Source organism: Shewanella sp. SG41-3 (assembly GCF_014164545.1).
GTDB classification, from domain to species: Bacteria; Pseudomonadota; Gammaproteobacteria; order Enterobacterales; family Shewanellaceae; genus Shewanella; species Shewanella vesiculosa.
The window spans coordinates 57,672-288,357 of record NZ_JACJFJ010000005.1 but is presented as its reverse complement, the minus strand read 5'-3'; the positions used below and the strand labels follow the sequence as shown (position 1 = coordinate 288,357).

Annotated in this window: 173 protein-coding genes, 8 tRNA genes, 2 pseudogenes and 1 riboswitch (2 of these 184 only partly in view); of the genes and pseudogenes, 88 read left to right on the top strand and 95 right to left on the bottom strand. The window is 41.9% G+C overall.

What is annotated here, in order from left to right:
- On the top strand, positions 1-1,113 hold the 3' portion of the coding sequence (locus tag H5164_RS12075; RefSeq protein ID WP_182756336.1) for an NAD(P)/FAD-dependent oxidoreductase. 507 nt of this gene lie to the left of the window's left edge; only the last 1,113 of its 1,620 coding nucleotides appear in the window; the start codon falls outside the window, past its left edge; it ends in the stop codon at positions 1,111-1,113.
- 103 nt (positions 1,114-1,216) lie between these two features.
- Here H5164_RS12075 and H5164_RS12070 read toward each other — a convergent pair whose 3' ends face one another.
- From H5164_RS12070 to H5164_RS11990, 17 genes are all read right to left on the bottom strand, one after another.
- Positions 1,217-2,389: a VWA domain-containing protein gene (locus H5164_RS12070; protein WP_182697333.1), complete on the bottom strand. Its 1,173-nt coding sequence runs from the start codon at positions 2,387-2,389 to the stop codon at positions 1,217-1,219.
- A gap of 7 nt (positions 2,390-2,396) precedes the next feature.
- Complete coding sequence (locus H5164_RS12065) at positions 2,397-3,230, bottom strand: MoxR family ATPase (RefSeq protein WP_124014835.1); 834 nt, start codon at positions 3,228-3,230, stop codon at positions 2,397-2,399.
- A 121-nt stretch (positions 3,231-3,351) separates the two neighbouring features.
- Positions 3,352-5,481, bottom strand: coding sequence for a molybdopterin-dependent oxidoreductase (locus H5164_RS12060; protein ID WP_182756334.1), 2,130 nt, complete (start codon positions 5,479-5,481; stop codon positions 3,352-3,354).
- Between the two features lie 45 nt (positions 5,482-5,526).
- A complete protein-coding gene (locus tag H5164_RS12055) occupies positions 5,527-6,147 on the bottom strand; it encodes a cytochrome P460 family protein (protein ID WP_124014833.1) in 621 nt (206 codons plus the stop codon).
- A gap of 82 nt (positions 6,148-6,229) precedes the next feature.
- Positions 6,230-7,228 carry an NADP-dependent oxidoreductase gene (locus H5164_RS12050; protein ID WP_182756332.1) on the bottom strand — a complete coding sequence of 333 codons (999 nt, stop codon included), beginning with the start codon at positions 7,226-7,228 and terminating at the stop codon, positions 6,230-6,232.
- A 66-nt stretch (positions 7,229-7,294) separates the two neighbouring features.
- Positions 7,295-8,359, bottom strand: a complete 1,065-nt coding sequence (locus tag H5164_RS12045) for a patatin-like phospholipase family protein (protein WP_182756330.1) — start codon at positions 8,357-8,359, stop codon at positions 7,295-7,297.
- A gap of 178 nt (positions 8,360-8,537) precedes the next feature.
- Positions 8,538-10,202 (bottom strand): AMP-binding protein, encoded by a 1,665-nt coding sequence (locus H5164_RS12040; protein ID WP_182756328.1) that lies wholly within the window; start codon positions 10,200-10,202, stop codon positions 8,538-8,540.
- 216 nt (positions 10,203-10,418) lie between these two features.
- Positions 10,419-11,600, bottom strand: a complete 1,182-nt coding sequence (locus H5164_RS12035) for an acetyl-CoA C-acyltransferase (protein WP_182722902.1) — start codon at positions 11,598-11,600, stop codon at positions 10,419-10,421.
- Between the two features lie 30 nt (positions 11,601-11,630).
- The gene (locus H5164_RS12030) at positions 11,631-12,563 is read right to left on the bottom strand and encodes an SDR family NAD(P)-dependent oxidoreductase (RefSeq protein WP_182756326.1); all 933 of its coding nucleotides are present in this window, start codon (positions 12,561-12,563) and stop codon (positions 11,631-11,633) included.
- 84 nt (positions 12,564-12,647) lie between these two features.
- On the bottom strand, positions 12,648-13,109 hold the full coding sequence (locus H5164_RS12025) for a MaoC family dehydratase (protein ID WP_182756324.1): 462 nt from the start codon (positions 13,107-13,109) through the stop codon (positions 12,648-12,650).
- A gap of 300 nt (positions 13,110-13,409) precedes the next feature.
- Positions 13,410-15,215: an acyl-CoA dehydrogenase gene (locus tag H5164_RS12020; protein ID WP_182756322.1), complete on the bottom strand. Its 1,806-nt coding sequence runs from the start codon at positions 15,213-15,215 to the stop codon at positions 13,410-13,412.
- 121 nt (positions 15,216-15,336) lie between these two features.
- The gene (locus tag H5164_RS12015) at positions 15,337-16,098 is read right to left on the bottom strand and encodes an SDR family NAD(P)-dependent oxidoreductase (protein ID WP_182756320.1); all 762 of its coding nucleotides are present in this window, start codon (positions 16,096-16,098) and stop codon (positions 15,337-15,339) included.
- Positions 16,099-16,160: 62 nt separating this feature from the next.
- Positions 16,161-17,201, bottom strand: a complete 1,041-nt coding sequence (locus tag H5164_RS12010) for a phosphotransferase family protein (RefSeq protein WP_182741914.1) — start codon at positions 17,199-17,201, stop codon at positions 16,161-16,163.
- A gap of 95 nt (positions 17,202-17,296) precedes the next feature.
- The gene (locus H5164_RS12005; RefSeq protein WP_124014823.1) at positions 17,297-18,508 is read right to left on the bottom strand and encodes an acyl-CoA dehydrogenase family protein; all 1,212 of its coding nucleotides are present in this window, start codon (positions 18,506-18,508) and stop codon (positions 17,297-17,299) included.
- Positions 18,509-18,582: 74 nt separating this feature from the next.
- Positions 18,583-19,707: an NADH:flavin oxidoreductase gene (locus H5164_RS12000; RefSeq protein WP_182756318.1), complete on the bottom strand. Its 1,125-nt coding sequence runs from the start codon at positions 19,705-19,707 to the stop codon at positions 18,583-18,585.
- A 100-nt stretch (positions 19,708-19,807) separates the two neighbouring features.
- A complete protein-coding gene (locus H5164_RS11995; protein WP_182741911.1) occupies positions 19,808-20,578 on the bottom strand; it encodes an SDR family oxidoreductase in 771 nt (256 codons plus the stop codon).
- Between the two features lie 190 nt (positions 20,579-20,768).
- Positions 20,769-21,503 carry a histidine phosphatase family protein gene (locus H5164_RS11990; protein ID WP_124014820.1) on the bottom strand — a complete coding sequence of 245 codons (735 nt, stop codon included), beginning with the start codon at positions 21,501-21,503 and terminating at the stop codon, positions 20,769-20,771.
- Between the two features lie 288 nt (positions 21,504-21,791).
- Here H5164_RS11990 and H5164_RS11985 point away from each other — a divergent pair, with 288 nt between their 5' ends.
- Positions 21,792-22,703: a LysR family transcriptional regulator gene (locus H5164_RS11985; protein ID WP_182756316.1), complete on the top strand. Its 912-nt coding sequence runs from the start codon at positions 21,792-21,794 to the stop codon at positions 22,701-22,703.
- A 394-nt stretch (positions 22,704-23,097) separates the two neighbouring features.
- Here H5164_RS11985 and H5164_RS11980 read toward each other — a convergent pair whose 3' ends face one another.
- The 3 genes from H5164_RS11980 to H5164_RS11970 are packed head-to-tail and all read right to left on the bottom strand — an operon-like array spanning position 23,098 to position 26,815.
- A complete protein-coding gene (locus tag H5164_RS11980) occupies positions 23,098-24,231 on the bottom strand; it encodes an HDOD domain-containing protein (RefSeq protein ID WP_182756314.1) in 1,134 nt (377 codons plus the stop codon).
- Positions 24,228-26,219, bottom strand: a complete 1,992-nt coding sequence (locus H5164_RS11975; RefSeq protein WP_182756312.1) for an EAL domain-containing protein — start codon at positions 26,217-26,219, stop codon at positions 24,228-24,230. The genes H5164_RS11980 and H5164_RS11975 overlap by 4 nt, the downstream gene beginning before the upstream one ends.
- 11 nt (positions 26,220-26,230) lie before the next feature.
- A complete protein-coding gene (locus H5164_RS11970; RefSeq protein ID WP_182697316.1) occupies positions 26,231-26,815 on the bottom strand; it encodes a response regulator in 585 nt (194 codons plus the stop codon).
- 93 nt (positions 26,816-26,908) lie between these two features.
- Here H5164_RS11970 and H5164_RS11965 point away from each other — a divergent pair, with 93 nt between their 5' ends.
- Both H5164_RS11965 and H5164_RS11960 read left to right on the top strand, forming a co-directional pair.
- Positions 26,909-28,267, top strand: coding sequence for an HD domain-containing phosphohydrolase (locus H5164_RS11965; RefSeq protein WP_165870023.1), 1,359 nt, complete (start codon positions 26,909-26,911; stop codon positions 28,265-28,267).
- 174 nt (positions 28,268-28,441) lie between these two features.
- Positions 28,442-31,429, top strand: coding sequence for an ATP-binding protein (locus tag H5164_RS11960; protein ID WP_182756309.1), 2,988 nt, complete (start codon positions 28,442-28,444; stop codon positions 31,427-31,429).
- Between the two features lie 9 nt (positions 31,430-31,438).
- Here H5164_RS11960 and H5164_RS11955 read toward each other — a convergent pair whose 3' ends face one another.
- The 3 genes from H5164_RS11955 to H5164_RS11945 are packed head-to-tail and all read right to left on the bottom strand — an operon-like array spanning position 31,439 to position 33,677.
- A complete protein-coding gene (locus H5164_RS11955) occupies positions 31,439-32,737 on the bottom strand; it encodes an ATP-binding protein (RefSeq protein ID WP_182756307.1) in 1,299 nt (432 codons plus the stop codon).
- A 2-nt stretch (positions 32,738-32,739) separates the two neighbouring features.
- Complete coding sequence (locus H5164_RS11950) at positions 32,740-33,315, bottom strand: chemotaxis protein CheC (RefSeq protein ID WP_124014812.1); 576 nt, start codon at positions 33,313-33,315, stop codon at positions 32,740-32,742.
- Positions 33,312-33,677, bottom strand: coding sequence for a response regulator (locus H5164_RS11945; RefSeq protein ID WP_182722890.1), 366 nt, complete (start codon positions 33,675-33,677; stop codon positions 33,312-33,314). The genes H5164_RS11950 and H5164_RS11945 overlap by 4 nt, the downstream gene beginning before the upstream one ends.
- Before the next feature lie 185 nt (positions 33,678-33,862).
- On the opposite strand from H5164_RS11945, the gene H5164_RS11940 reads away from it, so the two are divergent.
- A complete protein-coding gene (locus H5164_RS11940) occupies positions 33,863-34,408 on the top strand; it encodes a heme NO-binding domain-containing protein (protein WP_124014810.1) in 546 nt (181 codons plus the stop codon).
- Positions 34,401-35,309, top strand: a complete 909-nt coding sequence (locus H5164_RS11935) for a sensor histidine kinase (RefSeq protein ID WP_182756305.1) — start codon at positions 34,401-34,403, stop codon at positions 35,307-35,309. Before H5164_RS11940 ends, H5164_RS11935 begins: the two co-directional genes overlap by 8 nt.
- A 24-nt stretch (positions 35,310-35,333) precedes the next feature.
- Here H5164_RS11935 and H5164_RS11930 read toward each other — a convergent pair whose 3' ends face one another.
- The gene (locus H5164_RS11930) at positions 35,334-36,224 is read right to left on the bottom strand and encodes a dienelactone hydrolase family protein (RefSeq protein WP_182756303.1); all 891 of its coding nucleotides are present in this window, start codon (positions 36,222-36,224) and stop codon (positions 35,334-35,336) included.
- Between the two features lie 208 nt (positions 36,225-36,432).
- Positions 36,433-37,386 carry a helix-turn-helix domain-containing protein gene (locus tag H5164_RS11925; protein WP_182756301.1) on the bottom strand — a complete coding sequence of 318 codons (954 nt, stop codon included), beginning with the start codon at positions 37,384-37,386 and terminating at the stop codon, positions 36,433-36,435.
- A 217-nt stretch (positions 37,387-37,603) separates the two neighbouring features.
- Between H5164_RS11925 and H5164_RS11920 the strand changes: the two genes are divergently transcribed.
- From H5164_RS11920 to H5164_RS11900, 5 genes are all read left to right on the top strand, one after another.
- Positions 37,604-39,010 carry an ethanolamine ammonia-lyase subunit EutB gene (locus tag H5164_RS11920; protein WP_182697312.1) on the top strand — a complete coding sequence of 469 codons (1,407 nt, stop codon included), beginning with the start codon at positions 37,604-37,606 and terminating at the stop codon, positions 39,008-39,010.
- Positions 39,007-39,897, top strand: a complete 891-nt coding sequence (eutC, locus tag H5164_RS11915; protein ID WP_182756299.1) for an ethanolamine ammonia-lyase subunit EutC — start codon at positions 39,007-39,009, stop codon at positions 39,895-39,897. Before H5164_RS11920 ends, eutC begins: the two co-directional genes overlap by 4 nt.
- 68 nt (positions 39,898-39,965) lie before the next feature.
- On the top strand, positions 39,966-41,369 hold the full coding sequence (gene eat / locus H5164_RS11910) for an ethanolamine permease (protein ID WP_182756297.1): 1,404 nt from the start codon (positions 39,966-39,968) through the stop codon (positions 41,367-41,369).
- A gap of 463 nt (positions 41,370-41,832) precedes the next feature.
- On the top strand, positions 41,833-43,434 hold the full coding sequence (locus H5164_RS11905; RefSeq protein ID WP_124014803.1) for an ABC-F family ATPase: 1,602 nt from the start codon (positions 41,833-41,835) through the stop codon (positions 43,432-43,434).
- Between the two features lie 223 nt (positions 43,435-43,657).
- Positions 43,658-45,898 (top strand): peptidase U32 family protein, encoded by a 2,241-nt coding sequence (locus H5164_RS11900; RefSeq protein WP_182756295.1) that lies wholly within the window; start codon positions 43,658-43,660, stop codon positions 45,896-45,898.
- A 158-nt stretch (positions 45,899-46,056) separates the two neighbouring features.
- Here the strand turns inward: H5164_RS11900 and H5164_RS11895 are convergent, their stop codons facing one another.
- Entirely contained in the window at positions 46,057-48,807 is a 2,751-nt protein-coding gene (locus H5164_RS11895; protein ID WP_182742437.1) for a PAS domain-containing protein, read from the bottom strand.
- Between the two features lie 3 nt (positions 48,808-48,810).
- Entirely contained in the window at positions 48,811-49,218 is a 408-nt protein-coding gene (locus H5164_RS11890) for a response regulator (protein WP_182756293.1), read from the bottom strand.
- A 225-nt stretch (positions 49,219-49,443) separates the two neighbouring features.
- Here H5164_RS11890 and H5164_RS11885 point away from each other — a divergent pair, with 225 nt between their 5' ends.
- Positions 49,444-50,133 (top strand): Hpt domain-containing protein, encoded by a 690-nt coding sequence (locus tag H5164_RS11885; protein WP_182756291.1) that lies wholly within the window; start codon positions 49,444-49,446, stop codon positions 50,131-50,133.
- 198 nt (positions 50,134-50,331) lie between these two features.
- Here the strand turns inward: H5164_RS11885 and H5164_RS11880 are convergent, their stop codons facing one another.
- Positions 50,332-51,153 (bottom strand): ABC transporter substrate-binding protein, encoded by an 822-nt coding sequence (locus tag H5164_RS11880; RefSeq protein WP_182756289.1) that lies wholly within the window; start codon positions 51,151-51,153, stop codon positions 50,332-50,334.
- 391 nt (positions 51,154-51,544) lie between these two features.
- Here H5164_RS11880 and H5164_RS11875 point away from each other — a divergent pair, with 391 nt between their 5' ends.
- The 4 genes from H5164_RS11875 to H5164_RS11860 all read left to right on the top strand — a co-directional run bounded on the left by H5164_RS11875 (position 51,545) and on the right by H5164_RS11860 (position 57,301).
- Positions 51,545-52,135 carry a hypothetical protein gene (locus tag H5164_RS11875; protein ID WP_182756286.1) on the top strand — a complete coding sequence of 197 codons (591 nt, stop codon included), beginning with the start codon at positions 51,545-51,547 and terminating at the stop codon, positions 52,133-52,135.
- Positions 52,136-52,226: 91 nt separating this feature from the next.
- Positions 52,227-52,814 carry a bifunctional 2-polyprenyl-6-hydroxyphenol methylase/3-demethylubiquinol 3-O-methyltransferase UbiG gene (locus tag H5164_RS11870; protein ID WP_182756284.1) on the top strand — a complete coding sequence of 196 codons (588 nt, stop codon included), beginning with the start codon at positions 52,227-52,229 and terminating at the stop codon, positions 52,812-52,814.
- A gap of 10 nt (positions 52,815-52,824) precedes the next feature.
- Positions 52,825-55,713 (top strand): DEAD/DEAH box helicase family protein, encoded by a 2,889-nt coding sequence (locus tag H5164_RS11865; RefSeq protein ID WP_182756282.1) that lies wholly within the window; start codon positions 52,825-52,827, stop codon positions 55,711-55,713.
- A gap of 292 nt (positions 55,714-56,005) precedes the next feature.
- Positions 56,006-57,301 carry an amidohydrolase family protein gene (locus H5164_RS11860; RefSeq protein WP_182756280.1) on the top strand — a complete coding sequence of 432 codons (1,296 nt, stop codon included), beginning with the start codon at positions 56,006-56,008 and terminating at the stop codon, positions 57,299-57,301.
- A 184-nt stretch (positions 57,302-57,485) separates the two neighbouring features.
- Here H5164_RS11860 and H5164_RS11855 read toward each other — a convergent pair whose 3' ends face one another.
- Positions 57,486-58,361 carry a CLCA_X family protein gene (locus H5164_RS11855; RefSeq protein WP_182756278.1) on the bottom strand — a complete coding sequence of 292 codons (876 nt, stop codon included), beginning with the start codon at positions 58,359-58,361 and terminating at the stop codon, positions 57,486-57,488.
- A 518-nt stretch (positions 58,362-58,879) separates the two neighbouring features.
- On the opposite strand from H5164_RS11855, the gene H5164_RS11850 reads away from it, so the two are divergent.
- The 6 genes from H5164_RS11850 (at position 58,880) to H5164_RS11825 (ending at position 63,667) form a co-directional block, all read left to right on the top strand.
- Entirely contained in the window at positions 58,880-59,200 is a 321-nt protein-coding gene (locus H5164_RS11850; protein ID WP_124014792.1) for a heavy metal-binding domain-containing protein, read from the top strand.
- A gap of 161 nt (positions 59,201-59,361) precedes the next feature.
- Positions 59,362-59,820 carry a DUF302 domain-containing protein gene (locus H5164_RS11845; protein ID WP_182756275.1) on the top strand — a complete coding sequence of 153 codons (459 nt, stop codon included), beginning with the start codon at positions 59,362-59,364 and terminating at the stop codon, positions 59,818-59,820.
- 80 nt (positions 59,821-59,900) lie between these two features.
- A complete protein-coding gene (locus tag H5164_RS11840) occupies positions 59,901-60,608 on the top strand; it encodes an SDR family oxidoreductase (RefSeq protein ID WP_124014791.1) in 708 nt (235 codons plus the stop codon).
- A 567-nt stretch (positions 60,609-61,175) separates the two neighbouring features.
- Positions 61,176-62,006, top strand: coding sequence for an EAL domain-containing protein (locus H5164_RS11835; protein WP_182697297.1), 831 nt, complete (start codon positions 61,176-61,178; stop codon positions 62,004-62,006).
- Positions 62,007-62,262: 256 nt separating this feature from the next.
- Positions 62,263-63,123: a DMT family transporter gene (locus tag H5164_RS11830; RefSeq protein ID WP_182722871.1), complete on the top strand. Its 861-nt coding sequence runs from the start codon at positions 62,263-62,265 to the stop codon at positions 63,121-63,123.
- 190 nt (positions 63,124-63,313) lie between these two features.
- The gene (locus H5164_RS11825; RefSeq protein ID WP_124014788.1) at positions 63,314-63,667 is read left to right on the top strand and encodes a YkgJ family cysteine cluster protein; all 354 of its coding nucleotides are present in this window, start codon (positions 63,314-63,316) and stop codon (positions 63,665-63,667) included.
- Between the two features lie 208 nt (positions 63,668-63,875).
- Here H5164_RS11825 and H5164_RS11820 read toward each other — a convergent pair whose 3' ends face one another.
- Positions 63,876-64,712: a mechanosensitive ion channel family protein gene (locus H5164_RS11820; protein ID WP_124014786.1), complete on the bottom strand. Its 837-nt coding sequence runs from the start codon at positions 64,710-64,712 to the stop codon at positions 63,876-63,878.
- A gap of 658 nt (positions 64,713-65,370) precedes the next feature.
- On the opposite strand from H5164_RS11820, the gene H5164_RS11815 reads away from it, so the two are divergent.
- The 13 genes from H5164_RS11815 (at position 65,371) to H5164_RS11755 (ending at position 82,803) form a co-directional block, all read left to right on the top strand.
- The gene (locus tag H5164_RS11815; protein WP_182756274.1) at positions 65,371-69,825 is read left to right on the top strand and encodes a PAS domain S-box protein; all 4,455 of its coding nucleotides are present in this window, start codon (positions 65,371-65,373) and stop codon (positions 69,823-69,825) included.
- Positions 69,826-70,374: 549 nt separating this feature from the next.
- On the top strand, positions 70,375-71,511 hold the full coding sequence (gene hyaA, locus H5164_RS11810; RefSeq protein ID WP_124014784.1) for a nickel-dependent hydrogenase small subunit: 1,137 nt from the start codon (positions 70,375-70,377) through the stop codon (positions 71,509-71,511).
- 2 nt (positions 71,512-71,513) lie between these two features.
- Entirely contained in the window at positions 71,514-73,217 is a 1,704-nt protein-coding gene (gene hyaB / locus H5164_RS11805; protein ID WP_124014783.1) for a nickel-dependent hydrogenase large subunit, read from the top strand.
- A 30-nt stretch (positions 73,218-73,247) separates the two neighbouring features.
- Complete coding sequence (gene cybH, locus H5164_RS11800; RefSeq protein WP_124014782.1) at positions 73,248-73,916, top strand: Ni/Fe-hydrogenase, b-type cytochrome subunit; 669 nt, start codon at positions 73,248-73,250, stop codon at positions 73,914-73,916.
- 15 nt (positions 73,917-73,931) lie between these two features.
- Positions 73,932-74,486, top strand: coding sequence for a HyaD/HybD family hydrogenase maturation endopeptidase (locus H5164_RS11795; RefSeq protein ID WP_182741688.1), 555 nt, complete (start codon positions 73,932-73,934; stop codon positions 74,484-74,486).
- Positions 74,479-76,407 (top strand): NiFe hydrogenase, encoded by a 1,929-nt coding sequence (locus H5164_RS11790; protein ID WP_182756272.1) that lies wholly within the window; start codon positions 74,479-74,481, stop codon positions 76,405-76,407. Before H5164_RS11795 ends, H5164_RS11790 begins: the two co-directional genes overlap by 8 nt.
- Before the next feature lie 55 nt (positions 76,408-76,462).
- Positions 76,463-78,901 carry a carbamoyltransferase HypF gene (hypF, locus tag H5164_RS11785; protein WP_182756269.1) on the top strand — a complete coding sequence of 813 codons (2,439 nt, stop codon included), beginning with the start codon at positions 76,463-76,465 and terminating at the stop codon, positions 78,899-78,901.
- 218 nt (positions 78,902-79,119) lie between these two features.
- Positions 79,120-79,833 carry a hydrogenase nickel incorporation protein HypB gene (gene hypB / locus H5164_RS11780; RefSeq protein WP_182756267.1) on the top strand — a complete coding sequence of 238 codons (714 nt, stop codon included), beginning with the start codon at positions 79,120-79,122 and terminating at the stop codon, positions 79,831-79,833.
- 2 nt (positions 79,834-79,835) lie between these two features.
- Entirely contained in the window at positions 79,836-80,078 is a 243-nt protein-coding gene (locus H5164_RS11775; protein WP_182697291.1) for a HypC/HybG/HupF family hydrogenase formation chaperone, read from the top strand.
- A complete protein-coding gene (gene hypD, locus H5164_RS11770) occupies positions 80,075-81,202 on the top strand; it encodes a hydrogenase formation protein HypD (RefSeq protein WP_182756265.1) in 1,128 nt (375 codons plus the stop codon). The genes H5164_RS11775 and hypD overlap by 4 nt, the downstream gene beginning before the upstream one ends.
- Positions 81,192-82,199, top strand: a complete 1,008-nt coding sequence (hypE, locus tag H5164_RS11765; protein ID WP_182756263.1) for a hydrogenase expression/formation protein HypE — start codon at positions 81,192-81,194, stop codon at positions 82,197-82,199. Before hypD ends, hypE begins: the two co-directional genes overlap by 11 nt.
- Complete coding sequence (locus H5164_RS11760) at positions 82,199-82,543, top strand: hydrogenase maturation nickel metallochaperone HypA (RefSeq protein WP_182756261.1); 345 nt, start codon at positions 82,199-82,201, stop codon at positions 82,541-82,543. Before hypE ends, H5164_RS11760 begins: the two co-directional genes overlap by 1 nt.
- A 95-nt stretch (positions 82,544-82,638) precedes the next feature.
- Entirely contained in the window at positions 82,639-82,803 is a 165-nt protein-coding gene (locus tag H5164_RS11755; protein WP_165870019.1) for a hypothetical protein, read from the top strand.
- Positions 82,804-83,010: 207 nt separating this feature from the next.
- Here H5164_RS11755 and H5164_RS11750 read toward each other — a convergent pair whose 3' ends face one another.
- Positions 83,011-84,768 (bottom strand): acyl-CoA dehydrogenase C-terminal domain-containing protein, encoded by a 1,758-nt coding sequence (locus tag H5164_RS11750; protein ID WP_182756259.1) that lies wholly within the window; start codon positions 84,766-84,768, stop codon positions 83,011-83,013.
- Between the two features lie 291 nt (positions 84,769-85,059).
- Here H5164_RS11750 and H5164_RS11745 point away from each other — a divergent pair, with 291 nt between their 5' ends.
- On the top strand, positions 85,060-85,995 hold the full coding sequence (locus tag H5164_RS11745) for a hypothetical protein (protein WP_259396798.1): 936 nt from the start codon (positions 85,060-85,062) through the stop codon (positions 85,993-85,995).
- Between the two features lie 57 nt (positions 85,996-86,052).
- Here the strand turns inward: H5164_RS11745 and H5164_RS11740 are convergent, their stop codons facing one another.
- From H5164_RS11740 to aroA, 9 genes are all read right to left on the bottom strand, one after another.
- Positions 86,053-86,604 (bottom strand): DUF2058 domain-containing protein, encoded by a 552-nt coding sequence (locus H5164_RS11740; RefSeq protein WP_124014771.1) that lies wholly within the window; start codon positions 86,602-86,604, stop codon positions 86,053-86,055.
- Positions 86,605-86,631: 27 nt separating this feature from the next.
- Positions 86,632-87,459, bottom strand: coding sequence for an SDR family oxidoreductase (locus H5164_RS11735; protein ID WP_124014770.1), 828 nt, complete (start codon positions 87,457-87,459; stop codon positions 86,632-86,634).
- A 97-nt stretch (positions 87,460-87,556) separates the two neighbouring features.
- The gene (gene pyrF / locus H5164_RS11730) at positions 87,557-88,255 is read right to left on the bottom strand and encodes an orotidine-5'-phosphate decarboxylase (RefSeq protein ID WP_124014769.1); all 699 of its coding nucleotides are present in this window, start codon (positions 88,253-88,255) and stop codon (positions 87,557-87,559) included.
- 66 nt (positions 88,256-88,321) lie between these two features.
- On the bottom strand, positions 88,322-89,482 hold the full coding sequence (gene lapB / locus H5164_RS11725; RefSeq protein WP_182756258.1) for a lipopolysaccharide assembly protein LapB: 1,161 nt from the start codon (positions 89,480-89,482) through the stop codon (positions 88,322-88,324).
- A gap of 1 nt (position 89,483) precedes the next feature.
- Positions 89,484-89,780, bottom strand: a complete 297-nt coding sequence (locus H5164_RS11720) for a LapA family protein (RefSeq protein WP_273058137.1) — start codon at positions 89,778-89,780, stop codon at positions 89,484-89,486.
- Positions 89,781-89,902: 122 nt separating this feature from the next.
- Complete coding sequence (ihfB, locus tag H5164_RS11715; protein WP_124014766.1) at positions 89,903-90,190, bottom strand: integration host factor subunit beta; 288 nt, start codon at positions 90,188-90,190, stop codon at positions 89,903-89,905.
- A 77-nt stretch (positions 90,191-90,267) separates the two neighbouring features.
- Positions 90,268-91,935 carry a 30S ribosomal protein S1 gene (rpsA, locus tag H5164_RS11710; RefSeq protein ID WP_124014765.1) on the bottom strand — a complete coding sequence of 556 codons (1,668 nt, stop codon included), beginning with the start codon at positions 91,933-91,935 and terminating at the stop codon, positions 90,268-90,270.
- Between the two features lie 114 nt (positions 91,936-92,049).
- Positions 92,050-92,739, bottom strand: coding sequence for a (d)CMP kinase (gene cmk, locus H5164_RS11705; RefSeq protein ID WP_124014764.1), 690 nt, complete (start codon positions 92,737-92,739; stop codon positions 92,050-92,052).
- Positions 92,740-92,919: 180 nt separating this feature from the next.
- The gene (gene aroA / locus H5164_RS11700; protein WP_182756255.1) at positions 92,920-94,200 is read right to left on the bottom strand and encodes a 3-phosphoshikimate 1-carboxyvinyltransferase; all 1,281 of its coding nucleotides are present in this window, start codon (positions 94,198-94,200) and stop codon (positions 92,920-92,922) included.
- A 490-nt stretch (positions 94,201-94,690) separates the two neighbouring features.
- Between aroA and H5164_RS11695 the strand changes: the two genes are divergently transcribed.
- The 3 genes from H5164_RS11695 to H5164_RS11685 all read left to right on the top strand — a co-directional run bounded on the left by H5164_RS11695 (position 94,691) and on the right by H5164_RS11685 (position 98,606).
- Positions 94,691-95,881, top strand: a complete 1,191-nt coding sequence (locus H5164_RS11695; protein ID WP_182756253.1) for an amino acid aminotransferase — start codon at positions 94,691-94,693, stop codon at positions 95,879-95,881.
- A gap of 648 nt (positions 95,882-96,529) precedes the next feature.
- Positions 96,530-97,891 carry an aromatic amino acid transport family protein gene (locus tag H5164_RS11690; protein ID WP_182741679.1) on the top strand — a complete coding sequence of 454 codons (1,362 nt, stop codon included), beginning with the start codon at positions 96,530-96,532 and terminating at the stop codon, positions 97,889-97,891.
- 466 nt (positions 97,892-98,357) lie between these two features.
- Positions 98,358-98,606 (top strand): hypothetical protein, encoded by a 249-nt coding sequence (locus H5164_RS11685; protein ID WP_404948426.1) that lies wholly within the window; start codon positions 98,358-98,360, stop codon positions 98,604-98,606.
- A gap of 104 nt (positions 98,607-98,710) precedes the next feature.
- Here the strand turns inward: H5164_RS11685 and serC are convergent, their stop codons facing one another.
- The gene (gene serC, locus H5164_RS11680) at positions 98,711-99,802 is read right to left on the bottom strand and encodes a 3-phosphoserine/phosphohydroxythreonine transaminase (protein ID WP_182722859.1); all 1,092 of its coding nucleotides are present in this window, start codon (positions 99,800-99,802) and stop codon (positions 98,711-98,713) included.
- A 169-nt stretch (positions 99,803-99,971) separates the two neighbouring features.
- On the bottom strand, positions 99,972-102,707 hold the full coding sequence (gyrA, locus tag H5164_RS11675) for a DNA gyrase subunit A (protein ID WP_124014759.1): 2,736 nt from the start codon (positions 102,705-102,707) through the stop codon (positions 99,972-99,974).
- A gap of 387 nt (positions 102,708-103,094) precedes the next feature.
- On the opposite strand from gyrA, the gene ubiG reads away from it, so the two are divergent.
- The 5 genes from ubiG (at position 103,095) to yfaE (ending at position 109,037) form a co-directional block, all read left to right on the top strand.
- Positions 103,095-103,817, top strand: a complete 723-nt coding sequence (gene ubiG / locus H5164_RS11670; protein ID WP_182697284.1) for a bifunctional 2-polyprenyl-6-hydroxyphenol methylase/3-demethylubiquinol 3-O-methyltransferase UbiG — start codon at positions 103,095-103,097, stop codon at positions 103,815-103,817.
- Positions 103,818-103,944: 127 nt separating this feature from the next.
- Positions 103,945-104,616, top strand: coding sequence for an HAD family hydrolase (locus H5164_RS11665; RefSeq protein WP_182756249.1), 672 nt, complete (start codon positions 103,945-103,947; stop codon positions 104,614-104,616).
- Positions 104,617-105,158: 542 nt separating this feature from the next.
- Positions 105,159-107,447 carry a class 1a ribonucleoside-diphosphate reductase subunit alpha gene (nrdA, locus tag H5164_RS11660; RefSeq protein WP_124014756.1) on the top strand — a complete coding sequence of 763 codons (2,289 nt, stop codon included), beginning with the start codon at positions 105,159-105,161 and terminating at the stop codon, positions 107,445-107,447.
- A gap of 71 nt (positions 107,448-107,518) precedes the next feature.
- On the top strand, positions 107,519-108,649 hold the full coding sequence (gene nrdB, locus H5164_RS11655; protein WP_182697282.1) for a class Ia ribonucleoside-diphosphate reductase subunit beta: 1,131 nt from the start codon (positions 107,519-107,521) through the stop codon (positions 108,647-108,649).
- Complete coding sequence (gene yfaE, locus H5164_RS11650) at positions 108,639-109,037, top strand: class I ribonucleotide reductase maintenance protein YfaE (RefSeq protein WP_124014754.1); 399 nt, start codon at positions 108,639-108,641, stop codon at positions 109,035-109,037. Before nrdB ends, yfaE begins: the two co-directional genes overlap by 11 nt.
- A gap of 623 nt (positions 109,038-109,660) precedes the next feature.
- Here the strand turns inward: yfaE and H5164_RS11645 are convergent.
- Positions 109,661-110,329 (bottom strand): hypothetical protein, encoded by a 669-nt coding sequence (locus tag H5164_RS11645; protein WP_182756469.1) that lies wholly within the window; start codon positions 110,327-110,329, stop codon positions 109,661-109,663.
- A 228-nt stretch (positions 110,330-110,557) separates the two neighbouring features.
- Positions 110,558-111,706 carry a BamA/TamA family outer membrane protein gene (locus tag H5164_RS11640; protein WP_182697281.1) on the bottom strand — a complete coding sequence of 383 codons (1,149 nt, stop codon included), beginning with the start codon at positions 111,704-111,706 and terminating at the stop codon, positions 110,558-110,560.
- A 572-nt stretch (positions 111,707-112,278) separates the two neighbouring features.
- Here H5164_RS11640 and H5164_RS11635 point away from each other — a divergent pair.
- Both H5164_RS11635 and H5164_RS11630 read left to right on the top strand, forming a co-directional pair.
- Positions 112,279-113,142: a PA4780 family RIO1-like protein kinase gene (locus H5164_RS11635; RefSeq protein WP_124014752.1), complete on the top strand. Its 864-nt coding sequence runs from the start codon at positions 112,279-112,281 to the stop codon at positions 113,140-113,142.
- A gap of 397 nt (positions 113,143-113,539) precedes the next feature.
- Positions 113,540-113,863: a hypothetical protein gene (locus H5164_RS11630; RefSeq protein WP_182742447.1), complete on the top strand. Its 324-nt coding sequence runs from the start codon at positions 113,540-113,542 to the stop codon at positions 113,861-113,863.
- A gap of 426 nt (positions 113,864-114,289) precedes the next feature.
- On the opposite strand, the gene H5164_RS11625 is transcribed toward H5164_RS11630, so the two are convergent.
- Positions 114,290-114,580: a hypothetical protein gene (locus H5164_RS11625; RefSeq protein WP_124014750.1), complete on the bottom strand. Its 291-nt coding sequence runs from the start codon at positions 114,578-114,580 to the stop codon at positions 114,290-114,292.
- Between the two features lie 290 nt (positions 114,581-114,870).
- Between H5164_RS11625 and H5164_RS11620 the strand changes: the two genes are divergently transcribed.
- Positions 114,871-115,545: a haloacid dehalogenase type II gene (locus tag H5164_RS11620; RefSeq protein WP_182742448.1), complete on the top strand. Its 675-nt coding sequence runs from the start codon at positions 114,871-114,873 to the stop codon at positions 115,543-115,545.
- Positions 115,546-115,697: 152 nt separating this feature from the next.
- Positions 115,698-116,555 (top strand): glutathione-dependent disulfide-bond oxidoreductase, encoded by an 858-nt coding sequence (gene yghU, locus H5164_RS11615; protein ID WP_182756247.1) that lies wholly within the window; start codon positions 115,698-115,700, stop codon positions 116,553-116,555.
- A gap of 142 nt (positions 116,556-116,697) precedes the next feature.
- Here the strand turns inward: yghU and H5164_RS11610 are convergent, their stop codons facing one another.
- Complete coding sequence (locus H5164_RS11610) at positions 116,698-118,713, bottom strand: FAD-dependent oxidoreductase (RefSeq protein ID WP_182756245.1); 2,016 nt, start codon at positions 118,711-118,713, stop codon at positions 116,698-116,700.
- Positions 118,714-118,876: 163 nt separating this feature from the next.
- On the opposite strand from H5164_RS11610, the gene sppA reads away from it, so the two are divergent.
- Both sppA and ansA read left to right on the top strand, forming a co-directional pair.
- On the top strand, positions 118,877-120,721 hold the full coding sequence (gene sppA / locus H5164_RS11605) for a signal peptide peptidase SppA (protein ID WP_182742451.1): 1,845 nt from the start codon (positions 118,877-118,879) through the stop codon (positions 120,719-120,721).
- 132 nt (positions 120,722-120,853) lie between these two features.
- Positions 120,854-121,867 carry an asparaginase gene (gene ansA, locus H5164_RS11600; protein ID WP_182697276.1) on the top strand — a complete coding sequence of 338 codons (1,014 nt, stop codon included), beginning with the start codon at positions 120,854-120,856 and terminating at the stop codon, positions 121,865-121,867.
- 96 nt (positions 121,868-121,963) lie between these two features.
- On the opposite strand, the gene H5164_RS11595 is transcribed toward ansA, so the two are convergent.
- The 10 genes from H5164_RS11595 to H5164_RS11550 form a co-directional block, all read right to left on the bottom strand.
- A complete protein-coding gene (locus tag H5164_RS11595) occupies positions 121,964-122,245 on the bottom strand; it encodes a YeaC family protein (RefSeq protein WP_124014744.1) in 282 nt (93 codons plus the stop codon).
- Complete coding sequence (locus tag H5164_RS11590; protein ID WP_182742452.1) at positions 122,242-122,559, bottom strand: zinc ribbon domain-containing protein; 318 nt, start codon at positions 122,557-122,559, stop codon at positions 122,242-122,244. The genes H5164_RS11595 and H5164_RS11590 overlap by 4 nt, the downstream gene beginning before the upstream one ends.
- A gap of 52 nt (positions 122,560-122,611) precedes the next feature.
- Positions 122,612-123,736: a M14-type cytosolic carboxypeptidase gene (locus tag H5164_RS11585; protein WP_124014742.1), complete on the bottom strand. Its 1,125-nt coding sequence runs from the start codon at positions 123,734-123,736 to the stop codon at positions 122,612-122,614.
- Positions 123,737-123,832: 96 nt separating this feature from the next.
- Complete coding sequence (locus tag H5164_RS11580; protein WP_182756243.1) at positions 123,833-124,495, bottom strand: response regulator transcription factor; 663 nt, start codon at positions 124,493-124,495, stop codon at positions 123,833-123,835.
- Between the two features lie 154 nt (positions 124,496-124,649).
- On the bottom strand, positions 124,650-126,443 hold the full coding sequence (locus tag H5164_RS11575) for a DUF885 domain-containing protein (protein WP_182697274.1): 1,794 nt from the start codon (positions 126,441-126,443) through the stop codon (positions 124,650-124,652).
- A gap of 837 nt (positions 126,444-127,280) precedes the next feature.
- Positions 127,281-128,600, bottom strand: coding sequence for a DEAD/DEAH box helicase (locus H5164_RS11570; protein ID WP_182722848.1), 1,320 nt, complete (start codon positions 128,598-128,600; stop codon positions 127,281-127,283).
- Between the two features lie 198 nt (positions 128,601-128,798).
- Positions 128,799-128,888: transfer RNA gene (locus tag H5164_RS11565), tRNA-Ser, on the bottom strand.
- Between the two features lie 230 nt (positions 128,889-129,118).
- Positions 129,119-129,751 carry a YchE family NAAT transporter gene (locus H5164_RS11560; RefSeq protein ID WP_124014738.1) on the bottom strand — a complete coding sequence of 211 codons (633 nt, stop codon included), beginning with the start codon at positions 129,749-129,751 and terminating at the stop codon, positions 129,119-129,121.
- A 634-nt stretch (positions 129,752-130,385) separates the two neighbouring features.
- Positions 130,386-132,437, bottom strand: a complete 2,052-nt coding sequence (locus H5164_RS11555) for a S9 family peptidase (RefSeq protein ID WP_182756240.1) — start codon at positions 132,435-132,437, stop codon at positions 130,386-130,388.
- 207 nt (positions 132,438-132,644) lie between these two features.
- Positions 132,645-134,180, bottom strand: coding sequence for a fumarate hydratase (locus H5164_RS11550; RefSeq protein ID WP_182756467.1), 1,536 nt, complete (start codon positions 134,178-134,180; stop codon positions 132,645-132,647).
- Between the two features lie 180 nt (positions 134,181-134,360).
- Here H5164_RS11550 and pabB point away from each other — a divergent pair, with 180 nt between their 5' ends.
- From pabB to H5164_RS11530, 4 genes are all read left to right on the top strand, one after another.
- Positions 134,361-135,782, top strand: coding sequence for an aminodeoxychorismate synthase component I (pabB, locus tag H5164_RS11545; protein WP_182756230.1), 1,422 nt, complete (start codon positions 134,361-134,363; stop codon positions 135,780-135,782).
- A gap of 370 nt (positions 135,783-136,152) precedes the next feature.
- Positions 136,153-136,836: a glutathione S-transferase family protein gene (locus tag H5164_RS11540; protein ID WP_182756228.1), complete on the top strand. Its 684-nt coding sequence runs from the start codon at positions 136,153-136,155 to the stop codon at positions 136,834-136,836.
- A 299-nt stretch (positions 136,837-137,135) separates the two neighbouring features.
- Positions 137,136-138,857, top strand: coding sequence for a phospho-sugar mutase (locus H5164_RS11535; protein WP_182756226.1), 1,722 nt, complete (start codon positions 137,136-137,138; stop codon positions 138,855-138,857).
- Between the two features lie 237 nt (positions 138,858-139,094).
- Positions 139,095-141,488, top strand: a complete 2,394-nt coding sequence (locus tag H5164_RS11530) for a TonB-dependent siderophore receptor (RefSeq protein ID WP_182756224.1) — start codon at positions 139,095-139,097, stop codon at positions 141,486-141,488.
- Between the two features lie 315 nt (positions 141,489-141,803).
- Here the strand turns inward: H5164_RS11530 and H5164_RS11525 are convergent, their stop codons facing one another.
- From H5164_RS11525 to malQ, 6 genes are all read right to left on the bottom strand, one after another.
- A complete protein-coding gene (locus H5164_RS11525; RefSeq protein WP_182756222.1) occupies positions 141,804-143,534 on the bottom strand; it encodes a glycogen synthase in 1,731 nt (576 codons plus the stop codon).
- A gap of 9 nt (positions 143,535-143,543) precedes the next feature.
- On the bottom strand, positions 143,544-144,806 hold the full coding sequence (glgC, locus tag H5164_RS11520) for a glucose-1-phosphate adenylyltransferase (RefSeq protein WP_124014731.1): 1,263 nt from the start codon (positions 144,804-144,806) through the stop codon (positions 143,544-143,546).
- Between the two features lie 95 nt (positions 144,807-144,901).
- A complete protein-coding gene (locus tag H5164_RS11515) occupies positions 144,902-147,460 on the bottom strand; it encodes a glycogen/starch/alpha-glucan phosphorylase (RefSeq protein WP_182756220.1) in 2,559 nt (852 codons plus the stop codon).
- Complete coding sequence (glgX, locus tag H5164_RS11510) at positions 147,460-149,559, bottom strand: glycogen debranching protein GlgX (protein WP_182756218.1); 2,100 nt, start codon at positions 149,557-149,559, stop codon at positions 147,460-147,462. Before glgX ends, H5164_RS11515 begins: the two co-directional genes overlap by 1 nt.
- Positions 149,560-149,607: 48 nt before the next feature.
- Positions 149,608-151,833, bottom strand: a complete 2,226-nt coding sequence (gene glgB / locus H5164_RS11505) for a 1,4-alpha-glucan branching protein GlgB (protein WP_182756464.1) — start codon at positions 151,831-151,833, stop codon at positions 149,608-149,610.
- Between the two features lie 10 nt (positions 151,834-151,843).
- Positions 151,844-154,066 carry a 4-alpha-glucanotransferase gene (malQ, locus tag H5164_RS11500; RefSeq protein ID WP_182756216.1) on the bottom strand — a complete coding sequence of 741 codons (2,223 nt, stop codon included), beginning with the start codon at positions 154,064-154,066 and terminating at the stop codon, positions 151,844-151,846.
- Between the two features lie 594 nt (positions 154,067-154,660).
- On the opposite strand from malQ, the gene H5164_RS11495 reads away from it, so the two are divergent.
- A complete protein-coding gene (locus H5164_RS11495) occupies positions 154,661-155,236 on the top strand; it encodes a CoA pyrophosphatase (RefSeq protein ID WP_182756214.1) in 576 nt (191 codons plus the stop codon).
- Positions 155,237-155,329: 93 nt separating this feature from the next.
- On the opposite strand, the gene H5164_RS11490 is transcribed toward H5164_RS11495, so the two are convergent.
- Entirely contained in the window at positions 155,330-155,665 is a 336-nt protein-coding gene (locus tag H5164_RS11490) for a hypothetical protein (RefSeq protein ID WP_124014725.1), read from the bottom strand.
- 181 nt (positions 155,666-155,846) lie between these two features.
- Here H5164_RS11490 and asnS point away from each other — a divergent pair, with 181 nt between their 5' ends.
- Positions 155,847-157,247: an asparagine--tRNA ligase gene (gene asnS, locus H5164_RS11485; RefSeq protein WP_124014724.1), complete on the top strand. Its 1,401-nt coding sequence runs from the start codon at positions 155,847-155,849 to the stop codon at positions 157,245-157,247.
- Positions 157,248-157,394: 147 nt separating this feature from the next.
- Here asnS and uvrB read toward each other — a convergent pair whose 3' ends face one another.
- Positions 157,395-159,416: an excinuclease ABC subunit UvrB gene (gene uvrB, locus H5164_RS11480; protein WP_124014723.1), complete on the bottom strand. Its 2,022-nt coding sequence runs from the start codon at positions 159,414-159,416 to the stop codon at positions 157,395-157,397.
- A gap of 1,307 nt (positions 159,417-160,723) precedes the next feature.
- On the opposite strand from uvrB, the gene H5164_RS11475 reads away from it, so the two are divergent.
- From H5164_RS11475 to nth, 13 genes are all read left to right on the top strand, one after another.
- A tRNA-Asn gene (locus tag H5164_RS11475) sits at positions 160,724-160,799 on the top strand.
- A gap of 33 nt (positions 160,800-160,832) precedes the next feature.
- A tRNA-Asn gene (locus H5164_RS11470) sits at positions 160,833-160,908 on the top strand.
- A gap of 23 nt (positions 160,909-160,931) precedes the next feature.
- Positions 160,932-161,007: transfer RNA gene (locus H5164_RS11465), tRNA-Asn, on the top strand.
- Positions 161,008-161,036: 29 nt separating this feature from the next.
- A tRNA-Asn gene (locus tag H5164_RS11460) sits at positions 161,037-161,112 on the top strand.
- Positions 161,113-161,141: 29 nt separating this feature from the next.
- Positions 161,142-161,217 (top strand) — tRNA-Asn (locus tag H5164_RS11455).
- Positions 161,218-161,542: 325 nt separating this feature from the next.
- Positions 161,543-163,441, top strand: coding sequence for an EAL domain-containing protein (locus tag H5164_RS11450; protein WP_182756212.1), 1,899 nt, complete (start codon positions 161,543-161,545; stop codon positions 163,439-163,441).
- A gap of 140 nt (positions 163,442-163,581) precedes the next feature.
- Positions 163,582-164,160, top strand: a complete 579-nt coding sequence (rsxA, locus tag H5164_RS11445) for an electron transport complex subunit RsxA (RefSeq protein WP_124014721.1) — start codon at positions 163,582-163,584, stop codon at positions 164,158-164,160.
- A gap of 2 nt (positions 164,161-164,162) precedes the next feature.
- Positions 164,163-164,741, top strand: coding sequence for an electron transport complex subunit RsxB (gene rsxB, locus H5164_RS11440; RefSeq protein ID WP_124015021.1), 579 nt, complete (start codon positions 164,163-164,165; stop codon positions 164,739-164,741).
- Positions 164,735-167,260 (top strand): electron transport complex subunit RsxC, encoded by a 2,526-nt coding sequence (gene rsxC / locus H5164_RS11435; RefSeq protein WP_182756210.1) that lies wholly within the window; start codon positions 164,735-164,737, stop codon positions 167,258-167,260. Before rsxB ends, rsxC begins: the two co-directional genes overlap by 7 nt.
- 5 nt (positions 167,261-167,265) lie before the next feature.
- On the top strand, positions 167,266-168,318 hold the full coding sequence (gene rsxD / locus H5164_RS11430) for an electron transport complex subunit RsxD (RefSeq protein WP_182756207.1): 1,053 nt from the start codon (positions 167,266-167,268) through the stop codon (positions 168,316-168,318).
- Between the two features lie 26 nt (positions 168,319-168,344).
- Entirely contained in the window at positions 168,345-168,968 is a 624-nt protein-coding gene (gene rsxG / locus H5164_RS11425; protein ID WP_182697431.1) for an electron transport complex subunit RsxG, read from the top strand.
- Positions 168,961-169,656 (top strand): electron transport complex subunit E, encoded by a 696-nt coding sequence (locus H5164_RS11420; protein WP_124014717.1) that lies wholly within the window; start codon positions 168,961-168,963, stop codon positions 169,654-169,656. Before rsxG ends, H5164_RS11420 begins: the two co-directional genes overlap by 8 nt.
- A gap of 59 nt (positions 169,657-169,715) precedes the next feature.
- Entirely contained in the window at positions 169,716-170,348 is a 633-nt protein-coding gene (nth, locus tag H5164_RS11415) for an endonuclease III (RefSeq protein WP_182756205.1), read from the top strand.
- 110 nt (positions 170,349-170,458) lie between these two features.
- Here nth and H5164_RS11410 read toward each other — a convergent pair whose 3' ends face one another.
- A complete protein-coding gene (locus tag H5164_RS11410; protein ID WP_124014715.1) occupies positions 170,459-171,850 on the bottom strand; it encodes an alpha-amylase family glycosyl hydrolase in 1,392 nt (463 codons plus the stop codon).
- 118 nt (positions 171,851-171,968) lie between these two features.
- On the opposite strand from H5164_RS11410, the pseudogene H5164_RS11405 reads away from it, so the two are divergent.
- Both H5164_RS11405 and H5164_RS11400 read left to right on the top strand, forming a co-directional pair.
- Positions 171,969-172,214 (top strand): annotated as a pseudogene (locus H5164_RS11405) (endonuclease III); the annotation flags it as partial.
- Positions 172,215-172,693: 479 nt separating this feature from the next.
- Positions 172,694-173,689 (top strand): LacI family DNA-binding transcriptional regulator, encoded by a 996-nt coding sequence (locus tag H5164_RS11400; protein WP_124014714.1) that lies wholly within the window; start codon positions 172,694-172,696, stop codon positions 173,687-173,689.
- Here the strand turns inward: H5164_RS11400 and H5164_RS11395 are convergent.
- The 6 genes from H5164_RS11395 to H5164_RS19950 all read right to left on the bottom strand — a co-directional run bounded on the left by H5164_RS11395 (position 173,661) and on the right by H5164_RS19950 (position 184,339).
- Positions 173,661-174,875, bottom strand: a complete 1,215-nt coding sequence (locus H5164_RS11395; protein ID WP_182756204.1) for an oligosaccharide MFS transporter — start codon at positions 174,873-174,875, stop codon at positions 173,661-173,663. The two genes, H5164_RS11400 and H5164_RS11395, sit on opposite strands and share 29 nt — an antisense overlap.
- A 61-nt stretch (positions 174,876-174,936) precedes the next feature.
- Positions 174,937-176,949 carry a glycoside hydrolase family 32 protein gene (locus tag H5164_RS11390; RefSeq protein WP_124014712.1) on the bottom strand — a complete coding sequence of 671 codons (2,013 nt, stop codon included), beginning with the start codon at positions 176,947-176,949 and terminating at the stop codon, positions 174,937-174,939.
- Positions 176,936-178,273 (bottom strand): sugar porter family MFS transporter, encoded by a 1,338-nt coding sequence (locus H5164_RS11385; protein WP_182756202.1) that lies wholly within the window; start codon positions 178,271-178,273, stop codon positions 176,936-176,938. The genes H5164_RS11390 and H5164_RS11385 overlap by 14 nt, the downstream gene beginning before the upstream one ends.
- Positions 178,274-178,467: 194 nt before the next feature.
- Positions 178,468-180,177 carry a RagB/SusD family nutrient uptake outer membrane protein gene (locus H5164_RS11380; RefSeq protein WP_182756200.1) on the bottom strand — a complete coding sequence of 570 codons (1,710 nt, stop codon included), beginning with the start codon at positions 180,175-180,177 and terminating at the stop codon, positions 178,468-178,470.
- Between the two features lie 33 nt (positions 180,178-180,210).
- Entirely contained in the window at positions 180,211-183,156 is a 2,946-nt protein-coding gene (locus tag H5164_RS11375; RefSeq protein WP_182756198.1) for a SusC/RagA family TonB-linked outer membrane protein, read from the bottom strand.
- 1,033 nt (positions 183,157-184,189) lie between these two features.
- The gene (locus tag H5164_RS19950; RefSeq protein ID WP_182698577.1) at positions 184,190-184,339 is read right to left on the bottom strand and encodes a hypothetical protein; all 150 of its coding nucleotides are present in this window, start codon (positions 184,337-184,339) and stop codon (positions 184,190-184,192) included.
- Positions 184,340-184,627: 288 nt separating this feature from the next.
- Here H5164_RS19950 and H5164_RS20065 point away from each other — a divergent pair.
- Positions 184,628-184,857, top strand: a pseudogene (locus H5164_RS20065) (hypothetical protein); the annotation flags it as partial.
- Here H5164_RS20065 and H5164_RS19945 read toward each other — a convergent pair.
- The 7 genes from H5164_RS19945 to H5164_RS11340 all read right to left on the bottom strand — a co-directional run bounded on the left by H5164_RS19945 (position 184,810) and on the right by H5164_RS11340 (position 191,726).
- The gene (locus H5164_RS19945) at positions 184,810-185,355 is read right to left on the bottom strand and encodes a cyclophilin-like fold protein (protein ID WP_220487664.1); all 546 of its coding nucleotides are present in this window, start codon (positions 185,353-185,355) and stop codon (positions 184,810-184,812) included. The pseudogene H5164_RS20065 and the gene H5164_RS19945 overlap by 48 nt on opposite strands.
- A gap of 45 nt (positions 185,356-185,400) precedes the next feature.
- Positions 185,401-186,606, bottom strand: coding sequence for an MFS transporter (locus H5164_RS11365; protein WP_182756188.1), 1,206 nt, complete (start codon positions 186,604-186,606; stop codon positions 185,401-185,403).
- 196 nt (positions 186,607-186,802) lie between these two features.
- Entirely contained in the window at positions 186,803-187,909 is a 1,107-nt protein-coding gene (locus H5164_RS11360) for an alpha/beta hydrolase (protein ID WP_182756186.1), read from the bottom strand.
- An 800-nt stretch (positions 187,910-188,709) separates the two neighbouring features.
- Positions 188,710-189,579 carry an aldo/keto reductase gene (locus H5164_RS11355; protein ID WP_182756184.1) on the bottom strand — a complete coding sequence of 290 codons (870 nt, stop codon included), beginning with the start codon at positions 189,577-189,579 and terminating at the stop codon, positions 188,710-188,712.
- A gap of 192 nt (positions 189,580-189,771) precedes the next feature.
- Positions 189,772-190,518 (bottom strand): SDR family oxidoreductase, encoded by a 747-nt coding sequence (locus H5164_RS11350; protein ID WP_124018195.1) that lies wholly within the window; start codon positions 190,516-190,518, stop codon positions 189,772-189,774.
- A 253-nt stretch (positions 190,519-190,771) separates the two neighbouring features.
- The gene (locus H5164_RS19940) at positions 190,772-190,957 is read right to left on the bottom strand and encodes a hypothetical protein (RefSeq protein ID WP_207891334.1); all 186 of its coding nucleotides are present in this window, start codon (positions 190,955-190,957) and stop codon (positions 190,772-190,774) included.
- Positions 190,958-191,075: 118 nt separating this feature from the next.
- Positions 191,076-191,726 carry a carboxymuconolactone decarboxylase family protein gene (locus H5164_RS11340; RefSeq protein ID WP_124018194.1) on the bottom strand — a complete coding sequence of 217 codons (651 nt, stop codon included), beginning with the start codon at positions 191,724-191,726 and terminating at the stop codon, positions 191,076-191,078.
- Between the two features lie 573 nt (positions 191,727-192,299).
- Between H5164_RS11340 and H5164_RS11335 the strand changes: the two genes are divergently transcribed.
- From H5164_RS11335 to gloA, 7 genes are all read left to right on the top strand, one after another.
- Positions 192,300-193,229 (top strand): AraC family transcriptional regulator, encoded by a 930-nt coding sequence (locus H5164_RS11335; RefSeq protein ID WP_182756182.1) that lies wholly within the window; start codon positions 192,300-192,302, stop codon positions 193,227-193,229.
- Positions 193,230-193,754: 525 nt separating this feature from the next.
- Complete coding sequence (locus H5164_RS11330; protein WP_182756180.1) at positions 193,755-194,729, top strand: mechanosensitive ion channel family protein; 975 nt, start codon at positions 193,755-193,757, stop codon at positions 194,727-194,729.
- Positions 194,730-195,636: 907 nt separating this feature from the next.
- Positions 195,637-197,013: an NAD-dependent succinate-semialdehyde dehydrogenase gene (locus tag H5164_RS11325; RefSeq protein WP_182756178.1), complete on the top strand. Its 1,377-nt coding sequence runs from the start codon at positions 195,637-195,639 to the stop codon at positions 197,011-197,013.
- A gap of 54 nt (positions 197,014-197,067) precedes the next feature.
- Positions 197,068-197,670, top strand: a complete 603-nt coding sequence (locus tag H5164_RS11320) for an SDR family oxidoreductase (protein WP_207891333.1) — start codon at positions 197,068-197,070, stop codon at positions 197,668-197,670.
- 81 nt (positions 197,671-197,751) lie between these two features.
- Complete coding sequence (locus H5164_RS11315) at positions 197,752-198,489, top strand: SDR family oxidoreductase (RefSeq protein WP_124018190.1); 738 nt, start codon at positions 197,752-197,754, stop codon at positions 198,487-198,489.
- Between the two features lie 382 nt (positions 198,490-198,871).
- Positions 198,872-199,648: a hypothetical protein gene (locus tag H5164_RS11310; RefSeq protein WP_182756176.1), complete on the top strand. Its 777-nt coding sequence runs from the start codon at positions 198,872-198,874 to the stop codon at positions 199,646-199,648.
- A gap of 591 nt (positions 199,649-200,239) precedes the next feature.
- Positions 200,240-200,650: a lactoylglutathione lyase gene (gloA, locus tag H5164_RS11305; protein WP_124018189.1), complete on the top strand. Its 411-nt coding sequence runs from the start codon at positions 200,240-200,242 to the stop codon at positions 200,648-200,650.
- Between the two features lie 190 nt (positions 200,651-200,840).
- Here gloA and ruvB read toward each other — a convergent pair whose 3' ends face one another.
- The 6 genes from ruvB to H5164_RS11275 all read right to left on the bottom strand — a co-directional run bounded on the left by ruvB (position 200,841) and on the right by H5164_RS11275 (position 208,660).
- Positions 200,841-201,845, bottom strand: a complete 1,005-nt coding sequence (gene ruvB, locus H5164_RS11300) for a Holliday junction branch migration DNA helicase RuvB (protein ID WP_124018188.1) — start codon at positions 201,843-201,845, stop codon at positions 200,841-200,843.
- Between the two features lie 30 nt (positions 201,846-201,875).
- Positions 201,876-202,493 carry a Holliday junction branch migration protein RuvA gene (gene ruvA / locus H5164_RS11295; protein WP_124018187.1) on the bottom strand — a complete coding sequence of 206 codons (618 nt, stop codon included), beginning with the start codon at positions 202,491-202,493 and terminating at the stop codon, positions 201,876-201,878.
- Positions 202,490-203,011, bottom strand: coding sequence for a crossover junction endodeoxyribonuclease RuvC (gene ruvC, locus H5164_RS11290; protein WP_124018186.1), 522 nt, complete (start codon positions 203,009-203,011; stop codon positions 202,490-202,492). Before ruvC ends, ruvA begins: the two co-directional genes overlap by 4 nt.
- Positions 203,012-203,018: 7 nt before the next feature.
- A complete protein-coding gene (locus H5164_RS11285; RefSeq protein WP_124018185.1) occupies positions 203,019-203,771 on the bottom strand; it encodes a YebC/PmpR family DNA-binding transcriptional regulator in 753 nt (250 codons plus the stop codon).
- Positions 203,772-203,896: 125 nt separating this feature from the next.
- A complete protein-coding gene (gene aspS / locus H5164_RS11280) occupies positions 203,897-205,672 on the bottom strand; it encodes an aspartate--tRNA ligase (RefSeq protein ID WP_124018184.1) in 1,776 nt (591 codons plus the stop codon).
- A gap of 171 nt (positions 205,673-205,843) precedes the next feature.
- Positions 205,844-208,660 carry a transporter substrate-binding domain-containing protein gene (locus H5164_RS11275; protein WP_182756174.1) on the bottom strand — a complete coding sequence of 939 codons (2,817 nt, stop codon included), beginning with the start codon at positions 208,658-208,660 and terminating at the stop codon, positions 205,844-205,846.
- 567 nt (positions 208,661-209,227) lie between these two features.
- Here H5164_RS11275 and cmoA point away from each other — a divergent pair.
- The 8 genes from cmoA to H5164_RS11235 all read left to right on the top strand — a co-directional run bounded on the left by cmoA (position 209,228) and on the right by H5164_RS11235 (position 218,108).
- The gene (gene cmoA, locus H5164_RS11270; protein WP_124018182.1) at positions 209,228-209,959 is read left to right on the top strand and encodes a carboxy-S-adenosyl-L-methionine synthase CmoA; all 732 of its coding nucleotides are present in this window, start codon (positions 209,228-209,230) and stop codon (positions 209,957-209,959) included.
- On the top strand, positions 209,956-210,948 hold the full coding sequence (gene cmoB, locus H5164_RS11265) for a tRNA 5-methoxyuridine(34)/uridine 5-oxyacetic acid(34) synthase CmoB (protein ID WP_182756172.1): 993 nt from the start codon (positions 209,956-209,958) through the stop codon (positions 210,946-210,948). The genes cmoA and cmoB overlap by 4 nt, the downstream gene beginning before the upstream one ends.
- A 25-nt stretch (positions 210,949-210,973) precedes the next feature.
- Complete coding sequence (locus H5164_RS11260) at positions 210,974-211,744, top strand: ATP-dependent zinc protease (RefSeq protein ID WP_182698564.1); 771 nt, start codon at positions 210,974-210,976, stop codon at positions 211,742-211,744.
- An 8-nt stretch (positions 211,745-211,752) separates the two neighbouring features.
- Positions 211,753-213,261: an inactive transglutaminase family protein gene (locus tag H5164_RS11255; RefSeq protein ID WP_124018179.1), complete on the top strand. Its 1,509-nt coding sequence runs from the start codon at positions 211,753-211,755 to the stop codon at positions 213,259-213,261.
- A complete protein-coding gene (locus H5164_RS11250) occupies positions 213,261-214,217 on the top strand; it encodes an alpha-L-glutamate ligase-like protein (RefSeq protein ID WP_124018178.1) in 957 nt (318 codons plus the stop codon). The genes H5164_RS11255 and H5164_RS11250 overlap by 1 nt, the downstream gene beginning before the upstream one ends.
- Positions 214,180-215,991, top strand: a complete 1,812-nt coding sequence (locus H5164_RS11245; protein WP_182756170.1) for a hypothetical protein — start codon at positions 214,180-214,182, stop codon at positions 215,989-215,991. Before H5164_RS11250 ends, H5164_RS11245 begins: the two co-directional genes overlap by 38 nt.
- On the top strand, positions 215,969-217,093 hold the full coding sequence (locus H5164_RS11240; RefSeq protein WP_182756168.1) for a DUF3541 domain-containing protein: 1,125 nt from the start codon (positions 215,969-215,971) through the stop codon (positions 217,091-217,093). The genes H5164_RS11245 and H5164_RS11240 overlap by 23 nt, the downstream gene beginning before the upstream one ends.
- Before the next feature lie 115 nt (positions 217,094-217,208).
- Positions 217,209-218,108, top strand: a complete 900-nt coding sequence (locus H5164_RS11235) for a LysR family transcriptional regulator (RefSeq protein WP_124018175.1) — start codon at positions 217,209-217,211, stop codon at positions 218,106-218,108.
- A gap of 152 nt (positions 218,109-218,260) precedes the next feature.
- Here H5164_RS11235 and H5164_RS11230 read toward each other — a convergent pair whose 3' ends face one another.
- The 8 genes from H5164_RS11230 to thiC form a co-directional block, all read right to left on the bottom strand.
- Positions 218,261-219,607, bottom strand: a complete 1,347-nt coding sequence (locus H5164_RS11230) for a putative metalloprotease CJM1_0395 family protein (protein ID WP_182756166.1) — start codon at positions 219,605-219,607, stop codon at positions 218,261-218,263.
- A gap of 2 nt (positions 219,608-219,609) precedes the next feature.
- Complete coding sequence (locus tag H5164_RS11225) at positions 219,610-219,897, bottom strand: chemotaxis protein (protein ID WP_124018173.1); 288 nt, start codon at positions 219,895-219,897, stop codon at positions 219,610-219,612.
- Between the two features lie 88 nt (positions 219,898-219,985).
- On the bottom strand, positions 219,986-221,101 hold the full coding sequence (thiH, locus tag H5164_RS11220; protein ID WP_182756164.1) for a 2-iminoacetate synthase ThiH: 1,116 nt from the start codon (positions 221,099-221,101) through the stop codon (positions 219,986-219,988).
- 1 nt (position 221,102) lies between these two features.
- A complete protein-coding gene (locus H5164_RS11215) occupies positions 221,103-221,912 on the bottom strand; it encodes a thiazole synthase (RefSeq protein ID WP_182756162.1) in 810 nt (269 codons plus the stop codon).
- Positions 221,913-221,914: 2 nt separating this feature from the next.
- Entirely contained in the window at positions 221,915-222,142 is a 228-nt protein-coding gene (gene thiS, locus H5164_RS11210) for a sulfur carrier protein ThiS (protein ID WP_182698557.1), read from the bottom strand.
- Positions 222,129-222,947 (bottom strand): HesA/MoeB/ThiF family protein, encoded by an 819-nt coding sequence (locus tag H5164_RS11205; RefSeq protein WP_182756159.1) that lies wholly within the window; start codon positions 222,945-222,947, stop codon positions 222,129-222,131. The genes thiS and H5164_RS11205 overlap by 14 nt, the downstream gene beginning before the upstream one ends.
- On the bottom strand, positions 222,944-224,638 hold the full coding sequence (locus tag H5164_RS11200; protein WP_182756156.1) for a bifunctional hydroxymethylpyrimidine kinase/phosphomethylpyrimidine kinase: 1,695 nt from the start codon (positions 224,636-224,638) through the stop codon (positions 222,944-222,946). Before H5164_RS11200 ends, H5164_RS11205 begins: the two co-directional genes overlap by 4 nt.
- A 5-nt stretch (positions 224,639-224,643) precedes the next feature.
- On the bottom strand, positions 224,644-226,644 hold the full coding sequence (gene thiC, locus H5164_RS11195) for a phosphomethylpyrimidine synthase ThiC (RefSeq protein ID WP_182756154.1): 2,001 nt from the start codon (positions 226,642-226,644) through the stop codon (positions 224,644-224,646).
- 206 nt (positions 226,645-226,850) lie between these two features.
- Positions 226,851-226,950, bottom strand: a riboswitch (TPP riboswitch).
- 280 nt (positions 226,951-227,230) lie between these two features.
- On the opposite strand from thiC, the gene H5164_RS11190 reads away from it, so the two are divergent.
- Positions 227,231-229,357: a TonB-dependent siderophore receptor gene (locus tag H5164_RS11190; protein WP_182756462.1), complete on the top strand. Its 2,127-nt coding sequence runs from the start codon at positions 227,231-227,233 to the stop codon at positions 229,355-229,357.
- A 477-nt stretch (positions 229,358-229,834) separates the two neighbouring features.
- Here H5164_RS11190 and H5164_RS11185 read toward each other — a convergent pair.
- From H5164_RS11185 to H5164_RS11175, 3 genes are all read right to left on the bottom strand, one after another.
- A tRNA-Asp gene (locus tag H5164_RS11185) sits at positions 229,835-229,911 on the bottom strand.
- 83 nt (positions 229,912-229,994) lie between these two features.
- A tRNA-Asp gene (locus tag H5164_RS11180) sits at positions 229,995-230,071 on the bottom strand.
- Between the two features lie 122 nt (positions 230,072-230,193).
- On the bottom strand, positions 230,194-230,686 hold the final stretch of the coding sequence (locus tag H5164_RS11175; protein ID WP_182723666.1) for a TIGR03503 family protein. The gene runs 845 nt beyond the window's last position; only the last 493 of its 1,338 coding nucleotides appear in the window; its start codon lies beyond the right edge, outside the window; its stop codon occupies positions 230,194-230,196.

Below are 230,686 nucleotides of genomic sequence, written 5' to 3'. Positions count from 1 at the left end.
TTATACAGCCAAGTAAAAGACCCAGGTTTTAAAGGCTTAAAAGTAAAACAAGAATTTGTTGCCGCCGGTGCACCTGCTGAAATCATTTATGTGAGTAAACCCCACATTGGTACCTTTAAATTGGTCACCATGGTAGAAAAAATGCGCCGTGAGATCATTCGCTTAGGCGGTGAAATTCGCTTTGAAACCCGCGTCGATAAAATCAATATTAGCGATCGCCAAGTTACTGGTGTCACCCTTAATAATGGCGAAGTACTGCATTCTAAGCATGTGATTGCGGCAGTAGGCCACAGCGCCCGTGATACCTTCCAAATGTTACATGACCAAGGCGTGTTTATGCAGGCGCAGTCATTTTCAATTGGGTTTCGTATTGAACACAAGCAAGAGATGATCGATAAAGATCGCTTTGGCATCAATGCCGGCAACCCTATTTTGGGCGCGGCTGATTATAAATTAGTCCATCATTGTAAAAGCGGCCGCAGTGTTTACAGTTTCTGTATGTGTCCAGGTGGTGTTGTTGTGGCGGCAACGTCTGAAGAACACGCAGTGGTAACCAACGGTATGAGTCAATACTCGCGCAGTGAGCGTAATGCCAACAGTGCCATTGTAGTGGGCATAGATCCTAGTGATTTTGATAACGATCCACTACAAGGTATTGCACTACAACGTAAACTAGAGCGTCATGCATATGTTATGGGCGGCAGTAATTATGATGCTCCGGCACAAATGGTTGGCGACTTTTTGGCAGCAGGATCAGGATTACCGTTCGAAAATGTCGAGCCGTCTTACAAACCTAATGTCAAAATGACTGATTTAAGTGATGCATTACCGAAATTTGCCATCGATGCTATCCGTGAAGCCATTCCTGCCTTTGGTAAAAAGATCCGTGGTTTTGACAGTAAAGATGCCATGTTAACGGGCGTTGAAACTCGCACCTCTTCACCAGTGCAAATTAAACGCGGCGCAGATTTCCAAAGTATCAATACCAAAGGCTTATACCCAGCGGGTGAAGGTGCGGGTTACGCTGGTGGGATTTTATCGGCGGGTATCGATGGCATTAGTATTGCCGAAGCCGTTGCTTTAGACATGATAAAAGCAATGAAGAACAGTTAAGCGAGTCTGTGCTTTAACTGTATGTAGAGCAATCGACTCATAGCATCATGTGATTCATATCCGTTAATAAAAACAGCAGCCTAATTGGCTGCTGTTTTTATTGTTAGCTAATGTCTTTAATTGCCCGCCCAATACCATCCACAGTGAGTGGGTACATTTTATTGCCAACAAGCTGCTGGATAATGGCAATAGAATGATGGATCTGCCAGTGATTTTCAGGTTGCGGGTTTAACCATGCGACCTTATTGAAATGGCCTAGCAATCGATTCATGTATTCAATACCTGGTTTTTCATTCCAGTGTTCAACACTGCCACCTTTAGCAATAATCTCATAAGGTCCCATGGTGGCATCGCCGACGAAAATCACTTTATAGTCAGATGAAAATGTTCTGATAATTTCTTCAAGATCGATGGTTTTATCAAAGCGGCGGTTGTTGTCTTGCCACAGTTGATCGTAAACACAGTTATGAAAATAGAAAAACTTTAAATGTTTAAATTCGCTGTGGGCCGCGGAGAACAGCTCTTCGCAAGTATGGATATAATCATCCATCGAGCCGCCAATATCGAAAAACATCAGCACTTTAACGGCATTATGGCGTTCTGGCTCCATATGCACATCTAACATACCACCATTTTTTGCGGTTGAGCTAATCGTAGTATTGATGTCGAGCTTTTCACTGGCACCAGTACGAGCAAACTTTCTTAACTTTTTAAGGGCTAACTTGATATTACGGGTGCCTAATTCGCGATCTTGGTCGAAATTTTTAAACTCGCGCTTGTCCCATACTTTCACGGCACTGTTATTACGATTTTTATCTTGGCCGACTCTGATCCCTTCGGGATGATAACCATAAGCCCCAAAGGGTGATGTGCCACCCGTTCCGACCCATTTATTACCGCCAGCATGACGCTTTTTTTGTTCTTCCAAACGCTCTTTTAACGCCTTCATTAACGCTTCAAGGCCACCAAGTGATTTGAGTTGATCCTTTTCTTCTTGGCTAAGGTGTTTTTCGAATTCTTTTCTGAGCCAGTCTTCCGGCAAGATCTTATCGAAAATATCAATACTCTCTATGCCGTTAAAGTACTCAGCAAAAGCCTTGTCATATCTGTCGTAGTGTATTTCATCTTTAACCATGACGATTTTGGCAAGGTTATAAAAATCGTCTACGTTGGCAAAAATCAGCCCTTTTTTGAGCAAGGCAATAAGATCTAATAGCTCGCGTAAGCTACAAGGCACCTTGTGTTTTTTTAGGGTAAGAAAAAAATCAATAAACACTGTTAAATCACCTGTTTCTACGACTCATAAAGGCCAATTTTTCAATCAGTGAAACGTCTTGCTCATTTTTTAACAGCGCGCCAAACAAGGGAATAATATCTGATTTATTATCGAGCAAGATGTCTTGTGAGATGTCGTCGGAAATCAGTAGCTTGAGCCAATCAATTAATTCTGATGTTGAGGGTTTTTTCTTAATGCCATTGACCTCACGTAAATCAAAAAACACCTCTAGTGCTTGTGTTAATAAAGCTTGTTTAACATCAGGATGATGCACATCGATAATTTTTTCCATTTCAGCTTTAGTAGGAAACTTAATGTAATGGAAAAAACAGCGCCTTAAAAAAGCATCAGGTAACTCTTTTTCGTTATTTGAGGTGATGATAATGATGGGCCTTTGTTTGGCCTTAATCACTTGTTGAGTTTCATAGACATAAAACTCCATTTTATCGAGTTCTTGCAGTAAATCATTTGGAAACTCAATATCGGCTTTATCGATTTCATCAATCAACAATATCGGTCTTTGCTCTTCCTCAAACGCCTGCCACAACTTACCTTTTACGATATAGTTGCCAATATCATGCACGCGAACATCACCTAACTGACTGTCGCGTAAGCGCGATACAGCATCGTATTCGTAAAGCCCTTGTTGCGCTTTAGTGGTCGATTTAATGTGCCATTGGTACAGTTTGCAATTGAGTGATTTAGCTAACTCTTCGGCTAACTGGGTTTTACCGGTTCCAGGCTCGCCTTTGATTAATAATGGTTTCTCTAATGAAATGGCCGCATTTACCGCCATGGTGAGGTCGCTGGATGCAATATAATTCTGTGTACTTTTAAACATGCTCTACCTTTTCATTGATTTCGTTTGGCGCTAATAGCATTTACCAGCAGCAAAATATTAATTGATATCAGTTTTATCGATTGTAACAAAAGCCCGCTGGCTTGGTTAGGACACTTTGTAGTTAGCGCCCTTCTTTTAACACTAAAGTGATAGCAACTGGCGTACCATTAAATGCTGCATTCCCCGTGAGCTTATCAACTCGACTGGCATCTGTTAAATCATTAATGCTCACGCCTGGCTGAGTGGCGGCAACTGACATGTTTGTGCCCTGCTGATTATGTCCCCAACCTTGGGGTATGGTTACCACACCCGCTTGAATATCATCGGTGAGAACCACTTCAATATCAATTTGGCCCACTGCCGAACTGACCGTCACCAGCTGGCCTTGTTCAATACCCATCTGGTGCGCATCTTGTGAATTCATCTCTAAAGTACAAGGATTTTTACCTTTGATGAGCCGTGCTGAATTTTGGGTCCAGGTGTTATGGCTTTTAACCAGTCGACGCCCAATTAATTCAAATGGATAAGCCAGATCGCGCGAAACTGCTGTCATCACAGCTTGCAATCGGGGCAAATCATCACTAAATACTTGCGGAAACAGATCGATTTTGCCGTTAGCGGTTTTAATTCGTTCTGCTAAACACGGCATTAATGGGCCGATATCGATACCGTGAGGGTTATCGATTAACCTTTGTAAACTCATGCCTTGCTCGCCATAGGGGCCTTGTTTGAGTTCCATATCCAAAATGATTTCGGGAGTGATTTTTTGCATTGGATCATCTGCTGCAATATTAAGCATTCGCGCAGAAATTTCTTTGAGTATTTGCCAGTCGCTACGTTGATCGACTTGTTTTTCAAACAATGGCGCTGAGTATTTAACTGTGTTTCTAACCGAGAATGAGTTAAAGAAAATATCAAAGTGCGAATTCTCAACGCCCGTGGTGCCCGGCAGAATAATGTCGGCATATTTAGTGGTTTCATTGAGGTAAATATCGACCGAAACCATATAATCTAAACCTGCGAAGGCTTGGGCTAATTGATGACCACTGGGGGCCGACAATACCGGATTTCCAGCAACGGTTATCAAGCTTTTAATCTGCCCTTCTCCCGGTGTTTGTATTTCTTCAGCCAAAGAAGCAACCGGAAACTCACCATTAAAAAATGGTAACTTACGCACTCGGGTTTGATGCTGGCCAAACGAACTTTTATGACCGACTTGATGGTTACGCAGTAAATCAAAGGCAGGTTGTGGAAACATGGCACCACCGGCGCGATCAAAATTGCCTGTGATTATATTGAGTACATTGGTAAGCCATAAACATAAGCCACCAAATGTTTGCGTAGATGCTCCCATGCGGCTGTAACACACAGCGGAATCTGCCAACAACATATCATCGGCTAAGGTGCAAATGGTACTCGCATCAATGCCGACTACGCTTGCAACCACATCGGGTGAGTAGGTTTTGGCAAGTTTTGCAACATCATCAAGCCCCTCTACTAAGTGTTCTAAATGGCCTAAATTAACCTTGTTACGCTCAAACACACAATGGATCAAGGCGAGCAGTAAAAAGGCATCTTTCTCTGGGCGAATAAACAAATGTTGGTCGGCAATTTTAGCGGTACGGGTTCTACGAGGGTCAACCACGACAATTTTGCCGCCACGCTGTTGAATAGCCTTCATACGGCCAATAACATTGGGCGCAGTCATCATACTGCCATTGGATACCACAGGATTAGCCCCTATGATCAACATAAAGTCAGTTCTATCAATGTCGGGGACCGGGATTAACATACCAGCGCCAAACATAAAGTTAGCCGCGACATGATGCGGCAATTGGTCAGCAGAGGCTGAACTAAAACGATTTATTGTGCCAAGTGACTTCAAAAAAGGCTTGAGGAATAGCGCATTCCCCAGACTATGGGCATTGGGATTGCCGAGATAAACGGCTAACGAATTTTTCCCGTGTTGCTGTTGAATGCTTTTAAACTTAGCGACTATCTCGCTAAAAGCGTCATCCCAACTAATAGCTTGCCAACCAGAAGCGGTTCGTTTTATCGGCGTTTTTAAGCGATCTTTATCAGTATAGAAATCTTCTAGAGCAAGTGCTTTAGGGCAATTATAACCTTGGCTAAAGGGATCAAGTTGGTCACCTTTAATCGAGATGATTTGTTTATCTTGATGGACAATTTCCAAGCCACACATGGCTTCACAAATATTGCAATTTCTATAATGGGTATTCATTTCGCTCATATATATCGCCTGACTTGGATGGGTGAACACAAGGTTATTTAAAGATTAAAATAAATCTTCAAGCCATTTCTTGGCACTGCCAAGCACAACCATAGAGTTAAGTTTAAACAAGGCAAATGTATCGCCATCTTGCAGTTCTGGTTCACCGCAACGCGGGTCCGAACGCTGCAATGCACCTGTCATACTGTGATCTATCGGGATAGGCTCGCAACCATGACCTGATTCACAAACAAAATCCCACTTTTCAGCTGCAGGTAAATGGCAAGTAAAACAGTTACCTCCAAAACGGTTATTCACATCAGTGAATCCACGTTTAGTGATAGTTGAGCCTTGTTCATCGACTTCTAATTCAAAAAACTCCCAGTCACCGGTGGCAGGAAAAGTGCCCGCTTCACGTTTAACCATTACTTCAGTAGGCACTAACTGCACCACAGAACCTTCAGGATAAACGGCACCTTCAGGATTATTAGCAACAGCTAACGTACCTTGAGTATTACCAAGCAGGTTATCGACATAAAAATGGCGAACAGGTGTCATATCTCTGATGCAATTAAAGCTATTATCATCAATATTGCTGACTTGGTTTGCCGCGTTAATCGAAAACGCTGCAGCCGTTAACAGCACCGAACTAATGCTAATAACAATACGTTTATTACGCTTGTTCATAGTCAATCCCTTTGACAGCATGGTGGTAATGGCTCCCGCCACCATGCATGTTGAGTGAAGGTGAATTAATTGAAGGATGATTTTATAATTTAACGATGAGCTTGCCTTTGTTTTGACCAGTGAAAAACAAGTTTAAGCCAGTGATGGCCGACTCAAGTCCAATTAATACATGGGCGCGATGTTTAATCTGCCCTTTCATGACATAAGGGGTTAATTTTTCGAGTAATGCCGGTACATCACCAAAATGATCTGGCATAGTAAAGCCTTGGATAATGAGCCTTTTTTTAATTACCTGCACCCAGCTTGGGCCTAAATCAGGTACCGCTTTGGGATAATCAGCAATCATGCCACACACCACAATACGCCCATGTGGATTCATTTTGGCAAACACATGATGCTGGATAGGACCACCAGTGTTTTCAAAATACACATCAACACCATCAGGGGTTAATTCAGCCAGTTTGGCTGCTAAATCATCTGTCTTGTAATTAATCGCACCATCGAAACCTAGCTCGTTAATTATCCAATCCGCTTTTTCATCACTGCCGACTACGCCAATGACTCTTAAGCCATCAGCTTTAGCCAGTTGACCCACAATCGATCCTACAGAACCCGCAGCACCAGAGACTACGATGGTTTCACCTTTTTGTGGTTTTCCTACGTTGAACAGTCCTTGTGTCGCCGTTAATCCAGGCAAAGCAAATACCGATAAAATAGCTTCATCGGGTAATGGCGCCGTCACTTTATGCAAACCGGCACCATTACTTAGAAAATACTCTTGCCAACCCATCATCCCCATCACTCGGTCGCCAACCGTAAAGTCAGGATGATGACTTTCGACAACTTCACCTATGCCAGAGCTGCGCATAACCTCGCCCAAGGTGACTGGAGGAATATAACTTTCGGTATCTGGGCTCATCCAGCCAAACATGGCCGGATCAAGTGACATATGATGTTGCTTAACTAAAAACTGCCCTTGTGCCACTGCCGGCATTGGCTTTTCGACAATTTCAAATAATTCTGGGCCAATTGGGCCACCTTGAGGACGGGCGACTAAGTTAATGGCGGTATAGGTACTCATATTTGATTCCCTTTATATGTGAGTGAATTTCAATAATCGATCTCTAAAAATGATGGTTTAACCTTGTCAACTGATGAGTTGCTTGATGCTTTTTATACTGTTGATATTTTGTGTTTGATAAAAGTGTTTAAAGTGCTGGGCAAGTTTTTCACTTTCAACAAAAACCTGTCGCCAGTATTGGATCCGTTGAGCAGGTTTCATTTCAACAAAATCTTTGCGATCAGGGATTTTATGATAAGGCAACGAATCAATAAATTCTGCTGATGGACACAATAATACTGTGTTGTCGTAATGTTCTAGCCTGACTTTTCGAGATAAGTTTTTGTCAAACCAACCCGCTTTTAAGCTGGAACTGAAATGAGGATAAAGAGTTAGCCCCTCATTTTTAATTTTAAAATCAAAATGATAATCAATGATACCGCCATCACGATACATGCCAGGAGAACAATCTGCAATGTTGTTTATCCCTTGCATCACCAGCGGAATTGAGCCAGATGCCAACAATGCCGTTTTGATATTGTGTAGGCTTAATGGCACTGACGTGGTGGGGATATGGTCAGGATCAAAAATGGTTAAATCACTTTGATGATGCTGAAAAATGTACCGCTCATACTGGCTTTTGAGTAATGGCCGACTTAACGCGTTTCTCAGAAAGCTATTGAGTAACCCGGCACCTTGTTTTAGTTTGTTTTCAGATGCCACCAATCCATGACATTTAGCCACAATAAAATGGGCTTTAAAAACACTATTATTAATGATCTCACTTGCGCCCGTATCGCCAAATAACTCATCAAGTAACGTTATCGCTTTAGCAGTTATTTCGTCAGCTTGTGGCTTAGTGTCATTTGAATACACAGTTTCACTGTAATGTTTAGCTAATCGTTCTATTGCTGCAACGGGATCTTTTTGCGCAAAACATGCGGCGCGAAATGCTCCTGCACTTGAGCCAATGACATTTAACGGCTGTTGTCTGCCATTAAAAAATTCACCAAAGATATACTTGTCTAATCCCAGTAAAGTAAACCATTTCGGCCCACCACTTGCACCAAGAAAAGAGCTAAATAACGCTGGAGAAAATCCATCTTGATGGATTGTTGTTAAGGCCGTTTCACCGGCATAAATTTCTAACATAACATTCTTATGGTTAACCTGTCGGCAATCAATGCCGACAGTGATTTTAGTGACTAATACACAGTGACCAATTATTGATGCATATAACTTCGCACTAATGCTGGATTAAAAAGACTTAGCGCTTTATGAAGGCTATAAGCTTAACGCTATAGCCACGAGTGATCCGTTTCGACCAAGCTTATGCCATATTACGAAGGTCTTTACGTAACACTTTACCGACGTTACTTTTCGGTAATTCATTCATAAATTCAATCACCTTAGGGCGCTTATAGTTGGTCAGCATTTTATTACAATGATCAAACACATCTTGCTCGGTAAGGTTAGGATCTTTACGCACTATGTACACTTTAACTCGCTCGCCGGTAATATCACATGAGGTCCCTACCGCAGCGGCTTCAAGTATGCCTTCATGCATCACGAGCACTTCTTCAATCTCATTTGGAAACACATTGAAGCCAGACACATTGATCATGTCTTTTTTACGATCAACAATTTTAAAGAAACCATTTTCATCCATGGTGGCAATATCACCGGTGGCTAACCAGCCATCAATGAGCACTTCATCCGTTGCTTTTTGGCGATTGTAGTAACCTTTCATCACTTGAGGGCCTTTAACCCACATTTCCCCTGGCTCACCTAATGCCACTTCTTCACCATCTGCCCCAACCAGGCGAATATCAGTTGATGAAGCAGGCAAACCAATCGATCCATTGTAACTTTTTTGATTATAAGGGCTCATAGTCACTAAAGGCGCACATTCAGTTAAGCCGTAGCCTTCTAAAAGACGACTTTTAGTGACTTTTTCCCAATGTTCAGCCACAGGACGTTGCACTGACATGCCGCCGCCAAAGCCCATTTTTAAAGCGCTGAAATCAAGCTTGTCAAAGCCAGGAGTATGTAACAATCCGTTAAATAGCGTGTTGACGCCAGTAATAATGGTAAAGCGATATTTAGCCAACTCTTTAACAAATCCCGCCATGTCACGTGGATTGGTAATTAATAGATTGATGCCACCAAATGGCAAAAAAGCTAAGCAATTAGAGGTCAGCGCATAAATATGATAAAGCGGTAATGCGGTGACAATGATCTCTTTACCCACTTCAAAGATATTTTTAGTCACAGCATTGGACTGTTCAAGATTAGCAACCATGTTGCGATGAGTCAGCATTGCCCCTTTTGATGGACCTGTAGTACCACCTGTATATTGTAAAAAGGCCAAATCTGAACCGACAACGGGAACGGCGACAAAATTCAGTTTGCTGCCTTTGGACATCGCATCATTAAATTTAACCGCATTGGGCAACTCAAACGCAGGGATCAGCTTTTTAACATGCTTAATGGCGCCGTTAACTAATGCACCTTTTATAAGCCCTAATCGGTCACCGACACCTGTGGTGATCACATGCTTAATATCAGTTTTATCGATCACGGCTTGCAATACATGAGCAAAATTTTCGAGGATAAGGATCCCTTTGGCACCAGAGTCTTTTAATTGATGTTCTAATTCGCGGGCGGTATACAATGGATTAACGTTTACAATGGTCAGTCCGGCAATCAGCGCACCAAATAGCGCGATAGGATATTGCAGTGTATTGGGGATCATGATGGCAAATTTGTCGCCTTTAACTAACCGCAAATCTTGCTGTAAGTAGGCAGCAAAATCAGTCGCTTGCTGAGCCAGTTGCTGATAAGTAATACTGACATCCATATTAATAAATGCAGTATTATCGGCGTATAACTTGGTATATTTTAAAAATAAATCTGCCAAAGAATTATATTTATCAGGATCGATTTCAAACTCAACCCCAGGCGGATAACTCTTTTCAAGCCAAATTTTTTCCATAATATTGTCCCCAAAATGTAATGTTATTAGCAGCTGCAAAGTCCATCTCAAATATGCAACAGAACCTAATACCCGAGCCGCTATCTATGTTTATTATTATTTTGCATCATGTCATCAGCGTCATTAAACTGAGCACTAACCTTAAATCTACACACCAATCTTAAATTTAAACTTAACGAACCATTAACAATGGCTGTTGATCTTTTAAGCGTCATTTTATAACACTTCAAATAATCCAGCCGCGCCTTGACCACCGCCAATACACATACTGACAACCACATATTTAATGCCGCGGCGTTTACCTTCAATTAAAGCGTGCATCACCATACGTGTGCCGCTCATACCATAAGGGTGACCGATTGAGATTGCGCCGCCGTCGACATTTAAACGATCGGCGGGAATGCCGAGATATTCAGCACAATAAATTACCTGAACCGCAAACGCTTCATTGATTTCCCATAAACCTATGTCGTCAATGCTAAGGCCATTTCGCTCAAGCAGTTTCGGAATTGCATAGATAGGTCCTATGCCCATTTCATCTGGCTCACATCCACTCACCACCATGCCTCGATACGCGCCTAATGGTGTTAAACCTCGTTGCTCGGCGAGTTCACGTTCCATTACCACAACCGCTGCTGCACCGTCTGATAGTTGTGATGCATTGCCACCGGTAATCGATCCATTTTCTTTAACCGCTTTTAAGCCAGCTAGAGCTTCTAAATTTGTCGATGGGCGATTGCCTTCATCTTGAGTTAAGGTCACTTGTTGTTTACTGATTTCACCGCTGACTTTATCCATTATCAGCATAGTGCAACTGACCGGGACTATTTCAGCATCAAATCGGCCTTGTGACTGTGCGATTGCGGTGCGTTGCTGAGAGGATAATGCATAGGCATCTTGTGCCTCGCGTGAAATATTATATCGCTTAGCCACCACTTCAGCCGTATCGAGCATCGGCATATAAATCGCTGGTCGATAGGCTTTTACGCTAGGATCTACCGCGCGATGCATGTTCAGCTTATCGTTTTGAACCAAGCTGATAGAGTCACAACCTCCGGCAACCACAACTTGGGCACCATCACAAACAATATGATTGGCGGCTATAGCAATAGACATGAGTCCTGATGAACATTGGCGATCAACCGTCATGCCCGGCACCGACACAGGTAATTGCGCCGCCATGGCCACTTGACGACCAAAATTCATGCCTTGGTTACCTTGGGTTAAGGCGGCGCCAAAAATACAGTCTTCAATTTCATTTGGATCGATTCCGGCTCTTTCTACCGCGGCATTAACCGCAATAGCGGCTAACGTGGGGGCAGATAAATCGTTAAAGGCGCCGCGATAGGCTTTACCAATTGGTGTTCTGGCGGCTGAAACAATGACGGCTTCTCTCATGACAAATCCTTTTTTTAATAATGTGTGCTGCTAATCAATTCGCCCTAGAGCCTGAGATTTCATAAACGCCATGGCTTTCATCACAAACTTCTCACCTTGTTGCGAACCCGACACTAAGGCTTTTTGATTGTGTTGATCGGTGAGTTGATCCCAATGTTCACGCACAGTTTCTGGGCTTTGTTTCGCGCTAGGAATAAAGCAGCCATCGGTTTCAAAGATACTCGCGCTTGAATAACCGCCTGCGCCAGCACATAAAATAAATCGATTGGGCGCGTCATCGTCACACAAAGTCAGCATGCCTGCGGTGACCGCTTCTGGTGCAAAGGCTTTAACGATTTCTTCAGGCATTAAATCTTCGGTCATACGTGTGCCAGCCGTAGGTGCTAGCGCATTAATATGGATATTATTTTTCGCACCTTCCAGCACTAAGGTATTCATTAGGCCAATCAGCGCCATTTTAGCCGCGCCATAATTGGCTTGACCAAAGTTACCGTACATACCACTCGATGACGTCGTCATCACAATTCGACCATAATTTTGCTGCTTCATGATGTCCCATACAGCTTTAGTGCAGTTAACCGAGCCCATCACATGCACGTCCATGACCAGTTTAAAGTCATCTAAGGTCATCTTTGAAAACGACTTATCACGTAAAATACCGGCGTTATTGATTAAAATATCGACACGCCCCCATTTATCCATGGTTTGTTGCACCATGTCTTGTACTTGATCAAAATGGGCAACGTTAGCGCCATGGCTAATCGCTTCACCGCCCATTGCTTCAATCAACTGCACCACCTCTTGTGACGCTGCAGAAGATGCACCGCTGCCATCACGTGCGCCGCCTAAATCATTAACAACGACTTTGGCGCCACGTCTGGCTAATTCCAACGCGTGTGAACGGCCTAATCCGTTACCTGCCCCAGTAACAATAGCCACTTTCCCTGCAAAACTGATAGTCATGTTATTACCTTAACTGTTTATTTTTATTTGTTATTATCTTTTCTGTGCCAGCATGATGAATTAACCATCATCACTTAACCAATATTAGTTAACCATTTGTACTGATATCCACTCAGCAACTAATGCCGGTGTATCAACGCTTTCAATTTCAATGGTCACTTCGGTCGATAAGCGAAATTGCCCCGGCTTTTTTTCTTCAATAGAAAGGATTTTCGCATGTGCCCTAATGCGGCTATTGACGCTAACGGGTTGCAAAAATCTGACTTTATCGAAACCGGCATTGAGCCCCATATAGAAGCCATCAATAAGCAGGCTAAATTCTTCAGCAAAATGAGACAACATAGATAACGATAAAAAACCGTGGGCAATGGTGAAACCAAAAGGAGTGGCTTTCGCTTTTTCTTCATCGACGTGAATAAATTGATGGTCGAGAGTGCAATCGGCAAATTGATTAATTTGATCTTGGGTGATTTGAAACCAGTTTGTAGCGGCTGCTTGGTAGCCAATATAGTTGGCAATATCATTGCGATTAATTTTTGTCGGCATTATTCCCTTTCCTCTGATACTTTCGCGGTACTATCCATGAATGAAATTTAAGCGATATCTCATGCTAGTTGCGCTAGGTAAATTAAACAAATGAATAGTTTTGATACTAAGTTATTCACAATATGAATAGCTTGGCGTTTGGAAGGCAGCTAACAGAAACAAATATCTTGAGAGCTTTAACAACAAAAAACATTACTGCACTGGGCGGTAATGTTTTCATTAGATTGGGTTTTATAACGCTCACCTAAAGCTAGACAAAACCAATCAGCCTAACAGCACGTTTAGTCGGTTTAATTCACATTAGAACCAATCAGGCTGCATATCAAAGCTGGTGCTGTCAGTGGTAACGAGTAAGTTTGACCAGACGTTAATTTCAGGTAATTCAAAGCGATAAAAATACTGACACGCCAGTAATTTACCTTGATAAAAATCCATATCAGCTTGATGCGGTTGTTCAGCTATCGCTTTAGTGGCGACAATACTTTGCTTGAGCCACAACCAGGCAATAATCACATGACCAAACAACTCTAAATATTTAACCGAATTGGCCAAAGCGAGATCAATATTCTTAGTCGACATTGCCGCTAACACGACCTCAGTTGTGGTACTTAAGGTCGCAACTGCTTGGGTTAATTGGCTAGAAAACTCATGTAAACTCGGATAGTGTTTTGCCTCATCAATGGTGATGACCATTTCAGCTAAGGTCGCTTTATAGCCTTGTAAATTATTCATCGGTACTTTGCGGGTGAGCAAATCTAATGATTGAATCCCAGTAGTACCTTCATGGATCGGGTTTAAGCGATTATCACGATAGAACATTTCAACCGGATGCTCGTTAATATAACCGTGACCGCCCATCACTTGAATCGCCAGTGAATTGGCTTTGGGGCCATATTCTGACGGCCACGTTTTAATAATGGGGGTTAAGAAATCCAACAGTATATGGGCATGTTGGCGTTGCTCGACTGTGACGGCAGTACGTTCATCATCACTTAATTGAGTACCATATAGCACTAACGCCATTGCCCCTTCCGCATAGGCTTTTTGGGCTAACAACATGCGTTTTACATCAGCATGCTCAATGATATTCACCATAGGTGATTGTGGATCTTTACACGAGGGTAATCGACCTTGGGGGCGATTTTTGGCGTAATCGACTGAATATTGATATCCCGCTACCGCCAAAACTGCGCCACTAGTGCCGACCATAATGCGGGCTTCGTTCATCATGTGAAACATATACTTCAAACCGCAATGTTCTTCACCGACTAAATAGCCAATGGAGCCCTGTTTTTCACCGAAACTCAATGCCGTTGACGTTTGCGCACGACCACCCATTTTATGAAACAATCCAGCCAGAGCGACGTCATTGTCTGCGCCAATGCTGCCATCATCATTAAGTAAAAACTTAGGTACCACAAATAACGAAATGCCTTTAACACCTTTAGGTGCACCTTGAATTCGAGCCAATACTAAATGAACGATGTTGTCGCTTAAATCGTGATCGCCACCGGAAATATAGATTTTATTGCCCGTAATCCGATATGTACCATCATCGGCTTTTACCGCTTTGGTAATTAAATCACCTAAAGCAGATCCGCTACCGGGCTCTGTCATGGCCATAGTGCCCATAAATCGGCCTTCACGCATAGGTTTAACCCAGGTTTCAATCAACTCAGCATTGCCATGGGCTTGCAGTAAATTGGCATTTGCCGTGGTCAACATGTTGTACCCCATGCCAACACCACCGGCAACACTGAGATACGCCCCTGCTGCACTGGCAATGATTGGCGGCAGTTGCATGCCACCTAACTCATAATCTGCTGTTGCAGCGCCAATGCCCGACTCGTTTACTGCGTCGATAGCGGTTTTAAGTTCTGGGATAATGTGTACTTTTTTGCCGTCAAAGGTTGGCTGATGGGTATCGAGCTTTTGACGAATAGGAAGAAAATATTTTTCTGCAATTATTTTGGCAGTATTGACCACCTCATTAAACGTTTGGCGATCATGATCTTGATAGCGATCTCTGCTGGTTAATGCTTCACTATCAAACAGTTCATACAGCATAAATTCTAGGTCACGTTGATTCATTAACGTCGCAGGCATAATATTCTCTTCTTATTGTGTTTTCTTCTATAACGTGGAAATGACGTAGCGAACGACTCAGCAAGTGTTTACGCTAACGGCACGAGCTGGCGTGTCAATAACACTGACTGCAAAGCGCAACTTAATAGGCTGATACGCCACCGTCGACCGCAATACATTGGCCTGTCATATAGGTATTGGCAGGAGATAACATCATCAGCATCACCGCGACAATTTCTTTAGGCTCACCTAAGCGATTCATTGGCGCGCCAACGGCCATTTTTTTTTGCTTTTCTGCATCAGCAAAATTGGTCACCATAGGTGTCAGGGTAAAAAATGGGCATATTGCATTGATGCGAATATTATTACGGCCGTACTCAACCGCGCCGGTTTTGGTTAAGCCAATCACCGCATGTTTAGCCATAGAATAAGCACTGCCTCTGGCGGCGCCGACTAACCCAGCCATAGAACTCACGTTGAGGATCGCGCCCTCACCTTGTTTGAGCATTTGCTGTATTTGATAACGCATACCAAACTGCACGCCTTTAACATTGATCGCAAATTGACTGTCCATAATCGCTTCATCAATTTGATGAAGCGGCATAAATTCATGGGCGACACCGGCATTGTTTACCCCTATATCCACTCGACCAAAATGCTCAATCGCAGTATCAACCATAGCTTTACACGAGGCATCTTTTGACACATCACATTTCATCGCGATAACCTCAGTGCCGCGAGAGGCAATATCATCCGCCACCTTACGAACACCAGCTTCATTAATGTCACTAATCAATAACTTAGCACCACGTCTGGCTAATTCTTGTGCCAGTAACTGACCAAAGCCTTGAGCCGCGCCAGTGATAACAGCAACCTTACCGGTAAAGTCTAATAATGGATCCATGCGAGTTACTCCTGTAATTGATGGTCTTTTTGATGTTGTTTTATCATACGGCTGATCTGATGTTATTTTTTTGCTTCGCAAGCAATGACGTCTAAGGCCATTTTGGCCAGAGGCTCAACAAATGATCCCACTTTATTAGCGTGTTCATTGGAGGCATTACCTTCTGTTGCTCGTTTAGCGACACCTTGTGCAATCGCTGCTAAGCGGAAGAAACTGAATGCCAAATAAAAGCCCCAATGCTCAATCTGCTCAATACCCATGCGTTGGCAATATCGAGCGACATATTCTTCTTCAGACGGAATCCCTAAGCTGGCGCGGTCGATATCTTTTAAACCATCAATGCTGCCCATGCCTGCTGGCATCCGCAGTTGCATACATTGGTATGCTAAATCAGCAAAGGGATGGCCTAAGGTCGATAATTCCCAATCCAGTAAAGCAATAACCTCTGGTGAATCTTTGGCAAACATCATGTTGTCTAAGCGAAAGTCACCATGTACTAAGCAAACACGACCATCATCACTGGGTAGATTATCTTCAAGCCAGTTAATTAAGGCATCCATGGCAGCAATTTTGTGTAATTCTGTGGCGCGATATTGTGATGTCCAGCGACCGAGTTGACGTTCAAAGTAATTGCCCGCTTTACCATAATCAGCTAAACCGACGGCATCAACATCGACACTGTGCAGCGCGACCAAGACTTTATTCATCGCGTCATACATAGCTGAGCGTCGATCATTACTGTCTATTTCGGCTAATGATGCACTCCAATACACAGTGCCATCGCAAAACTCCATCAGATAAAACATTGAACCAATGACGCTGCAGTCTTCACACAGGTGAAATACTTTTGCCACTGGTACATCACTGTCTTTTAGTGCATCTAATACCCGATATTCACGATCGACTGCATGGGCTGATTTTAATAATTTACCCGGCGGTTGACGACGCAACACATACACACCTGTTGGCGAGGTCACTTTGTAAGTGGGATTGGATTGACCACCTGAAAATTTTTCTAAGGTGATCGGCCCTGTAAAGTCGGCGACATGCTGCTCTAAATAAGCGCTAAGTTGTTCATTATCAATGGGGAATACTTGTGACATTTAGCAATACTCTCGTTATTTGATGGATTTAGCTTGGTTGAGAAAAGTACGATTACGGGGTGAAACGCTTGTTGCGTTTCACCCTAAGCATTTATTTACCCAACTATCTTTTTTACTAAATCACGCCCCAACTGCATCATATGCACTTGATCTGGGCCATCAGCTAAACGCAACGTTCTCTGGCCAGCCCAGGCATGCGCTAAGAAAGTATCCTGACTGACACCCACAGCGCCATGGCATTGAATCGCGCGGTCGATCACATCAAGAGACATACTTGGGGCAACAATTTTAATCATAGCGATCAATTCTTTAGCCGCTTTATTGCCTTCTGTGTCCATTTTCTGGGCTGCTTTTAAGGTCATCAAACGTGCTTGTTCAATTTGGCAGGCTGATTTGGCTATATCTTCGCGAACCGACTGCTGTTTGATCATAGGTTGACCAAATACAATACGCTCGCCAACGCGTTTACACATTAAATCGAGCGCGCGCTGAGCAATACCGATTGAACGCATGCAGTGATGAATACGCCCAGGGCCAAGACGTCCTTGGGCAATTTCAAAACCTTTGCCTTCGCCAGCAATAATGTTATCCAGCGGCACACGCACATTAGTAAACGTTACCTCAGCATGGCCTTCAGGTGAATCATCATAGCCGAACACTTTCATCGGTCTTACCATGGTGACACCAGGGGTATTCATCGGTACAAGCACTTGAGATTGCTGAATATAACGGTTGCTATTTTCAGCATCTGTTTTACCCATAACAATCATGATTTCACACTGTTTGCGACATGCGCCGCTAATGTAAAATTTGCGGCCATTAATCACGTATTCATTGCCATCACGCACTATGCTCAGTTCAATATTAGTGGCATCGCTTGAAGCGACTTCAGGTTCTGTCATTGCAAAAGCAGAGCGTATTTTTCCGTCCAGTAAAGGCTCTAACCATTGTTTCTTTTGTGCTTCATTACCGTATTTGGCCAGTACTTCCATGTTGCCGGTGTCGGGTGCCGCGCAGTTAAACACTTCTGGCGCCCACATAACCTTGCCCATAATTTCAGCCAACGGGGCATATTCTAAATTAGTTAATCCAGCACTGTATTTACCGTAGGCAACCGGTAGAAACAAATTCCATAAACCTTCAGCTTTGGCTTTGGCTTTAAGTTGTTCCATTAACGGCGGCGTTGACCATGGTTCGAGCTCAACTTGCTTATGCATTTCTTCTTCGACAGGAAATACATGTAAATCCATAAAGTCGTTGACTCGCTTGATTAATCCTTGAACTTTTTCGCTGTATTCAAAATTCATTACTGTATCCTTTTACCCGGAAATAACGGCGTTAATCGCTGTGGTAATGAGCCTCGACCCACTGACTTAAGCGATTAACTCAACGACATTAATGACTTCTTATTAAACGGTTTAATTTCATCAATGGCGTTGTGCTGGATTTTTTTAACCCACTGAGGATCAACTAATAACGCCCGCCCAATGGCAACTAAATCAAATTCATCATTGTTTAAGCGCACTAATAACTCATCAATACCAGTTGGATTTGAAGTACCCGACAAATCAGCATTGCCCTCACCGATAAAATCAGCATCTAGGCCGACATTACCCACAGTGATCACCGGTTTGTTAGTCAATTTTTTAGTCCAACCAGCAAGCCCAAGATCTGAACCCGCAAATTCTGCAACCCAAAAACGACGAGTACTGGCATGGAAAATATCAACGCCAGCATCACTTAATAAACCTAAAAATGTATCAAGTTCTTCAGGTGTTTGGCATAACTTGGCGTTGTAATCTTGTTGTTTCCACTGCGAAAAACGGAAGATAATGGTAAAGTCATTACCCACAGCGGCGCGGATGGCATTCACGATTTCAACACCAAAACGGGTGCGATTTTCTAATGAACCACCATATTTGTCGGTGCGTTGATTGGTCCCTTCCCAGAAAAACTGATCGACTAAGTAGCCATGAGCGCCATGTACCTCTATGGCATCAAAACCGATGTTTTTAGCATCGAGCGCGGCTTGAGCAAATGACGCAACCACGGCGTCGATATCGTCTTGGGTCATGGCAACGCCGTTAGCAGCACCAGGCTTATACAAACCTGAAGGGCTATAGGCTGGTGCCTCTTTGTGTGGACCTATACCTGACTTTCTTACCGAACCCACATGCCAAAGTTGGGGCGCAATTTTGCCGCCAACAGCATGCACTTCATCAACAACATGCTTCCAACCTGCTAAGGCTTGGTCACCATAAATAGCTGGCACATTCTCGTATCCATTCGCCCCTTCATGGGAGATAAATGTCCCTTCAGTGATAATCAGGCCTACATCGCCTTCGGCGCGTCTACGGTAATAGGCTGCTACTTCATCATTAGGGATATAATTAGGCGAAAATGCTCGAGTCATTGGCGCCATCACGGTCTTATTTTTAAGTGACAATGATGCTGTGACAAAGGGTTCAAATAATCTATTTACACTGGTGTCTTTGTCGCTATTCATATTTGCTTCCTAGCGTTAATTGATGCTTTATTTTTATGTTGTTTGTCTTATTTTGCTGGCTTCAGCGTTTGGTATTGGAGTCAGCTTGAGTGTTAAGCCGTTAACCAATCAAATAACCACCGTCAACATTAATCGCTGTACCTGTGGTGTAGCTTGATGCATTTGAGACTAAATATAATACAGTGCCGGCCATTTCATCAGGTTGTGCCACGCGCTTCATCGGTACGTGATGCATCATTTGTTTAAGAATGGCTGGGTTATCAACTAAAGCAGAAGCGAATTTAGTGTCGGTACCACCGGGTAATAATGCATTTACGCGAATATTAAATTGGGCGCACTCTTTAGCAAAAGCTTGTGTCATTGAAATCACTGCCGCTTTGGTAATAGAGTAGATACCTTGGTAATCGCCCGGGATCACGCCATTAACTGACGCAACATTGACAATAGCGCCACCGCCACTGTGTTTCATTAATTGCGCGCCCTTAGTCGACATAAAGAAATACCCCCGAATATTCACATCAACCGTCTTTTGAAAGGCAATTAAATCGGTATCGATAATGTGACCAAAATAAGGATTTGCGGCAGCATTATTGACTAAAATATCCAGCTTGCCATGTTGCTGTTTGATTGCAGCAAAGATTGAGTCAATTTGATCTAACTCGCCAATATGACAAGCAATGGCTTGTGCACTGCCGCCTGCGGCAACAATTTCATCTACCACGGTTTGGCAGGCTTCCAGTTTTCGGCTTGATACAATCACATGAGCACCATACTGGGCTAATACTTTAGCAACACTTTCGCCAATACCACGACTGGCTCCGGTGACTAAAGCAACTTTCCCTGTTAAATCAAATAAATCGCCCTTGTTCATGTTATTTCCTTATTATTTGGGGTTAATCGTTTTCGAGTTAATAGCTTCGAATCAATTGTATTCGGGTTAAATTGTTATATTGGTTTTGCTCGCTGAACTCAGCGAGTAAACACCGGTTGTTGATAGCGTCAGTCAATATTTACGTTACTCCATTTGAAGCTTTTTTTTAAACGAGTAACGGCACTTAAGTTTACTTATAGGTGATCCACTCATCACCAGCCTGCTCTAGATGGCTATAGTTATTAAAATAATCGACGCTCAGCATATTTTCCGAAAACAGCAATTTGGTTACGCTGGTATTTCTGGTTTGTTGATTAATTGCTAATGTTTGCTGATCGTTTAATTTTAATATGTGCTGGATGATCACTGAAATGGTACCGCCTGAGGTGAACACTAAAATGTCTTTAGACGGTTTAGGTTCATGGTTCACCGCACGTAACTGGCGTTTATGACTCAATTGCTGTTGAATAATATCTTGCAATGCACGAATACAGCGCGCCTGAAACTGAGGCCAACTCTCTTTATACTCATGATGGTTATCGCCTGAAATCCAGCGTTTAAGTGCTTGATAAAATTCTTGCTGCAGTGCCTTATTGGGCTCATCCAGTTGGTTTAGCGCGTCATTCATTTTGGCAAAGTTATTCCACTGGGGATTGTATTGCTGCAAAATCTCGACATGATCAAACTCATTAAAACCCGAGTGGATAACCATAGGCGTGGTCTCACCTTGGTATCCATTGACAAAGTGAGTTAACGTTTGGCCGTGACGCAGCAAGTCGCCGCAATAAAACTGACTCGGGGCTCCTCTTGAACGCCAATACTCGCCCAACAATCTCGCCTGCTGGCTACCTTTGTTTGATAATTGATCGTAATCAGTGCTGCCAAATGAGGCTTGCCCGTGTCGAATCAAATAAATTGCTGCCATGTCGTGTCTCTGACTGAGTAAAAGAATGATGACTCAATAGGTAAACAATGAATCGTTGCTAACTTGAATGTAATAGCAGCCGTTTAATCTGCTATATCACATCGTATATTTGATTGTCATAACGGTCATTTTGCATGCGTTTTACGCTATATCGAATCTACTTGACTATGCTAATGCCAACATCTAAATTGAACAAATGAATAGTTCTAATATCCTACTATTTATAATTTAAATAGTATGCCCATCTTAGGTGGTGTTAATGCACAGTAAGGGATCACTGGAGTAAATATGAAAATTGATTTGAATTTGTTTGTGGTCTTTGATGCAATCTATTGCGAAGGTAATATTACTAAAGCGGCATCGGTATTGAATTTATCCCAGCCGGCTGTGAGTCACTCGCTGGGTAAATTGCGCACTCATTTTGATGATGCTTTATTTATCAGGCAAGGTAATGAAATGCGCCCGACTCCGGTGGCAAAGAATGTAATAGATGATGTGCGCGAAGCCTTGCACCAATTACAAGTATGTTTAGTGCAATCTAGACAGTTTGAGCCATTAACCTCACGCAAAAGCTTTTCATTATCCTTACACGGTTCTTTAGAACCTTACTATTTGCCAATATTGCAACAAAACTTATCGTTAGAGTCGCCAGCAATCAATTTAAGCAGCAATAAACGAGTAAGACGCACAGAACTTGAAAACAAACTGGCCAGTGGCGACATCGATTTGGCCATTGATACCTTAATCCCTGTCAGCAACAATATTATGCATACGCAATTAGAGTTAGATCAACTGGTTGTTATTGCACGTAAAAATCACCCTGCTATTACAGACGCACTCGATTTAGAGACTTATTTGCGCCTAGAGCATGTATTGGTGTCATCTCGCTCAACCGGGCCTAGTTTGGAAGATTTTGAACTGTCACGTATCGGTTTACATCGTAAAATATCCCTACGGTGTCAGCATGCTTTATCGGCGTGTAGAGTGATCTTAAATAACGACATGTTACTGACATTACCGAAAACGGCCGCAGCCATGTACGGTCAAATGCTTGATATCGCCATTTACCCCATGCCAGTTGAATTACCCGATATTGGGGTGCATTTATACTGGCATATTAATGTCGACAAAGAGCCAGCGAATAAATGGCTCAGAAACAAAATGATTATTGCGGCAACAAATACAAGAATCACACCTTAATCGAAATCCATAATGGGTAAAAAAACAGCTGCAACTATAAGCCGACTGACATATCCTGCTCAACATAGTAAACCGATAATATTATCCACTATGTCGAGCAGCTTAATCGCTACACAGGCATGCCTCTTGGGCAACTAACGTCAAACATTATGAGAATAATGAGGCAAATTTTACGCGCTTGGGCCATCACTTTTGTCGGTGTAACGTGCTTCTGAGCATCCGAAAGCTGGTTATGTAAATGCGAAGTATCAGTGGCTTTAGCTAAAGACAATTAGGCTATATTATCTAGACGTGGGATCGTTAAGTATTAATAAATAACAGCAAAATAATTATGATACAAATTAGCCAGCGAAGAGTGAGATTAATGTAATCATCCTTGATTACATTTTTACTATTAACAATTATCTATCCAGTCAATAATATCGACATCTTCTATCAAGGTTTTTAGGTTGGTTTTTGCAAATTCATCGAGTTGACCAGACAAAAATACTTTCACTACATACATAATGAGCCCCAACTTTTGATCTGTTAAGCCTTTTGCGGCAAAGTCAGGCTTGTCTTGCATTAAAATGATTTGACATAATTCCAGCGGGTAGCCCCATAGCGTCAATATATACACAGTTAACGAGGTTGCTTCATCGAGTATCATTTTATTATCATCGGCATCGATATTAATAAATTCATTTGCTTCAGCAATAAACACTAAACGACCGATGCCACTCAGTAACGAAGCAATAAACACATTATCAAGTTGAACGGCTTTAAAGCCCAATGACTGGCTTAACTGGCGACTAAGTTTTGAATAATTAAAAGCCCACTCATTAACCTTTTTGTGAATTTCTATGGGTAATTTTGGCGCAATACAATTATTGACAAGCATAGATATTACAATGGTTTCTGTCATTTTAAGACCTAATCTTTTGATGGCCTCTTCTAACGAAACGGTTTTACTGTGGTAGCCTAAAAAAGCCGAATTGGCGATTTGAATAATTTTTGCCGCAATAAACGCTTCTTGCTTAATAAGGTCTGCAGTTTGTCCAATATCAACATCATCAATGGCAAATAATGTTCTTAACTGTGCAGCTATTTCGGGTAACGGAAAAAAATAGCCAATTCGACCTAATTTGTTACGCATTTCTAAACTAAAATTAAGCGAATCGAGGCGTTCCAAACAAAAGAACACATCTTCTAAATCAGCTGCTGCAAAGGGTTTTTTTAGTACAAAATGCGACACTTCACTAACTTTTGAGACCACATCTTCGGCGGTATCGCCAGTGAGTAATACTCTTACTGATGAGGGAATAATCGCAGCTATTTCTTCAAGAAGCTCATCGCCATTTTTTTCAGGCATAAGGTAATCGCAAAATATTGCATCGGGCAACACCCCATTAGGCAATGCATCTTGCCAACTTAGGGCATCTTCACAAATATAAAAGTCCCAGTTTGGCTGAGCTCGTCGAGCGGTGCGTTGCAGTGCTTTAAGCATAAACATATCATCATCGATGAACAGCACAGATAATTTTTTCATATTCCCCCCATTACCGCAGCAATTGATGCGTCGGCATTGGCAATCAACCGAGTAAAACTGTCTTCATCTTGAGGACGAGCAATAAAGTAGCCTTGAATGACATCACAGTTAAGTTTTTCAAGGATCAACATTTGCTCAATGTGCTCTACCCCCTCCACAACAACTTTCATGCCTAAGTCGTGGGCCATTCGAGTGATATTACCGACCATGCTTTGAGTATTTAAATTGTCTGAGATATCAATAATTAGCGACCGGTCAATTTTTAACACATCAATAGGCAGTTTTGAAAGATAAGACAATGATGAGTAACCGGTACCAAAATCATCAATAGCAATACTGATACCGGCATTTTTTAATCGGGTTAACTTTTCTGCACTTTCTTCAATATTATCAACCAACCATGACTCAGTGAGTTCAAATTCCAGAGTCGACATATCAATATCAAATCCTGCTAATAATGCTTCCACTCTGGGAATAAAATCGGCATGGGATAGCTGTTTCCCCGATATATTTATTGCGACTTTATCGAATCTGATACCTTTTTGGGTCCAATTTGATATTGCCATGCACGCAGCATGAATGACCCAATAACCTAGCTCTATAATTTGCCCTTCTCGCTCTGCTATCGGAATAAACACCACAGGGGAAATATTGCCTAATTGTGGATGTTCCCAGCGGAGTAACACTTCACAGCTGGTAATTTTGCGCTGATTTAAATCAAACTTAGGCTGAAAATGCAAATAGAGTTGTTGATTGTCGACCGCGTGGAATAAGGCTTTGCTGATAAACAGTTGCTTGCGTTTTTGCTCAATAATTGCCGCATCATAGCGCATAAAGAAATGCGAATGACCCGTTCTGTGTAAGCGATTAGAGATTAATGCATTGCTGAGTAATTGGGCTGCATTATCACCATCTTCTCTGGCGATACAATACGTGACGACCAGTTCAACTCTGACTGATTTATCTGAATAGCTAGTATGACTAAAGGGGGCGATAAAATCAGTGAGTTGTTTGTGCAAATCATGCTCGTTGGTAAAATTATCCATAAGCAACACAAAATGCTCATTAGTCAAAAAAGCTAACGCTGAGGAAGATATTTTAGACTGAGTAAATAAGGTTAACGCAATGTCATCAAATAACTTTTCAGTCGCCACCGGGCCAATTATCTCAGTCCAATAACTGTAATTTTTAAGGTGGATGGCCACCATCGCAAATGGCGTGACGGTCTCGAGCAGTGAATCAGCTAAATTAACGATTTCGTTTTGATCTAAAAATGAGGCTAATTGTTTTCTATATGGCAATGCACCATCATTTTTATTCATAAATTGCAGTTCAAAAAAGCGCGATTTATCTGTCGTTTTCTTCAACACGAATTCGACATTTTTGCCAGTGGTTGCCTTTAGCACCACGTTATCAATATTGCTACTAAATAGCGTTAACAGACATTCATAGGAGCAAAATGGAAACACATCGGCGATTAAAATACTGCTGGAATCTAGATTAAATATTTGCTTGGCAACACCATTAACTCTGCCGATCTGGCCGTTAGGATAAAGTTCAATCAGGGCTTCTGCGCTATTGGCCATTAATTGATTGACTTCATTTTCGTCAAAGTGTTTGTTGTAAGCAATAAAAGCGGCTTCAACCTCGGAATAAAGAAGCGTTTCATCCCAGGGTTTTTGTAAAAAACGAAACACAGTACCAGAATTAAGTAACGCTAATACTGAACTAAAATCAGTAAAACCACTGAGGATCATGCACAGACTTGTAGGATATTGCGCTTTTATGGCCGCCAATAATTGCGAGCCGTTCATTACTGGCATTCTAAAATCAGAAATAATCACCTGACAATGTTCTTGAGCCATGATGTTGAGCGCGTCATAACCACTGGTTGCAGTAAATACCCGATAGCCTGCACGAGCAAACAATCGTTTTAATGCCCGTAAAATGGCCTCTTCATCATCAACAATCAACAGCTTATTCGTCATATTTCTACCAGTTAATTAAAAAATTTATCTACCGCTGAACGCAATTGCTCATTATCGAATGGTTTTGGTAATACGGCATCTGCGCCTAAATCTAATGCTTTTTGCAATTCAATTTCAGATAACCCTGACACCACTAAAATTTTTAGATGGTTTAGCTCTGGTTGTTGGCGGATAAACTGCAGTACTTCAAAACCGTCTAATCCAGGCATAGATAAATCGAGTGTAACAAGGTCAGGTTTATCGCTAAGCACTTTAACCCCAGCCTGAAATCCATCAGATGCAAATGAAAATTCATAGCCGCTGGGTATCAATACGCGGCGGATCGCATTTCTAATTTCAATTTCATCGTCAATAATTAAAATGCGCTTGGGCAATTCTTTCACTGAATCAATTTGGTTAGAGTGACTTAATAACTCCTCAGGCATAGGCATTTTTTGGGTTTGCAAAAACATAATAAAATCGTCTAGTAATACACGATAATTACCTCGACCTGGGAGTTTATGTCCTTTTAATCGCCCTTGAGCAATCCATCGACTTACGGTGCGCTGGTGTACATCGCAATATTGCGCAATGTCACTGGGTCGTAATGTCTTCATAGAATGTTATCCATCATATATCTTGATTAATTAACCGTTATAGCATAACTTAATCTAAGAGACAAATAAGACAAGCGAGAAATTAAGGACATTATGAGCTCATTAGAAACATCAATGCCTATTATTTTGTGTGTCGACGACGAGACCAGCATCTTGAAGTCGCTGCAACGCTTATTCATGTCTTCAAAAGTGAAGCTATTACTGTCATCAAGTGGCCAACAAGCGCTTGAACTTATGCAAACAGAAAAAGTTAATATCATTATTTCAGATATGCGTATGCCTAATATGACAGGTGCTGAATTCCTTGCACAAGCGGCAGTGCTTCAACCGGATGCTTATCGTATTTTAATGACTGGATATTCTGATATTCAATCAACCGTTAGTGCGATTAATGTGGGTAAAATTCATCGTTATATTCAAAAACCTTGGGATAACGCAGAGCTACTTGCTCAAGTTCATGAAGGCTTAGAAATCTATCGTCTCGTAGAAGCTAACAAGTTGCTGACAAAAAAAATTACTCTGCAGAACAAGCAACTAAAACAATTAAACAATAACTTAGAAGAGATGGTTCAGCAACGAACCACTCAATTGAAAAAGACATTATATCAATACAAACTGTTGGCCAGTACACGTGGTAATGAGCAAAAAGCCACACTTGAAGTTCTTTATAATTTGATCAGTATTAACCCTGCATTAAATGGCAAGTTTGCACTGCAAGTGAGTGAAACATGTGGTCACATAGCCACTGCATTAAAGATGAATAAAGCTCATGTCGAGTTAATTAGTAAAGCAGGTCTATACTGTGAACTGGGTAAACTAGGCTTGCCTGCACATTGCCTTACTGGCCCATACGACCAACTCAGTAGTGCAGCCCAGAAACGCTTTTTTCAACACCCGCAATTGGCAGAAGAAATGCTAGCACCAGCGGTTCACCTATCGACGATGAGTGAGATCATTGGCAGTCAATATGAGCACTATAATGGTACGGGTGAACCGTTACAAAAAGTGGCCCAAAACATTCATATTGGGGCTCGAATATTAGCCGTTGCAAGAGACTTTTGGTTAGCGTTATTTGAACAACAAAATGCAAAAGATCATACTAAAGACCTCACCAAAGAAGAAATATATAAACACATCAAACTACAGCAAGGTAACGTGTATGACCCCAAAGTCGTCAATGTGCTAGGGCAAATCATTACCGCTTACCAGGACCAAGAAACGATTAACCATTCAGATGCGCAATTAGATGATGGTCTGCTTATTGAACAAATCACCGAAGGTATGCGCTTAACTCAAAATTTATACAATCGTAAACACATGTTGTTATTACCTAAAGGCCATGTGTTTTGCGAGAAAACACTGCAGAACTTATACCGCTATCAGACAAAAAATAACGAAAAATTGCTCATCAAAGCAGAGCGAGTTGAACAAACGGATACCCAGGAAGAATAAAATATATGATCAACTCAACAACCGAATTAACAATAATATTTACCCGCACTTTTTACAGGTAATCGTGCCGATATGATGGATATTGTTACCAGACTATTTTACTCAAAGTCGTTTTCATTAAGACGATTGTGGTTTTTTTGCACCACAACACTGTTGGGATTTATCGCCAATGCTATGGCGATCGAACTGCCTATTGTCGTACCTTTTCTCATCGGTAACATTGCCTTTTCAATTATCCTCATTCGCTTAGGTTTTATCTGGTCTCTGTTGGCTCTTGCTATCGTCAGCGTTCCAATAGCAAGTAACATTGAATTATTTAACAGTATCTTGCAGCTGTTTTGCTTGATGTTATTAACATTAAATTTGAAACAACCTCTTTGGCGAATAATGGGTGTTTATACTGTCGCCATAGGCTTTATCTACCATCAATTTGCGTATCCCATTTTTACTGAATCACCAGCGTTATTAGTCAGTGCCACACTGTTAAACGGTTGTATTTTTATTTTATGCACCAAAACGGCGTTAATGCTAAATGTCATTACAATCACCCCAAAAAATCAAAAAAATCAAAGCTTAAAGCTGCAGTTAAGCCATCGAATTGGTTTGTATAGCGCCGTACCCTGCACGATTTTAATCGCATTTATTTTACAAGGTGCTATCAGTCTCCACATATCATCCGTTCTGCAGTATTACGATAATGAACAAAGTAAATTTATTAATGAAATCCAACGTCATATCGAACGTTATATCGGCAATACAGAACTTATCGCCAGTTTAGGACATGACAATATTGACCAAAACACATTACGTAAGTTAACTGAGCAACAAGCAGAACTGATATCTGCACTGGTCACCGATAAGAATGGCCTTATTTCACTATTTTATAAAGCCGACTTACCTAACAGTAAAATGCAAAAGACATCGGTTGCCGACCGGAGTTATTTCAGTAAACCTAAGGAATTGGGCAAAAGCTATGTCAGTGAGACCTTTCAGGGAAGAGGACTGGGTGAAGATCGATTATTTGCGGTCAGCGCACCGCTTTTCCAAAATGGTACATTTGATGGGGTAGTCGAGATTTCTGTCAATCTTAAAACGTTAACCAATACCTTCAAATCTTCAGATGATATGGATTCTAACCGTATTTTACTCGACAGAGACTCGAAGAAAATTTGGGGTAGCGATACCTTAGGACAGTTAGGTCGTGTCTGGACAGAACGGCCATTAATGACACCTTTCACAAGCTCTGTATTTGGACAGCATATATTCAATAAAGTTGAACCAATTGCCTTCACATCTGACGGTCGTTATATCGTTATACGAAAACACCTAGACGAATTGAATTGGACTGCGCTGTACTATTTAGACACCCGCTCATTTGTGATTCGCTATTTTATTTATTTATCGATTGCGATGATATCAGCGTTGTTATTGCTGCAATACATCACAGTGTTGTCTGGTCGATTAATTCATCAGTACACCAATACATTAGAACAAATTACCCGCCACACTCATCGCTGGCGATCTGATAAACCTAATACACAGCCTCTGACATTTACCACCACAGCACTTGAGTTTGAAGTATTGTCTGAAAGCATTAATGGTTTGCAAAAGCGAGTAATCGATTCTCGCAAAGCTATGCACAAATCAATGGCAGAAGTGAGCACTCTCAATAATGAATTAGAAGCAAGAGTCAAAGACAGAACTCAGCAACTGGAACAAGAACGTGATAAAGCAAAACTGCTCGCAGAAATTAAAACCCGGTTTCTAGCAAATATGAGTCATGAGATCCGCACACCGATTACTATTATTAAGGGTTTTACTGAAGAACTGCTTAGTGAAGCAACGGGCGATACCTACCGCACGCTTAATCGTATAAATCAAAATACTCTGCACTTACAAAATGTAATTGATGATATTCTCGATACAGCTAAAATTGAGCAAGGCAAAATGCGCATCGCATTAGAATCGATTAATCTTGCCCATTTTATGACTGACTTTATCGATAGTACGGCGCAAATGGCGCACAAAAAAGGCTTGTCTATTGACTATGATGTTAGTGACATTACTGACGTTCATATCATGGCCGACCCTTTCCGATTACAACAAATATTACTTAATTTACTCAGTAACGCGGTAAAGTTTACCGCCACAGGATCGATTACCCTTAAAGCTGAAAAAACAACTGCGCAAAGCTGTAGCATCAAAGTAATAGACCAAGGTATTGGCATTAGCAAACAGCAACAGTCCACCCTGTTTGAGGCATTTACCCAAGCCAATTCCAGCACGAGTCGAGATTATGGCGGTACAGGACTTGGCTTGTATATTAGCAAACAACTTGCTGATGCAATGGACATATCACTCACGGTAACCAGCGAGATTGGTCAAGGGTCGACTTTCATGCTGAGTTTTAACACCCACAGCGCTTTGCAAAAACCAATAAAAGACTCGACTGTAATAGCAACTGAATTGCCTACCAGTGCAAGTCATGGTAGAAAATTGCTCATTGTTGATGATGTTGAAGACATTCGCATCTTAGTGGCTGCTTACGTTAAGTCACTTAATATGGAGTTATTGTTTGCGGAGAATGGTCAACAAGCCTTGGATATTGCCCTCAAACATCGCCCAGATATCATTATTATGGATCAGCAAATGCCAATAATGGATGGCTTGAGCGCGGGTCAAGCAATGAGACGTCATGGGTTTGAATCGGTGATTATTTCACTGAGTGCAGATGTGTTTGAACAGCACCCTGTAAGCGACACCGTATCGCCTTTTAACGCAACGCTTTGCAAGCCTATCGATAAAACACAACTGTTAAATACCATACAATTTTGTTTATCAAAACATGATATAACACTGCCTAATGAAGATATTACTAGTATGAGTGCACAACAAGAGATGGACGGATTCGACGAGTTACGACAGGACTACTTGGAAAGTTTACGCGCCATACCTGACGAGTTAAATTTGCTTGCTGCAACCTCAGAGCATAAACAAGTTGTCATGCTATTTCATAAAATTAAGGGAACCAGTGCCTGCTTAGGGTTACACGACGTGAGTGCAACAGCACAACAGGCAGAAGCCGCGCTAAGAGATGGGGGCAATCTTAATCAAGTGTGTAATGAGTTTAATGCGCGCTTAACGCAATTGTTCTCTTGTTAAGATCGCTTACTATGATGGTGTTTCAAGGTCACTAGGCGTTAATAATGGCAGGGTTATTACAAAGGTGGTGCCCACATCAAGCTCGGAGCTTACCACAATACTACCTTTGTGTTTTTGCACGATACTATAAGACAATGACAATCCCAAGCCAGTTCCCTGACCTACAGGTTTAGTGGTGTAAAATGGTTCAAAAATTTTACGCTGTGCCGATTCACTTATGCCACAACCGGTATCTTTTATTTCAATAACCAATGCTGTGCTGCTCGCCGATACCTTAATGTAAATGTGCCCTTTACCATCAATAGCCTGGGCTGAATTGACAATTAAATTCAAAAACACCTGGTTTAACTGCATTGGCTGGCAAAATAATGCCGGTAATGGCTGCTGAAATTCGCGATGGACTTCAACATTATATTTAAGCTGACTGTTGGCAATTTTTAACGTATTTTCAATACCTTCAATAATATTAGCATGCTGCCATTCACTACTGTCGACATGTGAAAACACTTTAAGATTTTTGATAATATCAGTGACGCGATCTATTCCGGTAATTGACTCATTAATTAATTCAGGCATGTCTTCACGTAAAAACGAATATTGACTGCGCTCTTGCATTTCTTGCTGCAAAGCCATAAAGGTTTTGTTTTGGGTTTTATTCACCACCTTTTCATAAAAGCTGATCAAATTTAATAGCTTAGTTGAATAATCTTGTAGGCTTTGTAAATTAGAATGAATAAAACCAATAGGATTGTTTATCTCATGAGCGACGCCCGCAGCCAACTGCCCAATGGCAGCCATTTTGTCTGCTTGTAATAACTGATTCTGCGCGGCTTCTAGTTTAGTGTTTAGCGTCAGTAATGCTGAGTGTTCTTGTGCTAACTCTTCAGAAAGTTGTTTCTTTCCCTGGTAATAACTCGCCAACTCAGTGACGTCTTGTACTATCATGCATACGGTTTTAACCACATTATTGCTAACGTGTAACGGTATAAACTCTATGTTTTGGTACATTAATGTTTCTTCGCCTGTGATTGGGCGGCTACTACTGAATAAAAATACGTGTGGTCTGTGTTCCCAATATGAAAAACTAGCATTGTTCAATACAAATACACTGTTGATCTTTTTCTTTAAATATTTTGCTTCATTTGGGAAAAGAGTCAGCAAATTTTGCCCTTTTACTTGCTCACAACTGATGTTCAGCCGATCAGCAAAAAAGTCATTCCAGTACTCTATTTCTAATTGTTCATTAAGAACACATACCCCTAAAGGCAATTTTGCAGTGAGATTCTCTAATACTGCGAGGGTCGTCATCGTTACTCCAACAAGCTATTTAATCGACTTAATAACGTCGAAATTGACTCTGCTTCTAAACAAATAACAATTTTTGAATCAAAATGACTGGACTCTACTTTAAATTCAACTTCCATGAGTAAAGTGTGAGCCCAACGATAGTGTTCTGGCGACAGTTTTTCCGGTTCAAATACTGTCGGCATGCTCAGCTTGGTGGTCAGCTCTAACTGCTCGGCAAAACCATTTAAACAGGCTCCAGCTAGAATATTTGACAGTTCAAGCAAAAGCTCTTCACGGGTAATATCTGACAAAGGCAGCTCATAATCCATCAGCTCAGCAATGGCTTCACAACCCGCGTGCGATTGTAGCGAAACGACCTCACCCTTTACTGTGCCCAAAAAAGATTGCCGAGTATGCCACATGACATCTGAACTGATCATATCGACAAATTCAGTGGGGGTAACAGAGGAAATGAGTGGAATAGAAAGGGTAATTTTAGCGCCAATTAACCTCGCTAACGAATTGGCTGCTTGGCCCATTGAAATATTCATCAACTCCTGTAATGCATCACGCTGCAGTTCACTTAATTGATAAATCATATCAGCCCCACATCGATTAATGCTTGTGATAATTGCTCAGAGTTCAATGGCTTGTGCAAAAACCGAAACGCTCCAAGCTTGTCGACTAACTTTTTCGCTTCTGGCTGTATATCGGCACTAATCACAATGACGATAGTTTTCGTTTTATGCTCATTTAAGTAGCTGAGTACACCAAAGCCATCGAGTTCAGGCATAGTTAAGTCTAGGAAAAGAACGTCAGCTTTTCCAGCTTCAACGGCCTCAAGAGCTTCTTTACCGTTAGTGACCTCGGTTATTTCAATATCCCAATCGGCGGGTAAAGCGCGTCTAACAACTTTTCTTGACATCATTGAATCGTCGGCAATGGTTACAGGTATCGGCATTACAATCTCCACATTGTCTCATTTGTCCTCTAAACATTATGGTGACGACAACCTTGAATGTCAAAAACTATTAGTATTTATTTTAAACACTGGTTTTACGCTGCAATCATTGCCATACTCAGGGGACAAATAAGACAAGTTACACCCTGTACTTTATTTCACATAGACTAAAATTGAGAGGCGCTATGAAAGGCATTATCTTTAATGTGCTTGAAGAAATGATAGTTGAACAAGCTGGCATGGAGGTTTGGAACACATTACTTGAAAAACATACGCCACAAAATCGGGTTTATGTGTCTGCTAAAAACTACCCTGAAACGGAGCTATTTGCCATTGCAACCGATGTTGCTGCGCTGCTCAATGTTCCTCTGCAACAAGTAGTAAAAGCCTTTGGACAGTATTTATTTTCAGGATTAGCCACTAGACATACTGGTGTAATGACACGTTTTTCAGGTTTCACTTCCTTGGTGATGGGTATTCATAATGTTATTCATGTTGAAGTGAACAAGCTTTACCATGAACCCGCTTTACCCACCATTAGTTGTGTACTAGTAAATAACCACAATATTGAACTAACTTATCATTCACCACGTAAATTATGTTTTTGTGCAGAAGGCCTTATCTTTGGCGCTGCAGAGTATTATCAACAAGCCATCACCATTAAGCATGATGTCTGTATGCACCATGGTGATGAAAAATGTATTTTAAATATTGAGTTAATTAATGACTGATAAACCTGATCCATATTTAGCAGCCTATCAGCGAGAGAAAAAAGCACGTATTGAGGTCGAGCAGTTGCTCGAAGATTCAATACGTCAGTTATACGAAAGAAACGTATTACTTGAAAGCCAAATAGTGCAAATTAAAAATCAACAAAAATCACTTATACAGCAAGAAAAACTGGCATTATTAGGCACAATAGCGGCGGGCGTAGCTCACGAAATTAATAACCCGCTCGCGTTTGTCAGCAGTAACGTAACAACCTTAAATGCCTATGTTTCTGACTTGCTTAACGTGATACCGAAAGACAGCTTAAATGAGGCTGACACTCGAAATATCAACTTTATAATGAGTGACTTACCTGAGCTGATTTCGGATACCGAACATGGGTTGGTACGCATAAAAGATATTGTTAAAAACCTATTATTTTTTGCGAGAACAGATGCTGATCAGTTATCAGAAGTCGATCTACTGCTTGCTGTTGAGATAGCGTTAAAGTTATTAGGACCGAAACTTAAAAATGTCCTTGTTACACAAAATCTACAACCAGTGCCAAAGATCATTTTTAACTCTGGTGAGCTCAATCAAGTGCTCATTAATATTCTGGTTAACGCCATACAGGCATGCGAGTACATGACAAATCATACCTCAAAGATAGGTGTCGATCTGACTCAAGTTAATGATGAGATATTATTAAATGTTACCGATAATGGTTGTGGAATGTCTGAAGAGGTTCAGCAAAGAATATTTGATGCATTTTACACCACAAAACCCGTCGGGACTGGAACGGGTATCGGTATGTCAATAGTGCTGCAAATACTCGAGCAACATGACGCCAAGATTGTCGTAAAGTCTGAATTAAATAAAGGCACAAGTATTCAAATTTACTTTCCTATATCCACATCCATGTAGATATTTATCATTAAAATAAAATGGTTAACTAATTTGTTTATTGAAAAAATCTAATGTTCGCTGCCACGCAAGCTCTGCATTGGCTTCATCATAACGGCCGGTAGAGTCGTTATGAAATCCGTGGTTGGCTTTGTTATACATGTGCATTTGATATGGCACATTAACGGCTTTTAAATCCTCCTCATATTCTGGCCATGTTGCGTTCACTCTTTCATCTAATTCAGCTAACTGAATCAGTAAAGGGGCTTTGATGTTTTTTCTAAGTGCTTTAGCCGCTGGTGTGCCATAAAAAGGCACCCCAGCTTGAATTAAATTAGCCTCCACGGCGGCAAGATAATTCACAATATAACCACCAAAACAAAAGCCGACCGCGCCCAGCTTGCCATTACTTTGCTGATGGCCTTTGAAAAACTTAGCCGCGGCAACAAAGTCTTGCTCAATTTTGCTTCGGTCTAATGATTGCTGCATTGCCCGACCTTCATCGTCATTGCCAGGATAACCGCCGAGTGAAAAAAGCGCATCAGGCGCAAATGCAATAAAACCCGCTTTCGCTAAACGGCGAGCAACATCTTCAATATATGGATTTAAACCACGATTTTCATGAACCACTAATACCACCGGTAATAAAGCGGTTTTATTGGTGGGCTCAACTAAGTAGCCCTGGCCTTTACCATAACCTAAAGGCGAATCAAATTGGGTATAAGTGGCTTTAATGTCGGCATCATTAAATGACACTTGCTCAGCTAAAGCATAATTAGGCAGTAACGCTGAGGTCAGAACACTCATTGAATAACCTAACGCCACTAACGAGCCTAATTTAGTCATAAAGGTACGTCGGTCCATGCCACCATGAGCATAGGCGTCATACCAATCAAAGGCTTCTTGCGGAATATTATCGACGGATTTGTGCTGCATAAGTTCCCTCTTCTGATCAAGTGTCATTACGGTAATTGGTGGTTATTGATATTAGTTGATATTAGTTGATAACAGTTAATGTTAGCTGAAGATGATTAATTAATCACCGGCAGCGCAATTGATACGCTTAGCCATCGGCTTAAGTTCAATTGATTTGGTGCGCCTAATTATTGCAATGTGGCACTCTAACGATTGTGATTAGTTAAGGTTAAGCTGGCTGATATCGCTGACGGGTAAGAGATGGATTCTCGCCAAATAATTGGGTGTAATCTTTAGTAAATTGGCCTGGATGCCAAAAACCCCAGTTTGCTGCAACCACTGAAATAGGATGGTGTAGATCAGGCTGTTTAAGCTCTCGCCTAACATTATTCAAACGGGTTAATCGTAAAAAGCGCAATGGATTAATACCTAAAATACTCTCAAAACTATACTGCAGGGTGCGGCGGCTAACAAAAGTAAGCTCACAAAGCTGAGTGATGGTCACGGCCTGTTGCGGATGATCATCGATAAAAGCTTTAACTTTTTCAACGACGGCTAAACGATGTTGATAACTGGGGGCCACCGTTTGCGTTGATGCTGGTTGGCTTAATAAATTCAGTGCTAAGGTGCTTAACATGTCTTGCTGAAGATCGAGGCGCAAGCCTAATTCACTGTGGTTAATCAGCTTTTCAATCATCAAACGAGTTTGATTGAGTAAAATTGGATTGCAATCAATCCGTTCCGCTCCTCGCGTTGATAAGTTCTTCAACGACAGCCCTTGTATTTCAGCCATGGAATATAAGCTGTGTTGATTAAGCACCACACCATAAATAGTAAATTGCTCAGGGGTGATTAACTCAAAATCATAATCACTGCTTCGACACATCAACTGATGATTATCAAGCTGTAAACCATTTATTTTACTTTGCTCAGAACGACATGGAATGCCCAACCAAATAGAATTAGGCGCAATGTTGCACTGCTGCCTTAATGCTCGTTGAGTAAATTCTTTGAATAAATGCATGTCTGGATAATCAAGGCCCTCAATACAACCATAAAAACTGCCGTTACTGACCTGATCATAAACTTGCTGCCATTGGGTTAAATTATGCGCTTGCTCATCGATGTCATTGGTTTGCACCACGCTCTTTTTTGGTGCGCGCTGATTAAAATGGTGCTCCATCTGTCATCTCCTAGCGTTAAAGATTGATTAACCCCACCTTATTATCTTGATTAAATCCATTTTATCTTTCTGATATAAAACATAAAAAATGACTTTGCCGAAACTTGATAGCCACTTGGTACGAATTAAGCTGGTATTGAATTAATTAAATGAGTTGATTAACGATTACAGCAGCAAAACCTGTACCAAGGTTTGATCGTTGACGGTGAGGTAATAAATGAGCCATTCGTATCGCTACACTCTAGGTAGCCAAACATATCAATTTAAAGACTTGGCCCAGCTAATGGCCAAGGCAACGCCGCAACGCTCGGGCGATCGCTTAGCGGGCGTAATTGCCTTATCAGCCAAAGAACGAGCCGTTGCCCAAATGACACTCGCTGATGTGCCCTTAAAAACGTTTCTTAATGACGCTCTCATTCCCTACGAGCAAGATGAAGTGACCCGCTTAATCATCGATGAACACGACACCCAGGCATTTGCTTATATTAGCCATTTAACCGTTGGTGATTTTCGTAATTGGCTGTTAAGTGACTACGCCACACCGCAAGTATTAGCCGCAGTCAGAATGGGTATTACCCCAGAAATGGCTGCTGCGGTAAGTAAAATCATGCGTAATCAAGATCTTATTCTTGTGGCTAAAAAATGCCATGTCACTAGCGCTTTTAGAAATACCATAGGCTTACCCGGACACTTATCGACCCGCTTACAACCTAACCACCCAACCGACGATGTTAATGGCATCGCGGCGTCAATACTTGATGGTTTGCTATATGGCAATGGTGATGCGGTTATCGGCATTAATCCTGCAACCGATAACGTGGCACAAGCGATTAAGCTAATGAAGTTAATGGATGATGTGATCCAAAAATATGACATTCCAACCCAAAGCTGCGTTCTCACCCATGTCACCAACACCATTGAATGTATTGAAGCGGGTGCCCCGGTCGATTTGGTGTTTCAATCGATTGGCGGAACTGAAGCAACCAACTCCAGTTTCGGATTTAACCTCAATACCTTAGCTGAAGCGCAAGATGCCGCATTAAGCCTACACAGGGGCACGGTTGGCAATAACGTAATGTATTTTGAAACAGGCCAAGGCAGCTCGTTGTCTGCTAATGCTCACCATGGGTTAGACCAACAAACCTGTGAAGCTAGAGCCTATGCCGTCGCGCGCAAGTTTTCACCATTACTGGTCAACACTGTGGTGGGTTTTATTGGTCCTGAATATTTATTTGATGGTAAAGAAATCACCCGCGCAGGGTTAGAGGATCATTTTTGCGGCAAGTTGTTAGGCGTGCCAATGGGCTGTGATGTTTGCTACACCAACCACGCTGAAGCTGACCAAAACGACATGGACAATCTGCTCACTTTATTAGGCGTTGCCGGTTGCTCGTTTGTGATGGGTATTCCTGGGTCAGACGACATTATGCTTAATTATCAAACCACCTCATTTCATGATGCCTTGTATGTCCGCCGAGTACTGGACGCGCATCCCGCGCCCGAGTTTGAACACTGGCTAACCAAAATGAACATCATGAAAAATAACACCGACTTTGTTTTATCGAGCACGCTACCCAGCGCATTTGCCAAACCGCTTTATGCTTTGCAAGGAGGCGCAAAATGAGCACGCCTGATGTAAAGCAATCTAATAATGCTGTCGATACTGGCATATCACATCAAGATAATGGCAAGGTGGTGGCCAATCCTTGGCGCGATCTGCGCCGCTTTACTGACGCCCGCATTGGTCTTGGTAGAGCAGGCATTAGTTTACCCACAGCAGAATTGTTAGCGTTTCAATTATCGCATGCACAAGCTCGCGACGCGGTAAATTTCCCTCTGGACATTGATGCACTCGCAGCGCAACTGGCCAGTATTCCTTTACTGGATAAGGTTAGCCCAATCAAGGTTCACAGTCAGGCAGATGATCGTATTACCTATTTGCAACGCCCTGATCTTGGACGAAAACTGTCCCAAAGTGGTCGTGACAGCTTATTAAGCCACATGAATAGCCAAGGACCAACGACCCACAGCCAATACGATCTTGCCATCGTGGTGGTTGATGGTTTGTCATCACTGGCGGTGAAGCTTAATGCTCAAGCTTTTATCAACGAATTACTCACCCTACTCAAGCCGCAAATCACACAGTGGAAAATCGCGCCAATTACCTTGGTTGAACAAGGCCGAGTGGCCATAGGCGATGATATTGGCCAGCTGCTAAATGCCCAAGTGGTGATGGTGCTTATCGGCGAACGCCCGGGACTCAGCTCACCAGACAGCCTTGGGTTATATCTGACTTGGGCACCTAAAACAGGACTTAATGATGCCTGTCGAAATTGTATTTCTAACATTCGCCCTGCGGGGTTGCCTTATAAAGAGGCAGCCAAACGTGCGTTGTATTTATTAACCGAGGCCAAAAAACTCAAACTAACAGGAGTCAATTTAAAAGATCGCACTCAAGACGATGTGATTGAACACCAACAGCCAAGGCAAAATTTCTTAATCGCTGAATAACGGCGAATAAATTCAATATGTTAAATACTCATTCGAAATAAAAATTAAATACTACTGGAGAGTTAATTATGTCAGATAACAACAAAGAGTACCTTGCCAAAAGGCAACTAAAAGGCGGCACCGCCGGCTGGGTGTTGCTAGCAGGTTTGGGCGTGTCATACGTTATTTCTGGTGATTTTGCTGGATGGAACTTTGGCATCGCTGAAGCTGGCTGGGGCGGATTTGCCATAGCAGCGATATTAATGGCGATCATGTATTTAGCATTAGTGTTATCTTTGGCTGAAATGTCAGCGGCTATTCCTGCCGCGGGTGGCGGTTACAGTTTTGCTCGCCAAGCCATGGGCCCTGCTGGTGGTTACCTAACCGGACTAGCCGTATTAATTGAATATGCTCTCGCGCCTGCTGCAATCGTGATTTTTATTGGTTCTGCAGTGCAAGCATTACTCGGTTTTAATGGTCCTTGGGTTTATGCACTCTTCTATTTAGTGTTTGTGGGCATTCATCTCGCTGGTGTGGGTGAAGCTCTTAAAGTGATGATGGTGATCAGTGGATTAGCTGTTATCGCTATTATTGCCACTGCAGTGGTGCTTATTGGCAACTTTGATGCAACCCGGCTTTATGATATTGCGGTTACTGATGCTGCAGGTGCCAGTGAGTTTTTACCCTTAGGTTGGTACGGTGTTTGGGCTGCACTGCCGTTTGCCATGTGGTTATTTTTAGCGGTTGAAGGCGTGCCGTTAGCCGCTGAAGAAGCCAAAGATCCAGCCAAAGATGTACCAAAAGGCATTATTGGCGCGATGATATTTTTACTGTTCACGGCCTTACTCGTGGTGGTATTAGTACCAGGTGCTGGCGGTGCAACGGCCATGGGAGCCAGCGCAGTGCCATTAGTTGATGCGCTCAATCTCACCGGCAATAATGGCTTAGCAACGATGGTTAATATTTTAGGTTTAGCAGGTTTAGTGGCCTCATTCTTCTCTATTATTTATGGTTATAGCCGGTTAGTGTTTGCGTTATCACGTGCGGGTTATATCCCCCGTTCATTATCGATTACCACCTCACGTAAAGTCCCCGCTCGCGCATTAATCGTACCTGCAATATTTGGCTTTTTGGCTTCATTAAGCGGCGAAGGTGATTTACTGCTGGCGATGGCGGTTGTTGGCGCAACTGTGTCTTATGCGTTAATGGCACTCAGTCATATTATATTACGTATAAAGCAGCCTGAGTTGATCCGTCCATACAAAACCCCTGGCGGCATTGTCACCTCAAGTATTGCGTTAGTCTTGTCTTTAATCGCATTAACAGGTGTGTATGCTTTCGATCCACGGGCATTCTTGTTCACAATAGGCTTATTTGTGATTGGCGCTGCTTATTACTTTGGCTACAGCTCATCACGCTTGGTGGCCAAAAGTGCCGATGAAGAATTTGCCATGTTAGCCGCGGCAGAATCAGACTTATCGATAGCCAACTAATCGGCAGTTAACTTATCGATACTGTTATGTCGACATAAAGGATAAAGCGCGGAGCATAGATCACCGAGCTTTATCCTTAACAGTATATAAGGGTTAACGGAGCAACTGTGACAGTTTGAATCACCTATTGATGCCCTACTCTGAAGCCAGCAAGCCTTCCCACCCGCAGATACCATAACCCTGATCCCTAAGCGAATGTGGCCATTTATCCCCAGGTCAAATCAATTGCACACAGATTAACCCATTTAGCGTAATCGTACTTTTAACCCGCGGGGTTAAGCGCATCTGCATATAAAGGCACTGATAGACAATATTAGCAGATTATAAATCGACAAATTAACCCTAACCTGTATAATCCGCGGCCTATTTACTTACATATACTCGCGTCTGTCTTATTCTCACACGGCTGTTTACTCGCCCTTTGTTGATAAATATTCAGTTAGTACACAGTTGGAACATTGCTTTGATTTCTACCGCTAATATCACCATGCAGTTTGGCCCTGAGCCATTATTTGAAAACATCTCGGCTCAATTTGGTCACGGTAACCGTTACGGTTTAATCGGCGCAAATGGCTGTGGTAAGTCTACGTTCATGAAAATCTTGAGTGGCGCCCTAGCCCCAACCTCAGGCAACGTGTCAATTACACCTGGCTTTAAAGTCGGTACCCTGAGCCAAGATCAGTTTGCCTTTGAGCAATACAGCGTTGTTGATGCTGTGATCATGGGCGATGTTGGCCTGTGGAAAGTGAAACAAGAACGTGACAGCATTTATGCTAAAGCTGAAATGACCGACGAAGACGGCATGCGAGTAGGCGATTTAGAAAGCCAGTTTGCAGAAATGGACGGCTACACTGCAGAAAGTCGCGCCGGTGAAATTCTGTTAGAAGCAGGCATTGAAGAGTCATTCCACTTTGGCTTAATGCAACAAGTTGCTCCAGGTTGGAAATTGCGCGTGCTACTGGCACAGGCTTTATTTGCTAACCCAGACATCTTGTTACTCGATGAGCCAACCAACAACTTGGATATTCATACCATTAGTTGGTTAGCCACCGAGCTAAACAAACGTAAATGCACCATGATCATCATTTCGCATGACAGACATTTCTTGAACTCTGTTTGTACCCACATGGCTGACATCGATTACGGCGAATTACGAGTTTATCCAGGTAACTACGAATACTTCTTGGCACAATCAGGCTTAATACGTGAACAGCTATTAGCGGGTAATGCTAAGAAAAGTGCAGAGATTGACGAGCTACAAGACTTCGTTAACCGCTTTGGTGCCAACGCATCTAAAGCGAAACAAGCTAGCTCGCGTGCTAAAAAAATGGATAAAATTAAGCTTGATGACGTTAAATCATCTAGCCGCATTACCCCGTCAATTCGCTTTACCGAAAGCAAGAAATTGCATCGCCAAGCATTGGTGCTAGAAGAATTGTCACACGGATTTGATGAAGTGTTATTCGAACACGGTGATCTTATTCTTGAAGCGGGTTCAAAACTGGCGATTATTGGTGAAAACGGTGTGGGTAAAACCACGCTACTTCGTTGTTTAGTTGATGAATTACAGCATAATCATGGCCGTATTAAATGGTCAGAAAATGCCGCGATTGGTTATTGTCCACAAGACAGTACCGCTGACTTTGATAATGACATGACTTTATTTGATTGGATGTCGCTATGGCGCACACCAAAACACAATGATTTGATGGTTCGCGGTATGTTAGGTCGTTTGTTATTCTCAGATGACGATGCCAACAAAAAAGTCCGCAACTGTTCTGGTGGAGAGAAAAACCGCCTATTATTCGGTAAGTTAATGATGATGGATATTAACGTACTGGTAATGGATGAGCCAACTAACCACATGGATATGGAAGCCATTGAAGCGTTAAATCAAGCCTTGAAATTATTTGAAGGCACATTGATATTTGTCAGCCATGACCGCGAATTTGTGTCATCTTTGGCAACGCGTATTATTGATGTTAAAGACAAAAAATTGATTAACTTTCAAGGTACATTTGACGAATACCTTGCAAGCCAAGCGGAAGCAGAAGCCAGAGGCTAATCCCCTTATGGAATACGTATTAGTCAATGCGCATGAATAGATAGATGGTTAGCATTAAGGTCTTCCTATTGCATTACATTGCAATCATGAAGACCTTTTTTGTTTCATTTATCCCCAAAAAATGAATACATTCGCATTCGCTAATCAATAGTAATCCGTTGCAGATACACGTAAAATCGGCTTATAAAATTTATAATTAACGACTTAACAAAGCGAAAATATCATGAATAGAAAAATCGAATTATTGGCGCCAGGTGGAGATGTCGATGCGATTAAAGCTGCGATTATAGCCGGTGCTAACGCCGTTTATTGTGGCTTAGATACCTTCAACGCCCGTAACCGAGCAGCCAACTTATCCTTCGATGACTTAATTGGTGTTATCGCACTTGCTCATCAATACCAATGTGAAGTGTTTCTCACCATGAATATCGTTATTCTTGAGAACGAAATTCCAACATTGGTTAAGTTGCTCAATCAATTGGTTAATACCGGCATCGACGGCATTATCGTGCAAGACCTCGGTCTGTTTAATTTGGTCAGCAAGCATTTCCCCAGCTTAGCCATTCACGCCTCAACCCAGCTTACAACCCACAATGAAGGTCAAATAGGCTTTTTAGCTAAAATTGGCGCCACACGCGTTAATTTATCGCGCGAGTTAAACCTTGGCGAAATAAAAAGCCTCACCACCCTAGCCCACGATCACGACGTGCTAACCGAAGTGTTTGTTCACGGTGCATTGTGTATTGCTTTCTCTGGCCAGTGCTATTCAAGCTCAGTCAGTGTCGGTAATTCGGGTAACCGTGGCCGTTGTAGCCAGGCCTGCCGTGACGAATACGAAATTACTGCCGCGGGCAACAAGTTTCCGCTCAATTTAAAAGACAACTCAGCCTATTTTGACTTACCTGAACTGGTCGATGCGGGTGTTGATTCACTTAAAATTGAAGGGCGTATTAAAGGCGCTCAATATGTCCACACAGTAGTGGACAGCTGGCGCAAGCAAATTGATAAATTTATTGATACCGGCAAGTTGCTAGCCGATGACTCTAATTTACACCGGGTATTTAATCGTGATTTTACCAACTCATTTTTAAAGGGTAATCTCACTAAAGACATGTTTATCGATAACCCGCGCGATAACAGTTTCAAGCATGCTAACGATAAAAGTAATGCAATATCTGTGGTGCAAATTCAAGAAGCACAACAAACATTGTCGTCTGAAAAAGACGCGATTGTGCAGCTAGTTGCAGAAAAAATTAATCACTTAAGTATTACTAAACCAACACTGTCACTGGCATTTTCCGGTAAAGTGGCACAGCCGTTATCAATAGCGGTTAGCACTCCAGAGCAACATTTTGTCATTAACTCGACACTGACCTTAACTAAAGCCACTGAATCTCGCGTTGATGAAGCGGCAATCGAAAAGCGCTTTAAAAGCTTAAAAAGCAGTGGCTACCAGTTACAAGCATTCAACTTTGACGGCTTAGATGCTGACTTAAGCCTGCCGTTTAGCCAATTAACCCAGCTTAAAAATGAATTACTGTTACAGCTAACTCAACGAGAATACATAGGCGCTGTAACCTTGCCTAAGTTACCTAAACACCCAAAAGTCACTGAAACGCCAACCCTGTCTTTGCTTATCAGCGATGAAAAAGACGTTAACTTGTGTGATGTTACCCAGGCCGATATCTACTTTAAGCTGCCAGAAAGCTTTAAAAAGAATGATAACAAGTACATCGACATATTCTTGCGTAACCCAAGACTCATCCCTTGGTTTCCAGCAGTGCTTATTGGCAAAGATTACCTCGAAGCGGTAAGAGTGTTAGAAGTGGTTAAGCCTAAGCGTATTGTCACAAACAATACCGGTGTCGCGTTTAAAGCTTATGAAATGGGCATTGAGTGGATTGCAGGGCCATTTTTAAACACCACCAACTCTTATGCTTTACTTACCCTGCAAGAGCAGCTCAATTGCGCAGGCGCGTTTATCTCTAACGAGATTAACCGTAATCAAATTAAAAATATCGCCAGACCAGAAAACTTTAAACTGCTGTATAGCATTTATCACCCAATTTTGATGATGACCAGCAGACAATGTTTTTTCCAACAAACGGTGGGTTGTAATAAGCCCAGCATTGAAGATGGCTGTATGTTGAAATGCGAAAAAGCCACGACGATCACTAACGTAAAAGGCATATCGTTTGCGGTAGACAAGCAAAAAGGCGGCTACCCAAGTATTTACAACCACGAGCAGTTCTTAAACATCGAAGCGGTTGAAGACTTATCCTACTTGTTTGATGAATTCTTTATCGACTTAACCAATATTGGTTCTGGTTCAAAAGCTGAAATTGATAAAGTACAACTGGTTAATCACTTTGAAAACGTGCTTAAAGGTGTCACACAAGCCAAAATTGAGCTTAATCAGCTGGTCACCATTGCAACCAATGCTCAGTATCAGCAAGGCTTGTAGTTGATTATGTGAGTGTGAAGCCAGTTGGCAACAAGTTTGAAGCTACAGCAAAGGGTCAGATTACGCTATAAAGTACTCTGACCCTTTTGCTTAGCTGAAACTGGCACAGCGAAACAGAACTTTTTATCGACTGTTCAAGCTCAAAGAACCCTTGAGCCTTAAACAGAGATGGGTAAGCGAATATAAAACCTGGCACCATAACCTGGTGTTGAACTGTAGCCAATACTGCCATTCATTGCTTCAGTCAGCTCCTTACACAGCGCTAAACCTAAACCTGTACCGCCTTTGGCCTTAGAGCTACTGGCGTCTGCTTGAGAAAAACGTTCAAAAATTTTGCTCTGAAAATCTTCAGGAATACCATCACCTTGATCTTGCACAGCAATCTCAACCTGATTACCAATCAGTGTGGTAGACAGAGTGACACTTCCCGCTGTCGGCGAAAATTTAACCGCATTGGACAGGAAGTTAGTCAAGATTTGTAATAAACGATGCTCATCGACATAGACAAGGATCTCATCCATTGCGTGGTTTAATTGCAATGCCAGGGTGATTTGATGTAAGTCAGCATAAGGTTGATGATCGTCAATGGCTCTTTGTAATAGAGGCACAACATTTAAGCGTTTCATTTCAAACAACATCTTCCCAGCCGCGAGTTTTTCAATATCCAATAAGTCATTGATCAAACGGCTAAGCTGCTTACAGTTGCTGCTGGCAATTTCAATCAGCTTGTCCGCTTTTGCGGGTAAGGTAACCAACTTACCAGACTGCAATAAATTTAAGGCGCCAAAAATCGATGTTAATGGCGTACGCAGCTCATGACTTACTGTTGAGATAAAGTCATCTTTAACTTGTTGTAATTGCATCCTATCGGTAACGTCTTGTACTGAGCCGATTATTATCTGATCAGGATTTTTATCCTCGGCAACTAATTGCCCTAACTGATGCACCCAACGAACTTCACCATTAGGTCGAATAATTCGGTGAACCACATTATGAATGCCTGTTAAGCGAGCCTGCTGCTCACTTTTATCCACTTTATCAATATCATCTGGATGAACGGCACTTTTAAGCAAGGTCACACTGGGAACGATGTCATGGGCGTCAAAACCAAATATTTGGTAAATGATAGGCGACCACCATAAGGTGCCCTGTTTTAATGACGCATGCCAATAACCAATTTGAGCTTGCTCGCTAGCTAAATCAAGGCTTTGCTGAGCAACATTCAATTGCAAATTGAGATCTTCAAGTTTGAGGTAATGCTCTTTTGTTTGGGTAATATCTTGAATGTACCCATGCCACAAAATACTGCCATCGGGCATGGTTTCTGGCGAAGCACTGCCAGATAACCACACTAAGGTATTATCATCCCTGTAAACCCGATATTCCTGTTCCCACAGCGTGAGTTGTTGTGCTGAATCTTCAATACTCTTGGCTACCGCCGGCAAATCTTCGGGGTAAATTTTGGCAAACGCGGTGGACGCATCCGTTTGCACGTCTTCGGGTTTTACACCATAAATGTCTTCGATGGCAGAACTGGCATACGGAAATGCACTGTGACCGTCGGGCCATAACTGAAACTGATACAAAACCCCTGGCAACTGCTGTGTGAGTTTATGTAATTGATCTTGAAGTTTTTTCTCTTTGCTAATATCTAAAATAAAACCATCTAGGTATTTAATAGCCCCACGACTATCATATTCCGCAGCGCCGCGACCTTCAGCCCATAGAACCGAACCATTTTGATGCAAAATACGGAAATTGAGTACCCAACTGGCATGGTTAAGCACTGCTTTTTCAACCGTTTGAATTAATAAATCTCTGTCTTCGGGATGAATGATGCTCACGAAACTGCGTTGAGAGTTATCAATAAAATCGCTGGCGAGGTAGCCTGAGAGCGCATAAATATGATCGCTCATATACAGCATGGACCAATGCTCATCATGATGACATCGGTAAGTTACCCCAGGTATATTAGTCACTAAGGTTTTAAACTGATCTCGACTTTGTCGTAATGCTAGTTCGTTATCATGTTGTTTGGTGATATCGGCATGGGTGCCGTACATCATCAGAGGCTTACCATCGTCTGAGTATGAAATCACTCGGCCTCTGTCATGCACCCATATAAAATGCCCCTGTTTATGTTGCATGCGGAAATTAACATCATAAAATGGGCTTAAACCATTAAAATGATCCTCTAATGCCGCCTTGGCGTGGTCTAAATCATCGGGATGGGTTACGGCTAACCAGGTGTCGATAGAAATGGGCTCAAGCTCAGCAAGCTGATAACCAATCATTTCTGCCCAACGCTCGTTAAAAACCGTTTCACCGGTTTGTATATTCCATTGCCAAGTACCAATTCTGGTCCCTTCAAGCACCGACCGATACATTAGCTCACTTGCCGCTAATAGCTCATTTGACTGCTCTTGTAATCGGTCTTGAATTTCTTGCTCAACGCTCTTGCCAAACTCAAAAGCAATTTGGCGCTCTTTATCGGTAAACTGCCGAGGTTGGCTGTCAATAAAGCAAAGTGTGCCAATGCGCTCACCGTTAATCTCTAACGGAACACCAGCATAAAAGCGAATAAATGGCGCGCCGGTAACCAATGGGTTATCTGCAAATCGGCTGTCGAGCTGGGCGTCGTGGATTTCAAAAATAGATTCGGCTAAAATCGTATGACCACAAAATGAAATGTCTCTACTCGTCTCACAGGCCGCTAGACCTTGTTTGGATTTAAACCATTGCCGCTTAGCATCCACCAATGAAATCAGCACTATTTCGGTGCCAAGGCAAAGTTTAGCTAGATGAGTTAGGCGATCAAAACGTTGCTCTGGAGCCGTATCTAACAGACCAGTATTGTGTAACGCTATGAGTCTTAGTTGTTCGAAAATCGGTGTTACGGGAGCTTGCATCAGTTACTCCGGATGGTTGATTTTTGCTGAAGCAAGATGGGCTTGATAAATACACTCTAGTGAATCGCCAAGACTCATGGCATCAAAGGGTTTCTCAATAACGTCAACAGCGCCGGCATCTAAATATTCCTGTTTTTCAGTATGCTGAATTCTGGCGGTCATAAATACCACCGGAATGTTAACGCAATGTGCATTTTTACGAATTTCGTGCAGGGTTTGCAAACCATCCATACCTGGCATCATGGCATCTAACAATATTAAATCCGGTGTAAAGTGCGCCAGTTGACTAATCGCCTCATGCCCACCCTCACAAGACACCAAGGTAAGACCTGAGATATCAACCAGAGCCATTTCAACGATAACTCGAATCGACTCATCATCTTCTACGTGTAAAATTTTGTCTAGCGGCATGCCGGCTCCGTTTTGGTGAGTAAAACCCAAATTTGGCTAATTTGATTTGCTAATATAATCTTATAAATGATGTTGTAGCAAACTAAGTTGTTGAATAACCCTATTGATTACAATAAAGCACTCGTGTCTATAGGTATAGTTCATCCAATATCACTGTTGTAATTAAACTGCTATTATCTTTTTGGTAGCGGATCAGCCAAGCCATCATAAACCGAGAGTAAAGAGATGAAAGCGAACAAAAATCCTAGTAATCCGCACTCGGTTGCACAAACTGTCTCAAATAGCGCTAATCACTTAGGTTCAACATCAGCAAATAAAACGATCGAAAATTTACTTGCCCCCTTTGCAGGCAACGAACTATTTTATCGGCGCTTAATACATATTTTTGAAACAAATTTACAACAACAGCTGCAAAATCTGGATCAGATGATCTTAGATAACAATACCAAGGACATTCTGGTCATTATTCATACCCTAAAAGGTAGTTCAGGATCCACCGGCTTGTCATCTCTGCATTCAGCCCTAGTAGACGGCGAAAAAAAGCTTAAACAAGCTCATGATGAAAATGCTGCTAACCTTGATCTTGTATGCGAAGAACTGATAGCGCATGTTCGTGCTGTGGCGCAAGCTGAGCTTTCAAGTATTCATAGCCTATTACTAAATTCATCTGTAACAGATACACCGGCACCTGCAGAAGACTATTCAAGCGCAGAGTTAACCTCGACCCTAGCAGAACTTAAACAGCATCTAATGGACGGTAATCTCAACGCACTCGACGTCACTTTACGCCTACAAAATATGCTATCGGATAAGGTGTTACTGCAACAAGACTTAGCCAGCCTGCATGATACCGTTGAGATGCTCGATTTTGAGCAAGCACTTGACGCATTAGCCTCACTGTCGCAAAAGTTATAAGCTCAAGGTTGTGCTTATATTAGGCTGATAAAAACTGCGTACTACTCGCATGCGGCACTTGCACTAACTTAAGTGCTATAGATAAGTGAAATGAATACGCGCAATGAATAAGCGATTAATAAAAATCACTTCTTTAGATAACCTTATTTGTTTCTAGGACGATAAAAGCACTAAGCATAAATCAGCTGCGAAGTATCATCACAAAGGCACTTTACCAGACGTTTCTTGTGTTTTAGCTATCGATATTTGCTGCCATTTAACAATCACTTGCGCTAGTTCTCCCCGACTGGATAAACGTTTAATCGATTGGTTAATGCCTGTAATTAACTCTGGGTTAGTGGTTTTTTTACTGATCAGAAAGTGAATTTGGTTATGGTCTAATACCAGCGGTAATTCTGTAACAGAAATCCTTTCAATCTGAGTTGCTATATAAGGTACGGCAATAGAATCGCCAATGACAACATCGCCTCTACCGTAACCCAGCATGCGAATTGATTGGGTGGCATTACGACTGAAAATTAATAATTTTTGCTTGATTAACGCTTGTTCTGATGCCAAAAAATCTGCCCCATACCAGCCAAAAATAGGCGCAAGGAGGACCAGCTTTTGACTAAATATATCCTGCCATTTATCAATTTTGATCTGTGAAGCTAAATCAGATTTTACAAATAACTTAATTTCTTCGTCACGGTATGGTATTGAGAAATCAGCATAGGCTTCTCTCTCAGGTCTATAACTTGCGCCCATCATAATATCCAAGGTGCCTTCTTGTAACATTCTGTGGGCTCGCTTTACGGGCATATCGATAAAATTTAACTTACAACCTAAGTTGTCCGCCACAATAGTGAGCATATCAACATCGAGCCCAACGGGTTTACCGGCGCTATCCAACCAAGAATACGGCGCCCAACTATTAAAACCAACGTTAATCGGCTCATAACATGATGACGTTGCTTTTTGCCCATAGGCAAAATACGCTTGAAAATAAATAAGTAAAAGTAATAAAATTCTTAATCGCATAGGCTTACTTCTCACCTTATTACTTATCAATTCTTGCAGGGTAAAAGTCGATTTGATGGGATGTTGAAGCACTGTCTAGTCAAACGCCACTTTGCTAGCACCTATAAACCTTAGTCTATAAACATTAGACATAAAAAATCTGTTACGCCAGTCATCATACCAAGGCTTTTGGGTCTGAACCTTCAATTGAGTGATAAACAGCAATCCAATGTGTTTTTTCGCCAGCATTTTGCCATCAATACATCATGGCAATACCAGCACCACATTTATCGATACATTAATTCGATGACGGCTATTTTACCCATTTATCATCACGATTGCAGTTCAATCTGGTCAGCGTAATCAATAAGCGGTATTGTTACCCCAAATGAACCCAGATAACGGATGTTGATTGTTTACCTATAATATCAATGGCAAAGCGAGTCGCTTTTTTACCTACGCAGATTTAATAAACTGCGGGGCTACGGCTATCGAACATCAAATAGAAAATTTGCCACTGCAACCCGACACTTGGCGCGCACTCAGTTTGTTAGCCACTCAAATACTTGATCCAATCGTCGATCAATTTGGACCCATAGCGCTGACATATGGTTTTTGTTCGCCTGAGCTGGTCAGAAAGATTGCTAAAAATCGCAATCCGCATATTGCGCCAAAACTTGATCAACATTGCTCATACGAACTCAATCAAAATCAAAAAATCATCTGCGATCGCTTAGGTGCCGCCTGCGACTTTACCCTAGTGAGCAACAAGGATGATAAACCGATTGATATGCAACTGGTGGCGCAGTGGATGTGCGAAAATCTGAAATTTGACCGCCTGTACTATTACGGTAAACATCGACCGATACACATCAGCATTGGCCCACAAATGAACCAATTCATACAAACCATGAAAACCAATGCCGACACCGGCCATCGTGTCCCGTCTAAAAAAGGCCGTAATGAAACGGCGATTGCGGTGATTAGGCAAGTTGATTATTAATCTAGCTTAATGGGTTTTCGATAGAATGAAACACTTGAGAAGGCTGTCGGTGATAAGTTAGAATCAAGCCATGTAAATCATAGGGTTAGTTATGTCTACCATCGAATTTTATGACACAAATTCACAAGATTTTTTTGACTCAACAGTGAATGCTGACGTCAGTGGGTTATACCAGCCTTTTATCAGCCATTTACCTGCAAAGGCACGTGTGTTAGATGCAGGTTGTGGTTCTGGCCGAGACAGTAAAGCCTTTATCGATTTGGGTTTCAATGTCACATCAATTGATGCCAGTGCCGAATTAGCCAAAGCGGCATCTGAATATATAGGTCAAAATGTGGCGGTTTGTACCTTCGATGAAATAGACACTGAGCTTGAGTTTGACGGTATTTGGGCTTGTGCATCTCTTCTACACGTTGAGGTCAACGCCCTACCCAACACCTTTAATGTTTTGGCTAATACTTTGGTTAAAGGTGGCGTGTTTTATTGCTCATTTAAATATGGCGACCAAGAACGAAATCATAATGGCCGATTCTTTAGCGATGCCAACGAAGTTCGATTACAACAATGGCTCAGCCAAACCTCTTTAAACATTGAACGTACTTGGATAACCACTGATGTTCGTCCTGGCCGTGACAGTGAGCAATGGCTCAATGCAATATTAATTAAAATCACCCAATAGAGATGTAACAATGAAGTTAGCAGAAGGACCTGTATTAATCAGTGGTGGTTTGGATGATCCATTTTTACCCAAATTGCGGCAAGCGATTAATCGTGCGACTCATATTGAAATATCGGTGTCATTTATTCAGCAATCTGGGCTAAATTTAATTTTTGATGCTTTATCTGACGCGCTAGAACGCGATGCAAGCATTTCAATCGTTACCTCAGACTATCTTTTGATTACCGATCCGGTTGCATTACGACACTTAATGATTTTGCAATCTCGCGGTGCAAAAACCAAAATCTTTATTTGTAAACGTAATCAAAGCTTTCATATGAAAACCTATATTTTCGTCCAACAACAAAGCGGACTAGCAGATATAGGTAGCGCTTTTATTGGCTCAAATAACATCAGTAAAGCGGCATTCACCCATGCATTTGAATGGTGCTTACGCCATGATTTATTGCCGAATCAAGATCCTAAAGAATTTAACCATATCCGCCAACAATTCTTGCAGATTTTCAATCATTCGCAGGCAATCGAGCTCAGTGATGCATTCATCAACAACTATGCCCAACAGCGTAAATTGTGTAAACCGCCTTTAGCTATCGTTAATGAAGTAGAGCCAGAAGAACCAGTACCTAACTCAGCCCAAGCAGAAGCCTTAATTGCATTAGCTGACACACGTTTAGCCAAGCAATCCAAAGGACTGGTTGTATTAGCCACGGGTATGGGTAAAACATGGTTAGCTGCATTTGATGTATTGCAATTCAAGGCTAAAAAAGTGCTGTTTGTTGCTCATAGAGAAGAGATATTAATTCAAGCAGAACGGACTTTTAGGACCTTATTACCTCAAAGTACCACAGGTCACTTTAATGCCAACACTAAGGTCGTTGATGCTGACATTGTATTTGCATCGATTCAAACTTTAGGCAAACCCGAATACCTTAATAAACTTGATAAAACTCATTTCGACTATGTGATCGTTGATGAATTTCATCATGCTGGCGCCGTCAGTTATCAGTTATTACTCAATCACTTTACCCCGCAGTTTTTACTCGGGTTAACCGCCACGCCAGAGCGCACGGATCAAGCAGATATTTTATCGTTATGTGATAACAATTTGGTGTTTGAAAGAAACATTATCGACGGAATTGAATCGGGTATTTTAGTCCCCTTTCATTACCAAGGTATTAAAGACGAAACGGTCGATTACCGAGAGCTGCCATGGCGTAATGGTAAGTTTGATCCGCAACAATTAGTCAATCTGTTTGCTACCCAAAAGCGCGCTAAACATGTGTTTGCTCATTGGCAGAAACATAAGCAGCAACGTACCTTGGCATTTTGCGTCTCTAAAGCTCATGCCGACTTTATGGCACAATGGTTTTCTGCCCGTGGTATTAAAGCGGTGTCGGTGCATAGCGACTCAGAAGTTAGACGCGGTGAAGCACTTAGCCAATTAAACGCTGGTGAAATAGAGGTAATATTTTCAGTTGATTTGTTTAATGAAGGTACAGATTTACCCTCAATAGACACTATCTTAATCTTACGACCGACTGAATCTAAAATTCTCTTTTTACAACAGTTAGGTCGTGGATTACGTACATCTCCCGAAACTCATAAAACCTTTGTGTCTGTTATCGATTTCATCGGTAATCACATCAGCTTTTTAAATCGGCCAATGGCGTTATTGCAAACAGCGAACGCCAATGAAGCGATTAAGCGTCTTAACACACCTCAAATCGATTCTAAGTGCTTAATCAATATCGACCCCGAATTAATCGACTTTTGGCAACAGTTAAAACTTGATTACACTAAAGCTGATCAACAGTACCAATTACTCAAAGATGATTTAGGTCACCGCCCTACTGCCACAGAGTTTTATTACAGTGGTTATGTTTGGAGTAAAATGACCAAGCAAAATGGTAGTTGGTTTGAATTGGTATTAAGCCAAGAAAAGCAAGACAACGCATTACATTCGTTAACGCCCTATTTGCCATTTCTAAGTCTTGGCGTTGAAAAGGCGACAATGACCAAATGCTTTAAAGCAATATTACTCGAAGCATTTGTTGAGCTGAATGGATTAAGTCATCCTCCCAGAATTGAAGCGGTATGCCTTAAGAGTTGGCAGATATTTAAACGTTATCCAAAATTGTGGATTCAAGATGTTAAAGCCGATCTGCAGCAAATTGATGCCCGCTCACCAAAATGGCACAAGTATTGGTTAGCCAACCCAATTACTTTTTTATGCAAACAAGATAAATCAGATACGCAATCTTGGTTTGTTGTAAAAGATGATCGGTTACATGCGAATATTGATGTAAAAGTTGATGATATTGCAGTGATGTCTTTCGCGATGAGAGAATTAAGCGAATTATTGTTAGCGCGTTACAGCCAACGCCAATCATCTTCTACGCCGACACCAACCAGCAAAACAATACAATCGAATGTGGTTACGCTTCCCATTGGAGTGACAAAGGATGAACAGACATCCCTTAGTTATTACCCAGATCTCAAAATTGCCTGCGGTCATTTCAAAACGGGTACTGATGACAATAGTGACACACTGACGCTAAACTCGACCTTTAGTAAACTCGATCCATCGATTTACTTTATTGCCCCAGCCAGTGGTAATTCAATGAATGGCGGTAAAAATCCAATTGAAGACGGTGATTTGTTGTTATTAGAGCGCATAACAGCGCTAAATGCTGGTTCGATTACTGGTAAAATCATCGCGATTGAAATTCAAGACGATACAGGTAATAACCAATATTTATTGCGTAAAGTGAATAAACTCACTAATGGTCAGTATCAACTTAATGCCCATAATCCAGCGTACTCACCAATACTAGCAAATGACTCAATGCAGACCTTTGCGAGATTGAAGCAGGTTCTGGATAAGTCTGATTTGGTGTAAATAATATATTTTTAGTAATAAATCACTCTTTATCAAGCCACTCGCGAGTGGCTTTTTTATGGGTTATATCTCAGCATTAACACTCGCTTCATTATGCTAAAACCGCTCACCCGATAACTATCAGCTAATACAAATTGATACATAAAATAACTACGATTAAATTTAACAAGTGGTTAATATAATTTAGCCCTCATCATTGATTTTTTGCACCGCTAACCTCAGTTCTGACCCTTATTGGTTCAATTAATAATGAAATGCATAACAATAACAACACAGGATTTTAAAAATAACTATGCCTTTAAAAAACAATAAGATTAATGCAATTTCATTCTCCCTTAGCCTAATTTTAGGTACCACTTTTATTACTCCGGCGTTTGCCCAAGACACCTTGATTTTGGCCGATGCCTATATCGATGTAGCTAAAGGAAAAAGCGTTGATAATGCAGCGATAATCATCTCTAACAATCACATCGTTAAGGTTACCACCGCGGCAAACATTACTAATAAAGCCGATTACAGCTTGATTGATCTTAAAGGTAAAACGCTGGTGCCAGGAGTGATGGATATGCATGTGCATTTATCTGGCGATGCTGAAGATAATTTTTTAGAGTCGATGAATTATTCAGTACCAAGACAGACTGTTAAAGCGGTTAAAAATGCTCAGAAAACCTTGCTCGCAGGCTTTACCACAGTGCGAGACTTAGGTGCATCTGGCTATTCAGTGATTGCTACCCGAGATGGAATAGATGCTGGCGATATTCCTGGTCCACGTATTTGGGCCGTAGGCCACGCGATTGGTATCACCGGCGGACATTGCGATGATAATTTCCCTGCTCCAGAAGCTCATGCTAAAGCTCAAGGTGTTGCCGACGGTCCTTTGGAAGTGCGCACCAAAGTACGTGAAAACATAAAATACGGTGCCAATGCGATTAAAGTCTGTGCCACTGGCGGAGTTTTTTCTAAAGTAACTCAAGTCGGTGCGCAACAAATGACTTACGAAGAACTTAAATCTGCCGCAGATGAAGCGCATATGCGCGGCCTGGTTATCGCCGCTCATGCACATGGCACTAGTGGCATTAAAGATGCGATACGCGCGGGTATCGATAGTATTGAACATTGTAGTTTTATGGACGATGAAGCCATTAAGATGGCAATAAAAGCCGGTACTTACTTGTCTTGCGATATTTATAACACCGAATACACCCTCGCCTATGGTGCCGCTAACGGCGTACCAGAAGCCAATATCAATAAAGAAAAGCAAGTGTCGCAAGCCCAGCGTGACAGCTTTAGAAAAGCCGTTAAGGCTGGCGCTAAGATGGTGTTTGGTTCAGATGCGGCGATTTATCCCCATGGAGACAATGGTAAGCAATTTTCACGCATGGTCACCTTTGGCATGACGCCTATTCAAGCGCTTCAGGCTGCAACAATTAACAGTGCTGCCTTGATAAAACAAGATAACCTAGGTCAAATTAAAGCCGGATTCTTGGCTGACATTATTGCTGTTGATGGCAATCCGCTAGATAACATTAGCTTGATGGAAAACGTCACTTTTGTTATGAAAAATGGCGTTGTGTACAAAAAGCGTTAAGGCATTAGCTAACCGCTATTGGTTATGTCTCAGCCCGATTGGCTTGGATAGCTTTAGCAATCAAATACCAAGGCCTATCTTAAACGCTAGGCCTTTTTCATATCTAACAGATAGACCGTCAGATCTCAGAAGCATGTTGATTCGTTCAATCATTATGGATCAAGTCTTTTTATCTATAACAAGGCTATACATTAAGCGCTGGCTGACTGTCCCGATTGTGTTTATCAAACGCTATCCCTAAGGGTTCGAAATAGGCCAATAGTGCTTGATAGATTTCACGGCGGTGTTGGGTATCTGGGTAAGCACCATGTTTGGCCAATGGTGAGTTAATCGTGCTGTTAACTAGGTATGGATTAGATATTTCGGCATTAACCTGTGAGTACATTTCAATACTGGCTTCGAATGCACGCGCCATCATTTCTGTTGGTTTGGCAAAGTAATGACAAGCTTGCAGTTTATCTAACGCGATTGACCGTCTCACATACTCGTGTGGCTCTTGGCCATTGGTGTTTAAAAAAGTGATTTCAAATAGCTCAGATAATTGTTGGTTCAGTGGATGAGCAACTAATGCTTTGTCTGCAAGCCAATGGTCGGTAGCACATGCATACCGGTTAGCCGGACTCATGTACTCATCTTGGCTCAGTAGAGTGTCATCAACAAACATTTTGTCGGCTATGTAATGATCGAACGCATGCCAAAACTCATGAGCTAACGACCCTGCGCCGGCATTTTTGGCTAACGCCAGTTCTCGATATGCTGGTGAATAGTGTGCCTGCACGCCCTTTTGGCCGCCATGGCCAAAGGCAAACCGTAAACTGCCGCGCAGGCCAATTAGCTCTGGTGGTACGCAGAGTATATTGGCCAGATCGGCTAATGAATCAAATATCAAGTTAGCCGCTAATGCCGACTCCTCGCGATTAACCCATTTGCCCACTCTTATGTGCTGTAAACCAAAGGTGTGCTTGATATCTAAAAAGCTCACCGAATCACCATTGCGATAATCGGGACCAATTCGCTCAAAATGACGCTGATGATTTAATAATGAATGATGTGAAGCCAAACAAACCTCTATTACACGAAAGCGATTATAAATACGTTTACAAAAAATGAATGCTGAACTCAGTGGGTAATTATGCCATGTTTAACGCCATTAACCGTCCAATAAAAAGGCTAATGGTGGTAAAAGTCTCCTTGGCGCAACCTCATCCACCAGTATGTTAAAAGCATTTTTATTCAGCTTTATGCAAAAATAAAAGTATTACCCTCGGTAAATTTTTAACCTTTATTCATTTAAATGCTTATTTAATCAAAATAAGGCTAAACAGATTAAATTAAAAGCACTGCATAATCACCGAGTTTATTTTACTCTTCTATTATGTGGCCCATTAAGAACCGATTAAGTGGCTTAGTACGGCCACCAGCACTTAATGGATCGTATACGTTACGACTGTTTATGACGATATGCGCCTGAAGAGTAAGCCGGTGTATTTGGGGGCCCTTTTAAGTATCGCTCATTGAATGTCTATTTAACCCTGTTCACAGTAAAGTGGTTTAAGCGCAATTGTTTATGGAGGATTTATGATTTATACCACAACAGAAACCATTCCTGGTCGGGATATTATCGAGATTGTCGGCATTGTAACGGGTAATGTTGTTCAATCTAAACATATTGGCCGAGATATTATGGCTGGTTTAAAAAGCATTGTCGGCGGCGAAATCCGCGGTTACACCGAAATGTTAAGTGATGCCAGAGATGTCGCCATTGAGCGCTTAGTTGCCAGTGCAGCTGAAAAAGATGCCGATGCGATTGTGGGTATCCGCTTTACAACAAGCGCCATTATGGATGGGTCGTCGGAAATAATGGCTTTTGGTACCGCAGTAAAATTAGCGCCGCGCTGATAAATAGCTCGGTTACTTAACATAAACTTAGCTCATATTAATATCGCTCGCGAAGAACAAAGGCTGAGATAAGTACTTCTCACCATCTTGTTAACCTGTTTGTTTGTCCGAGTTTAGGCCGCCATATCGCGAGTGTTCAAACATAACTAATAGGTAACTTTATGATTAAAAATATTTCCTTAGCCCTTGTCACCTTGATAGCCTCAACTCATGCCCTGGCGCTAGAAAGCCTTATTACTGTTGAAAGCCATTACTCGGCCAAAGAAACCGCTGATAGGTTTGAGTCGATCATAAAAGATAAAGGGTTTACGGTTTTTGCCAGAATAGATCATCAGAAAAATGCGGCGGGGGTTAATTTAACGTTAAGACCAACTGAAGTGATTGTGTTTGGCAACCCGAACATTGGCACTCAATTAATCCAGTGTAACCAACTGGCGGCAATTGACTTGCCCCAAAAGGCATTGATTAGTGAAGACGCTGATAATAAGGTTTGGCTGTCGTATAACAATCCGCAGTACCTTAAGCAGCGTCATAACATTACAGGCTGCGATAAGGTTATGAATAAAATAGCCGCCGCGCTCAATACATTAAGCATTGCTGCAACGTCCAAACCGCTATAATGTAGAATGATATTAATCAATAACTTATATAGCATATTTATCAGCAGTGCTGCGTATAAGGATATATTTTGAGGTGTTAAATGAATAACCAAGTGGTATTAATTACAGGTGCAAATAGAGGCATTGGTTTGGCCTTAACTGAGCAATACCTTATTAACGGCTGTCGGGTTATTGCGACCTGTCGCGATGATGCCACAACGACTGAGCTAATGTCGTTACAGGCGCAGTTTGCTGATAAATTATTGATTGAATCAATGGATATCACATGCCCAGATACCATTCACCGTTTAGCCAATAATCTTTGCCAGCAAAATATTAGTATTGATTTAATCATTAATAATGCGGGCTATTTGGATCGCGATAATCACAGTATTCATGCTATCGATTATGCTGATGCTGAAATGTGCTTTAAAGTGAATGCGCTCGGGCCATTATTTTTAATCCATTGCTTATTATCTCTATTGAATAAAACACGTTTATGTAAAATCGCTATTATCTCATCGTCCAAAGGATCATTAACAGAACCACAAGGTGTCGATTGGTATGGTTACCGAATGTCTAAAGCCGCTGCCAATATGCTCGCGGTGAATTTATCTCAAGAACTTGTTGATGATAATGTTGCTGTGGTATCTGTTCATCCTGGCTGGGTTCAAACTGACATGGGCGGTAGCGCTGCACGGGTTAAAGTTATCGATTCTGCATTGGGGATTATAAAGGTGATTAACCAGTTATCGATTGCTAACACGGGTGAGTTTTACAATTTTAACGGTGAGCAACTGCCGTTCTAATATCTGGCAGCTTGAATGTGTGACTACTCCCCGTACTTTTTGCCTAATGTTTGCTTATTATTGAACGCGTGTTATCAAGGCTATTGGTTTTGTGGGCGGGTGCGATTGATCAATTTACCGCTTAATATGGTCTAGGATAAGTTTGAGGCTGTTTTTAGGTCGACAATAGTGGGCGAATTATGTTTTTTGACCATGATATTGAGGCTAATTTAACCGGTTACACTTAAATACAAAATAATATCCAGCGATATTTACTGCTGGCTTGCCTTACCGGTTTAAGTTGGTAAGATGTTGTTTTGATGACTGTATCGTTAATATCGTTATGATACTTTGGTATTAATAGGCATAGTTAGACAATATTAATTAAGTCGATAGTTACAATATTGACTACGACACAATGAAGATGTGTTTATCTTCTTCTTGCCGCATAGCGGCTTAATTCAACGAACACTTTAAGTTAATTTGTAACCTGCTGCATTTGTACTTTAATCAGTACGACGTTAAGCAAAACCTAGGTTGCGTTACTGCATAGCTTAAGCGGGCGTTATATTTAGTGAGGTTGCGATAATGGAAACAAAGCCGATAATTTATGACAGATTTTCTTGTAATAAATGTTTTGATAAAAGCAGCCTTGATTTTGATTTCACCATGGCTTTTCAGCCAATTATTAACTGTAAAACCAATACTATATTTGGCTATGAAGCATTAGTTCGCGGTTTACAAAATGAATCTGCTTTTTCCGTTATCGAGCAAGTCAATGATGATAATCGTTATTTATTTGACCAGCTTTGCCGAGTGAAAGCCATCGCACTGGCTGCTAAGCTCAAACTAGACTCCATGCTTAGTATCAACTTTCTTCCCAATGCCATTTATAAACCTGAGCGCTGTATTCGAACCACCTTAGAAGCCGCGAAAGAGTATGGTTTTCCAACCAATAGAATCATGTTTGAATTTACTGAAAATGAGAACATCAGCGATACAGAATTTGTTAAGGGTATTGTTGAGTATTATAAAAAATCAGGATTTATCACCGCACTAGACGATTTTGGTTCTGGCTATGCCGGTTTGGGATTATTGGCTGATTTTCAAACCAACATCATCAAATTTGATATGAAGCTTATTCGTAATATCGACCAGGATAGTACCCGACAAGCTATTATTAAAAATTGTGTTAACTTGTTTGCTGAGCTTAACATTACCTCGTTAGCCGAAGGCGTAGAAACCATCGAAGAAATGCTCTGGTTGCGCGATTCTGGCATTGACCTGATGCAGGGCTATTTGTTTGCAAAACCTGGCTTTGAGAGCCTACCGCAAGTTGATTTTGATGAAATATCCCGCTATGAAAGTAAAGCCAAACATTCCCACAAGCAAAGTTTACATGATGGTGCAGGTATTTAAACCTCAGCTTAAGGGGTTAAGATCATCATCCTTATGCCGATTTTGTTTAACCATTACCGACTCGAGACAGTCATCGAGATAGTCACTAAGAGACGACACCTCTACGCGGGCTAACTTAAGGTTTTGACTGACGTTTATAAGCGTTTTATGCCCATTTCAACCAATTCATTTACCTATGTCTTTGCGTAATCCTGTATCATTGAGCGGTGCCAAACTCTTGGCCCCTTTCCCTCCCCCTATGCTGGAAATATCATCGATGAAAACAGACGCTTTACGCGGCAAACTATTCTTATTACTGGCCACTATGCTTGCTGGTGTAGGCTGGATAGCCTCTAAACTTGTTATTTTACACATGCCTGGTGAGGTGTTTATTGCAGCTCGCTTTTTAATCGCCAGTCTGATTTTATTGCCATTTTGCTATCAGCAGATTTTAGCCCTGCGAGGCAAACAGATTGCCGCGCTGTGTGGCGTTGGCCTTGTATTAGCGGCATCGATTGAAGTATGGGTACATGCGATTACCATTTCAGATACCCTGTCTGAAGGCGCGTTTATCATGAGTTTAGCAATGATTATTGCGCCATTTATTTCTTGGCTATTATTCAAAGTTAGACCCAACCGCATGTTTTGGATAACGCTGCCTATAGCCTGCATTGGTATTATGTTATTGACCATCACAACGGGCTGGGAGGTGGATAACAGTCAATGGTTTTTCTTATTGTCGTCGGCCTTACTGTCATTACATTTTGTACTTAACAAGCGAGTTCTGACCAATATAAAGCCATTAACATCCATCTGCATTCAATTATTCATGGTGGGGGTTGCTGGTAGTGTGATTATGGCGCTGGTGTCACCTGAGCATTTTGAACTCAATGGCCAGCTGTTCTTTTGGTTTGCAGTGTCCACTGTCATTGCCACCAGCGTGCGCTACTTGTTACAAACCCTTGGCCAGTTTAACGTTAAACTAGAAACGGCTTCATTGATCATGATTTTAGAGCCCATTTGGACATTAATCTTGTCTATTAGCTTTCTTAATGAAGTGGTTGAGGTACAAAAGCTTATCGGTGGCGGAGTGATTCTGCTGTCACTGTTTATTTATATCAAATTTTCTAAAAAGTAGTTTTGACTAAACGTTATGGCGCGCTCGGTTTATGTTAATCGGGCTGCGCTTTGCCTCACCTGTTATCGGCAAAGATTCGACTACCAACAACAGATACATTTGTCTGTCTAGCCACTTAAACACCTTGCCGCTTTTAGTTCATTGGCGATGAGACTATAATGACGGGTAATCGCAAACCAATGAGTCATTAATGAACAGTAACATAGAGATAGTCGATCTTCTCCGCGAGCGTATTCCTTCATTTAAATGTGTGCCGGGTTGTCACGATTGCTGTGGCCCAGTAACGACCTCGTCTGAAGAAATGTCGCGCCTGCCAGTCAAAACGGCCGCAGAACATGAAGCCGCGCTAAATGAGTGGAACTGCGTATATTTAGGCCCTAATGGCTGTGAAGTGTATGAGGAACGCCCTTTGATATGCCGAGTATTTGGCACGACACCGCGTATGCCTTGCCCTGAAGGTCGTGGTCCTGAAAAGATGATTGACTCAAAAGTAGAAGCTCAGATCCATCACTATATTGCCAATACCCGCCAAGTGTTAGTGTAAACGCATAGCAACATCTAACCGATAATGGTCTGTAACAGCAGACGAAAACCCGGATTGACGCGTAATATTAATGTTATCGTGAATAACACTGCTTACATAAGAGTTAGCCGCATTAAAGCTTAGAAGTAGCATGACTCGCCTCAGTATGACACTGAGACTCGTCATGCTCTGCGGTGTGAATCATTACCGCCAGAGTGCGTTAACTGGATTAGCCAAAGTGTTCTTGAAAAGCAATCATAAAATCTTCTCTTATGAGCTGCTCTAAATGTATCGCGCGTTCAGTGGGGCAAAAAATCATAATATGTACATTCTGCTCACCATTTATGCCGCTGGTAATATGAATGTGTGGTTCACTGCCCGGTAAATCGACACCGGCGTGTTTTTCTATCACGCTATTGTAGCGCTTAGCCACTTCAATAAAATCTTCACAGTGCTGTTCTATTTGACGAGTAAGTCCAGGAAACAGCGGATACAGGTTAACAAACTGCACCAGAGTAATAGTAATATTATGATAAACGTAACGTTTCATAAAATTAAGGTTTTTAACCGCATAGGTAAAAAACATACTATTTGGCAGCGTGGCGGTTTTACCTGTGTAATGGTATTGGCCTTGGTCCAGATCAATCTCTTGGATCACAGTGGCCATTAAGTTATGTTCTATTACTTCACCGTATATCTTACCCACTTCAATCCAATCACCAATCACAAATGAGCGTGAACTCGCGCGTTGTATCGAGCCGGTAAAACACAGAATAATCTCTTTTGAGGCGATGACTAAAGCAATTGCGATGGCTGTTACTGACAATGCAAATTTGCTGACTTCGGTCTGCCAAAGTACAAATAACACCACCAATATTAAGATAAATGTGCCATTTTTAGTACGCGACATCCATTTGCGTTGCACATCAGAAAGAAATGCGACATCGCCACGTATACTTGAAATGATAAAGCGTTTAATCACTGAGATGAGTATTATTATCAACACTGTTAACAATAATTTGTGCTCGAGAAGAAAATCGACTGCTAATGCTATTTTATCTACCAAACCTACAACCTATATCAATTTTGTATTCATCATGCTGAACCAATATTATTCAGCCCAGTACTTTATGGGGAATACCAACATAAAACAAGGTAATTAACCTATACATTGGATAACAAACACCTCTCACACAGTGCTTTTTGTTGCGAATAGCGTTGAATTAACTGTCATAGACCCGCTATTAATGCGTCCATTCGCCTTATGAGTAACACCAATCATGAGTTTGTTTGTGGTTAACGTCTAAGGTGATGATCTTTATCATCATATTCTCATCTATCATCCCTATTTCTGGTTAGTGAGCAGATAACTCAGCATTGAGAATAGGATTAGACAGCTTTGATTGTTGATGTCACTTGAAAGTATTCAGCCTTCAGAAAATCATCCGTGAAAAAATATCTCTACTGTGTTGAGTCGCAAACGTCACATTTACAAAATAGTTATCAACGCATTAATGACATCGCTAATGATCACAAGCTTGGGCATTAATTCAATATCTTTCTACTCTAGGCATTTTTGTCAGTTGGCGTATATATAGGGTGCTTGTTTAGCGACAAGGAGTTAAATTAGTATTAAGCTCAATCAATGATATTTTACATAAAGTTACATTGTTGTTAAATTAGCTAATTATATGCTTTTATTATGTCAGACACGGATGCATCTTATGGAAGCTGGCTCTCGTAGAATACTACTTTTCTCTGTTCCCCTAACTTTGCTCATCATGGTAATCGTTTATTACTCCTTCAACTCCGGTCGTGATATTGCGTTTCGTTACTCCCCGCTGATCGATGCCGCTATCAAAATTAAGCTTGAGGCGACGACAGGACACTTGTGGTTTGAAGAGGCAATTAGTGGTGATCGCAGCATCGATATTGACACTGTATGGGCTCATTTTGATAAATCACTATGGTATGCACATGTCATGCTTGAGGGCGGTAAGAATGGCGATACCGTCATCATGCCTCTTGATAATCCTGATTTACGCCAGCAAATTGACCAAACCATAGTCGACCTGCAAAAATTTCGCCACATGGCCCAACAACGTTGGGATGCACAATCCACGTCCGCTATTGGTTCTGATCTTGACCAACAATTTGACCAAGCCTTTATCGCGTTTAACCTTGCTGTTGATCATGTGGAAACCGCCCTGCAACAAGTTATCAATGACGATCTACACACCTTTAAACTCATGCAACTATTGCTTGCGGCTCTTATCTTGATGGTAGGGATTGTTATTGTGAGTTTGTTGTTGCGTTACAACACAAGAATAAACAAACACCTGCTGACGTTATTTAAACAAGAAGAAAGACTGCGAATTACCTTAAGCTCTATCGGTGATGCAGTAATAGTTACCGATACCCATGGCACGGTGACCTATATAAACCCAGTCGCAATTCAACTTACCGGCTGGACATCTCTTCAGGCATTAGGACAACCGCTCACAAAAGTGTTTAATATTGTTGATGCTTACACACTTGAATCGGTCAATAACCCGGTAAAAAGAGTCCTTGATACAGGCTCAATCGTCGGCCTAGATAATCACACTAAGCTTATCGCTAAAGATGGATCTGAGTATCACATTGCCGACTCAGCTGCGCCAATGCGCAATCCTGCTGGTGATATCAGTGGTGTGGTACTTGTGTTCAGGGATATTACCGAAGAGCGGACATTATTTTCTGAGCTGGAATCGAGTCAGGCAATGATAAAAGCTTTATTAAACACTGTGCCGGATATGATTTGGTTGAAAGATACCCAAGGAAGTTATTTAGCCTGTAACACCAAATTTGAAGAAATGTATGGCGCCAAGGAACATGAAATCATCGGTAAGACTGACTTTGATTTTGTCAGCCATGAGCTTGCTACTTTTTTTCGCCACAATGATGCCAAAGCACTCCACGCCGGTGAATCCACCGTCAATGAAGAATCGCTGACATTTGCCAATGACGGTCACGTTGAACAGGTCGAAACCATAAAAACACCGATGAAAGACAATCATGGTCACTTAGTGGGTATTTTAGGTGTAGCCAGAGATGTCACTAACTATAAGAAATCATTGGAACAACTTAAGCAAAGTGAGGCCAGGTTAAAAGAAGCGCAAGTTTATGCCAAAATTGGCTATTGGGAATTACTGCCCGACCAAAAAACCGCTGTTTGGTCTGATCAAATGTGTGCGTTATTTGGACTGGTTGAAAACGCCAAAGCAGATCCGCAAACCCTTTGTAACGTGATGAATAAAAGTGACATTGACACTTTTATGGCATCAGTTAAAGAATGCTTCTTGACTGGCCGAGAACACCATGTTGAATATCGGATCATTAGACCCAAGGATGGTGAAGAGCGCTGGATAGAATGTCGAGGACAATTGATCACAAATAGCGCAGGTGAAGTGCAAAAGATAGCCGGTTTTATCCAAGATATTACTGAACGCAAAAAAGCTGAAGATACCTTACGCAAAAGTGAAGCAACCATCCAAAACAAGCTCAAAGCAATATTAGAGCCCGATGCAGACATTGGTGCCTTATCGCTATCGGATATCATTGATGCTGAAGCGCTGCAATCTCTGATGGATGATTTTTATGATTTAACCGGCATGTTAGGTGCAGTACTTGATATCGAAGGAAATATTCTTGTCAGCGTAGGTTGGCAAGATATCTGTACCCAATTTCATCGCTGCCATCCTCAAACACGAAAAAATTGTATAGAGAGCGATGCAGTGCTGACACACAATGTGGAGCACAATACATTTAAGGAATACAACTGCAAAAACAATATGTACGAAATGGTTACCCCTATTGTTATTGGTGGCAAGCATCTCGGCAATGTGTTCATTGGTCAGTTCTTTTATCAGGATAAAATCCCTGATGTTGAGATATTTCGCCAACAAGCACTCCAATATGGCTTTGATGAAAAGGCGTACCTTGCCGCTGTCGATAAAGTGCCGCGCTTTACCCGTGATGAGGTCGCCCATGGAATGCGATTTTATACCAAACTCACCGATATCATTTCTGCGTCAAGTTTCAGTGCCATCAAACAATCAAGGTTACTTGCGGAGCGAGAAAAAGCGCAAGAAAGACTGCAATTATTCTCCAGAGTGTTTAGTGATACCCATGAAGGCATCATGATTACCGACGCCAAACAACAGATACTTGATATTAATCCAGCATTCACCCGAATAACCGGTTATAGCCGAGGAGATATTATTGGTAATACACCAAACATATTGAGTTCGGGTAAACAAAGTCCGCAATTTTATGCACTGATGTGGCTCACAGTTTCAGAAAATGGATACTGGCAAGGCGAAGTATGGAATAGGACAAAGCAAGGACAACTCTATGCAGAATTACTCACTATTTCATCATTAACCAATAGCCAAAATGAAGTGACTCATTATGTTGGGATGTTTTCTGATATCACTAACAGTAAGCTACAACAAGACCAACTGAATTTAATGGCTCACTATGATGTTCTGACGAAACTGCCTAATCGCGCGTTATTTGTAGACCGTTTTCAACAATCCATTGCTCATAGTATGCGCACAGGACATCAACTTGCGGTGTGTTTCCTAGATTTAGATGATTTTAAACCCGTAAATGATAACTATGGTCATGATGTTGGAGATCGCTTATTAATTGAAGTCGCAAACCGCATTAGTGCCTGTATTAGAGAAGAAGATACCGTATCGCGGCAAGGCGGCGATGAATTTGCCATATTACTCAATGATATTAAGTCTGCTTCACAATATGAAGTAACCATAGACCGAATCCATAAAGCGTTAGCAGAACCTTATATCATTGATGATATACAACATCGTATTACCGTTTCTAGTGGGCTGACCTTATATCCTGCTGATAATGGTGATATCGATACGTTATTGCGGCACGCTGATCACGCTATGTACCAATCGAAATTAACCGGTAAAAATCGTTCTCGATTATACAGTGCCGATTCTGACCAGCTTATTATCCAAAAAAATCATCACCTCGAAGAAATTCAACAGGCATTTGCTAACCATGAATTTCAGCTCTACTATCAGCCGAAAGTGAATATGGTCAGTGGACATGTATTTGGCGTAGAAGCTTTAATACGTTGGAACCACCCACAGAAAGGGCTCACTTCACCGGGAGATTTCTTACCATTTATCGATGGTACCGTACTAGAAATCGACATCGGCGAGTGGGTTATCAATCAGGCTTTACAACAACTTGATGATTGGCAAAAACAAGGTATTAAACTTGAAATTAGCGTTAATATTTCGTCAAATCATCTGCGTACGCCAACGTTTGTTGCTCATCTTGAAGATAGTTTAAGCCAATATCCCAATAATAATGCTCAATATTTGCAACTAGAGATACTGGAAAGTTCTGCTTTTGGCGACATCAATACCATTAATCATATTATTGAGGAATGCCAAAACCGGCTGGGGGTGAGTTTTGCACTGGATGATTTTGGTACCGGGTATTCATCGTTAACTCATTTAAGAAGTTTACCGGTGAATACGATTAAGATAGACCAGAGTTTTGTGCGAGACATACTCGATGACCCAAGTGACTACTCGATCATTGAGGGAGTCATTGCATTAACTAAATCATTTGACCGCAATGTTATTGCCGAAGGCGTTGAAACAACCAATCATGGTCTACTGCTGTTACTCATGGGCTGTGAGCAAGCTCAAGGCTATGGAATAGCCAAACCTATGCCTGCAAAAGATTTTTTACCATGGCTAAGCAATTATATTCCAAATAAAAGTTGGCGTATTGGTGGTAATCAAAATCACAGTAACAAACAAACTAGCCTAGATATATTTAAACTGATCACTGCACAGTGGAGAGAAAAATTTGCCAAAAAGATTTTATCCTCTGCAGATGAAGGAATTCCTTGGCCCATTCTTGATGATCAGACATGTCAATGCGGCAACTGGATCCGTCGAGAAAAGCAAGGGCAGTTATTTGAATCGCAATATATTCAACTATTTGAACACCATCATAGTAAGATTCATTTTATTGCTGATGGGATAAAGCATCAATATCTGCAAGGGCATCTTGATGCCGCCTGTGAGAGTCTGGTTGATTTAGATCTCGCATTCGATGACATCGATAATACTGTTAGCTTATGCCAATAGCCTTGTTTGATTTTGCTCAAAGCACAGGGCTAACTCAAGTCTAGCGCGGCGAACATAAGTCGATTAGCAGAGCTTACCTAAACTGATGGGTAATCTTAAATACATCATACTCTGGCAGTATACTCTGGCAGTAGTCAGTTATTTTATACCAGCTTATTGCTATTCAAAATAAGCATCAAGCTTCACCCGTTATCCCCATCTCGCTGATAATGGCAGTAAAATTTTTTTTCATTTTCACTGATTCATTTTGATCTATAAGCAAAATGAATCAGTCACGCCATACAATCTTAACTGAATCACTGCCGTTCACTGCCGTTCACTGCGCGATCACGTCCTGAGCTAAAATATGATCTGAGACAATTTGTCCAAATTGAGTTTTGTTAACTTGATCAACCTCATAAATTAGAAGCTACAAGCTTATTTTTGATAAGGAAATTTCTTACAAGTTGATTTACATCAAAGAGGATTTTTAGCCGAGTTCTAAAATTGATACCGATAGATTGCAACTCATTATTAGCAACTGAGCTAACTTAAGCAGAAGGTATCAACATGGACACACATGCAGCCCTTTATAAACAGGGTCAAGATCGCCTTGATTATTTACGCCAATTTGCCCAACGTCAGCCTGTCTCATTACAAGAAAAAATGGCTAACCTTGGGATATCTCGTCGAGACTTCATTAAGTGGACCGCATCGGTCTCTGCAATGTTTGCCTTGCCCCTACCCTTTAGTAACTTAGTCGCTGAAGCAGCTGAATTAGCCGACCGAGTCCCACTCATTTGGTTACACCTAGCCGAATGTACTGGTTGCTCCGAGTCATTAATTCGCACTGACTCCCCCAACCTTGACACGTTAATTTTCGATCATATCTCACTTGAATATCATGAGACGCTGATGGCGGCCTCTGGTTGGCAAGCAGAAGAAAACTTAGAAAATGCCCTTGAAACCTACAAAGGTCGCTATTTACTTGCGGTTGAAGGTGCGGTGCCGACGGCTAACAATGGCACCTTTTTAACCGTCGGCTGTAAAGGCCATACGGGTCTGCACATTGTCAAAGAAGCGGCTGAAAATGCTGCGGCAATTGTCTCTGTTGGCACCTGTGCCGCCTTTGGTGGTGTGCAAGCCGCAGCGCCAAATCCGACAGGGGCAAAAGGGGTTTATGAAGTGGTCGATAAGCCGGTGATTAACTTAGGCGGTTGCCCTCCGAGTGAAAAGAACATTGTTGGCACAATAATGTATTTCATTATGTTCGGTAAGTTGCCAGCCCTGGATATGTTTAATCGTCCTAAATGGGCCTATGGCGCACGGGTACATGATAATTGTGAACGTCGTGGTCGCTTTGATGCCGGCGAGTTTGTTGAAGAATTTGGTGATGAAGGCGCAAAAGCAGGTTACTGCCTTTATAAAGTCGGTTGTAAAGGTCCATACACCTACAACAACTGCCCAACGGAGCGTTTTAACCATCACACGAGTTGGCCTGTGTTAGCCGGTCACGGATGTATGGGGTGCTCTGAGCCTAATTTCTGGGATGACATGGCCGATTTTGAAAAACCACTCGGACGCCAACTGTTACACGGTGTTGATGCTACAGCTGACACCATAGGTGCAGTCATTTTAGGCGCAACCGTTGTCGGTATTGGCGCCCATGCAGTAGCAAGCGTATTTGCTAAGCCTTTGGAGGAATAATCATGAGTAAACGTGTCGTTATCGACCCTATCACCCGCATCGAAGGCCATTTACGTGTCGAAGTTGAAGTAGATGACAATAATGTCATTACTAAAGCTTGGTCTTCGTCGACCTTATGGCGCGGCATTGAGGTGATTTTAAAAGGCCGAACTCCAATGGATGTGGGCTTAATTGTGCAACGTATTTGTGGCGTATGTACTTATTCGCACTATCGTTGCGGTACTGAGGCGGTTGAAAATGCCCTCGGAGTTAAGATCCCTCTTAATGCAAAATACTTACGCAGCTTAATGCAGTCGTCACTCTACATGCATGATCATATTGTGCATTTTTATCATCTACACGGTTTGGATTGGGTGGATGTGGTATCGGCATTGAGCGCCGATCCGGCACTGGCGGCACAAGTGGCGATGAAATATTCTGATACGCCCATTGCTGCTGGTGAAGGTGAACTTAAAGCCGTACAAGCCCGCGTAAAAGGCTTGGTTGAAACCGGAAAACTCGGGCCATTTGCCAATGCTTATTGGGGGAATAGTACTTATCGCTTTAGTCCTGAACAAAACCTCATTGCGTTATCACATTATTTAAAAGCCCTTGAAGTGCAACGTGTTGCCGCTGAAATGTTAGCGATATTTGGTGGTAAATCGCCACATCCACAGTCGATTGTTGTGGGCGGCGTAACCTCAGTGCGTGACATGTTAAGCCCTGCCCGTTTACAAGAATGGAAACAAAAACACGCTATCGTACAAGATTTTATTGAGCGAGCTTATCAAGCCGATATTGTGATGGCGGCAGAAGCATTTGGCTCTGAACCCAGTGTACTTGGCGGGGTAAATGTTAGCAGCTTCTTATGCGGTGAAGACTTTATTACCTCTGATGGCGAGTATTTATTCCAACAAGGGGTGATTTTAAACGGTGATTTAGCCAATGTGTCAGATATCGACCCTAGCTTAATTAAGGAAGACGTCACCCATGCTTGGTATCAAGCTGATGGGCCGCAACATCCATATGTAGGTACCACAATTCCTGATTACACTGGCTTTATTGAGCGCGATACTGTGTACGGCAAATTGCCAACCATTAATGGCGACGGTAAATACTCTTGGGTTAAATCACCACGCTATCAAGATGAGCCGTTAGAAGTAGGTCCGTTAGCCTGTTTACTGGTTAACTATGCCCGCGGAAATCAGGTTGTTGTCGATGCGGTAAACGGCTTGTTAGCCCGTACAGGCTTACCTCTTGAGGCGCTATTTACCACCTTAGGTAGAACAGCTGCACGTATGCTGCAAACGGTATTAGTAGGTCAAGCGAGTTTACAAACCTTTGATGCCTTACTGGTCAATATGCAGTCAGATGAATCAACTTATGTGAAGCCTGAAATTGATCCAGACCGCGTTTATGAGGGCTTTGCGATGATTGAAGCACCTCGCGGTATGTTAAGTCATTGGATCCGCATTAAAAATGCTAAAGTTGAAAACTACCAAGCAGTGGTCCCCACTACCTGGAATGCTGGCCCTGTGGATGCTAATGGAAAAATGGGCCCTTATGAAGCATCGTTGATTGGTTTGAAACTTGAAGACCCAACTAAGCCTTTAGAAGTCATTCGCATCATTCATTCCTTTGATCCTTGTATGGCGTGTTCAGTTCACGTGATGGATTACAAGAAACAGACTCTAGGTCAATTTAAAATTGATCCAAATGGGTTTTAATCAGAGGTAATGGACTAGGAGGGAAAAAGTATGCAACATATTGCAACCCACGACCGGCAGTTGATATTTACTCCAGCGATTCGAATATTTCACTGGTTACGTGCCTTGTCTATTTTAGTATTAGTGATCAGCGGATTTTATATCGCCTGGCCATTTTTAGTGGCACCGGCTAGCACAGATGTCTTGGTGCAAGGTTGGATCCGCTTTGCGCATATCATTTTTGGATTTTTGTTAACCAGCATCACCTTAGTGCGTTTTTACTTATTTTTCTTTAGTCGAAATAGCATCGAACGACGTTCGTTTAAAGATGTGTTGAGTGTAAAAAGCTGGATAACGCAAATAAAATCCTATTTTTGGATGGGCAGTTTAGACAAAGCTGGAGTTTACGGACCATTACAGTTTATGACTTATGTGGCCATTTCGTTTGTTGCCTTGATTATGTGCATCACTGGCTTAGTGCTTTACGCCAATGTGTATCACTTAGGTATTGGCGGAATGCTAGGTGATGTATCAGCATGGATAACTGGTCTTTGTGGCGGATTAGCACCACTGCGAACTTATCATCATTACCTAACATGGGCCTTCATTATTTTTGTGGTGATCCATGTGTATATGGCGGTGTGGTCTGGTATTCGCTTTAAACATAATTCAGTCGATTCCATTGTATCTGGTTACGACTATCACAAAGTACGTAAATAGGATGAATCAATAATAGTGAAAAAAATATTGCTGTTAGGTATAGGCAATGTATTGTACGCCGACGAAGGAGTCGGCGTGCATTTTGTCAATTATATCAAAGACAAATATCAAATTAGCCATCTAACTGACAGTATGGATATTGTCGATGGTGGCACCCTCGCCCAAGGGCTAATTCCAATGATTAGTCGTTATGACCATTTAATAGTGGTTGATACGGTTAACAGTGTTGGTGTGAAGCCTGGCGAAGTGTATTTTTTTGATTTTGACCACGCCCCTGCTGAAATTGATTGGCAAGGCAGTGCCCATGAAGTAGAAATGCTGCAAACACTCAATATGATGGACATTGTCGGTGACAGACCGCTCACATTTGTTCTCGGCGTTACCCCAACGGTAATTGAACCAATGACATTAGGATTGACGCCAGATTTACATGCCGCCATTCCTGTGATGGAACACGCACTATTATCGCATTTGGCCAGCTTAGGATTTAGCCTGGAAATTGTGAATAATATAACCATTGATCAGGTGATTCCTGACGCTTATAAGCGAGGTTGCTATGTCGATGCATAACATTCGATTTGACTTTGTATGCCAGAGGCATGTGCCATTATATGAGCATTTGTGTAATCAATATCTGGACCGGACTGAACTTAATATTAGTATTGGTGCAGAATCTGACCCGCAAACAAGTACCACACGTTATTTTATTGAAGCCTTTGCCACACAAGCTCAACTTGAAGCGTTAGCAGACGATATTGCCAGTGATTTTTTACTGTCGGTTTGGTTACTCAACACTCATATTGAACGTATTGAGCAGCACAGTGGCCAGCGAAAACCTTTGGAGATCTCAGCCAAATCTTCAGGGTTACCTTTGTATTTTTGCCAACATTGCCAACCACTTTTTGGCGATAATCAACAGCCCTCTTTTGGTAATATAAACCTGCACTGTGAACACTGCATGGGGCATGAGAAACTCAGTCGTGATGAAAAATCGTTAACTCAGGCCGACATCGTGTTAATGGCCAACCGCTTAATTAGCCATAAATCACTGCCCTTACCTATTCTCGGGTTAACCTTGTGGTTAACGCCACCCACCTCATTAACAGATGAGCAAGCCAAAACACCAACGCAGACTGAAACACGCCAAGCGAATCAATACCAAAGACCACACATATTAATTTGTAACCCCAATTCACTGAATAGCCATTTTATCGTCAATGACAGCCAAGTATTGGCTTTATCGAGTATCGAAAAACCGTTAATTTGCGTTCGAGCAAGTAGCGATCATCCCAGCTTATTGGCGCCCTTGTATGAGATCCAATTCGCTGAAAACCGTTTGTTGGTGATCCTCACCGAAGTGCTGCGCCAAAAAGGCATTCATTGGTTATACGTGAGCAAGAATAGCGATCAACAAACCAGCCAAGATGGCGTACTGAAAGCGCCATTGCGTTTAGCGATGATTAATCATCAGTGGTTGCCCATTACCAGCCTGAATAATGGCACTATGCCCTTGCCCTCTACTATCACCTGTTTACATGATGAAAATAACTATCAAGATGGTCATTTTGCGTTTCGTGCTCACACCACAAACACCAGCATAGACTGGCAAGTCAGCCCTGCTGAGCCACCAGCAACAGTGTTAGAGAATGTCATAACTGACGATTCAAGTGATGTCAGCACCTCAATAACGACCAGTTTATGTGCATTAAATGCCGCACTATTACGTTGTGACCTGACCAAAAAAATTCGTAAAGCGCAATTTGTAAAACATGCTGCGGTACTATATTTCAGCCAACAAAATGCCAGCCAAATCGTCACCCTAGACAGCCAAAGTCAGCCTGAGTTGTTTTTTGAAATCCCCAAATTGCCTTTATCTGGTTATGAGATTTGTCATCGCTTATCTGAGTCGCCACAAAAAAGTCTGCTGGATAAATTTAAGCAGTTATTTCCTGCTGAGTATAACCAACTGTTGGACCTGCACATTCAAGCAGATGATGGTGCATTGTCACAATTAATGGCAGTTGCCACGCTTATTATTGGCGGCTATTCGGTTGAGACCGCTCAGCGAGTCACGGTCACTGAACTTGCCGATAAATTTATCGCCCTGGCAATGGCGCATCAGGGTAACAACGCTCCGCGAATTGACTTTCCGCTCACCAAGGGAGCCGCGCATCGAGGTCTCAATTGGTGTAAAACGTTAGGCACATTAATGAGTTTCAAGCTAGCGGGTGAAACTAACTTAGCCAAATTAGCGTTTGCATTTCATGATTCGTTTGCAGATTATTTAAGTCATTGGATAGAGCATTTAGATCAAAATATTGGCATAAAACAGTTAGTGATTGCTGGCAGTGACTTTGCCAATCCGGTGTTAACTGAACGAGTGCAAATACGTATTGGTAAAAACTTTCCCCTAGTGGTTAATCCGTTATTGGATTTTGATGGCGTTAATATCGCAATAGGTGGTCTATATCTCAAACAACGCCGCGGATAAAGGGTATCTTTAGGTATATCAGTTTTTGCTTATCCTCGTTTGAGATTGAGTTTTTATGAAGCCATTACGACAAGTTACCGTTATTGTTAAAGGTATTGTACAAGGAGTTGGATTTCGTCCCTTTGTGTTTAGGCTGGCACACCAATTGAATTTAGTGGGCAGTGTGCTCAACAATCATCTTGGGGTGACAATTATTTTGCAAGGCAGTAACCAACTGATTGAACAGTTTATGGATAGTTTGACTCAATCGCCTCCGCCATTAGCGCGAATTGATGCCATTGAAGTCATAAATCACCGCCAATTAAGTCAATTTGACGGCTTTAGTATTATCGATAGCCACATTTTAGACGGCGAACATGCCAACGTCGCGATTTCAGCCGACATGAGTATTTGCCTAGATTGTCTCGATGACATTAACGATCCTCATAACCGTCACTACCAGTACCCGTTTACCAATTGCACAAATTGCGGCCCGCGTTATAGCATTATTGATTCACTCCCCTATGACAGATGCAACACTGCGATGGCGGATTTTGTGATGTGCGATCGCTGCCGCGCGGCTTATACCGATCCACTCAATCGACGCTATCATGCTCAGCCAGTGAGTTGTCCCCACTGTGGCCCACAATTAACCTTTAGTACCATCAATGCAAACGCCGAATTTCTCTATGACTCATCGATGTTAATCGCATTAGAGCAAGCCGTTGAAATGATTAACCGTGGCGGCATTGTGGCCATTAAAGGCTTAGGCGGATTCCATTTAGTCTGCGATGCCACTAATAATGACGCTGTGGCAGCACTGCGCCAACGTAAACAGCGCCCTGCAAAGCCTTTGGCGATTATGGTCACCAACTTAGCTCAAGCTCAACTGTGCGTTAGTGGCACGCCAGCAGAATGGAAAACATTAACCAGTCCTGAGAAACCCATCACCTTGATGAATAAGCGTCATACTCGTGCAAAGAGTGATAACAATGATGCTGCAAGTAAACATAATAATGCTATCGCACTTAGCTCATTGCTAGCACCAGGTATTGATCGCCTTGGGATCTTTTTGCCCTACACCCCATTACACCATTTATTAATGCAGCGTTTAAACAAGCCCATTGTGGCGACCAGTGCCAATCGCAGCGGCGAGCCGATTATCACGAATAAGACTGATATCGAAAAACATCTAGCCCATGTTATTGATGGGATACTTGACCATAACAGGCCGATTATTAATGCCTGTGATGACAGTGTGGTGCAAGTGATCGACGAGCAGGTGCAAGTGATTCGATTGGCCCGTGGCTATGCGCCACTGACCATCAACCTTCATTCTCCCATGCTATCCAATAGTCAACACAGCGTATTAGCGGTTGGTGGGCAACAGAAAAACACCGTTGCATTTGGCTTTGACGATAATCTGATTGTTTCGCCACACATTGGTGATTTATTCAATCTAGAAGCACAGCAATATTTCAACCAAAGTTTAGCAACGTTCAGGCGCCTATATGATTTTAGCCCGAGCCATATTGTGCATGATAATCATCCACAATATGCACCGACTCAATGGGCGGTGAATTATCAATGTGAGCATCAACTGCCGCCATCTCATTGTATTGGCGTACAACATCATTTCGCCCACGTACTGTCGGTGATGGCAATGCATCAACGTACTGATCAAGTTATAGGATTTAGCTTTGACGGAACCGGCTTAGGCGATGACAGCGTACTATGGGGCAGCGAAGTGATGCTGGGAGATATACACGGTTTTACCACTTTGGCACACTTTAGTTCCTTTAAGCTTATTGGCGGTGAACAAGCGATTAAGCAGCCAGTGAGAATTTTACTGGCATTATTATTTGAGCAGATGTCACTGCAACACGTGCTCACACTTCCCATTGCTGCGATACAAAATTTAGGCCGACATAAGGTAATGAATTTGTATCAGTTATGGCGTAACAACAGCCATTGTATTGAATGTCGCTCTGTTGGACGCTTATTTGATGCACTGGCGGTGGCATTAGACTTTATTGGCAGCTCACAATATGAAGGCCAAGCCGGTATGATGATTGAAGCCGCTGCAAATGACTATCTTAACAATGTCAGTATTGAGGGCTTACCGGCAATCTTACCGGTAACACTCAACAGGTTAAGCTGCACGGGTAATCAGGCGGATAAAGCAATTGTGCCAGTACAATGGCACAGCAGTGACTTTATCGCTCAGTTAATCAATCATTTGCTCACTCACTCACAGAGCACTTCAATTAAAAAGCAAATATGTTGGCATTTTATTCATGCCATTAGCCAGCAAGTTAATCAAGTCGCTCAACAGTATCCGCAGCTACCACAGGTATTTTGTGGTGGTGTATTTCAAAATAAACTCTTACTTAGTCAATGTCTTGATGATTGTCGTCAAGGTGGCAGGCACGTTTTACCCAGTGGTCATATCCCTATCAATGACGGTGGTATTGCATTGGGACAATTGTGGTATGCCATTCATCACATGGCTTAGTATTAAATGCTAGAGATTTTTTACCCTGCCGCTGCAATCTAATTACCATGAGTTAGATAATGCTTAACTGCCAATAATTGCGCTATTGATCACATAATTTACTCAATAGCACTTTTGTTCACAGTCTTTATTACAAAATCTGATGTGCATCAAAGAATGCAGCAACCAATTAACCGACACTTATTGATAATCATAACAATAAGGTTAGGGAACATCATATGTGTAAAGATTGCGGTTGCTCAATGACTCATGACCATACTCTTCATAGTAATCCTCAGCTTAACGACAAAAAGACGTTAGCGGTTATCCATAAGATTTTGGATAAAAATGACGTAGAAGCACAACATAATCGTGATCATTTTGCCGCTCATCAGGTAAGCGCATTTAACTTAATGAGCAGTCCCGGTAGCGGTAAAACCAGTCTGTTAGAGTGTTTACATGAATATCTCGATGCTCCTTATGCGGTAATTGAAGGCGACCTTGAAACCTCACGCGATGCCGACCGCTTAATTGCCAAAGGCATCAATGCCTATCAAATTCAAACCGGCTCAGCCTGTCATCTCGACGCTTTTATGGTTCACGGCGCACTGCATCACATTAATTTAGATGATGTAGAGATTTGTTTCGTTGAGAACGTCGGCAATCTAGTGTGCCCAGCCAGTTATGATGTCGGCACTCATAAAAATATTGTGTTGTTATCAGTGCCTGAAGGTGACGATAAAATTGAGAAGTATCCAGTGATGTTTCGCCGTGCCGATTTGGTCGTTATTACTAAATCTGATCTGCTGCCTCACTTTGATTTTAGTATCGATGAGGCTAAAGCACAGTTAAGTAAATTAAATCCCAACGTTGAATTATTAGTGGTATCAGTGAAAAATTCTGATTCAATGAAAGCGTTGGCGAGCTGGTTTGATAAGCATCAGGAATATTAATTATGTGTTTATCAATCCCATCAAAAGTTGTTGAAATTCATAATGATGAAACGGTAACGGTTGATACGCTTGGCGTAAAACGTCGCGTGAGTTGTCATTTAATCAGTGATCCGCTCGCCATCGGTGACTTTGTATTGATTCATATTGGTTTTGTGATGAATAAAATTGACCATAAAGATGCCCAAGAAAGCCTCGATTTGTATCGTCAAATAGTCACCGCGATGCAATTGGAGTCGGCGCAATGATGACCCTCGATGACTTTTATCAAGGATTTCGAGATCCACTGACGATTCGTCATTTGGCGCAATTAATTGCGCAACAAGCAGCCAAAACCAACGAGCAAATAAACATCATGGAAGTGTGCGGTGGTCATACGCACACCATTATGAAATACGGCTTATTACAATTATTACCCGCCAACATTCACTTTATTCATGGTCCTGGTTGTCCGGTCTGCGTTATGCCCAAAGAACGCATTGACCATGCTGCCGCCCTTGCCTCCCAAGCCGATACCATATTAGTCACCTTAGGCGATATGATCAGAGTTCCCGGTTCTGTGGGCAGTTTGGCGCTATTTCGCTCAAAAGGCTGTGATATTAGGCCAATATACGATCCACTAGATACCTTAGCGATTGCCCGTGATAATCCTGATAAAACGGTGATTTTTTTCGCCATTGGTTTTGAAACATCAACGCCAATGACAGCGGCATTATTAGCGCAAGCTGAAGCGCTAAAGATCGACAATTTATTGTTTCATATTAACCATGTGCTAGTGCCACCAGCCATTGATGCTGTGATGTCTGATAGCCGTTGTCAAGTCAATGCCTTTATTGGACCAGCACACGTGAGTGTGATTAGCGGCGCCCAAATTTATCAATCTACTGTGGATAAATACAAGACACCGGTTGTGGTGTCTGGCTTTGAACCTGTGGATGTTATGGAATCTATTTTGCGCATTGTGCGTCAAAAAGTAGCAGGCAAAGCGGAACTTGATAACCAATACAGCCGCTCAGTGAGCTACGAGGGCAATATTGCCGCACAGCAACTGGTCGACAAATACTTTATGGTTCGCGACAGCTTCCGTTGGCGTGGACTTGGGCCGATTGCTAACTCTGCGCTGACGCTGCGGCCTGAATATCATCACCGTGATGCTGAACGTATTTATGCCAAGATATTGCCCACAGAGGAAATTGATGATCATAAAGCCTGCATGTGTGGCGATATTTTGCGTGGTTTGGCCAATCCTAAAGACTGTAAAGTATTTGGCCGAGGTTGTACGCCACAAAGCCCGCTTGGCAGCTGTATGGTGAGCTCTGAAGGCGCCTGTAATGCTTATTATCGCTATGGAGAAGTGAGTCATGCCGACTAAAAAAACCATTCAGCTTAGCCACGGTGGTGGCGGTAAAGAGATGGATCAATTGATCCATGAGCTGTTTTTTAAAGCCTTTGATAATCCTATTTTGACCGCGCAAGAAGATGCGGCCACATTGAACATGTGTGGTCATATTGCCTTTACTACCGATTCATTCACGGTTTCACCGTTGTTTTTTGCTGGTGGCGATATCGGCAAGTTAGCGATTGCTGGCACAGTAAATGATTTAGCTATGATGGCCGCGCAACCTGAATATTTGAGCTGCAGCTTTATTATTGAAGAGGGATTTCCTCTTGATGACTTAAAAACCATTGTTAACAACATGGCGACTGAGTTACGTAAATCTGGCGCTCGAATTGTCTGCGGTGATACTAAAGTGGTGCCTAAAGGCTGTGCTGATGGCTTGTTTATAAACACGTCTGGCGTTGGGCGTATTTTACGTCCTGATATTTCAGCGCGTAACTTACAAGTGGGAGATGCGATTATTGTCTCTCGGGATATAGGCTGCCACGGCGCGGCCATTTTAATGGCTCGCGATGGCTTAACGCTTGAGTCTGAATTGCACAGTGATTGCGATACTTTATGGCCTATTATTGAGCAGTTACTTGTGGCCAACATTAACATTCATGCTATGCGCGACGCCACTCGGGGCGGCTTATCCGCAGTATTAAACGAGTGGGCTAAAGCGTCGCAAATTGGCATTAACGTTGACGAAGCCAGTATTCCTATTTGTGATGAAGTCAAAGGCTTATGTGAATTATTTGGCTTTGAACCTTTTGATTTAGCCAATGAAGGCACCTTTATTATGGCCTTACCAATGGATGTAGCCGAAGGCGCAATTGAAGTCATGCAGCGTTATGGTCATTGTGAGCATGCGGCGATAATTGGCCAGGTGACTGACGGGCATCCCGGTAAAGTGGTGCTGCAAACCCCTTGGGGCAGTAGTCGTTACTTAGATTTACCACAAGGTGAATTGCTGCCAAGGATTTGCTAATGCATGAATACTCGATTGTGATGGCGTTAATGGAGCAGTGCGAAACCTTAGCTTTGGAGCATCAAGCCACAGGCATAGAGCAAGTGGTGCTTAAGATTGGTATTTTAAGTGGCGTCGAACCCGCTTTATTATCCCAAGCATTTGACACCTTCAAGCTTGAAACGGTATGCCATAACGCTAAATTGATAATGAATATTCAACCGTTAGTGTTGCAATGCCGCGACTGCCAAACGCAATCAGAAGTCAATGAACGTACTGTGATATGCCCCGAGTGTGGCGGCAATAACACTCTGGTGATCGATGGTGAAGACATGATGCTGATGCAGTTGGTGCTCGATACCTAGCATTGACACAGGTAACAATTAACAGATTATTGAACGACGCGTTAACTCAATCAAAACGATGATAACAAAAGTAAACCCAACAGAAGGACTCCACCATGAAATATTTATCTCTTGCCTTTATTCTTGCCACCATTCCATCTATTGCCATGGCACATGAGGGACATGGAGGGGTAGGACTTTTTCATCATTTCACTCAACTCACTCCAGCCATCGTACTTGTAGCCATTGTGGCCTTTATCTATTGGAAGCGAAGTAAGTAATCAAGCGACTCGTGGTTAGGCGATAGGTAACGCCAGTTTAGGCTCTGTATTGCGAAGCAAGAACAAACTTATTGCCTTAACAGAGTTAACCTGAACTCAAGTTAGTGAGTGTATAGCTGCAATAAAAAAGCCTTCCAGAGGAAGGCTTATTGTGTGGCAGCAACTTATTAGCAGCGCATAATGGACTCAGTTCAGCGGTAACTAGGCTTAGAACATGTCAGCTGGCATGGCCATAATCGATTTATCACCTTGATTAACTTGTGATAAATGATATTGAGATTTTGATAGTAGCTTATCCATGTAGAAATCTGCCACAAATTGTTTTTGCGCCGCAAAGCTTTGATCTTCGTGGCTTGATGCTTTATCGGCCATTAATAACCAGAAGTAGCCGTATACTGCGTAACCAAAGGCATCTAAAAAGTCGACCGCACAAGAGTTTACTAATGCTGGTTGAGTTTTCTTGTTAGCATTAATGTAGTTAGCGGTTGTTAGCAACTCATCAAACACTTGGCTTATCATCGCTTTATGATCGCCATTTGCCTGAGTTAACTCAATAAGACTCGCATTCACTTCAGCGACAAATTCAGTCAAGGTAGCAACGTCATCACCGGTAATTTTACGGCCTAAAAAGTCGATAGCCTGAATACCGTTAGTGCCTTCGTATATTTGTGCAATACGGGTATCACGCACAAACTGCTCAATACCTGTTTCACGGATATAACCATGACCACCAAAGACTTGCTGGCCCATGATGGTGGCATCTAAACCGCGGTCAGTTAAAAAGGCTTTTGATACTGGGGTCAGTAAACCTACATATCTAGCCGCTTTTACTTGTACATCACCACTAGCATATTTTGCTAAATCCAGCTGCTTACCGGTATATACCGACAATGCTCTACCCGCTTCGGTCATAGCGCGAATCGTTAATAGCATACGTCGCACGTCGCCATGAACAATAATTGGATCAGATGTTGCACCCGTGGCAGAACCCGCTGCTGCGATACCTTGTAAACGATCTTTAGCATATTCACTGGCCATTTGATAAGCCGCTTGCGCGTTACCTAAACCTTGTAAGCCAATGGCTAAACGCTCATAGTTCATCATGGTAAACATACACACTAAACCACGATCCGGCTCACCGATTAAAAAGCCTTTAGCATTATCGTAGTTCATCACACACGTCGCGGATGCTTTCAGCCCCATCTTGTGTTCAATAGAACCTACCGTTACACCATTAGGTTCGCCTAAGCTACCGTCGCTGTTAACGCGAATTTTAGGCACTAAAAATAATGAAATACCTTTTGAACCGGGTAGTTTAGCTAATACTAAGTGGATAACGTTTTCAGTTAAATCTTGATCGCCGCCAGTAATAAAAATCTTGTTACCCGTAATGGCGTAGCTGCCATCATCAAGTGGTTCTGCTTTAGTGCGAATACCACGTAGATCAGAACCAGCATGAGGCTCGGTCATGTCCATGGCACCAGCCCATTGGCCAGTATACAAATTAGGTAAATAGGTTTGTTTTAACTCGTCGTTTGCATGAGCATTAATACACAAGGCAGCACCTGCGGTCAGTGAACTGTAAAGCGTAAATGAGTTACATGCGCTATAGCCCATTTCATCTACCAGTACACCGAGCATTTTGGGCATACCCATGCCACCAAAATCCGCCTCGCCGCATAATCCCACCCAACCGCCATCAGAAAACTGCTGATACACTTCTTTAAAACCATCAGGGGTAATAATGTCGTTACCTTTATGAACCACACCTTGCTCGTCACCGTTGCGATTTAAAGGGTGAAGCAGATCACGGCTGATCTTATTGGCTTCCTCTAGAATGGCGAATGCAGTATCAAGGTCAACAACATCTGCCATCGCAGGAAGCTGTTCCCATGTTGCTTTTGCATCAAATACCTGTGCCAACAAGAATTGCATGTCCTTTAACGGTGCTTGGTATGGGTTCATAAGAGTCTCTTAAACGAATAATTAAAACAGTTGTTTTAATTTATACTAAAGCGTCACAAAAGGAAAAGCTTTTTAGCAATTATCTAACCATATTTTGACGAATGTTGGCTTCTCACTTGCCCTTATGTTGATTGTTTAGGTTTCTCAACCCAATAGGGTTTCAATGAGTTACAATTGGTCGAACGCTGATTGGGTGAGCAACTTATTTGATTAACAACTATGGTGTGTTTAAAGCACATTGTTCACCACAATAAACAGACCTTAGCATTAGATAATAGCAAGTGACACTTTATGCATACTCGCAATGACTCGCAGGCCTCATCACCGATTTTATCTGAATACTTTCAGCAAGTAACAGTTATTGGTAATGCAAGTGGTGATTGGCAACCCGCTCAAATTGGACATACTTTCATCTTTAATGGCACTCAACATGAAGCCGATAAAGTGATTAATATTTGTAATGGGCCTTATGCTGGCTCACATTATGCTTTTGTGGTCAGTAATAGCCCGGATAACGATCAATTAGTGTCACTGCTTACCGAAGTAGGCGAAACTCTCGAGGTGCAGTTAACCTGTTGGCCATCATCAGGACTGGTGACTATTTTATTAATGTCCCTGATGGCACAACAGGTCAATGTACAGCGGATGTCTTTATTACCCTCTTTAGCTAGACCTGATGACATGCCGGCGAATGAGTATTTACCCTGCATGGTGCATAATTGGTTAGGCGAACGTCGTATCGCTTTAGGATTACAGCTCACCAGCCATAATATTCAGTGGCCAGCGTTATTTCTCGATGATGCATCTCCCCTATTGCCGCAGGATAATGATCCCGTTGATATTAATCCATTTGAAGTATTACTGAGTGATGCGGTCCGACGCCGGCAAAATAAACTATTAAGTCCAGACAATACCGACCCACAATTTAAGGTCGCGCAACGCTTAGCCCTGCAAGTCAGCTCGGATACACCAGATAATCTTGAGGTGCAATATGCGTTACTCGCCGCATTAAGTAACTTACCTAGTGTGCAATGGTTAACCTACGCCAATCAAAGCGACTTAATCTTGGCTGAGTCGTTGTTTTATAATCAATACCCAGACAGCCAAGCCAGTTATTGGTACCTAATTGATTATCAAGCATCACAATACTTAGACACTATCCGCCATCACCTTGCTTATTGTCAGCAAGTCATAGCGTTAACGGCCAAGCAGGCTAATGCAGACTAGTAAACACCACACAAAAAACGCCTCTATTTAGAGGCGTTTTTTGTTAATGATTAATAATTACCACATTAAATCGTCTGGAATTGCGTAGTCGGCATATGGATCATCAGCGCCGCTTACCTGCGCCACAGAATCTTTAGCCGCTTTATCCCACAAATAACCACACCACTGCGGCACAAGTAACTTCACTCGTTCAGCAAGCTTATGCGGCACTATGTAGCTTTTATCTTCATGACGGATGATACCTAAGGTGCCATTTAATAAATCAGCTTGAATTTTGTCGGTGATGTAAACCGAATAAATTTTGTTTTCTAGGGTGTAGTTGAATTTCAGCTCTGCATCTCTAGAAACGGTAATGGCAAATTTAGCAAACTCGCTGATTAAGCCACGGACTTGTCCTTTTTCAGTTGCTGCGGCAAAGCGCTGCTCATTTAAGGCTTTATCTTTTTTGGCTTGTGCTAATTTTTGCTCAGCAATCTGTTGCTTGAGCGCTGAACTGCCGTCATCTACCTTTGATTTTTTATCACGACGCTTTTGGGTTTTAACGTCGCGCACTTTTTGTTTACTGGCAAGACCTGCTTTAAGCAATTGATCTTGTAATGCATTGGCCATGTTATATACCTTTAATTTTATCGATTTTTATAAACCGTGCTTCGCGGCAATGTCACCTAATTCGGTCATTGCAATACTGGCGCCACCTAATGACCAACCGCCATCAACGGGTAATACTACGCCGGTAATATATGATGCCATATCTGATGCGAGGAATAAGGCAGCGTTAGCAATGTCCTGACCCTGGCCATTACGTTTCAACGGCACGCTATTTGCCACCCGTTGCTGTAACTCATCAGTGGGGGCTAAACGGTTAAAGCCTTCAGTATCGGCTATAGGCCCTGGCACAATAGAGTTAATTCTAATGCCTTCAACGCCCCACTCTAACGCTAAAGTGCGAGTGAGCATATCAACACCGGCTTTAGCGGCGCAAACATGCACTTGCAATGGCATGGCGATATAAGCTTGTGGCGCAGAAATTTGAATAATGCTGCCATTTGGACGAGATAACAATGGATAAGCATGTTTCAATACTTGAAAGCTGCCAATTAAATCAATATCAATAACCGATTTAAAACCATTAGGAGACAATTTTGCCGCACTGGCAGGGAAATTACCTGCAGCACCACTGATCAACACATCAATGTGCCCATAAGTGGAAGCAATTTTATCAAACCCAAGGGTTAACGCATCGTTGTCGCGCACATCAAAACTCACCCCTAAATGAATAGCATTTGGATTAGCTTGATTGAGTAATTCAACGGCGGCATTGACCTTATCAACACTGCGACTGGCAACGGTAACATTGGCGCCAGCTTTTGCAAATTGAATCGCAACTTGAAGATTAATGCCAGAGGTACCACCCACCACGACAACATTTTTAGCCGTGTAATCAAACCTTGTATTATCAGACATAGTCATCCTTTATTTCTGTGTGATTGCTTGATGTAGATAAGTGTACTTTGCTGGCATCATTGCTAGAAAATATCTCTGTTTCAATAATGCCTTTACATCAAACATGTAGCGATTGATAAATAGCCTTGAGCGCCGCTAAGGGATCGGCAGCTTGAGTGATTGGGCGACCGATCACCAAATAATCAGACCCAGCAGCAATGGCTTGTGGAGGCGTCATCACCCGATGTTGATCACCGGCATCACTGCCAGCCGGTCTTATCCCTGGGGTCACTAAGGTAAAGTCTTGGCCAAATGATGATTTTAGTAATTTAGCTTCTTGAGCTGAGCACACCACCCCGTCTAAACCAGCTTGATGAGTCAGCTTAGCTAAGCGCAGTACATGTTCAAATGCTGGTACATTGATACCCAGTAAGGCTAAGTCTTCATCTGACATTGAGGTTAATACGGTAACCGCAATCAGTAGTGGTGCTTCTTTACCAAATGGTATTAGTGCTTTTTTAGCGGCCTGCATCATAGCAAGTCCACCACTGGCATGCACATTAGTCATCCACACGCCTAAATCAGCAGCAGCGGCAACGGCTTTGGCAACTGTGTTGGGAATATCATGAAATTTCAAATCAAGGAATAAATCAAAGTTTCGGCTGTGAATATCATTAACCAACTCAGGCCCAAATAAGGTAAACATTTCTTTGCCAATTTTTAACCGACATATCTCTGGGTCGAGTTTATCAATAAAGGTCAATGCGTCATGTTTATTGTCATAGTCGAGGGCGACTACAATTGATTTCTCAGTCATTGGAACTCCAGCGGTAATATGGTGTTACTGCATTAATTATAGGGTTGGTATTTTACGATGGCCACGTTATTCACCATCTAGGCCTTTTATCCGCTTGATACTGCCCCATTGTTTGCATGATGGACAATGCCAATACAAACCGTGAGAAGGAAAACCACAAGCAGTACAGCGATAACTTGGGCGGAATTTAATTTGTTGTTCAACAAGTTGCTCTAGCATAGATAAACTTTGCTTAGCTTGACCATCTTCAGCTTGTTGAATGTGTAACTTCATTAAATGCTGAAAACCTTTCATGGTTGGATGACGATATAAATTATCCAGCATCATGGTTTCAGCACTTTGATGTTGATCTAGGCTTATTTTGTGCTCAGCTAATGCCACCACTACACTTGCTCCCGCGCCATCGGCAATGGCTTTAGCGAGTAGTTCGTGAAAACCGTTAGGATCTTGTGTGTCGCGATAAACTTGTTTTGCTATTGAAACGCCATCAGCAAATAAATCAATATCAGCCACTTTCAGCTCTTGTAACGCGTGCTTACATAAGTCAACTTGGCCAGCATCAAGATAAATCTTGGCGAGAGTTAACCAAGCTCGACCACATTGAGCATCTTGCTTAATGGCTTGTTGCAGCTTTTTGATTTTATCTGTTTCATTATGAGCTTCATCAGCTAGCTGGCAATAAAAATGGGCTGTGGTGCGCTTAAGCACTTGCTGACGTTTACGAGGAAGACGCTTAGTGATATCGATGGCACTTTGCCATTCTTTAGTCACCTGATAGATTAATAGCAGCTGAGTTTCGGCTTCTTCACTGTGATCATCTTGGCTGACCAAGTTAATAAAAATTTCTTCGGCGCGGTCATAAAACCCAGCAGCCATATAATCTTTACCTAACTCCATCATCGCAATATCGCGCTGCTCATTGGTTAAGCTCGGTCTGGCAATCAAGTTTTGATGGATACGAATGGAACGATCCACTTCACCTCTTTTACGGAATAACGAACCTAACGATAAATGAGTGTCGATGGTTTCGTCATCGACATCCAGCATGCTGATGAATAAATCAACCGCTTTATCAGACTCGTTAGACAGTAAAAAGTTAAGCCCAGTAAAATAATCTCGGCTTAATTTTTTAGTCTGCTGGCTATCGCTATGACGAATACTGCGTCGTCCCATATACCATCCATAACCGGCAGCGATAGGTAATAACAAGAACAAGATTTCTAGCATACTAGACAGCTTGATCCTTAGGCATTACAGCAACACTTGTTGCATCTGCAGCAGTGAGCTTTTTAAGGGCTTTATTGCTTTTACGCAACGCCAGCTTTAGCTTGACGATATGGTAACTTGCAAATATCCAGCTGATAATAAACCCGCTGAAAAATACCACGGCAAGCACAATAGGTAATCGATATTGCCCTTCAGCAATAAAGTAACTTAAGGTGACAACTTGCTCATTTTTAGCACCAAATAATAATGCTAAAACAAACAATAGCCCAACTAGTACAACGACAATAAATGATCTCACGCTATTCTCCATGAAGGTGCATCAATATAATGATTATCCAAGAAATTTACTGAGCTGACCAGCATTGACTGCCATTAGATACAAAAAAGCCTCCAAGAGGAGGCTTTTTATTAAAGCGTTAATCAAGGATTAACAGCATCGACACGTTCGCGCAGTTCTTTACCCGGCTTAAAGTGTGGAACATACTTGCCTTCCAAATCAACTGAGGTACCAGTTTTTGGGTTACGGCCAGTACGTGGCGCACGATAGTGAAGTGAAAAACTACCAAATCCACGGATTTCTATACGATCACCGCTTTCTAATGTTGTTGCCATTTGCTCCAACATCTCTTTGATTGCACTTTCCACTTCTTTCGCCGACAGTTGCGACTGCCTAGTGGCGAGTTTTTCGATAAGTTCAGATTTTGTCATCTTAGCTATCCCATATTATCAAGCCAAACACAGTCGCCTAATGGGGACCACGTCCCCATACAACAGACGATTTTCGATTACTTACGAGCTGCTTTGAATGCTTCAGCCATTGCGCTGCTCATTACAACTTCGTCTTGCTTGTTCAAAGTAGCGATCGCTTCTTTCTGTTCAGCTTCATCTTTCGCTTTGATAGATAAGCTGATAGAACGGTTCTTACGATCTACGCCCATGAACTTAGCTTCGATAGCATCACCTACTGAGTATACAGTAGATGCATCTTCGATGCGGTCTGCTGAAATATCAGCTACACGAATGTAACCTTCAACAGTTTCTGCTAGTTCAACTGTAACACCTTTTGCGTCAACAGCAGAAACAGTACCGTGAACTACGGTGCCTTTCTTCTTGTCAGCTAAGTATGCGTTGAATGGATCGTCTTCAGTTTGCTTAACACCTAAACTGATGCGCTCACGCTCTGGGTCTACTGAAAGCACTACAGCGTGGATTTCATCGCCTTTCTTGTATTCAGAAACTGCGTCTTCGCCAGTACCGTTCCAAGAAATGTCAGATAAGTGAACAAGACCATCGATTCCACCGTCAAGACCGATAAAGATACCGAAGTCAGTGATTGACTTGATCTTACCAGATACTTTGTCGCCTTTGTTGTAACGAGTTGCGAAGTCATCCCATGGGTTAACTTTACACTGTTTCAGGCCTAGAGAAATACGACGACGCTCTTCATCGATGTCTAGTACTAACACTTCAACTTCATCACCTAAGTTAACAACTTTAGATGGGTGAATGTTCTTGTTAGTCCAATCCATTTCAGAAACGTGTACTAAACCTTCAACGCCTTCTTCGATTTCGACGAAGCAACCGTAGTCAGTTAAGTTTGTTACGCGACCAGTTAGCTTAGTGCTTTCTGGGTAGCGCTTGCTGATTTCTAACCATGGATCTTCGCCAAGTTGCTTAAGACCTAGTGATACGCGAGTACGCTCACGGTCATACTTAAGTACTTTAACGTTGATTTCGTCACCAACATTAACGATTTCAGATGGGTGCTTAACGCGTTTCCAAGCCATATCAGTGATATGTAAAAGACCGTCAACACCACCTAAGTCTACGAATGCACCGTAGTCAGTAAGGTTTTTAACGATACCTTTAACAGCTTGGCCTTCTTGTAGATTCTCAAGAAGAGTATCACGTTCTGCACTGCTTTCAGATTCGATAACAGCACGACGAGAAACAACAACGTTGTTACGCTTCTGGTCAAGCTTGATAACTTTGAATTCTAATTCTTTGAACTCTAAGTGAGCGGTGTCGCGAACTGGGCGCACGTCAACTAGAGAACCTGGTAAGAAGGCACGGATACCGTTTAATTCAACAGTGAAACCACCTTTAACTTTACCATTGATGATACCGATTACAGTTTCAGCATCTTCGTACGCTTTTTCTAGAACGATCCAAGCTTCATGACGCTTAGCTTTTTCGCGAGACAATTGAGTCTCACCGAAGCCATCTTCAACAGAGTCAAGGGCTACGTCAACTTCATCACCTACTTGGATTTCTAAAACGCCTTGTGCGTTTTTGAATTCGTCAGCATTGATTGGGCTTTCAGACTTAAGGCCTGCGTCAACAAGTACCATACCGTTTTCGATGGCAACAACTGTACCACGAACGATAGAACCTGGACGGAACTCTAGGGTTTGAAGGGATTGTTCAAATAGATCAGCAAAAGATTCAGTCATGTTTTAGGTTACTTTCATTAAATAAACCACCATCCATCCTAGATGTGGAGTCTAGTAATATTATTCGTGTCATCCTTAACACGAATACCTACCGCACAGTAATCGACAATTCGGTTACGCAACAGTAATTTTTTGTCTAACGTACTCAAGCACTTGCTTCAATACATCTTCAATGCCAATGCCGCTTGTATCAATGACAAGTGCATCTTCAGCTGGGACCAGCGGCGAAGCGGCGCGATTGATATCACGGTCGTCTCGTTCAATAATTTCAGCTAAAAGGCGGTCGATTTTAACATCGAAGCCCTTGTCCTGCAACTGATTATAGCGTCTTTGCGCTCGTTCTTCGGCAGACGCTGTTAAAAATATTTTTACCGGGGCTTTTGAAAAAACTACGGTGCCCATGTCACGTCCATCAGCAACCAGACCTGGCGCGGCACTAAAAGCCCGTTGACGACGCAATAATGCCTCACGAACCCGTGGAAGCGCCGCGACTTTAGAGGCTGCATTAGAGCATTCTTGAGTACGAATGGTCGTGGTAACGTCTTCACCTTCAAGAATCACTTTAATGGCATCAATGTCGGTGCCAGTTAAAAATTGGACATCAAGGTGAGCTGCTAATAAGGTAAGTGCTTCTTCGTTTTCTAGCTCAACGTCATGATGAATAGCGGCTAAGGCTAAAACACGATAAATCGCCCCGCTATCTAATAAATGCCATCCTAAATGTTGTGCCAATAATTGGCATATTGTGCCTTTCCCTGCACCGCTAGGGCCATCTACTGTGATCACTGGAGATCGTTCTGACATAGTTTCCTCCGAAAATAATCTATCGTCCCTGAAAAAGATAAAGGGTTCATCAAAATAAGCGCGCGCATTGTATAACAAAAAAATGTTAATTACTGATGAATTTTCGGTTATTAAAACCAAGATCGCTCTTTTATATTGCAAGACAACATAAAAGAGCAAGTGACAATCTGGTTAGGTGGATTATTTTGCTAGACGAGCAAATTGCGCAAAATAATCTGGAAATGTCTTAGATGTGCAGTCTGGATCGTTAATGGTGATACCGCTGTCAGCAAAAGCCATCATTGAAAAGCACATCGCCATCCGGTGATCGTTATAGGTGTCAATCGCTGCGGTATTTAATATCGCTGGCGGCGTGATAGTAATGTAATCATAACCTTCATCAACAATCGCACCCACTTTACGTAATTCAGTCGCCATCGCCGCTAAACGATCGGTTTCTTTAATGCGCCAGTTATAAATATTAGTCAGTTTTGTGGTGCCTGTGGCAAATAAAGCTGCAGTGGCGATGGTCATGGCGGCATCAGGTATGTGGTTCATGTCCATTTCAATGGCACTAAGAGTGGATTTTCTGGCAATAATAAAATCATCGCCCCACTCTATATCGGCACCCATTTGGGCTAATGCATCGGCAAACTTAACATCGCCTTGAATACTTAAGCGGCCAACACCAGTGACCTTCACTTCGCCGCCTTGGATAGCGCCTGCAGCGAGGAAGTAAGATGCCGATGAAGCGTCACCTTCTACCAGTACTTTACCTGGTGAGACATATTGCTGACCGGCCTTAATTTCGAAACGTTGATATTGATGATTGAGCACTTCGACACCAAACTGCTTCATTAGCGCAATGGTGATATCAATATAAGGTTTAGAAACAAGCTCGCCCTTAATATTAATGTTGACGCTGTCTTTGGTCAGTGGCGCGACCATGAGTAATGCGGTTAAAAATTGACTTGATAAATCACCGGCAATATCAACATCACCGCCATTTAAGCCTGTTGCCTTAATCGTTAATGGTGGGAAACCATCATTTTTCAGATAGGTGACATCAGCGCCTAATTGACGCAGCGCATCGACCAAATCGCCAATTGGACGCTCCTCCATACGAGGCTCACCGGTTAAGGTAAATTCGCCATGACCTAATGTCAGTGCGGCACATAATGGACGCATTGCTGTACCAGCATTACCAAGAAATAAACTCTGTGCATTTACAGATGAAATTGCGCCCCCTAAACCAGTCAGTTCACAAACAGTATTATTGTCAGACAATTGGTAATGCACACCTAACTGCTTTAATGATGCCAACATATAACGAATGTCATCAGAGTCGAGCAAGTTAGTCAGAGTGGTTTTACCCTTTGCTAAAGTTGCCAATAATAACGCGCGGTTAGAAATGCTCTTGGAGCCAGGAATGTTAATTTCGCCATTCATGCGGGTAATGTGGTCTAGACGCAATTGTTTCATTAATACTCTTCTTAGTGTTGCACTCATTAAACGTCGATAGACCGATATATGAGTAAAAGGCTTAGCCGGAGAAATAAACGTGACATTGTTAATGTAATATGGAGCGGTGCACATTTTACAAATACATGTCACTGGCAATGTTTCGGTACAGTTTACTAATAATTTACTAAATAATTCTTCGTAGCCCTACGTTACTGATTGTCAGCAAGGATTCAACCGTTATTTTGTGTTTTAGGTGACTTTTATACTCAAGTTGAATTTATTTACTATTAAGTCGGTATTGAGGAGGTCATTGCGAGCATAATAATGCTTGTTTCAGTTGTCAGCCATTGTTGCCAAAATTCACTAATTACGCTTTTCTAATATCCCATCACAGTATATTTAGCTGTTCTTTATTGATGTAAATCACGTTATGCTAAAGACCATAATATGTATCTTGTTAGCTTATTTCGCCCTAATGCCTGTAAATTTAAAATAAGAAGGTCTATTCATGTTCAATTCATTAACCGCGTTGCCTGCCGATCCCATTTTAGGCCTATTGACTCAATACCGCGAAGACAATCACCCAAATAAAGTCGATTTAGGTGTTGGCGTATATAAAGATCCTCTTGGTCATACGCCTATTCTAGATTGTGTAAAAGCGGCTGAAAAAATTCGTTTAGACACAGAAACAACCAAAGTGTACATAGGCCCAACAGGCTCAGCATCATTCAATCAACTTATGGGTGAATTAGCGTTTGGTGCCAGTCACAGCGCATTACTCGCTAACCGCGTTCGAACAGTGTCAACGCCTGGCGGAACCGGTTCTCTGCGCGTTGCAGCTGACTTTATTAAACGTTGTAATCCAAATGCCGTGTTATGGGTAAGCGACCCAACGTGGGCAAATCATACGGGATTATTTGAAGCGGCTGGCATTACAGTTAAAACCTATCCGTACTATGACTACGACAGCAAAACCCTTAAATTTGATCAAATGCTGGCAACCTTAAATAGCATTGGAAAAGATGACGTGGTGCTTTTACATGCTTGTTGTCATAACCCAAGCGGCATGGATTTAACCACAGAGCAATGGGATGAAGTGGTTAAGGTTACTGTTAAGCAAGGCTTTACGCCATTAATTGATATGGCTTATCAAGGTTTTGGTGACGGCGTAGATGAAGATGCTTACGGCGTACGCCAAATGGCTGCGGCCGTTGAAAGCATGATTTTATGCAGTTCTTGCTCGAAAAACTTTGGTTTGTATCGCGAACGTATTGGCGCTTGCTCCATTGTGGCTAAAAACAGCGCCACTGCAGATATTACCCAATCGGTATTGTTATATGTAGTACGCTGTCTTTATTCTATGCCGCCAGCACATGGTGCGGCGATTGTTGAAACCATTTTAGGCACCGCAGCCCTTAAGCAGCAATGGTTGGACGAACTAAAGGTCATGCGTGATCGCATTAATGGTAATCGTGCCATTTTAGTCGACAAGCTTAAAGCCAATGGCGTTGATCGCGACTTTAGTTTTATCGCACGTCAAAAAGGCATGTTTTCATTCTTAGGGGTTAATCCTGAGCAGGTAGCCATACTTAAACAGCAATACAGCGTTTACATGGTAGGTTCAAGCCGCATCAGTATTGCCGGTATCAGTGAAACTAATGTGGATTATTTAGCTAAATCTATCGCAGCGGTATTGTAACTAAACGCTATTGTCATCAAGGTGCGTTGAAACCACATTACCTCATCAAAAAGGTCGCATATTGCGACCTTTTTTAAGCCTGTTAAACCAGCCTAAATATATTTACCCATATGCATCGACTGGTTTGATAGCATCTGCCCCCATCTTTTATCATTTTGTCCTGCAAGCCATATTACTAGTGTTTATTTTTGAATCTCAACAGTGCCATCCCCCACTTCCATCAATGAGTGATCAATGCTTGCTGCAGCAAGATTGGTAACTGCACTGTTAAATCTATACATGAGGGTTGTAGATAAATTGAAAATGCTTGTGATGTTTGATTTACCATCATCGGGATACAGCTCCCAATTCATGAACCTTATTAACATTTCGACTTGGTAACTATTTAATTCCTCGAAAAAAGATATAGTCTGGCGCTGAATTTAACCTAACATCAACTCGGGAAATGTAAGGCCAATAACAAGAGTCAGCCTATTTCATATTGAACTTGTCATTTGGTTTACTAACACGACACAGTCTTTTATTACTGGCTCAGACAATAGCGGATCTATTGCAAGTCAATGCAGCACAGTTAGCGAAACAAAGGACTGTTCGATATCCGTTTATGACCCCGAGTTAAGATTAATCTACCTTAAAGGTAAGTCAGTTATGCAAAATGAAGCCGTAAGTGTACAAGATATCCCCGAGTCGACCGTTGTTTCAAGTACGGGCTGGTCGCGCCAAGATACGACCTGGATGTTAAGCCTGTTTGGTACAGCCGTCGGGGCAGGTATTTTATTTTTACCAATCAATGCCGGAATGGGCGGATTTTGGCCACTCGTGTTTATGGCAGTAATAATAGGCCCGATGACCTATTTTGCTCATCGTGGTTTATCGCGTTTCCTGTGTTCTTCAGCCATTCCTGGTAGTGACATCACCCAAGTAGTAGAAGAACATTTTGGTATTGGCGCAGGTAAAGCCATAACCTGGCTATATTTTTTAGCCATTTTCCCAATAGTGTTAATCTACGGTGTGGGGATAACCAATACTGTTGATAGTTTTATTATTAATCAATTAGGCATGTTTACCGACGTGCCAAGAGCCATGCTGGATGGAACGCCTATGCTGACTGAAGCAGGCGTGCAAGTTGTTGATAAAATCAGTGGTATTCCGCGCTGGTTACTTTCAGGATCACTAATCTTATGCATGATGTCTGTGATGGTCGCGGGTGAAAAATTTATGCTCTCGGTGACACGACTTTTAGTCTATCCATTAGTTGCGATCCTCGCCTTCATGTCATTGTATCTCATACCAGACTGGAAGTTTGATGCACTGATGGATGTGCCTTCACCCACTAATTTCTTGGGCACTGTTTGGTTAACCATACCAGTATTGGTGTTTGCCTTTAACCATTCACCTGCTATCTCTCAGTTTTCGGTGTCACTAAAAAAACAACACGGTGTCAATGCCTCGAAAAAGGCGGACGCTATCCTGCGCAATACAGCCATTATGCTAGTGGGATTTGTAATGTTATTCGTGTTCTCTTGCGTGCTGTCGTTAACACCGGCGCAGTTGTTAGAAGCAAAGGCTGATAACCTGCCAATCTTGTCTTATCTTGCCAACGTGCACGAAAGTGGCTTTATCAGCTATTTTGCTCCTGTGATTGCTTTCATCGCTATTATTTCATCTTTCTTCGGTCACTATATGGGTGCCACTGAGGGTTTGAAAGGCATTATCACTAAGCAACTGCCTAATAGCAGCAAGCCAGCCAATAGCAAAACATTAGATAAATGTATTTTAGGATTTATGTTTTTCACTATTTGGGGCGTAGCGATTATCAATCCAAGTATTTTGGGGATGATTGAAGCACTTGGCGGCCCTGTGATTGCAGCAATTCTGTATCTCATGCCAATGTATGCGATACACAAGGTACCAGCACTTAAAGCCTACCGTGGGCGAGTAAGCAACATATTCGTCGTTATTACTGGTTTATTGTCTATGACGGCCATTCTATTTGGCTTACTGAGTTAAATAAGATAATTCGAGCGGGATCAGCCCCGCTCGAATTATTCATTGAGACAGAGTGATATCAACAAACTCAGGGCGAACGGCGCGATAGAAAGTCAGCAAGCATTGATAGTAAATACACTAACACGCTATTCAATGCCAAGTTCTCCACGACCGGCTCAACGCATGCTAACGCGGCAGTGAATATAAAGAGGTGATTGCCGGAAATAATAATCCCAAAAACGAGTGTTATCCTTTAGCATATATTGTTATAACTTTATCAAAAAAAACTAGCAGTAGTTCAAACTCTTACTAGCATGATCTGGCTACGATTAAAGCCATATCACCTCCTGCCTCGAGTTAATACAGTTAATGTCTTTTTACCCATCCCCAAAAAATGTCTGCATTTGATGTCCAGTTTGAAGCACAAACAATAGCCTTCGCACCGATAAGCTTTTAAGTAGCCCGTTACTTAAGTCAATTTGGCTTACTGGCAAAAGTTGATGACACCGGAAACGAAGGTATTAAGCTAATTCAACTGACTCATGATTTGAAATTGTCTGAATATACCATTCATGTATTGCTCGATATGGGATTAAGTATGGGCGTTTTTGGGTGTAAGGATGAGCGTTATCGACTCGATAAAACCGGCTATTTTTTACTTTATGATGATGTGGCATTCAAGAACCTAAACTTTGTCGATGATGTTTGCTATCAAGGCTTGTTTGATCAGAAATGAAGCGTTGAAATACACATATATCGATGACATAAAAAAAGCGAATGCTGTTTAGCATTCGCTTTTTTCTTTATTAAGCCGAACTTACGGTAAATAAGCGGTTCGAATTAACTGTGCTTTACAGCAAAGTTATTCATAAAATCAACTAACGCTTGCACACCCGCTAACGGCATGGCGTTATAAATACTGGCACGCATACCACCAACAATACGGTGCCCTTTTAACGCGACTAAACCGGCCTGCTCTGCTTGGGCTAGAAACTCACTGTCTAAAGCATCGTTCACTAATTGAAAAGTAACGTTCATACGTGAACGATTTTGTGGCGCAACACCATTTTTATAAAATGGATTATTGTCGATACACTCATACAGTAACTTCGCTTTTTGCTGGTTTATCTCTGCCATGGCACTCACGCCGCCATTAGCCTGCAACCAAGCAAATACTTCAGAAGCTAAATACCAGGCAAACGTTGGAGGGGTGTTAAACATTGAACCGTATTCAACCGCGACACGATAATCCATTATTGAAGACTGCGGCAAACTTGGTAATTTGAGCATATCGTCACGCACAATAACAATCGACAAACCCGATGGGCCGATGTTCTTTTGCGCGCCGGCATAAATAAGTCCGTATTTACTGACATCAATTTCATGCGACATGATAGTGGATGACAAGTCAGCAACTATCGGCCACGGACTAGTAAACTCTTCAAAAATTTCAATACCGTCAACGGTTTCGTTTGAGCAATAATGTACATAACGATAGTCTTTATCGATTGCATGTAAGTCAGGTAATGTCACTTGATTAAGGCCATTGACTTGCTCAACAATATTAATGCTGTCGATACTGTGCTCACCGGCTAGCTTCTGCGCTTCTGTTACCGCAGAAGATGACCATTGACCGCTGACCAAATACAGCGCCCGACCATTATCACCCAAGAAATTATTGACTACGTTAGAAAATTGCGCCCGGCCGCCACCATGCATAAACAACACATGATAGTTTTTAGGTATGTTCATTAACTTACGCAGTGTGACTTCTGCTTGTTCGGTTAGGGCAATAAACTCTTTACTGCGATGACTGATTTCCATCACGGAGACGCCAAGGCCATTCCAATCGATTAATTCCTGTTGTGCTTTTTGCATTACAGCTTGAGGTAACATAGCAGGACCCGCACAGAAATTATAAATCGCGCTCACAGACAACTCCTTGAATCAGTTTTTAATACACACATAAGACTATTAATACTAAGGACTTTAGCACCAGTTGAATAGACTTTTATCAGCCTATTTTGATGAATTATTTTCCGTAAAATAAAACGAGCGCCATAAGGCGCTCGTTATTGATGTTACAAAGTAAACGTTCAGGTTAGTCCTGTTCGTCGCTCTCTACATCACTTTGTCCGTCACTCTCTACGTCAGACTCAGTAGACTCAGCCGCTTCAAGGTCAATAGCTTCACCTTCGATAATGTCCGCAGGTGGAATAACATTGCCTTCTGCGTCTAACAACTCTTCGGTTTGAATCTCTTCAATACGCTGCAAACCAACGACTTTCTCGTCTTCTGCGGTACGAATGATCGTCACACCTTGAGTGTTACGACCAATAATAGATACACCTTCTGCTGGAGTACGCACTAAGGTGCCTTTATTACTGATCAACATGATTTCGTCAAAAGTACCTACTTGAACGGCACCAACAACTTCACCATTACGCTCACTGACTTTAATCGATACCACACCTTTAGTGCCACGGCTCTTCGCTGGGTATTCACTCAGCTCAGTACGCTTACCATAACCATTTTCGGTTACGGTTAAGATAGCGCCGTCACCTTTAGGCACAATTAACGACACCACTTTTTGGCCAGCATCAAGCTTAATACCACGAACACCCGTTGCAGTACGACCCATAGGGCGCAATGCAATCACTTCTTCGCCAGTTTCAGCATCAATCTTCACTTCACCGGTTTCAGAATCACGCGCTTTCTCATTAAAGCGAACCACTTTACCTTCGTTAGAGAACAACATAATGTCGTCACTACCTTCAGTAATATCAACGCCAATTAATTGGTCGCCGTCTTTTAGGTTCACAGCAATAATGCCGTTTGCACGAGGGTTACTGTACGCCGTTAATGCGGTTTTCTTAACGGTACCGTGTGCTGTAGCCATAATGATAAACTTATCATCAGCATACTCACGTACCGGTAGAATGGCAGTAATGTGCTCACCGTCAGAAAGTGGTAATAAGTTAACAATTGGACGACCACGAGCAGTTCGACTGGCCAAAGGTAATTGATACACTTTTAACCAATACATTTTACCAAAGTCAGAGAAACACAAGATGGTGTCATGGGTGTTTGCCACCAATAACTTCTCAACAAAGTCTTCATCTTTTACTTTAGTTGCCGCTTTGCCTTTACCACCACGACGCTGCGCTTGGTAGTCGGACAATACTTGGTATTTTGCATAACCTAAGTGAGACAAGGTTACTACAACGTCTTCTTCATTGATTAAGTCTTCAAGACTCATATCAATTTCGTTAGCGTTGATAATCGTACGACGCTCATCACCGTATTGCTCAAGAATTTCTTCTAGTTCTTCTTTAATCACTTCCATCAAGCGTGATGGATTACGAAGAATGAATAACAGGCCTGCGATAAGTACTAATAGCTCTTCATACTCAGCTAAAATTTTATCGTGCTCAAGACCGGTTAAACGGTGTAAACGTAACTCGAGAATAGCTTGTGCTTGTTGCTCAGTTAAATAGTACTGACCATCGCGAATACCATACTCTGGCTCTAACCATTCTGGACGAGCTGCATCGTCACCCGCTTTTTCAAGCATGCCTTGTACATGGCCTAACTCCCAACCTTGTGCGACTAATTTAGCTTTAGCTTCAGCCGGTGTAGGCGAGGCTTTAATCAGTGCAATGATCGGATCGATGTTAGCCAGTGCAATAGCAAGTGCTTCAAGGATGTGGGCGCGTTCGCGGGCTTTGCGTAATTCAAATACTGTACGACGGGTAACTACTTCACGACGGTGAAGAATAAAACACTCAAGCATTTCTTTAAGGTTAAACAATTTAGGCTGACCATTGGTCAATGCCACCATGTTAATACCAAAAGAACACTGCATTTGTGTTTGAGCATATAAGTTGTTTAATACAACCTCACCCACTTCACCGCGTTTGATTTCAATAACAATACGCATACCGTCTTTATCAGACTCGTCGCGTAGGCCACTGATACCTTCTAATTTTTTATCTTTAACAAGTTCAGCGATTTTTTCAATTAAACGCGCCTTGTTAACTTGATATGGAATTTCATGAACAATAATACGTTCACGACCATTCTCTTCCGTTTCGATTTCCGCTTTAGAACGCATAATCGCGCGACCGCGGCCGGTGTTGTACGCATCAATAATACCTTTGCGGCCATTAATCGACGCTGCCGTTGGAAAATCTGGACCTGGAATGTATTCCATTAACTGTTCAATCGATAAGCTTGGATCTTCGATTAACGCCAAACAGCCTTTGACCACTTCAGTTAAATTGTGTGGTGGAATATTGGTGGCCATACCAACCGCAATACCCGATGAACCGTTAATTAATAGGTTCGGTACGCGTGTTGGTAACACCGCAGGGATCATCTCAGTGCCATCGTAGTTAGGCACAAAATCCACAGTTTCTTTTTCAAGGTCGGCTAATAATGAATGCGCCAACTTTTGCATGCGGATTTCGGTATAACGCATCGCAGCTGCAGAGTCACCGTCGACAGAACCAAAGTTTCCTTGTCCATCAACTAAGGTGTAACGTAGCGAGAATGGTTGCGCCATACGTACAATCGTATCGTATACAGCTGTGTCACCATGTGGGTGATACTTACCAATTACGTCACCAACGACACGAGCGGATTTTTTATATGGTTTGTTCCAATCGTTTTTTAATTCGCTCATTGCGAACAAAACCCGACGGTGAACAGGTTTTAACCCATCACGAACGTCAGGCAATGCACGACCTACAATTACGCTCATGGCATAATCAAGGTAAGAATTCTTAAGTTCGTCTTCGATGTTAATTGGCGAAATAGATGATGCCAGATCAGTCATAAACTGCGCGTTCCTCTAAAGTGAGCTGACAATAAAACTTCCATATTATTATCTAGCTTAAAAACGTGATTTGGCATTCTAACACAGATAATTAATGTCGCCAGAACAAAGACCTGTCAAATGCTCTATGACTCTTAAAAATGATAAAAAAGCTAATATATTCAGCGAATTTATATTATTGGCACATGAATATAGGCTGATAAATAAGTCATAATCAAAGCCAATTTGCTGATGCTTTAAGCAGTTAAGAGCACAATTTTACAATTAAGCGGGCTTAAGTGGATGTTTTATGAGCAAGTGTGAACAAGCCAAGCCATTGTTGACTACTATTCACAAAGGTTATCGTTATAATAGCCATCATACTTTATTAGACACTTAGGTTAAGTTATGTCACACGCTGAACAATCGACACCCAATGTTGATCCGCAAGAGATCGCAAAATTTGAAGCCATGGCACAAACATGGTGGGATCTCAATGGCGAGTTCAAGCCATTGCACTTACTTAATCCACTGCGTTTAAACTACATTGATCAAACCGCTGGCGGTATTTTCGATAAGAAAGTGCTTGATGTCGGCTGTGGCGGTGGCATTTTGTCAGAAAGTATGGCTCGCCTGGGTGCACACGTTGATGGTATTGACATGGGAACTGAACCACTTGAAGTGGCAAAACTGCATGCATTAGATTCTGGGGTAGCGGTTAACTATCTTAAAACTACCGCCGAAGCACACCGCGATACGCACCGCGAGCAATACGATGTAGTAACCTGTATGGAAATGCTTGAGCATGTACCGGATCCACAATCGGTAATTCAAGCATGTTGTGACATGGTAAAACCCAATGGTTTTGTATTTATCTCGACGATTAACCGCAATATGATGTCATACCTTAAAACCATAATCGGCGCTGAATATCTATTAAAAATGCTTCCAATTGGCACCCACGATCACAGTAAATTTATTCGCCCATCTGAACTGATGGCATTAGTCGATAACACCGATTTATTGTGCAGAGATGCATTAGGTATTACCTACAATCCTCTATCTGGTGTATTTAAGTACACCAAGAGTGTCGATGTTAACTATATGATAGCCACACAAAAAATTGATTAGCCAGCCTATGTTTTTCACTGTTGCAACAGTGAAAAACATAAATGAAGCCCAATAGCGTTATGTTATGCCGATAATGCTATTAAAGGCTGCGTGGATTTACTGCCATTTCTCTGTGAGGAGCTAACTCTTGCATATGCACGACATTAAAGGGGTACTGTTCGATTTAGACGGTACCTTAGCCGACACCGCACCTGATTTAGTCCAAGCATTAAATTTGAGTTTAGACGAAGCCGGTTTTAAGGTTCAAACGCTTGAAACCATGCGCCATGCGGCTTCACATGGCAGTTTATATTTGGTCAAGACCGCTATTCCACAGGCAGATGAACACGTTCAACTTGATATTCAACAAGCACTACTGCGCCATTATGCACGCATTAATGGCGATCACAGCCGTTTGTTCGACGATTTACCCGAACTCTTAACCCTATTAGATTCCCAAGCCATTCCCTACGGTGTCGTCACCAATAAGCCAGCTCGATTTGCTCGGCCATTAATACAAAAGCTGGGCTTAACCGATAAACTGAAAACCATGATCAGCGGCGATAGTACCTGTCACGCTAAACCTCATACTGCGCCGATGTTATTAGCCGCTCAACAAATAGCCATCGCACCTCAAAGTATTTTATACCTAGGCGATGCTGAGCGTGATTTAGTCGCCGCTCGCAACGCAAGTATGATAGGTGGCATTGCCTTATGGGGCTATTTATCACCCAGCGACACACCGAATACATGGCCAGCAACATGCCAATTTGAACATGGTGCAGCATTAAAACACTTTTTTACTCCGTCGTCTTTTTGAGATCGATTCATCTAAAATACACCTCTGAATGCATCATTGGCTAAAGATTATGCTGACAATCACTTACCGATCAAAAGCCCTAAAAGATCAATCTAAAATTGAGGGTAAATTTTCGATCGCTGTTTATTTTAGCGATCAAAACTTTCTTATTTGATGGTTGAAAAAATATCATTTATAAAAAACACGTTATAAATTTGGGCTCTAGGGTTAGCTGTCACTAACCCTGCCGTTTATCCTCAAGTTATCCACAAGAAGTTAATATAATTGTGGCTTGCAAAAAAACTCAAACCTCACTATCTTGTATCTTAGATTTTAAATAACACCATATCTTGTGTGTGGCCGACAATCAAAACACTACTCCACAGCATAACAAGGAGATAGATGTTAACTGAACGTATTGGTGGTTTACTGCCATGTTGTGAGTACCTTCAAGTTGATTGTTTTAACATGGAATTGTTTTGTAACGGGTTCAGATCGAACCCAGCAGCACTGCATCCAACAACAGATCACATGATTAGATATAGAACCAAGGCCTCTCTTCAATGAATAGCAATATGACAGTCACTAAACGCAGTGGCGAACGTGAATCGATCGATTTAGATAAAATTCATCGCGTAATCACTTGGGCAGCCAAGGGATTAAAAAACGTCTCAGTATCTGAAGTAGAACTTCGATCTCATCTGCAGTTTTTTGATGGCATTCCAACTGAAGCCATTCATGAAACGATCATTAAGGCCGCGGCTGACTTGATCTCTCCTGAGTCACCTGATTACCAATTTGTGGCAGCCCGCTTAGCGGTATTCCATTTACGTAAAAAAGCGTTTGGCCAATTTGAACCGCCTAAGCTATTCGATCATGTCACCAAGTTAGTTGAAATTGGTAAATATGACATGCACATCATGGCGGATTACAGCCGTGAAGAGTTAGATATCCTTGATGGCTACATTGATCACTGGCGTGACATGAATTTCTCTTACGCCGCAGTCAAGCAGCTAGAGGGTAAATACCTGGTTCAAAACCGTGTGACTCACGAAGTATATGAAAGCGCACAGTTTTTATACATTTTAGTCGCAGCGTGTTTGTTTGCTCGTTATCCAAAAGAAATTCGTTTGAAGTACATTAAAGACTTCTATGACGCGACGTCTTTATTTAAGATCTCACTTCCAACGCCAATCATGGCGGGTGTTCGTACACCGACACGTCAATTCAGCTCATGTGTACTCATCGAGTGTGATGACAGCCTAGACTCAATCAATGCTACGGCATCGTCTATTGTTAAATACGTGAGCCAACGTGCAGGTATTGGTATTAATGCAGGCCGTATTCGTGCTTTAGGTAGCCCTATTCGTGGCGGTGAAGCATTCCACACTGGTTGTTTACCGTTTTATAAGTATTTCCAAACAGCGGTTAAGTCTTGTTCCCAAGGCGGAGTCCGTGGTGGTGCAGCAACACTGTTCTACCCGTTATGGCATCTAGAAGTTGAATCACTGCTAGTACTGAAAAATAACCGTGGTGTTGAAGACAACCGTGTGCGTCATCTTGATTACGGCGTGCAGCTAAACAAATTAATGTACCAACGTTTAATCAAAGGCGACTACATTAGCTTATTTAGTCCATCTGACGTGCCTGGCCTTTACGATGCTTTCTTTGAAGACCAAGTCGAATTTGAACGTTTATACCTGCAGTATGAGCAAGACAGCAGCATACGTAAAAAGCAGATCAAAGCAGTTGAATTGTTTTCACTGATGATGCAAGAACGTGCCTCTACTGGCCGTATCTATATTCAAAACGTCGACCATTGTAATACGCACAGTCCATTTGACTCTAAAGTGGCACCGATTAAGCAATCTAACTTATGTTTAGAAATTGCCTTGCCGACTAAACCGTTAACTAACATTGACGATCCAGACGGTGAAATCGCCTTATGTACTTTATCAGCGCTTAACTTAGGTGCGATTAAGGATTTATCTGAACTTGAGCCTTTAGCAGATTTAGCTGTGCGTGCATTAGATAACTTACTTGATTATCAAGATTACCCAATCAAAGCCGCGCAAACCAGCTCAATGAATCGCCGTACTTTAGGTATTGGTGTGATTAACTTTGCCAACTATTTGGCTAAAAATGGTAAAAAGTACTCTGACGGTTCAGCAAATAACCTGACTCATAAAACCTTTGAAGCAATTCAGTTCTATTTACTCAAAGCGTCAATGAACTTAGCTAAAGAGCAAGGTGCATGTCCGTTATTCCACGAGACAACTTATTCGAAAGGTATTTTACCTATCGACACCTATAAGCGCGATTTAGATAAAATTTGTGACGAACCATTGCACATGGATTGGGAAGGTTTACGTAGCGATATTAAGCAGTACGGCTTACGTAATTCGACCTTGTCTGCATTAATGCCTTCAGAGACTTCATCGCAAATTTCAAATGCGACTAATGGTATTGAGCCTCCTCGTGGATTGATCAGCGTTAAGGCCAGTAAAGACGGGCAGTTAAAGCAAGTAGTACCAGACTTTGAGTTGCTTAAAGACAAGTATGAACTGCTGTGGAATATGCCAAACAATGATGGTTATATCCAGCTTGTTGGTTTAATGCAGAAGTTTATCGATCAAGCGATTTCAGCCAATACCAATTATGACCCAAGCCGTTTTGAAGGCGGTCGTGTACCAATGCAAACCTTGCTTAAAGACCTGTTAAGTGTCTACAAGCTAGGGATTAAAACATTGTATTATCATAACACTCGCGACGGTGCTTCTGATCAATTTGACGACATTATTGCTGTCGAAGAAGAAGACGATGGCTGCGGTGGCGGTGCATGTAAAATATAATCTTCACTTTATGTATATTTAGCGGGGGTCTTCCCCGCTTTTGGAAAATGCGTTTTCAGGACACCTAAATAATGGCTTACTCAACATTTTGTCAAATACCTAACGATTCGACCAAAGAACCTATGTTTTTCGGTCAATCCGTGAATGTGGCACGCTACGATCAGCAAAAATATGAAATTTTTGAAAAACTGATTGAAAAGCAATTAAGTTTCTTCTGGCGCCCAGAAGAAGTTGATGTCAGTCGCGACAAAATTGATTTCGGTGATTTACCTGACCATGAAAAACATATTTTTCTGTCAAACCTTAAATACCAAACCTTGCTCGACTCTATTCAAGGGCGTTCACCTAACGTAGCGTTTTTACCGTTAGTATCGCTACCTGAATTAGAAACCTGGATTGAAACCTGGTCATTTTCTGAAACGATTCACTCGCGTTCGTACACTCATATTATTCGTAATATTGTTAACAATCCTTCTGTGGTGTTTGACGATATTGTGCAAAATGATGAAATTTTAAAGCGTGCTGGTGATATTGCGGCTTATTACGATGATTTAATTCACCTTACCCAGATTAATAACCTGTTAGGTGAAGGCACTCATGTGATCGACGGCAAAGAAATTACCGTTAACTCACGCATACTGAAAAAGTCATTATATTTGTGCATGATGTCGGTTAATGCTTTAGAAGCGATTCGTTTCTATGTCAGTTTTGCATGTTCATTTGCTTTTGCTGAGCGTCGCGTCATGGAAGGAAATGCTAAAATCATTCGCCTGATTGCCCGTGATGAAGCCTTGCACCTTAACGGTACGCAACACATATTAAGCTTAATGCAAGGCGGCAAAGACGATCCTGAAATGGCCGAGATTGCAGCTGAATGTAAGCAAGAGGCCTACGACTTATTTGTCAAAGCGGCAGAACAAGAAAAAGCATGGGCCAAGTATTTATTTAAAGACGGATCAATGATTGGTCTTAACGAGCAGATTTTGTGCCAGTATGTTGAATTTATTACTAATCAGCGGATGAAATCGGTACATTTACCACAGCCATACGAAGAATCGTCAAATCCTCTTCCGTGGATGAAAAACTGGTTAGAAAGTGATGCAGTACAGGTTGCCCCACAAGAAGTTGAAGTGTCTTCATACCTTGTAGGACAAATTGATTCTTCTGTTGATGGCGATGAGTTTTTAGATTTTGACCTATAAAACATTTTTCAAAAAAGCGCCTATTGTAAGCTTGAAAGGACAGCCGGTTATTTTATTTGACGGCCAACACTCAAGCTTACTAGAAGCGCTTGAAGCGAAAAAAGTAAAAGTATTTTCAGAGTGCCGCAACGGTTTTTGCGGCGCCTGTAAAACCACAATAATATCTGGAGAAGTCAGCTACCTCTCCAAACCTCTGGCAGAGCTTAAGTCTAACGAATGTCTGCCCTGCTGCTGTGTGCCTGAAAGCGATTTAAACCTCAAATTATCCACTGAGGGCGTACAAATTGTGGCTAAACGTCAATATGCGGCGGAAAATAGTAGCCATAAACAGACAACAGCATTAACCCAGCAGTTACAGATAACCCCAAAATTAGCTCACGAAGGTTAATCGATAAATTCTTCAGTACGGTTTCTTGTATTTCAGTTGATCTGTTCAGTTAAGCGACTTCAGCAAATATCTTGCAGTACATGGATTGCAGCGGCTGTATTGACCTTTACATACAAGGGTTAGGATTACGGCTTAACTGTTGGGATTTAACTGTTGAGGTTTAACCTACTCGCTGATATTTAGGGCGAAAATGAATAGTATTAATTTACCCAACTGAATCTAAACCTTCCAGCACTAATACTAATCTAATCTTAACCTCAGTCATCCCCCATAACAGCAGATCGCGGTGTGTTTTAACGTCGCTAACACTATCCTCTTAAGCACATATGTCTCTTCATCAGCTTGGTTATTTTTAGCAGTAACACTGTCTATTTAACCTGAACTCGGGATAAGCATTGGACAAGAAAAGCCTGAAGGAGTGATGTTAAATAGGGCAGGCAAAAAGCGGATTGTAGCGCGACTGATATACCTAACGTCAGCTTAACCCTATGACTAACACTGATAACTGAAACTGAATCGCCATAATATGGAGTATGAAGGGATCAATAAGCAGCGTTTAAGCTTGTTATCGGTGACAACAAGCTACTCAGAGGACATCGCTTATCACCTCTTTACGTTAGCGATTAACTATTACTCAGAGCGTCGCAAGATGACACGTAACTGTCTAACTCAATATTCCCTTGTAAAATAATCCCATGATAATGTGCTTTTACCAGTTGATAATCTATGCTCGGCGCAAAATAGTAAGTCACCTCTTCCGCCCCAGTTTGCTCAACGGGTATCAGTTGTAATTCTCCCCAGGGTGCGATGTTAGAGGTGAGTGAGTCTTTAACATAGTACTGATAGGATTCAACCGCATCTGAGGCTTGTCTTATCAGCGCAAATTGCTGTCGCCCGTTGAGTAAATACTCACGAATTTGAATGGCTAAGGTATCAACATCTCTGAGCGGTATGCTATTTGATTGGTAATGGCTGACTTCACCATCAACATCAACACGAGAGCCGAGACCGTGATTTTCTAGAGTGACTTGCATGTCTCGGGCACGAAAGCCGGTCACTTGTTGATGAAACTTATGCGTTAGCCATTCATGAGTGGAATTTGACCAAGATAACTCAGTGCGCTGCTGGTATTGAGTGCCAATACCTAAAATACTGGCTTTACTTGTTGAGGTAATAACGGCTGATTTACCCTGCCAGTTCTCGGTGCGAGTCATGTTGCCCATGTGCAGACCACTGAGAAAAATAGAGTAACTAAAGTTTCGCTGACACTCTTGCTCAACCTCAGCGGCCATGGCACTGCTACTGTGCAGCAATCCACTTGAAAAACCGAGAATCATCAGTACTCTCGTTGCCGCTAAACAAGCTGTGGTTGATACATTAATATGACAACACCTTGTCAGTATCGGTCTTATTGGTGCCATTGATGTTACTAGAAAAAGCATTTCGGGTTTATTTTCCTTTAAAAATAGGAATCGCATGAAGGTCTTATAAGCAATAATAAGACCTTAGGAAATATCGACTTAAAAAACTTCATTTACATTTAAGTAGAAGTTAGTGTCATTCTCACCTACCCCAACGTCAAAACGTAAATTAATATTGTCTTTAATTTTAAAGCGGAATCCAGTGCCGTAGGCGGTTAATAGAGTATCCGTTAACTCACTGACTTTAGGCGCAACACTGCCGACCGATCCCCAAAATACCATGCCATAGCGCTGAAATATTGGTAATCGATATTCAACCTGTCCCATCATCATTTGCTCATCGCGATATCGGCCTCTAATGTAACCGCGCATCGCATCTGAACCGCCGAGGTCAGGTAAAAGATTCCACGGCACGTCACCACTAGTAAGGTGACCTTGAACTTGCCAAGCGATTAATCCAGGTGTTGACCCTAAATCGATATAATTCGCTAATTCAATATTATAGGTAGAAAACGAATCGAATTGGTCATTTTGATATAATCCAGCATCAAGCTGAAACAACCAACCTTTTGTCGCGTTTAAACGATAATCTCTTGAGTCATAAATACTGGTGATCACAACACCTGAGCTAAAATTATCTGGCAAAAGGCTATTTGCATCAACAGGGGCTTGGGTGGCAACTAATTCTAGACTGTCTGCTGTGGTATAAATAAAATCAGCACCTACGCCAATAAAATAGTTATCGGCGACTTCGGTCATCCAGCGCGGTTTAAAACTATACAGTTGTTCTTTGAATTCGTGATGATTAAGGTCTTGATCGCCTTGTTCAATCCCAACACCATAATACACTGCAGCTTCATTGTGCAGCTCTAAATCGAGCAGCAATCGCTGCTTACCTTGATTTAAAAACGTCATGTTCTCGACTGTAACGCCATAGGATTGATTCATTGATGCGAACGAGTTCAATACTAATGATGAGGGCTGCTCTTCACTCGATGCATTATCGGTTTTATATAACCCTACCATTAATAGCCCTACACCAAACTTCTTCTCTGGGGTGTAATAAGCCGTAGGCAAATAGCTCATATCAATGGCTTTAGTGTCATCAAACTCACCATCGGCACCAAACACAGACAAAATATTATCAATCCATGTGGGTTGCATGTCTTTGGGGGTTTCAAAAAGAGGTTCAACTGCGTTGGCGGCGTTAGAAAAAATAAATAGTGCTAAAAGTAAGGTCCGTTTCATAAAAACTCTATTAAATGTAAAAAGAATTAGGCTTGCATGATGACTTCAATGCCAATGATTGAATCAAGCTTGTATTAGTTGGCTCCGTAATGCTGAGAGGTAAAAGCTGTTGTCGATACAATGGTTTCAAATTCAATAACGATCAAATCTTCAAGTATTATCCTCGCTATCACTCAATACTAACTGAATAAAAACTGAAGCCTTACTGAAGATAACGCTTATTTGAGTCAGAATTTAACCATTATCTCTTCCTCAAGCATCACTGTAGACATACTCTATTTGGCATCATTTACGTCAATGATACCACTAGTGTTCATAATGCCTGCTAATATAGCATATTCAGTGGTTAATATTGATGATAACTCCGAGCTCAGCCGATGGGACTCACTCGGGGGAAATGTATAACATCAGCTATATTTAGGTGGGTTGCTACAGGATTTTGATTCATTAGACAAGAGTATACAAACGACAAATTCAGTAATATATGCCTCATTTAATCAGTGATCCATCTGCAAGTAAAAATTATTTCCTTAGATATATCATCCAGCGCGCAAGTAAGGTATAACGACGCTATGAAAACGCCTATACGATTACAACCACTGGTTGACGATGGTCTCGTCGATGAAGTGATAAGCCAACTCATGAGTGGCAAAGAAGCTACGGTCTATATGATCAGATGTGGCGATGCGATCCGCTGCGCGAAAGTGTATAAGGAAGCCACTAAACGCAGCTTTAAAAAAGCAGCACAATATCAAGAAGGTCGAAAAACCAAAAACAGTCGTCGTGGTCGAGCCATGGAAAAAGGCTCTAAATACGGTCGAGAAGAACAAGAAAAAGCCTGGCAAAATGCCGAGGTAGATGCATTATACAAATGCGCGGCGGCTAAAATTAGAGTACCAGTGCCTTATGGCTGCTTTGATGGTGTGCTATTAATGGAGTTGATCACCAATATTCATGGTGATGTTGCACCGCGATTAAACGACGTAACACAGATGAGTGTCGAGCAAGCACAAAGCCAGCATTACATTATGATGGGCTATGTTGTGCGTATGCTATGTGCGGGTATTGTGCATGGCGATTTGTCTGAGTTTAACGTGCTGGTCGACAAGGATGGTCCTGTGATCATTGACTTGCCTCAAGCTGTTGATGCATCAGCCAACAATAATGCCAAAGCAATGTTATTTCGTGATGTGAATAATATGACTGACTATTATTCACAATTTGCTCCGGAATTAGCCGCGACAAAATACGCTAAAGAAATGTGGGCCTTGTATGAACAAGGTGAATTAACACCCGAAACACAGTTAACCGGTTTGTTTGAAGAAGACACCACAGCCGCTGATGTCGATTCTGTATTAGAAGAAATCAACGCTGCTTTTGAAGAAGCTCAAGAAAGACGCGAGCGCATGAGCGAAGCGAACAACGACGAGTATTAAATCGATAGTTCATTCATGTGAATACCTAGGGAGACGTACGGACAAATTATCGAAGCTTTTATAGAAGATATAGTCTGGTTAATGTCTCCCTATTCTTTAGCCCTAATGAAAACGCAGAATCACGTACGCCCCCCCTTGTTAATTAAGCAGCAAGTTGTGTAAATATAAACGCTAGCTGCCTAAACTCTTCCGATTTGTGCAACCATAGCTAATCCTATTACGAACAAATACAATAATGTCCTTATGGCTAAATCAGATCCTTTTTCCGCCATAGTCAGCAGAGAACCTTACCCTTGGCACACAGGCAAAATAATCAATTTACCCGCCTTACATAACCTTACTTTTATCATGGTTAATTAGGTGTATAATAAGATTGAAAGTTAACAAGGAGAATATTATGAATAGCTATGTTGTATCAGTATTACTCGTTTGTCTTACTACTTCTTTGCCTGTTACTGCTATTGGAAATGAAAATGGATCCATGAGAATGTCTCAGATGCCTGTATTTTCCGATTTTGATAAGAATCAAGACAAATTGATATCTGAAGAGGAATTTGTGCAATTTCAAAAAGCACGGCAAGAGTTGCATCAATCTGAAGGGCGCATGTTAAAAAATGCCTCACGTGATGGTATGTTTGAACGTATCGATTTGGATCACAATAAGTTTATTGATGCTGAAGAGTTTCAATCTCATCGTGAAATGATGAGAAAGTCTAAATAATCTCTGCTCGGAACAATAATCAATGTCACTTTAGAGAGGTCATCAACATCACCTCTCTTTTTAAATACACGACACGGTAGCACATGAGATTTAGCCATCTCAATCAGCATAATAGAACGCCTAACTCCCACTTCCAAACAAACACCATTCAAACTTGGCTTTATCGGGCTATGCTTTGTGCTGTTCTCTGTAAAGCCATAGACATCAATTTGCCAGTGAAAATAATATCACTATATTGTCGGCGTTTTTATACGCTTGCGATGATTTTATCCCGAGCAAACATCGCCTTGCTCCTTTGGCTTATTAATGTTGGCTATGTGTAGGTAAATGGCTAAAACACTGGGTCACACAGTCTCAGGTACTCATTGCTGCGTCGAATATCATAGCCTCACTATCACGAAGCCTCACCAAGCTAAAACGGATAAATTATTCTGCCGCGACAAGCTTGCTTTTAAACACGCCGTAAAAGGCAATGCAGGCACCTGCAAAACCTAAGAAAGAACACACCAGACGATAGTCATTGTTGTCGATAAAGAAATTAGCCACACTGAATACCAATAAAATCAATAAACCAATATTTTTGGTCATCATCATTTTAGGCTCAAACATCAGCCATTGTTCGCATTTAGGGCATTGTGTTTCAACGCCATGTTTACCTTTGCGTACTTGTTTAAGTGCCTTGCGGGCAAACACACCCTGACAACGAGGACATTCCATTTTACATCACCTTTAATGATTTTTAATCAATATAATACAATGAATTAACTTAGTATCAAAGCTTATCATTCAACCCAATTTCTGATAAGTATAACAAACACCTTTAATTATTTATTAATTTTAACGATCGCTCAAAATCATATTTGAACGAATGTTACAGTTAGTTTATAGTCAAGGGAACTCGGGCATGATTAGCAAAATAAACACCGCATAGATGTGGATATTAACAACCTAGCTTGGCTACTTACTCAGAGCTTCAGCATTGACCATACACTCACAGAGCAACAATCATGAATAAAGTCATTGGATTTGATGTTTATGGCACCTTAGTGGATCCGCTAGAGATGGGCCAACATCTGCAACAACTGATTGGCGATAAAGCGCTAGAGTTTGCGCAACTGTGGCACGATAAAAAAGTCGAGTATGCGTTCCGTCGCGGATTAATGCAGCAATATGCAGATTTTGCAGTTTGTACTCAACAAGCACTGCAATATTGTTTGACGGTTTACAACCTTACCCTCACTGCAAGTGCACAACAGCAACTGCTGGCAAAATTTAGTCAACTATCGGCCTTTGAGGATGTTATTGTTGGCCTAGCATTACTGCGCAATCAAGGCCATACCCTAGTCGCATTTTCAAATGGTCCAGAACTAGCCGTGCGCAATTTAATGCATAATGCTGGCGTGTTACCTCAATTACATGATGTCATCAGCGTGGACGACCTACAGACCTTTAAACCTAATCCTGCGGTTTACCATTATTTAATCAACCGCACTCAAACTGATCCCACTCATTGTTGGATGGTATCGAGCAATCCCTGGGATGTTATTGGTGCAAAAGCTGCTGGACTTAACACAGCTTGGATCCAACGCGACAGTAAAAAAGTATTTGATCCCTGGGGCATTGAGCCAGACTTAACCGTCAGCAATTTAATCGAATTAAGTGAACAGTTAAAAGCCAGGTAATAAATAACTAACATGTTGCATTTAAACAATAAAAGCATAACTCATACGCGTTGATGCTAATACATTATAGCGATACACGCTACACTCATAATATTGTGCTAAGCGCATTATAAATTTACATAACCTGCTATCAGGTTGTACAAGGATATTTTATGACTAACCAATATACTCCACCTAAAGTTTGGCAAAATAATACCAATGGAGCTAACAAGTGGGCGAGCATTAATAGCCCTGAGTCAGGTGCTAGATTCGATAAACAACTGCCTGTCGGTAAGCATTCTTTACAACTCTATTCCCTTGGTACACCCAACGGGCAAAAAGTAACTATTCTGTTAGAAGAGTTACTTGCATTAGGTATTAAAGAAGCGGAATACGATGCTTATCTGATTAACATCGGAGAAAAAGATCAATTTTCGTCAGGGTTCGTTGCAGTCAATCCAAACTCAAAAATTCCTGCTTTATTGGATAAATCTGCTGATGAAGATGTGACTGTGTTTGAATCAGCTTCAATTTTGGTTCATCTAGCAGAGAAATTTGACCAATTCCTGCCTAAAGATGGCAAAGCCAGAACGCAAACATTTAACTGGCTGTTCTGGGCCCAAGGCTCTGCCCCATTCCTTGGCGGGGGTTTTGGTCATTTTTACGCTTATGCCGATGAAAAGCAGGAATACCCGATTAACCGTTTTGCAATGGAAGTGAAACGCCAATTAGATGTGTTGGATAAACAACTGGCAAGTAACACCTTTGTAACCGGTGAAGAATACACCATTGCAGACATCGCCATATGGCCTTGGTATGGCAACTTAGTCTTAGGTAATTTATACAGTGCCGCTGAGTTTTTAGATGTTGCCAGCTATAAAAATGTAACTCGTTGGGCTAATGAAGTATTAGCGCGCCCGGCTGTTCAACGTGGCAAAATAGTCAACACTTCATGGGGCGAACCATGGGAAATGTTACCAAATCGTCACAGTGCAGCAGACATTGATGCCGTATTAGCATTGAAGCTTTAATCTAAGTCCACAAATAACAGCTGATGAGCTAACCTCGTCAGCGTATTAAAAAAGCCTTCTGCAACACAGAAGGCTTTTTATTTGATTCACGTTATGAAAGTGCTCTCAATGCAATTAGGTAAATACTCGCATTTCACAATGATTAGATGCTCATGGCAAGCTCAGCACCTTGGCGGATAGCCCGTTTAGCGTCTAACTCTGCAGCTACATCTACCCCGCCAATTAAGTGCACTGGCAAGCCACTGCGCTTCATTTCATCAACCAAGCTGAGGTTAGACATTTGTCCTGCACACAACACCACGTTATCAACAGCCAGAATTTCAGATTGTTCGCCGACTTTAATATGCAGCCCTTGCTCATCAAACTTTTCGTAGCTTACACCGGTTTTCATGTGAACCTGATGCTGTTTTAACACACTACGATGGATCCAACCGGTTGTTTTACCTAAGCCTTTACCCATTTTGGTGGTTTTACGTTGCAATAAATACACTTCACGGCCAGGGACATGTTCAGCTTCTTCAGTTAATCCGCCAGCGTGTTGATAGGTCTTATCAATGCCCCACTGCTTTAACCATTTATCGGGTTGCAAGGTGCTCGATTCTAATTCACATAAGAAATGCGCCATGTCAAAACCGATACCGCCAGCACCAATTAGGGCTACGGTTTTACCAATCTCAACTTGGCCAGTTAATACTTGTTGATAATCGACCACTTTAGGATTATCAAAACCCGGTAGTTTTAAAGCGCGAGGGACAACACCTGAAGCAATGACCACTTCATCGAATTTCTCAGTAGCTAATACCGCTGCATCTAATTTAGTGTTAAGACGTAATTCAACCTTATGCAGCCTAATTTGATTCATAAAGTATCGAATGGTTTCGTTAAACTCTTCTTTACCCGGTATTTTACGGGCCAAATTAAACTGACCACCAACCTCTGACCTGGCTTCAAATAATACGACCTCATGACCACGAGACGCAGCATAAACAGAGAAAGCCATACCTGCAGGGCCCGCCCCCATAACAGCAATGCGCTTTTTATGGGTGGTAGGTAGAAAATTAATTTCGGTTTCATAACAAGCGCGAGGATTAACTAAACAGGTTGCTCGTTTCATCGAAAAGGTATGATCCAAACACGCCTGATTACAACCAATGCAAGTATTAATCAATTCAGGGGTATTGGCAGCAGCTTTATTCACAAACTCAGCATCAGCTAAAAATGGTCGGGCCATTGACACCATGTCAGCTTGACCCGAGGCAATAATTGCCTCGCCAATTTCTGGGGTATTAATTCGGTTCGTGGCGATTAACGGTATTTTGACTTCTTGTTTGAGTTTTTCAGTCACCCAAGAGAATGCACCACGCGGCACACTGGTCGAAATTGTCGGAACACGCGCTTCATGCCAACCGATGCCAGTATTAATAATACTCACGCCCGCTTGTTCAAGGGATTTGGCCAGCTGTACCACTTCGTCCCACGTTGAGCCATTGTCGACTAAGTCGAGCATCGATAAGCGGAACACAATAATAAAATCACTGCCGACCTTGTGTCGAATAGCATTGACGATTTCAATCGGGAATTTAACCCGATTTTCATAACTGCCGCCCCATTCATCACTGCGTTTATTGGTACGCGAACTGATAAATTGATTGATTAGATACCCTTCAGAGCCCATCACTTCAACACCATCATAACCGGCTTTTTTTGCCAAGGCGGCACTGGTTGCGTAATCCTTAATGGTTGAGCGCACTTGGCGTGCAGACATCGCTGAAGGAGTAAAAGGGGTAATAGGTGATTTAACTTTGCTCGGTGCTAAACTAAAAGGATGATAACTGTAACGGCCAGCATGCAAAATTTGCATACAGATTTTACCGCCTGCTTCATGTACGGCATCGGTGACGATTTTATGTTTACCGACTTGCCAAGAAAAGCTTAATTGACAAGCATGTGGCGCTAGACGGCCGCGCAAATTAGGTGCGATACCGCCAGTAACGATTAACCCTACGCCACCTTGAGCACGCTCTTTATAAAAAGCTGCCAGTTTCTCAAATCCGCCTTTTTCTTCTTCTAAACCCGTGTGCATTGAGCCCATCAACACGCGGTTTTTCAGCTTTGTAAAGCCGAGATCTAAAGGTTCTAATAAGTGTGGAAACGACATTCAAACATCCTTTTTAAACAAGTGATTTAAATCAGCATACCCTGACAGTAAATTTTGCTCAATCATTTAAACGCTCCCTTGTTAAAAACCTTTACAATTGAATTTCACATTTATATTGATTTTCAGTTAGGATGACTACATTAGACTGATAAAGGAGTGGCAAATGTCCGCTAAACCCTCGTTTTTAAAAAGGATGTTTTTACTGTTATGGAATACAGTAAACGGTATCCGCAAGTTAATCATCAACATCATATTTTTTGGTTTGTTGGCCGTCATCGCTGTGGTATTGCTCAATAGCGAAGATGAGATTGTCATCGAAGATCAAACAGCCTTAGTACTAAACTTATCTGGCAGCATAGTCGATCAAAAACATTATGTTGATCCGATTGAAATGGCATTAAAACAGGGACAAGCTAATGATCCCGAAGGTGAAATGTTATTAGCAGATATTCTTTATACTATTAATAACGCCACTGAAGATAAACGTATTAATAGCATAGTGTTGGATTTGGCCAATCTTCAAGATGCTGGCATCAGTAAAATGACCGCCATAGGTGAAGCATTAAATCAGTTTAAAGCGGCTGACAAATCGGTGATAGCCATGGCCAATGGCTATGATCAAAACCAATACTTTTTAGCCAGCTTTGCAGACAAAATATACCTTAATAACCAAGGTATGGTGTCGCTTGATGGGTTAAGTCGTTACCGTTTATATTACAAAGCGGCATTGGACAAGTTGAAAATTACGACTCATGTATTCAGAGTTGGTACGTTTAAATCTGCTGTAGAACCCTTTATCCGTGATGATATGTCTGATGCGGATAAACAAGCCAGCAAGGTATTACTAAATGATATTTGGCAGAGCTACTCAACCATTGTGGCCAGTAACCGTCAAATTGCCCCCGACCAATTAGTGTTAACCACTGATGAGTACTTGGCTCAGCTTGATAAAGCTGAAGGTGACAGTGCTAAAATGGCTATAAACATGAAATGGGTCGACGAGCTGGTTTCTGCAGATGCATTTCGCGTTGCCATGATTGAGCGTGTGGGTAGTGATAAAGAAGGTAAAAACTTTAAACAAATTAGTTTTAATGACTACCGCAAATTAACGGCGCCAATGCCTCAATTTATTGAGCATGACTCTGTAGCGGTTATCGTTGCCAAAGGTACCATCCTTAACGGTAAACAACCTGCTGGACAAATTGGTGGCGAAAGTACCTCTGCACTGCTGATGAAAGCTCGCTTTGACGACAAAGTCAAAGCCGTCGTACTGAGAGTTGATAGCCCTGGCGGCAGTGCATTTGCCTCAGAGCAAATTCGTCAAGAAGTGTTAGCGCTAAAAGCGGCAGGTAAACCTGTAGTGGTAAGCATGGGGAGCCTAGCGGCGTCTGGTGGCTATTGGATATCAGCCAGTGCCGATTATATTGTCGCAACCCCAACTACCCTAACCGGTTCGATTGGTATTTTTGGTATGTTTGCTACATTTGAACAAGCACTGAGCCATTTTGGGGTGACCTCTGATGGCGTGGCAACCTCTGAATGGGCTGGATTGTCGCCGGTTCGGGAATTAAACCCTCAAGTTGCTGCGGTAATTCAACGTCATATTGAACGTGGTTATCATGAGTTTATCTCTCTTGTGGCTACAGAGCGTCATATGACGCTTGAGCAAGTTGACGAAATTGCTCAAGGCCGTGTTTGGACAGGTAAACGCGCATTAACCTTAGGTCTAGTTGATGAGCTAGGTGACATGGATATTGCATTAGCTAAAGCGGCTGATTTAGCTAAAATGGACAAATTTGATGTGAAAGTGATTGAACAAGAACTCAGCGCTGAACAACAAATTATGCAGCAATTCATGGGGGCTGTGGCCGCATATGTACCAGACAGCGTTCGTCAGACCAGCATAGTTGAAAAGTTTGTTAGTCAATGGGCTGGTGCATTTGAAACATTGTCAATGTTTGATGATCCTAACCATGCTTATTTGTATTGCGAAAATTGTAATTATTAACCTATTGCATCACCGTAATATGAAGATTATTCAAAAAAAGCCTGCTTAGCAGGCTTTTTTATTGGGGATCGTTAAATAAGCTCGTATAATTTACACAATCTGCAATTATCGCTAAATAAGAGTCCTATATTTATGCCAAAACGATCGATTTACGTAGCCTATACAGGCGGTACCATCGGAATGCAAAAAACAGCCAATGGTTTTGTGCCTGTGTCTGGGTTCTTAACCGATTGTGTACAGTCTATGCCGGAGTTTTATCATAACGAAATGCCTGAATTCGTGATTCATGAATACAGTCCACTGATTGACTCATCTAATATGGCGCCAACAGATTGGCAAATGATAGCAAACGATATTCAAGCAAACTATGAAAAGTACGACGGTTTCGTTATTTTGCATGGCACTGACACCATGGCTTATACCGCATCGGCTTTGTCATTTATGCTCCAAGGTTTGTCTAAACCTGTCATCGTCACCGGTTCCCAAATTCCATTGGCGCAATTGCGCTCAGACGGTCAAACTAACTTGCTCAATTCACTGTATATTGCCGCCAATTATCCTGTTGCTGAAGTGTGTTTATTTTTTAATAACAAGCTGTTTCGTGGTAATCGCTCCACGAAAGCGCATGCTGATGGCTTTGATGCATTTGCATCGCCTAACTTCCCTATGTTGCTTGAAGCAGGTATTAAAATTAACCTCAAAGCAGGTAAAATTAGTAAGCCAACAGGAGAGCCTTTAGAGGTTGTGACCATTAGTCCACAGCCCGTTGGTGTGGTTACGCTTTACCCTGGTATTTCTACGGACATTTTTAATAACATTTTACAACAACCGGTAAAAGCACTGATTTTATTAACCTTTGGTGTGGGCAATGCGCCACAAGATAAAAAGTTGCTTGATACCCTCAAACAAGCTGATGAACGCGGCATCATATTGGTCAATTTAACCCAGTGTTTTCAGGGCAAAGTCAATATGGGCGGTTATGCTACCGGTAATGCTTTAGCTCAAGCTGGGGTGATAAGCGGTGCAGACATGACCATTGAAGCTGCATTAGCAAAACTGCATTACTTGCTTTCAATCGGATTAACCTCAGCGCAAATCAAACAACGCATGCAGGAAAACCTTATTGGTGAGCTAACAGTCGATTAAGTTGCCTTGTCTGCAGATTAATAGCAAATCTGAAAACAAAAATGCGAGCTCTGTAGCTCGCATTTTTGTTGACTATAACTCGTTTATTGAATGAGTTTATAAATCAGCTTCTTTAAACTCGGCGATAGGATCGCCTTTAAACTGTTTTTTCAGCTCTGATTTAGACAACTCATTAATATTCCCACCCGCACCAATAGTAAAATGTTCAGTTTGCTGAAGCTTACGTGCTTGATACAACATCACTACTTGCAAAGTCGATTCACGCTGAGGCTGAGTTAATACTGTACCATCATCCCACTTACCTAACTCAGACGCAGACAATAAGCGCAGGTATACTTCTTCAGGCATTTCATCAATGACTTTATTGATATCGTTCATACTGATTTCCGTTTATGTAACACTATTCTGACTCGGGTAATAAGATAGCCCGTAAAGCCAATAACAAAACTTGCAATCGCGAGATAAGAAGTTGTGCCCTGAGCAGGCTCTCCTCCCCAAAACCACACGACAACCCCTGCGATAAACAATGTCAGAAAAATAAAGCTTTGGGTCATTAAGCTATTAGAACGCTCAATATGACTGATAATTTTTAAAGACTCAGTATTACCATCCAAGGTTGTTTTACAATGTTGACATTGTTTAGCCAGACTTGAAATACGCTTTTGACATTTAGGGCATGCAACTAAGGCCATAATTTACTCTACCTGCTGATCATCTAACATTAAATTTAGCGTTTATGGGCAATTATAGCTGTTCAACAACAGCTAACATCGCGACTAAAGACGCTTCACCTAAATATACGCAACGTTCTGGAGACCAGCCCACAAATGGGTCGGCTAAATTAGCATTGTCTTTAAATGGCATCTCTAACGTGTTTGATAAACAACTGAATGTATTCGCGACCCAGTTAGACCCTACGGTTAAATTTGCTTGCCCCGGTTCATCCTTGTCGTAACCAAACTCTGTTTGGAAATCAGCACTGGCAATGGTTAATGCACTCAGGAATTGTTGTTGTAATGCGGCCATTTTATCGTTGTAGTTTGGTACACCTTCACAGCCCGCTAGGAACACATAAGGAAGACCTTCATCGCCATGAACATCGTAAAACAAATCAACACCAGTTTGGTGCATTTTATTGACAACATAATACACCTCAGGACTTTTCTCTAAGCTCGGAGTCTGCCATTCGCGATTAAGATTGGTACCAACGGCATTAGTCCGTAAATGGCCACGAGCGCTACCATCTGGGTTCATATTAGGCACAATGTAAAAATTGGCTTTGTCTAACAACGCTTTAGACGTTGGGCAATCACTATCAAGCAATTGATTTAACAAGCCTTCGACTAGCCATTCAGCCATGGTCTCGCCAGGATGTTGACGCGCAGTGATCCAGATATTTTTCTTATCAGGATTAGCATCACCAATTTTAAGCAAACTCATGTCACGACCATCGAGGGTTAACCCAAGGTGCTCGAGACTGACAGCTGGATGCAATTGTACTTCGCTGATTAAATCTAAATGACGCTCGTAGCTATAAGGAGCAAAATAGGCAATTTGAATCGCTTCACAATCTAGCTCTGCGTGAATGGTTAACTTGCCATCAACATATTGGGTTGGCAATCTGAACCAAGTTTGACGATCATAACTGGCAACCGCTTGGTAATCTTCCCAACCTTTCGGGTATGAGGCATCACCTGCATTGATAATATTAAGGGTATATGTCTGGCCAACTTCACCTTCTAGACGAAAGTTAAACCACTGATAAAACTCACCGCCGAAGTCGGGACGAATGGCGAGTTGTATATCGTCATGTTTATCAATATTAATGACGTTAATGTTGCCGCCGTCGAAGTTTGCTGTAATCCGCATTAGATTATCCTTTAATGTGCTTGCACTTATTTTGGGCTGAGTAATCGCCTTTTTTATGCGCCATAGCTTATCAAATGCGGCAATTGCTGTGAACCTTTAAAAGTTAAAGCTGTACCCTTGACCGCGAACCGTATTAATTAGCTCGCGTGGCAAATTGCGTTTAACTAATTTACGCCGTGTATTACTGATGTGCATATCTAAATTACGATCAAATCGGCCCAACTCTTTGTGTAATACTCTGCGTTGTAATTCTTGTTTAGTAATCACCTCACCCTGGCGATCAAACAAATATTTAAACAGGCGATACTCTGTTTGAGTCAGCACCAGGGACTTTTCAGCAAAGCGAATCGTATAACTGGTATCATCAAAGCTAATATCTTGATTAAAATTATCATTCACTGGTGCTTGGAGGCGCCGATGAAGCACATTAAGACGCAATTGTAATTCACGTATATTGATTGGTTTTGCTAGATAATCATCGGCACCTAACTCAAGAGCATTAATACGCTCTAGTTCACAACGACTGTCTGCGAGCACAATAATAGCCGTTGAAGGTTTTCTGGTAACGAGTAACCAAAATGAATCCATTTTAGGCACTGAATAGTCTAATAATATCGCTTCGAGCTGAGTGGTTTCCATATAAACCAATGCATCAAAGGCATTATTGACGCGATGAACACTATAACCCTGCTCACTTAGTTGTTGACCTAAGTCGCTTTTATCGGAGAGGCTATGTTCAATGAGTAGGATATTGTTCATAATAAATCACTTAATGATAACGATTACCATTAAGATTATCATATTGATTTGTGTATAACTAGATGTAATCTTTGTTGTCGCCGTTTGATTAACAAAAAAAGGCCTGAAAATTCAGGCCTTGAGATGTTTGCCACACAAATCAGCAGAAGCTAAGCTATTTTTCTAGCATCAACTGCTTGATAAATTTAACCGGGGCACTGCCGTAACTTAAAAACTGTTCATGGAACTGTTTTAAATCAAAATCATCACCTTGATTGGCTTTTAGCTGTTCACGGAAATCATAGATCTCACGATAACCAGCATAATAACTGGTTAGCTGCACTTGACTTAATGTTGCTCGGCGCCATTTCCCTTCAGCTTCAGCACGTTGCTGGAAGGCTTCATTTTCAAGTAAATCAATCACCTGCTCTTCGCCCATACCATTGACTTGAATACTGTAATCTAAAATAGTGTTACAAATAACGCGTAAGTTCCACTTGTAATACATCAACCACATCTCTGGCTCAAAATTACCATAGCCTTCTTCTAACATCATGCGTTCAGCATAGACAGCCCAACCTTCTATCATGGCACCGTTACCAAATAGACTTTTGACTAAACTAGGCGACTGATTTGAATACACTAATTGGGTGTAATGCCCTGGGATCGCTTCATGGATATTAAGTACTTGTAAGATCCAATGGTTGTATTCGCGTAAGTAACTTTCAGCAGACTCGGCACTCATATTATCAAGTGGCGTCACATTATAATAAGTGTTACCACCTTGATCATAAGGCCCCGGGGCACTGATTGATGCGCCAGCAAAACCACGCATATACTCAGGGGTTTCACGAACAACCAATGGCTTATTAGGATCAAGTGTTACTAATTGTTTGTCATTCACAAATTGAATCAGCTCAGGAATTTGTTTGCGTACTTCAGCAACAAAATTTTCCCGTTTAACATGTTTGCTAGATAACACATCGATGAGCTGACGGATCGCTTGTCTTTCATCGGCAGGTTTTGGCGTATCAATATACTTTGACCAAAGAGTATCGGTTAGCTTAGCCATTTCTTGCTGAACTTGATTTTTATCTGCTACCGCTTTGTTGTACAACTGTTTTGCGGTCATACCAGACTGAATATCAAAGGCGAATTTTTCTTCATACAATGTTTCACCGATACGAAAATCTCGGGCGCCCTTTTCAGTCAATTTGCTTTCAAGTGCAGTTAACCACTCAATATGCTGTTTAATGGCTGCTGTTGCGGCATCAAAGCGCTGAGTGAATAAGGCCTTTTGATCTGTACTTAAGCCAGAATCGGCAACTTGCTGTACTAATGCATCAGACAATACCGAAAAAGCCCCTTGGTTTTGCATAATCGCAAGTTGAGTGTGCTCAAGAGTTGGGTCGCTAATGTTATTTCGTGCCGCTTCGTAATAAGCAGGTACATTTTCAAGACGGGCAATCACTGAGGTGAGACGTTCATCTAATGGTGCAAAGTCCTCATTAATAATTTGCGCAAATCCACCGGCAACATTGTAATTTGACGGGTCCCACTGCCAACCTTTAAACCGAGTAATTTCCCACTGCATTGAATCAACTAAATTACTCAACAGTTTATAATCGATTAGCTCATTAGCTGACAAGGATTGCGGATCAAACTCAGCCATAGCCATTTGCTGTTGCTTAACAAAAGCCAATGTTTTATCACGGCTAGCTTGATTTGGGATATCCAAATAGCCATCATTAACATGCTTACCACTATACAAGGCCCAAGTCGGTGACAATTGCCAAAGCTCATCGATAAACCGTTGTGAATATTGGTTAAAATTTAATTTTTCTGCTGATGTACTAGCCTGCGCATTAACGCTATTTTGTGGATCACTTTGTTGCATCGAGTTATCACTACAGCCCGCTAATGCGGCTAAAGCGAAAGACACCGCCAAAGGAAGTAGACCTTTTTTCATTTGTTATCCCTTAAATTGTTATTATTGTTTGTGCAAAATGACTTATCTTATTATGTTACATTTAGCGCTTTTTGGGTGCTATTTTTATGAGTAATAACTTGCTTGATTAACGTGATCAAGTTGATGAAAACTATCTTGCTAGCATTATTAATAGTTAATCATGTTCGTGACTTATTTGCAGCAAGCAGACATCTTTTGTGACATAAAATCTTACGCTATCGATGCTATAACGGCTGACTAAAAGGTATTTGGTTACATTTGTGCAGCCGTGCCCATCGCCAATGGCAGACCTTCAACATGACCACTATCCCTATTACCTAAATCTTAATGGCACAAAGGCCACTAATGCTGAAAGCTATGAGTATTCAGATTGCACCTTATTAAGATGAGATTACCTATGATGCTCAACGATTGGTGATTGCAGATAGCCGTTAACAGCAACAATTACTCATCGATATTATCTGGACCAACAATAATGACGTTATCAATGTCACAGCCAGCGGACTTAGTGCACAAAGTAGCGTGCAAGCCCCAAAGCAATTCAAAGATTTTCTTGGTGCTTATAGCTTAATGAGTTGAACGAGCTTAATTGGTTGAACAAAAGCGTTGGAGGTTAGCCATATCAAGGCAATGTTACCAGGCCTCATGGCTGTTTTGATGGTAAACCGTACCCTAGACAGCAAAAGCATTTTGCAGTGTTAACCATAGCCATTCGGTTTGTGCTGTCGCCAGACTCCCCTAGCCTCTTTTTTATCGACACAAAAAGCATCGACACAAAAAAGCGGAATAAACATTCCGCTTTAATCAGAGACGAATTAACCTTTGACTCAGTCTAGGCTAGATATTCCATGGATTCACTTTACCGCCTTTAGTGCTTGTCGCTGCTTTGGTGGTTTTGGTTTTTCTAAAATCAGCTGGAGCCGTTTTCGACTTACCTAAACTAAGCGTTGGTCTGTCAGTATCGGGGGTTGATTTATGTTGACGACTCTTAGGCATAAAATTCAATACCGAAATTGGGATCGGTTTTTTTGGTTCAAAACCTTCGATGACTTTGCGTTCAATTAAATGCCCTAAACGACTTTCAATCATACACAGATTTTTAAAGTCATCATTTGACACAAAAGAAATTGCCACACCAGCAGCTCCCGCGCGACCCGTTCGGCCAATACGATGAATGTAATCATCGGCAGGAAAAGGTAAATCGTAATTGATAACACGAGATAAATCATCAATATCTATACCGCGGGCCGCAATGCCGGTTGCCACTAAGTATTTAATATTACCTGATTTAAAATCAGCTAGAATTTGCTCACGCACTGGCTGACTTCTGCCACCGTGGATGCATTCAGCGCTAATGTCACGTTTTTCAAGCTGACTGACCAACTTGGCCGCACCTTGTTTGGTTTCGATAAATATCAGCGCTTGGTTCCACTCTTCTGTTTTAATTAAATGACTTAATAAAGCAGATTTTTTATCTTTATCTACCGTGGTTAACCACTGTTCGATTTTTGGTGCGGAATCGCGATCAGCAATCACTGAAATTTCTACTGGGCGCTTAATGGCCGTTTTAGCTAACGCACGAACTTGGTTTGATAAAGTGGCTGAGAACAATAAACTTTGGCGCTCAGAAGGTAACTTATCAATCACTTTATTAATGTCTTCAATAAAGCCCATGTCGAGCATTCTGTCTGCTTCATCCAGAACCAAGACTTCAACTTCATCAAAGTGCACGGCACGTTGAGTATATAAGTCGAGTAAACGTCCTGGGGTTGCAACCAGAATATCGACACCCTCGATTAATGCTTGTTTTTGTGGTTTTTCATCAACACCACCGTAAATAGCAAATGATGTTAACGGTAAGAACTTAGCATAATGCACAATATTGGCTTGTATTTGCACAGCCAGTTCACGTGTTGGGGTTAAAATTAATGCCCTAATACGCTTTTTACGCTGCATTTCACTGTCGGCTAAGCGCTCCAATATTGGCAACACAAAACTGGCGGTTTTACCGGTACCGGTTTGCGCGGCCGCAAGCAGGTTTTTACCCCGTAAAATAACCGGAATAGTTTGTTGTTGGATTGGTGTTGGTTGACTGTATCCCACTTCATGTAGGGCATTGACAATCGTGTCGCGTAATCCAAGTGTCGAAAAAGGCATGAAAGTGGGTCTCAGTAGTAGAATAAGAATAAAGCATTATAGAGGCTGCGCATAACAAGCGCTAACACCAAGTAACGATAAGGCATGCGATAAAATAGCATGGTAGACAAGGGAGAGAACTAGCATCACCCAAATGTCGTGGTTTTATTTAAAAATACAAATGAAAAAAGACGTCCGAAGACGTCTTTTTTCATAATATGGCGGTGAGCGAGAGATTCGAACTCTCGTTAGGGATAAACCTAAACACACTTTCCAGGCGTGCGCCTTCAGCCACTCAGCCAGCTCACCAATTTTTTGACTGAATTTTTATCAATAACAGCAAAGTCATATGATAAAAAGCCAATCTTTAATATCTGATTACATTGAGGCTATATATTAGTTCTCACATACAAAACTGCATCAAGCTTAGTCGCAGTATTGCTAATCGAGGCGTACTTTACGCAAATGCCGATAGCGGGTCAAGCTAAAAAACCCGACTATCAAGCGTTTGCACAAATGCTCAGCAACTTATCAGTGAACTAACCGATTAATGTGGGGAAAAGGCCTTTAGCTCCTGCGGCAATGACTTCAATGCCTAATGACAACATTAATAGTCCCATTAAACGGGTAATAACGTTAATGCCGGTTTTTCCGAGTAACTTAAACAATACTGGCGCCATACGGAATAAAGCCCAGCTGACAAGACCTATGGTCACAATAGTTAAGAACATGCCAACAAAGTTAATCATCTTATTATGCTCTGCGGCAAACACAATCACCGAGCTAATGGCGCCAGGACCTGCCATCAAAGGTAACGCTAATGGCACCACAGCAACAGATTCCATCCCAGAAGACTCACGATCTTCTTCTTGGTTACGTTTTACTTCACTGATCTTACCTTGCAGCATCGACATCGCAATAATACATATCAAGCTACCACCAGCAATACGAAATGCAGACAATGAAATACTGAACATACTCAGAATATGCTGACCGGCTATCATAGTGACTAATAAAATCACCACAACAGCAAAGTTAGCCACTCGGTTGGTATGGCGGCGCTCAACTTCAGTTTGATGGCTGGTTAAGCTCACAAATACAGGCAATAACCCTACTGGGTTAATGATGGCTAACAGTCCTAAAAAGAACTTGATATAAAGCATAAAATCCACTGACTGCACCCTCTTAATATTACCTGATTTAAAGCTCGATTCTGAGGGCGCTAATGTAGCTGAAACCCAGACATTTCCCAAATGAAATTTTTTATATTTGATAGGCCATTTTACAATACAAAAACTAATGGAACATCTATTTAACCTCTTTAACCGTTTAATTATAATCCACGAAAAATGAGGCGCTAAGTAATTTTATTTCACGATATTGCACACATTAGCCACTAACTGATGCTTTAATCTACTAACCGCTTTGGCGAATCACCTTGTCTGTACTAAAAATACTAACCCGCCACTGGTATGCATATTGGCCAAAGATGAAAAATACTAACATTGAGCCAAATTAGATAACTGAAAAACATTCATGTTTAGGCACTCGTTTGTCGTCGATAAAATCCCTTGCTATTGAGACGCTAATATTCACTCGCAACACCAAGATTAACCAGCCACTCATGCTTTCATGTTAATCCTGCAATAACCGCTGATATTAGGCCATAAAATAGCGTACAACAAAAAAGAGATGTTGCCAGTGGCAACATCTCTTTTATTTGACCGTTAATACTCATCTGTGTAATGACTAGGTCGCTGATATCAACACAGGACTGAGTCTAAAATTGCAGATAAGGTATAAAACCTATTTAGCCGTCCAACGATCCATCCAGCCAAGCACATTCTTGTACCATAGCTGTAGATTATCTTGATTTAAGATCCAATGGTTCTCATCTGGGAATACCAGTAGCTCAGATGGAATACCTTTACGTTGCATCAAGGTAAATGCGGCTAAGCCTTGGCCATAAGGTACGCGGTAGTCTTTTTCACCGTGAATAACCAGCATCGGAGTTTTCCAGTTTTCAACATAATTAGCTGGGTTAAACTTTTCATATAGCTCTTTGTTTTGATCGTATGGACCACCAAATTCATATTCAGGGAACCATAACTCTTCAGTGACATAATACATAGAGCGCATATCAAACAAACCGGCATGATCAACTAAGCACTTGAAACCATCGTTCCACTTGCCTTGGAACCAGTTCATCATATAACCACCGTAAGAACCACCGAGGGCACATGCATTGCTCGCATCTAACCAAGGTTGCTGAGTCGTCACGGCAGCCATACCCTTTTTAAGATCTTCAAGTGGTTTACCGCCCCAATCTTTACCTATTGAGTCAGTAAACGCTTGGCCATATCCGGTAGAACCATGGAAGTCGACCATCACCACACCGTATCCAGCACCAGCCCATAGCTGCGCATTCCAGCGGCTGCTAAAACTGTTGCCAAATGAGCCTTGTGGGCCGCCGTGAACGAGGTAAGCAATCGGGTATTTTTTACCTTCTTCATAGTTAACAGGTTTAATCCAGTAGCCATGAACGGTTTCATCGTTCCAACCTTTAAAGTTGAACTGTTCAAATTCCCCAAAGGTAATATTGGCTAATTTGTCTTTGTTGACATCAGTCAGCTGAGTCAATCGCTCACCTTCTAAAGTCACACTGTATACATCACCGGGTTCAACTAATGTCGATTTTTGGAAGAACAATTTATTATTGGCGACCGCAATTAAGCTGTTACTACCTTGATTATAAATCGGACGCACATCGCCAAATTGGGTATTGACTTCAAACAGTGTCACTTGACCAAGATCTTGAGCCGTCACATATAACGTACGGCCATCGGCGCTGAAATTGAGCGAACTTGGGCTACGATCCCATAATGGAGCGACTTCTTTTTCTTGGCCAGTGACATTGTCACGTAACATAATGCGGTTGCGATCAGCTTCATAACCAGGCTTAGTCATGGCTAAATAAGCCAGATAACGGCCGTCGGCTGAGTATGTTGGTTGTGAGTCCCAGGCTTTGTTGTCTGGGGTTAAATTAACCGTTTCACCGCCCGCAACTGGCACTTGCCATAAGTCATAGTTGGTGGTCCACGCTTGATCGTTACTGGGCGCTTTAGCACTATAAACAACGAATTTGCCATCTGCGGTGAAGGTTACTTCTTCCATGCCTGAAAAAGGCTTAGGCGGCGTTTCAGTATCACGACCGGCTGTAATATCAATCGCAGTGGTGACTTTTTCACCATCGAGTGAAGCCACAAATAAATGATTACGCGCGTGATCTTCCCATGTATCCCAATGACGAACCATTAGCTGCTTATATAACCGTCCACTGCTTTTACGTTCAGCTTCTGCGGTAAACATCTCTTTTGAACAGGCTAAGTCTTTACACTCTGGAAATACCCGCAGGGTCATGACAAGCTGTTTGCCGTCGTTAGACAATTTGTAGCCATTAATGTCTAAAGGTAAATCAGTAATCGCTATCGCTTCACCACCATTTAGCGCCAGTTGATACAATTGGCTGCTTCCAGTGCGGCTAGCAAGAAAGTAAATTGATTTTCCATCAGGCGAAAAACTGACATCATGCTCAGTTCCGGCGGCAGAAGTCAGTTGTTTTGGCTTAGCATTTTTATCGCTTAAATCGAGCAGGTAAAGATCCGAGTTAGCCTCGCCTTTATCATCAACCACTTTGACGCCGTAAACCATGGTTTTGCCATCATTTGAAACGGCTGCCGAATGCAACTTATTTAGCTTAACTAATTGTTGAACGTTAAAAGCGGTGGGCTCTGCCGCATAAACTGATGTAGCCAAACCAGCAGCTACCAATGCAAATAATACAGAAGACTTTTTCATTGTTATCTTGTCTCAGTTGTTTAAATAAAAACATGACTGCGCGTTGAGCTAGATACAACTCGACTAACGCGTAATCATAAAATGTGTATTGCAGACTAACCAAAGCAAAACGCTCAGGCAACATGCCTTTTGTAAAAAGCTGTAAACCCGAGCGTTAGATCACATTGACACATATGGCTTAAACATAAGCACAGTCGTGTTTATCACTTACTTTGTTGCTTTACTGTTCGCGATATTAATTTTCCAAATCGCCGGACCGGTTTCATGTGCATTGACACCATTGGTATCAACCGCAACCGTTACCGGCATATCTTGTACGTCAAACTCGTAAATGGCTTCCATGCCTAAGTCTTCAAATGCCACCACGCGTGACTTCTTGATCGCTTTAGACACTAGATATGCTGCGCCGCCAACGGCCATTAGATACACCGCTTTGTGCTTTTTAATCGAAGCAACGGTTTCAGGACCGCGTTCAGACTTACCAATCATGCCCATAAGGCCTGTTTGGTCTAACATCATGTCTGTAAACTTATCCATGCGAGTGGCGGTTGTAGGACCGGCTGGGCCGACCACTTCATTGCCGACAGGATCAACTGGGCCCACGTAATAAATAAATTTACCCGTAAAGTCGACGCCTTCAGGTAAACCTTCACCAGACTCAAGTAACGTTTGAATGCGTTTATGAGCAGCATCACGGCCAGTCAGCATTTTACCATTGAGTAGTAAGGTATCACCACTTTTCCACGTTTCGATTTCGGCTTGAGTGATGGTGTCTAAATTCACATGATGAGTATTCTCACCCGCTTCACGAGTGATCTCAGGCCAATCAGATAACGATGGCGGCACTAAATCCACAGGACCTGTGCCATCTAAATGGAAATGAACATGACGCGTTGCGGCGCAGTTAGGGATCATCACCACAGGTTTTGAAGCGGCATGGGTCGGTACAGACTTAATTTTAACATCCAGCACTGTGGTTAAACCGCCTAAACCTTGTGCACCAATACCTAAATTGTTTGCTCGTTCAAAAATGTCTAAACGCAGCTTCTCTTCAGTTGTAACCGCACCACGTTGCATTAATTCATGGATATCAATCGATTCCATTAATGACTCTTTTGCCAGTACAGCCGCTTTTTCGGCTGTGCCACCGATACCTATGCCTAACATACCCGGTGGACACCAACCCGCGCCCATTGTTGGTAAGGTTTTTTCAACCCAAGCAGCAATGTCATCAGACGGGTTAAGCATAGCCATTTTAGATTTATTCTCTGAGCCACCACCTTTAGCGGCAATCATCACTTCAACTTGGTTGCCCGCAACCATATCAATATGCACCACAGACGGAGTATTGTCTTTAGTGTTTTTACGTGCGCCAGCAGGATCTGACACAATTGATGCACGTAAAGGATTATCTGGATTAGTGTAAGCACGACAAACACCTTCATCGACCATTTCTTGAACGGTCATATCGGTTTTGTCCCACTGAACCGACATACCAATTTTAACAAAGGTAGTCACAATTCCGGTGTCTTGACATAAAGGACGTTTACCTTCAGCAGACATACGCGAGTTAATCAAGATTTGAGCAATGGCATCTTTAGCCGCAGCGCTTTGTTCACGCTCATAAGCCTTGTTCATTGCATCAACAAAGTCTTTGGGATGGTAATAGGAAATGTATTGCAAAGAATCTGCGATACTTTCAATAAAGTCCGCTTGTTTAATCACAACCGCTTGACTAGACATTGAAGATTCAGTTGTAGAGTGAGATGTGGTATTCGTCGACATATGGGGCGCTCCAGCAGCCATTGCGGCCTAACATGGTTATCGTTTTTATTAGAATCGATTTAATATTAACTATTAAGGCCAATATGATACTCTTTCCATCCTTTTTGGGCTACATCACATTTTAGATAAGGGTTATCGATGTCTGCGCGGGCAAAAAACGCACTTTTTATGCAAAAACTGGATTGGAAAATAGACACTAAGGCGCTATTTTCACTTTTTAGCCACCAGCCATGGGCGACATTACTCGACTCCGCCAATGCGCCGCACCAAGATGCCACTTTCGACATTATTGGGTTTAATCCTATCGCGACCTTAACTAGCCATGACGGAATTTGCTCATTTAACCCTAAACATCCAAAAATAATCGCGCTTAATATCGACATCAATCAGCAAGCCAGTCCATTTGAAACATTAGCGCAACTGCATGCTCGTCTTTATCCCAGTGCGCAAGGATCTCTGCATCCTTTTAGTGTCGGTGCACTTGGGGCATTGGGTTATGATTTGGGTCGAGATATTGAAAACCTGCCTAAAATAGCAGTTAAAGATATTCATCTTAATGATATGAATATTGGATTTTATGATTTCGCCCTGATATATGATTACGCAGAAGAGTCTTGGTATGCCTATCATTACGACGGCTGCGGCGCACTCGAGTATGAGTTGAATTTAATTCAGTCAAAAATAGAGCATAATCTAAAACAGACATCCAGCTTGCCTGCTTTTCAATTAACCACACCATGGGTTAACCACATTAGCGTTGAACAATATCAACATAAGTTTGCACGTGTTCAAGAGTATTTACTCAGCGGTGATTGTTACCAGATCAATTTAACCCAACGATTTGAGGCGCAATATCAAGGTAATGAATGGCAAGCTTATTGTGCATTATCCACGGCGAATCAAGGCCCTTTTTCAGCGTTTATACGCCTTGAACATCATTGTATTCTGTCTATTTCGCCAGAACGCTTTATTAAACTAAGCGACCAGCAGATTGAAACTAAACCGATAAAAGGCACGTTACCTCGCCATCAAGATCCGCTTTTGGATCAACAAGCTGCAGCAGCATTACTTGCATCCGAAAAAGATCGTGCTGAAAATGTGATGATTGTTGATCTGTTACGCAATGACATTAGCAAAGTCGCGGCGCCCGGCTCGGTTAAGGTACCGACATTATTTGCGATTGAAAGTTTCCCTGCAGTACACCATTTGGTCAGCACCATAAGTGCCACACTGGCAGAGGATAAAAATGCATTTGATTTACTCCAAGCAGCCTTTCCTGGCGGTTCAATTACTGGCGCACCAAAAATTCGCGCCATGGAAATCATTGAAGAGTTAGAGCCATCACGACGAAATGTCTATTGTGGGAGTATTGGTTATATCAGTCAAAACGGTAATATGGATACCAGTATTACCATTCGCACTTTAGTCACCGAAAATAATCGTATTTACTGTTGGGCTGGCGGTGGCATTGTCGCTGATTCAAATGCCGACGCTGAGTACCAAGAAAGTTTTGATAAAGTCAGCAAAATATTGCCTTTGTTGGCGAGTCTGAATCAGTAAAAACAGGTGTCGATAACCATTCGTTATACCAAGACTTACAACACTAGATGATAGCGATTGTTGACTTGTCAGCAATCGGATTGTTTTTAGTGCTGCCGCGTTATTGATTACCTAGCTGAAATAACGCCCTGTCATAGCCTCTACTTTAGATAAAACAGTCACACACTGCTTAAAACAACTCCTAAAAAGATAATCAGGCTTTAAAGGCCATAGCTTTCACTGCAATCAACTTACAGTTCTCTCCCGTATATTTAATTACATAATAACAATACCCTATCGTCTCCCTATTAATTTTGAGCGATCGATCAAATTAATTTGAGCATTCGTTCAAAAACTGTTTTAATACACTTCTTACTTATAAGGAGTTCACATGATTAAATTTTATTTCCATCCAGGCCCTAACCCAATGAAAATTGCGCTATTCCTTGAAGAAACAGCTCTCGAGTTTGAGCTTGTGCCAGTGGATACCTTAAAAGGTGAGCAACATACTGCGGAGTTTAAAGCGATTAACCCCAACAGCAAAACCCCCGCTATTGAAGATAATGGCGTGCGTGTATTCGATTCAAGTGCCATTCTTTTATACCTTGCAGACAAAACAGGTCAATTAGCTGGCAAGCCTGAAAATCGAGGGGAGCTGTTATCTTGGTTAATGTTTGTCGCCACTGGTTTAGGACCTTATTCTGGTCAATGTGTACATTTCACCCATCATGCACCTGAAAAAATAGCTTACGCCACAAACCGTTATCAACGTGAAACTCAACGTCATTACCAAGTCCTTGACGCACATCTTAGTAACCGTGAGTTTATCGTGGGTGATGCATTGAGCATTGTCGATATTGCTGCATGGGGTTGGGTTGATAAAATCGGCTATGTATTAGGCCAAGATGCACTGGCCACTTACCCGAATGTTCAACGCTGGTTTAACAGTATCAACAATCGTCCAGCCGTTGCACGAGCCAGAGACATGGGTAAAGATATTGTATTTAAATCAGAATTTGATGAAGCCGCAAAACGTGCTTTTTTCCCACAAAATTATGCTGCTGAAACAAGATAGGTTTTGATCCTGTCACCAAAAGGCTTGTTGATAACCCTCACAAGCCTTTTTTGTATTTTGTCTAGGCGACAATGCTCTTGCTTGTAATGCACGCTTAACGCTATGGATTGGTATATTCACTTTAGAGGTTGTAATACTTGCTTTAGAGGTTTCATATAATGATTACGTTCAAGCATGTAGACTAAGCGTAGAAATCATGAATACAAATTGTTATTTTTATTGATTTGGTAACGAATTCACTTGTTCTCGTGGCGCGATTTTCCTACTGTTATTGAAAATGATTATCAATGAGGTGATTCATGAATACCCATCTTCAACATCAAATTAACCATTGGCTCAACAAAGACCCCGACCCAAAAACTCGCGCACAACTGCAAGCACTCATTGATTCAAACAATGAAACTGAACTTACCGCTCGCTTTGCAGGCCGTTTAGCCTTTGGCACTGCAGGCCTTCGAGGTGAAGTTGGTGTTGGCCCAATGGCGATGAACCGTTTAGTTATTCGCCAAACCACTGCCGGTTTGGGTGCTTACTTACTCGAGCAGATTAACAATGCTGCCGAGCGAGGTGTGGTAATTGGTTACGATGGTCGCCACGATTCTTATGATTTTGCCCACGATGCGGCGAGTGTACTAACTGCCATGGGCATTAACGTGTACTTGACTCATAAAGTTGCCGCCACGCCATTAGTCGCTTTTGGGGTAAAACATCTTAACGCTGCCGCAGGTATTGTGGTAACAGCCAGCCATAACCCACCACAATACAATGGCTATAAAGTCTATTGGGAAAATGGCGCACAGATTATTCCACCCCACGACAGCGGAATTGCTGCCCAAATCACTCGTGCAGCCACTCAAGCTATCCCGTTTCTAGACTTAGATGATGCCATTGCACAACAAAAGCTGAATTGGTTGCAAGACGATTTTTACCAAGCCTATCGCCAGGGAATATTTGATGCCAAAGAGCTGCAATATCGCAATGGCCAAGATAAAGTCAGTTTAGCGTATACCGCAATGCATGGTGTGGGCGCCGACATGGCTGAAACTGTGTTAAAAGATGCTGGATTTACTCAGGTGTATTCGGTAGCCGCGCAACGTGAACCTGATGGTGACTTTCCGACAGTTAACTTCCCCAACCCGGAAGAAAAAGGCGCCATGGACTTAGTGATTGCTGAGGCAAAAAAGCACAAGGCGACTCTGGCTTGTGCCAATGATCCTGATGCAGACCGCTTTGCTGTTGCAGTACGCACAGCAGATGGTGAATATAAAATGCTAACTGGCGATCAAGTCGGGGTTTTATTGGGTCATTACTTACTCAGCCACGCCCCTAAAAATCAACAACTCAACGGCACAACCATAGTGTCATCAAGCCTATTGTCTAAAATCGCCTCTGAGTTCGGTGCCCAAAGCTACACCACGCTAACAGGTTTTAAATGGCTGATGAATGTCGGTATTAGTCAGCATCAACAAGATAACCAATTTTTATTCGCGTATGAAGAAGCACTCGGTTATACCATAGGTAACTTAGTGTGGGATAAAGATGGCTTATCGGCCATTGTTGCCTTTGCGCAACTTACTGCAGAGCTTGCCGCCAATGGCCAAACCATCTGGGACAGATTAGAACAGATTTATCGCCAACACGGGTTTCATCTTAATGCCCAAGTCAGTATTGCGCTCAAACCTGACACCCCTAATATTGGTGAGTTTTTACGTGAAAACCCACCACTTACCATTGGTGAGTTCGCTGTGGTGTCTAGCGATGATTTAAAAAGCCTGCAGCGTACTTGCGCCGATGGCAGCAAACACACCATTGATCTGCCCAGCAGTGATGTATTAATTTATGCTTTAGCAAATGGCGCGCGCGTGATAGTTCGTCCCTCTGGCACTGAACCTAAAATTAAGTGCTATTACGAAATAGTCGAAACCATGACCAATAACGATACTTGGGCATCAGCACAAGATCGCGCCGAACAAGCGATGGCAGCTTTTATCTCATCCCACCAAGCAAGCTTACCCAACTAAGAGCCGCTTAACAGCAATCACATCATCTACAATAAATGCCTGTGACTGATCGCAGGCATTTATTGTTTGCGCGGTTTAATGGTCAATAAATGAACGCCACTAAGTATTCAACTAGACCAGAGTGTCATGACATATGACTGATTAGACTAACTAAGTCAGCAGTTAGTACTCCTATGCATCAGCGAAAATGTCCTATAATGTTACAAAGTTTACTATAACGTTATCGCAGGATTACTAATGTATAAAAATCTCGTTTGTTTGGCCGTTATTGGCAGTATTTCAGCTCCTGTAGCCATAGCTGCAGAGGAAGGTGAAAACCTAGAGCGCATTCAGGTCATTGGCTCGCGTATCGCCCTTCGTACCGCTACAGACAGTGCAACACCTGTCGATATTATTACCTCCGAACAACTTGAAGCCACCGGGATTACTGAAACGGCCAAAGCATTACAATTTGCGGCACCAAGTTATAGCTTCCCATTTTCATCAATTACTGACGGCAGTGACGCTGTGCGTCCAGCAAGCCTTCGCGGCATGTCACCGGATCACACCTTAGTGTTGGTTAATGGTAAACGCCGTCATGGTTCGGCATTAGTGCATTTGGCCGGAACCTTAGGTAAAGGTTCGTCAAACGTTGATTTAAATGCTATTCCGATGACAGCCATTAAGCGAATTGAAATTTTACGTGACGGTGCCTCTGCACTTTATGGATCTGACGCTATCGCTGGGGTGATTAACGTTGTACTGAAAGACAGTGACCAAGGCGGCAGCATTACGACTCAAGTAGGTCAAACCTATGAAGGTGATGGTGAACAAGTTCGTTTAGGCGTAAACCAAGGCTTTAGCTTCAGTGACGAAGGTTTTGTGAACGTCTCTTTAGAGGCGCATCAGAAAAACTCCACCAACAGAGCAGGCTTTGATACTCGCCAGCAATATCCAACATTATCCGACGGCAGTCCTGATCCCCGTGAAGCCACATTCGATCGTAAAAACCATCATGTTGGCGACAGTGACTACGACAACTACGGCTTATTTTTGAATGCTGAACAAGGGTTAGATACCAAGGGTAAGCTTTATGCCTTTGGTGGCATTAGCAAACGTAACTCAAGTTCAGGCGCTTTTTATCGTCGCGCACTTGATTCTCGCAACGTGATTGAAGTCTATCCAGACGGATTTTTACCACAAATAAGCCCAGAAATTATCGATTACTCTTTAGTAACCGGTTATGAGTTTGAGTTGGGAAAATGGCAAGTTGACTCATCGGCTGGTTTTGGTAGCAACAGTTTTGAATATACCTTAGAAAACAGTATCAATGCCTCGCTCGGCCCTATTAGTCCAACAAGCTTTGATGCAGGAACCCTGTCTACCAGTGAACTTAATCTTAATGTCGATGCTTCAAGCTACTATGATTTTGCTAATGACTCAGACTTATTAGTCGCGATGGGCGTGACATGGCGTCAAAGTGGCTATCAAATTGATGCAGGCCAAGAAGAGTCGTATATCAAAGGCGATTACCAAGGAAAATCCGGCGGTAGCCAAGGTTTTGGTGGTTTTACCAAAGAGTCTGAAGTCGATGAAGACCGCACTAACCTCGGACTGTATATTGAACTTGAAAACCAACTCACCGAAGATTTTTATTGGGCAGCAGCTGTGCGTTATGAAGATTATTCTGACTTTGGTAGCAACACCAGCTGGAAGCTATCTGGCCGTTATGAGCTGACGGACAGTCTGGCACTTAGGTTAACCACCGACACGGGGTTCCGTGCACCCAGTGTGCAGCAACTGTATTTTACTAACGTATCGACCTTTTTTGATCCCGATCCTGTCACTGGTGAGTTTATTCCTAGAGAATCAGGCACCTTTAATCAGTTATCACCGATTAGATCAGAGCTAGGTATTCCAGATCTTAAAGCTGAACAATCACATTCTTATAGTGCAGGTATTGTTTACACGGGTAATAATGGTTTTGCCGTCACATTAGATGCTTATGAAATTAATGTCGATGACAGAATCATTTTATCAGGCGCTATAGATAAAGAAAGTTCACCGGCGATTGCCGCTATCCTTGAGGGTACCAATGCCGACTCGGCTCGCTTCTTTATGAATGCGGTTGATACTAAAACTCAAGGTGTCGACTTAGTTATCACTCAAGGGATAGACCTTGGTGAATTTGGCGATTTAAAAGCCAACCTAGCCTACTCATACAAAGAAACTGAAATTGAGTCCATTTCGTTGCCTTCAATCCTCAATGGTTTAGAAGACGAACTATTTGATAATATTGAAGTTGTTCGCATGACTGAAGCCAATCCTAAAAACACAGCTAACATTGGCTTTACGCATCAGTATGACGACTTCACTACCAACTTACGTTTCAGTTATTTCGGAAACTACACTGTGGGTTATTCATCAAGTGAAGTGGAATATGGCTCAAGATGGACCACAGATTTAAGTACTCGTTACCGTGCAACCGATAATCTCGCCGTCACCTTAGGGGTACAAAACCTGTTTGATACTTATCCAGAGAAACGTCCTGAGGATAATAACTTTAACGGAATTTTCATATACCCGCTCACCAATACTCCATTTGGCTTTAATGGTGGTTACTATTACTTGGATCTTCGCTATACCTATTAGTCACTAAACTAGTAACACAAGACGGTATCTTTATTGGTCATAGCACGATATCAGCAGCTGACTCATGAGTCATCAAACGGACAACATCGTTCGATGGCTCAGCACAACGCTTCGACATAAAGTGCACCATATAAAGTCGTCAGCTATTTAGCAGGTCAAGCTTAAGTGGTTATTGGCTAATTGAGCAATTGCGGCTATCAATACAAAGAGTGCCAAGAGCTGCCTGCTACTCGTTTGCTAATAATTTGAGTAACCGGTTGAGTGCTACCTAGACACATTATCCAATATGATTCGCTTGGACACTGACTGGATAACTCAACTGCTCACATATAACTTTTCAATATATTGTTTAGCAACCTCATCCCAGGTGAATCGTTGTTTAGCGGCATTTTGTTTCACTTGCTTCCAAGTATCACTGCCAAATAACTCGAGCACTTGAGTAAAACGTTCAACCAAGGCTTCACCTTGTGTCGCCAGTGTTGCACCGTTAAATACCCAGCCACTGACATTATCTTCAATCGTATCATTGAGCCCCCCTACGCCATGAACTAAGCATGGTTGGCCTGCCCGCATCGCGAGCATTTGACTGATCCCGCAAGGCTCAAATGAACTGGGCATTAAAAACAAGCTGCCCAAGCGATAAAGTTGCTCAGATAAAGCTTCGTCATAACCATGTAAAAACACAAAGTTATCATAACGTGCTGCGGTAGCTTGTAATGCATTAGCAATATTCACATCACCACTACCAAGTAACATAAACACGCCATTAGGTTGATGTTTCTTGAGTGATTCGAGAATAGCCTCTAACACTGTTTTCGCCGAGGCATGAATTTTAGTGGCGTGAGTTGGGTTAAAAGGCTGCAACAGAATCAACACTTTTTGTTCTGTTAAACGCCCAACTGAGGTCAGTAAAAATCGTTGCTCATCATCTGACACACTGCTTTTTAAGGCGGTTAAGTGATGATAGTCGGCTAATATAGTCTGCTTAGATTGACTGATCCGTATTAACGCAATGGAATCTAATACACTCAACTGGCTTGTTTTAGTTTGCCACTTAATGACGGCATTCTCAGCTTGAAGTAATAACGCCCAATACTCGCTCTGCTGAGTAGGCTGGGCTTGATTAGATTTATGGCTAACATCATCATAAACGCAGCCATTAATGATCCCAACCACATTACCTTGTAAAGACTTAACCACTAAATCGGCCTCTAACCCTTCGCCACCAAAAAAGCCTTTGTGATAGTCAGATGGCATTAACACCTCTTGCGCATAACTGGGCGACACTAAATGCACTTTGTCACTGAGTACAATGCCCATGCGCATCGGATTAACACAATTGCTGTAACGAGGGTCAAATATACTGGTATCGGCAATAAGGTTTAATTTACCCACATATTGCGGAAACCAATGGGCAAACGATGAATCATCGCCAATAAAAGGCCGGATCCCTTGTAAGGCCAAATTGTGAATGGTAAACACACAAGGTAATGCTCTCAGCGCAGAAAAATCATCTACGCATCCACGCAGCATGGCAACCATTGCACTATGCCAGTCATGTAAATGCAACACCTCAAACCGTGGTAATAATTTATTCACCAAGCACGTGGCCACACTAAGAGAAAACAGTGCAAACTTGGTTGCATCTTCGGCAAACGGTCTGTCTGCCGAACCACTGCAATACACTTGGCCTTGATGATTAAATAGCGGATGATCAAATAGATAGATTTGAGCTACCGCGTCATCCCATTGATCTTCAGCCACATTAAGGATGGCATCTTTATGTTGTGGTCTTGGCAAGCGATAAACCGCTACAGTATGGCGCTGGCCGGCAAAATCAACTTCAACATCAGCCATGTGTGCGGCATGATAATGTTGCGCTAAGAAGCCATAATTTGGCATGGCCACATCGGCTATTACGCCGCATTGTGCCAATGCTGGCGGCAAATCACGGATGACATCCGCCATGCCCCCAACTTTAGCGCCATGCAGTGCATCATTTTCTGCTGCCACCAGCAGGACTCGTTTTACACTCGCAGGAGTCATCTAGGATCCTTATTCAAAGCCAACCGCTAAACCTAACATTTTGCGGGTTACCAAGGTAATGCCTTTTTCTGACACCCTAAAACCCCTCGCCTTGTCATGTTCTTGATTATAACCAATCGACATGCCTTCAGGAATAATACAACCCCGATCTAAAATGGCATTTTTTATTTTACAATTCTTCAGTACCACCACATCGGGTAATAATACCGAATCTTTGACTGAGGAATAAGAACACACACGCACCTCGTCAAATAGCACGCTTCGTTTCACTTTGGCACCAGAGATAATACAACCGCCGGAAACGATTGAATCAACTGCCATACCGCGGCGATTATCATCATCAAACACAAACTTAGCCGGTGGCAGCTGTTCCTGATATGTCCAAATAGGCCACTTAGCATCGTATAAATTTAATGCTGGTGTTGGCGACAATAACTCCATATTCGCTTGGAAAAATGAATCTAAGGTACCCACATCGCGCCAATAGGCTGGCTCATCAGACACTGAAGTTGTAAAAGGAAACGCGAACACATTATGTGTTTTGATAATTGCCGGAATAATATCTTTGCCAAAATCACGATCTGAGCTTTCGTTATTGGCATCTTTTCTTAATTGTTCGAACAAAAATTTAGTATTAAAAACATAGTTGCCCATTGAGGCTAAACACTTTTCTGGATCAGTTGGGGTTGGCTTAGGCTCTGCGGGCTTTTCTTCAAAACCAATGACCCGATTATCACTATCAACTTCCATCACCCCAAATGCACCTGCCGCTTCTGCAATTGGGGTTTCTAAACAACACACTGTCATATCGGCACCCGATTCAGCATGAGCTGCGAGCAAACCAGCATAATCCATGCGATAAATATGATCGCCAGATAAGATCATCACATACTTAGGGATTTCATGCCGAATAATGTCAATATTTTGAAATACTGCATCGGCAGTACCTTGATACCAGTTACCAGATGTTTGCTGTGATGCAGGTAAAATCTCAACCGATTCCCCTAGTTCCTTTTTGAAATGACCCCAGCCACGAGTAACATGTCGAATTAAAGAATGTGACTTATATTGCGTCACCACTCCCACTCTTCGTATTCCTGAGTTAATACAGTTTGATAACGGAAAGTCGATAATGCGATACTTACCACCAAAATAAAGCGCAGGTTTCGCACGCCAGTCGGTTAATTCATACAACCGAGAACCTCGACCACCCGCTAATATCAACGCATAGGTATCACGAGTTAAATTACTAATATAACGAACATTACTCATAAGCAGACTCCATTTGGCTATTCAACTTAGCCACCAATAAACAAACATTAATCTACGATTTACGTTAATTACAGCGTCGCTGCACTTTCCTTGTATTACTTTTTCATCCATATTTCATCACGGTAGCCCGCTATGGTGTTGTCGCTTGAAAAACGCCCACTGGCGGCAGTATTTCGAATACTTATTTTTTGCCAGCTATCTTGATCAAGATACGTCTTAGCGACCTGCTCTTGTGCTAAACAATAACTGTCAAAATCAGCAGCGGTCATCCACTGATCATTAGGGTCAATAATTGAAGCGATAATGTCGTTAAAAATACCCGGTTCGACCAAATTAAAATGGCCACTTTTTAGCATACTCATGACCCCATTAAGGGCTGTTGAATGCTCAACAATGTGTTGCGGTTGATAATTTATCCGCGCTTGAGCGACTTGGTTAGCATCTAAACCAAATAAGAAGAAATTATCATCACCCACCTCTTCCAGCATCTCAATATTGGCGCCATCTAAAGTACCAATCGTTAAGGCTCCATTCATCATGAATTTCATGTTTCCTGTGCCCGACGCCTCTTTACCTGCGGTAGATATTTGCTCAGATAAATCGGTACCCGGACATATTTTTTCCATGGCACTGACGTTATAGTTGGGCAAAAATGCCATGCGTAAAAATGGCGTGACCAAAGGATCGGAATTGACCATATGAGCGACATTATTAGCCAGTTTAATAATTTGCTTGGCCATGGCGTAACCTGGTGCGGCTTTGCCTCCTATGAGTACACAGCGTGGCACCATATTCTGCGTATCGCCACTTAAAATACGGCGATATAAATGAATCACATGGAGGATATTCAGGAGCTGACGTTTATATTCATGAATACGCTTCACTTGCACATCAAACATCATTAGTGGGTCAAACTCAACATCGCATTGCTGCTTCACAAATGTGCTTAGCGCTTGTTTATTTTCAAACTTAATTTGCGCCCATTCTTTAACGAACTGCTTGTCACTGCTAAAAGCATTGAGTGCGGTAAGACGAGATAAATCATTGATCCATTCGTCACCTAAACGGCGGCAAATAAGTGCCGATAACTTAGGATTACAATACGCAAGCCAACGCCTTGGGGTAACACCGTTAGTTTTATTATTAAATTTATCGGGCCACAATTGATAAAAGTCATTAAACAGCCCTTGTTTAAGTAACTGAGTATGCAAGCCCGCCACACCGTTAACTGAAAAACTGGCAACAATGGCTAAATATGCCATCCTAATATGTTGCTCGGGGCCTTCTTCGACAATCGACATACTGGCTAACTTTTGAATATCTCCCGGCCAATGGTGAGCCACTTGTTCTAAATAACGAGCATTAATTTCGAAGATAATTTCGACAATGCGTGGCAACATGTTTTTCATCATAGGTACCGACCAGCGCTCTAACGCTTCGGGCAGTAAAGTATGATTGGTATAGGCCATAGATTGACTGGTAATCGCCCATGCGGCATCCCAACTCAAACTGTATTTATCCAGTAACAGTCGCATTAACTCAGGTACTGCAATGCTGGGGTGAGTATCATTAAGCTGTAACACGTTATGTTCACTGAACTGGCTGAAGTCTTCACCAAATTGACTAACGTAACGGGCCAGTAAATCTTGCAAACTGGCTGATGATAAAAAGTATTGCTGGCGTAGTCGTAATTCTTTGCCATTCACACTCGAATCATTTGGGTATAACACCATGGTGATTTGTTCAGCCAAATTTTTAGTGGCAACGGCTTCAGCATAATCGCCCTCGTTAAACTCGGCTAAATCAAATTCGTCATTCGCTTCGGCTTTCCATAAACGCAGCGTATTGATACGACCATTCTTAAACCCTGGGATTGGCATATCATAAGGGACAGCTAACACGTTTTGCGTATCTGCCCACACATGATGTCGATGTCCATGCTTATCAACATAAGTTTCGGTATGACCAAAAAAAGGCACGCTAACAATACGGTTAGAGAGGCGAACTTCCCATGGGTTACCATGACGTAACCAACGATCGGGACGTTCTACTTGATAACCATCGACAATCTTTTGCGCAAACATGCCATATTGGTAACGAATCCCATAACCAGTAACCGATAAGTCTAAACTCGCACAACTGTCTAAAAAGCATGCCGCTAAGCGCCCAAGTCCACCATTACCAAGACCAGCATCTTGTTCAACTTGCTCAATATCTTCTAAGCTGGTGGCGTAATCGGTTAACACCTGTTGGGCATCAGCAGTAATGTCCAAACTCAACAATGCATTACCTAGGGCTCGGCCCATTAGAAATTCAAGTGATAAGTACGCGACCTGTTTTTGTTGATATTGATTGTCTTTAATCCGTGTTTGACGCCAGTTATCGAGCATTTGTTCTTTAACGCTTTGCGCCACGGCATTAAAAAGCTCATGTTGTTCATGTTCGTCACGACATAACCCGTAGCGGATATGTCGGGCAAGTGATGCCGATAAACTGTCACAGGGTTCACAAGGATCATGATGAGCACTAACCACCTTGTCAGCTTGCGAGGCCGCCACGACATTTTCTTTACTCGTCGCCTTAGTGCTAGCTTTACTGCGACTGGCACGCACTGTGGTTTTTTTTACACTGGCGTTATCTTTTGCTGTGGTCATCAATGACTCCTAGTAAATTCGGTATGAAATAGCATTAAACTACGACTGATTACATTCACTTGCTTATTAGCATCGACTTCAGGTTCACTTTCTTGGGTATGCAGTAAGCAATGCCAATGGCGAAAATGGGGTAGCTGCGGCAGAGTAAATTGGTGGGGCAACTCATCGACATTAATCATCAATAATAACGCTTCGGTACTTTCCGCCACCGCACCAATGTCGGCATCCGCTAGATTACCGGTTAAAATCACGCTTAAGGTACGGGTATGATGTTCACACCAATTTGATTTATTCATCACCTCACCTTGGCGGTTAAACCAAGCTAAACCGTTATCAAATAAGGCTTCTGGTTTATGAATAAAAGCTTGGTGACACAGCATAGGAAAGCGTTTGCGCAAGCTGATCAACTGCGCAGTAAAATTCACTAACGACCAATCTATTTGCTCCCAGTCAAACCAGCCGATAGGATTATCTTGGCAATAGGCGTTATTATTGCCTTGTTGTGTTTGACTTGATTCATCACCCGCCAACAACATGGGTACGCCCTGAGACAACAATAAACAGGTTAATAAATTTCGTTTTTGTCGCGATCGAATGGCATTAATCGCTTCATCGGCAGATTCACCTTCAATACCATAGTTGTAACTGCAGTTTTCTTGATGACCATCACGGTTATCCTCACCGTTAGCCAAGTTATGGCGATCGTTGTAGCTCACCAAATCATGAAGACTAAAGCCATCGTGACTGGTGATAAAATTAATACTCGCCGCTGGGCCTCGGCCGTTATGTTCAAAGAAATCACTCGAGCCATGAAATCGCTTGGCAAATTCAGGTAATAAACCACTATCCCCACGCCAAAAACGGCGCATTGCATCACGGTAGCGATCATTCCATTCACTGAATGCTACGGGATAATTACCGAGCTGATAACCACCGGGGCCAATATCCCAAGGCTCGGCAATCAGCTTAACCTTGCACAGTACTGGGTCTTGGGTAATAGCATCAAAGAATCCACTTCCGGGATCAAAACCATAAGCCTCACGGCCAAGACAACTGGCGAGATCAAATCTAAACCCATCGACGCCCATAATTTCGACCCAATAACGCAAAGAGTCCATGACTAACATTAATACTTGCGGATGATTGAGATTAAAGGTGTTACCACAACCAGTATCGTTAATATTAAAGCGCTTATCATTAGGCAATAAACGGTAATAACTGGCATTATCGATACCGCGAAAACTGTACGTCGGCCCTAAATGGTTTCCTTCAGCGGTATGGTTAAATACCACATCGAGGATCACTTCAATCCCTGCTGCGTGAAGTGTTGAGACCATTTGCCTAAACTCAGCAATATCACCCTCATCAGATAAATAAGCAGAATGAGGCGCCATAAAGACAATACTGTTATAGCCCCAATAGTTATTGAGGCCTTTTTCAATCAAAAAAGGCTCATCGAAAAAGCCATGAACGGGCAATAACTCTACGCTGGTAATACCAACATTTTGTAAGTAATCGACTATCGGCTTGCTCGCTAGGCCCGCAAAGGTGCCTTTTTTTGTTGCATCGACCTGTGGATGTTGTTGAGTAAACCCCTTTACATGGGTCTCATAGATAATGCTTCGAGCCAGACTAATATTGAGCGGTACGATTGGAATGTCTTTAACAAACTCATAATCGATCACTTGTGCTTTGGGTAAATAAGGCGCGCTGTCTTGAGTATCAAATGACAAATCTTCATCAAGGGCATTAATGTCATAACCATAGACCGCCGGATGGTATTTTAGCTCTCCCACCAGCTTTTTTGCATATGGGTCAAGGAGCAATTTATGGTGATTAAAACGATGGCCAAGCTGCGGTTGATAGGGCCCAAAAACGCGGTAACCATACAAAAGCCCAGCTTGAGCATTGGCTAGATGACAGTGCCAAATTTGCCGTGTTTTCTCAGTCATAATGTACTGAGCAACCTCAATTTCCCCCGTGGCATCAAAGATACACAACACCACTTTGGTGGCATGTGCTGAAAATAACGAAAAATTCACTCCGCTATTATCAACCGTCGCCCCCAGTGGATAAGGATAACCGCTGCTTATACCCATAACATGCCCTTTTGAAGTCAAACCCTGCTGTTTTAACATGTTGCACTATTATGGCAACTCATGCGGTTCCGGTGCCCAAATACTGCATGCCAGTGGTGGCACTGTAATCACTAAGCTGTAAGGCATGCCTTGCCATTCTGTTGCTTGTATTTCATACGTTGCATCATTGACAACATGACTGCCGCCATAATGACGGTGGTCACTGTTAAGTATTTCGTTATAGGACTGGTCGGTTGGCACCCCAATTCTAAAGTGGTGAAAAACCTGTGGCGACATGTTGACCACAATCACCACAGGTTGTTGTTTATCAATACCAAAACGACAAAATACTAAAATGTTATCGTCGGCATTATTGCAGTCGAGCCATTGAAAACCATCACTATAGTGATCGCGTTGATATAACGCAGGATATTGCTGATAACACTGATTGAGATCGCGTACCCAATCTTGCACGCCTTGATGCGGCGTATAGTTTAATAAATGCCAGTCAAGGCTCTGGTTATGGTTCCACTCATTGCGCTGGGCAAACTCATTGCCCATAAACAATAACTTTTTGCCCGGATGTGCCCACATGAAACCGTAATAAGCGCGTAACGTAGCAAATTTCTGCCAATCGTCGCCGGGGATTTTATGTAATAACGACCCCTTGCCGTGGACCACTTCATCATGACTAAGCGACAAAATAAATTGTTCGGTAAAGGCATACACTAAGCTAAATGTCAGCTCACCATGGTGATAACGTCTGAACAAAGGATCGCTGCTGATGTAACGCAGTGTGTCGTTCATCCAGCCCATGTTCCATTTAAAACCAAAACCTAAGCCGTTATTACTGGTCGCTTGAGTCACGCCTGGCCACGCAGTTGATTCCTCAGCGATCATATTAATGCCAGGAAAACATTGGTACATGCGCGCATTAAGCTCTTGTAGAAAGCAGATAGCTTGAAGGTTTTCTCGGCCACCCAGTTCATTGGGGATCCATTGGTCGGCTGTGCGGCTGTAATCGAGATATAACATCGACGACACAGCATCAAGGCGTAAACCATCAAAATGGAATTCGTTTAGCCAGTAATAGGCGTTGCTGTATAAGAAACTGCGTACTTCGGCGCGACCATAATTATAAATTAGCGTATCCCAATCAGGATGCTCACCTCGGCGCGGATCTTCATGTTCATATAAGCAGCTACCATCAAATCTCACCAGCCCGTGTGGATCTCGAGGAAAGTGTGCGGGTACCCAATCAAGCAATACTGCAATACCTTGTAAATGGCATTCATCGATAAAGGCTTTAAGACCATTAGCGTCCCCAAAGCGATAGGTAGGCGCAAATAACCCGACAGGTTGATAACCCCAAGAACCGTCAAATGGATACTCACTGATCGGCATTAATTGCAAATGGGTAAAGCCCATTTCTTTGACATACGGCACCAGTTCGGCAATGAGCTGTGAATAATCGGTGTAATCTTGACCGTCATCACCACTACGACGCCATGAGGCTAATTGCACTTCATAAATAGACATAGGTTGAGCATGAGGCTCACGGCTAGCTCGTTCAGTTAACCATTCGCCATCTTGCCAGTCATAATGATCAAAATTAGGGATTTTTGACGCATTGTGCGGCGACGGTTGCATGGCAACGGCATAGGGATCAGATTTAATAATCTCATTGCCATGAACATCGCAAATAGCGAACTTATAGTGTTGATCAGGTTCAACATCTGCAATAAAAATATCCCACAACCCACTCGCAGGATGGTGGCGCAACACATGGCGTTTTTTGTCCCATAAGTTAAAATCGCCCACCACAGCCACTTGCTTGGCATTTGGCGCCCACACACAAAAATGCACACCTTTAACATCATGATGCTCGCGCCAGTTAGCCCCTTGAAAATGATAAGTTTGTAACTGACTACCTTCACCGAATAAATACACATCATCAGGATTGAGTAAACTGTCAAACTGATAAGGATCATTGATGAGCTGCTCACACAGTGGGTATTGCACTCGCAATAAGTAACCAAAAGGTTTCACTCTGCGGCCCATTTTACCGGCAAACAAACCTTGTTGATTAACCTGTTCAAGACTGGCCACTTTACGGAGATCTTTTGCGTTTAACACATCGATACTCAGTGCACCGGGAAGTAAGCAACGAACAATTAATCCTTTATTATCACTACTACTGTGCATACCAAGTAATGAAAACACGTCAGTGTACTCACCATTTAATAAGGCTATTTCACTATCTTGCTGAAAATACGGGGTCGCTACAGTCATAATCAGTGATCCATTAATGGCCGAGTGTATCGGATGAGGGAATGTTTACAGCACTAACGCTGCTTCGGGCGTTACTGCGAGGTTGTCGTGCACAAGCTATCGCTTCAAGACGTTGTTGTACTTTAGGACTTTGGGACATTTGCTTAATAGACAAAGGTAACCTGCGCTGCCAGTTAGGGAACTCTTTCCAAGTACCAGGAATATTAACCCCATGCTTATCAGCGACTAAGTCACTTAATTGCACACTAAACAATTGTGCATTGCCTTTGGCGGCAACACTTATCCAAGCCAGTAACACACTGTCAAACTCTAATTCATCCACTGAAGATGTGGGCAGTGGTAACTCAAACCCATGTTCGCGGATAAGTAAATCGACTAATTGAATTTTTTCTTGCTGACGCTGCGCTAAAAGCTGCTGTAATTTATCATCGGTTTCGATCAAATTAAGCTGACGTCGTAGACGTAAATCGTCGCCAGACCACCAGGCAAATAATGTAGGAACATCATGATTAGCTAGCATCATCAAGCTCTGGCGCTTGTGTTCTTGTGGAGACTTGAAGCCGTGATAATCTTTACAGAAATAGAATAATTCGTTCGAAAAAATACCCGCGTCACGCAAACAAGCCACTATTTCTGGCGGAACTATGCCTAAGTCCTCACCAATAACGACACAACGCGCTCGTTGGCTTTCTAAACACACAATAGCTAATAAGGTTTCAAGCGGGTAATAGACATAGCTGCCATTGCCTAAATCGTCCTGTAACGGCCACCACCATAGACGCAGCAACCCCATGACATGGTCGATCCTCAAGGCTCCGCAACTTTGCATATTACTGCGAACCAGTTGGATAAAGTGGCTAAAGTCATGTTGTTTTAGTTTGACAGGATCAAATGGAGTTAAGCCCCAATTTTGGCCTTGCTCGGCAAACGGATCTGGCGGCGCGCCAATACTGGCGTTATCGCAAAAAAAATCAACATTTGCACTCACCTCCGCCCCATGGCTAATGGCACCAACAGCTAAATCACGGATCAGTCCAATACTCATGCCGCACTGCTTCGCATTAAGCTGACAAGCTTGTAATTGCTCATTGGCAATGAACTGTAAATATAAATAAAACCCAGCATCATGAGTGAAATTTTTAGATGCCAATTTCAATTCCATGGCGACAAATTGCATTAATGCAACGTTATCTTGTTCTATGAATGCCAAATACTCTTTAAATCTTGGGGTTTCATACTTAACATGGTCCAAGCAAAATATTTGATACAGTTTTTCAAATGCAGCATATTTTAACTGCTGAACTTCATCATAGTTAATCAAATGCGCTTGATTGAGGATCTGTCTTTTTTGTTGCCATTTTTGTGATAATAACTCCCCATCAAGGGCGTTATATTCACCAACGGCTTCAATTTGTATGTATAAGGGATTTAAACGACGACGATCCGTTGGGCTATATGGACTGGGATTATCTGGCTGGCTGATGTCTAAAGCATGAAGTGGATTAAGCAGAATAAAATCAGCACCAGCATGAGCCGCGTAATCAATCAGTTCGGCTAAATTGCCAAAATCGCCTATGCCCCATTGCGCATCATTACGTAATGCATAAAGCTGCGCATTCAGTCCCCAAAACTGTTTATCTGTTTGTGCTAAACGACCTTGATAGGCCATAGATGGAGAGACCATTAATTGCCCATGCAACACATCAGGATGAGCTGGATCATTGATAAAGGATAAACTCAATGAGTAGTATCCTAACTGCAGGCTGGGATGAACGAAAAACAAGCGATACTGACAATAACGCTGACCGTTAATATGGTATTCACCGACAACAATACAGTCATTGACCTGTGCAGAGATCGAGATAGATTGTGTATTTTCACTGTGGATCTTGATGCTAAAAGCACCTGAGTCACGCTCTGGTAAGTAAATATCAACATGAGGCTTATCAATTAAACACCATTGAAAGTTATGCAGTGGCTTTAACCAAGGTTGGATATCGAGCTGGCTGATCTTAGCTGCAACCTGTGACTCTGATAATGGTTGATGATAAGACTCATTGAGATGACATAACGCTTCGCTATGACGGCTAAAAGCATGTTGATGACCTGAAGATGGTAACAACATTGTGGTTAAAATACCCTGCCTGTCCTTAGCGGGTATATGAACAAGATTACCGAAACAATCGATAAACTCTGCCCCTACGCCTTGCAAATACAGTAACTTTTCTAGCTCCATATTTGTCCTCCTCGCGTGAATTAACTACTGAAAATACAGCAGTTACCATGCCAGTTAATCATAACAAATTGACTACAGATTAATGGCAGTAAAATGACAAAACATATTACTTATAAATCAGATGGTTAATTAAATTCAATTTAACAAATATTGTTACTTGTGACGCTCATCTGCGATTAGTTATCGCACAGAAATAGTGCAGAAGATACAAAAAAAGTGCATAACATCATAAAGTTTGCTTTGCTATTGCCATAAAATAGCGCAGCTAAATAGAAGAGACTTCCAGATGAATTAATGATCATCAGTAGACCACTGATTAGCCACCAATAGCATTTGCCTGCTATTGATGAAAGATTAATAAAATAGGAACGAAATATTGATTTACTGTAGACGGGGTATTGTATGGTATTAAATTTATAACAGGTGTTGTTTTTCTATAAGATATCTAAGCGCACTCATATCGATCATTGTGGTAAAATGCCACCATTAAATGGCTCCGTTATGCTGGTTAAGCTTTGGTAGATACCATCGAATGATTGTGACTATTTACGACTAAAACAGCCTGATATAATGAATAGGATCCAGACGTTACCAATGAATAAACACGAATTCACTTTACGCTATAACTTACATCGGCTGCGCTCAACCATCACTTCTGCGCCCAAATCATATCTTGGTCGTCAAGCCGCGGTGTTAATTGCAGTAATGGAAGTCGATCAGCAACTGCATATTATGTTAACTCGGCGTCCTATGCATTTACGTCACCATCCTGGTCAAATCAGCTTTCCTGGCGGTAAAGTTGAGCCAAATGATAGGGATATTATTCATACGGCACTGCGCGAAGCGCACGAAGAAATAGGATTACAGCCTGAAAATGTCGATATTCTAGGGATTTTTCCTGCGCACAAAACCTTTACTGGTTTTGAAATTACCCCTGTGGTAGCGATGGTAAAGCAGCCTTTTGAATTGGTGCTAGATCCTGGTGAGGTTGAAGATTGCTTTTTGGTACCACTCAATTTTTTTATTGAGCGCAGCAACCGCCATAACATGTTTCATTATCGACATGGGGCAAGGTATCAAGTTCACTTTATGCCTTTTGAAGACAAGTTTATTTGGGGGGTTACCGCCGCCATTATCGACTTATTGTGTCGTCATATCGATATCAATTAAGCCTATAACATTGGCGATTTAAATAAAAATCCAATTCAACGCCCAAACGGCAACCACTTTTATTGGCTTCTGCGTGAGCATTAATCAACACATCTACACCACGTAACGAATGTACAAACCCGCAGACACTGACACCAAAAACAACAACGGAATATTAACCCAAAACCCTATGCGCGTAGTGGCCTTAGCATAAAAATTTACCAGCAGGTTGAGAAAACTAACACCGGCACACCACCAAATTAGGTATTCTAATTTAATGGTTAACTGTGGATCCCAGTTTAAGCGGACCGTGGCGCCCTTGCTCAAAAAGTACCCTACGGCTCTATCGGGTCTGGCTTCGCCAAAGATAATCAATGCATAAATGGCTAAGCTCCAGCCTAATAATGACAAAATAGTCAACACCACTTGTATAATACCTAAACGAGACATGGCCTTTTCCTTGGTTAACGAGAGAATACGAGGCTAATTCGCCAAATATTTAATCGACTTACTCAAAAGTATCACAATAATCTTTATAGAATAGCGTTTTCAGCTTGAGAAAAGCCACCAGCAAGGTAAGATAAACCCAAATTTTATATTTATATTCTATACGTTGGAGAATAAAGCAACAATGAGCATTGCATCTGTCGCTTCTGTATTTAAAGCTGAACACGCCGTTGGTTCACATGTCACTATACGTGGCTGGGTAAGAACTCGTCGTGATTCAAAAGCGGGTATCTCTTTCTTGGCCGTTTATGACGGTTCATGTTTCGACCCTATTCAAGGTGTCGTGCCAAATAGCCTAGCCAATTACAATGACGATGTATTGAAATTGACTGCAGGCTGCTCTGTTGTGATGACAGGTGAAGTGGTAGCCTCTCCAGGTGCCGGCCAAGCATTTGAATTACAAGTATCTGAAATCGTAGTGACTGGATTTGTTGATGATCCAGATACTTATCCAATGTCGGCTAAACGTCATTCTATTGAGCATCTTCGTGAACTCGCCCATTTACGCCCACGTACCAATATTATTGGTGCTGTAGCTCGAGTTCGTAACTGTTTATCGCAAGCAATCCATCGTTTCTATCATCAAGAAGGTTTTATCTGGGTATCTACCCCGCTTATTACCGCTTCTGATTGTGAAGGCGCAGGTGAAATGTTCCGCGTGTCGACATTAGACATGGAAAATCTTCCACGTACTGACGCAGGTAAAGTTGATTACGATAAAGATTTTTTCGGTAAAGAAGCATTCTTAACCGTATCGGGTCAGTTGAACGCAGAAACCTATGCTTGTGCATTATCCAAAGTGTATACCTTTGGTCCGACTTTCCGTGCTGAAAACTCCAACACAACTCGCCATCTTGCAGAATTCTGGATGGTTGAGCCTGAAGTGGCGTTTGCTACATTAGACGATGCGGCTGAGTTAGCGGAAAAAATGCTTAAGTTCGCTTTCAGTGCGGTACTTGAAGAGCGTATGGATGACTTAACCTTCTTTAATGAGCGTATTGATAAAACCGTTATTGAACGTTTACAAGCCTTTGTGAGCAGTGATTTCGCCCAAGTGGATTACACTGATGCGGTTGAAATCCTTAAAAACTGCGGTAAGAAGTTTGAATTCGCAGTCGAATGGGGTATCGATCTACAGTCTGAGCACGAACGCTACTTAGCTGAAGAACACTTTAAAGCACCTGTGGTAGTAAAAAACTACCCGAAAGACATTAAAGCTTTCTACATGCGCTTAAATGATGACGGTAAGACAGTTGCCGCTATGGACGTGTTAGCACCAGGCATTGGTGAGATCATCGGTGGTGCGCAACGTGAAGAGCGTTTAGACGTGCTTGATAAGCGTTTAGCTGAAATGGATTTAAGCCAAGAAGATTACTGGTGGTATCGCGACTTACGTCGCTATGGCACAGTACCTCATGCAGGCTTTGGTCTAGGTTTTGAACGTTTGGTATCGTACGTTACTGGCGTTAACAACATTCGTGATGTTATCCCTTTCCCACGTGCCCCACGCTCAGCCAGTTTCTAATTATCTCAATAATATGCAACAACAGAAACGCGCCAATTGGCGCGTTTTTTTATGAGCAGTTTTAGAATAATTTATCGATGCAGTTGTTTGTGATCACATGAGACTCTTCCCCGTCTGGCAGCAGACAGGGATTATATTTTGAACTTGTTAGCTATTAACAATGATCAGATCTCGTAAATGTTTAACGTCGTCACGCACAGCTGCTGCTTGCTCAAACTCTAAATTTTTAGCATGTTCATGCATTTGTTTTTCAAGTTTATCAATTTGATGACTCAAATCAGCAATACTGGTGTATTTAGCGCGCTCTTCTGCGACTTCAGCAAATTTAGAGTGATTTTTACGTGTACCTTTACTGAAGTTGCTATCACCAACATCCATCACATCTGTAATACTTTTCACCACACCTCGCGGCACAATCCCATTGGCCACATTGTGTAGATGTTGTTTTTCGCGTCGACGCTCCGTTTCCCCCATGGCTTTAGCCATTGAGTTGGTTATGCGATCTGCATATAAAATAACTTTGCCGTTAACATTACGGGCCGCACGACCAATGGTTTGGATAAGTGAGCGTTCGGAACGTAAAAAACCCTCTTTATCGGCATCTAAAATACAGACTAATGATACTTCTGGTAAATCTAAGCCCTCACGTAATAAGTTAATCCCAATCAGTACGTCAAAACGCCCTAAACGCAAATCTCGGATAATCTCAACCCGCTCAACGGTATCAATGTCAGAATGCAGATAGCGCACTTTTATGCCATGTTCATCAAGGTATTCACTCAGATCTTCTGACATCCGTTTGGTCAATGTGGTAACCAGCACCCTTTCATTCACCGCCACACGTTTGTGGATCTCAGACAATAAATCATCAACTTGAATACCCACTGGACGCACTTCTAAAACAGGGTCGAGCAACCCCGTAGGCCTTACCACCTGCTCTGCTATCTCTCCGGTACTTTTTTCAAGTTCATATAAACTAGGTGTCGCAGAAACAAAAATAGTTTGCGGCATTAATCGCTCAAACTCTTCGAACATTAATGGCCGATTGTCCAATGCAGATGGTAATCGAAAGCCATACTCTACTAAGTTCATTTTTCGGCTTCGGTCACCTTTGTACATAGCGCCGATTTGCGGCACTGTGACATGTGATTCATCAATGATCAGTAAACCATCTGCAGGAAGGTAATCAAGTAATGTTGGTGGACCATCTCCAGATGATCGACCGGATAAATATCGCGAGTAATTTTCAATTCCAGAGCAGTAACCCAGCTCGACCATCATTTCAATGTCATATTGAACCCGTTCAGTGATCCGCTGAGCTTCAATCAATTTATTGTTATCAAGTAAATACTGACGGCGTTCTCGTAGCTCTTCCTTTATCTCTTCCGTGGCGGCAAGAATTTTTTCTCGCGGGGTAACATAGTGGGTCTTAGGATAAATAGTGGTGCGTGCGATGCGCTTGTTAATCTGTCCAGTCAAAGGATCAAATTCGCTTAAGCGTTCTATTTCATCGTCAAACAATTCAATTCGAATCGCTTCACGTTCAGATTCTGCCGGAAAAATATCAATCACTTCACCACGAACTCGATATGTGCCGCGTTGTAATTCAATATCATTGCGTTTGTATTGCAATTCACTGAGTCGGATGAGGATGTCCCGTTGCCCCATAAAATCACCTTGGCGCAAATGTAATAGCATCTTCATATAAGAGTCGGGATCACCTAAACCGTATATAGCTGATACCGAGGCGATGAGCACCACATCTTTACGCTCTAAAAGCGCTTTAGTGGCTGATAGACGCATTTGCTCTATGTGAGCATTCACAGATGCATCTTTTTCTATAAAGGTATTAGACGCAGGAACATAGGCTTCAGGTTGATAGTAATCGTAGTAGGATACAAAATATTCAACCGCATTATGTGGAAAAAACTCTTTCATCTCACCATAGAGCTGAGCTGCAAGGGTTTTGTTAGGCGCCATGATAATAGTTGGCCGCCCCATTTGCTTAATGACATTGGCGATTGTGTATGTTTTACCTGATCCAGTAACGCCGAGTAGCGTTTGGCTAGCCACACCGGATTCTAAACCATCAACTAATTTTTTTATCGCTGTAGGTTGATCGCCGGCGGGTTCAAATTTGGACTCTAGGGAAAAAACGGACTCTGACACAACACGGCTTCCTATTTTAATTAACTGTTTATGATATACCCAAAAACAAGCAAATGGCGATATAAAATATCATTGCACAGCTTCTCTTATCATTTAAAGCTATGCCCAAATGAATCCTAAAAGCGGATTATAGCCATTAATTGGGGCATGTTTTATTCAGATCAATATCAGCGACTTAGCACTGTAATGTGACAAAATAAAGATCCTAAAGTGAAAGTTATAAACAAATGGATAAGGTCATGATTAAATCACTGTAATACGCCGAAAAACTAACTTAAATCATAATTTAATACACAATCTACTGTCCAAAGAGATTACAATTTTGCAACTGAGAGAACAGTGACAAAAGAAAGTTATTGATTTTTGTATCTAGTTGATTAAATACAACTTAACTTATCGCTAAATAATTGTACCAATTTAAGTCCGACTCAAGCGCAATAAGGGGTTGCCGCTCATTTACATAAGAAGTCCACAAGTTTATCCACAGATTTAGTGGATAAGTCAATAAAGTTCAATACTGCTGCGGGGTAGCGACCAAGTGAGTTTCATAAAAGCGTAAGAAATTTGTGATGAAATTTAATTACATTTGCAGATTAATACGAAAGATAGCGACAATAGTTCACCTATTGGGTCAAGAATAGCTAAATTAGATAATCTACAATTACTTTAGCAATCGATTGAATATCGATCAAGCTTGCGATCCCATCTCTGAGTCATCTACTTTCGATACCCATTTCATTAATGTTAATGTTCATTCGCTTAAATACATTAGTTAAACTGAGCTCGCACTTAGCCGAAATATCAGCACTTGAATAATCACTTTATTATGATGAGGCATCAAGATGGAAATCATGAGATGAAGTTAAGCGTCATGAGTCAGCGGTGCTACAGTAAAAGTGAACACTAACGTGATCTCAAGAGATTAGCTAAGTAGTCTAATGTATCAACGAACAATTTATTGCTCGATATATGCTTATTGAGAGACTTTGTCGCTAAAACTTGTGCCACATTCTTTTACAAAGAGATAAATCAAGTCAGTCGAACAAATTTCAACCACAAACTACCTCCTCCCCAAAGAAATTGACATAAACAGCATCGTTAGTGTTCGACAATCCATTTTATGAGTAAGTGATTAATTTTGTTTTCATTGTCAAAATATCACCACAAACGAGCAAAAGTCGTTCACGATGTGTGTTTGGTAACCAATTAGTCACATAAATGCGTTTTTTTTTATAACTCGAGTTGACTCAGTTACCAGAGCGTTTTACTATGCGCTCCGTTCTCAGCAATACATTGCTAAAAACGCTTCCCCAGTAGTTCAGTTGGTAGAACGGCGGACTGTTAATCCGTATGTCACTGGTTCGAGTCCAGTCTGGGGAGCCATTTAGTAAAAGTAAGTTGAGATGTAAATATAATTCCCCAATAGTTCAGTTGGTAGAACGGCGGACTGTTAATCCGTATGTCACTGGTTCGAGTCCAGTTTGGGGAGCCAATATTTACCGTTATCGAAACGATTCCCCAATAGTTCAGTTGGTAGAACGGCGGACTGTTAATCCGTATGTCACTGGTTCAAGTCCAGTTTGGGGAGCCATCGAGATAACATATTTGAAATAATACGCTTCCCCAATAGTTCAGTTGGTAGAACGGCGGACTGTTAATCCGTATGTCACTGGTTCAAGTCCAGTTTGGGGAGCCATTTCAAAGATTAAAATAAGTAATAATAATTCCCCAGTAGTTCAGTTGGTAGAACGGCGGACTGTTAATCCGTATGTCACTGGTTCGAGTCCAGTCTGGGGAGCCATTATTATTAACTTCATCGCACAGCTAAAACTCCCCTCCTACGAACCTCCCATGTAATTCAATATCTTATTAGTCATTGATGATCCTTTATCATTGGTCATTTATGTTAAAATTTTTGTGATTACAATCGTTAAATTTTCTATCGGAAATATAACCTTAGATTAATCATTATTTAATCTCATTTCTGCTATGATATTATTGGTTATTATACAAACTATATAGCGCATTTTACTTTTGGTTAAAAAACGACATTCGAACCACTGCAGCACAAGGTTTGTGCCAGATCGAGCAAGTTTAGCCAAACACACTCAAGGAATAGATGTTTTATGGGCTTATCGAAATCCTTTCAGCTTGTTCTTTTTATCGTTTTCGGTTTATTAATTTTCCGAATTTTTACGGTGGAAAATAATGAAGTTCAACAACAAGGTGAAATTGCACGGGTTAATTATCAGCAATACGTGCAAACTATTGATCAGTGGCAAGGGAGTGGCGAAGCACTATACCAGCTTATGTCTAAAGACTTCTCCTTTCAGTTTTTTCAGTATATTGATAAAACTGATAATAATAACAATTTTACTCATGGCAGCTTACTTCGTCCAGCGGGAGATTTCGCCAGTGAAATCTTCAATATTGAATTAGGCCATGTACAAAATTTTCCTGACGGTCGCTTACAAGTTAGATTAGATACCGCGAGCGTATTATCAGCCAGTTTTGATGATTTACAACAGACAGCAACCTTATTGATTATCGCTTATGTGTCATTGATGTTGTTATTTGCATTGCTGATGCAACTACACCGCCGAAGAATCAACTATGCTGCCGAATACATCTCTCATATTCCTGATTTATCCTTCCTCGCCATTGAGAAATCGCGCTTTCCAGGTGTTTTAAGACCACTCGGTAATACACTGGAAATTTGTCGCAGCCAATTAAAGCTCAACTTAGATCGTGTCAGAAAAGAGAATGAACAATTAACTAAAGCCGCATATCAAGATCCCGTCAGTGGATTTTCAACTCGACAACGTTTTACACAACATATTGAAGCAATTAGTAAAACGGATAAGCAACAGTATGGTGTACTCATAGTCGTTAAGGCTGCTGAACTGGCAAGCATCAATCAGTTGCATGGACGTGCTGCTGGAGATGATTATTTAGCAAAATTAGCAACTTGTATTCGAAAATCGCTAGCTAATCTTGGAATGAGTGAGTGCTTTAGAATCTCAAGTGGTGATTTTGCTATTTTTATTGACAGCATTTCACTTAAAGAAGGCGAACGATTTTTAGAACACCTTAAACGGCACTTAGATGAATATGCTCAAACAACTAAAAGTGATTCCATTGCACATGCTGGTATGGTGCCCTATCAGCAAGGTAACGAGCCATTGGCATTGATGGCATTAGCCGATACGGCCGTCAGCGTGGCGCAAACAATGGGACCAAATCGTTACTATCAATTAGAGAAACTATCGGGTAGTGAGCAAATAAGCACGGAACATTGGAAAATCACTATCGATGACTTAATTAATCGAAGAAGTATTAAGTTTTATCAACAACCTATCCAACCTTGTAATAATGCGACTGAAGTTTACCGTGAATTATTAGCACGCTTTTATAATGTCGAAGGTAAACATTTACCCACTACCACAGTCATTGCAATGGCTGAACGATATGGGATGAGTGTTGAATTAGATAAAATGATCGTGACACAAACCATTAAGGTGTTGAGTGAGAACCCAAGCATTTCAGGCCACATGGGAGTTAATATCAGTGCTTCTTCAGCACATCAAGACGGTTTTACCATGTGGCTTAAAGACATATTAACTAAAAATCGAGGCACAGCGGCTCGATTGGTGTTTGAACTGAATGAATCAGGCATGCAAACTAATTTAGAATCTAGCCATAATTTTGTAAACGAGATACACAAAGCTGGAGCAAAAGTGGCTATCGAGCGCTTTGGTTTAGGCTTTACATCATTTAAATTTTTCCGAGAGGTTCGTCCTGATTTTATCAAGTTAGACAGTAGTTACAGTGACAATATCGAACAGGACAATAATAATAAGTTCTTTGTCCGGATGATTGTCGATATTGCTAAACGCATCAGTATCCGTGTTATCGCTACTGGGGTTGAAAAACAAGACGAAAAGCTGACGTTAGAAAAACTGTTAGTTGATGGTATGCAAGGTTATTATATTGCTAAACCTGAGTTATTGTTAAATAAACAGTAAAAACAACGTTAATATACGGTAAATATATCGCTTTTATTCTAAGGTTAAACATTTTATGTTTAACCTTATTTTTTATCCGTTGTTTATCGGCGCCAAACCTAAGATAATACTCGTATCTATTGGTCAAAAAAATTGTAGCAATGACAGAGTATCTTCTCCTGTTGATCGGCACAGTGCTGGTAAATAACTTCGTTCTGGTAAAATTCTTAGGTCTATGCCCTTTTATGGGGGTGTCGAGTAAATTAGCGTCGGCGATCGGCATGTCAATGGCCACCACGTTTGTGTTGACCCTTGCTTCTATTCTGAGTTATTTAACCAACGAATTTTTACTGCAACCTTTTGACTTAAGCTATTTACGCACCATGAGCTTTATTTTAGTTATTGCTGTTGTCGTACAGTTCACTGAAATGGTGGTGCAAAAAACCAGCGCGTCTTTACATCGTGCTTTGGGAATTTATCTACCGCTTATTACCACCAATTGCGCGGTATTAGGCGTGGCATTGCTTAACGTTAATGAAGACCATAACTTTATTGAATCGGCTATTTATGGTTTTGGTGCTGCTGTTGGTTTTTCTCTAGTGTTAATTTTATTTTCAGCCATGCGTGAGCGCTTGGCTGCTGCAGACGTGCCCTTACCTTTTCAAGGTGGTGCGATTGCGATGATCACTGCAGGTTTAATGTCATTAGCCTTTATGGGGTTTGCGGGGCTGGTTAACTAATGTTGTCGAGTATATTCATTGCTGTAGCGATATTGACCGTTTTAGCGTTAGCATTTGGAGTCATTTTAGGCTTTGCATCGAAAAAATTTAAAGTCGAAGGCAATCCTATTGTTGATCAAGTTGACACCCTGCTGCCACAGACTCAGTGTGGACAATGTGGTTATCCGGGTTGCCGGCCCTACGCCGAAGCCATTGCCAATGGCGATAAAATCAATAAATGCCCTCCTGGTGGTACTGCTACCATGGAAAAGATTGCCGAACTCATGGGCGTAGAACCGGAACCATTAGGTGAAGCAGCCCAAGCCAATGTGAAAAAAGTGGCTTATATCCGCGAAGATGAATGTATTGGCTGTACTAAATGTATTCAAGCATGCCCAGTCGACGCTATTTTAGGGGCTGGAAAATTAATGCATACCGTGATTGCCAAAGATTGTACTGGCTGCGATTTATGCGTTGAACCTTGTCCCGTCGATTGTATTGACATGATCCCCGTTGAAACCACTATACAAAATTGGGATTGGAAATTACGCGCAATTCCAATAAGCGTAATCGATCAACAGCAAGAGGATAAACGGTGTTAACGTTATTAGAGCAATTAGATAAAGGTCATTTGTGGCGCTCTCCTGGCGGGATCCATCCACCTGAACTGAAAACATTATCCAATCAAAGCGTAATATCGTCGTTACCCTTGCCATCGCGATTTGTCGTACCGGTTCCCCTCGTCGGGCAACTTGCGACCATGAGTGTCAAGGTGGGTGACCACGTACTCAAAGGTCAAGCTCTCACTGAAGGAGCAGGCTTTACTTATTTGCCTGTTCACGCGCCTACCTCTGGTGTGGTTGTCGCCATAGAGCAACATAACAGTAATCATGCTTCTACATTGCCAGTATTAAGCTGCATCATCGAAGCTGATGGTCAAGATACTTGGTGTGAATTAATACCAAACCAGCTTGAACAACTGTCAAAGTCGGCTATTTTAGACAAAATTAAACAAGCGGGTATCGCGGGTATGGGCGGCGCAGCGTTTCCCAGCCACGTAAAACTTAACCCTGCCAGTGAAATAGATTTAGTGATCATTAATGGTGTCGAGTGTGAACCCTACATCAGCGCCGATGACAGATTAATGCGTGATTACAGTGATGAGATCTTAACTGGGATCAGCATTATTCATCACTTACTCAATCCTCAGCGCATTGTTATCGCTATTGAAGATAATAAACCTGAAGCAGCAAAAGCAATGCAAGCGGCAATTACTCGCAGTACATTGCCTAATGATATTATTCGCGTCACGGTTATTCCGACCAAGTATCCTTCTGGCGGTGAAAAACAACTGATTCAAATTATTACCGGCAAAGAAGTACCCAGTGGAGCCATTCCAGCCCAACTTGGTATTGTGATGCATAACGTCGGTACCGCCTATGCGATTCAAGAAGCCGTTTTACAAGGTAAGCCACTTATTGAACGCGTTGTCACTTTCACTGGAGAACGGGTCGGAAAACCAGGAAACTATTGGCTTCGCATAGGAACAACGGTGGCCGATGCTCTAAATCAAGTCAGCTTTGCCCCAGATAATAGCCAAAAAGTCATTGTGGGTGGCCCAATGATGGGATACGCACTAGCAGATCTCGATGTGCCAATATTAAAAGGTACTAACTGCTTACTGACCCCCAGCCAAGCAGAAATCGCACCAGACGCAGATGAGAAAGCCTGTATTCGATGTGGTGAGTGTGCAGTTGCCTGCCCGGCATTATTGCTACCTCAGCAATTATTTTGGCATGCAAAGGCCGAAGAATACGATAAGGCTGCCAGCTTTAACTTAAAAGACTGCATAGAATGTGGTTGTTGCAGTTACGTATGCCCAAGTGATATTCCATTAGTAGAATACTATCGCGTGGCTAAATCTGCGCTGAAAAATACTGCAGAAGAAAAACTACAAGCTGAAAGAGCAAAACAACGTTTTGAAGTGCGCCTACAACGACTTGAAGATGAAAAAACGGCTCGAGAAGAAAAATCTAAGCAAGCAGCGGCTAAACGCCAAGCGAATATGAAATCGAGCGACAAAGATGCCGTTGCCGCTGCAATGGCACGTATTGCTGCTAAAAAGGCTCAAACAGCAGATGCGACAAAGGACTCAGTCACAACACAAACAAACATTACCGATGCACCAAGTGTAGCTGTAGACAGTCCGGACGCTAAGAAAACCGCGGTTAGTGCAGCAATTGAGCGGGCTAAAGCTAAAAAAGCCGCTATTGCAGCTCAGTCTTTAGCTGATAAGCAAGCTGATGTCACAGAGGCAACTGCTGATCATTCCGCTGATAATATCGACGACAAGAAAGCAAAAATTGCCGCTGCGGTAGCTCGAGCAAAAGCCAAAAAAGCAGGGTTAGCTAATGAATCGGCTGCAACCGATAACTCAGCTACATCGAGTAGTGCTGTTACGGCTGAGGCGATAAATAACCCGAGTGCAACAGATAGCAGTATTAACGCCGCTCCTGTCGATGACAAAAAAGCTAAAATCGCTGCTGCGGTGGCTAAAGCAAAAGCCAAAAAAGCCGCGTTAGCTAATGAATCGGCTGCAACCGATAACCCTGCTGAGTCTGATAGTGCTGTTACGGCTGAGGCGATAAATACCCCGAGTGCAACAGATAGCAGTATTAACGTCGCTCATGTTGATGACAAAAAAGCTAAAATCGCTGCTGCGGTGGCTAAAGCAAAAGCCAAAAAAGCCGCGTTAGCGAATGAATCGGCTGCAACCGATAACCCAGCTGAGCCTGATAGTGCTGTTGCGGCTGAGGCGATAAATAGCCCCAGTGCAACAGATAGCAGTATTAACGCCGCTCCTGTCGATGACAAAAAAGCTAAAATCGCTGCCGCAGTGGCTAAAGCAAAAGCTAAAAAAGCAGCATTAGCTAATGAGTTGACGCAAACAGATGAGTCAGCCGTATCATCTACCGTCGTCAATCAGGCGATTAAGACCGCTAGTGATGTTGATATGACCAATAGCGAAGCTCCTATTGATGACAAAAAAGCCAAAATTGCCGCCGCTGTCGCCAAAGCGAAAGCCAAGAAACTCGCTAACAGTGCTAAGCAAGAGGAATAACCACTATGGCATTTAAAATTGCCTCATCACCACATGTCAGTTCAACATCGCAAACCAATACAGTGATGAAGCGCGTTGCGCTATGCTTGATCCCCGGGATTGCTGTACAAAGCTATTATTTTGGCTATGGTACCTTAGTTCAATTATTACTCGCCATCACAGTAGCTTATCTCGCTGAAGCTGCAGTAATAAAGTTACGTCACAAAAATATAACGGCAATCTTAGCGGATAATAGCGCATTGGTGACGGCAAGCTTACTGGCGGTTGCAATTCCGCCTTTAGCACCCTGGTGGATGATCGTTATCGGGACATTATTTGCGATTGTGATTGTCAAGCAGCTCTATGGTGGATTGGGCAATAATGTCTTTAACCCTGCTATGGCTGCATACGTACTGCTGTTGATCTCATTTCCAGTGCAAATGACATCATGGGTTGCCCCGCAAACATTAGCCCTCAACAGCGCCGATATGTTGCATACGTTCAACAGTATCTTTCAATTAAACACTGGCTACGCTGCAGACTATTTCCATCTTGCGATTGATGGCACAACGATGGCCACGCCACTAGATACCCTAAAAACCGACCTGTCGATGGGCCTGACTACAACAGAAAGTATGACTAAGACTATCTTTTCTGGCACTGTTGGCGAAGGTTGGTTTTGGGTCAATATCGCCTATCTCATTGGCGGCATAGTCATGCTGAAGCTCAAGGTGATCCGCTGGCACATAAGCGGATCAATTCTTTTGAGCTTATTTGTTTGTGCCAGTATTGGCTTTTTAATCAGCCCTGATACCTTCGTGAGCCCTACGATGCATTTATTTTCTGGGGGAACCATGCTGGCGGCATTTTTTATTGCCACGGACCCTGTGACTGCGGCAACGAGTACTCGTGGTCGTCTAATATTTGGCGCCATGATAGGCTTACTTATTTACTTAATAAGGACGTTTGGCGGCTATCCTGATGCTGTCGCATTTGCAGTGTTACTGGCGAATATGTGCGCACCATTTATCGATTATTATGTTCGCCCTCGCAGTTATGGTCATCGAGCAGGAAATTAATTATGTCTATTTTAACCACTAACCCGATGATTAAAAATGGTCTTTTACTGGGCCTATTTGCCTTGTGTTGCACAGGTCTTGTAGCCTTAGTGCATGCGTTAACCAGCGACACGATTTCATTGCAACAGCAAAAACAATTAACCTTGATTCTCAACCAAATCATTCCGCCCCAGTTACACGATAATGTACTCAGTGAGCAATGTATTTTGGTTAACTCGCCAGAACTATTAGGCACAGAAGCCGATTTACCGGCATATCTTGCTTATCAGGGTGATCAACCTGTCGCTATCGCAATAGAAGCAATTGCACCAGATGGCTATAATGGCGAGATAAAACTGATTATCGGCGTTGATAACCAAGGGGAAATATTAGGTGTGCGAACCCTTTCCCATCAAGAGACTCCTGGGTTAGGTGATAAAATCGATCTTCGTAAATCTGATTGGGTGACCCATTTCAGTGGCAAATTATTTAAAGACAACACCAGCATGTGGAAAGTAAAAAAAGACGGTGGCCAGTTTGATCAATTTACCGGTGCAACCATTACTCCGCGCGCTTATGTTAAAGCCATTACTAAAGCGATGACGTTTATTGAACAACATCGTCAAACACTGTACCAAAGTCATTATGCCTGTGAGGCCAGCCATGAGTAATTATCGTGAAATAGCCGCTCAAGGGCTATGGAAAAACAATCCAGGGTTAGTGCAACTCTTAGGCCTATGTCCACTACTTGCCGTTACTGCCACCATTACTAACGCGTTAGGTTTAGGTGTGGCCACTTTGTTGGTATTAGTTGGATCAAATATTTTAGTCTCTTTAGTGCGCGATTTTGTTCCTAAAGAAATTCGAATCCCGGTATTTGTGATGATCATTGCTGCACTGGTGACTTGTGTGCAATTACTGATTAACGCTTATGCCTATAATTTATATTTATCATTAGGTATTTTCTTACCCTTGATCGTCACTAACTGCGTCATCATAGGTCGCGCTGAAGCATTTGCATCGCGTAATTCATTAGCCCACTCGACGTTCGATGGATTGATGATGGGCTTGGGATTTACCGCAGTATTGGTAGTGTTAGGTGCAAGCCGTGAACTCATTGGTCAAGGGACTCTTTTTGACGGTGCAGATCTATTATTAGGTGATTGGGCCAGTGTCTTGACCATTCATGTATGGCAGGTAGACACGCCATTTTTATTGGCCATGTTACCGCCAGGAGCATTCATTGGCATGGGATTACTAATCGCCCTTAAAAATGTCATCGACAGCCGAGTAAAAGCCATGCAACCTAAAGCTGAAGTAGTTGGTGTTACGCGGGCTCGGATCACTAAAGTCAACTAATACTCAACCGCTGTTAACCGACAGCGGCCGTTAACTTAACGATAAATTGACCGATTATTATGAATAAAGATAAACGCCATCAAATTCTCTGCCGATTAAGGGACAATAACCCTAAACCTGAGACCGAACTTAATTTTTCCAGTCCATTTGAGCTCTTAGTTGCGGTCACATTATCAGCACAAGCAACTGACGTCAGTGTCAATAAAGCCACTGATAAATTGTTTCCAATTGCCAATACGCCTCAAGCAATCTACGACTTAGGCGTTGACGGGCTCAAGCAATATATTAAAACCATTGGCTTATACAATAACAAAGCCATTAATGTGATTAACGCCTGTAAAATGCTGATTGATTTACATGCTGGTGAAGTACCCGAAAATCGAGAAGCATTAGAAGCTTTACCTGGAGTGGGACGAAAAACGGCCAATGTAGTACTCAATACGGCATTTGGCTGGCCAACCATTGCCATTGACACGCATATTTTTAGGTTAGCAAACCGGACTAAATTTGCCCCAGGCAAAAATGTCGATCAAGTTGAACTGAATATGCTTAAAGTGGTGCCGAATGAGTTTAAAGTAGACGTACATCATTGGTTTATTCTTCACGGACGGTACACTTGCTTAGCCAGAAAACCCCGTTGCGGCTCCTGTATTATCGAAGACTTGTGTGAGTTTAAAGATAAGACTGAGTAAGCTAATTTTTAATTGAAATATATTGATGATCATGCGAATAACTTAAATATGTGCTACTCGCATGATTATCTTAATTTGAAAACCTTAAATAGCCGCTTAACCTTTAATTATTACTGAACATAAACTCTATACTCCCAAGGCGCCAACTTAAGGCTTGTGTCTTCAGTAAGCGTTGCCTTTTGTTTGCTAAATAGCTCTGTATATACTCCAGCTGTTTGTGGCCCCATAAATTGAATATCTTGCTCTTTATCAGAAAAATTAATCACAACAAACACTTTATCTTTGGTATTTTCGCGTATAAAACTAAACACTTCAGTCGGGTTAGTATTATAAATACGTTCCATTCTCGCGCCATACTTGCCATGCCATAACGCACTATTTTGTTTCTGTAAAGCTAAGAGCTTCTGAATCAATGGCTTAAACTCATGCTCTTTCCATTTAATAGGATCTTTTTCGAAAAACTCAAGCCGCTTATTATTCCCAGCTTCAAGTCCATTATAAATTAATGGCATACCTTCACCGACAATAGACAATACAATAGCTGTCGCTACTTTTTCTTCACTACCATAACGTTCAAATACGGTACCTTCCCACGAATTAGCATCGTGATTTGAAACATACGTCATCCGGTAGCTATTTTTTGGGTAAGCTCCCTCATTCCATGAATAGTATACAAACAACCTATTTAGATCAGCGTGACCACTTAAAATATCATGAATAGCTTCCTGCCAAGACCATGCATAAGTAGCATCAAAAGCTTTAGCATGTAAATCCCGCATCTCCCATTCAGCTAACATAAAAACAGGCTTGATCGCGTCTAGCTCTGACCTAACGTTTTCCCAAAAATCTAGAGGAACAAAACCTGCTACATCACATCGATAACCATCAATGTTCGCTTCTTTGACCCAATACTTCATTGCATCAGTCATGTATTCACGCATTTCTGGTACGTTATAATCAAAGTCTATTATGTCTGACCAATCCCACCAAGGCGTAGGTTGAAAATTGCCTTGCGAATTTTTTGTATACCAATTTGGGTGCTTATGCCTTAATTCATTATCCCAGGCACTATGATTCGCGACCCAATCTAAAATAACGTACATACCTAATTCGTGAGCAGCATTAACAAAGCTTTTTAAGTCATCTAAAGTACCAAACTCAGGGTTAACACCGTAGTAATCTTTTACTGAATAAGGGCTACCCAGCGACCCTTTTCTGTTTTCTTCGCCAATCGGATGAATCGGCATTAACCAAAGAATATCGACGCCAAGTTCTTTTAATCGTGGTAGTTGATGCTCAGCGGCTGCAAATGTTCCTTCAGGCGTGAACTGTCGCGTATTAATTTGATAAAAACTTGCATTCTTACTCCACTGAGGATGCGTTAACTTCACATATTCTTGCGGAACATAATTTGAGGAAATATTCGTTGTCTTAGTTTTTTTACTTATATTAGTACAAGCACACAGCCCTAAAAGCAGTAATATGAGCGTAAGTTTTTTCATTTGTGGAACACCTTAAACGATTAAGTTCAAAGAATATACGATGTAGCGACATTATTTTAAACAGTCCATTAACATGAATACGAATGCAAACCTTTGCGCCTGTCTAGCATAATTACCTTTTGGTTGGCCAACCATTACCGTTGACACGCATATTTTTAGGTTAGCAAACCGGACTAAATTTGCCCCAGGCAAAAATGTCGATCAAGTTGAACTGAATATGCTTAAAGTGGTGCCTAATGAGTTTAAAGTGGATGTTCATCATTGGTTTATTCTTCACGGACGGTACACTTGCTTAGCCAGAAAACCCCGTTGCGGTTCCTGTATTATCGAAGACCTGTGTGAATTTAAGGATAAAACAGAGTAGTGAGATCCTTGGATTCTTTTTCTGCCGGCTTTTAAGTTTTTGTTGCCCTAAAATTAAGGTATAGATTTTCGGTAATAGATAAATTCAAGCCTCTTTTCCTTTATTTTCTTCATTACATTGGCACTCAAACGAGTAACTATAATAATTAGCACTCGCTTGAGCACCATTATGTGACTATTTAATGTATAAAATTTTCGCTTAGCTTATTAATATCACTGAACATACACTCTATATTCCCAAGGTTTCAATTTAAAGCTTATCTGTTGAGTAAGTTTACCTTTTTGCTTACTCAATAACGCTGTATATTCTCCAGATGTTTGTGGTCAAAAATCATCTGGTTTAGCAAATAAAAATTTGGCTACAGTAAGCCAAGATTTATAGTTACTGCTTATATTTGTAATAAAACTATTATAAAAACACATAAATAAAATCTAATCAGCTGTTATACTCTAATGACTCAGAGAGGGTCTTATTCTAGTATGGTTACAATTAAGCAAGTGGCTGTCCACGCAGGTGTTTCATTCAAGACAGTATCGCGAGTGGTCAATAATGATCCAACAGTCAAAAAGATTAACCGCGAGAAGGTTCTTAAAGCAATAAAAGAATTAGATTATCGCCCTAATCGTGCGGCAAGCTTAACGCGACGTAAAAAATCAAACATTTACGCAATTATTGCTGATGAACTGCTTAGTGTTCCTTATACTTTCGATATTATTCGTGGTGCCCAAGAAATTGCTTGGCAGAAAAATAAAGAACTGTTGATCCTCAATGTTAACGAAACCCAAGCGAGTATAGACAGAGCTATCGAAAGCCTTTTAGAGTATCGCGTAGAGGGTGTTATCTATTCAGCAATGTATCATCGCCAAGTTGTAATCGCTGATGAACTAAAAAAAATCCCAACTATTTTAGCTAACTGCTTCCCTGCTTCAAATAACTTTCCTTGCGTAGTACCTGATGAACAACAAGCCGGTGAAGATATTACCGATGCATTAATACGTAAAGGCTATCGCAGAATTGCTTTCTTAAACTTAAATGAGCATATAATTGCTGCCAAAGGTCGCAAACAAGGCGTTATAAATTCATTTAAAAAGCACGGCTTACCGCTCGATGATTTACTCATTGAATCGGTTATTTTTTGTCAAGCCGATGGTAGTGATATTTCTACCTCGAGAGAATCTGCGGCGCGAGTGATAGACGAGTTTAAACCTGATGCTATTATTTGCGGGCAAGATCCCATGGCGCTGGAAATTTATTTTGTTGTGCATGATAAAGGAATGATCGTTGGTAAGGACATTGGTATTGCAAGTTTTGATGATTGGGGCAGTATTCCAGAATTATTACAACCGAATTTAACTACGATGGCACTACCACATCATGCGATGGGACGTTGGGCAATGGAGTATCTTATAGAGCAGCGCACTGATATTGTTCACCACCACTTACCGTTTAAATTGATTGCTCGCAATTCGTTTTAATAACATCTGTTTTTAATGCAAAAAAAGATAATACGATAAACACACAGATAACCAAACCCAAATACTGGTAGGCTAACGCAAAGCCTACATGATCATATACAACGCCTACCCCGACGGCTAACATTGACGCCACCAATTGCGTAGTAAATTGAAAACCAATGATATAGATCATCGCTGAATAGCGAGCATCAAAATGCATATTGATATATTTAAATAACGCAATCAGCATCAGCGGTAATTCAATTGCGTGTAACAATTTCAATAAACTAATGCTGATAGGATCACTAACAACCCCCGAGCAATATATTCGTATCGCCATCAATACACCACTTAACAGCAACGAATTTTTAACGCCCAAATAATTCACCCATTTTACAGCTAAATACAAAATAACCGCTTCAAGGATAACTTGCGCTGAAGTTAAATAGCCAAAAATTTCTCGACCTTGCTCTGGGGTGTCAAAAAAAGAGGTGTAATAAATAGCAAATTGCTGATCAAATACCGCATAAATACAACTAACACCGATCACAAACACACTTAACCGCCACAGTCCTGCGATTTTAAAAAAGGCTTTAAGCTGTTTTACAGGAGTAAAAGTTCGAGAAGGCGCTATTTCACGCTGATTTTGTGCGACCTTAACAAAGGCTAAAAAACCTATTAAGCAAACCGCCGCAATGCTTGATAACCAATAATTTAAACTAGGGGATAAATTAAACGAAAGACCTGCAAAGTAGCTTGCCATGGCCCAACCCAGTGACCCCCACATTCGAGCTTTACCAAATTCAAAGTTCGTCGAGCGACTTTGTTTATCAATATAACTTTCAAGCGTCCCTACTCCAGCTAAAAATGCACATGAAAAAACGGCACCGCCTAAAATAGCAGCCAGATAAAACTGCGTTTGTAGTAGTGGCGCGTATACATAACTAACAAACGGGCCAATCAACATGATGAAAAATGCAATGAAGTAAAGTAGTGTTTTTTGTAAACCGAGTTTATCTTGCAAAATACCGTAGCAAGGCATCACGAGTAAAGCCATGATGGAATTAATACTAAAGATAATCCCGACTTTAGCACTATTGAGGCCTACTTCTTGACTAAGCCAAATAGGAAATAATGAAAAAGAAAAAGACCATGCCATAAAATAAACAAACAAAATGACACTTAAGAGTCGATAGTTGCTACTCATATATCGCATAGCCTTGGAGAAAGATTAATGACTCTATAATAATATAGAGTCATTTTGGAAGTTATTTTTCTATTGCTATATTATTTAACTTAACGTCACTAAGCGACAAAGGCTGCTCTGCACTTACTTGTATTTTATTGTAAGGAGAGGTTGGAAAAACAATCGAGGTCATAGAGCTAACCCCTTTATTTACAAACACTTCTACCGACGCTTTATCTACCCATATCTCAACATCGTAATACTCAAGGCCCTTTTGTAATGGGGCTGTTTGTAAAGATGCAAAACCATCTTCAAAGTCTTTTAAACCTGATTGTCTGCGATCAAGTACAAGTTGCCCTTGAGCTGGGTTTAGCTGCAGCTTAGTGTATTCACCCGTATCAGAGCTAAGCACGATATCAGTAACTTGCTCAGCGTTTGATAAACTAAAGCTCACCTTAAATTGCCCAGGTTCAACAGTAAAAAGCTCATCTAACTGATAGCTATTTGCACCAGTTAGGCTTGCCTTTTGTTGTGTGTTACTCAATAAACTATCGAGTTCTTTAATAGGCTGAGATGCTAAACGCACGCCACTTGCTGTTTGCAATAAGGTTAATTCTCTGGGAATCGTCATTGCACTGCGCCATACTTCAGTGGGTACTTGGTTTGCGTATTGCCAGTTACTCATCCACCCCATAAATAAGTGTCTACCGTCTTTGACATCAGAAAAAGTGACACCTGCATAATTATCTGTGCCGTAGTCTAACCATATTGAAGGTTCATATCTTTCATTTGCTGCATTATCAGAAAATACGATATCAGCGATTTTTATATGCCCCCAATCACCTCGTTCATTATCGACCACTTTAATATAAGCTTGCTGGCCTTTTAATTGACTCACGTTCCATGAACGCTCTGTCATAGTACCGGTATTATTTCCGCTTGCGGTTTTAACAATCTCGCCATTAACTAACAACTGTATTGCGGTACTATTGTGATGCTTTCCGCCTGCAATCTTAAAGTTAATGAAATCATGATCGATCGCAAATGATGTTGAGGTTAATGTGCCAATTGCCTTATCAGAACCTTTAAAAGAACTGGCAATCGTATTTGCTGGTTGATCATTAACTATATGGAATGCATCACCAGATACTTGCCAATTTTTTAAACCACTCTTGAAATTAGAAAAATCAAGTCCTTGGGGGAAAACGGCTGGCGTTGCAGTAAGCATTTTTTGATAATCACTATCAAGTACAAATTTTTCACCGTCGAAATCGCCGACAAAGTATTGTGTACCAGAGCCGCCATTTGGCGCGCCTGGGTTGATGCTCACTAATAAAACATATTTATATTCATCTGTGCCTTCAATACGCACGCGAATAAGGTCTGGACACTCCCATACACCTGCGTGACTGCCCCAATCGGCGCCAAAGTTACTTTCAAATTGCCATGTTTTTAAATCTTTTGAGCTGTAAAAGCCAATATGATCATCTTGGGCCAATACCATGACCCACTGCTGGGTATCCTCATGCCAACTTACTTTAGGATCACGAAAATCACGGATCCCAGGGTTTTTTAATACCGGATTATTAGCGTATTTTTTCCATGTACGACCTTTATCGGTGCTATATGCTACGCCTTGGGTTTGAAAATCAATCGCCCCCAGTGCAGCCTTTTTATCATCGTGATAAGTAAATATAGCCACTAATGGTGGATTTTCTTTAGTGCCAAAGCCGCTACTATTTTGCCAATCAACCACCGCACTACCGGAGAAGATAGTACCGTGCTCATCAGGAAACAGCTTAATGTCTTGATGCTGCCAATGAACCATATCTTTACTAATTGCATGTCCCCAATGCATTGGCCCCCATACAGATGAATCAGGATTATGCTGGTAAAACAGATGATATTCACCTTGGTAATAAACCATACCGTTAGGATCATTCATCCAATGCTTTTTAGGGGTAAAATGAAAAGCGGGACGAAACACCTCTTTGCTAGGTTTATCTACACCCTCAAGGGCAGTTTTTTCAGTTTGATTTGTCATGCTACATGCTGCCAAAAATGATGAAATTAACACTAAATTAACGGTTCGCATCTAATGCTCCATGCTTATTATTGGTATCTAATGAAATTGCTTCTAAAGACCGTCCTTTTGTTTCTGGCATAAACCACGCAACAAAAATTAACTGCCCTAACATCATTAACGTAAAGAAAGTGAACACTTCAGTGGCACTAAAGCGCTCTAAGAAAAATGGCATAAGTAAAGTGATTGCTGCGGCAAAAAACCAATGCGTACCGGAGCCCAAAGACTGACCTTTTGAACGTACATTATTAGGAAATATTTCTGCAATGAAGACCCAAATAACGGTACCTTGGCCAATGGCATGAGCGGCAATAAACACAAATACAAACGCTACAACCGTTAAGCCGCCAGAATCCGTACTAAACGCCCATGCCACCACCGAAAGAGAAATAACATAGCCAATTGAGCCTATATACATCAGCGCACGGCGACCATACTTATCAATCAAAGATAAACCTAGCATGGTAAAACATAAGTTAACCACACCGATCCCAGCGCCTGAAAGTAATGATTGATTTACATCCAAACCAGCAAGTTCAAATACACGCGGGGCATAATAAATAATAAAGTTAATCCCAGATAATTGATTAAATGCGGCAAATAAAAATGCAAATAATATGGCCTTATTGTAACTACCACCAAATAGCTTTGATTGACTGTTGTGTAACTTGTCGCGCTCAATTTCATTTAATACTTGGTCTGGATCTTCTTCACCTAAGGTAACTAAAATGGAACGCGCTTTGGTTCTCTGATTTTTCTTTTGCACTAACCAACGTGGGCTTTCAGGTGCCTTAATGATCATTAACAAATAAGCTAAGGCAGGTATTGCCTCCACACCTAACATTAAACGCCAATCAATTGAGGATGTACCTGCAATTAAAAAATTAGAAACAAACGCGACTAAGATACCAAATACAATTTGGAACTGATAAAGCGCAACCAAACGGCCACGGAACTTAGCTGGAGCAATCTCAGAAATATAGGCAGGTACAACAATTGAAGAAATCCCCACTCCCACACCGCCAATAAATCGCAATAAAGCAAAGCTGTAAACTTCAGGAGCCATGGCAGAGCCAAGTGCCGAAATAAAAAATAACACTCCGACTAAAATCAATGTGGGTTTTCTCCCCCACTTATCGCATGGGTAATTACCGGTTAAGGCACCAAGTAGTGTTCCCCATAAAGCCGAAGACATAATAAAAAGACCATGAAATAACGAACTCGTATTCCATAATGCTTGAATAGGTTTATCAGCACCGGATATAACCGCGGTATCAAAACCGAATAAAAATCCAGCAACTGCAACAGTCGCTGACCAGTAAATAATTTTTTTCATAATCACTCTTAACACGTTAAATTTAAAAGGTGGGCCGAAACCCACCATTAATTAGTAACCTGAGTTTGTGTATAAAACTCGCTATTAATCACCTGAGTCTTGTGTATACAAGCCACCGCTATTAATCACCTGGGTTTTGTGTATAAAACCCACCCCAATTAATCACCTGAGTTTGTGTATACAAGCCACCGCTATTAATAACCTGGGTTTTGTGTATACAACCCACCACTTAAAATCATTTGCTGATTCGGAATAGGTAAATACTCATCACGACCTTTAGTGAAAACAGCATCGGCCAAATAAGGTTTGCGCAACGCTTCAATTGCTAAATAACTATCAATCGTTTCTTTCGCTATTCCCCAACGCACTAAGTCAAAAAAGCGATGTCCTTCAAGCCCTAATTCTAAACGTCGCTCAAAGCGCAACGCCTCTCTTGCTTGCTCTTTAGAAACAAAACTTGTATATGAGCCAATATTATAAATACTGGCGTTGTGTAATTTACCGGTGCTATTTTTAGCGCGCTCACGAATGCGATTAATGATTGGCAATGCTTCGTCATACCGATCTAACTCAATTAACGCTTCTGCTTTCCAAAGTAATACATCAGCGTAACGAATGAGCGGTGTATTTAATGAAAAGATAGGAAATGGTCCATTCTGACCACGACAACTACAGTCTGGGTGTTCAAGATCCTTCATCGCTGTAAAGTTGCCATATATCCCCGGAGCACGAGCCCAACTATCACCGCCATGGATCAAATTCTCGTCATATTTAAATGGTTTACCTTCCATCGCCACAGTATGATCTAGGCGAGGATCAACTGCATCGGTCACCTTGTCGTAATTGAAATCGTTAAAAGTGTCAAATAACGGTAAGCCTTGTTGATCTGTTTTAAACGCATTGACAAAATTTTCTGTTGGCACATGGAAACCACAGCAACCAAAGCCTCCAGCCAATGGGGCATTTAATGCACTAGGCCAGCTTCCACGTCCATCTGGCGAACCGTCATTTAAAGAACGCTGAATAGCGAATACTGATTCTTTGCCATTTTCACTTTCAAACAAAAAGTTATTCGCGTAATCATCAAATAAGCCATATACGCCCGCCTGTTCAATTTCATTAACAAGAGCGACCACTTTTACAAGTTTATCTTTATTAATATTGATAACTTGATGTAACTCATTCTGCTCATAAGCCTGGTAGAGCAATGTTTTAGCTAAATATGCCTTAGCAGATAACGCTGAAGCTCGCCCGACATCTTTTTGAGTTTGTGGTAAATGATTGGCAGCAAACTCAAAATCAGCAGCAATTTTATCCCATAACTCCTGATCGCTCAGATCACTATTAGTCGTGAGAAGTATCTGATCTTGTGTCATTGTTTCATCAATCCACGGGATATGTTTATGATGTATTTTTAAATCAAAGTAGAAAATACTGCGAATAAACCGCAGTTCGGATTGTTTTGCAGCACTGTCTTCAATTGCATCTGGCGCATTTGCGATTACTGCTAATGCTGAGTTGACTCTTGAAATACCGGTGTAATTACGTACCCATTTTTTGTTGTTCAAATCAATCAAATCTGGCGGGAATGACTCCATATCAGGCACTACTGGCTGATATAAAGACAAAGCATGATAAGCAAAAATATCACCAGGTCCATTACCGCCTTTATGGGCGTCTCCTGCGCGTAAATTCCCCGTCGGCCATAAAAAGTTAGGCGCGGTATAATGATCGTTACCGAGATATGAGTAGGCTGCGATGATCAACGCATCTACATTTTTACTGTTAGAAACTTGTTCTTCGGTCAATACCCCTGAAGGTGCAACATCAAGATCAGAACCACCACACGAAGTTAAAAAAAGAGCAAATGTAGTTGCTGAAAATAGCGTTTTTATTTTATTCATAATAAGTGCTCGTATCGTTTTTGTTTTAATAAATCAAAAAGTGAGGTTCACGCCTAACGTGAAACGTTTAGGATTTGGGAAGGTTCCGTTTGGAGTTTCAGGATCCTGAGTTAACGTCCCTGATGGCGTAATGGTCAATAAGTTACTTCCCTGAAAATAAATTCGTGCAGAACTTATACCGTAGTGACTTAACCACTGTTCATCGGGGGTATACCCTATAGATAAATTGCGCAATTTAAGATAGGTACCCTCTTCCCAAAATAAGCTTGATTGACGACCTTCACCATTGTTATCAATTGCAGTTAACGCAGGAACATCGGTATCAGTATTGCTGCTTGACCAAGCATTAAGAACACGATCCCCATAGTTAGAACCTATGTTGAGTGATGTAAAGTCTGTGAATCCACGCCAACCATTTCGAATTTGACCGCCTTTAACACCTTGCCAGAACATAGTGAAATCCCAGCTTTTGTATTTAAAGTTCATATTCATGCCATAGATAAAATCAGGATCGGTATCGGCAAAAAATGTTTGGTCGTTTTCATTAATAACACCATTGCCATCAAGATCCTGCCAACGAACTCTTCCTAAGCCAGCACCTGATTGAACAGCGTGAGCATCGATTTCACCTTGATTTTGAAATAAACCGTCGGCAACGTAGCCATAAACTGAATTAATAGAATGGCCAACAATTGTCTTATCAGCGCCATTGCCGCCAAAGGAGTTAACAACATCTTTTGGAAGGGAAACAACTTTATTTTTAGCGGAAGAAACATTGAAGCTTATATCAACATCAATATCATCATCTAGGCTATCGAATGAAAGGTAATCTGCGTAGCCAATTATAAATTCGAAACCTGAGTTTTCTATTGTGCCACCATTAACCCACTGCTGAGCGCCTTCACCTAGCGTCGCAATAGGGTTGGTAAGAGTTAAGATATCTTCAGTGGTTTTTTCAAACCAATCAATGCTGCCGTAAATCGTGTCGTAATGCATACCAAAATCAATGCCGATATTTTTTTGCGTTGAAGTTTCCCACTTTAGATCATCATTACCTGTTTGAGCTTTGACAAAACCTGAAGGTAAGGTGCCGCCATTAGCGCCGCCGATATCATAAGCGGTGCCTTCATCTTGCTGATCAGTGAATAAAGACTGTGTTGCATAACGACTTAAATACGTTGTATATGTTGCATCTGTAGGAATTTCTTGGTTACCCGTTTTACCCCAACTAGCTCGTACTTTTAAGGTGCTTAAAAACTCGAAGTCATAAAATGATTCGTTGCTAATGACCCATCCCGCTGAAGCAGCTGGAAAATTACCGTAACTATTATTACTACCAAACCGAGATGAACCATCGCGACGAATAGTGAGCCCAGCGAGGTAGCGATCATCAAAGTTATAATCCATACGAGCAAAGTAAGAATCGAGTGTCCACTTATCGCCATCACCTTCAACACGTACGTCTCCAGTTGCTTGTGATAAATGAGCATAATCACGATCATCAGAGGCAAAACCTGAACCAAAACCAACAGAGCCTTCATACTCATAATCGATTTGTTCTGTACCGGCTAAAAAGGTAAAACTGTGATTATCACCAACATCTAATTTATACTCTGCAGTGTTTGTCCAACTAAAACTACTATTCCAGTTTTCAGTAACTGAAAGTTGATCTCCGTAGTTTAATGAGCCAGCTTGAAAAGCACGAGTATAGTTTCTGAAGTAGTATTGTCCGTAATCAAGTCCAACAGTACTTTTTAGCGTTAACCCATCAATTAATTCATATTCAAAAAAGATATTACCCATTAGTTTATTAAACCGACTGACATTATCGCGGTTCATTTCGATTATTCTAACTGGATTATCGCGGTCCGTGACACCAGGAACAGGGCCACCCCAGCCGCCTTCATCATTGTAAACGGGCACAATAGATTGTTGCTCTATTGCCAGCCCTAGAATTTCACTAGCTCTCGCATTGATGAGATTTGACTCTTGATTAGTAACAGTGAAGTTTTCGCCTATTTTTAATTTGTCGGTTAATTGGTAATCAGAATTAACTCGAAAACTAATTCGTTCAAATTCCGAACCATCAACAACACCTTCAGAATTGAAATAGCCTAAAGAAGTATAAATAGAGGCATTTTCTGAACCTCCTGATAAAGAAATGTTAAGGTCACTAACTTTAGCTGTACGGGTTACCTCATCAAACCAATTAGTGTCTGCAGGACGCTGCACTTGTTGAGGATCGGTATAAGTAGGTAAGATCACCGCGTTTAATTGGGGGTTACTGAAGTCACCATTCCAATCATAACGATATAGCGAACTGGCTGAATTTGGATTTGAACCATCATTAACAGCAGCTTGCCATACAGCTTGTCCACGTTGTTGGGTATTAAGCGGATTTAGATCATAGCTATAGTCATCTTGAGATTGGTTAGCAGAGAAATTAAAATCAAGTCCCTCATGACCTTTTTTCGTTGTAATGACTATCACGCCATTACCAGAACGTGCACCAAATATACTAGCAGCGGCTGCGTCTCGTAAAACCTGAATATCAGCAATATCATGGCTATTAAGTTCATGCATTCCTGACTTAGTAGGAATACCATCAATAACATATAGAGGGTCATTATTGCCTAATGGCCCTAAACCTTGGCCACGTATCCTTACCGTTGCAGTAGACTCCGGTGAACCATTAGTTGAAATTTGTAAGCCAGGTACTCTCCCCTGCAAGTTTTGCATTATATTACCCGAAGGCATATCAACTACATCGTCTAACTTAACAGAACTTACAGCACCTGTTAGGTCCTTTTTTTTAACACTGCCATATCCATAAGACACTTCGATAACTTCTATATCGTCATCCTCAGGAGGCTCTTGTACTTGTTCTTGTTGAGCTGCTAAAGAACTGTATGGCAAGAGCAAGCCTATTAATACAGCACTTACGCTCGCAGTAAGTGGCTTTTTACGAAACCTTTGCATTATGTGTGTCCCCAATTGATCAAATTAATTAATGTTGATATTACTCACTACAAATTAACAACGTTGTCTTTTTTTGTTTTTAGGCTAGTTATCAAAGTCTACATATTAGAATATTTATTCAAATTCGAAGTAGCTTTTGCTGATTTAAACAACGTTGTCTTTTTAACATCAAAGAAACTAAGTTTCAACATATATTGCAAACTTTATGTATAATTCTATTTATTTTATTACCAAGATAGTCAATCTGTGCGGTTCGATAAACTCATTAATCTGCTGATGAGATAACGTTGAAGTTGCTCCGTGACATTGAGCTCACATAGCCCCAACCGCACATGCAAAATCAATCCCTTGCTGTGGTGATTTATTAAGACAAAGTTGATAACCAAGCGCCAATAAGAAGTAATATAGAGCAAAAACAGTGTTATAGACGTTTGTGGAATAACCTAAATTATAGTAATGCTTACCCTTAACCGGCAATAAATCGCCATGGCGCCGTTTAGTAACACATAAATAGTCTGTGTCTGTTTGGCTATAAATGCTCAGTTTTGTTCGAGTGATTGATATTGACTACCCCTTGATTGGTACAGGATCTTATAGCGACTTTGTTTTCATGATCCTGGAGTATTTTTCAATAAACAAACTAATAACTATTGAATATTGTTAACAAGTCGGTATGACGCAGATGCAGTAATTGCCCTATATACGGCTAATAAACCACTTAACTTTGAAGTACCTGATTGGGTAAGATTTGAAAATGGACAAGCAATTATTTATTCCGACCAAAACGATAATAAACCAGATGTAAAATATTGAGCAAAAAGTGAAAATACATGGTTCTCTGGCCAATACCCTGCGCAAGAAGGTGAATTTTTATGCAGGTAGGACTGCTAGCCCGCCGACGTAAACTCTCATGTTTGGTTGGGCAGCTCATAAGAATACACGCTCTAATATAGGCAATGCTGATTTTGGTGGTGACTTAGCAATATATAAAGCCTCAATGACTACGTTTCACTTTATCAATACATTTATTACGTTAAATACTATGAGAGCCTAGCGACTTACCGTAACTGCGACACTTAAACACATCAATACCAGATAATATGCCAACAAACTTTTGTGAGTCTTTAGTGGCGCCGCGCTTAGACCCGTCAGCAACTAAATAATTAACCTCAGCTTTATTCATCAATGGCGGGTAGTTGTCTTCAAGAACGTAATCCCGCCCCTACTTTGGCATTGAGCTTACCAATCAGTACTCGGCGCTTTACTGCTTTATAAACATGCACCCAATTATAGTGAACAGTCCCAGCACCAAACTAACCATTAATTAACTCAGCGATTTTTACACCATAGCCTTTTTAAACAGCTCAATTTTCAAAAATCATGGTTTTATTGTGAGGCTCAAACTCAAACTATCTTTTGTCGTCATTCCACACCACCCAACTAGGCGGCTTAACAAATTCGCCTCAGGTAAAATGTCGATCAAGTTGAACTGAATATGCTTAAACTGGTGCCGAGTGAGTTTAAAGTGGATGTTCATCATTGGTTTATTATTTACAGACGTTACACTTGTTTCGCCAAAAAACCGGTTGCGATTCTTGTATTAACGAAATGTTGTGTGTATTGAAAGATAAAACCGACAGAAAAGCATTGAAACTAGTTGGCCGATTTTGTAAATATCAGCGTGACATCACCTTGTCCTAATTGTTGCGACAAGCCTGAAGTATCATCGATATGCCCAATACGCGTGTATGAGTATGAGGTATTAACCTTCTTGTAGAATACAACCATAGTGCGAGAGCCCCACAGCATCAGATCGCCATTGTTGATCGTCACAGGTTGATACGGATCAGTTGATAATGATTTTGGTAACTCGGCATGCTTTTCGTTACTGTTAAGATCGTCCATGTCGAGAGTCAGTGGTAGCATGGCAGCAAATTCACGTGCTGCGCTGGTGTTGGCTAAGGTTGCTTTGAAACGATGATCTCCTATGGTTATCCACATATGCGAACTCTCCAGTTTAATGGCTGTGTGTTTAGTTGCGATAGGACTTGCCGTTAACTCAGTTGCATAGCTGCTACCGAGTGTTAAAAAAAACAGTACTAATAGCCCAATTGGTTTGATGAATGCTAAGCGCTGATGAGGCGCTATTATGAATAAGGTGTTGACCTTATGTATGTTGACAGCAACAGGGTTATTCATAATAGCGGCCTCGTAAATTTTATTGTTTGAATAGACGGATATATTTTAGTGTACTCGTGTGCGATAGGCTTGAAACGCCAGAAAAGCGCCAATGAGTAATACTGCTGCGCTTGCAATAAAAGTGCTTTGGTAGCCATCTGCATCGAAAAGTATTCCTCCGACAGTAGAGCCTAGGGCAATAGATAATTGCGCTACTGCCACCATCAAACCGCCACCGGCTTCAGCATTATTTGGCATCGCTTGCGCAAGCCAAGTCCACCACGCAACAGGTGCCGCGGTTGCAACCAGTCCCCACAGTGCAAGTAGTATTGCGACAATGAGTACATTGTTGCCGAAGGGGATCAGTGCGACGGCAATCATCGCCATAAAAGCAGGAATGCCGACAAGCAAACCATATAAAGTGCGTTTTAAGATTGTACTAATGATTAACGTGCCGATAAGCCCTGAAAATCCAATGGTAAGCAACAGCAGAGATAATGTAGATACGCTGGTATGGGTGACAGTTTCAAGGAAGGGTCTCAGGTAAGTAAATAATGCAAACTGCCCCATAAAGAAAGCACCGCATCCAGCCATGCCATAGGCAACAGCACGATTGTTAAGTGCCTTAAGAATATTCTTGGAACCTGAAGAGCTCACCTCAGTTTTCATTGCAGGTAATGCCTGCCATTGCCATATCAAGGTAATGAGCGCGATAGGAATAAGCACTAAAAAGGTACCACGCCAGCCTATAAAAGAGCCTAAATAACTGCCCAATGGCGCAGCGATAACCGTTGCTAACGCATTACCTCCATTGAAAACAGCCAATGCTTTAGGGACTTTATTAGGCGGCACTAATCGAATAGCCATCGCAGCTGACATTGACCAGAATCCGCCAATGACTACGCCTAGGACTCCGCGACCAAGCATATAAGTTAGGTAGTTTGGAGCCAGCGCTACAATGGTTCCAGAGATCCCCATCAAAACAGTTAATATTAACATTAACTTTTTGCGGTCCATGGTGCCGATCAGCGTAGGAAGTAATAAGCTGGTTAGCACGGCAAAGGCGCCGGATATTGCAATACCTTGGCCAGCCATTCCTTCAGTGATCTGTAAGTCGCTGGCAATGGGAGTTAGCAGGCTAACTGGCATAAATTCGAAGGCGATAAGCGTGAATACGCATAAAGACATTGCAAAAACGCCACTCCAGTGAGCGGTAGTATTTGCCGTATCAGAGGGTGTTCCATCATAGGTATCAGATGTAGTGGATTTCATAGATTTTTTAGTTACGCCTCGGTTTTACAAAAGTGCTATGCGTGCTCAAATAGCCCACATGGTTTAGGAAATACTGCTTAGTTAACTAAATCGTAAGTGTGGGCATTAAACATGATGCGGATTGACTTCATTAGTTAATAGGGCAAAAGGTTTACCTTGTGCCCTTCTCATCTCACTTCAAATACCCCACTATTTATTAAGCGAGGTGTTGCTTGAAGAAGCTTGTGAGCTTCTCGAACGGAATGACATCCACTTGATCATATAAATCAACATGGCTTGCGCCTGGAATAACCATCAACTCTTTTGGTTCAGACGCATTCTCATAGGCTGTTTTAGCCATGTAGAGCGAGTGGGCTTTTTCACCATGGATAAACAACACCGGACGAGGAGAAATCTCAGAAATATAGGTCAATAAAGGCATGTTCATGAACGACAATGGCGTCGTCTGTGACCAAGCGTTACCTGAGTTGACCGCACGTGGATGGTAGCCTCGTGGTGTCATGTAATAATCATGATAGTCGAGCATAAATTGCGCTTCGCCGCCTTTTAACACGTTGTAAGACGGCTGATAGGCTGGTGTGCCTTTCTCTGCATCTTGCCAACGTTGCTGACTCAGTTGCTCTAGAGTTTGTGTGCGTTGTTCTAGGGTAACACTGTCGTTATAGCCTTTTGACATAACACGCGTCATATCATACATAGTGCTTGCTACAACGGCTTTAACACGTTTATCGACCGCGACGGCATTTAATGCCATACCGCCCCAACCACAAATGCCGATCATCCCGATGCGTTCACGATCCACATTGGCTTGCATACCAATACAATCTACCGCAGCGCTAAAGTCTTCCGTATTGATGTCTGGCGAGGCAATATTGCGAGGTTCGCCGCCACTTTCACCTGTGTATGAGGGGTCAAAAGCAAGGGTGACAAAGCCTTGTTTTGCCATTATTTGCGCATACAGACCCGATGATTGCTCTTTCACCGCACCAAAAGGGCCACCTACGACGATAGCAGGCAGCTTGCCAGTGCTGTTTTTCGGCTGATAAAGATCAGCGGCAAGGGTTATGCCATAGCGGTTTTTGAAAGTGACTTTTTTATGATCGACCTTGTCACTTTTAGCAAATTTTTTGTCCCACTCATCGGTTAGTGCAATTGATGATTGAGCAAAAGCTTGGCCAGTGGTTAGCGAGGCAACCCCTAGCGCAACAATACCTGCACCAGTCATCTTCATCATATTGCGACGTCCTTCATTAGGCATATCTTGTTCAGTAGTAATCTTGGTCGTTTCAGTATGTATATCCATGGTTATTCTCCGGACAAGTTAAAATTTTGGCTGAGACTGTTGAGCTCACGCTCACAAAACGGTAGTTAACATCACCTTTAAGTAATTGTTCATAGGCTGTATCTGATTTACCCAGCCTTGATTAATAGCGCTTAGATTGAGAGTCTTTCGAGGGTTTAGTTTTGCAGTTTTTGCGTATGTTTTGTTAGTAAGATCCTGCTAATTAATTGCTTGATACTCCAAAAAACTAGCATTTCACTTAATATAAGCACTGACTCAAGCGACTATTGAAAAATCAACATTCGCAAAGCTTTAATAACGGCTCAATAAGTGACCACTGGACAAAAGGTATAAACAGAGAGCTCGGTTGTACACCGACTGATCAAAGCAAGGTTACCGAACAAAAACGTTTTCGAGGTAGATTGCACTGGGCGAATCAAAAAATTATCTTGTATCGTCGATAAATGACAATTCGACTTTATCCTTAATACTGTTGAAGCTAGAGATCTCGTTGTTGTGCACTCATTGGCTCAATCAACAAAGCGACAACGGACAAAGCCTGACGTATCCACATGAATTTAAAAATTACCCTCAAACAATGTCGAGCAGAAACTCATCGAGTAAGTGGCGCATGAGTCACTATTTTGATAACAAGAGAATAGATCCCAAGGAACAAATGCAAAACACAGGTTAATTTGTAAAAGTGAGACTATTGGGCTTTTCATCCTCGAACAATTGAAATCCCAAACAGTTTAGTCATATTTTCAATGTTAAATGAACCGCCCCAATATTGGATTCAATCAGTCATAATGGAGGCATGATTAATCGTGAATTTTGACACCGAGACAAGCGCGAACAAATTCTGGGTCGAAGTGCTTGATAGCTTCACCAACGTAACCCAAATCTAGACTATTGATTTTGTCCATCTCATCAGCAGATAGCGTGAAATCCCAGACATTAAAATTCTCTTGAATTCTCTCTGGTTTAATCGATTTAGGGATTACAGTGACGCCACGTTGTACGTTCCAACGTAAAATGACTTGAGCAATAGTTTTACCGTGTTTTACTGCAATGCCTTGAAGCTTTTCATCTTCAAACGGTTTATGGCGACCGCCACCTAAGGGCGCCCATGCTTCTGGCTGCACATTGTAATACTTCATTGTTTCAATGGCCGCAGCTTGTGAAAAGTAAGGATGCATTTCTACCTGATTCACCACTGGGAGAACTTTGACCGTTTCACAAAAGTTGGTTAATACGTGAGCATAGAAATTAGATACACCAATAGATTTTAATTTACCTTGTTCGTACGCATCTTCCATTGCACGCCAAGCGCTAAAATAATCGCTCATAGCCTGATGAAGTAGATATAAATCGAAATATTCTAAGCCTGATTTTTTAAGTGATGCCTCAATGCCAACTTTCGCTGTATCGAAGCTGGCCATGTCTTGTACCCATAATTTTGAAGTAATAAATAACTCCTCACGAGTGCAGAGGCCGTGTTTAATTGCTTCACGTACAGCGTCACCTACGGCATCTTCATTGCCATAAACGGCTGCGGTATCAATAAGACGGTAGCCAACACGGATTGCATTGAGGATTGAATTTTTGCATTCTTCTTTATCGGTGACTTTAAAAACACCAAAGCCCAACATGGGCATTTTAGAGCCATTATTTAGTGTCGTATATTCCATAGTAGAACGCCTCCGTTGTGTTGGTTGTATTTTGATGAAAATGTATTTTATGCAGCCAATTATCTTGAACTAGTCTCTCTCAGAGTAGGTTAACAAATTACGGTATGTAATCGTTGCGATAGGGTTACTCGATATTGGCTAATAAAAATCGCCAATAATTAAACTTAAAATATTGGCGATTAATTGGCAGAGTTACAAAGATTGAGCCGTCGGTCTAAAAATAATTTCATTTACATCAACATACTCTGGTTGGCTAATTGCAAACGTAACCATATCTGCAAAGCTAGAAGCTGGGATCCCTACTTGGCCGACATAATCTTGGTTGGCACTTTGCACTTCTTTATCACTAATATGCTCAAGTAACTCAGTTTTGACGGCGCCAGGGCTAATTAAAGTCGTACGGATATTGTGTGGCGTGACTTCTTGTCTTAAACCATCGGTTAATGCGCGAACAGCAAATTTGGTTGCAGAATAGACCGATGATGCAGGGAAAATGAGATGAGCTGCGACCGATGCTGTGTTAATTATGTGTCCAGCTTTCTGTTCTATCATATGCGGCAGTGCAGCAGCGATACCGTATAGAACACCTTTTATATTAACATCAATCATCTGATCCCATTCATCCACTTTGACACTTTCAAACATCGAAAGAGGCATAACTCCAGCGTTGTTGATAAGAACATCAATGCGTCCGAATGTGTTAATTGCCGCATCAACTAAGTTTTTAACATCGTTTTTGTTGGTTACGTCAGTTGCCAGAGCGAGTGCTTCACCACCTTTTGCTTTAATCTCTGAAACCAATTGTTCTATGCGATCAGCGCGGCGAGCACCGAGAACGACTTTGGCTCCCATAGAAGCAAGGTGACGCGCTGCAGCTTCGCCCATACCGCTTGATGCTCCAGTAATTACGATGACTTTGTTCTCTACGTTATTGCTCATTTTAAATCCTTAACATTTGCAGTTTAAAAATTAGGGTTGTTGTTAATGTAAACTTGGTTCTCAACAGTAATAGCCAACGACCTCATGACCATAAGTAACCTGCTGTTGTGTATTAGCATTTCTAACGCGATAGCTGAATTTAACGATACCAGTACAATTTTATTAGCTAGCTGTCGCGTATTGCTCATTAACTACTTTTTTCTTTCCAGATAACATTTCCACCCTCTTTTTGAGGATGTAATAACAAGGTGTTTTATCGCAGCATCAGCTGTAGCCCCATGCCACTGTAATTCGTGACGTCATTTTCTGGGAATAACATATCGACGTTAACTTGGCCGCTAAAAAGGAGGTCTGGGCCTTGAAACGATTGATGGTCTTTTGAATGATTAGCTGTCTGTTCTGTATTAGTATCGGCTTCAGCATTGGCGGTCGATATCACTTCCAAACTATTGAGTAATTTAGCTTTTACAGTCGACGAAATATTTTTTTCATGAAATGGCCTCCTGATTAAACGATAGAATTAGGGTTAAATAAATCTTTGTCGAGTCTGTTATACCTTATTGAGTGTCAAGCACAGAGTTAAGTACTTGCAGTGCATTTGCGGCAATCTGAGGGCCGCAATATTTTTCAATAATGTGAATAAATTCGTTGAGCTGACTGACAGATACATGGTTATTCATACTAAAGGTGTAGTGAGCACTTAACTGGTTATTTACACCATTTAAATTAGCCAAAGCTGCTATTGTGGCAATTTCTCGCTGCTTCCAGCTTAAGGAATCTCGTTCGAAAATATCGCCGAACAGGTGAGCTTTCAGGTAAGTATCAATTTCAGGCGAGAATTCAAATAATGGCCCTTTAACTTCAGCACCAATTAGCTTGGTCTGGTTCTCAGTACCGAACTCGAGGCTGGTTCGGTCTGTAGGTAAAGGCTTAGGCTCAGAGCCGACAATGTCAGTCATGCCAGTTTTTTTCCGGTCATCCACAACACTCATAAACGCAGAAAGTCCATTTAAACTGCGGGGGAAGCCTGCATAGGCATACATCTGAACCAGGATTGCTTTAATTTCGTTGATCGTTAAGCCGGCATCCAAACCTTCATGTAAACTGACTTGTAACTTTTCTATATCACCGCTTGCAGTAAATGCCGCGATTGGAATAATGGCTTGCTCTGAAGGTTCAAGCGAGTCTGTTACTGACGCTATATTCATAAATAAAATCGCTGTTAAATTGATGGTAAGGAAAGAGACTTTTCTGAAAAATAATCAAATAAATCATCTAAGTTAGCTGCTCAATTTTGATGTGATTAACTTATCATTTATATTTGCTGAACTATTGCCTATAGTTTTTTTATCATTGCCTATTCCTGCATATAAAATAATATGGCAACTTTTGCCTCTATGAGTTAGCTTTGTTTTCAGTTTTGGCATTGAATAAGTGGTAATGTCGGTGGTTTGTGGTGGTCATTAATGTCATTGGCTGTTTTGGTCCTGGCAGAAGTACAATGCCTTAAGTGTGAACATCTATTTTTGCTAAGGTTTATAAAATCAGCGCTACTAGCCTAGCAATAGCTAAAGTTGCCTAATCATTTTATTTAAAAACGCCATCAGTCGGAGTCAATAGCACTTAATGGTAGTTAGTCTCTGTAAAATGAACAAAAATATAAACCGGTTGATGGATTTGATTTGTACTAATAGCCTAGTGCTTTAATCAGCGCGATTAGCTTATGCAAATTCCAAATGTTAAAACTAAACATTACGATATATATTGCCACTAGGATGATGATGAACGGTTCACAAAGTAGAGTTGCCAATACTGAAAAGCTGGCGAGACAAATTGATAAATGGATGGAAAAAGGCGTTAACCAGGTCGAGACTAAAATTCCAGGATTGAAATTAACCCGATGGCCATCTACTACCGCGCCAACGAGTTATATTCATCACCCGAGTGTTTGTTTAATTGCTCAAGGTAAGAAGCGTGTTCTATTAGGTGATGAAAGTTATATTTATGACGCCAATCATTTTCTTGTTTCATCTGTTGGCTTGCCGGTCATTGCTAATATTATGCAAGCAAGCGATGAGCATCCTTATCTCGGGCTGGTTATGGAGCTGGATCTACAAATTATTTCAGAGCTGATTGCTGAAAATAAGAATTTGTTTTCCTACGATAAAAAGACCATAAAAGGGATTGCCGTTGGACAACTTTCTGAGTCGCTATTAAACGCATTCACTCGACTAATAGATCTGTTGGATGAGAGCGATAATATAGGAGCTTTAGCACCCATAATTCAAAGAGAAATCTTTTTTCGTCTTTTGACGACAGAGCAAGGTATCCTGCTTAATCAAATCGTCACAACTCAGAGCCACAGCTACCAAATATCTAAAGCAATTGATTGGCTTAGAAATAACTTTTTTAAACCATTAAGCGTAAGTGATCTAGCCGATTACAGTGGAATGAGTCAATCTGCATTTTACAGTCATTTTCGTTCAGTAACGGCTATGACGCCTCTACAATTTCAGAAAAGTTTACGTTTGAATGAAGCTCGTCGTTTAATGTTAACCGAAAACTTAGATGCGACGACGACAACATACAAAGTTGGCTACGAAAGCCCCTCTCAATTCAGTCGAGAATACCGCCGTTTTTTTGGTGAGTCTCCATTAAAAGATACAAAAGCATTGCGCGAAACTGGACTGCCTCAAGAAGCAAAGGCTTAAAGAAAAAGAACCAAAAAGGCTAGGTTTAACTTAACTTAACAATGTGTGCTTCTTGCACTCACCTACTCTTTTGCAATGATAAAATTGGTTTTATCAATAGCGATATTCCCATATTTGGCTAGCCCACGATTGCTATTGACACATATTTTTAGCTTAACAAATCATACCAAACTCCCCCTCGGAAATAGAGAAACATCAACGTGCTCATAATTACGCCAGTCGCCGCGCAAACTCAGCTTGTGACATCTTTAACGTTGGGCGAATAACATCGGGTGATGACGGCGTAAAAAGCTCTGTTGTCCACAGCATATGCTGAGCTTTTTTAAGTCATAGAAGACAGTGCGCTGACTTTCACTCCCTCGAGGATAGTAAAGAGATGTTAGTATGGAAAATATGAGGCTACATGGATTTTCATTTTGTCAAAAATGTCGTTTTATTTTACCTCTCCTCGACACTCGAAAAGCTCAATACATGGGCTGTATCTGCATTAAAGAACGATGATAAATAATAGTGGGAATAATATTAATGGACCTCTCTGTATTAGACAAATTCTGGCAGCTAATTAACGAAAAATTACAAGGCTGGCTAGAAGCTGGCATTAAACACTTGCCAAATTTTATAGTCGCCTTTCTCTTAGCCATGTTTTTTGGCTTACTGGCTAAATATGTTGGTAGAGTCGTTCGAAAAGTGCTTCATAAAGCCTTAGAGTCTGAACAAATTGCCGATCTACTTTCATCAATTATCAAGATGCTGGTGTTGTTGACAGGGCTATTTATTGCTCTAGAGTTTTTGGGGTTAACCGGCACCGTAACGTCACTCTTAGCAGGCGCAGGTATTATTGGCCTAGCGCTTGGTTTTGCTTTTCAAGACATGGCAGAGAATCTTATTGCTGGTATTGCTATGGGTATTCGTAAGCCATTTCAAATTGGCGATGTGGTTGAGGCAGGAGATGTATTCGGCACAGTAAAAACCATTAATTTGCGTAACACATTAGTCGAAACGTTTTTTGGCCAAATAGAAGTGATTCCAAATAAAATCTTATTTCGAAACGTACTCACTAATTATACGGTTACAGGGGTCAGGCGAATCGAAGTACCCGTTGGTATTTCTTACACTGACGACCCAGAAAAGGCCGCTGAAGCTATAGAAGAAGCGATAAACGCCTGTGATTTTGTTATCAAAAAAGAACAAACTGCCGTGTTTGCTAAGGGGTTTGCAGACAGCAGTATAAACTTAGTGGTCTGGTTCTGGATCGATTACCCAGGCACCACTGGCTTTATGAAAGCTCGACATACTGCGGTGGTAGAAATTAAAAAAGCACTAGAAAAAGCTGATATCTTAATTCCCTTTCCGATCAGAACATTGGATTTTGGCGCCAAGGGCGGTGAAAAGCTCAATACTATGTTGTCGAAAACAAAGTCAGAAGAAACGTCAGAAGAAAAGGCAGAAGAAAAATCAGCAGACTCACAGAAGTCATCATCGTCTGAAAATGAAAAGTAATCTCAGGGATTAGAGACACTTTCATTAACTAAACGTCAGCTTTGTCGCATCGGTCTAATTTAATTAGACTGCCAAAAATGTTGAAGGTCGGCTGATCGCTCCTGGCGTTCTGGAAAAAGAGCCGACCATCGGCTTTTGCTACGAGTACACTTATGGTTCCAGGCGGCTTGAAGGCCGGTAACACTCAGATAGCCGACGTTCAAGTTTTCTTTGGTATGTATATATAAGCGCATAATCAGCGCTCGAATAGGCTTATATTGACTCATTGAATGCGCACATTTGCCATTAATGATCCGACACATAGCATAACTGATCCGACAAATAACATAATTATTGGACTGAATACTTTCGAGAGTCCAGTGGTTCACTTAATCTTTTCCTGCCACACAGGAAAAACATATCAAGCGGTCAAAGATAAACTATTTTGCTGGCATTACAGCAATTGGGTCAATGCCAACGTCACCGCTCATTTCAGCGCCAAGCAATTTACTGCCGCCTATGCGAGTCCCCTCACAACAAGATATCGCCAGGGGAATTGCACCATCAAATTTGTTCTCTGGCCGCCGCATTCTTACAGAAAAGGGGAAAAGCCAACATACCGGCCTAGCGCTCTTTAGTCGATTGACCAGATAAAATTGATACCTAGCACTAGCAAATCCTAACTGCCTAATCGATTGACTTGCTCCAATATAGGGTTCAATGACCCTCAAACCAACACACCAGACCATGCTGAATAGATCAAGTATGTGCTTTTTTCTTTGGGCCATTTTCCACTACCAGCAGGAACTCGGCGCTGTTTACAACACGGTAGTGTTGGCAAGCGAACAGACAGATCCCGCCAACGGACTGATAATACACCAAAGCTAGCGCCAACGGCGTTTGCCCATCAGACTCGGAAGGAGCAACCATGACGACAATCACCACCATTAATCCCACGACTGAAAAAGCAATCCATTCCTACGACATAATGACCGAAAAGCAGGCGACGGCTCGGCTTGAGTCCTGCCATGGGGCATTTCTGCAATGGCGTAAACTACCCCATCTGGAACGGGCCACCTATCTTAATAACATCGGTCAAAAACTACGTAACAATGCCGATGAATTGGCCGCCTTGATGACCAACGAAACCGGCAAACTCCTGAAAGATGGTCTTGTTGAGGTTCAACTCTGTGCTGCGATCTTAGATTACACCGCTGAAAATGGACCAGAAGCGCTGGCTGATGAAGAGCGTCTGCAAGGACTCAACGGCAAACGCGGCGTCATCAGTTATCAGCCAATCGGCGTCATCTATTCAATCCAGCCTTGGAACTTTCCCCTTTACCAGCCGATCCGTGTACTGGCAGCCAATCTGATGGCAGGTAATGGCTGTGTTCTGAAGCACGCCAGCATCTGCACTGGCTCCGGACTTCGTTTGCGTGAATTGTGTATTGAGGCCGGCTTGCCCGATGACCTGTTCCAGGTTTTGGTGATCGATCACGACACCAGCGACAAGCTGATAGCCCATCCAATGGTCCGTGGTGTCACGATGACCGGTAGCGATGGCGCTGGGCGACACATCGGGGCTGTGGCCGCCAAAGAGTTAAAGAAGACAGTGCTAGAACTGGGGTCGAATGACGCTTATCTGGTGCTTGAGGATGCCGATATTGAAACCGCCGTAAAATTTTCGGTTATGGGCCGACTTTACAACAACGGAGAGACCTGCGTTTCTGCCAAGCGGTTCATCGTGACCGATAAGATCTATGACGCCTTTGTCGAGGCTTTCGTCGCTCAAATGCAAAAAATCAACATGGGTGACCCCATGGATAAGAATACCCAGCTTGGGCCGCTTTCCAGCCAGGAGCAGTTTGACACCGTTAAGAAGCAAGTGGACGCCAGCGTCGCCAAGGGTGCAAAAATCCTCTGCGGTGGCGAAGTGCCAAAACGCACGGGTGCCTATTATCCCGCCACTGTGCTGGCAAATCTTACGCCCGGAATGCCCGCTTATGACGATGAAATCTTCGGGCCGGTCGCGTCGATCATCCGCGCTATTGATGATGAGGACGCCATGCGACTGGCTAATGAAAGCCGCTATGGACTTGGCGGAGGGATCTTTTCAAAGGATGAGGAACGAGCCCTCAAACTGGCACGCGATGACTTTGACACAGGCATGATCCGCATTAATTCGTTTGGGGCTGCTGATCCGAATATGCCTTTTGGCGGGGTAAAGAATTCCGGATACGGACGTGAACACGGTGGTTTTGGCATCAAGGAGTTCGTCAACGTAAAGTCGATTTTCCTGCCCTGACCTGGCTTTACACCCACAATTTTGCCCATTTCATTCAACATTAAGGATTTCTCTATGAGCATGAACATTCTTGTCGCCGGTGCCACCGGCAAAACGGGCCAGCTTCTGGCCCAGTACCTGATAGATCAGGGCCATAAGCCGATAGCGCTGGTTCGCGAAAGTTCGGATACCAGTTCTTTGCCCCAAGGCGTAGACCTACGCCATGGTGACCTGACCGACTTGGAAACCGGCCTGTGCGACTGCATGGACGTGGTGATCTTTGCCGCAGGTTCAGGAGGAAGCACCGGCCCTGAAATGACCAAAAAAGTGGATCGGGACGGCGCGAAGCGACTGATTGATCAAGCGAAAGAATCAGGCGTAAAGCGTTTCGTGATGCTCAGCTCGATCGGCGCAGATCAATCCAACCCTACCGGCGACATGGCCCCTTACCTGAATGCCAAACACGAAGCGGACGAATACCTCAAGGCTTCCGGAGTAACTTACTCGATCCTGCGCCCTGTAGCACTGACCAACAAGGGCCGCAGCACGGATGTGATCCTGGGTGACAATGTCGACAAATCGGCCAAGGCGTCTCGAGCAGATGTGGCCCATGTACTGATGGAAGCCGCCACTACAGGCCGTTACGACGGTATGACGCAGAATATGCAGTCAGCCTAACCCTAATGTCGCTGGCGTAACATTAAGCTTGGAACAGTTAACGTATAAAATTCAATCATTCATTTCAACAGGAGAAAATCCATGTCAGAGATCAATAGCAAAGTCGTTATCATTACCGGTGCCAGCAGTGGTCTGGGTAAAGCCACAGCACTACGCCTGGCAAAGGGTGGCGCTAAACTGGTGCTTGCTGCCCGCCGCGAGGAACGCCTTGTGGAGCTGCGTGACACGATCAAGGATCAGGGGGGTGAAGCTATTTATCAGGTTACCGACGTCACTGACCGCGCTCAAGTCGAGTCGCTGGCCAAGGCGGCGAAGGAAGCTTACGGCCGCATCGACGTGCTGGTCAACAACGCTGGTTTGATGCCGCTATCGCCCCTCGATGAACTCAAGGTCGACGAATGGGAGAAAATGATTGATGTCAATATCAAAGGCGTGCTCTACGGCATTGCCGCGGTGCTGCCGACCATGCGCGAGCAGCATGTTGGCCACATTATTAATCTCTCGTCGGTAGCCGGGCATAAGGTATTTCCCGCGTCCGCCGTTTATTCCGCTACCAAGTTTGCCGTCAAGGCGCTATCAGAAGGCATTCGTCAAGAAGGCAATGGGGAAATCCGCTCCACCAATATTTCGCCTGGTGCCGTAGCGACCGAGCTGACCAGTAAAATCAGCGACCCCGATACTGCCAAAGGTGTTGATGAAATGTACGAGATGGCCATTGACCCTGATGCAATTGCACGAGCAATTGCTTATGCCATCGAGCAGCCGGCAGATGTTGATGTCAACGAGATTATCATTCGTCCCACTAGGCAGCCACTGTAAGCGCAAAGCCACTCTATTAGACAGGAGCAAGATGCAAACTGGCATGATAAAAATCACAGCAGCTTAGGTCTGCTGTTGAACCAGTTACATTGTAAGCCAGCACAAGAGAGCGATTTTTAGCATGCGGACTCAAACGGATTGTCGGGCCAGAGGAAAAAAGCTAGATCAGAAGTATCCCTTGCCTGAGTGCTTATGTTGTCATTTCTCTGCAAATCCTTTTTGCTCTTCGGTCTCTGTGTCGCTATTTTAGATAGCAGATAAAACATAAGAGCCTAGCAACTAGAGAATAAGCCGTCGGAGTGAAGTAAATAACAATTTACTTCACTCTGTTTATCATTCCTGGTGAATTATCCTGAGGAGAAGCAAACAATGAGTATTAATTATGACTGACAAAATATTAAAAATTTCAGATGAGTTTTGGAATATTCGTGGTGAGTTTAATATTTTCGGTTTACTAAATATTGGAACACACGCTTCTTTAGTAAAGCGCGGTAACGGCAAGTTTGTTTTGCTCGACGCTTATGAAATGCAAGACGACATTAAACAGCAAGTCGATTCACTGACCAACAATGGAGTCAACATTGAAGCGATTATTAACTTGCATCCATTCCATACAGTGCATATTGAAAAAATACATGGCGATTATCCACACGCAAAACTCTATGGCACGCAGCGCCATATCGATAAATTACCCAACCTAACATGGCAAACAGAGTTAACCAATTCAAACGAGTTTGCTGCTTTGTTTTCAGAGGATTTTGAATTTTCAGTGCCCCGCGGGGTCGATTTTATTTCCAAAAACGAGCACCTACATTTTTCATCGGTGCTTGCTTACCACAAAGAGTCAAAAACCATTCACGTTGACGACACGTTAATGTACTTTCAATTACCCGGTTTACTCCGTTTTTTAAAAAGTCCAGAATTGGCTTTTCATATGACACTGTCGAAAACATTGGAACGACGCAAAGGCGCTGCTGATGATTTTCGGCATTGGGTCGCGGATCTAGCGGAGCAATGGAGCGGTGCTGAAGTGTTATGTGCGGCTCATTCGTCAACATTGTTTATTAAAAACCAATCGCCATCAATTGCGGCGATGATCATGACAGCATTGGAACGGGTAGAATTAACCTTAAAACATCATGAAAACAAGTTTGGTTAGCACCTTTCTCGTCGTTATATTGCAGTTAAAACTGAATTAGGCGTCCAGAAATTAGCGTGATCAGAGCCGATGAAATGTCACGTTGGATCTGCAACCATCGAACACTTCAGGACCAGTGAACTGTGCTTAGCGACAAAACCTCTCGGTGGCGTTTGTATTTTTGAAGCCTTGTGGGAATTGTCTGCAAAACAAGATTTGTAAAAAATAAACTCTCAAAGCACCAAAAGCACTTTGAGAGTTTATAAAAAAACGTACAGCATATTAACTTCTCAATTAACATGCTGTACGTTCATTTGGCATTGGGTCAAATGGAGCTATCTATTTTTTGCGGGTGCTTAAAACATCGACACAAAAAATGCGCTGAAACAAATTGCGATTACAACTGTTGTGCCTAAAGCCATTTTTAATTCTGTAGTCATTGTCTTGCCTCCAAATGTGTATACTGCAAGAATAACGCTTTTTATGAGTTAACCCAAAAAATATCCTCACAAATGTGAGCTAAAGCAAAATTTTATGGGTATTAACCGCCAGACTTTTCATTAGCATCTGAGCTTGATACAGTCAGATAAATTTTTAATAAGAGAGTATATCATGTCACAACTACTTCATACGATGATCCGCGTAGGCAATTTAGATCGCAGCATCACTTTTTATACTGATGTAATGGGGATGAAATTACTGCGTAAATCAGAAAACCCAGAATACAAGTACACGCTTGCCTTTGTCGGTTTTGGCGAAGAAACCACAGGCCAAGCTGTGATTGAATTAACCTATAACTGGGGTGTCGACAGTTACGATTTAGGTAATGCTTTTGGTCACTTAGCCATTGGCGAAGAAGATATCTATGCCCGCTGCGATGCAATAACTGCAGCAGGAGGTAAAGTCACCCGAGCACCAGGGCCGGTTGCAGGCGGAAGCACTGAAATCGCTTTTGTTGAAGATCCTGATGGATATAAAATTGAATTAATTCAGAAAAAGTCAGCAACTGCAGCTTTAGGTTAATACGGTACGTCTTAGTATTGGTGATAAGTAAAAATAACAAAAGCCAGCGAATTGCTGGCTTTTTTGTTAGCTGCAATAAGCATGCAGCGGATAATATGCTGATAAACAATTGATTAAAAAATTTGGGGCTAATCTTATACCCAAAACACAAAGCAAAATTAATGATTCAACGTTAACCCGTTGAGACTGACTATTCTGGCTTTAGCAAACTAAAGTGATCGTAGGCACGCTGGGAGGCTATTCGTCCTCTAGGAGTGCGCTGAATAAAGCCTTGTTGAATTAAAAAAGGCTCCAATACATCTTCAATCGTTTCTCTATCTTCACCTATCGCGGCAGCAAGGTTATCTAATCCTACTGGACCACCCATAAATTTATCAATAATTGCTAGCAAGAGTTTACGGTCTAAGTAATCGAAACCTTGCTCATCAACATCAAGCAAATCAAGTGCATATTCGGCCACTTTTTGGGTGACTTTGCCATCATGTTTAACTTCCGCATAGTCGCGAACACGGCGTAATAAACGGTTAGCAATTCGCGGGGTGCCTCGTGAACGTTTGGCAATTTCAATCGCACCTTGCTGATCAATCTCAAGCTCCATCACATTCGCTGAGCGTGTCACGATAGTGGTAAGATCTTTAACATTATAAAACTCTAAACGCAGTGGAATACCAAAACGCGCCCGCAGTGGTGATGTTAGTGCTCCAGCTCGAGTGGTCGCCCCAATAAGCGTGAATGGCGGTAAATCTAATTTAATCGAACGTGCTGCGGGGCCTTCACCAATCATAATATCCAGTTGGTAGTCTTCCATCGCCGGATAAAGAATTTCTTCAACCACAGGGCTTAACCGATGTATTTCATCGATAAACAGTACATCACCCTCTTCAAGATTCGTTAACAAGGCCGCTAAATCGCCGGCTTTTTCGAGCACGGGGCCAGAAGTGGATTTGATGTTCACCCCCATCTCATTGGCGACAATCATTGCTAAGGTTGTTTTACCTAAACCTGGAGGGCCAAAAATCAGCATGTGATCAAGGGCCTCGCGGCGATTTATCGCAGCTTGTATAAAAACCTTAAGCTGGGCACGAGTGTCATCTTGACCAGTATACTCATCCAACATTTTAGGGCGCATAGCACGATCAATCAGTTCATCTTGACCTTGTACTTGCGGCTGGATCAGGCGATCAGCTTCAATCATTTTTACGTACCCTGTTTATGCATATCATACTTATAACATTGATTTTAAAGCAGCTTTAATTAACGTTTCAGAACTCATACCTTGCTTAAAAGCCGCAGAAACCGACTTACTGGCCTGAGCGGGCTTGTAGCCTAAAGATAATAAGGCAGAAATAGCATCTTCTTCAGCGCTTTCAGCTGCTGGCGCGGGGGTGTAATTACTCTGTAGCATAAACTCGCGCTCAGAACCGGCAGAAGCTTCAAGCAAACTTTTAAGCTTATCGCGCATTTCAATCACTAAACGTTCAGCCGTTTTCTTACCCACTCCAGGTAATTTCACTAAGGTGGCAATATCATCGCGTTCAACACATGATACAAACTCAGATGCAGTCATACCTGATAAAATCGTTAACGCCAACTTAGGGCCGACACCATTAGTTTTAATCAGTAAACGAAATAACGCCCGTTCTTGTTTGGTGATAAAACCATAAAGCAACTGAGCGTCTTCGCGCACCACAAAATGGGTAAATAACATGGTAGCTTGATTTAACGCAGGTAATTCATAAAAACTGGTCATCGGCACTTGTAATTCATAGCCTACACCATTAACGTCTAGCACCACTTCAGGCGCTTGCTTTTCAACTAAAATACCGCTTAATCGACCTATCATTTGTATCTTCCATATGTTCTGCTGCTGGCTTTACCGCCCATAGCGATAAGACTTTGATAAGTATGAAAATGACATATTGCTACTCCTAATGCATCGGCCGCATCAGCTTGTGGTGAAGCTGGTAGCTTAAGTAATTGTTTCACCATATGTTGTACTTGCGTTTTTTGAGCTCTGCCAGTGCCAACTACGGCACTTTTTATTTGTGTTGCACTGTATTCTGCAACCGGTAAACCAGCACAGGTTGCAGCAACAATCGCCGCACCTCTCGCTTGGCCCAGTTTAAGGGCAGAATCCGCATTCTTGGCCATAAACACCCGCTCGATAGCAAACTCGTCGGGCTGATATTGGGTAATGATTTCACATAAGCCAGCATAAATTTGCTGTAAGCGTTGCGGTAACTCATCGGCGGATGTTCGAATACAGCCACTACCAAGATAAATCTGTTGACGGCCTTGGCATTGGATCACCCCATAACCGGTAATACGTGAACCCGGGTCAACACCTAAAATAATGGCCATTGATGCCTCATGCGTTATCTAACGCTTGCATAACGTCATCTGAAATCTCAGCATTATGATATACCTCTTGTACATCATCATGATCTTCTAAGTTATCAATTAAACGTAAAAACTTTTCAGCCGTATCGGCATCGAGCTCTGCTTTTAATGACGCTACCATGGTCACTTCAGCATGAACCGCCCCAAAAGCCGCACTATCAAGTGCATCTTTGACTTTGCCAAAGGCCTCTGGCGTAGTAAAAACGTCGATAGAGCCATCTTCATGGGTGATAACATCTTCTGCACCCGCTTCTAAGGCACTGTCAATTAAGCTGTCTTCATCGATATCACTGTCGTAAGAAATAATACCTGATTGCGTGAACAAATAGGCAACAGAACCATCGGTGCCTAAATTACCGCCCGATTTATTAAAGGCATTGCGCACGCCTGAAACAGTACGATTGCGATTATCTGTCATGGTTTCGACCATCACCGCCGTTCCACCAGGTCCATAGCCTTCATAAATAATAGTTTCTAGTTGCTGACCATCTATCTCACCTGCACCGCGTTTTATGGCGCGTTCAACGGTATCGCGAGTCATATTATTGGATAAGGCTTTATCAACTGCAGCACGTAATCTAGGATTGGCATCAACATCTGAACCGCCTTCGCGGGCCGCGACGGTCAGTTCACGAATGAATTTGGTGAATAACTTGCCGCGTTTAGCATCTTGTGCTGCTTTGCGGTGTTTAATATTGGCCCATTTACTGTGTCCAGCCATTGTATCTCCTTACTATTCAATAGGACGTACCAAGTAAACTCGTTTACTTGTAAAAAACGTACCGAGGCAAAAGCCTCGGTATGTAGTCCCCTGTTAAGGGCGAGCAAATGGCTAACGTTAGCGCTTTACTCTTCTGTTTTAACCTTTTCAACCACGGCGATGCCTAACTCAGCGAGTTGTACTGGGTTAGCAAATCCTGGAGCATTGGTTAACGGACATGCAGCGGTAGTCGTTTTCGGGAAAGCCATCACGTCGCGAATGGAGCTGGCGCCGGTCATTAACATAATAATACGGTCTAAACCGAATGCTAAACCAGCATGTGGCGGAGTACCATAACGCAATGCTTCAAGTAAGAAACCAAACTTTTCTTTGGCTTCTTCAGCTTCAATACCTAAAATATTAAATACTGTGCTTTGCATTTCAGCATTGTGAATACGAACTGAACCACCACCTAACTCACAGCCATTTAACACCATATCATAGGCATCTGAAATTGCTGCAGCAGGATCTGCAGCCAACTGTTCAGCACTCATACCACGAGGAGCGGTAAAAGGATGATGAACAGCGTGGAAACCGCCGTTAATTTTTTCAAACATAGGGAAGTCAACAACCCACATTGGACGCCATTGACCTTCAAGCAGCTTAAAGTCTTCACCTGCTTTTAAGCGCAATGCTCCCATAGCCTCGGCAACAACATTGGCTTTATCGGCACCAAACAGAATGATATCGCCTGTTTGTGCATTAGTACGACTGATAATATCGTTAACTATCGATTCAGTTAAGAACTTAAGTACAGGAGATTGGATACCTTCAATACCTGCAGCTAAGTCATTTATCTTCATCCACGCTAAGCCTTTCGCGCCATAAATTGCCGCATACTTGGTATAATCGTCAATTTGCTTGCGTGATAATGATGCGCCTGTCGGAATACGTAATGCGGCTACGCGGCCTTCAACATCGTTTGCTGGGCCATTAAATACCGCAAACTCGACGTCTTTAACTAAATCAGCAATATCAACTAATTCAAGTGGATTACGTAAATCGGGTTTATCAGAACCATAACGCTTCATGGCTTCGGCGTAAGTCATACGCGGAAAATCGCCTAAATCAACATTCAATAAATCGTGAAATAAACCGCGCATCATTTGCTCAGTTTTTTCCATGACTTGTTCAGCAGACATGAAAGATGTTTCGATATCGATTTGGGTAAATTCAGGTTGGCGATCGGCACGTAAATCTTCATCGCGGAAACATTTAACGATTTGATAATAACGGTCAAAACCTGACATCATTAACAACTGTTTGAACAGCTGTGGGGATTGAGGTAACGCAAAAAATTGACCTTTATACGTTCGGCTTGGGACCAGATAGTCACGTGCACCTTCTGGGGTCGCTTTGGTTAAAATCGGCGTTTCGATGTCTAAGAAACCATTGGTGTCTAAGAAGCGACGAACAGAACTGGTGACCTTAGCGCGGAAGATAAGACGCTCGGCCATTTCTGGACGACGTAAATCTAAATAACGGTATTTTAAGCGTTGTTCTTCACTGTTATTTTGATAATTATCCATGCTTAAAGGTAACGGAGCTGATGCATTAATCACTGTCAGTTGCGTACCTAAAATCTCAATCGCACCGGTTTTCATTTGTGAATTGACTTGGCTTTCTGGACGAGCGCGCACAACACCTTTAATTTGAACACAAAACTCACTGCGCAATGTGCTGGCTATATCAAAAACGTCTTTTAGATCTGGGTCAAAAACAACTTGAACTAGCCCTTCTCTATCGCGTAAGTCTAAAAACACAACTCCGCCTAAATCGCGACTACGGTTTACCCAACCGACTAAAGTAACTTCTTGACCTAGATGAGACGGATTAATGTCTCCACAATAATGACTGCGCATTGAACTCTATCCTTTATCCACAAAGCGGTATTTTGGAAATCGAAAATGATAAAAACGGCATTATATACCGTGACTCAAACTTATGCATTGAAGTATCAATCAGATTAAGGCAATTAACCAGACCTATAGCGAATAAACTGGATTGACTGACTGAAAAACCATCAATCAAAACTAGCTCATTTTATATTGATGGCCACCTACTTTTTTAGCCTGATACATGAGCTGATCTGATTTTTTCGATAATGAGGCAGCGTTATCAGAATCATCTGGAAATATGGCGATACCGATACTGGCAGAAATAGTAATACTGACATCACCGATTAGCAGCGGTTTTTTTAACGTGCTGAGTATGTTTTCCGCAACTTGGCGGGCATCTTCTTTGGTTTCAATCTGATTTAATAGCATCACAAATTCATCTGCTACAAACCGCGTTACAGTATCAGAATCTTTCAAATGGCGAGTCAGTAGCACCGCAATACGTTGCAGTAACTTGTCACCAACATGATAGCCATGTTTATCATTTATGACTTTAAAGCCATCCAAATTGATAGACAACAATGCAAATTTTAATTTATCTCGCTGATGAACTAGGCTTGTTTGCGCTAATTTATCTTCGAAAATATATCGGTTAGGCAAAGCCGTTATGTTGTCATGACTGGCCATAAACCTTAGGTCTTCTTCTACTTTAGCGCGCTTTTGAATTTCAATATTTAAGCGTCTACTTGACACGAGTATAACAATGGCAACGAGGGTGATAATAGACAGAACAATCACCAAATATTTAAACCAAGGTTGATACTGTACTGTGTCACTGTTGAGATCTAATGATACCCATTTTTGGTACATATTTTGTTGTTCAGTTTCATCAATAGTGGCAAGAACCCTATCAATTAAAGGCACCAAATTTTTAACCCCTGGAAATAAACCAATGTGGCTATGTTGCTCGGTAAGCTCAGCTAATAACGACATTTTCAAACTGGGATATTGGCCGCTTTTTAAGGTTGTCGCTAATGATGCCACCTGCTCTATAAACATATCCGCCGACCCATTAAGCACGGCTGCCATTCCCTGTTTAGTATCTGCAACAAACACTAATGTTATTCCCGGATATTGCTGACGCAACTGATCGACAATCTGATACCCCTCGACAACCGCTAAGCGTTTTCCGGTTACTTGTGAAATATTAAAAATGGGAGGTTGAGTTAAAGAAGTGATTATTGCCCAAGGAGATGGCCAATAGACTAATGAAAATGCCAGTTTACTTGCGCGTTCAGGGGTTTTGGCCATACTGGCAACAAGATGAATATCGCCTTTAATAAGATCATCTATCATTTGGCGAAAATCATCGTAAGGCACAGGGATAATCGTTAAATTAAGTTGTTTGACTAATAAATTTTTAATGTCTGCATTAATCCCTAAAAATTCACCATTTCTCCCTTGAAATTCCATCGGCGCCCAGTTTTTTAGGTAACCCATTTTAATGGCTCCTAAGCTACTGATATATTGCTTTTGCTGGGTCGTCAATTTAATGTTATGGGCTGAATTGGCAAAAAAACGATCATCGGGATTAATTAACCACTTACGCTCTATTTGCATTTGTTCTTCAACAGAGATTAAATTAAAACCGGCTTGAATTCGGTCCGCTAGACCGCTGTCATCAATCCGGGTTAAGACATACATATCGGTGGAAAATTCGATATCCGTATATTGACGAAATTCTGCCCACAGTTTATTTGCCAGCAAGTAATGCGATGCCATCGCTGCAGAAGACACAAAACCACTGATCTCTTTATTCTGAGCCGCTTTTACCATGCTGTCTAATGAATCATAAAAACGTAACTGAGCTTTGGGAAACGCTTTTTTCATCTCACTAATATAAGGTGCCGTTGGAAATACACCGATTCGCATCGCAATATCTTCAATGTTATTGATGCTTAAGTTAGCACTAAAAAAACGACTTTTGACTGAAATAATATGCCAAGCTTGTTTCAAACCTGTACGCATATCTTTGCTTTCAGGATAACCAATATGGACATCAGCAACACCACGTTTAACATCATCAATGCTGCTGTTCATGTCACCAGCCACAAAATCAACATTAATACCGGTTTTTTCTGACCATAATTTCCATAAATCGACCAACATGCCATGTGGCAAACCGTCGGTACCAATATCGACATAAGGTTCAACGCCATTTTGCATCGCAATAATGACACCCGATGTTTGTCGATGATAGCCTAACCAACGACGCTCTATTTGTTGGATAACGTTAGGTGGTATTAATTCAAAACCATGATTAATTTTATTAATAAGGTCTTGATCACCTTTGGCTACTGCAGGTGATATATTGATTTTTTCAATAGGAATACGTGACGAACTATAAAAATTCGCCGCGATATCTTGCTCTAAGGTCAAATTACGTTGATAGCCTTCCATACCAGCAAAAACAAACAACTCTCCATTCACGGCAGCTTGTAATAATTGTTCACGATTTTGATAGTGCTTAAAGCTCAGCTTTGGCTCTAGCGCTGATAATGTTGCCTCATGGGATGATCCTGTCACAACACCTATTTGATAAGGCACTAAGTCACTAATTTGTTTTTTACTATTGAGAGATTTATGAACGAATAAGTAGGAATTTACTGAGGTGAATGGCTTGGCAAAATCAAATTTTTTGAGACGCGCACTATTTTTAGACATGCCGATGTGAATATCGGCCTGTCGCTGTTCAAGTTGATCAAGGGACTGCTGCCAGTGTCGCGATACAAATTGCACCTTGGTATCAGTAATGACAGACCACTCACGCCATAAATCAACCAAAATACCTGAAGGAGTACCGTTTTCATTTAAATATTCAAATGGATAAGTATCTTCACCCATCACTATCACCAATGGTACTGAAGTATCGACTTTATCTGAATGCATTGCTTGCGCAGGTGATAATGCTAACGCAAATACTATTGCGAATATCCAAGGTATAAATTTCAAGTTTTTTCCCTAATACTTTCACTTGTTATAACAACCAACAACTCATGCAATAAATCCAAAATGGAGTCAATATGAGACTTTTCAGGCATTACTTGTCCATGTTGCCAATTGATTAACAAGCTTGATTAACATCCATAGCAGTGTGCTGTGCATCAACACACAAGACCAAGGTGAAGATGGCATTTTAACCGATGACGATCCCGATATGAGGCGACCAAAAGACCTTGTTAATATCATTATCAATACATGTCGCAAATGAAAAATATTGCTAATGTTGGTTACAAATACACAAATACACAAAAACGATATGGCGTATATTTTTGTTGCTGTTTTGTAACAAGGTTAAATAATATCATTAATCTATCTTGTGTCGTGCTAAATTTATGAATAGAAATTAATTTTTTAGCTCTTTGTACATATTATCAGCATTAATAAGCATTCAGAACCTTCGCTACCTATTATATCGTTAAATATATCAAAAAAAACGTACAAATTAGCCGTAGAATACTTGCTGCCGTTCATCATGATTAGTTAAAATACTGCTATCATTTTTTCACATTGCAACTCATGAACTCCCAACAAGATAAGATATACGCTCATGTGACAGATAAAATCACTGATTTTCAATTTGATCAACGTGTTGCAGGTGTATTTAATGACATGATACGCCGCTCTGTTCCTGGTTATGCCCAAATAATCAATACTATTGGTGATTTTGCTCATCGATTTGTCACACCTAGCAGCAATATATATGATCTCGGCAGTTCGTTAGGCTCAGCAACCTTAAGTATTCGTCGTCAAATTGAAGGCCGTCAATGCCAGATATACGCGGTCGATAACAGTCAGTCGATGATTGACCGTTGTAATGAAAACCTTGCGGCATATGTCAGCGACATCAAAGTAAATTTACTGTGTGCCGATATCAGAGAAATTGACATTCAAAATGCGTCGATGGTGGTGCTAAACTTTACCCTACAATTTTTGCCTATTCATGATCGCGATGCTTTAATAAAACGTATTTACGATGGCATGCTTCCGGGCGGAATATTAGTCATTTCGGAAAAGCTATTCTTTGAAGATAATCATATACAACAGTTATTAGATGAACAGCATTTAGATTTTAAGCGCGCAAATGGGTATAGTGAGCTCGAAATCAGTCAGAAACGCAGTGCATTAGAAAACGTGATGCGTCCAGACAGCTTAAATGTTCATCAACAACGCTTAACCGAAAACGGCTTTAGTCACTTCTCAGTTTGGTTTCAATGTTTTAACTTTGCATCTATGGTAGCGATTAAATGATCAATTTCAGCTCTTTTTATAAAGACATTGCCGATTCTAACCTACAACACTGGTTAGAAACGTTACCGGCAATTTTAGGTAAATGGCAGAGAGATCATAAACACGGTAACTTACCCAAATGGGAAAAAGTGCTCAATAAATTACATTATCCGCAACCCGATAGTATAGATTTTAGCAGTAGTGTGACCATTGGAACCGGAGAGCAACTCAGCTCGGGACAAGCCGAAAAACTAACTAATTTGTTGGCCGTTTTTCAACCATGGCGTAAAGGTCCATTTTCCGTTCATGGTATTCAAATTGATACCGAATGGCGCAGCGATTGGAAATGGGATCGGGTTAAAGATTATATTTCGCCTTTAAAAAATCGCACTGTATTAGATGTCGGTTGTGGCAGTGGTTATCACATGTGGCGCATGTTAGGGGCTGGGGCAACGCGTGTTGTGGGCATTGATCCGTCACCGTTATTTTTATGCCAGTTTGAAGCAATAAAACGCATTGCGGGTAATCAACACCCAGTGCACTTATTGCCTCTTGGTATCGAAGAGTTACCAGCTTTAGATGCCTTTGATACCGTATTTTCAATGGGAGTGCTTTATCATCGTCGCTCACCAATCGATCATTTACTACAATTACGAGACCAATTAAGAATTGGTGGTGAACTGGTACTTGAAACACTGGTAATAGATGGCGACGAAAACGCGGTATTGGTTCCACAAGATAGATACGGCAAAATGAACAACGTTTGGTTTATCCCATCTGTTGCAGCCTTAATGCTATGGTTAAAAAAATGCGAGTTTATTGATATTAGATGCGTTGACATCGATATTACCTCGCTTGCGGAACAACGTAGTACCCAATGGATGAAAAATGAATCTCTAGTTGATTATCTCGATCCAAATGATGTCAGTTTAACTGTAGAAGGTTATCCCGCTCCCAAGAGAGCCATCATCATTGCAACAAAGAACCAACCGAATCACGATTTAGTGTAAATAATACTATTCAACAGGAATTGACATGTTAAAGCAGGTAATTGCTCTATCCGTTGTAGCGGCCCTCATATCGGGTTGTACAACTACTCAAAAACCAATAACACCTCCGCTAACCAATGCTGATTTGAATAGCAGTTTGCAAGTTTCGCAAACCGTCATTATTGATGCTATACATTCACAAAGCAGTCAGCACATTGCCGATATTAGTGCGCTTTCTGATGAAGTCAGAAAGTTAAAGACGCAAGTCAGCACTGCAATGAGTCAGAAACCAAAAACGGTAATAGTTCAACCTCCAGTCTCCAAACCGGTTTCAGTGCCACTACAATGCCCTGAAAGTCTTATTGGTGAGAAATTTCTCCTTGGCGAAGTCGAAAGTGTTTTTATTGATGAGTTAAAAGCAAAGTTTGCCACCCGTATTGATACCGGTGCCGAGTCATCATCTTTGGATGCGCGCAATATCGTGTTATTTGAACGCGAAGGCGTACAATGGGTTCGTTTCGGCGTCGTCACTAATAATGCAGATCAACCAGAAAATACTTTTGAATTTAAAGTAGAGCGCTTTGTTCGTATTAAACAAGATGCAGATTCAGATGATGATCGTCGTCCGGTTATTCATGCCCATTTGAAAATAGGTAAATATGCCGCCGAAACTGATTTAAATTTAACGGATCGAAGCCATCTTGATTATCCTTTGTTACTCGGTCGCAAGTTTATGAAAGATATTGCCATTGTTGATGTAGGTCAAATCTACATTCATGGTAAAGACAAAAACCAAATTACCACGTTAATTAAGTAGGATCCGTAATGCATTCTCGTAAACCGTTTTACATATTCGTTGCGCTGCTATTTATCATCGGGATCAGTACCAGCATATACCGTGGTATTGAACACAATGTGCCTTTTTTACCTGGTGAACAGGTTCAAAGTTGGGCCGTGGACGCTAAAATTAGTTTCAATGGCAACAATGAACCTGCTGAAGTCAATTTTTCATTACCTGACGATCCTGCATTTGATATTTTAGTTGAAAACGCATCATCGCCAGGTTATGGCTTAAACATTTCAGCCGATGCCAATAATCGTCGGGCAATATGGTCGATTCGTGAAGCGACAGGCTCACAAGCACTATATTATCGCGTAACTTTGGTTCCAACCGGTAAACTCACTATCGAAGCAGACCAGGAACCTGTAACACCTGAACCCTATTTATGGCCTGCTACTGAGAAATCAGCAGCCGACCAAATAATTGAAGAAGTATGGGCTCGTAGTGCAACGAATTTGTCTTTTGCTCAGCAATTAATGAATTTGATTAATGATAATAACCAAAGCCAAAATATGGCCTTGCTACTATCGGCTAACACTTCAACCAATTTGTTTGTCCACATGTTGCACTCTAAAGGTGTACCGGCACGCATAGTGAACGGTTTACAACTTGAAGATCAGCGCCGTCGCCAACAACTGACATCATATGTTCAAGTGTATAATGACGGTCAATGGGAGCTTTTTGATGTACCTAACAACAAGAAAGGCCGTGATAATACCTTAGTATTATGGGAATACGCAGGTCACCCAGTTCTTGATGTTATGGGAGGTACTAATTCATTAGTTAACTTCTCCATGCTACAAGATACTCGTTCAGCATTAGCGACATCTATCGACATGATGATGAATGACGATGCCATGGATTTCTCCCTGTATCAGTTACCACTTGAAGAACAAAGCACATTTAAAGGCATTTTATTAATACCCATTGGAGTATTAGTTGTCGTGTTCTTGCGAGTGATTGTAGGCATCAAAACATCGGGTACATTTATGCCGGTATTGATCGCCTTGGCATTTATTCAAACCACCCTACTCACTGGCTTAATTGGTTTTTTACTGATTGTTGCCTTTGGTTTAATGATCCGCTCCTATCTGTCGACACTTAACTTACTGCTCATATCCCGAATATCGGCGGTTATTATTGTGGTTATTTTTATTATCGGCTTATTTACCTTAATCTCATTCAAATTAGGCTTAAGTGAAGGCTTAACCATTACGTTCTTCCCGATGATCATTCTGGCTTGGACCATTGAACGTATGTCGATTCTTTGGGAAGAAGAAGGCCCTAAAAAAGTCTTTGTATCTGGTGGTGGTAGCTTATTTGTGGCGACATTGGCTTACTTAGCTATGGACAACCAATTAGTTCAGCATTGGGTATTCAACTTCTTAGGGATCCATTTAGTGATCTTAGCGTTGGTATTAGTAATGGGACAGTACACAGGTTACCGTTTAACTGAGTTAAAACGCTTTAGACCATTAGTTGGAGAACAATAATGAAGTACGCCTGGCCCTGGGAATTGAGCCGTAGCGGTGTACTCAACATGAACAGGCGCAATATTAGCTATATTGGTCGTTATAATCAGCGTAAGTTTTATAAACGCGTTGATGACAAGCTAATAACTAAACAACTTGCGCTTGCTAATGGCATTGCTGTTCCCGATTTAATTGGGGTTGTTCATCAGCAACATAAAATCCAAGAAATACCAGCAATGGTCCTTGACCGCAGTGGTTTTGTGATAAAACCTGCCAAAGGTTCTGGTGGCAAAGGTATTATGGTGATCACTAGGGTGAGCAATGGTTGTTATTATAAACCTAATGGCCATGAAGTGACTCAGAATGAAATTTACCGCCATGTATCTAATATTTTAAGTGGTTTATTTTCACTTGGTGGTAAGCCTGATGTGGCGATTGTCGAAGGATTAATTGAATTTGATCCGGTCTTTGAAGGGTTAAGTTATGAGGGTGTCCCTGACATCCGCTTAATTGTCTTTAAAGGTTTTCCTGTCATGGGAATGTTACGATTATCGACGGCGGCGTCTGACGGTAAAGCAAACTTGCACCAAGGCGCTGTCGGTGTTGGTTTAGACATTGCTACCGGTAACAGTTTACACGCGGTGCAATTTGACGTGCCCGTTGATAAACACCCAGATACCCACTTCCCGCTGTCGAACATAGTCGTTCCTCATTGGGAAACCTTACTTCACACGGCATCTAGTGCTTATGAAATGTGTGAATTAGGCTATTTAGGCACTGACATGGTGCTAGATAAAAACAAAGGCCCATTGTTACTCGAATTGAATGCCCGACCCGGTTTAACAATTCAAATTGCCAATGGAAGAGGGATCTTACCTCGACTTAAGCATGTTGAAGCGATGAATAGCTCAGCAATGTCAGTTGAGGAACGTGTGGCTTATGCTAAAAAGCATTTTTGTAGCAACCCTATTTTTTAATCTTTTAGCCACAACACATGCTGTGGCTAATCCTTTAGCACTGTTCATCGAACAGTGCTTACAATATCAACCAGATTTAGCACAACAGACGCTTGTTTCTTTTCAGTCTGTTGAGCAACGAGCAGTTGCATTTGAAAAAAATACACTAGCGTTAAATAATATTAACGACAGAATTCAATACTATCGCCCTTTTGCCAATAACAGCATCAATAGACAAGGCTTATTATGGTGCCAACTTCACCTTGCTGATGAACTTAATGCTGTCGTTAGCGCACCACAAACCTTATATCTCATTGACCAATTGCCCTACCTTGCTCCGCCTTATAACCAATTAGGACAACGTTTAGAGACCATAAAACGTGCAAAATGGCCAGTCATCGAAAAATCAAAATTGCATGGTGCCCAAGCCAGCATAGATCAAGCGTTATCGCAGCAACACTTTACCCTGCAATTTAATCAACAAGATTGTGTGTTACCACAACGAACAGAAACCACAAACAAGCATCAAGATACTGAGCCTACCCAAAATACGAATATTGATATCAGTATTGCCAAATACTTAATTAAACAACCCAAAGAATACTGCAGAAAACAAGCCTGGCTCGCCTATCAAACTCGCGCTAAAGAACAACAGGCAGCAGCGGTTGAATCAATCCATTTTCTGCAACAGCAGCAAGCCCATCGTCAAGGATATGCCAATACAGCTCAAGCTCAGCTGGCCTCTCATCGCTTAACGCCGCAGTTATTACAACAATTTTTAGATAGCCAAACGGCCAATATCAATATTGCGCCCTGGAATATTGCCCAGACGTTAAGTGACATAAGTAAATCATCTAGTATGGAAATGATGACAACAAATGTATTTCTACAGCAAATATTCACCAGTCTTAAGCCTCTTAACCTTAAATTTGAACTCATCACAATCGAAAAGCCGAGAGTAGAGGGAGAAACGTCATCTGATGATGGTCAACAAAACAGCTTAAATGAAACCCAGATTATTCGGGTATGGCATCAACAACGCTTACTCGGTGAAATTTTTACTTATCCACAAGCGGATCAACAATCTCGTCAAGACGTTAATGGTCAATTGATAAAACAAACCGTCGTTGGTCATCAATTTGGCCAATATGCACTCAGCTTTCCACCACAATTAACCCGTGCAACACAACAACAAAAATTAATTAACCAATTAAGCCAAGCAATAGTATCCTTAGCACAAGGTGGAGAGTTTTATTTTCTCAACCATAAAGCCCAGAATACGGATGCTCACGCCATTGCAACATTGTGGCTAGTTAACTATATTAAACAGCAGCTTAAATTAGAAAGTATCTCTGAACGATATCAGTTAGTCGCTCAATATCAGCAACAGTTATGGGTATTTAGAGCCAAGGTTGCACTGGATTTTTATCAATATGATGGCGACTTCAACAACACAGAACAGGACACATGGTTAAGTCATAACCAGCAGCTATCAGCGTACTTTGAACAAAGTTTTGGTCAACAATGGCCGCAAGCAACAGATGCAATATACAGCTATCAAGCTATTGCTAATGAAGGAGTTAATTATTATCTTCCGCTATGGCAAAGCGCATTGACTCAGCTAATTATGAATCAAACACCAGCCTATATATCGACTGGAGAGATATTTAATTTACTGGTAGTCAATGAAACACATTTAACCTTAAACGATCAACTCGAGCAGCTTATAGGCTTACCGATTGACCCACATTCACTTATCAGGAGATTTAAACATGCTGGAACTACGCAAGAGTAAAACACTCTCGTATTTACTATTGTCAGCTACGTTGTTTAGTAGTGTGGCTTTCGCAAAAGAATCGGCAGAAAAAACCGCCCATACTTTAACAGCTGAACAAGTTTATCAAGGCATAAAATCCAATTTAGAAACCAACCTTTACTCCTTACCCCCACGAGTTCAAGGCCACTATGCTATACGCCAATTCCGTATGACTGGGGAACCCAAATACGCTAACGGCTCATTAATTGATCTCCTCACTATTGCTGAACGTCAAGCTTACTATTCATGTAATCTGGATAAGCCCGGTTTTATTAAAAGTGAATCAAAAATTGAGGCAGATAAATTAGGTTCAGGCCCACGGGCTATTGCCCGTAAAGAAGCCATCGCTCCCTACCCTAATTTTATGTTATATACCGACGTGCTATTGCGCTATGCCAGTCGAGTGGATGAGTTTGGTTTTACCGGACCTTGTCATGATTTAATGATAAAAACCTTAAAAAATGCTAATTTAGAGCCTGCTTTCACTGATACAAAAATGATTAAGGCTTGGGCCGCGCAGTTAATTAACTATGTATATTGGGCCAAACAAATCGGCGTTGGCGACTATTACCAAGCTTACAAACAAGCTTTTATTAAAACCTATCCAGATAGCAATGATGATAAACTCAAAAAAGGCCAATATAAAAACAAAGTCTATGGTATGACTCACTTTATTTTTTCTGCCAGCGAGTATTATCAACACCCTGTCGATCCAAAAGAATATCAGTGGATTTTAGATTACTTTGAGAAAAATATTGATCGTATTCTGACCGATACGACTGAAGATATTATTACTGAAGTTGGGATTAGTTTCTTAATTACGGGTAACGGCGATAACCCAGTTGTGGATAAAGTGAAACAACACGTGATTGCGGCTTATAATCCAAAAATCATGATGATCCCGTCACCACATGGCAAAGCTGAATTATCTTCTGGTGAACACAGAAACGTGCTAGCAATGATGTTATTAAATTGGCCTGAAACATTACACAAAGGTCCGTATTTAAATAATATTGCGAGTACTAAAAAGTACTTACCAAAATTAGTGAAGCCTAAAGCTTCTCTGAACAATGCTAAATAACACTCAATACTAGCCAAGATATATTTGAGGCAAATGCTGCAGTGCATTTGCCTTTTTTATGATAAAAAATACGCTAGTTTCCTTCATTTTCAGCCAACAATAAAGAGAGCACTTAATGAGCAGAGCAAAATCAACCTTAGAACAATGGCGAATAGTCCAAGCTGTTGTTGATTTTGGCGGCTATGCTCAAGCGGCAGAAAAACTCAACAAAAGCCAATCATCGTTAAATCATGCCGTGGCCAAGTTACAACATCAATTGGGGATCAATCTACTCGAAGTCAAAGGTCGAAAAGCATATTTAACTGAGCAAGGTGAAGTGTTATTGCGTCGCTCTCGCCACCTAACTCAATCTGTTGAAGAACTTGAACAACTGGCCTCAAATTTAGGCCAAGGTTGGGAACCTAACCTCACTATTGCCAGAGAAATTGTTTACCCAATGGACAATCTTGTGGAATCATTGAGAGAATTTTTACCGGACAGCCGTGGTACTCGGGTAACCATTATTGATTCTGTTATTTCCGGTACCCACGAACTTATCAATAATAATCAAGCTGATATTGCTATTTGTGCCACCGCACCTAAAGGCCATATATCTGAACCATTATGTGAATTAAGTTTTGAACTGGTTTGCCATCCGGATCATCCTCTGGCAACACTGACTTTAATTGAAGATGACAAGCAATTAGCCCAGCACCTTCAAATTGTCATTAAAGATACCGGAATTAATGCCAGTAATGATATTGGGTGGTTAAAAGCAGAACAACGTTGGACCGTCTCTAACTTTCATGAAGCAAAGAGTATTCTGGCCCGTAATATTGGCTTTTGTTGGATACCTAGCTTTTTAGTTGAACAAGAAATTGCCAATAAACAGCTTATCCGCTTACATTTACGTGGCAGTTATCAGCGCAAAATAATGCTTAACTTGGTCATTCCCAATCGAGATCAACAAGGACCCGCGTGTAAATTATTAGAAAGCCTCATTTTGAAACAACATGATTTACCCTTTAATGGCTAATGCTGAGCAGCAAAGGCTATTTGTTAAGTCACTGAAGATACTCACAATACAATTTATAATACGAATTTCACATTCCGATTAACAGATGAGCCAATGTTTGAGTTGATCGTGAACAGGTTGAATGGATTAAATCAGCACGAGGTGCTGAAGTACTACACATAAATTTCAATCGATTGATATTGTTCGCGTTCTGATGAAGATAAAGACGTTTGTATTTGACGATTAGAGTCTCGTTCGGCATTACTGTTATTATTTGTCACCGCATTATTTGTAGCTGTATTATTAGCAAGACCATTATTAACCAGTGCCTCATTACCCTGTGCTGCAGATACAGGACGCTTAGACGACAATGAATTGATATTTGCGTTATCAATACCATGTGTTGTGTCTATTTTCAAAACACTACTATTTGGCGCGATAGAGTTGTTTGAGTTAGTTGCTGGAGTCAATGGCTGTTGATTCTGTGCGCGAGTAAAAATATTGCCGCTCTCAGCTGAGGTTTGATTATTCAGTGTTGAACCAGTATCTTGCTGGCGGTCTTGTATCAACTGTTTATTTGCTTCATTCATGTTTTGTAGCGCTTGCGCAGCCACACGAATATCTGCCATTGATGGTTGCACTGGCGCCATCGCTGCCGCATATACCTTCTGCATTTTACTTAATGTTGCTTTAGGATCGCCTGAAACAGGCGACACATCAATACTCACCTCACCTTCTACGGCATAACGCCGGCCGTCTGGCCCTTTTTCATATTGATAACTAGGGCTCTGAGTTAAACTACCACCCACTGCTGCATGAGCTTGTTCGTGAGTTTTAACTTCGGTATCTCGTTGTACAAGTTGTTCAATCTGCTTTGTTTGAGCTTGTTCTATTTGCTGTTGCTTTTTTACAATCTGTTGCTCAACTTGCTGTGTAGCTGTTTCATCTTGATTATTTGATACCTGAGGAGCTGATTGTGAATCAGACTCAGCAGCAAAGGGATCCGCTACTGTGTCATTTGTTGCCGCAATAGCTCTAACTACTGGCGGTTGCGTATTTGCCGCATCACTTGAAATATTAGTTGTAACATCTGCACTGACTGATTTTTCAGCAAGTGTGACGCTTGCCTGTGCTGGCACGGACGAATTATTCAATACGCCAGCCAGATTCGCAGGACCGCTCTTTAGGTTATAACTATTAAGTGGATCAGAACCGACAATTTTATAAGATTGAGTTTTGTCTGCTGCAGCAGTTTGACTCGCTGTAGCTTGAGCCGTTTGTGGCTGATAAGCGTGTTGTTGAGAAGTGGAATTTTGACCGACACCAGTATCAGTATTGATAGACTTGGTACTGATTGGATTAATACTAGTGGGTTTAATATGACTAGTAGTTTCAATAGCAGAGATTTTAAGACTGTTGTTTGCAACGCTACTGGTGTGAATAGCTTCTGCGGATATTGTATTGTGATGGGCAGCATTAATGAATGAACCAATGTTAGCAGAAACCATTGGCGCACTCATGTTTACACTTCTATATCAATCAAACTACCCACTGTTTCAGAAGCCTCTTCAATCACTCGTGTTGAAGCTTGAGCTTGATTCGATGATTGAGTTGCAGAGACTAAAGCTGCTGTGGTGTCAGTTTGATCAACTGCACGTGAACTAAGTGTCACAGTATCTTGAGTTGATGCATTAGCGACTGCTGGCTTTTGCTGATCTGGCGTTGCTACAGATGTTGTTGCTTGCGCTAAACCTTGCTGAGCACTTTGTAAACCTTGTAAACCAGACGAATACGCTGATTGAACTTGCATAATGACGACTCCTGATCATAAAAACTTTCATTTAGTATGATCTAAACCGACTAATATGTACAGTTTATAAGCAAACCAATCTTAAACTTTAATCATTATTCCAGCCCATCTCCCAATCTTTCCATACGGGATTCAATCCTCGTCGCCTCATTTGGATTATCACTTGCTCTGCAGAGCGATTATCACTGATCTCAAATTGATCAAGTTGGCTGTCAGGTGCCATGTAACCACCAGGTTGAGTTGAGCTTCCGGCACTCATGTGGGTAATCCCTAATGGCAGTAAATTATCCCTTAACGACGGCAGTTCACGTGTTGATAAACTGATTTCAAGTTGCGGATTAAACAACCTAAATGCACAGATCAATTGCACTAATCCGGCATCGGTTAATTCAACCTTAGGTGAAATACCACCAGTGCATGGACGTAACCGAGGTAATGAAATACTGTAACGAGTGCGCCAGTAGGTTTTTTCTAAATAATCAAGATGGTGTCCCATTAACAATGCATCGAGTCGCCAGTCATCTAAGCCAAGTAATACCCCTAAACCTATTTTATCGATCCCTGCTTTTGCGACTCGATCTGGGGTATCTAAGCGATAAACGAAATCTTGTTTTTTACCGCGAGTATGATGTTTTGCATAAGTTTGAGGCCGGTAAGTTTCTTGGTATACCATAACGGCATCAACACCTAACTTACCAAGACGCTGATATTGTTCTGTTTCCAATGGTTGAACTTCCATTGCCACGTAATTAAAAGCCTTGCTAACTAACGGTAATACCGACTCAAAATACCCCATTCCAACTTTGGTTTCGTGTTCACCAGACACCAGTAATATCGAATCGAAGCCACGTTGTTTGATAATAGCCATTTCTGCTGTGAGTTCATCACTGTTAAGGGTTTTACGCTTAACCTTATTGCTCATGCTAAAGCCACAATAATCACATTCATTGGCGCACAGATTTGATAAATACAAGGGTAAGAAAAGACCGATATTGGCACCGAATCGCTTTCGAGTCAGCAGAACTGCTTGCTGCGCCATCGGTTCAATATATGGCATTGCGGCAGGAGATAATAGTGCCAACAAGCTATCAAGATTGCCGTTTGGATTTTGCAAAGCCAATTCAACGTCTTTGGCGGTAGTCGAATACAATTTCATCGATAATGCATCGGGGGCTAATTGCGTAAATACGCTTGAATATGACATGCTAACCCTCCTTGATGTTCACTGACTGCGTCAGTGAATTGATTGATGCTTCTGTCAGAAATCCGGTTAATGGACTGGTTGCATCGGCGTGATGATTCACAGCCCCTAATCCTGCAAGGTAGGCTTGTCTTCCTGTCGCGACCGCATCAGCAAAGCATTTCGCCATTTGCTGAGGATAAGCACTACTTGCAATCGCGGTATTAACCAATACGGCTGCAGCCCCCATTTCCATTGCTCTGCAGGCTTGCGAGGGTGCACCAATTCCAGCATCAATGATCACAGGTATGCAGGCCTGTTCGATGATAATGCGTAAAAAGGTTTCCGTGGCCAGGCCTTGGTTACTGCCAATGGGGCTACCAAGAGGCATCACTGCGGCGCAGCCGACTTCTTCTAATCGGCGACATAACACAGGATCGGCATGCACATAAGGCATGACAATATAGCCTTGTTCGCATAATTGTTGAGCCGCGATTAATGTTTCAATAGGATCTGGCATGAGATATTTAGGATCTGGATGAATTTCAAGTTTAATCCATTTAGTGCCAAGCATTTCATAAGCCAGTTCGGCAGCAAAAATAGCTTCTTTGGCATTACGCGCACCCGCGGTATTAGGTAATAACTTTACCCCCATACTTTGCAGCGGCCCGAGTAAATTGTCATGGCCGCGGGTTAAATCAATCCGCTTCATCGCCAAGGTAACTAACTGCGATCCCGAACTGTTTATAGCTTGTAACATAGTGTTGTGATCTGAAAATTTTCCCGTCCCAGTGAATAATCGAGACGAAAATTGATGATCGGCTATCGTTAACATTATTAACCTCCAGCAACGGCAGAAAAAACCGTAATATTATCGTTCGCTTGACACAATACGTGCACCCATCGGCTTCGTGGTACAACACTATCGTTGACGACTATGGCGACCGCTTGAGTGGGTAGATCACTTAAAATCAGTAATTCGGCCAAATTCAAATTAGCCCTAACGATTTGTTCGACCCCATTGAGTTGCAAGGCAATCTGAGAGTGGCAATTAATATGCGTCATTGGGCTGCTCCGAAAGCTGAGTGACTGACTGTTGATGACACACTGCACACTCTGGATCTTGGCTCATATGGGCATGCTGCCAATGTAAGTTTTTAGCATTAAAGCAATGTAAAATACCGTATTGAGTGAAGGTATTACTGAGATGTTGTATGCCCACCAGCGCTTGCATACTGGCAATAATGCCCGCAGCAGGCCCAAGAACTCCTGCTCGAGTACAATTTTGCGTAATCGTCATATCAAGTGGATATAAGCAACGATAACAGCCGCTATTTGGGTGTGAATTAGAGCCTGAGTCTGAAAAATCAATACAAAATAGTTGTCCTTGATAGCCACTGATTGCGCCACTAACCAACGTCAATTTCTGTTCAACGCAGAGTTGATTAATAAGCTGCCGTGTCTTGAAATTATCAGTGCAGTCAAATACTAAAGGCTTGGTTACTTTTCGCTTGATAAGCTGATAAAAATGCTGGGCAGTAACTTTTTCCGCGATAGTATTGATGTTGATTTCAGGGTAAGCACGATTAAGCACTCTTTTAGTAACAGCAACTTTGGTTTGGCCAATATCTGCGGCAGTGAATAATAGCTGCCGTGGCAAGTTAGATAGTTCAATAGCATCATGGTCAATCAATAACATATGCTGAACACCTGCCGCCGCGAGGTAATGAGCGACTAGATGCCCTAATCCGCCCATGCCAATAATGACGACCGAGCTATTCATAATGGCGAGTTGGCCAGTCTCGCCAATATCACTGAGTAACATGGTGCGTGAGTACTGGATATACTGCTGATCCGATAGTATATTCATCTCACCTCCGCATAGACACTCGGTTTCGATAATGATCGCGTCAACTGTAACCACTTATGATTTAACGCTTGATAAGCTTTAGCGGGATCTGCAGCAGCGCTCACGGCCCTGACAACCGCAACATCACCCACCCCAGTCATGGCAATGACCTCAAGATTACTGAGATTGATTCCGCCAATCGCTACCGTTGGATAATGACGCGAAAATAAGCTGACATAACGTGTAAGCTTAGTGATCCCTTGGGGGGCTGATGGCATTTGTTTCGTGGTGGTAGCAAAAATATGCCCTAGGGCAATATAGGAAGGTGAGTATTGGTGAGCTAACAAGGCTTCAAAATAACTGTGGCTCGATAACCCTAATGCCATTCCAGCTGCAGCTATCGCGGTTAAATCTGCAGTCGCCAAATCTTCTTGGCCTAAGTGAACCCCAAACGCACCGTGTTTAACCGCCAGTTGCCAATGATCATTGATAAATAACTGAGCATGAAACTCTCGACCCAGTTTAATCACTTCAATAATATTAGTTTCGAGTGTTAATCGCTGCAGACTGTCCGAACAAGTGTCGCTATCGAGTTTAGTGCGATATTGAATGGTTTTGCAGCCAGCTGATAGCAGCTGTTTGAGTATATTTAGGTCATCAACCACTGGATAAATACCGAGTGGTTTTAGCAGCGATTTAAAGTCATTATGGGCTGTGTGTTTAAACGAAGCTTGAGCGAGATTGTCTGATGTAATCAACTTGATTAACGGCATAGCCTGTAAATCATCGGGCCAACCGGTACGGGCTAAAACCCCAGGACCTTGCCCTAGACTGAAACCTAATGCTAAGCCCTTATTGACATAAGCTTTTGCCAACACAATAGCATCATGGATCACTAAGTCATGGGCAATAAAACATGCTATTGCAGATGATAAAGTGCAACCACTGCCATGATTGTTATTAGTGACTATCCGCTGACTGCTTAACATAAACACGGCATTACTGTGTGCAACACTGGCACCTGGTACGCTTGTACTGACATAAATATCTGTCGCATCGTGCTGCCAATGAGCATCACCACCTTTGGCGAGTACATGGCATTTAAATATATTTGATAACCACTTAGCGTCGTTAATCATCTGCAGTTGCAGAGTACTCATGGGGTCGATCTCAATCGATGATTCGAGATTGAGGTTATCACTTCGATGTTGCGCTAAAACGCAATGATGACATAAGCGACCTAACTCATGCTGATTAGGGGTTAATAAGTCAATTAAGCCAATGAGAGGACTAAAATCGAGATCCATAGGATTAAAGCTGGCACCACTGCTGGCGACCATCACAGGATCAAGCACCACAAAAGGAGCCATAATTAGTCTAGATCGTATCTGAGTTAACCAATCTGCCAATATATTTACCTGTGCTTGGGATGCCAACAGGCCAATTTTAATCGCTACCGGCGGCAGATCTGCACATAAGCTGGTCAACTGAGCCAGTAACATGGATTCAGAAACGGTTTCAACAAGACTTACACTGACTGAGTTTTGCGCAGTTAATGTGGTTATTACGCTACACCCGTGACATGACAAGTCTTGCATGGTGAGTAAATCAGCTTGAATCCCCGCACCACCACCACTGTCTGAACCGGCTATGGTCCAGACAATGGGTGGGGTTTGCGTTATGGATTCACTGACAAATGTCGATGAATTCATGATAGTTATTCAACCTCTACCGCTAAGTCGGTATCAACTTGTGCTGCTGGTTTGACGGCGTGATACAGTGCCGATCCCGACGCTTTAAACTCAGCCGACTTTTGCGCCATAGCCTCGGACGGATTTATGGCTTGAGCCATAGGTTGAGTTTGATAAGCACTGGCGGCAGAGACTTCAATCTTAAGTGCTTCTGCTTGTTGAAGATTCGCGGCATATTCACGCACTTCGTGGGTTATTTTCATCGAGCAAAATTTAGGCCCACACATTGAACAAAAATGAGCCACTTTTGCTGATTCTTGTGGTAACGATTCGTCGTGGTAAGCACGAGCGGTATCAGGATCAAGGCCTAGGTTGTATTGATCTTCCCAACGGAATTCAAAGCGGGCTTTGGATAACGCATTATCACGCACTTGTGCACCTGGATGACCTTTAGCGACATCAGCAGCATGAGCTGCAATCTTGTAGGCAATTAAGCCTTGTTTTACATCTTCTTTGTTAGGTAAGCCTAAGTGTTCTTTGGGGGTGACGTAACACAACATCGCCACGCCATACCAAGCCATCATGGCAGCGCCAATCCCTGAGGTGAAGTGATCATAACCCGGCGCGATATCGGTAGTTTGTGGGCCTAAGGTATAAAAAGGCGCTTCGTCACAAAGGGCCAATTGCTTTTCCATATTGACTTTAATCAACTGCATTGGCACATGACCAGGGCCTTCGATGATGGTTTGCACATCATATTCCCATGCAATTTTAACCAATTCGCCTAAGGTTTCTAATTCTGCAAATTGCGCTTCATCATTGGCATCGGCAATTGAACCGGGGCGCATACCATCGCCTAACGACAAGGACACATCGTATTGGGCGCAAATCTGGCAAATATCGCGAAAATGCTCATATAAGAAACTTTCTTGATGGTGGCTTAAACACCACTTAGCCATAATTGAACCGCCACGCGACACAATACCGGTAAGGCGTTTGGCGGTCATGGGTACATAACGCAATAACACCCCAGCATGGATGGTAAAATAATCTACTCCCTGCTCGGCTTGTTCTATTAGCGTATCTCTAAATACCGCCCAACTGAGATCTTCGGCAACGCCATTAACCTTTTCTAATGCTTGATAAATCGGCACAGTACCAATTGGCACAGGCGAATTACGGATAAGCCACTCACGGGTTTCATGGATATAACGTCCGGTCGATAAGTCCATGACGGTATCGGCGCCCCAACGAGTTGACCACACCAGTTTTTCCACTTCTTCTTCAATTGACGATGTCACCGCCGAATTACCAATATTGGCATTCACCTTCACCAAAAAATTACGCCCAATAATCATAGGTTCGGTTTCAGGATGGTTAATATTGAGTGGGATAATCGCTCGACCTCGAGCGACTTCATCGCGGACAAACTCAGGAGTGATCAGCTGACCAATATGCGCACCAAAAGCCTCTCCTGGTGCCTTTTGAGTCAATACGGTGTCAGTTACTTCAGCACGAGCCATGTTTTCACGAATGGCAATGTATTCCATTTCAGGGGTAACAATACCTTGGCGAGCATAATGCATTTGGGTCACGCATTTGCCCGGCTTGGCTCGCTTCGGCGCAACTAGGGCATCAAAACGCAAGTGATCTAAGCCATCATCAGCAAGTCGCTGTTGAGTAAAACCTGAACTTGCACCGGTTAATTGCTCGGTATCTTGTCGCTCATCAATCCATGCTTGACGGATTTTAGCTAAACCTTGACGCACATTAATCTCGGCAAGGGGATCAGAATAAGCGCCAGCACAGTCATAGACCATGATAGGTGGATTGGCTTGTTTAATGGGCTTTGCATCGGTGCCGCCAATGACGGTTTCAGTTTGATTAACCTGACGCATAGCAACGTTGATATCTGCACGACTACCCGTTAAATAGACTTTTTCAGAATTAGGATGTTGTAACGGTTTAAGGGTATCAATAAATTGTTGAGCATTAGCTCGAGTTTGACGACGGTTTGGATTTGACATTAGCAACCTCATTATTAAGAGTAGAGTTGCTTGTCTGGAGAGGTGTTGATAGCAGCAGTAAACAATAAAAATACTATCGCTTACGTCAATAACCACATAGAAAAATACTAAAGTAATAACTTAACTGGACATATAAACCGATAAAAAACTCGGAGGTAAACGTCCATTTACTGTCTTGTTAAAACGTTATTATCTTCCCAATAATAATGATTATTACGCTTGTTTCCTTCGCAGGTTCTAGCCTGATCAGGTTCAACGGATCCCGAATAAACGGTCTCAGCCATAATGGCACTCCGACAAGATGTGCATCAGTATAGGCAAGCTTTAAACAAAATATCAAGCCCTAACTATCATCTATTGCTATGACATCTATGAGTTAACATGCCGGCATTAGTTTAGCTTTATCCCTTATCTATCGTATTCACTCAACACTTGATGCATATATTTATAAAGGTGCGACATCATGTCGCACTCTTCATATTTATTAGCAGGTTATAATTTATTAAGGTGAACAATCTCCTTTGAAATTAACTCATCAAAGGTTTATAAAAAAACAATAAAGGTGATAGCTTTGACGCACAAAGTAATGCAAACCATTAAATTAACGAATAACGCCCCATGGGCTTACTCATCAATTGCATTGGCAGTAACACTGGCCATAACGCCGCAAGTAAGAGCTGAATCTTATGACATACAAAACAGCCAAGGTGTTGAACATGTCAAAGTACAAGGACAGCAAACAACACATAAAGACCTACTAGGTTCGGCTGAAAACCTCTTAAAAAAGCAAGGCGTCGATTTCTCTGAGGCTGGCGGTGTGTCAGCCTTACCCATCTTAAACGGCATGATGGGCGATCGGATCAAAATCCTTATTGATGGTAGTGACATCACTTCATCATGTGCAAACCAGATGAACCCGCCGCTCTCATATGTATCTGCAAATCAAATCAGTTCAACGCAAGTCGTCGCGGGAGTCTCTCCGGTAAGTGCTGGCGGTGATAATATTGCTGGTGTGATAAAAATCAGCAGTTTAAACCCACTGTTCACTGATAGCGACGCTGTAACATGGCACAGTGGTAATGTTTCTAGTGGTTATCGCAGTACCGATGATGCTTTTCTTGCTGGCGTCAATGCCACCGTTGCCAGTAAAACGTTAAGTTTTAGCTATCAAGGGTCATTTGAAGATGCCAACAGTTATACCGATGGTCATGGCGATAAAGTACTCGACACCCTATATCAATCTCAAAACCATGCGCTAACGGCAGCTTGGCAAGATGAGACCCAACAAGTAGCCATTAAGCTCACTCATCAACATATTCCTTATCAGGGTTTCGCTAACCAATATATGGATATGACTAACAATGACAGCTATGGAGCGTTAGTGCGTTATCAGCGTTCACTAGAAAATGATGCCGAGTTTACAGCACAAGCCAATTGGCACAGCGTCGAACATGAAATGGGATTCTTTACTGACGAAAAAACCGGCAAGATGCCGATGGAAACCAAAGGAAAAGATTATAGCTACCAGTTGCATTGGCAATTACCCATAAGTTCAGACAGTACCTTGTTGATTGGACAAGAATATTATGTTTATCAACTTGACGATACTTGGCCCGCTATCGAAGGTTCATCTATGATGGGACCTAATGATTATGTCAATATTAATGACGGCAAGCGTCAACGTGCTGCTCTTTATGGTGAATGGCAACACACTCTAAATAGTCGTTGGTGGTTATCAGCTGGCGTCCGATATGAATACGTGTCAACAAACGCTGCTGAAGTACAACCCTATAACACTATGGCGATGATGGGCATCACCAATGTCAATGCCATAGCCGCAGATGAATTTAACAGCCTTTATCGTAAGCGTAATGACAATATTATCGACGCTACTCTTCTGGCTCGATATCAATTGAGTGACACTGAAGTCATAGAGGTTGGTTTAGCGAGAAAAAGCCGAGCGCCAAATTTATATGAACGTTACAGTTGGGGTCAAAGCACCATGGCAACAACCATGATCGGTTGGTTTGGTGATGGAAATGGCTATATAGGTAACCCAAACCTCAATGCCGAAACAGCACATACCTTAAGTACAGCCTATAAATTGGTACAAGATGACTTAGCCTTCAGCGCTACCGCTTGGTACAGCAGAATAAATGATTATATTGATGCCGATGAGGTTGATAGTTTTAACAAAACACCTATGACTAATACTCGCCGCAATATTTTACAGTTTACCAATGTTAACGCGACTCTGTTTGGGGCACGTATTGATGCTGAATACCAACTAGCAGAAAACCGCAGTGGCAAATGGCTCATGGTTGCTAATGCCACTGCCACTCACGGCGAAAGAGATAACGGTGACGAGCCTCTGTATCAAATAAAGCCATTACAAACTGAACTTGCTCTTCACCAAGAACTTGGTGATTGGAAAAATAGCCTTAGCTGGCAATGGGTCGCGAGCAAAGATCGCGTTGATAGTCAGCGCTTAGAAAATACAACCAACAGTTACTCTCTGCTTAACTTAAGCAGCAGTATCCAATGGCAAGGTGCAACAATGACTGTCGCCGTGAAAAACTTACTCGACGAATATTATCAACTGCCTTTAGGCGGGGTCAGTATTGCACAATACAAAACAGACAACAGTAACGGCTTTGAACAAATAGCCGGAGCTGGACGATCGCTTGAATTGAATATTAATTACGCATTCTAGTGCTGGGTAGATACTAGCGAAAAAAGTATCGATTACAATTACCTTAAGCCGTCGAGATCACATTGCTTAGCTATATATTTTCAGTATTAAAAGCACCCACTATGACCGGAACTGAGTGGGTGCTGCTGAGCAGCGGTGATAGTTATCAATAATGGCAACAGCCAAGATGCGATATAGCCTCGAATGAATTATGTTTAAATAAATAAAAGTTAGCTTTTAGACGGAGTCGTCAGCCAAGACGCTACAATTCATACTGCGGTTAATTGTATGCAAAACAAGCTCGATAAAGCGGCTTACTTGATGGGTAGGATTTAGATGTCACCTACCCTAAGGATAATGTTTTGCTTTGCGCCGTAATGGCTATTTACTCAATCTGATGCTGAAATCACTCTGTGGTTATCTCGATTGGCTTAAGCATTCAGCTCCGTCTTAAAATAAAAAAGCCTCTACATTGCTGTAGAGGCTTTTTTATTTATTTGGCGGAGCGGACGGGACTCGAACCCGCGACCCCCGGCGTGACAGGCCGGTATTCTAACCAACTGAACTACCGCTCCAAAACGGTTTGTATACACTTAATAAAACTAACAATATTAAACGATTTACTGTTTATTTTATTAAGTGCAAACAGGTACTTGAATGGCGGAGCGGACGGGACTCGAACCCGCGACCCCCGGCGTGACAGGCCGGTATTCTAACCAACTGAACTACCGCTCCACACAAGTGCGATGAATAATAAAGTTGTGATAATTAATCGTCAACTGTTTTTTAATTGTTTTAGCTCAATTAGTCAAAATTTGCTCAATTGCGCATTTTGTGACTAAAAAACACTCAAAATATTAGTTTTTATCATCAGGCATAGTCAGGTCAATATCGTCTAAATCAACACTTTCAAGCAGACCCTCTTGGGAATTTTGATTACTTTCAGGATTTTGCTTTAGCCTTTCTTCTGCTGCAGCCATCGCTTTGGCAAGAGTCTGCTTTTTACGCCATATCACTAAGCCCACAACACCGAACAAAAACAGTATTCCGTTGATGGTAATAATCCAGAACATTGCATTATCTTTAGCCTCTTGCTCTTCAAATTCAGCTTGAATAGCCGCTTTTTCAGCCAGTTCTTCAACCGATGGAGCCGGAGCTGGAGGCTCAATCAAATTAAAAAACATTTCAGGTAAATTCAGGACAATTTCACGACCATCGACAGTCGTGGAGAACGCATGCCCTTGAACACGATAACTGCCATATTCGGTCACTTTAGGTAAAAAGAGAATTTGATTTGCACTGGTCACGGTTTGAACGGTTAAAGGCAGCGATAAACCGGCAGGACCAACT

What these genes read in the sequence shown, in the direction of transcription:
- H5164_RS19945 (WP_220487664.1), bottom strand. Translation starts at nt 185,355, where the DNA reads ATGAATAACCCTGTTGCTGTCAACATACATAAGGTCAACACCTTATTC.
- H5164_RS12035 (WP_182722902.1), bottom strand. Translation starts at nt 11,600, where the DNA reads ATGAGAGAAGCCGTCATTGTTTCAGCCGCCAGAACACCAATTGGTAAA.
- H5164_RS11575 (WP_182697274.1), bottom strand. Translation starts at nt 126,443, where the DNA reads ATGAAAAAAGGTCTACTTCCTTTGGCGGTGTCTTTCGCTTTAGCCGCA.
- H5164_RS11945 (WP_182722890.1), bottom strand. Translation starts at nt 33,677, where the DNA reads ATGCCGATACCTGTAACCATTGCCGACGATTCAATGATGTCAAGAAAA.
- pyrF (WP_124014769.1), bottom strand. Translation starts at nt 88,255, where the DNA reads ATGACTGAGAAATCAATTGTAGTCGCCCTCGACTATGACAATAAACAT.
- cmoB (WP_182756172.1), top strand. Translation starts at nt 209,956, where the DNA reads ATGATCAATTTCAGCTCTTTTTATAAAGACATTGCCGATTCTAACCTA.
- ruvC (WP_124018186.1), bottom strand. Translation starts at nt 203,011, where the DNA reads ATGGCCATTATTTTAGGTGTTGACCCGGGTTCACGTATTACCGGTTAT.
- nrdA (WP_124014756.1), top strand. Translation starts at nt 105,159, where the DNA reads ATGAATAGCAATATGACAGTCACTAAACGCAGTGGCGAACGTGAATCG.
- H5164_RS11355 (WP_182756184.1), bottom strand. Translation starts at nt 189,579, where the DNA reads ATGGAATATACGACACTAAATAATGGCTCTAAAATGCCCATGTTGGGC.
- pabB (WP_182756230.1), top strand. Translation starts at nt 134,361, where the DNA reads ATGTCTGCGCGGGCAAAAAACGCACTTTTTATGCAAAAACTGGATTGG.
- H5164_RS19950 (WP_182698577.1), bottom strand. Translation starts at nt 184,339, where the DNA reads ATGAATAAAGCTGAGGTTAATTATTTAGTTGCTGACGGGTCTAAGCGC.
- H5164_RS11645 (WP_182756469.1), bottom strand. Translation starts at nt 110,329, where the DNA reads ATGGCCGCTGAGGTTGAGCAAGAGTGTCAGCGAAACTTTAGTTACTCT.
- H5164_RS11235 (WP_124018175.1), top strand. Translation starts at nt 217,209, where the DNA reads ATGAGCAGAGCAAAATCAACCTTAGAACAATGGCGAATAGTCCAAGCT.
- H5164_RS11255 (WP_124018179.1), top strand. Translation starts at nt 211,753, where the DNA reads ATGCATTCTCGTAAACCGTTTTACATATTCGTTGCGCTGCTATTTATC.
- H5164_RS11835 (WP_182697297.1), top strand. Translation starts at nt 61,176, where the DNA reads ATGGAAACAAAGCCGATAATTTATGACAGATTTTCTTGTAATAAATGT.
- H5164_RS11865 (WP_182756282.1), top strand. Translation starts at nt 52,825, where the DNA reads ATGAAGTTAGCAGAAGGACCTGTATTAATCAGTGGTGGTTTGGATGAT.
- H5164_RS11490 (WP_124014725.1), bottom strand. Translation starts at nt 155,665, where the DNA reads ATGTCTCGTTTAGGTATTATACAAGTGGTGTTGACTATTTTGTCATTA.
- H5164_RS11935 (WP_182756305.1), top strand. Translation starts at nt 34,401, where the DNA reads ATGACTGATAAACCTGATCCATATTTAGCAGCCTATCAGCGAGAGAAA.
- H5164_RS11245 (WP_182756170.1), top strand. Translation starts at nt 214,180, where the DNA reads ATGCTAAAAAGCATTTTTGTAGCAACCCTATTTTTTAATCTTTTAGCC.
- H5164_RS11985 (WP_182756316.1), top strand. Translation starts at nt 21,792, where the DNA reads ATGAAAATTGATTTGAATTTGTTTGTGGTCTTTGATGCAATCTATTGC.
- H5164_RS11375 (WP_182756198.1), bottom strand. Translation starts at nt 183,156, where the DNA reads ATGCAAAGGTTTCGTAAAAAGCCACTTACTGCGAGCGTAAGTGCTGTA.
- ansA (WP_182697276.1), top strand. Translation starts at nt 120,854, where the DNA reads ATGCCAAAACGATCGATTTACGTAGCCTATACAGGCGGTACCATCGGA.
- H5164_RS11315 (WP_124018190.1), top strand. Translation starts at nt 197,752, where the DNA reads ATGTCAGAGATCAATAGCAAAGTCGTTATCATTACCGGTGCCAGCAGT.
- H5164_RS11760 (WP_182756261.1), top strand. Translation starts at nt 82,199, where the DNA reads ATGCATGAATACTCGATTGTGATGGCGTTAATGGAGCAGTGCGAAACC.
- H5164_RS12030 (WP_182756326.1), bottom strand. Translation starts at nt 12,563, where the DNA reads ATGACTATCAGTTTTGCAGGGAAAGTGGCTATTGTTACTGGGGCAGGT.
- H5164_RS11970 (WP_182697316.1), bottom strand. Translation starts at nt 26,815, where the DNA reads ATGAAGACATTACGACCCAGTGACATTGCGCAATATTGCGATGTACAC.
- H5164_RS11285 (WP_124018185.1), bottom strand. Translation starts at nt 203,771, where the DNA reads ATGGCTGGACACAGTAAATGGGCCAATATTAAACACCGCAAAGCAGCA.
- rsxD (WP_182756207.1), top strand. Translation starts at nt 167,266, where the DNA reads ATGGCATTTAAAATTGCCTCATCACCACATGTCAGTTCAACATCGCAA.
- H5164_RS11515 (WP_182756220.1), bottom strand. Translation starts at nt 147,460, where the DNA reads ATGACCACAGCAAAAGATAACGCCAGTGTAAAAAAAACCACAGTGCGT.
- H5164_RS11845 (WP_182756275.1), top strand. Translation starts at nt 59,362, where the DNA reads ATGATTAAAAATATTTCCTTAGCCCTTGTCACCTTGATAGCCTCAACT.
- H5164_RS11890 (WP_182756293.1), bottom strand. Translation starts at nt 49,218, where the DNA reads ATGCCGCTAGACAAAATTTTACACGTAGAAGATGATGAGTCGATTCGA.
- H5164_RS11350 (WP_124018195.1), bottom strand. Translation starts at nt 190,518, where the DNA reads ATGAGCAATAACGTAGAGAACAAAGTCATCGTAATTACTGGAGCATCA.
- H5164_RS11550 (WP_182756467.1), bottom strand. Translation starts at nt 134,180, where the DNA reads ATGTCTAGTCAAGCGGTTGTGATTAAACAAGCGGACTTTATTGAAAGT.
- H5164_RS12040 (WP_182756328.1), bottom strand. Translation starts at nt 10,202, where the DNA reads ATGGAAAAAATTTGGCTTGAAAAGAGTTATCCGCCTGGGGTTGAGTTT.
- H5164_RS11555 (WP_182756240.1), bottom strand. Translation starts at nt 132,437, where the DNA reads ATGAAAAAGTCTTCTGTATTATTTGCATTGGTAGCTGCTGGTTTGGCT.
- H5164_RS11995 (WP_182741911.1), bottom strand. Translation starts at nt 20,578, where the DNA reads ATGAACAAGGGCGATTTATTTGATTTAACAGGGAAAGTTGCTTTAGTC.
- H5164_RS11395 (WP_182756204.1), bottom strand. Translation starts at nt 174,875, where the DNA reads ATGAGTAGCAACTATCGACTCTTAAGTGTCATTTTGTTTGTTTATTTT.
- H5164_RS11925 (WP_182756301.1), bottom strand. Translation starts at nt 37,386, where the DNA reads ATGGAGCACCATTTTAATCAGCGCGCACCAAAAAAGAGCGTGGTGCAA.
- gloA (WP_124018189.1), top strand. Translation starts at nt 200,240, where the DNA reads ATGTCACAACTACTTCATACGATGATCCGCGTAGGCAATTTAGATCGC.
- H5164_RS11940 (WP_124014810.1), top strand. Translation starts at nt 33,863, where the DNA reads ATGAAAGGCATTATCTTTAATGTGCTTGAAGAAATGATAGTTGAACAA.
- cybH (WP_124014782.1), top strand. Translation starts at nt 73,248, where the DNA reads ATGCAACATATTGCAACCCACGACCGGCAGTTGATATTTACTCCAGCG.
- ruvA (WP_124018187.1), bottom strand. Translation starts at nt 202,493, where the DNA reads ATGATAGGTCGATTAAGCGGTATTTTAGTTGAAAAGCAAGCGCCTGAA.
- H5164_RS11840 (WP_124014791.1), top strand. Translation starts at nt 59,901, where the DNA reads ATGAATAACCAAGTGGTATTAATTACAGGTGCAAATAGAGGCATTGGT.
- ihfB (WP_124014766.1), bottom strand. Translation starts at nt 90,190, where the DNA reads ATGACAAAATCTGAACTTATCGAAAAACTCGCCACTAGGCAGTCGCAA.
- H5164_RS11775 (WP_182697291.1), top strand. Translation starts at nt 79,836, where the DNA reads ATGTGTTTATCAATCCCATCAAAAGTTGTTGAAATTCATAATGATGAA.
- H5164_RS11585 (WP_124014742.1), bottom strand. Translation starts at nt 123,736, where the DNA reads ATGCGGATTACAGCAAACTTCGACGGCGGCAACATTAACGTCATTAAT.
- H5164_RS12020 (WP_182756322.1), bottom strand. Translation starts at nt 15,215, where the DNA reads ATGCCTGCGACGTTAATGAATCAACGTGACCTAGAATTTATGCTGTAT.
- H5164_RS11895 (WP_182742437.1), bottom strand. Translation starts at nt 48,807, where the DNA reads ATGCAAGCTCCCGTAACACCGATTTTCGAACAACTAAGACTCATAGCG.
- H5164_RS12045 (WP_182756330.1), bottom strand. Translation starts at nt 8,359, where the DNA reads ATGTTAGAAATTTATGCCGGTGAAACGGCCTTAACAACAATCCATCAA.
- H5164_RS11825 (WP_124014788.1), top strand. Translation starts at nt 63,314, where the DNA reads ATGAACAGTAACATAGAGATAGTCGATCTTCTCCGCGAGCGTATTCCT.
- glgC (WP_124014731.1), bottom strand. Translation starts at nt 144,806, where the DNA reads ATGAGTAATGTTCGTTATATTAGTAATTTAACTCGTGATACCTATGCG.
- H5164_RS11735 (WP_124014770.1), bottom strand. Translation starts at nt 87,459, where the DNA reads ATGTCTGATAATACAAGGTTTGATTACACGGCTAAAAATGTTGTCGTG.
- aspS (WP_124018184.1), bottom strand. Translation starts at nt 205,672, where the DNA reads ATGCGCAGTCATTATTGTGGAGACATTAATCCGTCTCATCTAGGTCAA.
- hyaA (WP_124014784.1), top strand. Translation starts at nt 70,375, where the DNA reads ATGGACACACATGCAGCCCTTTATAAACAGGGTCAAGATCGCCTTGAT.
- H5164_RS11595 (WP_124014744.1), bottom strand. Translation starts at nt 122,245, where the DNA reads ATGAACGATATCAATAAAGTCATTGATGAAATGCCTGAAGAAGTATAC.
- H5164_RS11815 (WP_182756274.1), top strand. Translation starts at nt 65,371, where the DNA reads ATGGAAGCTGGCTCTCGTAGAATACTACTTTTCTCTGTTCCCCTAACT.
- H5164_RS11335 (WP_182756182.1), top strand. Translation starts at nt 192,300, where the DNA reads ATGAACGGTTCACAAAGTAGAGTTGCCAATACTGAAAAGCTGGCGAGA.
- H5164_RS11260 (WP_182698564.1), top strand. Translation starts at nt 210,974, where the DNA reads ATGTTAAAGCAGGTAATTGCTCTATCCGTTGTAGCGGCCCTCATATCG.
- malQ (WP_182756216.1), bottom strand. Translation starts at nt 154,066, where the DNA reads ATGGAGCTAGAAAAGTTACTGTATTTGCAAGGCGTAGGGGCAGAGTTT.
- hypE (WP_182756263.1), top strand. Translation starts at nt 81,192, where the DNA reads ATGCCGACTAAAAAAACCATTCAGCTTAGCCACGGTGGTGGCGGTAAA.
- H5164_RS11790 (WP_182756272.1), top strand. Translation starts at nt 74,479, where the DNA reads ATGCATAACATTCGATTTGACTTTGTATGCCAGAGGCATGTGCCATTA.
- H5164_RS11385 (WP_182756202.1), bottom strand. Translation starts at nt 178,273, where the DNA reads ATGAAAAAAATTATTTACTGGTCAGCGACTGTTGCAGTTGCTGGATTT.
- H5164_RS11625 (WP_124014750.1), bottom strand. Translation starts at nt 114,580, where the DNA reads ATGGAATGTCCTCGTTGTCAGGGTGTGTTTGCCCGCAAGGCACTTAAA.
- H5164_RS11740 (WP_124014771.1), bottom strand. Translation starts at nt 86,604, where the DNA reads ATGGCCAATGCATTACAAGATCAATTGCTTAAAGCAGGTCTTGCCAGT.
- sppA (WP_182742451.1), top strand. Translation starts at nt 118,877, where the DNA reads ATGTCCGCTAAACCCTCGTTTTTAAAAAGGATGTTTTTACTGTTATGG.
- hypB (WP_182756267.1), top strand. Translation starts at nt 79,120, where the DNA reads ATGTGTAAAGATTGCGGTTGCTCAATGACTCATGACCATACTCTTCAT.
- H5164_RS11755 (WP_165870019.1), top strand. Translation starts at nt 82,639, where the DNA reads ATGAAATATTTATCTCTTGCCTTTATTCTTGCCACCATTCCATCTATT.
- H5164_RS11695 (WP_182756253.1), top strand. Translation starts at nt 94,691, where the DNA reads ATGTTCAATTCATTAACCGCGTTGCCTGCCGATCCCATTTTAGGCCTA.
- rsxG (WP_182697431.1), top strand. Translation starts at nt 168,345, where the DNA reads ATGATTAAAAATGGTCTTTTACTGGGCCTATTTGCCTTGTGTTGCACA.
- H5164_RS11420 (WP_124014717.1), top strand. Translation starts at nt 168,961, where the DNA reads ATGAGTAATTATCGTGAAATAGCCGCTCAAGGGCTATGGAAAAACAAT.
- nth (WP_182756205.1), top strand. Translation starts at nt 169,716, where the DNA reads ATGAATAAAGATAAACGCCATCAAATTCTCTGCCGATTAAGGGACAAT.
- H5164_RS11975 (WP_182756312.1), bottom strand. Translation starts at nt 26,219, where the DNA reads ATGACGAATAAGCTGTTGATTGTTGATGATGAAGAGGCCATTTTACGG.
- H5164_RS11365 (WP_182756188.1), bottom strand. Translation starts at nt 186,606, where the DNA reads ATGAAATCCACTACATCTGATACCTATGATGGAACACCCTCTGATACG.
- H5164_RS11190 (WP_182756462.1), top strand. Translation starts at nt 227,231, where the DNA reads ATGCAAACCATTAAATTAACGAATAACGCCCCATGGGCTTACTCATCA.
- thiH (WP_182756164.1), bottom strand. Translation starts at nt 221,101, where the DNA reads ATGTCATATTCAAGCGTATTTACGCAATTAGCCCCCGATGCATTATCG.
- H5164_RS12025 (WP_182756324.1), bottom strand. Translation starts at nt 13,109, where the DNA reads ATGCCGACAAAAATTAATCGCAATGATATTGCCAACTATATTGGCTAC.
- H5164_RS11590 (WP_182742452.1), bottom strand. Translation starts at nt 122,559, where the DNA reads ATGGCCTTAGTTGCATGCCCTAAATGTCAAAAGCGTATTTCAAGTCTG.
- ubiG (WP_182697284.1), top strand. Translation starts at nt 103,095, where the DNA reads ATGTCACACGCTGAACAATCGACACCCAATGTTGATCCGCAAGAGATC.
- H5164_RS11310 (WP_182756176.1), top strand. Translation starts at nt 198,872, where the DNA reads ATGACTGACAAAATATTAAAAATTTCAGATGAGTTTTGGAATATTCGT.
- H5164_RS12050 (WP_182756332.1), bottom strand. Translation starts at nt 7,228, where the DNA reads ATGAGTACCTATACCGCCATTAACTTAGTCGCCCGTCCTCAAGGTGGC.
- H5164_RS12000 (WP_182756318.1), bottom strand. Translation starts at nt 19,707, where the DNA reads ATGAATAGCGACAAAGACACCAGTGTAAATAGATTATTTGAACCCTTT.
- H5164_RS11900 (WP_182756295.1), top strand. Translation starts at nt 43,658, where the DNA reads ATGAATAGAAAAATCGAATTATTGGCGCCAGGTGGAGATGTCGATGCG.
- H5164_RS11980 (WP_182756314.1), bottom strand. Translation starts at nt 24,231, where the DNA reads ATGAAAAAATTATCTGTGCTGTTCATCGATGATGATATGTTTATGCTT.
- lapB (WP_182756258.1), bottom strand. Translation starts at nt 89,482, where the DNA reads ATGCTAGAAATCTTGTTCTTGTTATTACCTATCGCTGCCGGTTATGGA.
- H5164_RS11205 (WP_182756159.1), bottom strand. Translation starts at nt 222,947, where the DNA reads ATGAATATACTATCGGATCAGCAGTATATCCAGTACTCACGCACCATG.
- H5164_RS11930 (WP_182756303.1), bottom strand. Translation starts at nt 36,224, where the DNA reads ATGCAGCACAAATCCGTCGATAATATTCCGCAAGAAGCCTTTGATTGG.
- H5164_RS11225 (WP_124018173.1), bottom strand. Translation starts at nt 219,897, where the DNA reads ATGCAAGTTCAATCAGCGTATTCGTCTGGTTTACAAGGTTTACAAAGT.
- H5164_RS11540 (WP_182756228.1), top strand. Translation starts at nt 136,153, where the DNA reads ATGATTAAATTTTATTTCCATCCAGGCCCTAACCCAATGAAAATTGCG.
- H5164_RS11530 (WP_182756224.1), top strand. Translation starts at nt 139,095, where the DNA reads ATGTATAAAAATCTCGTTTGTTTGGCCGTTATTGGCAGTATTTCAGCT.
- yghU (WP_182756247.1), top strand. Translation starts at nt 115,698, where the DNA reads ATGACTAACCAATATACTCCACCTAAAGTTTGGCAAAATAATACCAAT.
- H5164_RS11400 (WP_124014714.1), top strand. Translation starts at nt 172,694, where the DNA reads ATGGTTACAATTAAGCAAGTGGCTGTCCACGCAGGTGTTTCATTCAAG.
- H5164_RS11580 (WP_182756243.1), bottom strand. Translation starts at nt 124,495, where the DNA reads ATGAACAATATCCTACTCATTGAACATAGCCTCTCCGATAAAAGCGAC.
- H5164_RS11690 (WP_182741679.1), top strand. Translation starts at nt 96,530, where the DNA reads ATGCAAAATGAAGCCGTAAGTGTACAAGATATCCCCGAGTCGACCGTT.
- hyaB (WP_124014783.1), top strand. Translation starts at nt 71,514, where the DNA reads ATGAGTAAACGTGTCGTTATCGACCCTATCACCCGCATCGAAGGCCAT.
- H5164_RS11870 (WP_182756284.1), top strand. Translation starts at nt 52,227, where the DNA reads ATGTCTACCATCGAATTTTATGACACAAATTCACAAGATTTTTTTGAC.
- H5164_RS12010 (WP_182741914.1), bottom strand. Translation starts at nt 17,201, where the DNA reads ATGTCACAAGTATTCCCCATTGATAATGAACAACTTAGCGCTTATTTA.
- H5164_RS11380 (WP_182756200.1), bottom strand. Translation starts at nt 180,177, where the DNA reads ATGAATAAAATAAAAACGCTATTTTCAGCAACTACATTTGCTCTTTTT.
- H5164_RS11745 (WP_259396798.1), top strand. Translation starts at nt 85,060, where the DNA reads ATGCATACTCGCAATGACTCGCAGGCCTCATCACCGATTTTATCTGAA.
- H5164_RS11630 (WP_182742447.1), top strand. Translation starts at nt 113,540, where the DNA reads ATGAATAGCTATGTTGTATCAGTATTACTCGTTTGTCTTACTACTTCT.
- H5164_RS12055 (WP_124014833.1), bottom strand. Translation starts at nt 6,147, where the DNA reads ATGAACAAGCGTAATAAACGTATTGTTATTAGCATTAGTTCGGTGCTG.
- gyrA (WP_124014759.1), bottom strand. Translation starts at nt 102,707, where the DNA reads ATGACTGATCTGGCATCATCTATTTCGCCAATTAACATCGAAGACGAA.
- hypD (WP_182756265.1), top strand. Translation starts at nt 80,075, where the DNA reads ATGATGACCCTCGATGACTTTTATCAAGGATTTCGAGATCCACTGACG.
- H5164_RS11390 (WP_124014712.1), bottom strand. Translation starts at nt 176,949, where the DNA reads ATGCGAACCGTTAATTTAGTGTTAATTTCATCATTTTTGGCAGCATGT.
- glgX (WP_182756218.1), bottom strand. Translation starts at nt 149,559, where the DNA reads ATGGGTATAAGCAGCGGTTATCCTTATCCACTGGGGGCGACGGTTGAT.
- rsxA (WP_124014721.1), top strand. Translation starts at nt 163,582, where the DNA reads ATGACAGAGTATCTTCTCCTGTTGATCGGCACAGTGCTGGTAAATAAC.
- H5164_RS11880 (WP_182756289.1), bottom strand. Translation starts at nt 51,153, where the DNA reads ATGCGATTAAGAATTTTATTACTTTTACTTATTTATTTTCAAGCGTAT.
- H5164_RS11990 (WP_124014820.1), bottom strand. Translation starts at nt 21,503, where the DNA reads ATGGCAGCAATTTATTTGATTCGACACGGGCAAGCCTCATTTGGCAGC.
- H5164_RS11570 (WP_182722848.1), bottom strand. Translation starts at nt 128,600, where the DNA reads ATGCCTTTTTCGACACTTGGATTACGCGACACGATTGTCAATGCCCTA.
- H5164_RS11250 (WP_124018178.1), top strand. Translation starts at nt 213,261, where the DNA reads ATGAAGTACGCCTGGCCCTGGGAATTGAGCCGTAGCGGTGTACTCAAC.
- H5164_RS11215 (WP_182756162.1), bottom strand. Translation starts at nt 221,912, where the DNA reads ATGTTAACGATAGCCGATCATCAATTTTCGTCTCGATTATTCACTGGG.
- H5164_RS11360 (WP_182756186.1), bottom strand. Translation starts at nt 187,909, where the DNA reads ATGGATATACATACTGAAACGACCAAGATTACTACTGAACAAGATATG.
- H5164_RS11495 (WP_182756214.1), top strand. Translation starts at nt 154,661, where the DNA reads ATGAATAAACACGAATTCACTTTACGCTATAACTTACATCGGCTGCGC.
- H5164_RS11950 (WP_124014812.1), bottom strand. Translation starts at nt 33,315, where the DNA reads ATGATTTATCAATTAAGTGAACTGCAGCGTGATGCATTACAGGAGTTG.
- nrdB (WP_182697282.1), top strand. Translation starts at nt 107,519, where the DNA reads ATGGCTTACTCAACATTTTGTCAAATACCTAACGATTCGACCAAAGAA.
- H5164_RS11750 (WP_182756259.1), bottom strand. Translation starts at nt 84,768, where the DNA reads ATGAACCCATACCAAGCACCGTTAAAGGACATGCAATTCTTGTTGGCA.
- H5164_RS11850 (WP_124014792.1), top strand. Translation starts at nt 58,880, where the DNA reads ATGATTTATACCACAACAGAAACCATTCCTGGTCGGGATATTATCGAG.
- H5164_RS12015 (WP_182756320.1), bottom strand. Translation starts at nt 16,098, where the DNA reads ATGGATCCATTATTAGACTTTACCGGTAAGGTTGCTGTTATCACTGGC.
- cmk (WP_124014764.1), bottom strand. Translation starts at nt 92,739, where the DNA reads ATGTCAGAACGATCTCCAGTGATCACAGTAGATGGCCCTAGCGGTGCA.
- H5164_RS12065 (WP_124014835.1), bottom strand. Translation starts at nt 3,230, where the DNA reads ATGTTTAAAAGTACACAGAATTATATTGCATCCAGCGACCTCACCATG.
- H5164_RS12005 (WP_124014823.1), bottom strand. Translation starts at nt 18,508, where the DNA reads ATGAATTTTGAATACAGCGAAAAAGTTCAAGGATTAATCAAGCGAGTC.
- eutC (WP_182756299.1), top strand. Translation starts at nt 39,007, where the DNA reads ATGAGCACGCCTGATGTAAAGCAATCTAATAATGCTGTCGATACTGGC.
- H5164_RS11885 (WP_182756291.1), top strand. Translation starts at nt 49,444, where the DNA reads ATGAAAGCGAACAAAAATCCTAGTAATCCGCACTCGGTTGCACAAACT.
- H5164_RS11340 (WP_124018194.1), bottom strand. Translation starts at nt 191,726, where the DNA reads ATGAATATAGCGTCAGTAACAGACTCGCTTGAACCTTCAGAGCAAGCC.
- ruvB (WP_124018188.1), bottom strand. Translation starts at nt 201,845, where the DNA reads ATGATTGAAGCTGATCGCCTGATCCAGCCGCAAGTACAAGGTCAAGAT.
- H5164_RS11330 (WP_182756180.1), top strand. Translation starts at nt 193,755, where the DNA reads ATGGACCTCTCTGTATTAGACAAATTCTGGCAGCTAATTAACGAAAAA.
- H5164_RS11325 (WP_182756178.1), top strand. Translation starts at nt 195,637, where the DNA reads ATGACGACAATCACCACCATTAATCCCACGACTGAAAAAGCAATCCAT.
- H5164_RS11965 (WP_165870023.1), top strand. Translation starts at nt 26,909, where the DNA reads ATGAGCTCATTAGAAACATCAATGCCTATTATTTTGTGTGTCGACGAC.
- H5164_RS11960 (WP_182756309.1), top strand. Translation starts at nt 28,442, where the DNA reads ATGGCGATCGAACTGCCTATTGTCGTACCTTTTCTCATCGGTAACATT.
- rpsA (WP_124014765.1), bottom strand. Translation starts at nt 91,935, where the DNA reads ATGACTGAATCTTTTGCTGATCTATTTGAACAATCCCTTCAAACCCTA.
- H5164_RS11525 (WP_182756222.1), bottom strand. Translation starts at nt 143,534, where the DNA reads ATGACTCCTGCGAGTGTAAAACGAGTCCTGCTGGTGGCAGCAGAAAAT.
- H5164_RS11240 (WP_182756168.1), top strand. Translation starts at nt 215,969, where the DNA reads ATGCTGGAACTACGCAAGAGTAAAACACTCTCGTATTTACTATTGTCA.
- eat (WP_182756297.1), top strand. Translation starts at nt 39,966, where the DNA reads ATGTCAGATAACAACAAAGAGTACCTTGCCAAAAGGCAACTAAAAGGC.
- H5164_RS11320 (WP_207891333.1), top strand. Translation starts at nt 197,068, where the DNA reads ATGAGCATGAACATTCTTGTCGCCGGTGCCACCGGCAAAACGGGCCAG.
- hypF (WP_182756269.1), top strand. Translation starts at nt 76,463, where the DNA reads ATGAAGCCATTACGACAAGTTACCGTTATTGTTAAAGGTATTGTACAA.
- H5164_RS11450 (WP_182756212.1), top strand. Translation starts at nt 161,543, where the DNA reads ATGGGCTTATCGAAATCCTTTCAGCTTGTTCTTTTTATCGTTTTCGGT.
- asnS (WP_124014724.1), top strand. Translation starts at nt 155,847, where the DNA reads ATGAGCATTGCATCTGTCGCTTCTGTATTTAAAGCTGAACACGCCGTT.
- H5164_RS11640 (WP_182697281.1), bottom strand. Translation starts at nt 111,706, where the DNA reads ATGAAACGGACCTTACTTTTAGCACTATTTATTTTTTCTAACGCCGCC.
- thiC (WP_182756154.1), bottom strand. Translation starts at nt 226,644, where the DNA reads ATGTCAAATCCAAACCGTCGTCAAACTCGAGCTAATGCTCAACAATTT.
- H5164_RS11410 (WP_124014715.1), bottom strand. Translation starts at nt 171,850, where the DNA reads ATGAAAAAACTTACGCTCATATTACTGCTTTTAGGGCTGTGTGCTTGT.
- H5164_RS11230 (WP_182756166.1), bottom strand. Translation starts at nt 219,607, where the DNA reads ATGAGTGCGCCAATGGTTTCTGCTAACATTGGTTCATTCATTAATGCT.
- H5164_RS11860 (WP_182756280.1), top strand. Translation starts at nt 56,006, where the DNA reads ATGCCTTTAAAAAACAATAAGATTAATGCAATTTCATTCTCCCTTAGC.
- H5164_RS11920 (WP_182697312.1), top strand. Translation starts at nt 37,604, where the DNA reads ATGAGCCATTCGTATCGCTACACTCTAGGTAGCCAAACATATCAATTT.
- H5164_RS11620 (WP_182742448.1), top strand. Translation starts at nt 114,871, where the DNA reads ATGAATAAAGTCATTGGATTTGATGTTTATGGCACCTTAGTGGATCCG.
- cmoA (WP_124018182.1), top strand. Translation starts at nt 209,228, where the DNA reads ATGAACTCCCAACAAGATAAGATATACGCTCATGTGACAGATAAAATC.
- H5164_RS11200 (WP_182756156.1), bottom strand. Translation starts at nt 224,638, where the DNA reads ATGAATTCATCGACATTTGTCAGTGAATCCATAACGCAAACCCCACCC.
- aroA (WP_182756255.1), bottom strand. Translation starts at nt 94,200, where the DNA reads ATGAAACAATTGCGTCTAGACCACATTACCCGCATGAATGGCGAAATT.
- H5164_RS11635 (WP_124014752.1), top strand. Translation starts at nt 112,279, where the DNA reads ATGAAAACGCCTATACGATTACAACCACTGGTTGACGATGGTCTCGTC.
- thiS (WP_182698557.1), bottom strand. Translation starts at nt 222,142, where the DNA reads ATGACGCATATTAATTGCCACTCTCAGATTGCCTTGCAACTCAATGGG.
- H5164_RS12060 (WP_182756334.1), bottom strand. Translation starts at nt 5,481, where the DNA reads ATGAGCGAAATGAATACCCATTATAGAAATTGCAATATTTGTGAAGCC.
- H5164_RS11830 (WP_182722871.1), top strand. Translation starts at nt 62,263, where the DNA reads ATGAAAACAGACGCTTTACGCGGCAAACTATTCTTATTACTGGCCACT.
- H5164_RS11955 (WP_182756307.1), bottom strand. Translation starts at nt 32,737, where the DNA reads ATGACGACCCTCGCAGTATTAGAGAATCTCACTGCAAAATTGCCTTTA.
- H5164_RS11535 (WP_182756226.1), top strand. Translation starts at nt 137,136, where the DNA reads ATGAATACCCATCTTCAACATCAAATTAACCATTGGCTCAACAAAGAC.
- H5164_RS11610 (WP_182756245.1), bottom strand. Translation starts at nt 118,713, where the DNA reads ATGTCGTTTCCACACTTATTAGAACCTTTAGATCTCGGCTTTACAAAG.